203 protein-coding genes, 1 other RNA gene and 1 pseudogene (1 of these 205 only partly in view) are annotated in these 230686 nt (G+C 74.2%); 123 read left to right on the top strand and 82 right to left on the bottom strand.

Annotated elements, in window-relative coordinates; all coding sequences use genetic code 11:
* Positions 1–1525, top strand: partial view of a putative bifunctional diguanylate cyclase/phosphodiesterase gene (locus O2W15_RS16835; protein WP_269180203.1) — the 3' portion only. It extends 1076 nt beyond the left edge of the window; the window shows 1525 of its 2601 coding nt (coding positions 1077–2601); its start codon lies off the left edge, out of view; its stop codon occupies positions 1523–1525.
* A 13-nt stretch (positions 1526–1538) separates the two neighbouring features.
* Here the strand turns inward: O2W15_RS16835 and O2W15_RS16830 are convergent, their stop codons facing one another.
* Positions 1539–3497 (bottom strand): FUSC family protein, encoded by a 1959-nt coding sequence (locus O2W15_RS16830; RefSeq protein WP_269162055.1) that lies wholly within the window; start codon positions 3495–3497, stop codon positions 1539–1541.
* 64 nt (positions 3498–3561) lie between these two features.
* On the opposite strand from O2W15_RS16830, the gene O2W15_RS16825 reads away from it, so the two are divergent.
* The gene (locus O2W15_RS16825) at positions 3562–7359 is read left to right on the top strand and encodes an ABC transporter ATP-binding protein (RefSeq protein WP_269180202.1); all 3798 of its coding nucleotides are present in this window, start codon (positions 3562–3564) and stop codon (positions 7357–7359) included.
* Positions 7360–7368: 9 nt separating this feature from the next.
* Here O2W15_RS16825 and O2W15_RS16820 read toward each other — a convergent pair whose 3' ends face one another.
* Positions 7369–7806, bottom strand: a complete 438-nt coding sequence (locus tag O2W15_RS16820; protein WP_269162057.1) for a hypothetical protein — start codon at positions 7804–7806, stop codon at positions 7369–7371.
* A 185-nt stretch (positions 7807–7991) separates the two neighbouring features.
* Here O2W15_RS16820 and O2W15_RS16815 point away from each other — a divergent pair, with 185 nt between their 5' ends.
* The 6 genes from O2W15_RS16815 (at position 7992) to nadA (ending at position 13564) form a co-directional block, all read left to right on the top strand.
* The gene (locus O2W15_RS16815) at positions 7992–8489 is read left to right on the top strand and encodes a GNAT family N-acetyltransferase (RefSeq protein ID WP_269180201.1); all 498 of its coding nucleotides are present in this window, start codon (positions 7992–7994) and stop codon (positions 8487–8489) included.
* Positions 8490–8524: 35 nt separating this feature from the next.
* Positions 8525–9643, top strand: a complete 1119-nt coding sequence (locus O2W15_RS16810; RefSeq protein WP_269180200.1) for an L-dopachrome tautomerase-related protein — start codon at positions 8525–8527, stop codon at positions 9641–9643.
* Between the two features lie 67 nt (positions 9644–9710).
* Complete coding sequence (locus O2W15_RS16805; protein ID WP_269180199.1) at positions 9711–10568, top strand: Nif3-like dinuclear metal center hexameric protein; 858 nt, start codon at positions 9711–9713, stop codon at positions 10566–10568.
* Positions 10569–10647: 79 nt separating this feature from the next.
* A complete protein-coding gene (locus tag O2W15_RS16800; protein ID WP_269180198.1) occupies positions 10648–11388 on the top strand; it encodes a zinc ribbon domain-containing protein in 741 nt (246 codons plus the stop codon).
* Entirely contained in the window at positions 11385–12479 is a 1095-nt protein-coding gene (locus tag O2W15_RS16795; RefSeq protein WP_269180197.1) for a bifunctional RNase H/acid phosphatase, read from the top strand. The genes O2W15_RS16800 and O2W15_RS16795 overlap by 4 nt, the downstream gene beginning before the upstream one ends.
* Positions 12480–12553: 74 nt before the next feature.
* On the top strand, positions 12554–13564 hold the full coding sequence (gene nadA / locus O2W15_RS16790) for a quinolinate synthase NadA (protein ID WP_269162063.1): 1011 nt from the start codon (positions 12554–12556) through the stop codon (positions 13562–13564).
* Between the two features lie 65 nt (positions 13565–13629).
* On the opposite strand, the gene O2W15_RS16785 is transcribed toward nadA, so the two are convergent.
* Positions 13630–14385: a sulfite exporter TauE/SafE family protein gene (locus tag O2W15_RS16785; RefSeq protein WP_269180196.1), complete on the bottom strand. Its 756-nt coding sequence runs from the start codon at positions 14383–14385 to the stop codon at positions 13630–13632.
* A 25-nt stretch (positions 14386–14410) separates the two neighbouring features.
* Between O2W15_RS16785 and O2W15_RS16780 the strand changes: the two genes are divergently transcribed.
* Positions 14411–14773 (top strand): DoxX family protein, encoded by a 363-nt coding sequence (locus O2W15_RS16780; protein ID WP_269162065.1) that lies wholly within the window; start codon positions 14411–14413, stop codon positions 14771–14773.
* Between the two features lie 47 nt (positions 14774–14820).
* On the opposite strand, the gene O2W15_RS16775 is transcribed toward O2W15_RS16780, so the two are convergent.
* Complete coding sequence (locus O2W15_RS16775; RefSeq protein WP_269162066.1) at positions 14821–15819, bottom strand: Lrp/AsnC family transcriptional regulator; 999 nt, start codon at positions 15817–15819, stop codon at positions 14821–14823.
* 97 nt (positions 15820–15916) lie between these two features.
* Here O2W15_RS16775 and O2W15_RS16770 point away from each other — a divergent pair, with 97 nt between their 5' ends.
* The 3 genes from O2W15_RS16770 (at position 15917) to rnpB (ending at position 18614) form a co-directional block, all read left to right on the top strand.
* On the top strand, positions 15917–17437 hold the full coding sequence (locus tag O2W15_RS16770) for an MFS transporter (protein WP_269162067.1): 1521 nt from the start codon (positions 15917–15919) through the stop codon (positions 17435–17437).
* 17 nt (positions 17438–17454) lie between these two features.
* Entirely contained in the window at positions 17455–18183 is a 729-nt protein-coding gene (locus O2W15_RS16765; protein ID WP_269180195.1) for a PIG-L deacetylase family protein, read from the top strand.
* A 30-nt stretch (positions 18184–18213) separates the two neighbouring features.
* An RNA gene (gene rnpB / locus O2W15_RS16760) (RNase P RNA component class A) lies at positions 18214–18614 on the top strand.
* 5 nt (positions 18615–18619) lie between these two features.
* Here rnpB and O2W15_RS16755 read toward each other — a convergent pair.
* The 3 genes from O2W15_RS16755 to O2W15_RS16745 form a co-directional block, all read right to left on the bottom strand.
* A complete protein-coding gene (locus tag O2W15_RS16755) occupies positions 18620–18826 on the bottom strand; it encodes a hypothetical protein (protein WP_269162069.1) in 207 nt (68 codons plus the stop codon).
* Between the two features lie 120 nt (positions 18827–18946).
* On the bottom strand, positions 18947–19048 hold the full coding sequence (locus O2W15_RS16750; RefSeq protein WP_269180194.1) for a flagellin: 102 nt from the start codon (positions 19046–19048) through the stop codon (positions 18947–18949).
* 25 nt (positions 19049–19073) lie between these two features.
* Entirely contained in the window at positions 19074–21281 is a 2208-nt protein-coding gene (locus O2W15_RS16745; RefSeq protein ID WP_269180193.1) for a putative bifunctional diguanylate cyclase/phosphodiesterase, read from the bottom strand.
* A 178-nt stretch (positions 21282–21459) separates the two neighbouring features.
* Here O2W15_RS16745 and O2W15_RS24070 point away from each other — a divergent pair, with 178 nt between their 5' ends.
* On the top strand, positions 21460–21867 hold the full coding sequence (locus O2W15_RS24070; protein ID WP_442928865.1) for a YkvA family protein: 408 nt from the start codon (positions 21460–21462) through the stop codon (positions 21865–21867).
* Between the two features lie 48 nt (positions 21868–21915).
* Here the strand turns inward: O2W15_RS24070 and O2W15_RS16735 are convergent, their stop codons facing one another.
* Positions 21916–22251, bottom strand: coding sequence for a hypothetical protein (locus O2W15_RS16735; protein WP_269162072.1), 336 nt, complete (start codon positions 22249–22251; stop codon positions 21916–21918).
* Positions 22252–22470: 219 nt separating this feature from the next.
* On the opposite strand from O2W15_RS16735, the gene O2W15_RS16730 reads away from it, so the two are divergent.
* From O2W15_RS16730 to O2W15_RS16720, 3 genes are read left to right on the top strand one after another with little or no spacing between them, the layout of a single operon-like run.
* Complete coding sequence (locus O2W15_RS16730; protein WP_269180192.1) at positions 22471–23598, top strand: baeRF2 domain-containing protein; 1128 nt, start codon at positions 22471–22473, stop codon at positions 23596–23598.
* Positions 23599–23657: 59 nt separating this feature from the next.
* Positions 23658–23915 carry a DUF2795 domain-containing protein gene (locus O2W15_RS16725; protein WP_269180191.1) on the top strand — a complete coding sequence of 86 codons (258 nt, stop codon included), beginning with the start codon at positions 23658–23660 and terminating at the stop codon, positions 23913–23915.
* Between the two features lie 50 nt (positions 23916–23965).
* A complete protein-coding gene (locus tag O2W15_RS16720; protein ID WP_269162075.1) occupies positions 23966–24208 on the top strand; it encodes a hypothetical protein in 243 nt (80 codons plus the stop codon).
* A gap of 12 nt (positions 24209–24220) precedes the next feature.
* On the opposite strand, the gene O2W15_RS16715 is transcribed toward O2W15_RS16720, so the two are convergent.
* Positions 24221–25246 (bottom strand): LacI family DNA-binding transcriptional regulator, encoded by a 1026-nt coding sequence (locus O2W15_RS16715; protein ID WP_269162076.1) that lies wholly within the window; start codon positions 25244–25246, stop codon positions 24221–24223.
* Positions 25247–25427: 181 nt separating this feature from the next.
* On the opposite strand from O2W15_RS16715, the gene O2W15_RS16710 reads away from it, so the two are divergent.
* The 3 genes from O2W15_RS16710 (at position 25428) to O2W15_RS16700 (ending at position 27960) form a co-directional block, all read left to right on the top strand.
* Positions 25428–26612, top strand: a complete 1185-nt coding sequence (locus O2W15_RS16710) for an endo-1,4-beta-xylanase (protein ID WP_269180190.1) — start codon at positions 25428–25430, stop codon at positions 26610–26612.
* 103 nt (positions 26613–26715) lie between these two features.
* Complete coding sequence (locus O2W15_RS16705) at positions 26716–27132, top strand: ChaB family protein (protein ID WP_269180189.1); 417 nt, start codon at positions 26716–26718, stop codon at positions 27130–27132.
* A gap of 18 nt (positions 27133–27150) precedes the next feature.
* Positions 27151–27960, top strand: coding sequence for a potassium channel family protein (locus O2W15_RS16700; RefSeq protein WP_269180188.1), 810 nt, complete (start codon positions 27151–27153; stop codon positions 27958–27960).
* Here O2W15_RS16700 and O2W15_RS16695 read toward each other — a convergent pair.
* On the bottom strand, positions 27893–29215 hold the full coding sequence (locus O2W15_RS16695) for a M24 family metallopeptidase (protein ID WP_269162080.1): 1323 nt from the start codon (positions 29213–29215) through the stop codon (positions 27893–27895). The two genes, O2W15_RS16700 and O2W15_RS16695, sit on opposite strands and share 68 nt — an antisense overlap.
* A gap of 60 nt (positions 29216–29275) precedes the next feature.
* Positions 29276–30439 (bottom strand): GGDEF domain-containing protein, encoded by a 1164-nt coding sequence (locus O2W15_RS16690; RefSeq protein WP_269180187.1) that lies wholly within the window; start codon positions 30437–30439, stop codon positions 29276–29278.
* Between the two features lie 161 nt (positions 30440–30600).
* Between O2W15_RS16690 and O2W15_RS16685 the strand changes: the two genes are divergently transcribed.
* Together O2W15_RS16685 and npdG are read left to right on the top strand one after the other, a co-directional pair.
* The gene (locus O2W15_RS16685) at positions 30601–30789 is read left to right on the top strand and encodes a hypothetical protein (protein ID WP_036334802.1); all 189 of its coding nucleotides are present in this window, start codon (positions 30601–30603) and stop codon (positions 30787–30789) included.
* An 88-nt stretch (positions 30790–30877) separates the two neighbouring features.
* Complete coding sequence (gene npdG / locus O2W15_RS16680; protein WP_269162082.1) at positions 30878–31573, top strand: NADPH-dependent F420 reductase; 696 nt, start codon at positions 30878–30880, stop codon at positions 31571–31573.
* A 78-nt stretch (positions 31574–31651) separates the two neighbouring features.
* On the opposite strand, the gene panB is transcribed toward npdG, so the two are convergent.
* Both panB and O2W15_RS16670 read right to left on the bottom strand, forming a co-directional pair.
* Positions 31652–32482, bottom strand: coding sequence for a 3-methyl-2-oxobutanoate hydroxymethyltransferase (gene panB, locus O2W15_RS16675; protein WP_269180186.1), 831 nt, complete (start codon positions 32480–32482; stop codon positions 31652–31654).
* A complete protein-coding gene (locus tag O2W15_RS16670; RefSeq protein ID WP_269180185.1) occupies positions 32479–34332 on the bottom strand; it encodes an NAD+ synthase in 1854 nt (617 codons plus the stop codon). Before O2W15_RS16670 ends, panB begins: the two co-directional genes overlap by 4 nt.
* A 177-nt stretch (positions 34333–34509) precedes the next feature.
* Between O2W15_RS16670 and O2W15_RS16665 the strand changes: the two genes are divergently transcribed.
* From O2W15_RS16665 to O2W15_RS16645, 5 genes are all read left to right on the top strand, one after another.
* The gene (locus tag O2W15_RS16665) at positions 34510–35859 is read left to right on the top strand and encodes a glutamine synthetase family protein (RefSeq protein ID WP_231558041.1); all 1350 of its coding nucleotides are present in this window, start codon (positions 34510–34512) and stop codon (positions 35857–35859) included.
* A 64-nt stretch (positions 35860–35923) separates the two neighbouring features.
* Positions 35924–36655 carry a type 1 glutamine amidotransferase gene (locus O2W15_RS16660; protein WP_269180184.1) on the top strand — a complete coding sequence of 244 codons (732 nt, stop codon included), beginning with the start codon at positions 35924–35926 and terminating at the stop codon, positions 36653–36655.
* A gap of 2 nt (positions 36656–36657) precedes the next feature.
* On the top strand, positions 36658–39759 hold the full coding sequence (locus O2W15_RS16655; protein WP_269180183.1) for a bifunctional [glutamine synthetase] adenylyltransferase/[glutamine synthetase]-adenylyl-L-tyrosine phosphorylase: 3102 nt from the start codon (positions 36658–36660) through the stop codon (positions 39757–39759).
* Between the two features lie 75 nt (positions 39760–39834).
* A complete protein-coding gene (locus O2W15_RS16650; RefSeq protein ID WP_269162087.1) occupies positions 39835–40197 on the top strand; it encodes a CDGSH iron-sulfur domain-containing protein in 363 nt (120 codons plus the stop codon).
* Positions 40198–40304: 107 nt separating this feature from the next.
* Positions 40305–41579, top strand: a complete 1275-nt coding sequence (locus O2W15_RS16645) for a hypothetical protein (protein ID WP_269180182.1) — start codon at positions 40305–40307, stop codon at positions 41577–41579.
* 19 nt (positions 41580–41598) lie between these two features.
* Here O2W15_RS16645 and O2W15_RS16640 read toward each other — a convergent pair whose 3' ends face one another.
* Together O2W15_RS16640 and O2W15_RS16635 are read right to left on the bottom strand one after the other, a co-directional pair.
* Complete coding sequence (locus tag O2W15_RS16640; protein ID WP_269180181.1) at positions 41599–42612, bottom strand: iron-containing redox enzyme family protein; 1014 nt, start codon at positions 42610–42612, stop codon at positions 41599–41601.
* A gap of 118 nt (positions 42613–42730) precedes the next feature.
* Positions 42731–44290: a methyl-accepting chemotaxis protein gene (locus tag O2W15_RS16635; protein WP_269180180.1), complete on the bottom strand. Its 1560-nt coding sequence runs from the start codon at positions 44288–44290 to the stop codon at positions 42731–42733.
* 267 nt (positions 44291–44557) lie between these two features.
* On the opposite strand from O2W15_RS16635, the gene O2W15_RS16630 reads away from it, so the two are divergent.
* Positions 44558–46102, top strand: coding sequence for an AMIN-like domain-containing (lipo)protein (locus tag O2W15_RS16630; protein WP_269180179.1), 1545 nt, complete (start codon positions 44558–44560; stop codon positions 46100–46102).
* Between the two features lie 74 nt (positions 46103–46176).
* Here O2W15_RS16630 and O2W15_RS16625 read toward each other — a convergent pair whose 3' ends face one another.
* Positions 46177–47010, bottom strand: coding sequence for an alpha/beta fold hydrolase (locus O2W15_RS16625; RefSeq protein WP_269180178.1), 834 nt, complete (start codon positions 47008–47010; stop codon positions 46177–46179).
* A gap of 118 nt (positions 47011–47128) precedes the next feature.
* Between O2W15_RS16625 and O2W15_RS16620 the strand changes: the two genes are divergently transcribed.
* Positions 47129–48367, top strand: a complete 1239-nt coding sequence (locus O2W15_RS16620; RefSeq protein WP_269180177.1) for an EAL domain-containing protein — start codon at positions 47129–47131, stop codon at positions 48365–48367.
* Between the two features lie 102 nt (positions 48368–48469).
* Here the strand turns inward: O2W15_RS16620 and glnA are convergent, their stop codons facing one another.
* A complete protein-coding gene (glnA, locus tag O2W15_RS16615; RefSeq protein ID WP_269162094.1) occupies positions 48470–49903 on the bottom strand; it encodes a type I glutamate--ammonia ligase in 1434 nt (477 codons plus the stop codon).
* Positions 49904–50091: 188 nt separating this feature from the next.
* On the opposite strand from glnA, the gene O2W15_RS16610 reads away from it, so the two are divergent.
* The gene (locus O2W15_RS16610; protein ID WP_269180176.1) at positions 50092–50514 is read left to right on the top strand and encodes an RDD family protein; all 423 of its coding nucleotides are present in this window, start codon (positions 50092–50094) and stop codon (positions 50512–50514) included.
* A gap of 6 nt (positions 50515–50520) precedes the next feature.
* On the opposite strand, the gene O2W15_RS16605 is transcribed toward O2W15_RS16610, so the two are convergent.
* The 5 genes from O2W15_RS16605 to O2W15_RS16585 all read right to left on the bottom strand — a co-directional run bounded on the left by O2W15_RS16605 (position 50521) and on the right by O2W15_RS16585 (position 55387).
* Positions 50521–51318: a helix-turn-helix domain-containing protein gene (locus O2W15_RS16605; protein ID WP_269180175.1), complete on the bottom strand. Its 798-nt coding sequence runs from the start codon at positions 51316–51318 to the stop codon at positions 50521–50523.
* 79 nt (positions 51319–51397) lie between these two features.
* Complete coding sequence (locus O2W15_RS16600) at positions 51398–51784, bottom strand: hypothetical protein (protein WP_269180174.1); 387 nt, start codon at positions 51782–51784, stop codon at positions 51398–51400.
* A 203-nt stretch (positions 51785–51987) separates the two neighbouring features.
* The gene (locus O2W15_RS16595; protein ID WP_269162098.1) at positions 51988–52860 is read right to left on the bottom strand and encodes a DUF4191 domain-containing protein; all 873 of its coding nucleotides are present in this window, start codon (positions 52858–52860) and stop codon (positions 51988–51990) included.
* Positions 52861–52946: 86 nt separating this feature from the next.
* Entirely contained in the window at positions 52947–53945 is a 999-nt protein-coding gene (lipA, locus tag O2W15_RS16590; protein ID WP_269162099.1) for a lipoyl synthase, read from the bottom strand.
* A gap of 104 nt (positions 53946–54049) precedes the next feature.
* A complete protein-coding gene (locus tag O2W15_RS16585) occupies positions 54050–55387 on the bottom strand; it encodes a hypothetical protein (protein ID WP_269180173.1) in 1338 nt (445 codons plus the stop codon).
* Positions 55388–55517: 130 nt separating this feature from the next.
* Between O2W15_RS16585 and O2W15_RS16580 the strand changes: the two genes are divergently transcribed.
* The gene (locus tag O2W15_RS16580) at positions 55518–56447 is read left to right on the top strand and encodes an LLM class F420-dependent oxidoreductase (protein ID WP_269180172.1); all 930 of its coding nucleotides are present in this window, start codon (positions 55518–55520) and stop codon (positions 56445–56447) included.
* A gap of 60 nt (positions 56448–56507) precedes the next feature.
* Here O2W15_RS16580 and O2W15_RS16575 read toward each other — a convergent pair whose 3' ends face one another.
* Both O2W15_RS16575 and O2W15_RS16570 read right to left on the bottom strand, forming a co-directional pair.
* Positions 56508–57326, bottom strand: a complete 819-nt coding sequence (locus O2W15_RS16575) for a phosphocholine cytidylyltransferase family protein (RefSeq protein ID WP_269180171.1) — start codon at positions 57324–57326, stop codon at positions 56508–56510.
* Positions 57327–57328: 2 nt separating this feature from the next.
* Positions 57329–58498, bottom strand: a complete 1170-nt coding sequence (locus tag O2W15_RS16570) for a CDP-glycerol glycerophosphotransferase family protein (RefSeq protein WP_269180170.1) — start codon at positions 58496–58498, stop codon at positions 57329–57331.
* A 568-nt stretch (positions 58499–59066) separates the two neighbouring features.
* Here O2W15_RS16570 and leuS point away from each other — a divergent pair.
* Complete coding sequence (gene leuS, locus O2W15_RS16565) at positions 59067–62003, top strand: leucine--tRNA ligase (protein ID WP_269180169.1); 2937 nt, start codon at positions 59067–59069, stop codon at positions 62001–62003.
* A 15-nt stretch (positions 62004–62018) separates the two neighbouring features.
* Here leuS and O2W15_RS16560 read toward each other — a convergent pair whose 3' ends face one another.
* Genes O2W15_RS16560 through O2W15_RS16550 form a run of 3 tightly spaced genes read right to left on the bottom strand, consistent with a single transcriptional unit; the run spans position 62019 to position 64327 of the window.
* The gene (locus O2W15_RS16560; RefSeq protein ID WP_269180168.1) at positions 62019–62405 is read right to left on the bottom strand and encodes a PPOX class F420-dependent oxidoreductase; all 387 of its coding nucleotides are present in this window, start codon (positions 62403–62405) and stop codon (positions 62019–62021) included.
* Complete coding sequence (gene lipB, locus O2W15_RS16555) at positions 62402–63043, bottom strand: lipoyl(octanoyl) transferase LipB (RefSeq protein ID WP_269180167.1); 642 nt, start codon at positions 63041–63043, stop codon at positions 62402–62404. The genes O2W15_RS16560 and lipB overlap by 4 nt, the downstream gene beginning before the upstream one ends.
* Before the next feature lie 48 nt (positions 63044–63091).
* A complete protein-coding gene (locus O2W15_RS16550) occupies positions 63092–64327 on the bottom strand; it encodes an NAD(P)/FAD-dependent oxidoreductase (RefSeq protein WP_269180166.1) in 1236 nt (411 codons plus the stop codon).
* Positions 64328–64444: 117 nt separating this feature from the next.
* Between O2W15_RS16550 and O2W15_RS16545 the strand changes: the two genes are divergently transcribed.
* On the top strand, positions 64445–66115 hold the full coding sequence (locus tag O2W15_RS16545) for a serine/threonine-protein kinase (RefSeq protein ID WP_269180165.1): 1671 nt from the start codon (positions 64445–64447) through the stop codon (positions 66113–66115).
* 4 nt (positions 66116–66119) lie between these two features.
* On the opposite strand, the gene O2W15_RS16540 is transcribed toward O2W15_RS16545, so the two are convergent.
* From O2W15_RS16540 to lpdA, 3 genes are all read right to left on the bottom strand, one after another.
* On the bottom strand, positions 66120–67025 hold the full coding sequence (locus O2W15_RS16540) for a TIGR01777 family oxidoreductase (protein WP_269180164.1): 906 nt from the start codon (positions 67023–67025) through the stop codon (positions 66120–66122).
* Between the two features lie 86 nt (positions 67026–67111).
* Positions 67112–68992 (bottom strand): 2-oxoglutarate dehydrogenase, E2 component, dihydrolipoamide succinyltransferase, encoded by a 1881-nt coding sequence (gene sucB, locus O2W15_RS16535; RefSeq protein WP_269180163.1) that lies wholly within the window; start codon positions 68990–68992, stop codon positions 67112–67114.
* A 79-nt stretch (positions 68993–69071) separates the two neighbouring features.
* Positions 69072–70454: a dihydrolipoyl dehydrogenase gene (lpdA, locus tag O2W15_RS16530; protein WP_269180162.1), complete on the bottom strand. Its 1383-nt coding sequence runs from the start codon at positions 70452–70454 to the stop codon at positions 69072–69074.
* Between the two features lie 124 nt (positions 70455–70578).
* Here lpdA and O2W15_RS16525 point away from each other — a divergent pair, with 124 nt between their 5' ends.
* Positions 70579–70974: an oxidoreductase gene (locus O2W15_RS16525; protein WP_269180161.1), complete on the top strand. Its 396-nt coding sequence runs from the start codon at positions 70579–70581 to the stop codon at positions 70972–70974.
* A 40-nt stretch (positions 70975–71014) separates the two neighbouring features.
* Here O2W15_RS16525 and O2W15_RS16520 read toward each other — a convergent pair whose 3' ends face one another.
* Positions 71015–72529, bottom strand: a complete 1515-nt coding sequence (locus tag O2W15_RS16520) for a leucyl aminopeptidase (RefSeq protein ID WP_269180160.1) — start codon at positions 72527–72529, stop codon at positions 71015–71017.
* A gap of 69 nt (positions 72530–72598) precedes the next feature.
* Between O2W15_RS16520 and gcvT the strand changes: the two genes are divergently transcribed.
* Complete coding sequence (gcvT, locus tag O2W15_RS16515; RefSeq protein WP_269180159.1) at positions 72599–73717, top strand: glycine cleavage system aminomethyltransferase GcvT; 1119 nt, start codon at positions 72599–72601, stop codon at positions 73715–73717.
* A 24-nt stretch (positions 73718–73741) separates the two neighbouring features.
* Here gcvT and O2W15_RS16510 read toward each other — a convergent pair whose 3' ends face one another.
* From O2W15_RS16510 to O2W15_RS16500, 3 genes are all read right to left on the bottom strand, one after another.
* Positions 73742–74902 (bottom strand): YihY/virulence factor BrkB family protein, encoded by a 1161-nt coding sequence (locus O2W15_RS16510; RefSeq protein WP_269180158.1) that lies wholly within the window; start codon positions 74900–74902, stop codon positions 73742–73744.
* 134 nt (positions 74903–75036) lie between these two features.
* Positions 75037–75753: a DUF3618 domain-containing protein gene (locus O2W15_RS16505; protein ID WP_269180157.1), complete on the bottom strand. Its 717-nt coding sequence runs from the start codon at positions 75751–75753 to the stop codon at positions 75037–75039.
* Entirely contained in the window at positions 75750–76193 is a 444-nt protein-coding gene (locus O2W15_RS16500) for a phage holin family protein (RefSeq protein ID WP_269162117.1), read from the bottom strand. The genes O2W15_RS16505 and O2W15_RS16500 overlap by 4 nt, the downstream gene beginning before the upstream one ends.
* A 143-nt stretch (positions 76194–76336) precedes the next feature.
* Here O2W15_RS16500 and O2W15_RS16495 point away from each other — a divergent pair, with 143 nt between their 5' ends.
* A complete protein-coding gene (locus tag O2W15_RS16495) occupies positions 76337–76549 on the top strand; it encodes a hypothetical protein (RefSeq protein ID WP_036334846.1) in 213 nt (70 codons plus the stop codon).
* Positions 76550–76648: 99 nt separating this feature from the next.
* On the opposite strand, the gene O2W15_RS16490 is transcribed toward O2W15_RS16495, so the two are convergent.
* Together O2W15_RS16490 and O2W15_RS16485 are read right to left on the bottom strand one after the other, a co-directional pair.
* Positions 76649–77632 carry an aldo/keto reductase family protein gene (locus O2W15_RS16490; RefSeq protein ID WP_269180156.1) on the bottom strand — a complete coding sequence of 328 codons (984 nt, stop codon included), beginning with the start codon at positions 77630–77632 and terminating at the stop codon, positions 76649–76651.
* Positions 77633–77735: 103 nt separating this feature from the next.
* The gene (locus O2W15_RS16485) at positions 77736–78353 is read right to left on the bottom strand and encodes a DUF3043 domain-containing protein (protein ID WP_269162119.1); all 618 of its coding nucleotides are present in this window, start codon (positions 78351–78353) and stop codon (positions 77736–77738) included.
* 204 nt (positions 78354–78557) lie between these two features.
* On the opposite strand from O2W15_RS16485, the gene O2W15_RS16480 reads away from it, so the two are divergent.
* Positions 78558–78914, top strand: a complete 357-nt coding sequence (locus O2W15_RS16480) for a HesB/IscA family protein (RefSeq protein WP_269162120.1) — start codon at positions 78558–78560, stop codon at positions 78912–78914.
* A gap of 434 nt (positions 78915–79348) precedes the next feature.
* Here O2W15_RS16480 and asnB read toward each other — a convergent pair whose 3' ends face one another.
* Genes asnB through O2W15_RS16465 form a run of 3 tightly spaced genes read right to left on the bottom strand, consistent with a single transcriptional unit; the run spans position 79349 to position 82060 of the window.
* The gene (gene asnB, locus O2W15_RS16475; RefSeq protein ID WP_269180155.1) at positions 79349–81283 is read right to left on the bottom strand and encodes an asparagine synthase (glutamine-hydrolyzing); all 1935 of its coding nucleotides are present in this window, start codon (positions 81281–81283) and stop codon (positions 79349–79351) included.
* 47 nt (positions 81284–81330) lie between these two features.
* Entirely contained in the window at positions 81331–81705 is a 375-nt protein-coding gene (locus O2W15_RS16470) for a DUF3817 domain-containing protein (RefSeq protein ID WP_269180154.1), read from the bottom strand.
* Positions 81695–82060, bottom strand: coding sequence for a metalloprotease (locus O2W15_RS16465; protein WP_036334854.1), 366 nt, complete (start codon positions 82058–82060; stop codon positions 81695–81697). Before O2W15_RS16465 ends, O2W15_RS16470 begins: the two co-directional genes overlap by 11 nt.
* A gap of 309 nt (positions 82061–82369) precedes the next feature.
* On the opposite strand from O2W15_RS16465, the gene ctaC reads away from it, so the two are divergent.
* From ctaC to O2W15_RS16450, 3 genes are all read left to right on the top strand, one after another.
* Positions 82370–83242, top strand: coding sequence for an aa3-type cytochrome oxidase subunit II (gene ctaC / locus O2W15_RS16460; protein ID WP_269162123.1), 873 nt, complete (start codon positions 82370–82372; stop codon positions 83240–83242).
* 33 nt (positions 83243–83275) lie between these two features.
* Positions 83276–83677 carry a cytochrome c oxidase subunit 4 gene (locus tag O2W15_RS16455; RefSeq protein WP_269162124.1) on the top strand — a complete coding sequence of 134 codons (402 nt, stop codon included), beginning with the start codon at positions 83276–83278 and terminating at the stop codon, positions 83675–83677.
* 549 nt (positions 83678–84226) lie between these two features.
* Positions 84227–84352, top strand: coding sequence for a hypothetical protein (locus O2W15_RS16450; protein WP_269180153.1), 126 nt, complete (start codon positions 84227–84229; stop codon positions 84350–84352).
* Positions 84353–84544: 192 nt separating this feature from the next.
* Here the strand turns inward: O2W15_RS16450 and qcrB are convergent, their stop codons facing one another.
* From qcrB to ctaE, 4 genes are read right to left on the bottom strand one after another with little or no spacing between them, the layout of a single operon-like run.
* A complete protein-coding gene (qcrB, locus tag O2W15_RS16445) occupies positions 84545–86227 on the bottom strand; it encodes a cytochrome bc1 complex cytochrome b subunit (RefSeq protein ID WP_269180152.1) in 1683 nt (560 codons plus the stop codon).
* Positions 86227–87336 carry a cytochrome bc1 complex Rieske iron-sulfur subunit gene (qcrA, locus tag O2W15_RS16440; protein WP_269162126.1) on the bottom strand — a complete coding sequence of 370 codons (1110 nt, stop codon included), beginning with the start codon at positions 87334–87336 and terminating at the stop codon, positions 86227–86229. Before qcrA ends, qcrB begins: the two co-directional genes overlap by 1 nt.
* Positions 87333–88214, bottom strand: a complete 882-nt coding sequence (gene qcrC, locus O2W15_RS16435) for a cytochrome bc1 complex diheme cytochrome c subunit (protein WP_269162127.1) — start codon at positions 88212–88214, stop codon at positions 87333–87335. The genes qcrA and qcrC overlap by 4 nt, the downstream gene beginning before the upstream one ends.
* A gap of 8 nt (positions 88215–88222) precedes the next feature.
* On the bottom strand, positions 88223–88837 hold the full coding sequence (ctaE, locus tag O2W15_RS16430; protein WP_036334859.1) for an aa3-type cytochrome oxidase subunit III: 615 nt from the start codon (positions 88835–88837) through the stop codon (positions 88223–88225).
* Positions 88838–88972: 135 nt separating this feature from the next.
* Here ctaE and O2W15_RS16425 point away from each other — a divergent pair, with 135 nt between their 5' ends.
* Entirely contained in the window at positions 88973–89395 is a 423-nt protein-coding gene (locus O2W15_RS16425) for a hypothetical protein (RefSeq protein WP_036334860.1), read from the top strand.
* 4 nt (positions 89396–89399) lie between these two features.
* Positions 89400–90446 carry an anthranilate phosphoribosyltransferase gene (trpD, locus tag O2W15_RS16420; protein WP_269180151.1) on the top strand — a complete coding sequence of 349 codons (1047 nt, stop codon included), beginning with the start codon at positions 89400–89402 and terminating at the stop codon, positions 90444–90446.
* A gap of 72 nt (positions 90447–90518) precedes the next feature.
* Here trpD and O2W15_RS16415 read toward each other — a convergent pair whose 3' ends face one another.
* A complete protein-coding gene (locus O2W15_RS16415; protein WP_269162130.1) occupies positions 90519–90809 on the bottom strand; it encodes an Lrp/AsnC family transcriptional regulator in 291 nt (96 codons plus the stop codon).
* The gene (locus O2W15_RS16410; RefSeq protein ID WP_269180150.1) at positions 90806–92668 is read right to left on the bottom strand and encodes a DEDD exonuclease domain-containing protein; all 1863 of its coding nucleotides are present in this window, start codon (positions 92666–92668) and stop codon (positions 90806–90808) included. The genes O2W15_RS16415 and O2W15_RS16410 overlap by 4 nt, the downstream gene beginning before the upstream one ends.
* A gap of 284 nt (positions 92669–92952) precedes the next feature.
* On the opposite strand from O2W15_RS16410, the gene O2W15_RS16405 reads away from it, so the two are divergent.
* The 4 genes from O2W15_RS16405 to O2W15_RS16390 all read left to right on the top strand — a co-directional run bounded on the left by O2W15_RS16405 (position 92953) and on the right by O2W15_RS16390 (position 97132).
* On the top strand, positions 92953–93324 hold the full coding sequence (locus O2W15_RS16405; protein WP_331253876.1) for a hypothetical protein: 372 nt from the start codon (positions 92953–92955) through the stop codon (positions 93322–93324).
* Between the two features lie 211 nt (positions 93325–93535).
* Entirely contained in the window at positions 93536–94630 is a 1095-nt protein-coding gene (locus tag O2W15_RS16400; protein WP_269180149.1) for a C40 family peptidase, read from the top strand.
* A gap of 88 nt (positions 94631–94718) precedes the next feature.
* Positions 94719–96002, top strand: a complete 1284-nt coding sequence (locus O2W15_RS16395; RefSeq protein WP_269180148.1) for a M48 family metalloprotease — start codon at positions 94719–94721, stop codon at positions 96000–96002.
* On the top strand, positions 95999–97132 hold the full coding sequence (locus tag O2W15_RS16390; protein ID WP_269180147.1) for a glycosyltransferase family 4 protein: 1134 nt from the start codon (positions 95999–96001) through the stop codon (positions 97130–97132). Before O2W15_RS16395 ends, O2W15_RS16390 begins: the two co-directional genes overlap by 4 nt.
* A 54-nt stretch (positions 97133–97186) precedes the next feature.
* On the opposite strand, the gene O2W15_RS16385 is transcribed toward O2W15_RS16390, so the two are convergent.
* Positions 97187–98920, bottom strand: a complete 1734-nt coding sequence (locus tag O2W15_RS16385; RefSeq protein ID WP_269180146.1) for an AMP-dependent synthetase/ligase — start codon at positions 98918–98920, stop codon at positions 97187–97189.
* Between the two features lie 234 nt (positions 98921–99154).
* Here O2W15_RS16385 and O2W15_RS16380 point away from each other — a divergent pair, with 234 nt between their 5' ends.
* The 4 genes from O2W15_RS16380 to O2W15_RS16365 are packed head-to-tail and all read left to right on the top strand — an operon-like array spanning position 99155 to position 102298.
* Positions 99155–99586 carry an SRPBCC family protein gene (locus O2W15_RS16380; RefSeq protein ID WP_269166653.1) on the top strand — a complete coding sequence of 144 codons (432 nt, stop codon included), beginning with the start codon at positions 99155–99157 and terminating at the stop codon, positions 99584–99586.
* Entirely contained in the window at positions 99586–100767 is a 1182-nt protein-coding gene (locus O2W15_RS16375; RefSeq protein ID WP_269180145.1) for an ArsA family ATPase, read from the top strand. The genes O2W15_RS16380 and O2W15_RS16375 overlap by 1 nt, the downstream gene beginning before the upstream one ends.
* The gene (locus O2W15_RS16370; protein WP_269180144.1) at positions 100764–101249 is read left to right on the top strand and encodes a hypothetical protein; all 486 of its coding nucleotides are present in this window, start codon (positions 100764–100766) and stop codon (positions 101247–101249) included. The genes O2W15_RS16375 and O2W15_RS16370 overlap by 4 nt, the downstream gene beginning before the upstream one ends.
* A complete protein-coding gene (locus O2W15_RS16365) occupies positions 101246–102298 on the top strand; it encodes an ROK family protein (RefSeq protein ID WP_269180143.1) in 1053 nt (350 codons plus the stop codon). Before O2W15_RS16370 ends, O2W15_RS16365 begins: the two co-directional genes overlap by 4 nt.
* Positions 102299–102379: 81 nt before the next feature.
* Here O2W15_RS16365 and O2W15_RS16360 read toward each other — a convergent pair whose 3' ends face one another.
* From O2W15_RS16360 to O2W15_RS16350, 3 genes are all read right to left on the bottom strand, one after another.
* A complete protein-coding gene (locus O2W15_RS16360; protein WP_269180142.1) occupies positions 102380–103612 on the bottom strand; it encodes an ornithine cyclodeaminase in 1233 nt (410 codons plus the stop codon).
* Between the two features lie 91 nt (positions 103613–103703).
* Positions 103704–104396, bottom strand: coding sequence for a hypothetical protein (locus O2W15_RS16355; protein ID WP_269162141.1), 693 nt, complete (start codon positions 104394–104396; stop codon positions 103704–103706).
* Entirely contained in the window at positions 104393–105184 is a 792-nt protein-coding gene (locus O2W15_RS16350) for an alpha/beta hydrolase (protein WP_269180141.1), read from the bottom strand. Before O2W15_RS16350 ends, O2W15_RS16355 begins: the two co-directional genes overlap by 4 nt.
* A gap of 93 nt (positions 105185–105277) precedes the next feature.
* Here O2W15_RS16350 and O2W15_RS16345 point away from each other — a divergent pair, with 93 nt between their 5' ends.
* From O2W15_RS16345 to O2W15_RS16320, 6 genes are all read left to right on the top strand, one after another.
* Positions 105278–106060 carry a lysophospholipid acyltransferase family protein gene (locus O2W15_RS16345; RefSeq protein WP_269180140.1) on the top strand — a complete coding sequence of 261 codons (783 nt, stop codon included), beginning with the start codon at positions 105278–105280 and terminating at the stop codon, positions 106058–106060.
* A 155-nt stretch (positions 106061–106215) separates the two neighbouring features.
* Positions 106216–107505, top strand: a complete 1290-nt coding sequence (locus O2W15_RS16340) for a cation:proton antiporter domain-containing protein (protein WP_269180139.1) — start codon at positions 106216–106218, stop codon at positions 107503–107505.
* A 39-nt stretch (positions 107506–107544) separates the two neighbouring features.
* Positions 107545–107949: a RidA family protein gene (locus O2W15_RS16335; protein WP_269180138.1), complete on the top strand. Its 405-nt coding sequence runs from the start codon at positions 107545–107547 to the stop codon at positions 107947–107949.
* A gap of 80 nt (positions 107950–108029) precedes the next feature.
* On the top strand, positions 108030–108536 hold the full coding sequence (locus tag O2W15_RS16330; protein WP_269180137.1) for a polyadenylate-specific 3'-exoribonuclease AS: 507 nt from the start codon (positions 108030–108032) through the stop codon (positions 108534–108536).
* Between the two features lie 26 nt (positions 108537–108562).
* Complete coding sequence (locus O2W15_RS16325) at positions 108563–109774, top strand: PucR family transcriptional regulator (protein WP_269180136.1); 1212 nt, start codon at positions 108563–108565, stop codon at positions 109772–109774.
* Positions 109775–109919: 145 nt separating this feature from the next.
* The gene (locus O2W15_RS16320; RefSeq protein WP_269180135.1) at positions 109920–110567 is read left to right on the top strand and encodes a hypothetical protein; all 648 of its coding nucleotides are present in this window, start codon (positions 109920–109922) and stop codon (positions 110565–110567) included.
* Between the two features lie 39 nt (positions 110568–110606).
* On the opposite strand, the gene O2W15_RS16315 is transcribed toward O2W15_RS16320, so the two are convergent.
* Positions 110607–112697 carry a methyl-accepting chemotaxis protein gene (locus tag O2W15_RS16315; protein ID WP_269180134.1) on the bottom strand — a complete coding sequence of 697 codons (2091 nt, stop codon included), beginning with the start codon at positions 112695–112697 and terminating at the stop codon, positions 110607–110609.
* 185 nt (positions 112698–112882) lie between these two features.
* Here O2W15_RS16315 and O2W15_RS16310 point away from each other — a divergent pair, with 185 nt between their 5' ends.
* The 3 genes from O2W15_RS16310 (at position 112883) to O2W15_RS16300 (ending at position 116900) form a co-directional block, all read left to right on the top strand.
* A complete protein-coding gene (locus O2W15_RS16310) occupies positions 112883–114220 on the top strand; it encodes a class II 3-deoxy-7-phosphoheptulonate synthase (protein WP_269180133.1) in 1338 nt (445 codons plus the stop codon).
* Positions 114220–115275, top strand: a complete 1056-nt coding sequence (locus tag O2W15_RS16305; protein ID WP_269180132.1) for a threonine aldolase family protein — start codon at positions 114220–114222, stop codon at positions 115273–115275. The genes O2W15_RS16310 and O2W15_RS16305 overlap by 1 nt, the downstream gene beginning before the upstream one ends.
* A 134-nt stretch (positions 115276–115409) precedes the next feature.
* Positions 115410–116900, top strand: coding sequence for a GntP family permease (locus O2W15_RS16300; protein WP_269180131.1), 1491 nt, complete (start codon positions 115410–115412; stop codon positions 116898–116900).
* Positions 116901–116970: 70 nt separating this feature from the next.
* Here O2W15_RS16300 and O2W15_RS16295 read toward each other — a convergent pair whose 3' ends face one another.
* From O2W15_RS16295 to O2W15_RS16280, 4 genes are all read right to left on the bottom strand, one after another.
* Positions 116971–118131, bottom strand: a complete 1161-nt coding sequence (locus O2W15_RS16295; protein WP_269180130.1) for a S8 family peptidase — start codon at positions 118129–118131, stop codon at positions 116971–116973.
* 142 nt (positions 118132–118273) lie between these two features.
* Positions 118274–119173: a deoxyribonuclease IV gene (locus O2W15_RS16290; protein WP_269180129.1), complete on the bottom strand. Its 900-nt coding sequence runs from the start codon at positions 119171–119173 to the stop codon at positions 118274–118276.
* Between the two features lie 25 nt (positions 119174–119198).
* Positions 119199–121217, bottom strand: coding sequence for a Stk1 family PASTA domain-containing Ser/Thr kinase (locus tag O2W15_RS16285; RefSeq protein WP_269180128.1), 2019 nt, complete (start codon positions 121215–121217; stop codon positions 119199–119201).
* Between the two features lie 181 nt (positions 121218–121398).
* Positions 121399–122553, bottom strand: a complete 1155-nt coding sequence (locus tag O2W15_RS16280) for an alpha-hydroxy acid oxidase (protein ID WP_269162156.1) — start codon at positions 122551–122553, stop codon at positions 121399–121401.
* A gap of 13 nt (positions 122554–122566) precedes the next feature.
* Between O2W15_RS16280 and O2W15_RS16275 the strand changes: the two genes are divergently transcribed.
* Positions 122567–122890, top strand: coding sequence for an Rv2175c family DNA-binding protein (locus tag O2W15_RS16275; protein ID WP_036336920.1), 324 nt, complete (start codon positions 122567–122569; stop codon positions 122888–122890).
* A 21-nt stretch (positions 122891–122911) separates the two neighbouring features.
* Here the strand turns inward: O2W15_RS16275 and O2W15_RS16270 are convergent, their stop codons facing one another.
* The 3 genes from O2W15_RS16270 to O2W15_RS16260 are packed head-to-tail and all read right to left on the bottom strand — an operon-like array spanning position 122912 to position 126559.
* Entirely contained in the window at positions 122912–123862 is a 951-nt protein-coding gene (locus O2W15_RS16270; protein WP_269180127.1) for a phytoene/squalene synthase family protein, read from the bottom strand.
* Entirely contained in the window at positions 123859–125379 is a 1521-nt protein-coding gene (gene crtI, locus O2W15_RS16265) for a phytoene desaturase family protein (protein ID WP_269180126.1), read from the bottom strand. Before crtI ends, O2W15_RS16270 begins: the two co-directional genes overlap by 4 nt.
* Before the next feature lie 49 nt (positions 125380–125428).
* On the bottom strand, positions 125429–126559 hold the full coding sequence (locus O2W15_RS16260) for a polyprenyl synthetase family protein (protein WP_269180125.1): 1131 nt from the start codon (positions 126557–126559) through the stop codon (positions 125429–125431).
* Between the two features lie 234 nt (positions 126560–126793).
* Here O2W15_RS16260 and metF point away from each other — a divergent pair, with 234 nt between their 5' ends.
* On the top strand, positions 126794–127696 hold the full coding sequence (gene metF, locus O2W15_RS16255) for a methylenetetrahydrofolate reductase [NAD(P)H] (protein WP_269180124.1): 903 nt from the start codon (positions 126794–126796) through the stop codon (positions 127694–127696).
* Here metF and O2W15_RS16250 read toward each other — a convergent pair.
* The 3 genes from O2W15_RS16250 to O2W15_RS16240 form a co-directional block, all read right to left on the bottom strand.
* The gene (locus tag O2W15_RS16250) at positions 127689–128303 is read right to left on the bottom strand and encodes a hypothetical protein (RefSeq protein ID WP_269162161.1); all 615 of its coding nucleotides are present in this window, start codon (positions 128301–128303) and stop codon (positions 127689–127691) included. The genes metF and O2W15_RS16250 overlap by 8 nt on opposite strands.
* A gap of 117 nt (positions 128304–128420) precedes the next feature.
* Positions 128421–130022 carry a methyl-accepting chemotaxis protein gene (locus O2W15_RS16245; protein ID WP_269180123.1) on the bottom strand — a complete coding sequence of 534 codons (1602 nt, stop codon included), beginning with the start codon at positions 130020–130022 and terminating at the stop codon, positions 128421–128423.
* Positions 130023–130151: 129 nt separating this feature from the next.
* Complete coding sequence (locus O2W15_RS16240; protein ID WP_269180122.1) at positions 130152–130985, bottom strand: lipase family alpha/beta hydrolase; 834 nt, start codon at positions 130983–130985, stop codon at positions 130152–130154.
* A 46-nt stretch (positions 130986–131031) separates the two neighbouring features.
* Between O2W15_RS16240 and O2W15_RS16235 the strand changes: the two genes are divergently transcribed.
* Positions 131032–131709, top strand: a complete 678-nt coding sequence (locus O2W15_RS16235; RefSeq protein ID WP_269180121.1) for a CDP-alcohol phosphatidyltransferase family protein — start codon at positions 131032–131034, stop codon at positions 131707–131709.
* A gap of 136 nt (positions 131710–131845) precedes the next feature.
* Positions 131846–132823 carry a carbohydrate kinase family protein gene (locus O2W15_RS16230; protein ID WP_269180120.1) on the top strand — a complete coding sequence of 326 codons (978 nt, stop codon included), beginning with the start codon at positions 131846–131848 and terminating at the stop codon, positions 132821–132823.
* Positions 132824–132848: 25 nt separating this feature from the next.
* Here O2W15_RS16230 and O2W15_RS16225 read toward each other — a convergent pair whose 3' ends face one another.
* The 7 genes and pseudogenes from O2W15_RS16225 to O2W15_RS16195 form a co-directional block, all read right to left on the bottom strand.
* The gene (locus O2W15_RS16225; RefSeq protein WP_269162166.1) at positions 132849–133505 is read right to left on the bottom strand and encodes a flavin reductase family protein; all 657 of its coding nucleotides are present in this window, start codon (positions 133503–133505) and stop codon (positions 132849–132851) included.
* 31 nt (positions 133506–133536) lie between these two features.
* Positions 133537–134112 (bottom strand): annotated as a pseudogene (locus tag O2W15_RS16220) (peroxiredoxin family protein); the annotation flags it as partial.
* Positions 134113–134204: 92 nt separating this feature from the next.
* Positions 134205–135371 carry a glycosyltransferase gene (locus O2W15_RS16215; protein ID WP_269180119.1) on the bottom strand — a complete coding sequence of 389 codons (1167 nt, stop codon included), beginning with the start codon at positions 135369–135371 and terminating at the stop codon, positions 134205–134207.
* Positions 135368–136186, bottom strand: a complete 819-nt coding sequence (locus O2W15_RS16210; RefSeq protein ID WP_269180118.1) for a carotenoid biosynthesis protein — start codon at positions 136184–136186, stop codon at positions 135368–135370. Before O2W15_RS16210 ends, O2W15_RS16215 begins: the two co-directional genes overlap by 4 nt.
* Positions 136183–137787, bottom strand: coding sequence for a phytoene desaturase family protein (locus tag O2W15_RS16205; protein WP_442929951.1), 1605 nt, complete (start codon positions 137785–137787; stop codon positions 136183–136185). Before O2W15_RS16205 ends, O2W15_RS16210 begins: the two co-directional genes overlap by 4 nt.
* A gap of 110 nt (positions 137788–137897) precedes the next feature.
* Positions 137898–138491 carry a GNAT family N-acetyltransferase gene (locus O2W15_RS16200; RefSeq protein ID WP_269162169.1) on the bottom strand — a complete coding sequence of 198 codons (594 nt, stop codon included), beginning with the start codon at positions 138489–138491 and terminating at the stop codon, positions 137898–137900.
* On the bottom strand, positions 138491–139015 hold the full coding sequence (locus O2W15_RS16195) for a YbaK/EbsC family protein (RefSeq protein ID WP_269162170.1): 525 nt from the start codon (positions 139013–139015) through the stop codon (positions 138491–138493). The genes O2W15_RS16200 and O2W15_RS16195 overlap by 1 nt, the downstream gene beginning before the upstream one ends.
* 342 nt (positions 139016–139357) lie before the next feature.
* On the opposite strand from O2W15_RS16195, the gene O2W15_RS16190 reads away from it, so the two are divergent.
* From O2W15_RS16190 to O2W15_RS16155, 8 genes are all read left to right on the top strand, one after another.
* Positions 139358–139684, top strand: coding sequence for a DUF6504 family protein (locus tag O2W15_RS16190; RefSeq protein WP_036336939.1), 327 nt, complete (start codon positions 139358–139360; stop codon positions 139682–139684).
* Complete coding sequence (locus tag O2W15_RS16185; RefSeq protein ID WP_269162171.1) at positions 139684–140217, top strand: SAV_6107 family HEPN domain-containing protein; 534 nt, start codon at positions 139684–139686, stop codon at positions 140215–140217. The genes O2W15_RS16190 and O2W15_RS16185 overlap by 1 nt, the downstream gene beginning before the upstream one ends.
* Positions 140214–143984: a DNA polymerase III subunit alpha gene (locus O2W15_RS16180; protein ID WP_269180117.1), complete on the top strand. Its 3771-nt coding sequence runs from the start codon at positions 140214–140216 to the stop codon at positions 143982–143984. The genes O2W15_RS16185 and O2W15_RS16180 overlap by 4 nt, the downstream gene beginning before the upstream one ends.
* Before the next feature lie 542 nt (positions 143985–144526).
* Complete coding sequence (locus O2W15_RS16175; RefSeq protein WP_269180116.1) at positions 144527–145393, top strand: hypothetical protein; 867 nt, start codon at positions 144527–144529, stop codon at positions 145391–145393.
* Between the two features lie 472 nt (positions 145394–145865).
* Positions 145866–146045, top strand: coding sequence for a hypothetical protein (locus O2W15_RS16170; protein WP_269180115.1), 180 nt, complete (start codon positions 145866–145868; stop codon positions 146043–146045).
* 283 nt (positions 146046–146328) lie between these two features.
* A complete protein-coding gene (locus O2W15_RS16165; RefSeq protein WP_164700432.1) occupies positions 146329–146598 on the top strand; it encodes a hypothetical protein in 270 nt (89 codons plus the stop codon).
* A 170-nt stretch (positions 146599–146768) separates the two neighbouring features.
* Positions 146769–147512 (top strand): class I SAM-dependent methyltransferase, encoded by a 744-nt coding sequence (locus tag O2W15_RS16160; RefSeq protein WP_269162173.1) that lies wholly within the window; start codon positions 146769–146771, stop codon positions 147510–147512.
* 8 nt (positions 147513–147520) lie between these two features.
* Complete coding sequence (locus O2W15_RS16155) at positions 147521–148690, top strand: alkaline phosphatase family protein (protein ID WP_269180114.1); 1170 nt, start codon at positions 147521–147523, stop codon at positions 148688–148690.
* A 12-nt stretch (positions 148691–148702) separates the two neighbouring features.
* On the opposite strand, the gene O2W15_RS16150 is transcribed toward O2W15_RS16155, so the two are convergent.
* From O2W15_RS16150 to O2W15_RS16140, 3 genes are read right to left on the bottom strand one after another with little or no spacing between them, the layout of a single operon-like run.
* Positions 148703–149692, bottom strand: a complete 990-nt coding sequence (locus O2W15_RS16150) for a sucrase ferredoxin (protein WP_442928866.1) — start codon at positions 149690–149692, stop codon at positions 148703–148705.
* The gene (locus O2W15_RS16145; RefSeq protein WP_269180112.1) at positions 149661–151025 is read right to left on the bottom strand and encodes a cupin domain-containing protein; all 1365 of its coding nucleotides are present in this window, start codon (positions 151023–151025) and stop codon (positions 149661–149663) included. The genes O2W15_RS16150 and O2W15_RS16145 overlap by 32 nt, the downstream gene beginning before the upstream one ends.
* Before the next feature lie 2 nt (positions 151026–151027).
* A complete protein-coding gene (locus O2W15_RS16140) occupies positions 151028–151288 on the bottom strand; it encodes a BatC protein (protein ID WP_269156984.1) in 261 nt (86 codons plus the stop codon).
* A 225-nt stretch (positions 151289–151513) separates the two neighbouring features.
* Between O2W15_RS16140 and O2W15_RS16135 the strand changes: the two genes are divergently transcribed.
* The 3 genes from O2W15_RS16135 to O2W15_RS16125 all read left to right on the top strand — a co-directional run bounded on the left by O2W15_RS16135 (position 151514) and on the right by O2W15_RS16125 (position 154154).
* Positions 151514–152233 carry a permease gene (locus O2W15_RS16135; RefSeq protein ID WP_269180111.1) on the top strand — a complete coding sequence of 240 codons (720 nt, stop codon included), beginning with the start codon at positions 151514–151516 and terminating at the stop codon, positions 152231–152233.
* Positions 152234–152337: 104 nt separating this feature from the next.
* Complete coding sequence (locus O2W15_RS16130) at positions 152338–153576, top strand: DNA polymerase IV (RefSeq protein ID WP_269180110.1); 1239 nt, start codon at positions 152338–152340, stop codon at positions 153574–153576.
* Between the two features lie 140 nt (positions 153577–153716).
* The gene (locus O2W15_RS16125; RefSeq protein ID WP_269180109.1) at positions 153717–154154 is read left to right on the top strand and encodes a DUF3040 domain-containing protein; all 438 of its coding nucleotides are present in this window, start codon (positions 153717–153719) and stop codon (positions 154152–154154) included.
* Between the two features lie 76 nt (positions 154155–154230).
* On the opposite strand, the gene O2W15_RS16120 is transcribed toward O2W15_RS16125, so the two are convergent.
* The 4 genes from O2W15_RS16120 to O2W15_RS16105 all read right to left on the bottom strand — a co-directional run bounded on the left by O2W15_RS16120 (position 154231) and on the right by O2W15_RS16105 (position 160045).
* Entirely contained in the window at positions 154231–155187 is a 957-nt protein-coding gene (locus O2W15_RS16120; RefSeq protein WP_269180108.1) for a ribose-phosphate diphosphokinase, read from the bottom strand.
* A 75-nt stretch (positions 155188–155262) separates the two neighbouring features.
* A complete protein-coding gene (locus O2W15_RS16115; RefSeq protein ID WP_269180107.1) occupies positions 155263–157614 on the bottom strand; it encodes a transglutaminase family protein in 2352 nt (783 codons plus the stop codon).
* Entirely contained in the window at positions 157611–158963 is a 1353-nt protein-coding gene (locus O2W15_RS16110; protein ID WP_269180106.1) for a DUF58 domain-containing protein, read from the bottom strand. The genes O2W15_RS16115 and O2W15_RS16110 overlap by 4 nt, the downstream gene beginning before the upstream one ends.
* 32 nt (positions 158964–158995) lie before the next feature.
* Complete coding sequence (locus O2W15_RS16105) at positions 158996–160045, bottom strand: AAA family ATPase (RefSeq protein ID WP_269162183.1); 1050 nt, start codon at positions 160043–160045, stop codon at positions 158996–158998.
* A 237-nt stretch (positions 160046–160282) separates the two neighbouring features.
* On the opposite strand from O2W15_RS16105, the gene mraZ reads away from it, so the two are divergent.
* The 18 genes from mraZ to wag31 all read left to right on the top strand — a co-directional run bounded on the left by mraZ (position 160283) and on the right by wag31 (position 180829).
* Positions 160283–160717: a division/cell wall cluster transcriptional repressor MraZ gene (gene mraZ, locus O2W15_RS16100; protein WP_036340702.1), complete on the top strand. Its 435-nt coding sequence runs from the start codon at positions 160283–160285 to the stop codon at positions 160715–160717.
* A 337-nt stretch (positions 160718–161054) separates the two neighbouring features.
* The gene (rsmH, locus tag O2W15_RS16095; RefSeq protein ID WP_269180105.1) at positions 161055–162032 is read left to right on the top strand and encodes a 16S rRNA (cytosine(1402)-N(4))-methyltransferase RsmH; all 978 of its coding nucleotides are present in this window, start codon (positions 161055–161057) and stop codon (positions 162030–162032) included.
* Positions 162029–162802, top strand: coding sequence for a hypothetical protein (locus tag O2W15_RS16090; protein ID WP_269180104.1), 774 nt, complete (start codon positions 162029–162031; stop codon positions 162800–162802). The genes rsmH and O2W15_RS16090 overlap by 4 nt, the downstream gene beginning before the upstream one ends.
* A 3-nt stretch (positions 162803–162805) precedes the next feature.
* Positions 162806–164668 carry a peptidoglycan D,D-transpeptidase FtsI family protein gene (locus O2W15_RS16085; RefSeq protein WP_269180103.1) on the top strand — a complete coding sequence of 621 codons (1863 nt, stop codon included), beginning with the start codon at positions 162806–162808 and terminating at the stop codon, positions 164666–164668.
* Positions 164669–164762: 94 nt separating this feature from the next.
* Positions 164763–166322, top strand: a complete 1560-nt coding sequence (locus tag O2W15_RS16080) for a UDP-N-acetylmuramoyl-L-alanyl-D-glutamate--2,6-diaminopimelate ligase (RefSeq protein ID WP_269180102.1) — start codon at positions 164763–164765, stop codon at positions 166320–166322.
* A 73-nt stretch (positions 166323–166395) separates the two neighbouring features.
* On the top strand, positions 166396–167826 hold the full coding sequence (locus O2W15_RS16075) for a UDP-N-acetylmuramoyl-tripeptide--D-alanyl-D-alanine ligase (protein ID WP_269180101.1): 1431 nt from the start codon (positions 166396–166398) through the stop codon (positions 167824–167826).
* Positions 167823–168902: a phospho-N-acetylmuramoyl-pentapeptide-transferase gene (gene mraY, locus O2W15_RS16070; protein WP_269162188.1), complete on the top strand. Its 1080-nt coding sequence runs from the start codon at positions 167823–167825 to the stop codon at positions 168900–168902. Before O2W15_RS16075 ends, mraY begins: the two co-directional genes overlap by 4 nt.
* A gap of 1 nt (position 168903) precedes the next feature.
* Positions 168904–170334 carry a UDP-N-acetylmuramoyl-L-alanine--D-glutamate ligase gene (murD, locus tag O2W15_RS16065; RefSeq protein ID WP_269180100.1) on the top strand — a complete coding sequence of 477 codons (1431 nt, stop codon included), beginning with the start codon at positions 168904–168906 and terminating at the stop codon, positions 170332–170334.
* Positions 170335–170341: 7 nt separating this feature from the next.
* Positions 170342–172003, top strand: coding sequence for a putative lipid II flippase FtsW (gene ftsW / locus O2W15_RS16060; protein ID WP_269180099.1), 1662 nt, complete (start codon positions 170342–170344; stop codon positions 172001–172003).
* Positions 172000–173175 carry an undecaprenyldiphospho-muramoylpentapeptide beta-N-acetylglucosaminyltransferase gene (gene murG, locus O2W15_RS16055; protein WP_269180098.1) on the top strand — a complete coding sequence of 392 codons (1176 nt, stop codon included), beginning with the start codon at positions 172000–172002 and terminating at the stop codon, positions 173173–173175. The genes ftsW and murG overlap by 4 nt, the downstream gene beginning before the upstream one ends.
* On the top strand, positions 173172–174635 hold the full coding sequence (gene murC / locus O2W15_RS16050; protein ID WP_269180097.1) for a UDP-N-acetylmuramate--L-alanine ligase: 1464 nt from the start codon (positions 173172–173174) through the stop codon (positions 174633–174635). The genes murG and murC overlap by 4 nt, the downstream gene beginning before the upstream one ends.
* Positions 174632–175447, top strand: coding sequence for a cell division protein FtsQ/DivIB (locus tag O2W15_RS16045; protein ID WP_269180096.1), 816 nt, complete (start codon positions 174632–174634; stop codon positions 175445–175447). Before murC ends, O2W15_RS16045 begins: the two co-directional genes overlap by 4 nt.
* A 329-nt stretch (positions 175448–175776) precedes the next feature.
* The gene (ftsZ, locus tag O2W15_RS16040; protein WP_269162194.1) at positions 175777–177090 is read left to right on the top strand and encodes a cell division protein FtsZ; all 1314 of its coding nucleotides are present in this window, start codon (positions 175777–175779) and stop codon (positions 177088–177090) included.
* Between the two features lie 77 nt (positions 177091–177167).
* Positions 177168–177899 carry a peptidoglycan editing factor PgeF gene (gene pgeF, locus O2W15_RS16035; RefSeq protein ID WP_269180095.1) on the top strand — a complete coding sequence of 244 codons (732 nt, stop codon included), beginning with the start codon at positions 177168–177170 and terminating at the stop codon, positions 177897–177899.
* 100 nt (positions 177900–177999) lie between these two features.
* Complete coding sequence (locus tag O2W15_RS16030) at positions 178000–178719, top strand: YggS family pyridoxal phosphate-dependent enzyme (protein WP_269180094.1); 720 nt, start codon at positions 178000–178002, stop codon at positions 178717–178719.
* A gap of 108 nt (positions 178720–178827) precedes the next feature.
* Complete coding sequence (locus O2W15_RS16025) at positions 178828–179643, top strand: cell division protein SepF (RefSeq protein ID WP_269180093.1); 816 nt, start codon at positions 178828–178830, stop codon at positions 179641–179643.
* Positions 179644–179694: 51 nt separating this feature from the next.
* On the top strand, positions 179695–179994 hold the full coding sequence (locus tag O2W15_RS16020) for a YggT family protein (protein WP_269162198.1): 300 nt from the start codon (positions 179695–179697) through the stop codon (positions 179992–179994).
* A gap of 97 nt (positions 179995–180091) precedes the next feature.
* On the top strand, positions 180092–180829 hold the full coding sequence (gene wag31, locus O2W15_RS16015) for a DivIVA-like cell division protein Wag31 (RefSeq protein ID WP_269180092.1): 738 nt from the start codon (positions 180092–180094) through the stop codon (positions 180827–180829).
* 127 nt (positions 180830–180956) lie between these two features.
* Here the strand turns inward: wag31 and ileS are convergent, their stop codons facing one another.
* Complete coding sequence (gene ileS, locus O2W15_RS16010; protein WP_269180091.1) at positions 180957–184100, bottom strand: isoleucine--tRNA ligase; 3144 nt, start codon at positions 184098–184100, stop codon at positions 180957–180959.
* A 108-nt stretch (positions 184101–184208) separates the two neighbouring features.
* Between ileS and O2W15_RS16005 the strand changes: the two genes are divergently transcribed.
* A complete protein-coding gene (locus tag O2W15_RS16005; protein ID WP_269180090.1) occupies positions 184209–185720 on the top strand; it encodes a potassium/proton antiporter in 1512 nt (503 codons plus the stop codon).
* 192 nt (positions 185721–185912) lie between these two features.
* Here the strand turns inward: O2W15_RS16005 and mqo are convergent, their stop codons facing one another.
* Positions 185913–187397 carry a malate dehydrogenase (quinone) gene (gene mqo / locus O2W15_RS16000; protein ID WP_269180089.1) on the bottom strand — a complete coding sequence of 495 codons (1485 nt, stop codon included), beginning with the start codon at positions 187395–187397 and terminating at the stop codon, positions 185913–185915.
* A 312-nt stretch (positions 187398–187709) separates the two neighbouring features.
* Between mqo and lspA the strand changes: the two genes are divergently transcribed.
* From lspA to O2W15_RS15975, 5 genes are all read left to right on the top strand, one after another.
* Positions 187710–188291, top strand: coding sequence for a signal peptidase II (gene lspA, locus O2W15_RS15995; RefSeq protein WP_269162203.1), 582 nt, complete (start codon positions 187710–187712; stop codon positions 188289–188291).
* Positions 188292–188347: 56 nt separating this feature from the next.
* Complete coding sequence (locus O2W15_RS15990; RefSeq protein ID WP_269180088.1) at positions 188348–189316, top strand: RluA family pseudouridine synthase; 969 nt, start codon at positions 188348–188350, stop codon at positions 189314–189316.
* A 12-nt stretch (positions 189317–189328) separates the two neighbouring features.
* Positions 189329–190138: a CPBP family intramembrane glutamic endopeptidase gene (locus O2W15_RS15985; RefSeq protein WP_269180087.1), complete on the top strand. Its 810-nt coding sequence runs from the start codon at positions 189329–189331 to the stop codon at positions 190136–190138.
* Positions 190139–190348: 210 nt separating this feature from the next.
* Positions 190349–193906 (top strand): DNA polymerase III subunit alpha, encoded by a 3558-nt coding sequence (gene dnaE, locus O2W15_RS15980; protein WP_269180086.1) that lies wholly within the window; start codon positions 190349–190351, stop codon positions 193904–193906.
* 106 nt (positions 193907–194012) lie between these two features.
* The gene (locus tag O2W15_RS15975; RefSeq protein ID WP_269180085.1) at positions 194013–194735 is read left to right on the top strand and encodes a DUF2567 domain-containing protein; all 723 of its coding nucleotides are present in this window, start codon (positions 194013–194015) and stop codon (positions 194733–194735) included.
* A gap of 79 nt (positions 194736–194814) precedes the next feature.
* Here the strand turns inward: O2W15_RS15975 and O2W15_RS15970 are convergent, their stop codons facing one another.
* Entirely contained in the window at positions 194815–195762 is a 948-nt protein-coding gene (locus O2W15_RS15970; RefSeq protein WP_269180084.1) for an LON peptidase substrate-binding domain-containing protein, read from the bottom strand.
* An 80-nt stretch (positions 195763–195842) separates the two neighbouring features.
* Between O2W15_RS15970 and hisD the strand changes: the two genes are divergently transcribed.
* The 5 genes from hisD (at position 195843) to hisH (ending at position 199768) form a co-directional block, all read left to right on the top strand.
* The gene (gene hisD, locus O2W15_RS15965; RefSeq protein WP_269180083.1) at positions 195843–197159 is read left to right on the top strand and encodes a histidinol dehydrogenase; all 1317 of its coding nucleotides are present in this window, start codon (positions 195843–195845) and stop codon (positions 197157–197159) included.
* A 5-nt stretch (positions 197160–197164) separates the two neighbouring features.
* Positions 197165–198292, top strand: coding sequence for a histidinol-phosphate transaminase (locus tag O2W15_RS15960; RefSeq protein WP_269162380.1), 1128 nt, complete (start codon positions 197165–197167; stop codon positions 198290–198292).
* Positions 198289–198885: an imidazoleglycerol-phosphate dehydratase HisB gene (gene hisB / locus O2W15_RS15955; protein WP_269162210.1), complete on the top strand. Its 597-nt coding sequence runs from the start codon at positions 198289–198291 to the stop codon at positions 198883–198885. Before O2W15_RS15960 ends, hisB begins: the two co-directional genes overlap by 4 nt.
* Before the next feature lie 4 nt (positions 198886–198889).
* Entirely contained in the window at positions 198890–199066 is a 177-nt protein-coding gene (locus tag O2W15_RS15950) for a hypothetical protein (RefSeq protein ID WP_269180082.1), read from the top strand.
* A gap of 66 nt (positions 199067–199132) precedes the next feature.
* The gene (gene hisH / locus O2W15_RS15945; RefSeq protein WP_269180081.1) at positions 199133–199768 is read left to right on the top strand and encodes an imidazole glycerol phosphate synthase subunit HisH; all 636 of its coding nucleotides are present in this window, start codon (positions 199133–199135) and stop codon (positions 199766–199768) included.
* Positions 199769–199897: 129 nt separating this feature from the next.
* Here the strand turns inward: hisH and O2W15_RS15940 are convergent, their stop codons facing one another.
* The 3 genes from O2W15_RS15940 to O2W15_RS15930 are packed head-to-tail and all read right to left on the bottom strand — an operon-like array spanning position 199898 to position 201861.
* Positions 199898–200665 carry an SDR family NAD(P)-dependent oxidoreductase gene (locus tag O2W15_RS15940; RefSeq protein WP_269180080.1) on the bottom strand — a complete coding sequence of 256 codons (768 nt, stop codon included), beginning with the start codon at positions 200663–200665 and terminating at the stop codon, positions 199898–199900.
* A gap of 16 nt (positions 200666–200681) precedes the next feature.
* Positions 200682–201281, bottom strand: coding sequence for a nitroreductase family protein (locus tag O2W15_RS15935; RefSeq protein ID WP_269162214.1), 600 nt, complete (start codon positions 201279–201281; stop codon positions 200682–200684).
* Positions 201282–201312: 31 nt separating this feature from the next.
* On the bottom strand, positions 201313–201861 hold the full coding sequence (locus O2W15_RS15930) for a TIGR03086 family metal-binding protein (protein WP_269180079.1): 549 nt from the start codon (positions 201859–201861) through the stop codon (positions 201313–201315).
* 38 nt (positions 201862–201899) lie between these two features.
* On the opposite strand from O2W15_RS15930, the gene O2W15_RS15925 reads away from it, so the two are divergent.
* Genes O2W15_RS15925 through hisF form a run of 4 tightly spaced genes read left to right on the top strand, consistent with a single transcriptional unit; the run spans position 201900 to position 204702 of the window.
* Positions 201900–202784, top strand: a complete 885-nt coding sequence (locus tag O2W15_RS15925) for a helix-turn-helix domain-containing protein (protein ID WP_269180078.1) — start codon at positions 201900–201902, stop codon at positions 202782–202784.
* 9 nt (positions 202785–202793) lie between these two features.
* On the top strand, positions 202794–203525 hold the full coding sequence (priA, locus tag O2W15_RS15920; RefSeq protein WP_269162218.1) for a bifunctional 1-(5-phosphoribosyl)-5-((5-phosphoribosylamino)methylideneamino)imidazole-4-carboxamide isomerase/phosphoribosylanthranilate isomerase PriA: 732 nt from the start codon (positions 202794–202796) through the stop codon (positions 203523–203525).
* Positions 203522–203911 carry a RidA family protein gene (locus O2W15_RS15915; protein WP_269180077.1) on the top strand — a complete coding sequence of 130 codons (390 nt, stop codon included), beginning with the start codon at positions 203522–203524 and terminating at the stop codon, positions 203909–203911. Before priA ends, O2W15_RS15915 begins: the two co-directional genes overlap by 4 nt.
* Complete coding sequence (gene hisF, locus O2W15_RS15910) at positions 203908–204702, top strand: imidazole glycerol phosphate synthase subunit HisF (protein WP_269166735.1); 795 nt, start codon at positions 203908–203910, stop codon at positions 204700–204702. The genes O2W15_RS15915 and hisF overlap by 4 nt, the downstream gene beginning before the upstream one ends.
* A gap of 8 nt (positions 204703–204710) precedes the next feature.
* On the opposite strand, the gene O2W15_RS15905 is transcribed toward hisF, so the two are convergent.
* Positions 204711–205340: a TIGR03085 family metal-binding protein gene (locus O2W15_RS15905; RefSeq protein WP_269162221.1), complete on the bottom strand. Its 630-nt coding sequence runs from the start codon at positions 205338–205340 to the stop codon at positions 204711–204713.
* A gap of 232 nt (positions 205341–205572) precedes the next feature.
* On the opposite strand from O2W15_RS15905, the gene O2W15_RS15900 reads away from it, so the two are divergent.
* From O2W15_RS15900 to O2W15_RS15820, 17 genes are all read left to right on the top strand, one after another.
* Positions 205573–207321 (top strand): ABC transporter ATP-binding protein, encoded by a 1749-nt coding sequence (locus O2W15_RS15900; protein ID WP_269180076.1) that lies wholly within the window; start codon positions 205573–205575, stop codon positions 207319–207321.
* Positions 207318–209126 (top strand): ABC transporter ATP-binding protein, encoded by a 1809-nt coding sequence (locus O2W15_RS15895; protein WP_269180075.1) that lies wholly within the window; start codon positions 207318–207320, stop codon positions 209124–209126. Before O2W15_RS15900 ends, O2W15_RS15895 begins: the two co-directional genes overlap by 4 nt.
* A 96-nt stretch (positions 209127–209222) precedes the next feature.
* Entirely contained in the window at positions 209223–209648 is a 426-nt protein-coding gene (locus tag O2W15_RS15890) for a hypothetical protein (protein WP_269180074.1), read from the top strand.
* A gap of 39 nt (positions 209649–209687) precedes the next feature.
* Entirely contained in the window at positions 209688–210107 is a 420-nt protein-coding gene (locus O2W15_RS15885) for a hypothetical protein (RefSeq protein WP_269180073.1), read from the top strand.
* 101 nt (positions 210108–210208) lie between these two features.
* Positions 210209–211864 carry an FAD-binding dehydrogenase gene (locus tag O2W15_RS15880; protein ID WP_269180072.1) on the top strand — a complete coding sequence of 552 codons (1656 nt, stop codon included), beginning with the start codon at positions 210209–210211 and terminating at the stop codon, positions 211862–211864.
* The gene (locus tag O2W15_RS15875) at positions 211861–212595 is read left to right on the top strand and encodes a hypothetical protein (RefSeq protein ID WP_269180071.1); all 735 of its coding nucleotides are present in this window, start codon (positions 211861–211863) and stop codon (positions 212593–212595) included. Before O2W15_RS15880 ends, O2W15_RS15875 begins: the two co-directional genes overlap by 4 nt.
* 57 nt (positions 212596–212652) lie before the next feature.
* Positions 212653–213027: a phosphoribosyl-AMP cyclohydrolase gene (hisI, locus tag O2W15_RS15870; protein WP_269162228.1), complete on the top strand. Its 375-nt coding sequence runs from the start codon at positions 212653–212655 to the stop codon at positions 213025–213027.
* A complete protein-coding gene (locus tag O2W15_RS15865) occupies positions 213024–214529 on the top strand; it encodes an anthranilate synthase component I (protein WP_269180070.1) in 1506 nt (501 codons plus the stop codon). Before hisI ends, O2W15_RS15865 begins: the two co-directional genes overlap by 4 nt.
* A complete protein-coding gene (locus tag O2W15_RS15860; protein WP_269180069.1) occupies positions 214526–215185 on the top strand; it encodes a TIGR02234 family membrane protein in 660 nt (219 codons plus the stop codon). The genes O2W15_RS15865 and O2W15_RS15860 overlap by 4 nt, the downstream gene beginning before the upstream one ends.
* Positions 215186–215384: 199 nt before the next feature.
* Positions 215385–216194 (top strand): indole-3-glycerol phosphate synthase TrpC, encoded by an 810-nt coding sequence (gene trpC, locus O2W15_RS15855; RefSeq protein WP_269162231.1) that lies wholly within the window; start codon positions 215385–215387, stop codon positions 216192–216194.
* A 91-nt stretch (positions 216195–216285) separates the two neighbouring features.
* Positions 216286–217680 carry a tryptophan synthase subunit beta gene (trpB, locus tag O2W15_RS15850; RefSeq protein ID WP_269180068.1) on the top strand — a complete coding sequence of 465 codons (1395 nt, stop codon included), beginning with the start codon at positions 216286–216288 and terminating at the stop codon, positions 217678–217680.
* Entirely contained in the window at positions 217677–218477 is an 801-nt protein-coding gene (gene trpA, locus O2W15_RS15845; RefSeq protein ID WP_269180067.1) for a tryptophan synthase subunit alpha, read from the top strand. The genes trpB and trpA overlap by 4 nt, the downstream gene beginning before the upstream one ends.
* The gene (gene lgt / locus O2W15_RS15840; RefSeq protein ID WP_269180066.1) at positions 218474–219517 is read left to right on the top strand and encodes a prolipoprotein diacylglyceryl transferase; all 1044 of its coding nucleotides are present in this window, start codon (positions 218474–218476) and stop codon (positions 219515–219517) included. The genes trpA and lgt overlap by 4 nt, the downstream gene beginning before the upstream one ends.
* A 402-nt stretch (positions 219518–219919) precedes the next feature.
* Entirely contained in the window at positions 219920–224596 is a 4677-nt protein-coding gene (gene gltB, locus O2W15_RS15835) for a glutamate synthase large subunit (RefSeq protein ID WP_269180065.1), read from the top strand.
* Complete coding sequence (locus O2W15_RS15830; RefSeq protein WP_269162236.1) at positions 224589–226073, top strand: glutamate synthase subunit beta; 1485 nt, start codon at positions 224589–224591, stop codon at positions 226071–226073. Before gltB ends, O2W15_RS15830 begins: the two co-directional genes overlap by 8 nt.
* Positions 226074–226181: 108 nt before the next feature.
* The gene (gene pyk, locus O2W15_RS15825) at positions 226182–227597 is read left to right on the top strand and encodes a pyruvate kinase (RefSeq protein WP_269162237.1); all 1416 of its coding nucleotides are present in this window, start codon (positions 226182–226184) and stop codon (positions 227595–227597) included.
* Complete coding sequence (locus O2W15_RS15820) at positions 227594–228481, top strand: acyl-CoA thioesterase (RefSeq protein ID WP_269162238.1); 888 nt, start codon at positions 227594–227596, stop codon at positions 228479–228481. Before pyk ends, O2W15_RS15820 begins: the two co-directional genes overlap by 4 nt.
* Positions 228482–228565: 84 nt before the next feature.
* Here O2W15_RS15820 and O2W15_RS15815 read toward each other — a convergent pair whose 3' ends face one another.
* Positions 228566–230449 (bottom strand): pyridoxal-dependent decarboxylase, encoded by a 1884-nt coding sequence (locus tag O2W15_RS15815; protein WP_269180064.1) that lies wholly within the window; start codon positions 230447–230449, stop codon positions 228566–228568.
* Between the last annotated feature and the right edge of the window lie 237 nt (positions 230450–230686).

The raw sequence follows: 230686 nt of genomic DNA, 5'->3' as shown, positions 1-230686 counted from the left end.
CCCGCGCGAGGTGCGCACCGTCTCCACCGCGTTGGGCGCCGCGGTCGCCAGTCTCCGCCGCATCCAGGACCAGGCCCAGGCCGTGGCCCGCGGAGACCTCGCCGACAGCGTGCTGGCCGAGCCGCTGCCCGGTCCGCTCGGTGCGGTCGTGCACGCCTCGGTGCGGCAGATCGTCAGCTCGGTGCGCCAGCGCGAGGAGCTGCAGTCCGCGCTCGCCCACCAGGCCGCGCACGACCCGCTGACCGAGCTGCCCAACCGGGCGCAGGCGCTGCTGCTGACCGCGGCGGCCCTGTCCCGCGGCCGACGCGCGGGGACCATGACCGGCCTGCTGTTCGTCGACCTGGACGGCTTCAAGTCGGTCAACGACACCCATGGCCACGCTGCCGGGGACGACGTGCTGCGCGAGGTCGCCGGCCGGCTGTCGGCGGCGGTCCGGGCGGGGGACGTCGTGTGCCGGCTCGGCGGCGACGAGTTCGTCGTGCTGGTCGAGGCGGTGGAGGACGAGCGCGCGCTGGTCGAGCTCGCCGAGCGGCTGATCGCGGCGACCAGCGAGCCGATCCGGCTGGCCCGCCACACGGTGCGGGTCGGTGCCAGTGTGGGCGTGGCGGTCAGCCGGGACGCCGACATCGACGCCGACGTCCTCTTCGTCGAGGCGGACACCGCCGCCTACCGGGCCAAGCGGCACGGGCGGGGCCGGGCCGAGGTCTTCGACGAGGTGCTGCGGGGTCAGCTCGCCGAGCGGGCCGAGCTGGAGGCGGCGATCCGGGTCGGCCTGGCCGGCGGGGAGATGCAGCTGTACTACCAGCCCGTGGTCGACGTGACGTCGGACCGGGTGACCGGTTACGAGGCCCTGGTGCGCTGGCAGCGGCCCGGGCACGGCCTCGTCCCGCCGGACGAGTTCATCCCGGCGGCCGAGGAGTCCCAGCTGATCTGCGAGCTGGACCGCTGGGTGCTGCACGAGGCCACCCGGCAGCTCGCCGAGTGGCGCCGTGACGCCGGCCTGGCCGATGAGGTGCCGGAGCCGACCATCGCGGTCAACGTCTCCGGGCGGCACCTCGCCGACCGCCGCGTCGTGCAGGACGTCACCGACGCGCTGGCCGCCTCAGGGCTCCCGGCCCACCTGCTCGTGCTCGAGGTGACCGAGACGGTGCTGGTGGCCGATCCCTCGGCGATGGAGAACCTGGTCACCCTGCGGGCGCTGGGCGCCGCCGTCGCCATCGACGACTTCGGCACCGGCTACACCTCCATCGGTCAGCTGGGACACATGCCAGTGGACACGCTGAAGATCGACCGCAGCTTCATCGGCTCCAACGAGCCCGGGCACGGCGAGCTGGTGTCGCTGATGATCCGGGCGGCACACACCTTCGGGCTGACCGTGGTCGCCGAGGGCGTCGAGGAGCCCGCCCAGCTGGCGAGGCTGCGGACCGAGGCATGCGACCAGGCGCAGGGCTACCTGCTCCACCGGCCGCTGCCCGCCGCCGAGGCGGGCGCCCTGCTCCGGTCGGGGGCCTGCGCCTTCCGGTGAGGGGTGCGCGACATCAGTCGTCGGTGCCGCGGACACCGGACCGCCGGCCCGGGGTGGTCGCCCGGATCAGCCGCCGGGCGGCGTCGATCTCCCGGGCGACCGGGGCCAGCACGCCCTCGGCGTGGATCTCGGCGTCGTCGGGGGCGCGGTGCTCGCGCAGGTCCTGCTCCAGCTGCCGGATCGCCTTGCACAGCACCCCGACCTGCGCGGAGTCGGGGGCCGGCTCGCCTGCCCGCATCGCGATGACCGCCTCGGTGACCGCGTCCGACGTCCGCTCCAGCTGCACGATCACCGGCCACCAGGCCGCCGCCCGGGTGCTGATCGGCGGCGGCTCGGCCAGCCGGCGCTGCAGCTGCGTCTGCAGCTCGGTCAGCGCCCGGTAGCTGCCCCGCCGGGCCCGCCGGGTGGCCTCGGGCCCCTGGGTGAACGCGGCGTCGACGAAGCGGTCCAGCGCCAGGGCCGCGCTGCGCAGGGCGTCGTCCAGCGGGGCCCGCCAGGTCTGCGGCCACAGCAGGTAGCCGAACACCAGCACGATCCCGCAGCCGATCAGGGTGTCGACCAGCCGGGCGCCGACCAGCTCGGCGCCACTGGGCGTGGCCAGGTCGAGCAGCAGGATGATCAGCGGGGTCTGGAAGACCGAGAACAGCCCGAAGTTGCCGCTGCGTGCCCACGGCAGCGCACCGGCGGCCAGCGCCAGGGGGAGCAGCACCCAGGCGTCCCGGTGCAGGAAGGTCAGCAGCAGCGAGCCGATCAGGACGCCGAGCAGGGTGCCGGCGCCGCGCTGCACGGCCCGGGTGAACACCGAGCCGTAGTCGGGCTTGAGCACGATCGCCACGGTCAGCAGCACCCAGTAGGGCCGCTCGATCGGCAGCAGCTGGCGGGCGATCTCGGCGACCGTCATGCACAGCGTGAGCCGGACGACGAAGGCCCGGGAGTCGGCGTTGCCCACGGTCCGGTCGAACAGGTCGTGCAGCCGCACCCGCCACTCCGGCACGGGCCGCACGACCGCCGCCGAGGCCCGCTCCTCCGGGTCGCCGACGACGTTCCACACCAGCCGCAGACCGTGCCGGACCGCCCGGCGTGGTGCCGGTGCGTCCTCCACCGGTGGCGGCCGTTCGCCGAGCACCGGACGACGGCTGGTGACGGCGGTGGCCAGGGCGTGCGCCGCGCCGATGTCCCGGGAGTCGGCCGGCACCCCGCCCCGGGCGCTGGCCACGGCGCCCTCCACCAGCGGCGCCGCCGCGTTGAGCACCCCGGCCAGCTCGGCGAGCTCCCGGCTGCGGCCGGCCGAGCGGCTGCGCGCGTGGATGACCCGGTCGTAGCCGGCGTTCAGCGCCAGGGTGAGCTCGCGGCGGGCCTCCTCGGTGCGGTCGGTGCCGATCGCCTCGAGCAGCTCGGCGACCCGGGTGAACACCACCCCCACGGCGGACCGGTCGGGGTCCAGCTGCTCGGTGCGCGCCTGCACCAGGACGGCGAGGGCCCCCCACGCCGCCCCGGCCAGGAAGAACCCGAGCTCGACGCCGGCGGACAGCGGGGTCTCCAGCCCGGAGGAGATCGCGGTGTAGATGAGCAGCTGCAGGGCGCCCAGGGAGAAGGCGCCGCTGATCGAGCTCAGCAGGGCGGCGATCGCCGAGACGACGACCATCAGCAGCACCGGCTGCCAGCCGCCGCCGGTGAGGCCGTGCCCGACCAGCAGGCCGACCCCGCCCAGCAGCGAGGCCGCGGCGACCCGGCGCAGTCGCACGCGCAAGGGGCCCGACTGCGGCGCCAGCGTCGCGGCCAGCGAGCCCATGGTGGCGAACACCCCGGCACCCAGCGCCGGGCCCTCGACGCCGCCGACCGCCAGGGCGACGGCCAGCGGAGCCGGGATGACCAGGGCGAAACGGGTGACGTCGCGCCACGGCACGCTCGCCGGGCTGGTGCGCACCAGCTCCTCGAGCCAGGCCGGCGCCCGCAACCCCCGCTCCGCCACGGGGGCAGCCTCCCACCCGGGCGCGGCACGCCGGGCCAGGACGTCGCACACTGGACGCCGTGCCGTGCCCGGGAGCCCACCGCTGTACCGGCCCGGCCCGGCAGTGACGGCCACCGTCGAGGAGACCGCCGCGCCGTCCGCCGACCGGACCGACCCGGTGCCCGCGGGCGGCTGGTTCCGCCGGCTGGTCGGCTACTGCCTGCGCCACCGGGCCGACCTGATCGGCGCGTTCGGCGCGGCCCTGTTCGGCTCGGTGATCGCCGCCGGGGTGCCGCTGCTGACCCGCGAGGTGGTCGACCGGGTCGTGGCCGGCGCGGAGTCCGGGCGCCCCGTCGACGTCACGCCGTTCCTCGTCGCGCTCGTGCTGGCCGGGGTGCTCCGGTTCGCGGCCGGCTTCGTCCGCCGCTACCTGGCCGGGCGGCTGTCGCTGGACGTGCAGCTGGACCTGCGCGACGACGTCGCCGTGGCGCTGTCCCGGCTGGACGGCCCGGCTCAGGACCGGCTGCAGACCGGCCAGACGGTCAGCCGCTCGATCAGCGACATCACCCTCGTGCAGGGGCTGCTGGCGTTCCTGCCCAACCTCACCGGCAGCGCGCTGCTGTTCGTCGTCTCCCTCGGCGTCATGGCCTGGCTCTCCCCGCTGCTCACGCTGGTCGCGCTCGCGGTCGGCCCGGCGCTGTGGTGGCTGGCGCTGCGCTCCCGCCGGGACCTCTTCCCGGCCAACTGGGCCGCCCAGCAGCAGGCCGGGGTGGTGGCCGGGGACGTCGAGGCCGCGGTCACCGGGGTGCGGGTGGTGAAGGGGTTCGGGCAGGAGGACCGCGAGCTCGACCGGCTCGACGGGGGCGCCCGCCGGCTGTTCGGCGCCCGGATGCGGGTGGTCCGGTTCACCGCCCGCTACAACCCGCTGCTGCAGGCGGTCCCGGCGCTGGGCCAGGTGGGGGTGCTGGCGTTCGGTGGGTGGCTGGCGCTGCGCGGCTCCATCACGCTGGGGACCTTCCTGGCGTTCGCCACCTACCTGGCCGTGCTCGTCTCCCCGGTGCGCCAGCTCGCCGCCGTCCTCACCCTCGGGCAGCAGGCCCGGGCCGGCGTGGAGCGGGTGCTGGAGATCATCGACGCCCGGCCGACGCTGGTGTCCGGCACCGCCCCGCTGCCCGCCGGCCCGCTGCCGGTCGAGCTCGCCGGGGTGACCTTCGGGTACGAACCGGGCCGCCCGGTGCTCTCCGGGGTGTCGCTGCGGGTCGAGCCGGGGGAGACGCTGGCCCTGATCGGCACGTCGGGGTCGGGCAAGTCCAGCGTGGTGAGCCTGCTGCCGCGCTTCTACGACGTCTCCGTCGGGGCGGTGCGGATCGGCGGACGGGACGTCCGCGACCTGGACCTCGGCGCGCTGCGCGGCGCGCTCGGCGTCGTCTTCGAGGACAGCTTCCTGTTCTCCGACTCGGTGCGCGCCAACATCGCCTTCGGCCGCCCGGACGCCAGCGACGCCGAGGTCCGCGCCGCCGCCCGCGCCGCCCAGGCCGACGGCTTCATCAGCGAGCTGCCCGACGGCTACGACACCGTCGTCGGCGAGCAGGGGCTGACCCTCTCCGGCGGGCAGCGGCAGCGGGTCGCCCTGGCCCGCGCCCTGCTCACCGACCCGCGGGTGCTGGTGCTCGACGACGCCACGTCCGCGGTCGACGCCGCGGTCGAGGCCCGGATCCACGCCGCGCTGCGCACCGCCGTCCAGGGCCGGACGACGCTGCTGGTCGCGCACCGCCGCTCCACCCTGGCGCTGGCCGACCGGGTCGCCGTGCTGGACGCCGGGCGGGTGGTCGACGTCGGCACCGCGGCGGAGCTGGAGGCGCGCTCCCCGCTGTACCGGCTGCTGCTGTCCGGCACCGGCGGCGAGCCGGCCGCGGACGACGCCCCGCCGGTGGGTGCGGTGAGCCGAGCCGCCTGGCCGGAGCCCGAGCCGGTCGCCGACGACGACGGCCCGGCGAAGCCCGCGGCCCCCTCCATCGGCGGGCGGGGCTCGGCGATGGCGGCGGCGGCGCCCACGCCGATGCTGCGGCAGCTGGTCGCCCGGCTGCCCCCGACCGTCGACGACCCCGAGGTGCCGGCCGACCGCGCCCGCGCCGGCGACCAGGAGTTCTCGCTGTGGCGGCTGATCCGGCCGTTCCGGTGGCCACTGATGGGCGCGCTGGTCCTGGTGGCGCTGGACACCGCGGCGCAGCTGGCGATCCCGGCGCTGGTGCGCAAGGGCGTCGACGACGGGATCACCGCCGGGTCGACGTCCCTGCTGTTCGGGGTCGCCGGCATCGCGCTGGTCGTCGTCGCCCTCGGTCTGCTGGTCGGGCGGGGCGCGGCGTGGCTCACCGGGCGCACCGGGGAGCGGCTGCTCTACACGCTGCGGGTGAAGACCTTCGCCCAGCTCCAGCGGCTCGGGCTGGACTACTACGAGCGCGAGCTCGGCGGCCGGATCATGACCCGGATGACCACCGACGTCGACGCGCTGTCGGCGTTCCTGCAGACCGGGCTGACCACGGCGGTGATCAGCGTGCTGACCCTGGTCGGGGTGCTGGTCGTGGTCTTCCTCTACGACGTGGTGCTGGCACTGGTGCTCGTCGCGTCGCTGCCGGTGCTGGCGGTCACCACCGTGTGGTTCCGGTCCCGGTCGGTGCCGGCCTACACCGAGGCCCGGGAACGGGTCAGCGCGGTCAACGCCCGGTTGCAAGAGGACGTCGCCGGCATCCGGGTGACCCAGGCCTTCGACCGGGCCGAGCACTCGACCGCCACCTTCCGCGGGTACGCACAGGCCTACCGCGACGTGCGGCTGCAGGCCCAGCGGTACATCGCCACCTACTTCCCGTTCGTCGAGTTCCTCTCCGAGGTGGCCGCCGCCGCGGTGCTGGCGGTGGGCGCCGCACGGCTGGCTGCCGGCGACATCACCGCCGGCGTCCTGCTGGCCTTCGTGCTGTACGTGAACACGTTCTTCTCCCCGGTGCAGCAGCTGTCCCAGGTGTTCGACAGCTACCAGCAGGCCGCGGTGGGGCTGCGCCGGCTGCGCGGCCTGCTGCGGACGCCGACCTCCACCCCGGCCGCGGCCGACCCGGCGCCGGTGGGCCGGCTGCGGGGGGAGGTGCGGCTGGTCGACGTCACGTTCAGCTACCGCGGCGCCCCGGCCCCGGCGCTTCGGGACGTCTCACTCACCGTCGCGCCGGGGGAGACCCTGGCGCTGGTGGGCGAGACCGGGGCCGGCAAGTCGACGGTGGTGAAGCTGGTCGCCCGCTTCTACGACCCGACGTCCGGGGCGGTCTGCGTCGACGGCGCCGACCTGCGTTCGCTGGACCTGCTGCAGTACCGGGCCCGGCTCGGTGTCGTCCCGCAGGAGGCGTACCTGTTCGCCGGCACGGTGCGCGACGCGATCGCCTACGGCCGGCCGGACGCCTCGGACGCGGAGGTGGAGGCCGCGGCCCGTGCGGTGGGCGCGCACGAGATGGTCGCCGGGCTGCCGCAGGGCTACCGGACACGGGTGGGGGAGCGCGGACGTTCGCTGTCGGCCGGGCAGCGGCAGCTGCTGGCGCTGGCCCGCGCCCAGCTGGTCGACCCCGACGTCCTGCTGCTGGACGAGGCGACGGCGTCGCTGGACCTGGCCACCGAGGCGGCGGTCACCCGGGCGGCCGACGTCGTCGCCCGGCGGCGGACCACGCTGGTCGTGGCGCACCGGCTCACCACCGCGGCCCGCGCCGACCGGGTGGCGGTGCTCGACGGCGGGCGGGTCGTCGAGGTCGGCCCGCACGCCGAGCTGCTGGCCGCCGGCGGTGCCTACGCCGCACTGTGGGCGGCCTACACCGCTGACGAGGACGCCGACCCGCTGATGGACTGAGCCCAGTCCTCAGTCCAGTCGCCACGACATGAGCGCTACGCCCATGGGGGAGAAGTAGAACGCCAGCGCAGCGAGGCAGGTCAGCGCCACCAGCGCCAGGCCGGCCGTCACCACCGGGGCGCTCCGCCGACGGCGCGGGGCCAGGCCGGTCAGTGCGGCGATGAGCACGGCCAGCAGGCCGAGCGGCGTCAGGCTGATGGCGAGCAGGCCGGCGAGCTGCGTGGGGCCGGCGAGGGGACCCTGCGGCCAGAGGTCCATGGGGTCGTACGCGCCACTGGACACCTCGGCCAGCGGCAGGGCGTCGAGGTCGTTGACGTAGTAGGGCACCAGCAAGCCGGCCAGGTAGGGCGCCACCGCGAGCACGGTCAGCCCGGCGAGCAGGGCGACCCGGCGGCCGCCCACCGGGCGGGGCGGGGCGCTGACCGTCTCCGGCACCACGGTGCTCATGCCGCCGAGGCTGGCAGATGCGGCCCACCCCTGGCCAGGGACGGCCGGCATCCGTCGAGTGAGCAGTTGGTGCTGCCCACCCCGGCGCGCCCGCGCGTGCCGTCGACCGGTTCTGCGCACTCGGGTCCGACGAGCAGGGCCGCCGCGGTCGACACGTCGACCGGTCGACGTGTCAGGGTGCCGACATGTCGACAGGTGGACCGCCGGTGCGGGTGGCCGACGACGTGGACCTGCAGCAGCTCCCGGCCGTCGAGGCCGCCGCTGACGAGCTGTTCGTCCCGCTGGGCATCACCGACCTCCCGCTGCCGGCGACCGCCGAGGAGCGCGCCCGGGCCTGGCGGGTGCTGGTCGCCGGCCGCCCGGTCACCGGGTTCGCCGTCCTGGAGCTGGTGGACGGCGCCGTCCACCTCGAGCAGCTGTCGGTGCACCCGGCGCACGGCCGGCGGGGGATCGGCACCGCCCTGCTGGCGGCCACCCTGGAGACGGCCCGGCAGCACGGCGCCGACCGGGTCACGCTGCTCACCTACGCCGACGTCCCGTGGAACGCCCCGTTCTACGCCCGGCACGGCTGGGTGGCGACCACCGAGCTGACCCCCGGGCTGCAGGCGCTGCGCCGCCGGGAGACCGAGCTGGGGCTGGACCGGCACGGGCCGCGGGTGGTGATGGTGCAGCCAGCCACCTGAGGTTGCCGTCGACGGTGCCCGGGCACAGCGGTTCCATGACCTCGAGCGCCGGCGACCTGCAGACCGACCGCACCCACGGCGAGCTGGAGGTGGTGCACGCCTTCACCGAGGGGCCGATGCCCACCGGCGTCTCGGTGTCGCACACCGGCCGGGTGTTCGTGAACTTCCCGAAGTGGGGCGACGACGTGCGCGCCACTGTCGCCGAGATCCGGGACGGCGAGGTCGTCGCCTTCCCCGACGAGGCGTGGAACTCGCCCTCCGGCGACGACGACCGAGGTGCCTTCGTCAGCGTGCAGAGCATCGTCGTCGACCCGGCCGACCGGCTCTGGGTGCTCGACACCGGCTCCCCGCTCTTCCAGCCCACCCAGATCGGTGGCCCGAAGCTGGTCTGCATCGACCTGGGCACCGACACCGTCGTGCAGACGATCGTCCTCCCGCGGGAGACAGCACTGGAGACGACGTACCTCAACGACGTCCGGTTCGACCTGCGCCGGGGCGAGGCGGGGGTCGCCTACATCACCGACTCCGCCGACTCCGGCCCGAACGGCATCATCGTGGTCGACCTGGCCACCGGTGAGTCCTGGCGCCGGCTGCACGACCACCCCTCGACCAAGGCCGTCACGCCCCCCGAGCTGCTGCTCATGGTGGAGGGCCGGCCGTTCCTGGAGCAGCCCGAGCCCGACGCCGAGCCACAGCCGGTGGCGATGGGCTCGGACGGGATCGCGATCTCCGCCGACGGTGCGCGCCTCTGGTACTGCCCGCTGGCCGCCCGGCACTGGTACAGCGTGGCCACCGACGCGCTGGTCGACCGCGGCCTGGACGACGACGCGGTCGCGGCCACCGTCGTCGACGAGGGCGACAAGGGCAGCGCCGGGGACGGCCTGGAGACCGACGACGCCGGCAACCTCTACGCGACCGCGGGGGAGCAGAACGCGATCGTGCGCCGCCGCCCGGACGGCGCGATCGAGACCGTCGTGCACGACCCCCGGCTGCTGTGGCCGGACACCATGTCGGTGGCCGCCGACGGCCACCTCTACGTCACCGCCAACCAGCTGCACCGGCAGGCCCGGTACGCCGGCGGCGTCGACCAGCGCCGGTACCCCTACCTGCTGCTGCGCACCCCGATCGGGGCCGGGCCGGTCCGCCTCCGGTGACGGCGGTGGCCGGGGAGGGCGCTGCCCTACAGTCCCCTCCCGTGGCAGCCGCGGTGCGAGGTCGGCGATGAGCGGTCCGGTGGCGGGGGAGCGGAGCGGCTCCGGCCGCCCCCTCGGTGCGGTGACCGCCGCGCTGGAGGCCCGTTACGACCCGGCGCTCGCCGAGCCGTGGGACGCCGTCGGGCTGGTGTGCGGCGACCCCGCGGAGGTGGTCCGTTCGGTGCTCTTCGCCGTCGACCCGACCTCCGCCGTGGTGGACGAGGCGATCGAGCTGGGCGCCGCCCTGGTGGTCACCCACCACCCGCTGCTGCTCACCCCGGTGCACGGCGTGCCCGCCGACGACCCCAAGGGCCGCCTGGTGCACCGGCTGGTCCGCGCCGGCATCGGGCTGTTCGTCGCGCACACCAACGCCGACCGGGCCGCCGGCCACGGGGTCAACGACGCGCTGGCCGCGGCCGTGGGGCTGGTCGACGCGGTGCCGTTGGAGCCGGTGGCCACCCCCGGGGCCGGGCTCGGCCGGGTCGGGGTGCTCCGGGAGGCGACCAGCCTGCAGCGGTTCGCCGAGCAGGTGGCCGCTGCGCTGCCGTCCACACCCGGGGGCGTGCGGGTCGTCGGTGACCCTGGGCGGTCCGTGCGCACCGTCGCCGTCTGCGGCGGCAGCGGCAGCTCCCTGCTGGCCGCGGCCGCCGACGCCGGCGCCGACGTGTTCCTGACCAGCGACGTCAAGCACCACCCGGCGGTCGACGCGGCCGAGGTCCCGGGACCGGCCCTCTGCGACGTGGCGCACTACGCGTCGGAGTGGCCGTGGCTGCCGGTCGCCGCCGACCTGCTGCACCGTGACCTGGGCGGGCAGGTGCAGGCCACCGTGTCCGGCCGGCGCACCGACCCGTGGACGTTCCGCGTCGACGGCCCTCCCCACCGCTGACCGCACCGGGCCCGGGCCGCTGCCGAGCGGGCCGGGCCGGGTGGTCCGGCGACCCCCGCGGCGCGGGTAGGTTGAGCCCGTGCAGGCTGACCACTTCGACCAGCAGAAGCTGCTGGCTCTCGCTGCGGAGGACGTCGCCCTCGCGCAACTCGCCCACCGCAAGCGCACCCTTCCCGAGCTCGCCGCCGTCGAGGCCGCCCAGGAGGCGCAGCGGGCCCTCATGGACGACGTCGTCCGGGCCGAGACCGAGGTGCGGGACCTCGACCGCGAGCAGAAGCGGCTGGAGGGCGACGTCGACACCGTCCGGCAGCGGGCCGCCCGCGACCAGTCGCGGATCGACTCCGGCGGCGCCACCCCCAAGGAGATCACCGGCCTGCAGCACGAGCTCGAGTCGCTGAACCGCCGGCAGGCCGACCTGGAGGACCAGGTGCTCGAGCTGATGGAGCGCCGCGAGGCCGCCGACGCCGCCCTCGCCACGGCGCAGGGCGGACTGGCCGGGGCACAGGCCGAGCAGGAGCAGGCCGAACAGCGGCGGGACGCCGCCCTCGCCGACATCGCCGAGGCCACCGGCCAGCACGAGGCCAAGCGCGACGAGATCGCGGGCACCATCCCGGCCGACCTGCTCAAGGTCTACGACCGGGTCGCCACGCAGACCGGCAGCACCGGCGCCGCCGAGCTGAAGGCCCGTCGCTGCCAGGGCTGCCGGATCGAGTTCTACGGGACCGAGCTGGCCTCCTACCGCAACGCCGACCCGCACACCGTGCTGCGCTGCGAGAACTGCAACCGGGTCCTGGTGCGCACCGCCGAGTCCGGGCTGTGAGCCGCCGACTCATCATCGAGGCCGACGGCGGGTCACGGGGCAACCCCGGGCCGGCCGGGTACGGCGCGCTGGTGAAGGACGCCGAGACCGGCCGGCTGCTCGCCGAGCGGGCCGAGTCCGTCGGCCGGGCCACCAACAACGTCGCCGAGTACGGCGGTCTCGTAGCCGGGCTGCAGGCCGCCCTCGACCTCGACCCCAGCTCGAGCGTCGAGGTGCGGATGGACTCCAAGCTCGTCGTGGAGCAGATGTCCGGCCGCTGGCAGATCAAGCACCCGGACATGAAGAAGCTCGCCGTGCAGGCCCGGGACATCGCCCGGCAGCTCGGCTCGGTCCGCTACACCTGGATCCCGCGGGCGCAGAACGGCGCCGCCGACGCGCTGGCCAACAGCGCGATGGACGGCAAGCCGGTGCGCCGCGACCTGGCCACCGAACCGGTGGTGGTCGAGGACGACACCCAGCCGACCACGGAGCCCGCCCCCGTCGTCGTGACCGTGACCCACCTGCTGCGGCACGGGCGCACCGAGCACACCCCGGAGCGTCGGTTCAGTGGCAGCAGCGACCTGCCGCTGTCCGAGCTCGGGCGCGCGGACGCCGAGGCCGCGGCCCGGCACCTGGCCGGGCGGGGCATCGACGTGATCGTCAGCTCCCCGCTGCAGCGCACCCGGCAGACCGCCGAGGCGGCCGCGCAGGTGCTCGGCGTCCCGGTCGAGGTCGACACGGACCTGCGGGAGCTGGACTTCGGCGCCTGGGAGGGGCTGACCGCGGCGGAGGCCCAGGCGAAGAGCCCGCTGGCGTTCCGGCGCTGGTCGGGCGCGGTCGACGTCCGCCCGCCCGGCGGGGAGTCGGTGGCCGACGTCGCCACCCGGGTGGGCCGGGCCCGCAACCGCATCCTGGACCGGCACGCCGGGGAGACCGTGCTGCTGGTCAGCCACATGATGCCGATCAAGCTGCTGCTCGCCGCCGGGCTCGGCGTGGGCGAGGACGTCGTGCACCGGGTGTTCCTGGAGGCGGCATCGCTGTCGACGGTCACCTGGTCCTCCGACGGCCGCACCTCGGTGCGGCTGGTGAACGACACCTCCCACCTCGGCTGACCGCCCGGGGAAGCCGTGGGCGTCCCCGGCTGTTGGACCTTGGAGTACCGAAGCCCGGCCTGCTGAGGAGTTCTGTGACCGCGACCGTCGCCGCTGATGACCGCACCATGTCCGCCGCCGAGTACGAGACGTGGGCGGCCGAGATCCGCCGGCTGGCCGACGAGCGCGGGGCCGTCGTCCTGGCGCACAACTACCAGGTGCCCGAGATCCAGGACGTCGCCCACTTCACCGGCGACTCGCTGTACCTCTCCCGGGTGGCCGCCGAGACCGACGCCCGCGAGATCGTCTTCTGCGGCGTCCACTTCATGGCCGAGACGGCGAAGATCCTGTCGCCGGACAAGACGGTGCTGCTGCCCGACCACGCCGCCGGCTGCTCACTGGCCGACAGCATCACCGCCGAGCAGCTGCGCGAGTGGAAGGCCGATCACCCCGGCGCCGTCGTGGTCAGCTACGTCAACACCACGGCCGCGGTGAAGGCCGAGACCGACATCTGCTGCACGTCGTCCAACGCCGCCGACGTCGTGCGCTCGATCCCGGCCGACCAGGAGATCCTCTTCTGCCCGGACCAGTTCCTCGGCGCCCACGTCAAGCGGGTCACCGGCCGGGAGAACATCTCCATCTGGGCGGGGGAGTGCCACGTGCACGCCGGCATCAGCCCGGCCGACGTCCGGTCGCAGATCGCCGCCCACCCCGACGCGGAGATCCTGGTGCACCCCGAGTGCGGGTGCACGACCTCGGTGCTGGACCTGGTCAGCCACGGCGACCTGCCGGCCGACCGCACCCGGGTGCTGTCGACCGGGGGCATGGCCGACGCTGCGGCCGCGACCACGGCGGGCCAGGTGCTGGTGGCCACGGAGATCGGCATCCTGCACCAGCTGCGCGCGCTGAACTCGAACACCGAGTTCATCCCGATGAACGCCAAGGCCGCCTGCCGCTACATGAAGATGATCACCCCGGCCAAGCTGCTGCACACGCTGCGCACCGGCGAGGGCGCGATCGACGTCGACCCGGACACCGCCGCCCGCGCCCGCCGCGCGGTCGAGGCGATGATCGCGATCGGCGAGCCCGGCCGCGGCGGCGAGTAGCAGAAGGACCCCCGTGCCCCCTACCCCTCGCAAGCTCGCGGCGGGACCCTGCACGGGGGCCGGGCTCAGCCGCGGAGGAACAGGTAGATCGACACCCCGACGCCGAAGGCCACGATGAGCACGCGCAGCGGGGTGGTCGGGATGCGGGTCGCCACCCTCGCCCCGAGGTACCCGCCGAGCAGGGCGGCCGGCGCGCAGACGGCGACGTAGGCCCACTCCACCGGGCCCCAGATGCCGAAGACCACGACGGTGACCGACGCGGTGACCAGCGAGATCGCGCTCTTCATCGCGTTGGCCAGCTTGAGCCGGCCCAGGCCCAGCCCCAGGACGCCGACCAGGATCACGCCCAGCGCACCGCCGAAGTAGCCGCCGTAGACGGTGGCCAGGAACAGCGCCACGTACAGCCACGCCGGGTCGGCGTGGGCGACGCCCTCCTCCTGCTTCTTGAGCCGCTTGGTGATCATCGTCTGGAAGGCCAGCAGGATGCTGGCGAGGAACACCAGCAGCGGGACGACGGTGTCGAAGGCCTCGGTCGGCGTCGTCAGCAGCAGCACCGATCCCACCGTGCCGCCCAGCACCGCGACCACCGAGAACCGGATCATCCGGGCCCGCTGGCCGCCGTACTCCTTGCGGAAGCCGAGCACGCCGCCGATGTAGCCGGGCCACTGGGCCACCGAGTTGGTGACGTTGGCCGCGACCGTCCCCAGCCCCAGGCCGACCAGCACGGGGAAGAGGATCAGCGACCCGCCGCCGGCGATCGAGTTGATGCCGCCGGCCAGGAGGGCGACCCCTGCGGCGATGAGGAGGTCGACAGGGGACACGGCCGCGGAGCCTACTGTCCGGCCCATGAGGGACGACGTGCGCGCACTGGGCATGGCGGCGGGGATGACCGCGAGCGGGGTCTTCCACCTGGTCCGCCCGCAGGCCTACGACTGGATGATCCCGCCGGAGCTGGGCGCGCCGCGTCCGTGGGTGCTCGGCAGCGGGGTGGTCGAGCTGGTCACCGCCGGGTTGCTGGCCGTGCCGGCCACGCGGCGGGCCGGTGGCTGGGCGGCGGTGGGGCTGCTGGTCGGTGTCCTGCCCGCACACGCGCAGACGCTGCGCGCGTTCCGGCGCCAGCCGGGGAAGCTGGCCGTCGCGGTGGGGCGGATCCCCTTCCAGGTCCCGATGCTCACCGCCGCGCTGAAGGTCGCCCGCGGCCGCCGCTGAGCAACGCCGGGATGGCCTCGTGGCCCCGACCCGAGCTGGGGGCCCCGTCAGCGGCCGCGGACCGGCGGCGGCTCGGGGTCGGTGAGCCGCGGCCCGTCCATCAGGCTGCCGGCCTGCTTGACCCGGCGCAGCACCGTGGAGGTCTCCAGGGTGCGCACCGGCAGCGCGCCGACCCGGTCGGTGAGGAACCGGTAGAGGTGGGCGGTGTCCCGGCAGGTCACCGACACCATCAGGTTCGCCGGGCCGGTGACGACCGCGGTGAAGCCGGTCTCCGGTGCCCGGGCCAGGGACTCGCCGACGTGCGCGAGGTCCTTCGGGGCGACCCCGAGCCACAGCAGCGCGCTGACCGGGTGGCCGAGCAGTTCGGTGGCGATCTCCAGGTCGAAGTAGAGGGCGCCGGCCGACCGCAGGGCCTCCACCCGCCGGGCCACCCGGCTCTCCGACCAGCCGGTGACCCCGGCGAGCTCGGCGTAGCTGAGCCGGCCGTCCGTGGCCAGCGCGGCCAACAGCAGCTCGTCCTCCGGGTCGAGGGCGACGGGGGTCGGGGTGGTCCGGGCCGAGTCGGAGCCGAGCGCGGCGATCTGCTCCTCGCTGAGCGGGTCGTCGAAGTCCGTCCACTCGTAGGCGCCGCCGACGTAGGAGTGCAGCACCGAGAACGCGGCCAGGTCGATGACCTGGACGGTGCGGGGCAGCCGGTCCAGCAGCAGGGCGTCGCGCTGGCGGGTCGTGCGGGGCCGGGTGGAGCAGGTGATCTCGGCGCCGCCGGCGGTCAGGCTCACCCACGAGACGTCGGGACGGCGGGCCAGGGCGTCGGCGACGGCGCCCGCGGCGGCCGGCTGCACCCGCATCCGGATGTGCCAGCTGGGCTCGCTGGCCTCGGGGGTGGTCAGCCCGAGCACCCGCACCACGCCATCGGCCCGCAGCCGCCGCCACCGGCGGGCCACGGTCTGCTCGGAGACGCCCAGGACGGCGCTGATGCGACTGAACGGCGCCCGGCCGTCGACCTGCATGGCGTGCACGATCTGGCGGTCCACGGCGTCGAGCACGGTCGCCATCCTGCACCACGGACCTGTGGATGGAGGATCCCGTCACCGGCGGGCTCCTGGCGTGGGTCCCGTCGGTGGACCGTTGCACAGTGGGAGCATGCGCAAGTGGCTGCCGCTGGTCGCGATCTGCACCGGCACGTTCATGCTCCTCATCGACGTCACGATCGTGAACGTCGCCCTGCCCGACATGGCCACCGACCTGGACACCAGCTTCGGCCAGCTGCAGTGGGTGGTCGACGTCTACGCGCTCGCGTTGGCCGCCCTGGTGCTGGGCGCCGGGTCGCTCGCCGACCTGTACGGCCGGCGCCGGGTCTACCTGGTCGGCCTGGTGCTCTTCGCCGTGGCGTCGCTGGCCTGCGGGCTCGCCCCCAGCGCTGAGCTGCTGATCGGGGCGCGGGCGGTGCAGGGCATCGGGGCGGCGGCCATGCTGGCCACCACCATCGCGCTGATCAACACCAGCTACGAGGGGCGCGACCGCGGGACCGCCTTCGGCATCTGGGGGGCCGTGGTCGGGGCGGCCGCGGCCCTGGGCCCGATCCTGGGCGGCGCGCTCACCGAGCTGGACTGGCGGTGGATCTTCTTCGTCAACCTGCCGATCAGCGTGTTCGGTGTCGTGCTGACCCTCGTCGCGGTACAGGAGACGCGCCAGCCGAACGCCCCGCGGCCCGACGTCCCCGGCATCGTGCTGTTCACCCTCGGCGCCTCGGGGATCGTCTTCGGTCTGGTGCGCGCCGCCGCCGACGGGTGGAGCGCCCCGGTCGCCTGGGGCCCGCTGGCCGCCGGCGTCGTCGTGCTGGCCGCCTGGGTGCGCGTCGAGCGCGGTCGCCCGGCGCCGATGCTCGACGTCCGGCTGTTCGGCAACCGCTCCTTCACCGGGATCATGCTCGGCGCGCTGCTGCTGAACGCCGCGGCGTTCAGCGGCAGCCTCTACATCTCGCTGTGGCTGCAGTCGGTGCTCGGGCTCTCGCCGTTGCAGGCCGGGCTGGTGTTCATCCCGCTCTCGGCGTTCAGCTTCGTCGTGGCCGCCTTCTCCGGTCGCTGGCTCCAGACGCTGCCCCCGCGGTTCGTGGTCGGTGGCGGGCTGGTCGTCATCGGCGTCGCCGCGCTGCTGATGGCGTTCGTGCAGGCCGACTCCTCGTGGCGGGTCCTGGTCCCGGGGCTGGCCGTGCTGGGCATCGGGGTCGGGGTGGCCAACCCGACGCTGGCGTCCTCGGCGCTGGCCGCGGTGCCGCGCGAGCGCAGCGGGATGGCCTCCGGTGCGGTGAACACCGCACGGCAGCTCGGTTTCGCCCTCGGCGTGGCGGTGCTCGGCAGCGTCTTCACCGCGCAGGCGGCCGGCGTGCTGCGGGAGGCCGGTGCAGCCGACCCCGCGGACACCGCCTCGGCGCTGACCGCCGGCCAGGCCGGTCAGCTCGTCGACGCTGCGCCCGCCGCGGACCGGGCCGGGCTCGCCGACCTGCTGGGCAGCGCCTACGCCAGCGGGCTGCGGGAGGTCTTCCTGGTCAGTGGCGGCGCCGGCATCGTGGGCGGGCTGTTGGTGCTGTGGCTGGTGCGCGCCCCGGCCCCGAGCCAGGGCGGGCCACGGCCGGCGGAGTCGGAGACCGCCCCGGCGCGTTGAGCGGGCAGACTCCGGGCATGGCCACCGCTCCCGCCCCGTTCCCCGACGACTGGCAGCGTGCCCTCGTCGTCGCCGCCCACCCCGACGACATCGAGTACGGCCCGGCGGCGGCGGTCGCGGTGTGGACGGCGGCGGGCAAGGAGGTGCACTACCTGCTGGCCACCCGCGGGGAGGCGGGCATCGCCGGGTTGTCCCCGGCCGAGGCCGGCCCGCTGCGCGAGGAGGAGGAGCGCCGGTCGGCCGCCGTCGTCGGCGTCTCGGAGGTGGAGTTCCTCGACCACTCCGACGGCGTGCTCGTCGCCGACCTGCAGCTGCGCCAGGACCTCGCCGGGGCGCTGCGCAGGCACCGGCCCGACCTGGTCGTGGTCATGCACGGTGGGGACACCTGGACCCCGCCGGAGGTCACCCCCGGCGCGCTGAACTCCGCCGACCACCGGGCGCTGACCCGGTCGCTGCTGGACGCCGTCGCCGACGCGGGCAACGAGTGGATCTTCCCCGACCTGACCGAGACGCCGTGGTCGGGCGTGCAGTACATCGCCGTGCACGCGGTCGGGTACCCGCCGCCGCACGTGGTCGACGTCAGCGCCGGCGTCGAGACCGCCGTCGCCTCCCTCGTCGAGCACCGCCGCTACCTGGAGGCGCTGTCCGACGACCCGGTCGAGGAGCAGGCCCGCCGCCAGGTCGACATGGCGACCCTGACCGAGGACGGCGGCCGGCAGGTCGGCTTCCGCCTCTACTGGGGCTGAACCGCCGGGGTAGGCTGCCGGCACGACGGACGAGTCGGCTGGGCGGTCGCGTCGGTGGGGGAGACCCTGCCGCCGAGGAACGTCCGGGCTCCACAGGGCAGGGTGGTCGCCAACAGCGACCCGGGGTGACCCGCGGGACAGTGCCACAGAGAACAGACCGCCAGTGCGTGCACTGGTAAGGGTGAAACGGCGGTGTAAGAGACCACCGCACACCGGGTGACCGGTGTGGCTCGGTAAACCCCACCCGGAGCAAGGTCGAAAAGGGACGGCGGTCCGCCGCCGTCCTGCGCAGGCGTTCGAGGGCTGCCCGCCCGAGCCTGCGGGTGGACCGCTCGAGCCTGTCGGCAACGGCAGGCCTAGATGGATGGCCGCTCATCGGGACGCCGTGAGGCGCCCGGGGACAGAACCCGGCGTACAGGTCGACTCGTCCGTCGCCTCACCGCTCGGCGGTACCGCCGACCTCGGCGACGATCGCCCGGAACGTGGTGGTGTCGACCTCGTCGTCCACGGTGACCCGCACGATGTCGGTGATCTGCTGGCTGGACGCCGTCCGGCAGGCGCTCACCCGGGCCGCGGCGATCAACTTCAGCTGCTGGAGGCGGGCGGTGGGCTGGGGGACCGGGGGAAGTCGGTTCGGGCGCATGGACGGACGGTAGGCAGACCGTCCAGCCGATCCCGGCAGGTTGCGGCACCGTGTCGTCTCGCGGCAGTCCCGGGCGTCCCACCGGCCCGCACGACCACCACCAGCACCACGCCGACGGCGTCAGCCGAGCAGCTCGAGGATGCTCTGCGGCGTCTGGTTGGCCTCTGCCAGCATCGCCGTCCCGGCTTGGCTGAGCACCTGGTTGCGGGCGAACACGGTCATCTCCGCGGCTACCCGAAGGGCGTCCTCAGGCCTGGACGACGGTGGGCAGCTCGCCCCGCACGGCCAGCCAGCGCTCCAGCTCGGCGGCCGGCAGCGGCGGCGAGTGGAGGTACCCCTGGCTCTCGTCACAGTCCAGTGCGCGCAGGTGCAGCAGCGTCGCCGGGTCCTCGACGCCCTCGGCCACCACCCGCAGCCCCAGCTGGTGGGCCAGCCGGACCGTGCTGGCCACGATGGCGGCGGCCCGGGTGTCGGTGAGCAGGTCGGCGGTGAAGGAGCGGTCCAGCTTGAGCTCGCCCACCGGGAGCTGGTGCAGGTAGGTGAGAGAGGCGTACCCGGTGCCGAAGTCGTCGATGCTCACCGTGGTGCCCAGGTCGGCGAGCGCACCCACCACCGCCAGGCTGCGGTCGGGGTCGCTCAGCAGCACCGTCTCGGTCACCTCGAGCACCAGCCTCGACGGCGGCAGGTCGTGCATCGCGAGCAGGTCGGCCACCCGCTGCGGGAGCCCGGTGTCGAGCAGGTTGCTCGCGGACAGGTTCACCGAGACCCGCAGGTCCCGGCCCTGCCGTCGCCAGAGGGCGGCCTGCGCCACCGCCTGGCTGAGCACCTCGTCGGTGATCGCGCCCATCAGCCCGTGCACCTCCGCCAGCGGGAGGAACTCCGCCGGCCCCAGCAGACCCCGCACCGGGTGCGCCCAGCGCAGCAGTGCCTCCACCCCGATGGTGCGCCGGGCGGCGATGTCGACCTGCGGCTGGTGGTACAGCACGAGCTCCCCGGCGACCAGCGCCTGGCGCAGCTCCTCCACCATGGCGAGTCGCCCGCTGCTGTCGACGTGTCGGACCGGGTCGTAGAGGACGACGGTCGCGCCCGAACGCTTGGCGTCGTACATCGCAGCGTCGGCCTGCCGGAGCAACGACGCCCGGGTCGCGCTCCCGGTGCCCCGGGTGAGACTGCCTGCGTCCCGGTGGGTGACCCCGATGCTGGCCCCCACGTGCAGGGTCAACCCGCCGACCTCGAAGGGCTCAGCGAACTGGGCGTCCATGTCGGTGCCGAGCCGGACGGCCCGGTCGGCGGGAGAACGGTGGCCGTCGGCCCGCACCACGACGGCGAACTCGTCGCCACCCAGCCGGCCGAGCAGCTCACCGGCGCCCAGGGCCGTCCGCAGCCGCTCGGCCACGAGCCGGAGCAGGTCGTCGCCGGCCGAGTGGCCGAGGCCGTCGTTGACCTCCTTGAACTTGTCCAGGTCCACCAGGGCGAGCACCACCGGCTCGCCGTTGCCGCACAGCTCCTCCACCCGGCGGAGCACCGCCCGGCGGTTCGCCAGCCCGGTCAGCTCGTCGGTGAGCGCCTCGCGGCGGCTCACCGCCAGCTGGGCCAGCTCGCGGACGTTCACCAGCAGCCGGATGCTGGCCCCGGTGGCGGCCGCCGCCGCACACCAGGTGGCGACGGCGGACGAGTCGCTGACCGCACCGGTCACCAGGATCGCGGTGGAGGCGGCGATCACGACGAACGCCCCGACGGTGGAGGCGGCCGGGTCGGTCGGCTGCGGATCCGAGGGGGCCGGTCGCAGGACCGCCGCCAGGACCAGGCACAGCAGGCCGACCACGGGAGCCAGGGCGGGCCAGGCGGTGCTCGAGCTCCCGGCGGTCGTCATGGCCACCCCGGACAACGGCGCGATGAACGCGGCCAGGACCAGCCAGGTCCGGGGATCGCGGCCCATCGCCCCGAGGAAGACCATCGACAGCGCGGTCCCCGCGAGCACGAACAGCGCGGCGTCCTGGGCCAGCAGCGACTGCAGCTGCCACCACGGCAGGGTGCTCAGCCGGCTGCCGGTTCGGTCCAGGACGACGTCCAGCAGCGCGACCACCGCCAGCACCGCCGCCGAGCCGTTGAGCACGTCGTTCGGGTCGGCCAGGCTGGTGCTGTACCGGTTCCAGCGGACCAGTCCCGCATAGGCGACGGGGAAGGCCGCGACGGGCGCCCACGCCGCGGGGAGAGCAGCGACGGCGGCCGGGGACCCGAGCAGGCCGAGCACCCCGGAGGTGATGACCCCCAGGGCCGTGAGCAGGGTCGCCAGCGCCAGCCGGGTCCACAGCTCGCGTTCGTGCCGGACCCGATGGGCACGCCAGACCACGGCCGCACAGACGCCGACGTGCAGCGCGACCGAGCCGACCAGAGCTGGTCCTGCGCTCGCCAGGGACGGTGCGCCGGGGGAGACCATGCCGACGGCCGTCACGGGGCTGGCGGTGGCCACGACGGCCAGGGCCCAGCGCGGGGCTCCCGGCAGGAGCCACGGACGCGGACCGGCGGGCATGTACGGGTGATCGGGTCCGGAGGCCGTGCGGTGAAGCCCTCCGGTGGGAGTTCACCCGTTGGAGCACGGTCCGCAGGACGGGTGCGCCACCATGGGCGCCGTGGACGGGTTCGTGCACGGGGCCGCGATCGCAGTCGGCGGCGTGCTGCTCAGCTGGGTGCTGCTCATCGTGCTGGCCCGCACGCTCCCGCCGGGCACGGCCCGCGAGCTCGCCCGGTTCCTCCCCGCGTGTGCCACCGCTCTCCGGCGACTCCGCAGTCACCCCGCGGTGCCTCGCCGGGCGAAGGTGGCGCTGGTGCTGGCCGGGCTGTGGGTGCTCTCCCCGATCGACCTGATCCCGGAGTTCCTGCCGGTGATCGGTCCGCTGGACGACGTCGTGGTGGTGGCGCTGGCCTTGCGCTATGCCGCCCGCCGCGTGCCCCGGCACGTGCTGCTGGAGGCCTGGCCTGGTGACCGCCGCATCATCGAGCGGCTGCTGGGTCCGGCCGCTGCGGCGGACCCGGCCTGATCCCGGGTCGGGCGCTCCTGCGGTCAGGGGAGCGCCCGACCCCTCGGGTCAGCGGGGCTGGGCGGGGTTCGTCGGGACGCCCTGGGACGGCGGGTTGACCGGCGGCCCGGTGGTCGCCTCGGACACCGGTGACCCAGCGGACGGCGCCGGGGCCTGCTCGGGCTGGACGGCGCCCGGGTCGCCCCCGGAGGGCTGGTCGCCGGACTGCAGCTCGCTGAGCCGGTGGTTCATCGCGGAGACGACCTGCACGCGGTTGGCGTGCGACTTCTCGTAGGCCAGCACGGTCTGCAGGCCGTCGGCGTCCAGGGTGCGGATGCGGGAGGTGAGGCTCCCCACGGGCAGGTGGTCGTAGTCGGGCAACGGGAGGCTGTCGCGCTCGGACATCCCGGCTCCTTCCTGTTGTGCTTCTGGGCCCTCCTGCAGGTTCCCGCCGCGAGCTGGCGAGTGGTGGGGGCAGGAGGGTCCTTCTGCTACCCGGGCGGCGTGGGCTGACACACCGCGTGTGAGACGGCGGGAGCGGTGGGTAGGCCGCGACTACGAACGCATCGGGGTCGAGAGCAGGCCCCGTCGCACACGTCGACCACACGAAGGAGCCCCCGTCCCATGGACGTGACCTTCCTGGAACAGGTGTTCAGCGCGCCCGGCCCGTACGCCACGGTCTGCGCCGATGTCACCCACACCACCGAGAACGCCGACGCCGAGGTCGAACTGCGAGTCCGCGCGGTCTGCGAGGAACTGGCCGCCGACGGCGCACCCGAGGGGGTGGTCGAGTCGGTGCGCAGCCAGCTCCTGCAGGCCAACGACGGTGGTGAGATCGCCACCCTGCGCGGCCGCGCCCTGATCGTGGCCGCCGACGGCTCCGTGGTGCTGGACGAGGCGCTGGCCGACGTCCCGCGCGACCCGGTCGCCCACTGGTCGCCCCACCCGGACCTGCTGCCGGTGCTGCGCCAGCTCGCCGGCCGGGTGCCACACGTCGTCGTGGTCGCCGACCGCGTCGGTGCCGACGTCTCCGTGGCCACCGTCCCCGGTCGCCCCACCGACGAGGACACCATCGAGGGCGACACCTTCCACATACGCAAGGTGAAGGTGGGCGGCTGGGCGCACAACACCTACATGCACACCGCGGAGAACCAGTGGGAGGAGAACGCCGGCCAGGTGGCCGACCACCTCCACCAGCTGGTCACCCGGACCGGCGCCCGCTTCGTGCTCGTCGCCGGCGACGTCCGGGCGCGTCAGCTGCTCGCCGACAAGGCCAGCAAGGAGGTCGGCGACGTGCTGGTCTCGATGGAGGAGGGTGGCCGCGCCGCCGGGGCCGACCGTGCGCCGGTCCAGCTCCGAGCGCTGGAGCTCGTCGCCGAGCACGAGGCCCACGGGCAGGCGCAGGCGGTCGAGCAGGTCCAGGCGGCGTCGGCCCACGGGCTGGCCGTCACCGGCACCGCACAGGTCGTCGAGGCCCTGCGGAAGGCCCAGGTCGAGACCCTGGTCATCGCCGACCAGGTCGACGACGAGCAGCTGCTGGTCGGCACCGACCCGTTGCAGATCGGCGTGGACGACGCGGACATGACCGCCCTCGGGGTCTCCGGCGCCGAGCGCATCCCGGCCGACCAGGCGCTGCTGCGTGCCGCCGTCGCCAGCGACGCGGCGGTCGTCGTCGTCCCGCGGACGGCGATGCCCGAGGGCGTCCCGGTGGCCGCCGTCCTCCGCTACACCGACGCCTCCACCCCCAGCTGACCCCAGGGTCACCCGCATCCCCGGCCGCACCGCGGCCGATCGAACACCAGGAGGACCCCATGACCGATCCCCACCAGCCCGGCACCGCCCCCGGCACCGACCCGGCCGACCTCGAGCAGCGGGCCGCGATCGCCGAGGCGCTCGGCAAGGAGGTCTGGCCGGCCGACAAGGACGCGCTCGTGGCCAAGGCCCGGGAGTCGCAGGCCCCCGACCGGGTGCTCGCTTCGCTGAACCGGCTGCCGGCCGGCACCGAGTTCACCAACGTCCAGGAGGTCGCTGAGGCCCTCGGGATCCACACCGAGCAACAGCGCTTCTGATCGGCAGGCATCGGCTCGGGGGACGTGGGTAGGGCAGCACCATGCCCTCCATGAAGGACCCGTCCCCCGAGGCGATCGCCAACGTCACCGAGCACAACGTCGAGACCCGGGCGCAGTTGCTGCCCGAGGAGCAGGCCGTCGAGGGCGACACCGACCCCACCAACGAGGGCCTGGACCCCAAGGTGCAGGCCGCGGTCATCCTCGCCGAGTCGGAGGAGCGCACCGTGCACGCCGACCCCGACGACGCACAGGGCGGGCACCGGCAGTCCGCCGAGACCGCCGACCTGCCCTAGGCGGGGGGCCGCTCAGCCCGCGGAACGGGGCGGGGCGGTGCTCTCCCGGACGACGAGCCGGGTCGACAGCTCGAGCCGCGGGGTCTCCAGGTGCTCGCCCCGCACCAACCGCAGGACGGTGCGGGCGGCGAGCGCCCCCATCTCCGACAGCGGCTGGTGCACGGTGGTCAGCGGCGGTGAGGACCACTGCGCCACGGGCAGGTCGTCGAAGCCGATCACGCTGACGTCCTCGGGCACCCGCAGCCCCGCGCGACGGACCGCCTCGAACACCCCGAAGGCCATCTGGTCGTTCGCCGCCACGATGGCGGTGGGGGGCTCGGGCAGCTGCAGCAGCTCGGTGGCCGCCCGGAAACCGGCCTCGTGGCTGAAGTCGCCGACGAGGAGCAGGGCGGGATCGACGGTGAGACCGGCCGCCTCGAGCGCGGCGCGGTGACCGTCCTGGCGCGCCCGGCTGCACAGCAGGGTGGGCGTGCCGGCCACGACGCCGATCCGGCGGTGGCCCAGGCCGATCAGGTGCTCGGTGGCGGTGAGCCCACCGGCCCAGTTGGTCGCACCGATCGTCGGCACGTCCAGTTCCGGGACCCCGGCCGGGTCGATCACCACGGCCGGCACGTGCAGCCGGCGCAGCTCCGCGTGCAGCGACGGGTCGACGTCGCTGGTCACCAGGATCGCGCCGTCGCTGTTGCGCCCGGCGAGGTTGTCCAGCCACGAGCGGGTGTCGCTGGCCCGCCGGTGGATCGCGGTGACGACCGTGCCCACCCCCTCGGCGTGGGCGGCGTCCTCGACGCCACGGATGATCTCGACCGCCCAGGGGCTGTCGAGGTCGTTGAAGACCAGGTCGATCAGCCGGGCGGCGGTGGTGGGCCGGCTCCCGCGGCGTCGGTAACCGTGGTCGCGCAGCAGTCGCTCGACCCGCTCCCGGGTGTGCGGGGCGACGTCCGAACGGCCGTTGAGGACGCGGGAGACCGTGGGCACGGACACCCCCGCCTCGGCCGCGATGGCCGCGATGGTGACCGTGCGCGTCTCGGTGTCGGACACGGACCCCTCCTCCTCGTCGAAGGGCTCACCCTACGGCGCCCCGGTGCGCCCGCCGGGCCCGACCGGCTGACGACGGGACACGCCGAGGACCTGTTGTCACGACGCCCGGTCGTTCGTAACGTGCCGCGCAGCAGTTCCGGAAGTTCCCGGTATGGCAATGACGCCGACGAGAGGTTGCGCCATGCGCTCCCAGCAGTCCCTGTCCCGAACGTTCGTCCGGTGCGCGGTGGGGGTGGGCATGCTGCCCGTCCTCCTCGGCGCCACCCTCGCCCCGGCAGCAGCCGGGGAGCGTGGTCGAGCCCCCGACCACGCGGTGGAGCAACGGGTCCACAAGGCCCTGGACCGGCTCGGCCTGCGCGACGTGGCGCCGCCGGACCTGGAGATCGGCACCGCCGTCGCCGGGGGCGGGCACCACCTCGAGCAGGACTACCCCGACCCGTTCACCTACGACGAGGAGTACCGCGAGGCGCTGGCGCGCGAGTTCAGCTCGCTGTCGCCGGAGAACCAGATGAAGTGGGAGTTCATCCACCCCGAGCAGGGCCAGTACAACTTCGGCCCCATGGACGCGATCGTCGAGTTCGCCGAGCGTCACGGGCAGGTCGTGCGCGGCCACACCCTGCTGTGGCACAGCCAGAACCCGGCGTGGCTGCAGGAGGGTGACTTCACCCCCGAGGAGCTGCGCGCGATCCTCAAGGACCACATCCAGACCGTGGTCGGCCGGTACGCGGGCAAGATCCAGCAGTGGGACGTCGCCAACGAGATCTTCACCGACGGCGAGGACCCGACCTTCCGGCCGGAGAACATCTGGATCAGCGAGCTCGGCCCGGGCATCATCGCCGACGCCTTCCGCTGGGCGCACGAGGCCGACCCGACGGCGGAGCTGTTCCTCAACGACTACGCCGTCGACGACATCGGGCCCAAGAGCGACGCCTACTACGCCCTGTCCCAGGAGCTCCTCGCCGAGGGCGTGCCGCTGCACGGGTTCGCCACCCAGGCGCACCTGAGCTTCGAGTACCCGTTCCCGGCGACCCTGGAGCAGAACCTGCAGCGCTTCGACGACCTCGGGCTGGAGACGGCGATCACCGAGCTCGACGTCCGCATGCCGCTCGGGGAGGACGGCCGACCCACGAAGGAGCAGCTGAGCCAGCAGGCGGACTGGTACCGCTGGGCGCTGGAAGCCTGTGTCGGCGTCGAGGGCTGCAACTCCTTCACCATCTGGGGCTTCAACGACAAGTACTCCTGGGTGCCGGTCTTCTTCGAGGGCACCGGCGCGGCCAACGTGATGTTCGAGGACTACACGCGCAAGCCCGCCTACTGGGCGCTGGCCGTGACCCTCGCCAAGGCCCGCTGGCTGGGCGTGCGGTGACCGACGGGATCGCCTGACCCCGGTGGGGAGCCCGGTGACTGGCCGGGCTCCCCACCGGGTAGCCGTCCGAGGTCGACCGTCCCGACGACCGAGGAGAACGGCCATGCCGAAGACCACGAAGAGCGGCGACGCGAAGCAGGACGAGATCCCCAGCACCCTGCAGCGCTCGGACGAGAAGGCGCAGCGGACCTTCGCCAAGGCGCACGACTCCGCCGCCGACTCCTACGGCGACGAGCAGCGGGCGAACCAGGTCGCCTGGAGCGCGGTGAAGCACACGCACGAGAAGGTGGGCGACCACTGGGAGCCCAAGGACCACAAGGGGCCGAGTGACCCCCAGGCCGAGGGCGGCCGGGACACCGACCGGGAGACCAAGGGCGGCGTGGACGCGAACGCCTCCAAGTCCCACCTCTACGACGTCGCCAAGGAGCTGGACGTGGAGGGCCGGTCGACGATGGACAAGGACGAGCTGGTCGACGCGATCCAGAAGGCGAACGACCGGAAGACCGCCGAGGGGAAGTGACCCAGCGACACTGACCGGGTGCACCGGGAGGAGATCAGGGCCCGCTACGAGCGGGCCAGCCAGTGGCCGCTGGTCGTGGTGGCCGTGCTGTTCGTCGTGGCCTACGCCTGGCGAGTGCTGCAACCCGGCTTCCCGGGCTGGGTGCAGACGGTCCTGCTGGTGGTGACCGTCGGGGTGTGGCCGGTGTTCCTGGCCGACTACGGCATCCGGCTGGTGCTGGCCGAGCACCGGTGGCGGTTCGTCCGGCAGAACTGGCTGGACGGCCTGGCGGTGCTCCTGCCGCTGCTGCGCCCACTGCGGATCATCAGCCTCGTCCGCGTCGCCCGGGTGCTCGACCGCTCGCTCACCGTCTCGCTGCACGGACGGGTCGCCTACTACGTCACCTCGATCTCCGCCCTCGTCGTCTTCATGGCCTCCCTGGCCGTCTACGACGCCGAGCGGGACGCCCCCGACGCCGTCATCACCGACTACGGGGACGCCGTCTGGTGGGGGCTGACGACGATCACCACCGTCGGCTACGGCGACGAGTACCCGGTCACCGGTGAGGGGCGGCTGGTGGCGGCCCTGCTGATGGTCGGCGGCATCGCTCTGCTCGGTGTGGTCACCGCCGCGGTCGCCTCCTGGTTCGTCGGCCGGGTCGCCGACGCCGCCCACGCCCAGGACGAGGCGGACGACGCCGTGTTGCGTGCGCAGCTGGCCGACCTGACCGAGGAGGTCCGCCGGCTGCGCAGCGACCTCGCCGGGCAGCCCCTCGGTGAGCTCAGGCCGACGGGATCAGGATCAGCTCGGTCTGCCGCTGGTCCAGGTACTCCACGCCCGCAGCCGTGAGCGCGATGCCCTGCTCCAGGGCCATCCGCACCAGCTGACCGCCCCACTCCGCGACCGGAACCCGCACACACAGCTCCAGCGCGTAGACGGTGTCCGGGTGCACCGGCGCCGAACCCGCGCCGGGGACGCCGTCCTGCTGGTCCCACATCCCGATGGCCGGGCCGGCGCCGTGACCGTGCACCCCGACCGGGTGGGAGTAGACGTCGCCGTCGATGCCGGCCGCGGCCGCGGCGGCGCGGGCGGCGGCGAGCACCTCGTCGCCGGTCCGGCCCGGCTGCAGTGCGGCGGTCGTCAGGTCCTGCATCCGGTTGCCGACGCCCAGCGCAGCGACCAGCCCGGCCGGGGCGGCGCCCTCCCCGGGGCGCAGCACGTAGGCGTTGCGCTGGGTGTCGGTCATCAGGCCCAGGCTGGAGAGCCCGACGTCGCAGTGCACCAGGTCACCGGGCTCGATGACCGCGTCGTAGCGGACGCCGGGCAGCACGGTGCCGCGCTCGTCGGCGAGCGGGCTGCCGGCCCGCTGCAGCCCCACGGTGGGCTGGAACCAGGCGTCCACCCCGAGGTCGGCGAAGCGCTGGCGGATCCACCAGGCGACGTCGAGCGCCGTCGTCTCGCCCACGGTGATGACGGCCGGTGAGAACGCCTCGTCGATGACCTCGTGGGCCAGCCGGTTCAGGGCGTGCAGCGCGGCGATCTCCTCGGGCAGCCGGGTCTCCAGCCAGCCCACCGCGAGCTGCTCGGCCGAGACCAGCTTCTCCGCGTGCGGGCCCAGCGCCTGCACCAGGAGGTCGTGCTCGGTGTGGGCCAGGCCGTCGGCGTGGGCGAAGGTGGCCGAGACGTCCACGCCGATCGTGCGCGGCGCTGCCTGGTCCACGAAGCGGCGGACGGCGGTCCACTGCGACTCCTCCGCCGTCAGCCCCGGTTGCTCGTCGGCGTCCCAGGAGCTGAGGAACTGACCGACCGGGTACCGGGAGACCGCCGCGGCCGTGACGCCGTCGTCGCTGCGGTGGAACAGCAGGATCGTGCGCCGCCGGGCCGACAGCCAGGTCGCCGGCAGCAGGGTCGGGAGCACCGGGTCCTCGTTGTACTCGCGGCCGACGACCACCCACAGGTCGATCTCCGCGCGGTCCATCAGCCCGGGCAGCACGTCGAGCAGCCGCTGGGTCAGCCAGCGGTCCCGGACGTCGGCCTGCTCGCGCAGCGACAGCGGCACGGTGCGGGTGGGGTCCGGGACGCCCCGGTCTGCGGTCGCGATCATGCTGGCAGGAAAGCAGACCGCCGCCCGGGCCGCCCGGGGACGCTGGGGCGCCGCTGGAGCTCAGGCCATCCCGCCGCCGCCCGGAGCACGCCGTGCGCCACCGGCGACCGGGGGGCGGTGGACGGGCAGGCTGCCGGCCACGACCACCCGGTCCCGGCCGCCCTGCTTGGCCAGGTACATGGCCGCGTCGGCGCGGTCGACCAGCCGCCACAGCGCGTCGGTGGGGTTCTCGCCGTCGACCGGGCCGGCCAGCGCGACCCCGATCGAGGCGGTCACCCCTCGCTGCCGTCCGCACTCGCTGTCCACGACGGCCAACCGGAGCCGCTGCGCCAGCCGCCAGGCCACGTCGGGGTCGGACACCAGCCCGAGCACGACGAGCTCCTCCCCGCCGGTGCGCGCCAACACGTCGGCCGGGCGCACGCTGGCGGCCAGGGCGCCGGACACCTCGCGGAGGACGGCGTCGCCGACCGCGTGGCCGTAGGTGTCGTTCAGCCGCTTGAAGTGGTCCAGGTCCAGGACCAGGGCCGCCACCCGCTGGCCGTCGCGCCGGGCCTGCCGCCAGATGCGTGGCGCCTGGTCGACCAGGGACCGCCGGTTCGCCAGGCCGGTCAGCGGGTCGGTGGAGGACAGCGCCTGGGTCGCCGTCAGCAGGCGCTGCACCCGCCGGCGCAGCACGAAGACGCCGAAGGTGGCGGCGTTGAGCAGCCCGGCGCTGGCCGTCACGGCGACGACGAGGCCGGCGGTGCCCGGGTAGCTGTCGGCCAGGGCGAGCCAGCAGGCCACGACGACGGCGACCATGTGCACCGCGAGCGCGCGGATGCCGAGGAACCAGGCGGCGACGAGGCAGGTGAACAGCAGCATCAGGGGAGGGGCGTAGCGCAGCGGGTCGCCGGTCGCCCACGCGAACACCACGTAGACCAGGTCCCCGAACAGCACGAGGGCGACGGTCGCGGCCTCACCGGCGCGCCGGTGCACCCCGAGGGCAGCGGCGAGCAGGAGGCAGGCGCCCAGCGTGACGGCGTAGACCGGACGGCTGGCGCCCTCGCGAACCGCTCCGTCGATGAAGAGGTTGATCGAGCCCAGGACCGCGCTCACCGCGAGCAGCACCGCCAGCGCCCCGGCGACCAGGGCGCTCTCCGGCCCCCGGCCGGGACGCAGGGGGTCGAGCGCCGCACGGGTCGACTCCCCGTCGCGCCGTGTGCTGGGCGTGTGGGCCCCCGTCATGGGCAGGAGCATGCCGCAGGTGGCGGCTCAGCAGAACGGGATGGGGCGTGTCATTTCCGGAACCGGTTCTGTTGCTGGGTACAACGACTGACCGACGGCGAGGACGACCAGCGGATGCGAGGCTGGACATGACGAGCCGGACACCACGAGAGGAGCCGACGATGGCGCAGGGACCGTGGTTCTACTGCCTGAAGCACCACGCCGTCGAGACGCGGGACGGCTGTGCCGAGCGGCACCGCCTGGGCCCGTACGACGACCGCGCGGAGGCCGAGGCCGCCCTGGAGAAGGTCGCCGAGCGGAACGAGGCGGCCGACGCCGCCGACCGCGCCTGGGAGGAGGGCCGGGGCTGAGCCGACCCGCGCGGCCGTCCGCGGCCGCGCGGGGCATGATCGTCGGCAGGGGGCGTCCGGAAGGGCGCCCGGAGGATCAGGAGGAGCCGTGACGGACGGACGCGCGATGGAGGACCTCGTCGTCGGCGTGCTCGGTGGCACCGGGCCGCAGGGGCGGGGTCTGGCGGTGCGGCTGGCCGCGGCCGGGCAGCGGGTGCTGCTGGGTTCCCGGGACGCCGCACGCGCCGAGGAGGTCGCCGGCGAGGTGGCCACCCGGGCCGGTGCGGCCGCCGGTGGCGTCGGGGTGTCGGTCCGGGGTGGCTCCAACGCCGACGTCGCGGGGGCCGCGGACCTGGTCATCGTCGCGGTGCCGTACGCCGGGCACGCCGACACCCTCGCCGAGCTGGCGACCCCGCTGGCCGGCAAGGTCGTCGTCGACTGCGTCGTCCCCATGGGCTGGGACGAGCTCGGCGCCTACGTGCTGGACGTGGCGGAGGGCAGCGTGTGCCAGCAGGCCGCCGCCCTGCTGCCGGACAGCTCCGTCGTCGGCGCCTTCCACCACCTCTCGGCCGTGACGTTGGAGGACCTCTCCCAGCCGACGCTCGAGGGTGACGTGATGGTGGTCGGTGACGTCCGGGAGGCCACCGACCTGGTGCAGGCCCTCGCCGGCCGGCTGCCGGGGATGCGCGGGGTCTACGCCGGCCGGCTGCGCAACGCCCGCCAGGTCGAGGCGCTGACGATCAACCTGGTGTCGGTCAACCGCCGCTACAAGGCCCACGCCGGCGTCCGCATCACCGACGTCTGAGGTCGCGCCCCCGGTGGGGGGCGTGATGTGCAGCGAGGGCGTGTTCCCGGCCGGGAACACGCCCTCGCTGCACCACCACTACTCGAAGGAGTGCTCGGGGGCCGGGAAGGTGCCGTCGCGGACCTCGGTGGCGTACTCCTGGGCGGCTCGGAGCAGCTCGCTGCGCAGGTCGGCGTACTTCTTCACGAACTTCGGCACCCGCCCCGAGGTCATCCCGGCCATGTCCGGCCAGACGAGCACCTGGGCGTCGCAGTCCGGCCCGGCACCGATCCCGATCGTCGGGATGGTCAGCTCCTTGGTGACCTGCCCGGCGACCTCGGCCGGCACCATCTCCATGACGACGGCGAAAGCGCCGGCGTCCTGCACGGCGTGCGCGTCGGCCAGCAGCTGCTCGGCCCCCGCACCTCGGCCCTGCACCCGGAAACCGCCCAGGGCGTGCTCGCTCTGCGGGGTGAAGCCGATGTGCGCCATCACCGGGATGCCGGCCTCGGTGAGCAGCCGGATCTGCGGCGCCACCCGGACACCGCCCTCCAGCTTGACCGCCTGCGCCCCGCCCTCCTTCATCATCCGCACCGCGGTGTCGAAGGCCTGCTGCGGGCCGGACTCGTAGCTGCCGAACGGCAGGTCGGCGACGATGAGCGAGCGCTTCGTGGAGCGGGTGACCGCCTTGGTCATCAGCAGCAGGTCCTCCACCGTCACCGGCACGGTCGAGGTGTGCCCGAGGACGACGTTGCCCGCGGAGTCACCGACCAGCAGCACCGGGATGCCGGCCTCCTCGAACACCGCGGCCGCGTAGGTGTCGTAGGCGGTGAGCATCGCCCACTTCTCGCCGCGCTCCTTGGCCTGCTGCAGGTGGTGGACGCGCACCCGGGCGGTGGCGGTGCCGCCGTAGAGGGGGGACTCGGTCATCGGGCCGCTCCTTCGCGGACGCTGGGCAGGCTCTCCCGCCAGCGGTTGGTGATCGGCAGCCGGCGGTCCCGGCCGAACGCCTTGAGCGAGATCTTGGTGCCCGGCGCGGACTGGCGGCGCTTGAACTCCGCCAGGTCGACCAGCCGCAGCACCCGGGCCACCACCTCGGGGTCGTGGCCGCGCTCGAGCAGCTGGGCCAGCCCCAGGTCACGGTCGACGTAGTCGGCGATGACGGCGTCCAGCTCCTCGTAGGAGGGGAGCGAGTCGCTGTCCTGCTGTCCGGGGGCCAGCTCGGCCGACGGCGGCTTGTCGATGGAGTTCTGCGGGATCGGCTCCACCTGCCCGCGGTCCCGGGCGTGCGCGTTGCGCCACCGCGCGAGGTCCCAGACGAGGGTCTTGGGCACGTCCTTGATCGGGGCGAAGCCACCGGCGGCGTCGCCGTAGAGCGTGGAGTAGCCGACGGCGACCTCGCTCTTGTTGCTGGTGGCCAGCAGCAGGTGGCCGTGCTGGTTGGACAGCCCCATCAGCAGCGTGCCGCGCACCCGGGCCTGGACGTTCTCCGCGGCGACGCCGGACAGCTCCACCGCCCCCTCGAACGCCGTCACGACCGGGGCGATCGGGACGACGGAGTAGTGCATGCCCAGGCGCTCCGCCGAGTCCGCGGCGTCGGCCAGGGAGTGCTCGCTGGACCACCGCGAGGGCAGCCCGACGCCGACCACCCGGTCGGCGCCCAGGGCGTCGACGGCCAGCGCGGCCACCACCGCCGAGTCGATGCCGCCGGACATGCCGAGCACCACCGAGGGCATGCCGTTCTTGTCGATGAAGTCGCGCAGCCCCAGCACCAGGGCCCGCCAGACCTCCTCGCAGTCGCTCAGCGGCTCGGCCACCGTCCCCGGCTGCGCCGGGTAGGCGGCCACCGGCTGCTCGGACACCAGGTGCCGGGTGACCGTCATCGGGCCGATCCGGCCCTCCCGTCGCACCGGGACGGCCGCCGGGTCCACCGTCAGGTCGACGGTGAGCAGGTGCTCGACGAACTGCGGGGCGCGGGCGAGCAGCTCGCCCGCGGCGGAGACGGCCAGCGAGTCGCCGTCGAAGACCAGCTCGTCCTGACCGCCCACCTGGTTGCAGTAGACGATCGGGGCGTTCGCCTCCGCGGCGCGGCGCTGCACCAGCGGCAGCCGCAGGTCGTCCTTGGCGCGCTCGTAGGGGGAGGCGTTGGGGGAGACGACGAGGTCGACCCCGGCCTGCCCGGCCACCCCGCACGGGCCGCCCTCGACCCAGAGGTCCTCGCAGATCGTCAGCGCGACGTCGACGCCGTGCAGCCGCACGATCGGCAGCTCGGTGCCGGGCACGAAGTAGCGGGCCTCGTCGAAGACGCCGTAGTTGGGCAGGTGGCGCTTGTGGTACCGCGCCACGACCTCCCCGCCGTGCAGCAGTGCCGCGGCGTTGCGCGGGGCACCGCGGCGGGGGTTGGCGTCGCCGGGGGCGTCGTCCGCGTCGGTCGGCATCTCGTCCACCGGGGCGGGGCCGGCTCCCTCGGTGTGCGCCAGGTAGCCGACGACGACGGCGGTGCCGCCCAGGCCCTGCTCGGCCAGCGTGCCGGCCAGCTCGACCAGCGTCTGCTCGCTGGCCCGGGCGAAGGACTCCCGGAGCACCAGGTCCTCGGCCGGGTAGCCGGTCAGCGTCATCTCCGGGAACACCACGAGGTGGGCATCGCGGCCGGCGGCCCGCCGGGTCCACTCGACGACCAGCTCCGCGTTGCCCGCCAGGTCGCCGACCCGGGTGTCGACCTGGGCCAGGGCCACCCGCAACTGCCGCGCCGACTCCGCCGTCCGCTGCTGATCACTCACACCGGAGAGTGTGGTCGCCGCCCCGTCCGGTCGCCCAGGTGGGGACTCCCCGGGTGGCTGTGGTTCACGTCACGTGCGCGGCGGCGTGCGACCGGTCCGGGGCGCCTGTTCCGCCCGGCCCCTCCGAGGGGGCAGGCTGGGGACCACGTAACACCGTTGTCACGACGGGAGTGGAGCATGGCCAGCATGGACCGCCAGCAGGAGTTCGTCCTGCGCACCCTGGAGGAGCGCGACATCCGCTTCGTGCGGCTGTGGTTCACCGACGTCTCCGGCTATCTCAAGGCCGTCGCGGTGGCCCCGGCCGAGATCGAGGCCGCGTTCGCAGAGGGCATCGGCTTCGACGGCTCGGCGATCGAGGGCTTCGCCCGGGTCTACGAGTCCGACATGCTGGCCAAGCCGGACCCGGCCACGTTCCAGGTCATGCCGGGTTCGCGCGGGCAGGCCAGCGAGACCGCGCGGATGTTCTGCGACATCACGCTGCCCGACGGCTCGCCGGCCTGGGCCGACCCGCGGCACGTGCTGCGGCGGGCGCTGGGCAAGGCCGCCGACATGGGGTTCACCTTCTACACCCACCCCGAGATCGAGTTCTTCCTGCTCAAGGACCTCCCCAGCGACGGCACGCCCCCCGAGCCGGCCGACGTCGGCGGCTACTTCGACCTCTCCACGCACAACGTGGCCCACGACTTCCGCCGGGAGGCGGTCTTCGCGCTGGAGGCGATGGGCATCTCGGTGGAGTTCAGCCACCACGAGGTCGCCCCGGGCCAGCAGGAGATCGACCTGCGGTACGCCGACGCGCTGTCGATGGCCGACAACATCATGACGCTGCGGCACGTCGTCCGGGAGGTGGCGCTGGCCCAGGGCGTGCACGCGACCTTCATGCCCAAGCCCTTCACCGAGCTGGCCGGCTCGGCGATGCACACCCACCTGTCGCTGTTCGAGGGCGACCGCAACGCCTTCCACGACCCGGCCGACCCGATGCGGCTGTCGACCACCGGCAAGCAGTTCATCGCCGGGCTGCTCACCCACGCCCGGGAGATGACCGCGGTCACCAACCAGACGGTCAACTCCTACCGCCGGCTGCTGGCCGGCACCGAGGCGCCCACGGCGGCGACCTGGGGCCGGGCGAACCGGTCGGCGCTGGTGCGGCTGCCCTCCTACAAGCCGAACAAGGGCAACTCCGCCCGGGTCGAGGTCCGCTCGCCGGACTCGGCGTGCAACCCGTACCTCACCTTCGCGGTGCTGCTGGCCGCCGGCCTGCGCGGCATCGAGAAGGGCTACGAGCTGCCGCCCGAGGCCGAGGACGACGTCTGGTCGCTGACCGACACCGAGCGGCGGGCGGCCGGGTACGAGGACCTGCCGGTCTCCCTCGGCGAGGCGCTCACCGCGATGCAGGGCAGCGAGCTCGTCGCCGAGACCCTGGGGGAGCACGTCTTCGACTTCTTCCTGCGCAACAAGTGGGAGGAGTTCAACTCCTACCGGCAGAACGTCACCCCCTTCGAGCTCAAGCGCTACCTCCCCGGTCTCTGACGCGCCCGGCACCACCGAAATGGCCATTTCGGTGGTGCCGGGACGGGGAACTAGCCTTCCTCCCATGGCCCGTCTGCTCGTCGTCGTCCCCTCCGACACCGACCCGCCGACCCGGCTGGGGGAGTGGTTGCGCGAGGCCGGGCTGGAGCTCGACGAGCGGCGGCTGTCCCGCGGTGAGCCGCTGCCGGCCGACCTCACCGGGTTCGACGGGTTGCTGGTGATGGGCGGCCCGCAGTCGTCGCTGGACGACGAGCAGACCTCACCGGAGCTGGTCGGGGTCCGGCACCTGCTGGCTCAAGCGGTCGCGGCCGACGTGCCGACCCTGGCGATCTGCCTGGGCGCCCAGCTGCTGGCCCAGGTCGGCGGCGGCAGCACCCGGGTCGGCGCCGACGGTCCGGAGGTGGGGGCGACGCTGGTGGCCAAGCGGGACCTCGCCGACGCCGACCCGCTGTTCGCGCCGCTGCCGCTGTCGCCGGACGTGCTCCAGTGGCACCACGACGAGGTCGACCGGCTGCCGGCCGGCGCGACCCTGCTGGCCAGCAACCCGCGGTACCAGCACCAGGCCTACCGGGTCGGGGAGCACGTCTACGGCCTGCAGTTCCACATCGAGACCGACCCGGCGCTGGTGCGGCGGTGGGCCGACGGCGATGCGGTCGGGGTGGCCAGCAGCGGCCTGGACGTCGAGACGATCTGTGCCCGCGCGACCGCTGTGCACCCGGACCTCGCCGAGGTCTGGGCGCCCTTCGCGGCCCGGTTCGCCGACCTGGTGCGCGCTCGCGCCACCACCGGGGGCTGACGGTGGCGGCCGCTCCGCAGCTCGACGACGAGGTGCCCCGCCGCGCCGTCGTCCGGCTGGTGCGCTTCGGCTTCGACGACGGCGCCCGGGTGGCCCGGCTGCTGGCCTCCCCGGCGCTGGGCCTGTGGGACCTGGAGCGCAACGAGCCGGCCGACCCCGAGGCCGCGCCGGTGGTCTCCGCGCTGGCCCGCGCCGGCGACCCGGACCTCGCCGTCCGCTCGCTGGCCCGGCTGGTCGAGGCCCTGGACGCCGCCGACGCCGACGGCGAGCTCGCGGCCGCCCTGCTGGCCCGGCTGCGGGGCTCGTCGACGGTCCGCTCCCGGCTGCTCGCCGTGCTGGGTGCCTCTGCCGGTCTCGCCGACCACCTGGCAGCCCACCCGACGGACTGGGTGGTGCTGGACACCGAGGACCGCACCGCCCGCCCCAGCCCGCAGGAGCTCGAGCAGCAGCTGTTGTTCGCCGTCGGGGCCGACCCGCACGACCCGCCGTGGGGCGTGCGGCTGGGCACCGCCGCGCCCGACGCCGAACCCGCCCGGGTCCGCGACCTCCGGCACGCCCACCTGCGCGCCGTCCTCTCGCTGGCCGGCCGTGACCTCGGCGACGGGCTGCCCGCCGACGAGGTGGCCGCGGAGCTGTCCGACATCGCCGGGGCCGTGCTCACCGCCGGCCTCGCCGTGGCCCTCGCCGAGCAGCCGGCCGACGCCACGCCGTGCCGGCTGGCCGTCATCGCGCTGGGCAAGTGCGGTGGCCGGGAGCTCAACTACGTGAGCGACGTCGACGTGGTCTTCGTGGCCGAGCCCGTCGACGGGGAGGACGACGCCGCGGCGACGGCCAGCGCGGCGCGCGTGGCCAGTGCGCTGATGCGGATCTGCGGGGAGGCCGCCTGGGAGGTGGACGCAGCACTGCGCCCGGACGGCAAGGCCGGTGCACTGGTGCGCACCGTCGCCGGGCACCGCGCGTACTACGACCAGTGGGCCAGCACCTGGGAGTTCCAGGCCCTGCTCAAGATGCGGCCGGTGGCCGGGGACCCCGGGCTGGGCCGGGAGTACGTGGACGAGATCTGGCCGCTGGTCTGGAAGGCCGGGGACCGCCCCGGCTTCGTCGCGGAGATCCAGGCGATGCGCCGCCGGGTGGAGCAGAACATCCCGGCCGCCCAGGCCGAGCGGCAGCTCAAGCTCGGCCGCGGTGGGCTCCGCGACGTCGAGTTCAGCGTCCAGCTGCTCCAGCTGGTGCACGGCCGGGCCGACGTCTCGCTGCGCGCCGGCGGCACGATCCCCGCGCTGACCGTGCTCGGTGCCGGCGGGTACATCGGGCGGGAGGACGCCGCCACGCTCATCGCCTCCTACCGCTTCCTGCGCACCGTCGAGCACCGGCTGCAGCTGCTGCGGCTGCGACGCACCCACCTGCTCCCGGTCGCCGGTGACCAGCTGCGCTGGCTGGCCCGCTCGCTGGGCTACAAGCCCGACGACCGCGGTGACTCGGTCGCCGTCCTGCAGGCGGAGCTGGCGCTGCACACCCGGGTGGTGCGCAAGCTGCACGAGAAGCTCTTCTACCGTCCGCTGCTGTCCTCGGTCGCCCGGGTGCCGGGTGAGCAGCTGCAGCTGGGCCCGAAGGCAGCGGGGGAGTGGCTGCGGGCGCTCGGCTTCGCTGACCCCGATGGCGCGCTGCGGCACCTCACCGTGCTCACCGGTGGGCTGAGCCGGTCGGCGTCGATGCAGCGCTACCTGCTGCCGGTGCTGCTGCAGAGCTTCGCCTCCTGCGCCGACCCCGACGCCGGGCTGCTCGCCTACCGCAAGGTCAGCGAGGCGCTGGGCAACGACCAGTGGTTCCTGCGGCTGCTGCGGGACGAGGGGCAGGCCGCCGAGCGGCTGGCCGTGCTGCTGGGCTCCAGCCAGTACGTCGCCGGCCTGCTGACCCGGACGCCGGAGGCGATGCGGATCCTCGCCGACGACGCCCAGCTGGAGCCCCGCAGCGCCGACGCGCTCACCTCGGCGTGGCGGCAGGCGGTGGCCCGGGCCGACAACCCGAGCGCCGGCGTGCAGGTGCTGCGGTCGCTGCGCCGGCAGGAGCTGCTGCGGATCGCCTGCGCCGACCTGCTCGGCCGGCTGGACGTGCTCCGGGTCGGCCAGGCCCTGTACGACGTCGCGGTGGCCACGCTGCGTGCCGGCCTGGACGCCGCTGTGCGCAGCTGGGCGGCCGAGACCGGGTGGGCGGTCGCCGACGTCCCGGTCGACGTCGCGGTCATCGGGATGGGCCGGCTGGGCGGTGCCGAGATGGGCTACGGCTCGGACGCCGACGTCCTCTTCGTGCACCGCGTCCGCCCGGGCGCGGACGAGGGCCGGGCCACGTCGGCGGCCACCGCCATCGCGCACGCCCTGCGCCGGCTGCTGAGCGAACCCGCGCCCGACCCGGCCTTCGAGGTGGACGCCAACCTGCGTCCCGAGGGTCGGCAGGGCGCGATGTCGCGGAGCCTGAGCGCGTTCGCCGAGTACTACGAGCGCTGGGTCTCCACCTGGGAGGTGCAGGCGCTGCTGCGCGCCGAGCCGGTGGCCGGGGACGAGGCGCTGGGCCGGGAGTTCGTGGCGCTGATCGACCCGCTGCGCTACCCGGCCGCCGGGCTGTCCACCGAGCAGGTGGCCGAGATCCGCCGGATCAAGGCCCGGGTGGACAGCGAACGGCTGCCCCGCGGCGCCGACCCGGCCACGCACACCAAGCTCGGCCGGGGTGGGCTGGCCGACGTCGAGTGGACCGCGCAGCTGCTGCAGCTCCAGCACGCCGCGACGCACCCGGCGCTGCGGGTCACCGGCACGGTGGCGGCCCTGGAGGCGCTGGGGGAGGCCGGCCTGCTCGACGCCGAGCAGCGGGACGCGCTGCGGGCAGCCTGGGAGCTGGCCAGCCGGGCGCGCAACGCGGTCTTCCTGGTCCGCGGCCGGCCGGGTGACCAGCTGCCCCGGCAGGGGCTGGAGCTCAGCGGGGTGGCCCGGGCGTGCGGGTACGGGCCGGAGACCGACGCCGGGCAGTTCCTGGACGAGTACCGGCGGGTCACCCGACACGCGCGGACGGTCGTGGAGCGCGTCTTCTACGGCCGGACCGAGGAGGGCTGAGCCGGTGACCTCCCGCCGGGCGGTGGCTGACGGGGTGGTCGGTTGAGCACGACCGGTCCCGGGCACCATCGACCGGTGCCCACCGATGAGAGCCCGGACCCCGTGTCCGACGACCCCGCCGACGTGACCGACGCCCGGGTGCGCGACGAACCCCCGGTCGACGAGCCGACGGCGACCATCACGCCCTACCGGGACGGTCCGCTGATCGTGCGCGGCAACTTCCAGCTGGTGGACACCGACGGCCAGGAGATCGACCCGGGCCGCAGGACGGTGGCGCTGTGCCGCTGCGGGAAGTCCGGGATCAAGCCGTTCTGCGACGGCACCCACAAGCGCGCCGGGTTCCACTCCGGCAGCGCCCCGTCGCGTCCTCGGCCGGCGGCCCGGCTGTTCCAGGAGGCCGGCCGCGAGGCCGACGACGGGCAGCGGCCGCCGACCTGAGCGGACGTCGGCCCCGGTCCACCGCGTGTTCGCCGGTGGGCCACCTGCCGGCCGTGCGGGCGTACCAGGGTCGGCGACGACCCTGACCCGAACTCCCGAGGTGGCCCGTGCTCCGTCGTCCGCTCCGTCCCGTCACCGCCGTGCTCTCGCTCAGCGCGCTCGCCCTGCTGGCCGCCGCCGGCCCGGCCGCAGCCGCACCGGCACGCACCTTCACGCCCCTGGCCACGTTCCCCGTGGAGGGAGAGGTCGCCGAGATCATCTCGGCCACCCCGGACGGGCGGACGGTCGTCTACACCGACTCCGAGCTCGGCCGGATCGGGCTGGTCGACCTGAGCGACCCGAGCGCGCCGCGGGACCGGGGGGCCATCGACGTGGGTGGCTCGCCGACCTCGGTCACGATCACCTCCAGCGCCCGATATGCCCTGGTCGCGGTCGACACGACCACCGACCTGGCCTCTCCCTCGGGCCACCTGGCGGTCGTCGACCTGCCGCGGCGCGCGATCGTGCGCACCATCGACCTGGGCGGCCAGCCGGACTCGATCGACATCGGCCCCAGCGGCGTCTTCGCGGCCATCGCCATCGAGAACCAGCGCGACGAGGACATCGAGGTCGGCGACGTGGAGGGTGGCCTCCCGCAGCTGCCGGCCGGCTTCCTCTCGGTGGTCGACCTGCGCGGCCCGGTCAGCGCGTGGACGGTGGGCCGGGTCGAGCTGACCGGGCTGCCGGGTGCCGTCTTCGCCGACGACCCCGAGCCGGAGTTCGTCGACGTCGACGGCCGGGACATCGCCGCCGTCACCCTCCAGGAGAACAACGCGATCGCGCTGGTCGACCTGGCCCGCCGCACGGTGGTCAGCTCCTTCTCGGCCGGCACGGTCATCCGCACCGACGCCGACACCGTCGACGACGACGTCGTCGCCTTCGACGACCTGCTGGTCGCCCCACGTGAGCCGGACACGGTGCAGTGGACGTTGCGCGGCAACCTGGTCACCGCCGACGAGGGCGACCTGGCCGAGGAGCCGGCCGGCGGCCGCGGCTGGACGGTGTTCAGCGAGACGGGGGAGGTGCTGTACGGCAGCGGCGGCCCCGCCGAGCGGGCGCTGGCCGCCGTCGGTGCGTACCCGGACGGGCGCAGCGACGACAAGGGCGCGGAGTTCGAGGGCGCCGAGGTGGCCCGGATGCGCGGGGTCGACTACACGTTCATCGGCGCCGAGCGCGGGGACGCCGTGCTGGTCTACGACACCGACCGCGACGCCGCGCCGGAGCTGCTCCAGGTGCTGCCGGTCGGCGACGCACCGGAGGGGCTGCTCGCCATCCCGTCCCGCGGCCTGTTCGTCGCCAGCAACGAGGACGACGGCACCCTGTCCGTCTTCGGCCTCCGCTGAGGCCGGGCAGCCGGTCGCCTCAGGCGGCGACCGGCTGCTCCTGCCGCAGGCCGGAACGCCCGGCCTCCCAGGCGCCGAGCAGGTGCTCGGCGGTCAGGCCGTCCAGGGCCAGCGAGCACTGGGCGCCGAACAGGACGTCGGCGGCCAGCGACGGGTCCTCGGCCACCAACGACCCGCACATGTCGACCGAGGCGATCTGCTCGTGGACGGCGTCGGCCTCCACGTGCTCGTCGTAGAAGACGCTGGTCTGCTCGCCGAACCCCAGGCGGCGAAGCCCGGAGGAGTAGCGGCGGCTGGGCTCCGAGGAGGTCATCTCCACCGCCGTCAGGTGGCCCAGGCACGCGCCCCGGAACCGGCGGTGCAGCCCGAACAGCGACATGGTGTTGACCGACGTGAACGCCACCGCGGGGGCGGCGTCCCAGAGCGCGCCGTAACAGGTGTCCAGGTCGAGGTCGGCCATCATCCCGGCGAACAGCTGGCTGTGCATGCGCTCGGCCGACCCGCCGCCGTACTCGTCGGCCTGGATCTCCACCATCGCCGCCTTGGCCCGCCCGCTGATCCGCGGGATGGCCCAGGTGTGCGGGTCGCCCTCCTTGAGGTGGTAGACCGACCGCAGCGTGAGGTACTCCTGCCACTGCTCGCGGGTGCCGTGCTTGGCCAGGTACCTCGACAGCGACGGGCCGTCGTCGGCGGCGATCACGGCGGTGAGCTGCTGGTCGACCGGCTCGTCGGTGACCTCCACCGGGGTGACCAGGGCCCGCAGCGCCGCGAGGTGGCGCTGCTCGAGCAGGGCGCGCAGCCGCAGCAGCTCCGGGTCCCACTCCCAGGCGTCGTCCACCCCGTCGAAGCCCCGGTAGTGCAGCTCGTAGCAGATGGCCAGGGTCAGCTGCAGGTCCTCGTCGGTCAGCGGGTCGGTCGCCGAGGCGGCCAGCCCCTCGGCGGCGGCGAGCGTGCGGGAGCTGAGGGTCGACCCGGCGGTGAGGTCCGCGCTCAGCGCTGCGCTGACGGGGCCCCGTGACTTCGGAAGGCGCATGGGTCCGATCATGCCCAGCCCGCCGCCGTCCGGAACCTCCGCGGGCCGATCGGTCGTGCACCACTCGCTGCCGGGCCCCGCACCTCGGGGGAGGGGCGGGGTCCGGCGCGTCGTGGGGTCAGACGTCCCGGTCGAAGGCCGAGGCCATCCGGGCCTGCTCCTCCAGCACCTCACCGATCCGGGCCTGGACGGCGTCCAGCTGGCCGATGATCTCCCCGGTGGTGTGGATGCCGTCGGCCACCGCCTTGCTGCTGGCCTGGATGCCGGCGATCTGGTCGGACACCTTCTGCGTGGCGTTGGCGGTCTCCCGGGCGAGGTCCTTGACCTCGCTGGCCACGACCGCGAAGCCCTTGCCCAGCTCGCCGGCGCGCGCCGCCTCGATCGTGGCGTTGAGCGCGAGCAGGTTCGTCTGGTCGGCGATGCCGGAGATGATCCGGATGACCTCGCCGACCGCAGCCGACGCCTCGTCCAGCGCCTCGACCTCGGTGGTCATCGTGGACGCCTGGCTGACCGCGCTCTCCGCCACCCGGCCGGCGTCCCCGGCGGCCTCGCGGAGCCGGGAGACGGTGTCCAGCAGCTCGCGCGCGTTGTCCGCCGACTCCTCCGTGCGGCGCAGCACGTCCAGCCGCTGGGAGACCAGCTGCTGCACGTTGCGCAGCGCCGAGCGGCGGGAGTCCGACAGCTCGATGGTCGCGGTGACGAAGAAGTCCATCGTGCCGACGACCCGGCCACCGACCATCAGCGGGAAGCACACACCGGACTTGACCCCGGCGCGCTGGGCCGCGGGGGCACGGACGCAGTCGGTCATCTCGCCGATGTCGCGGACGAAGAACAGGTCCCGGGACCGCCAGGTGCGCCCGGACAGGCCCACCCCCTCGGCGAAGCTCGCCGCCAGGGTGACCTTGCGGAACTCCTCACCGGCCGAACCCGACTCCTGCTGGAAGCGCAGCACGTTCGCGCTCTCGTCGAGTGCCCAGTAGGAGCCGTACGCCCAGCCGAACGCCTCCCGCACGGTGTCCAGCGCGATCCGCAGGGCGGACTGCTGGTCACGGGCCGCGCTCAGCTCGGTGACGACCGTGGTGACGGCGACCCGGTCGTCGAGGGTCTCCTGCAGCTCGGCCCTGCCCAGGGCGGACCGGCGGGCATGGGTGAGCAGGCGGCTCAGGGAGTCCCACTTGCCCTGGCGGGCACCGTAGAAGGGCAGCTCGCCGGCGTTGTAGTACTCGTAGAGCGCGATGACCCGGCCGTTCTCCACCAGCGGCACGATGCACCCGGCGGTGGCGCCGGCGGCGAGGGCCGCCGCCCAGCGCAGGCACTTCCGGGGGTCGCTGCTGGCGTCGGTCACCAGCGTCTTCTTGTTCCGGATCGCCTCACCGCCGTAGCCGTCGGAGGCGGTCATCTGCAGCGCCTGGTTCCCGAAGCCCGCGGCGATGGTCGGTGTCAGGGGGCCGGACTCGTGGGTGAGGTGGAAGGTGCCGCCGTCACCGGCCAGCCACACGGCGCCGTAGGCGATGCCGAGCTCCTGGACGAGCGTCTCGATGATCAGCTGATGGGCGTGGGGCTCGTCGGTGACGCCCTGTTCGAGCCGGGCGATCACGGCCTCCACGGCCTCGACGTCCCGGGGCATCTGCCCCGCCTCGATCGTGTTCGTGGCCGGGGTGCTGGTGCGCCGCCTCATCCGTGTCCTCCATCGCAGGCCGTCGCCGGCCTGCGGGGATCGCAGCCGGCGTGCTGTGCTGCCCGGCCCCCGGCAGCGGTCGGCGCAGTCCACCCAGGTCATCGGCAGGTCGGGGCGCGAGTTGAACCGGGGACGACTCGGTCGTGCGCCGTCGAGTCGGCCGACCGTCCGGCAGCCCGGAGGACCTCCCCGCAGGTGTTTCAGGCCCGTTCCGGTGGCAAGGGCCACAGCGTCAGGAAGACACAACGCGACCGAATCGGGGTCTCCGTGAACACCTTCCTCGCACTCTCCTCGTCCCTGCTGCTGGCGACCACCGGACTGGTGGGCGGTGCCAGCGCCGCGCCGTCGGCCGGGCCACCCGCCCCCGTGCCACTGGCCGGGCCACTGGCTCCGGCGACCGAACCCGTGGGCACGCCGGGCACCGGCCCGGTGCAGGCGGGCGACTTCCCCGCCGTGACCGGGCCGACGGCCCACCTGACCGACGTGCGGACCGCCCGGCACGACGGCTTCGACCGCGTGGTCCTGGAGTTCGCGGGCACGGCGGCGCCCGGGTACCGGGTGGCCTACGTCGAGCCGCCGATCACCGAGGACGGATCCGGCGCCGAGGTCCCGGTGCCCGGTGCGGCGTTCCTCGAGGTGCGGGCTGCGCCGGCCAGCGGCGTGGACCTCTCCGGCGACGAGCCGCGGGAGACCTACACCGGCCCTGACCGGGTCGCCCCGACCGACGGCGGCGTCGTCACCGAGGTCGTCCGGACCGGCGACTTCGAGGGGCAGCTGGCCTGGACGATCGGGCTGCAGCAGCGCGTGCCCTTCGGCGTCGCGGTGCTCGAGGAGCCGACCCGGCTGGTCGTGGACGTGTACCACGAGCCGGCACAGTCGATCGAGCCGATCGGGGCCGGGGACACCGCCGACTCCGAGGTCGCCGGCGCCGGGGCCCCGGTGGTGGTCACCGACGTCCGGCTGGGTGCCCACCCCGGCTTCGACCGGATCGTCTTCGAGGTCGCCGGCGAGGGGGAGGCCGGCTGGCGGATCGGGTACACCGACGACCCCCGGGCCCAGGGCTCCGGTGCCCCCATCGAGGTGCCCGGGGACGCCGTCCTCGGCATGACGCTGACCAACGTCGCCCTGCCCGGCGACGCCCCGGACGGGGTGCAGCCCTGGGACGGTCCCGACCGGCAGCAGCTGCCCGGGGCCTCCACGCTGCAGGCGCTGGTGGAGGACACCGTGTTCGAGGGGCACCACACGTTCTTCGCCGGGCTCGACGCCGAACGGCCGTTCGCGGTGTCCCGGCTCTCCTCGCCGCAGCGGATCGTGGTCGACGTGCTGGCCCAGGACGGGCGCCCGCCGGTCGACCTGGGCAGCCGGTGCGAGCACCCCGACGGCTTCGCGCTCAGCTACCCCGGGTCGTGGTCGACCAACACGGGTGACGTGCTGCCGCCCTGCTCGCGGTTCGCGCCGGAGCCGTTCACGCTGACCGCGGGGACCGACGTGCGGACGGCCCCGATCGCCGCCTCGGTGGAACCGGTGCCGTACGACCGGGTGAGCGCACCCCAGGAGGGCGTCGAGGAGAGCCGCAGCGGCACCGTCGTCGACGGGCGGCAGGGCGTCCGCATCCAGCGCACCTGGGACGGCGAGGGCCTGTGGCCGGAGGGCACCCGGACCACCACCTACGCCATCGACCTGGGTGCGGACGGGCCGGACGGCCCGGCCACGCTCGTGGTGAACACGGTGGGGCTGCCGGAGTTCGACTACGAGCGGAACGTCCGGGTCCTCGACCACATGGTGCACACGCTGGACATCACGGCCGGCTGACCGGTCGCGACACGGCCCGCCTCCGCCGGAGGCGGGCCGTGCCCGTGCCCGTGCGCCCCGGGGCCGACCGGAGGTCAGACCCGCTCGACCAGCCGGAGCACCGCCTCGGCGACCACGTCGGGGCGGTCGGCCGGGACGAAGTGGCTGGCGTCATCGACCCAGGTGAGTCGCGCACCGGGCAGGTCGTCGGCCAGTCGCTGACCGTGCTCGGGCTTCATCTGGTGGTCCTGCCGACCCCAGACCACCTCGGCAGGGACGGTGAGCCGCGGCAGGAACGGGGCGACCGTCTGGGTGTAGACGGAGTCGAGCGAGCGGAGGTGCCGGCTCAGCAGGCGGGGGCCGTCCGGCCGTTCCCAGGGCTCGACGAACCGGTCCAGGAAGGGCTTCGCGCGCTCCTGGTGGGCGAACAGCGTGCGCAGCGCCGGCCGCAGCGCCGTGCCGAGGGCCGCGGGGGGCAGCTGCCGGACCAGCGGCCAGCCGGCCTTCATCGCGCGCACCAGCGGCACCGGCCACGCGTCGTAGCAGACGCCGTCGACGACCCCCAGGCCGGCGACCCGTTCGCTCGCTGTCGTCGCGAGGATCTGCGCCACCCCGCCACCGAGGTCGTGCCCCACCACGATGACCCGCTCCAGGTCGAGGGCGTCGAGCAGCCCGAGCAGGCGGGCGGCCTGGGCGGCGAGGTCCACCGGCTGGCCGTCGGGTGCGGGGGAGTCGCCGTAGCCGGCCATGTCCACGGCCAGCACCCGGGCCCGCTCGGCCACGGGCGGGACGACGTCCCACCACAGCCGGTGGTTGGTCGGGATGCCGTGGACGAGCAGGACGGTGGGGCCGTCGTCCCCGGCCGTCCAGACCTTCATCGGGCTGTCGCCCACGGGGACGAGCTGGGTCTCTCCGATCGGCAGGTCCATGGCAGCACCAGTGCCCCCGATAGCCGGGTCGACATGCACGGTGCGACGAATTCGGGCGAGGCGCTTCAGCTCAGGGCGGGACCAGTCGATGGGACCAGCACGGCCACGAGGAGGGAACGTGAAGAAGAGACGGTCGGACGCCGACCAGAAGGTCGCTGAGCTGCTGCGCACCGCGAAGGAGTCGCTGCAGCTGTCCGTGGCGTTCCTCTCCCGGCTGGACGGGACCACCCAGCACCTGGAGGTCGTCGAGTCATCGGTGCCGTTCCTCTTCCAGGAGGGGAACCAGCAGCAACAGGAGACGTCCCTCTGCCAAGCGATCCTCGACGGCGAGCTGCCTGCGGTGATCCCCGACCTCCGCCGGCACCCGGCGGCGATGGCGCTGCCGGCCGCCCGTCTGCCGAGGATCCGCAGCTACGTCTCGGTGCCCGTGGTGCTCAGCGACGGCGAGCTCTACGGCACCTTCTGCGCTGCCGGCCTAACCACGGACAAGGGGCTGACCAAGCGGGACCAGTCCTTGATGACCGTCCTCGCCTCGGCCGCGGCCGTGCTCATCGAACCCTCGGTGCGCGAGCGGGAGCGCCGTGGGGAACTGCTGGGCCGACTGGTGCCGGTGGTCTCCACCGGTGGCCCGGTCGTCGTCCTGCAGCCCATCGTCGACCTGGCCACCGGGCTCCGGGTCGGGTACGAGGCGCTCAGCCGGTTCCCGGCAGCGTGGGGCAAGGCGCCGGACGTGTGCTTCGAGGAGGCGCACAGCGTGGGGCTGGGACACGAGCTGGAGCTGCTGGCGCTCCGTCGCGCGGCCGACCACCTGGCGGTCGTCGAGGGGTACGTCGCCATGAACATCTCCCCGGCGACGCTGGTGCAGCCGGAGTTCGCGGCACTGATGGAGACGCTGCCGCTGGACCGGGTGCTGCTCGAGCTCTCCGAACACGACCAGGTCGCCGACTACGCCGCCCTGGCTGCCGTGCTGAGCCCGCTGCGGGCCCGCGGGATGCGGCTGGCCATCGACGACGTCGGCGCCGGGTTCTCCTCGTTGCGGCACATCGTGATCACCGCACCGGACGTCATCAAGCTGGACCGCAGCATCGTCTCCGGGGTGGACGTCGACCCCGTGCTGACCCGGCTGGTCTCGTCCCTGGTCGAGTTCGGACACGGCTGCGGCGCGAGTGTCGTGGCCGAGGGCGTGGAGACGGCCGCGGAGGCGTCGGCGCTGCGCGGCCTCGGGGTGGACCTCGGGCAGGGATGGCACTTCGGCCGACCGGAGCTGCCCAGCGCGACGGTCGCCCCGCCGACCGTGCAGGTGCCGACCGCCCGGACCCCGGTGGCGGCCCCGCCCGTGCCAGCGGTCGCCGGCTGAGCGGTGCCCGCAGCGCGGGCCGACCACGACAGCGCAGCCCCCGCCGGAGGCCGGCGGGGGCTGCGCTGTCGAACGGGTCAGGGCCGGTGCGGGCCCCGCCGATCAGATGTCGTAGTACATCGCGAACTCGTGCGGGTGCGGGCGGAGCCGGATCGGGTCGATCTCGTTCTCCCGCTTGTACTCGATCCACGTCTCGATCAGGTCGGAGGTGAACACGCCACCGTCGAGCAGGTAGTCGTGGTCGACCTCGAGCCGGTCGAGCACCGCATCGAGCGACGCCGGCACCTTCTCGATGCCGAGGGCCTCCTCGGGCGGCAGCTCGTAGAGGTCCTTGTCGATCGGCGCCGGCGGCTCGATCTTGTTCTTGACGCCGTCGAGGCCGGCCATCAGCATCGCCGAGAAGGCGAGGTAGGGGTTGGCCGACGGGTCGGGCACCCGGAACTCGATGCGCTTGGCCTTCGGGCTGTCGCCGGAGATCGGGATGCGCGTGCACGCCGACCGGTTGCGGGCCGAGTAGACCAGGTTGATCGGCGCCTCGTAGCCGGGCACCAGGCGGTGGTAGCTGTTCACCGTCGGGTTGGTGAAGGCCAGCAGCGACGGCGCGTGGGCGAGCAGGCCGCCGATGTAGTGCCGGGCCATGTCCGACAGCCCCGCGTAGCCGGTCTCGGCGTGGAAGAGCGGCTCGCCGTCCTTCCAGAGGCTCTGGTGGCAGTGCATGCCCGAGCCGTTGTCGCCGAACAGCGGCTTCGGCATGAAGGTGGCGCTCTTGCCGTGCGCCCACGCGGTGTTCTTCACGATGTACTTGAAGAGCATCAGGCTGTCGGCCGAGCGCAGCAGGGTGTCGAACTTGTAGTTGATCTCCGCCTGGCCGCCGGTGCCGACCTCGTGGTGACCGCGCTCGAGCTCGAGCCCGGCGTTGGCGAGGTTGACCATCATCGTGGCCCGCAGGTCGCTCTGGTGGTCGTACGGCTCGACCGGGAAGTACCCGCCCTTGGGCCGGGTCTTGTAGCCCAGGTTCGGGCCGCCGTTCTCACCGGTGAGCGACCCGGTGTTCCAGGAGCCCTCGACCGCGTCGATGTGGTAGTAGCCCTCGTTGATCGAGGTGTTGTGCCGCACCGAGTCGAACACGTAGAACTCGGCCTCGGGGCCGAAGTACGCGGTGTCGGCGATGCCGCTGGCGGCGAGGTAGGCCTCGGCCTTCTTCGCCACGTTGCGCGGGTCGCGGCTGTACGCCTCGCGCGTGATCGGGTCGTGGATGAAGAAGTTGATGTTCAGCGTCTTGTGGATGCGGAACGGGTCGACGTAGGCGCTGCTCGCGTCGGGCAGCAGCAGCATGTCGGACTCGTTGATCGCCTGGAACCCGCGGATGGACGAGCCGTCGAAGCCCAGGCCGTCGGCGAAGGTGTCAGGCCCGAACGTCTCCGCGGGGATGGTGAAGTGCTGCATGACGCCAGGCAGGTCGCAGAACCGGACGTCGACGAACTTCACGTCGTTGTCGCGGATGTAGGCGGTGACCTCGTCGGGACTGTTGAACATCGATCCTCCGGGAGTGGACGGAAAGCCACCCGCAAGTTACGAGCGCGGGGTTGCTCCGGGGTGTCTCTGGTGTTTCGTCGCTGTAACACCGTCCTCCGGCGTGTCGCGGAGGTGGCGGTCGAGCCGCTGTTCACCCCACCGGACTGCTCCCGACCGGAACGGCGTCGGGCAGGACATACGCTGGTGGAGTGGCCAGGGACGACGCTCAACCCTCTCAGGAGCGCGCCCGTGGCGCCGCACTGGGGCTGCCCGGCACCGGGCCCGGCTCACTGGCGTCCTTCGGGCAGCGGATCGTCGCCTTCCTCGTCGACGCGCTGGCCGCGGCGTTCGTCGCCGGCCTGTTCACCGCGCCGGAGCTGCCCCGCAACTGGAGCCTGCTGGCCTTCGTGCTGATCACCGTGGCCTTCCTGGTGCTGGCCGGTCAGACACCCGGCATGCGGCTGCTCGGGCTGCGGCTGGCCCACCCGGAGCCGGAGCAGCGGCTCGCCCTCTGGCGTGCACTCGTGCGCACCGGGCTGCTCGTCCTGCTGGTGCCGGCGCTGGTCGTCGACATCGACGGCCGTGGCCTGCACGACCGGTGGACCAGCACCGCGGTCGTCCGCGACCGCTGAGGCGCCTCACGCCCGGGCGGCCGCCTCGGCGAACCACCGCCGGGTGGTCTCGTCCGCCGGGAGGAACGTCTCGATGGCGAGCTCGCTGGCGGCGACGTCCAGCGGGGTGCCGAAGGTGGCGACGGTGCTGTACGTGCGCAGCACGACGCCCTCCACCTGCAGCTCCAGGGGCAGGGCGAACGTCGGGCCGGGCGGCACCGGGATGGCCGAGGGCCGGCAGGGGTACCCCTCCACCTCGCTCAGCAGGGCCTGCAGGTCCGCCGACGGTGCGGCGGCGGCGTGCCGGCGGACCTGCCGGAGCAGGTGCGCGCGCCAGGCGGCATGGTCCACGATCCGGTCGGCGAGTCCGCGTGGGTGCAGCATCACCCGGACGACGTTGACCGGCGGGTCGAGCAGCTCCGGGTCGACCAGGGCCATCAGCCGGTCGACGGCGGGGTTGGTGGCGACGACGTCGAAGTGGGCGTCGATGACCAGCGCCGGCCACGGGTCGTGCGCGGCGAGGGCCAGCTCGAGCACCTCGAGCAGGTACCGGGTGGCCGTGGCGTCGCGCCGGGCGTCCGGGAACTCCGGCGCGTGCCCGGCGGCGAGCAGGACCTGGTTCTGGTCGGCCAGTGGCATCTGCAGCGCCTCGCCGAGCTTGAGCACCATCTGGCGGCTCGGCCGGGACCTCCCCGTCTCGACGTAGGACAGGTGCCTGGTCGAGGTCTGCGCCAGGTCGGCCAGGTCGAGCTGGCTCAGCCGCCGGCGCTCCCGCCAGTCCTTCAACAGGGCGCCGGCGACCGTGGGCCGGAGGGCCGCCGTCACGGCACGACGCCCGCCGCCGTCGTGACCTGCCGGCCAGGAGAGGACGACGTGCGCCCGGGTGCCGGGATCCCGCTGCTGCTCACCGCCGGCCGGCCCGCAGCTGGACGAGGGCGAGCGCGCCGACGGCCAGTCCCTGAGCGGCGACGAGGACCCGACCCGCGGTGCTGAGGTCGGCGAACGCGGCGACCGCCAGGCTCGCCACCTCCCAGCCGAGGTTCCCGATGGCGGCCGCCCGCAGCGCCGCCCGGGCCCAGCGCGTGCGGGAGCTGACGACCAGGCCGACGGCGTAGACCACCAGCGCGATCCCGACGGCGCGGACGACACCGGTCGCGTCGGTGCCGAGGAGCTCGGCGACCGGACCGGCGGCGACTGCCATGACCAGCCCCATCGCGGCGCAGAGTCCGCCGTCGAGCTGGAGCAACCGGGCCGGTGCGGTGCGGGCCGGGGGGAGGGTGAGCGTGGTCATCGTGGGGTCCTCTCGACAGAGCCGACGTGGCCGGTCGTCCGGCCAGGACCACCGTCGCCGGTCCGGGGCGCGCCGTCCATGACCTCGCAGGTCATGGACGGACCGAGGGGCCGACCGACCCGCCTGCCGGGCGACCGGCCCGGACGCACGACGCCCCGGCCGCTGGACAGCGGCCGGGGCGTCGTGGTGCGGAGCTCGCGAGGTCAGCGGCGGCGGACCTGGCGCTGGCTGACCGACATCTGCCGGCCGCCGGGGAGCGGCCCACCGGGCACCGGCGGGCGTGGGCCGCCCAGCGCCGACATCCGCTTGCCCAGCGCGTTGACCTCGCCGCCGGAGAGGTTGCGCGGCAGCTTCATCACGTGGGCGCTGAGCTTCTTCAGCGGCACCTGGCCCTCCCCGTCGCCGACGGTGACGTCGTAGATCGGGGTCTCGCCGACGACCTTGGCGATCCGGCGCTTCTCGGCCGCGATCAGGCTGCGGACCCGCTGCGGGTCGCCCTCGCCCACCAGCACGATGCCCGGCCGCCCGAGCACCCGGTGGACGGAGTCCAGCTCGCGGTTGCCCGCGACGCCGGAGCTGACCCGCCAGTCGCCGCGCATGCCCTCCAGGACCCAGGACGCCGCACCCGGCCGGCCCTCGACCTGCCGGTACGCCGAACCCTGCGCCCGGCGGCCGAAGACGATCAGCGCCGCCAGCAGACCGAGCAGGAGGGCGAAGGGCAGGAAGAGGAACGGTGAGCTGAGCAGGATGCCGACCAGTTCGACCACGCCGGCCACCGCCACGAAGGCGATGAGCATCACCCAGGGCAGCTTCGGGTCGTTCTTGTAGGTCATCGAGTAGGCCTGCCGGATCATCCCGGCCTGGCGCTTCAGCTTGGTCAGCCGCGAGACCTTCGGCTGGCCGTCCTTGCCCAGCTTGGGTGCCTTCGGGGCCTTGTTGCGCCGGCCCTTGCCCGTTGCGGCGGGCGCGCCGACCGCGGTCGAGCCCTTGCTGCCGCGCCCGGGCGGGGCGCCGGCCGGGCCGCGGCCCGCGGCGCCGGCGGGGGCGGAGGTGTCGGTGGACCTGCTGCGTGCCATGCGCCCACGATAGTCGCCAGGACCGGCCGCCCTCCCGCCACACGCGAGCTCGCGGCGGGCCGCCTGCAGCGGGCCGGGGGAGGAGCTCAGCGGGTGACGGTGAGCCCGCGGGCCTCGGCGGCCTGCTGGTAGAGCCGGCCGGCGCGGTAGGAGCTGCGCACCAGCGGACCGGCCAGGACGCCCGGGAACCCGATCCGCTCGGCCTCGGCGGCGAAGCCGACGAACTCGTCGGGCTTGACCCACCGGACCACCGGGTGGTGCCGGACGCTGGGCCGCAGGTACTGGGTGATGGTGAGCAGGTCGCAGCCGGCGTCGTGCAGCGCCTGCATGGTCTCCACGACCTCGTGCGGCTCCTCGCCCATGCCCAGGATCAGGTTGGACTTGGTGACCAGTCCGGCCTCGCGGGCGGCGGTGATCACCGACAGCGAGCGCTCGAACCGGAAGCCGGGGCGGATCCGCTTGAAGATGCGCGGCACCGTCTCGACGTTGTGCGCCAGCACCTCCGGCCGGGAGGAGAACACCTCGGCCAGCTGGTCGGGCTCGGCGTTGAAGTCGGGGATGAGCAGCTCGACGCCGCAGCCGGGGATCTGCTCGTGGATCTGGCGCACCGTCTCGGCGTACAGCCATGCGCCGCCGTCGGGCAGGTCGTCGCGGGCGACGCCGGTGATGGTGGCGTAGCGCAGGCCCATCGTGGCCACGCTCTCGGCGACCCGGCGGGGCTCGTCGGCGTCGAAGTCGGCGGGCTTGCCGGTGTCGATCTGGCAGAAGTCGCAGCGCCGGGTGCACTGGTCGCCGCCGATGAGGAAGGTGGCCTCGCGGTCCTCCCAGCACTCGTAGATGTTGGGACAGCCGGCCTCCTCGCACACCGTGTGCAGGCCCTCGCGCTTCACCAGCGACTTGAGCTCGGTGTACTCCGGCCCCGTCTTGAGCTTGGTCTTGATCCACTCGGGCTTGCGCTCGATCGGCGTCTGGCTGTTGCGGACCTCCAGGCGCAGCAACTTGCGGCCGGCCGGCTCGATCGGCGAGGACGTCGTGGACGTCTCCGGCGCTGCAGTCGTGGCTGCCTCCTCCATGCCCAGGCTCATGTCCAGCACGGTACTCCCGCCGATCGCCCTCGCTCGGGGCCCGGAGACGGCTCGAGGGCCCAGCCGGATCGGCTGGGCCCTCGAGTCGGGGTGCTGCGGGGAGGTCAGTCCTCGCTGGGCATCTTGCCCAGGCTGGACGGCGTGTCGGACGGCCCGGCCGTCTTGGACGGGGTGTCGCCGGCGTCCTTCGTGCCGGTGGCGGAGTCCGGGCGCTCCTGGTTGCTGGACTCGCCGGGACCGGACGCAGGCTGGGCGGTCTGCGCGCCGAGGTCGCTGTCGGGCGGGGTCGCGTCGCCCACGGCGTTCTCGGCCGTGGAGACGGTCTTGCCCTGGGCCTCGGGGCTCTCGGTTCCGCCTGCGGGGGTGCTCGGGGACGTGGGCACGGGGTCCTCTCGGTAACTGGGCACGGGGCCGTCGCCGGTCGGCGCCGGGGTCCAGGGGTCGCTCGCGTTCTTCTTGCGCAATACCACGGCGACCGCGGCCAGGACGGCGAGGACGCCGACCACCCACGGCCAGCGACGGGGCTCCGGCTCCACGCCGACGCGCCGCTTGACCGTCGTGACGGTCTTCGCCGTGCGCTTGCCGGCCTCCTTGCGGGCCCGGCCGGCGGCCTTCTCCAGCTCGACCCGGCGCTTGGCCGCCTTCTTGGACAGCTTGTCGGCCTTCTTGCCGAGCTTGTCGGCCTTCTTGCCGGCGGCCTTGCGGTTGGTCTCCGCCGCAGCACGCACCGCGGCGACCCGCAGCGCAGCCTGCGCACGAGCGGCGTCGGCGGCAGCCGCGGCGTCCTGACGGACCTTGTCGCCCTGCTTCGCGGTGGCCGCACCGAGCGTGGCCGCGGTGGCGGCGAACTCCGCGCTGCGGGCGTCCAGCTGGGCCCGCGCCGCCTCGATGTTGGTGGCCAGTCCGGCGCGGGCGTCGGCCAGCGCGGGGCCGGCTGCGCCGCGAGCGGCCTCGATCCGGGGCGCCGTGGCAGCGATCGCCGCCTCCAGGTTGGCCCGGGCGGACTTGGCGGCGGCGTCGAACGCCGGGCCGCTGGCCTCACGGGCGGCCTCGAGCCGCGGGCCGGCGGTGGCCACCGCCAGCTCCAGGTTGGCCCGCGCTGCCCGGGTGGCGGCGTCGAGACGCGGGACCAGGTCCTTCTCGTAGGCCTTCTGTGCCGCGTCGATGCGCGGTCCGAGGTTCTTCTGCGCCGCCTCCAGCCGCGGGACCAGCACCTCACGGGCGGCGTCCAACTGGGGGGCGAGTGCGGCCACGGCCGCCCCGACCCGGGGGGCCACGTCAGCGGCGTAGGCGGTCTGGGCCGCCTTCGTCGCGGCCGCCACCTGAGGGGCGAGCTGCTCCGCCGTCGCCCGACGGGCCTCGGTGACCGCCGCGCCGATGTGGGCGAACCCCTCTTGCAACTCGGTCCCGATGACCTCTGTCGAGCTCTTCTTGCGGAACACTCCAGCACCTCCGAGTTGATCGCTTCAGCGATCATCCTGCCCGTTGGCGTCCCCGGGTACACCCCGAACCCCCACCGCAGTCGGTGAGAGGCCCGAACCGAGTGGCCGCGCCGCTGGCAGACTCGGCCGGGTGCAGCTACGGATCTTCACCGAACCCCAGATGGGCGCCACCTACGACGACCTGCTCGCGGTGGCCCGGCGCACCGAGGAGACCGGCTTCGACGCCTTCTTCCGCTCCGACCACTACCTGACCATGGGCGGTGACGGCCTGCCCGGCCCGACCGACGCCTGGGTGACCCTGGCTGGCCTCGCCCGGGAGACCTCCCGGATCCGGCTCGGCACCCTGATGACGGCGGCGACGTTCCGGCTGCCCGGGCCACTGGCCATCGCGGTGGCGCAGGTCGACCAGATGAGCGGCGGGCGGGTGGAGCTGGGCATCGGCTCGGGGTGGTTCGCCGCGGAGCACCGCGCCTACGGCATCCCGTTCCCCGAGATCGGTGAGCGGTTCGACCGCTACGAGGAGCAGCTCGCGGTCATCAGCGGGTTGTGGGCCACGCCGCTGGGAGAGACCTTCGACTTCGCCGGTGACCACCACCAGCTCACCGGCTCCCCGGCGCTGCCCAAGCCGGTGCAGCCCGGCGGCGTCCCGATCCTGATCGGCGGGACCGGCAAGAAGCGCACCCCGCGGCTGGCGGCGCGGTACGCGGCCGAGTTCAACGTGCCGTTCGCCTCGGCCGAGGACAACGCCCGGCTGTTCGCCGGCGTCCGGGACGCGTGCACCGAGGCCGGCCGCGACCCCGGTGAGCTGGTCTACAGCTCCGCGCTGGTGCTGTGCGTCGGCCGGGACGAGTCCGAGCTGGCCCGCCGGGCCGCCGCCATCGGCCGGGACGTCGACGAGCTGCGCGCCAACGGAGTGGCCGGCACGCCCGCCGAGGCCGTGGACACCCTGGGCCGGTACGCCGAGGCCGGCGCGAGCCGGGTCTACCTGCAGGTCCTCGACCTGGCCGATCTGGACCACCTGGACCTGGTGGCCGCCGAGGTCGCCCCCCAGCTGGGCTGAGCAGCACGGCGCCCCGCCCGCCGGTGGCGGACGGGGCGCAGTGACCTCAGCTCAGTGACCTCAGCGCATCTCGGAGGCGAGTGGCTCCAGCGCGGCCCGGGAGCCCAGCCAGGTGTTCGCCCGCTGCAGGTCGTCGTCGAAGTCGATCTCCACCGCGGAGAACCGGGAGATGTCCAGCGGCCGGAAGCGGACGCCCGCCCGCTGGATCGACAGCTCCATGCCGCGCTCGAAGTAGTCCGAGGCACTGCAGGCGCTGAGGTGCTCGATGAGGGCGCCCTTGTCCGCGCCCGAGACGTAGTTGATCCCGACCGCCTCGCCGAGGCCACCGGAGACGGTCTTGGACAGCTCCCGCACGAACCCGTCGGCGTCGAGGGTGTACTTGACCTCCTCGTCGGCGACGGTGGAGGTGTCCACGCAGACGAAGCTCTCGTCAGCCTGCACCAGCGGCGCAGCGTGGTCGAGCACCGCCGGGTCGAACACCACGTCGCCGTTCAGCCAGAGCACGCCGCCCGGCTGCGAGGTGCGCAGCGCGCGGAGGAGGCTCTGCGAGGTGTTGGTGACGGCGAAGTCGGGGTTGAACGCGAACAGCAGGTCGGGCTGGGCGCGCATGACCGCCTTGGCCCGGTATCCCACCACCGCGGTGATCGGGGTGGCGTCGCCGAAGACGGTGCGGATGCCGTCCAGCTGCTGCTGCATGATGCTGCGGCCGTCCATCAGCGGGGTGAGCGGCTTGGGCAGCTTGCGGCCCAGACGGGTGCCCATGCCGGCGGCCAGCACGACCACCTGGGGGGCGGTGGTGGCCGCAGCGGGGCGGACGGCGACCCGGGGACGCGACCGCTGATCGCGGCCCCCGGTCAAGATCGGGTCAGCAGTGCGCATGCTCATCTCCTCGGTTCGTCGTTCGTGGGCACGGGGGTGTGGCCCGGCCGGCCGGGGTGGCCGTCCGGAGGGAAGAGCAACTGGAGGACCCGTTCGGTGGCGTAGCCGTCCTCCAGCGAGCAGAAGCGTTCCTGGAACCGGTTGTACCGCGCTGTGGGCACCCATGGACGGTCGCCCAGTCCGGCGATCGCCGTCAACACCTGCTCGCTGGTGGTGAGCAGGGGGCCGGGTGCGATCTCGGCGAGGTCGAAGTAGAAGCCCCGCAGGTCGTCGCGGTAGTGCTCGAGGTCGTAGGTGAAGTGGACGATCGGCTTCCCGGTGACGGCGAAGTCGAACATCGTCGAGGAGTAGTCGGTGACCAGGACGTCGGCGGCCAGGTACAGCTCGCTGATGTCGGGGTACCGGGACACGTCCACGAGCGGCGCCGGGCCCTGGACCACCAGCCGGTCGGACACCATCGCGTGCAGCCGGACCAGGAGCACGGCGTCCGGGCCGAGGCCGCGTGCCAGGTCGCCCAGGTCGACCGGGAAGGAGTGGTGCGGGCCGTCGTCGCCGAGCACCAGGTCGTCGCGCCAGGTGGGGGCGTAGAGCACGGCCCGCACGTGCTCGGGGATCCCCAGCGCGGCGCGCACCCGGGCGCGGCGGTGGTCCCGGTCGGGAGCGCTCAGCACGTCGTTGCGCGGGTAGCCGGTCTCGTGGACCGGCCCGTCGAAACCGAAGGCGCTGCGCAGGTGGGGCGTGCTCGCCGCGTTGGGGGAGAGCAGGTGGTCCCAGCGGGAGATGTCCCGCATCACCAGCTCCAGGCGGCCCTCCGGAGCCCACACCGCGTCCCGGTGCAGTCGCTTGAGCGGCGTCCCGTGCCAGGTCTGCAGGTAGGTCGTCGTCGGCTGCTTGTCCCACTCCCGGGAGATCCCGTCGTTGGAGACGATGACGTCGGCGGACTCCAGCGCTGCCCGGGCGCCCGGGCCCCAGTGCTCCTCGGTGTGCACGCCGGCCGGGAAGTCGCCGCGCAGGTCGGGGCGGGCCAGCCAGACGGCGTCGATCTCGGCGCCACGCGCGACGAGGGCCTCGTAGACGGCCCGCGGGTTGTCGTTGTACCGGCCGCCGAAGCTGTTGAAGACGACCTTCACCGTCGTCGGCCCCGGCCGGAGGAGGGGGCGGTCACCCGGCATCGGGTGCGCCTCGTGGCCCGCTGCGGGCCTGGGCGTTCTGTCATGCACTCACTCCTCTTCCGTCGGTCCGGCTCGACCAGTGCGTGTGCGCGGCGACCGGCCGGCCACGGGTGCGATCTCTGCTGGCCGCCAGCGGGGCAGTGCGGTCCGTCCAGGTGCGGTTGCGTCCAGGTGCCTTGCCTCCAGGTGCGCCGCTGCACCGGGTCGGGGCGGCGGTGCACCCGGCCGGCACCGGGGCTGGTCCTCCGGTCGCGCTGCCGCGTGCCGAGCGGCGCTGCTGAGTTCCGGTGGACCTCGACGTCCCGGTGCGTGCGGGCTGCGGTCGTCCCGCTGGGGCCGTCCCCGCTGGAGTTCCTCGCCCGTCCGCAGTCGAACCAGTGCAGGCTACGGCCTGGAGGGCCCCGCCGTCGAGCCGGGGGGCTGTGGCGGCGCGCTAGGATCGGCTGCGTGACCGGCGGACTCCTGCTTCCCCAGCCGTGCTGATCTGACCTGACGCAGACCAGCACGGCGACCCCTCCTGCGTGAGGGGTCTTTTCATGTCCGCCCCTCGTACCCGGGAGCACCGACCATGAGCCAGACGGCCAGCCAGCACACCGAGCCCTCCGCCGACGGGGTGCCGCCGCACCGGTACACCCCGGCACTGGCGCAGCAGATCGAGCTCGCCTGGCAGGACCGGTGGGAGGCCGAGGGCACGTTCCACACGCCCAACCCGGTCGGCCGGCTGAGCGAGGGCTTCGACCGGGTGGCCGACCGGCCCAAGGCCTTCCTGATGGACATGTTCCCGTACCCCTCCGGTGCCGGGCTGCACGTCGGGCACCCGCTGGGCTACCTGGGCACCGACGTCACCAGCCGCTTCCTGCGGATGGACGGGCACAACGTGCTGCACCCGATGGGGTACGACGCCTTCGGCCTGCCCGCCGAGCAGTTCGCCGTGCAGACCGGCCAGCACCCGCGGGTCACCACCGAGGCCAACATCGCCGCGATCAGTGCCCAGCTGCGCCGGCTGGGCGTCGACCACGACACCCGCCGCACCTTCGCCACGATCGACCCGGGCTACTACAGGTGGACCCAGTGGATCTTCCGGCAGATCTTCGAGGCCTGGTTCGACGAGTCCGCCGACGACGGTCGGGGCCGGGCCCGGCCGATCCCCGAGCTGGTCGCCGAGCTGGACGCCGGCACCCGGCAGCCCGCTGCCGGCACGCTGCCCGAGGGGCGCGCCTGGGCCGAGCTGTCCGACGTGGAGCGCCGGCGGGTCGTCGACGCCCACCGGCTGGCCTACCGGCACCAGGCGCCGGTGAACTGGTGTCCCGGGCTGGGCACGGTGCTGTCCAACGAGGAGGTCACCCCGGACGGCAGGTCCGAGCGGGGCAACTTCCCGGTGTTCCGCCGTCCGCTGACCCAGTGGATGATGCGGATCACCTCCTACGCCGAGCGGCTGCTGACCGACCTGGACCGGCTGGACTGGTCGGACTCCCTGAAGCAGATGCAGCGCAACTGGATCGGCCGGTCGACCGGCGCCCGGGTGCGGTTCGGGGTGGGTGGGGGCGGAGCCACGGGATCCGAGGCAGCCGAGTCCATCGAGGTGTTCACCACCCGGCCGGACACCCTGTTCGGCGCCACCTACCTGGTGCTGGCTCCCGAGCACCCGCTGGTCGGCACGCTGACCGCCGGGCAGTGGCCCGAGGGGACCGACCCCCGGTGGACCGCCGGCGCGTCCACCCCGGCCGAGGCCGTCGCCGCCTACCAGCGGCAGGCCTCCCGCCGCTCGGAGCTGGACCGGCAGGCCGAGGGCCGGGAGAAGACCGGGGTCTGGCTGGGCGCCACCGCTCGCAACCCGCTGACCGGGGCCGATCTGCCGGTGTTCATCGCCGACTACGTGCTCACCGGCTACGGCACCGGCGCGATCATGGCGGTGCCCGGCGAGGACGCCCGGGACTGGGACTTCGCCAGTGAGTTCGGGCTGCCCGTCGTCCGCACCGTGCAGCCGCCGGCCGACTTCGACGGCGGTGCGTACACCGGCACCGGACCGATGATCAACAGCTCGAACCAGCACCTGTCGCTGGACGGTCTGGACAAGTCCGCCGCGATCGCGAAGGTCACCGAGTGGCTGGTCGCCACCGGTGCCGGTGAGGCGACGACCACCTACAAGCTGCGCGACTGGCTGTTCAGCCGGCAGCGCTACTGGGGTGAGCCGTTCCCGGTCGTCTACGCCGTCGACGGGGACGACGCCGACCTGCCGGTCGCCGTCCCGGAGTCGATGCTGCCGGTGCTGCTGCCCGAGGTCGACGACTACTCGCCCAAGACGTTCGCCGACGACGACGCCGACTCCAAGCCCGAGCCCCCGCTGTCCCGGGCCACCGAGTGGACGACGGTCACCCTGGACCTGGGCGACGGCCCTCGCCAGTACCGCCGCGAGACCAACACGATGCCGAACTGGGCCGGCTCGTGCTGGTACTACCTGCGCTACCTGGACCCGGGCAACGACGAGCGATTCGTCGACCCGGAGCTGGAGGCCTACTGGATGGGCCCGCGGGAGCCCGGCGACGTCGGCGGCGTCGACCTGTACGTCGGTGGGGTCGAGCACGCCGTGCTGCACCTGCTGTACGCCCGGTTCTGGCACAAGGTGCTGTTCGACCTGGGGCACGTCTCCAGCGAGGAGCCGTTCCGCCGGCTGGTCAACCAGGGCTACATCTCCGCCTTCGCCTACACCGACGCGCGCGGGTTCTACGTGCCCGCTGCCGAGGTGGTGGAGAAGGACGGCCAGTTCCTCTACCAGGGGGAGCCGGTCAGCCGGGAGTACGGGAAGATCGGCAAGAGCCTGAAGAACATGGTGACGCCGGACGAGATGATCGGGCAGTACGGGGCCGACACGTTCCGGGTCTACGAGATGTCGACCGGGCCGCTGGACCAGTCCCGGCCGTGGGAGACCAAGGCCGTGGTCGGGTCGCAGCGGCTGCTGCAGCGGGTCTGGCGGGTCGTGGTCGACGAGGAGTCCGGCGCGGTGCGCGCCGGCGACGTCGAGCCGGACGACGAGACCTCGCGCGCCCTGCACCGGGCGATCGAGGCCGTGCGCGACGGCATGACGACGCTGCGGTTCAACATCGCCATCGCCCGGATCACCGAGCTGACCAACCACCTGACCTCGGCCTGCCCACCGGGGACGCCGGTGCCCCGTTCGGTCGCCGAGTCGCTGGTGCTGCTGGTCGCGCCGCTGGCCCCGCACCTGGCCGAGGAGCTGTGGGCCCGGCTGGGGCACTCCGGCTCCGTGGCCTGGGCGTCCTTCCCGGTGGCCGACCCGCAGTGGCTGGTCGACGAGACGGTGCAGGTCGCCGTCCAGGTCAACGGCAAGGTGCGGGCCCAGGTGGGCGTGCCGGCCGACGCGGACGCCGCGGCGCTGGAGGCGGCGGCCCGGGCGGACGAGCGGATCGCAGGCTACCTGGACGGCGCGACCGTGCGCCGGGTGGTCGCGGTGCCGGGCCGGCTGGTCAACTTCGTCCTGGGCTGATCGCCGCGGGAGGGGTCAGGCGGCGGGGATGATGCGGATCATCGTCTGGCGTTCCCGCCCGCGGTGGGTGATCCGCGCCGCGATGCGGGAGGTGCCGTAGGTGATCCGCCACTGCCAGCCGTAGCGCCGGGCGAGGGCAGCTCGCGCGCGGGGCCACTCGGACGGCTCGGGGAACTCGGCGACACCGTCGACCGCCGGACCCTCGAGCCGGCCCCGCATGTCGCAGGGGGCGACGGTGACCCGGCTGGTGTGCCGCAGCCGCTTCACCTTGCCGGAGTCCGCCCGGGTCCAGACCAGCAGGGCCTCGCCGTCCGCCGCCGCCCAGACCGGGGTGGGCACGGGCTCGCCGGTGCGCCGGAAGGTGGTCAGGCTGACGTACCGGGTGGTGGGGAGCCTGGTCATCCGACGGCGGCGCGGGTCAGCGCGCGGCGCATCGCGGCCTCGACCGGGTCGATGACCTCGGCGACGGTCACGTCCCGGTCGAGCTCGACGCTCAGTGAGGTGGCCCCGGCGTCGGGGATCCCGCACGGGACCATGTTCGTGAAGGCGGCCATGTCCGGGTCGCAGTTGAGCGCGAAGCCGTGCATCGTCACGCCCCGGGCGACCCGGACGCCGATCGCGGCGATCTTCCGGTCGGGGCCGCGCTCGTCTGCCCGGACCCACACGCCGCTGCGCCCCTCGACCTGTTCGGTGGCCAGGCCGAAGCTGCCGCAGACCTCCATCAGCGCCCGCTCCAGCCGGCGCACGTGGGCCACCACGTCGACGGGGTCGGGGAGCGCGATGATCGGGTACCCGACCAGCTGGCCGGGCCCGTGCCAGGTGATCTTGCCGCCGCGGTCGACGTCGATGACCGGGGTGCCGTCGAACGGTCGCTCGTGCGGCTCGGTGCGCTTGCCCGCGGTGTAGACCGGCGGGTGCTCGAGCAGCAGCATCGTGTCCGGACCGGTGCCGGCGACGCGCTGCTCGTGCAGGTCGCGCTGCTGCGCCCAGGCCTGCTCGTAGGGGACCAGACCCGCCCGGACGACCACCAGCTCGCTCATGCCGCCGAGCCTATGCCGCCGACGTGCGGAGGCGCTGCTGACCGCCGATCAGGACGGCGGCGCCCCGAGCCACCGGAGCACGGCGCGGGCGGTGCGGGCCCCGCTGGCCATCGCACCCTGGATGGACGGGGTGTCCCGGTGGTCTCCGCAGACGAAGAGCCCACCGCCCAGGTCGACCGGGCGACGGTGCTGCAGCGGGGGAGTGGCCGCCGGCTGCGCTCCGGTCACGGTGACGGTGGTGAGGTGGGTCAGGTCGGTGCTGGGGACACCGTGCAGGCGCGCCACCTCCTCCCGGACGTCGGGCTCCCGGGTCGGCGCCAGGGTCGAGCTGGCGACCAGCGCCCGGCCGTCGGGGCTGTAGGCCGGCTGCGCGTCCGAGACCACCGCGCTGTTCACCAGCCGCCCACCGGGCTGCCCCAGCACGATCAGCGGAGCGGACCAGGGCGACTCCGGCAGCACGTGCAGGTGCGTGGTCACCTGCCGGGGCGCCGACGCCCCGAGCCCGGGGAGCAGGACCGCGGCGGTGTCGGGGTCGGTCGCCACCACGACGGCGTCGGCGGTCGTGGTCCCGGCGTCGGTGTGCACGGCCCCGCCCTTGACCCCGGTGGCGCGGACGCCGAGGTGTACGCGGTCGGCGGGCAGCCGGCCGGCGAGCTGTTCGCCGATGGCCTGCATCCCGCCGGCGGGGAGGCCGACCCGGCCCCGGACGAAGCTGCGCCAGACCAGGTCGAGGTAGCGGCTGGAGGTCTCCAGGCGGTCCTCCAGCAGGACGCCGGCGAGGAACGGCCGCAGGAACACCTCGAGCGCCTGCTCGCCGAGCCCCGCGGCGCGGAGGGCCTCGGCGGCGGTGCGTTCGCGCGCCGCCAGCAGCCGGGACACCGGTGCGTAGCCGGCCCGCGCCGAGAAGGCGGCGAGCGCAGCCTGCCGGACCGGCCCGCCCAGCGGTGCCCGCAGCGTGTCGACGACGGTGCCCGGGTGCTGGCGGGGGTCGACGACCCGGTGGGCGCGCCCGTCCACACGGACCACCGCGCCGGTCCAGAACCAGCCCAGGTCGAGCGCCGGCAGGTCGAGGTCGGCGGCCCGGGGGTAGCCGGTGTTGAACACCTGGAAGCCGCGGTCGACCAGGAAGCCGTCGATCCGGGCTGTCGACAGCCGGCCACCCGGGTGCTGGGCGGCGTCGAGCAGGTGGACGTCGCGGCCGGCCGCCGCCAGCCGGGTGGCGGCGCTGAGCCCGGCCAGCCCTGCACCCACCACGACGACCTCGGCGCGTGGTGGCGGTGGCATGGCCCGAACGTAGGCGGTCCGAGGTGGTCCGTCCTGCCCACCGCCGCAGCTGTGGACGGACCAGGGGCCTGTGGACGGGCGCAGCGGGGGAGCGGCCGTCGGCCCTACCGTCCCGGCATGCCTGCGCAGCCCTCCCCGTCGGCGGCCCCGGTCGTGCCCGGCTACGTGCTCGAAGAGCTCCTGGGCCGGGGCGGCTCCGGGCAGGTGTGGCGAGCCCGGCCTCGGTCGGGTGGGCCGCCGGTGGCGGTCAAGGTGCTGGTGCGGGGTGACCCCGAACGGCAGGAGCGCGAGGCAGGGCTGCTCGGTGAGCTCGACCACCCGCACCTGGTGCGGCTGCACCACGTCGTCCGTCGCGAGGTGCGCGACGGCCCGGCCCAGGTGGCGCTGGTGCTCGACCTGCTCGCCGGCGGCAGTCTGGCGGCCCTGCTCGCCCGGCGGGGGCGGTTGCGCCCCGGAGAGGTGGTCACCACGGTGGCCCCGGTGGCGGCTGCACTGGCCCACGCCCACGAACGGGGCGTCGTGCACGGCGACCTGTCGCCGGGCAACGTCGTGTTCACGGAGGAGGGCCGCCCGGTGCTCACCGACCTGGGCACCGCCCGGTTGGTCGGCGACGTCGCGCGGGCCGAGGTGACCCCGGCGTACGTCGACCCGGTGGTGGCCCGCGGCGGTGCGCCGGGACCGGCGTCGGACGTCTTCGGTGTCGCTGCGGCGGCCTTCCACGCGCTGACCGGGGTCGCTCCCTGGAACGCCGCCGACCCCGCGGGCACGTTCGCGGTCGCAGCCGGCGGTGACCTGCCCGATCTGGCCCTCCTCGCCCCCGATGCGCCCGACGAGCTGGTGCGCGTGGTCCTCCGCGGGCTGTCGGCCGAGCCGCACCTGCGGGGCTCCGCGGCGGCGTTCGCCCTCGACCTCCGTCACTCCTGCCGGCCGGAGCCGGTCCGGCTCCCGGTGGACGGCGTGCCCGACGGTGAGCTGGGGGCCACCGGGCGGGGCCCACGGACCGAGCTGACCCACCAGGTGCCGGGCCGGCGACCCCGCGCCGCCCATGCCGTGCCGGCTCCCGAGGGGCGGTGGGCGCAGCTCCGGGTGCGACTCGGTGACCGGGTCGCCGCCGCGGGGGGAGGCAGCGAGGTGGGCGTGCGTCCCCTGGTCCGTGGTGCGGTCCGGCGGACGGCGACGGCCGCCGTCGTGCTCGCCGCCCTCGCTGCGGCACTGGCCGGTGCGACCTGGCTCGGAGCGAGCTGGGGTGGGTCCGGTGGTGACCCGGTGCCCGCCGCGGGCCGGACCGCGGCGAGCAGCGTCCCCCCGCCGGCGGCGACACCGACGACCCCGGACGATCCAGTGGACGGCGGGGAGGCATCGCCGGCCGACCGCTCGGCGACGCCGGTGGCGGACGCCGAGTGGGCTGCGGTGCTCACCGACCTCTACGGACGGCGGAGCGCGGCCTTCACCGACGCGGACCCGACGGCGCTGGCGGAGGTGCACGCACCGGGCAGTGCGTCGCTGTCCCGCGACACCGATCAGGTGCAGCAGCTGGTCGTGGCCGGTCAGCGGCTCGACGGCTTCGCGCCCCGGCTGGTCCGCCTCGTCGAGGTGACGGCCTCGGGGCCGGCCCGGTTCGACGTGGAGCTGGTCGACGAGCTGCCGGCCTACCGGGTGGTGCGCGCGGGCGGGCCCTATGCGGCGGTGGTCGCCGAGGTGCCCGCCCGCGGTGCGGCGCCCGTGCAGATGGCCGTGGAGCGCACGGCGTCCGGGTGGCGGATCGCCGATGCCCGACTGGGCGGATGAGGGGTCAGCGGGCGGCGACAGCGGCCCGCAGCGCCGCCCGGAGATCCTCGTGCGTGAACCGGAACCCGGCGGACCGCAGGACGTCGGGGACGGCACGCTGCCCGGCCAGCACACCCACGTCGGCGAACTCGCCGAGGGCCAGCCGCAGGGCGAACCCGGGCACGGTGAACACGGCGGGCCGGTGCACGACCTCGGCGAGCGCGGCGGTGAACTCCGCGTTGGTGGCCGGACTGGGGGCAGTGAGGTTGACCGGGCCGGACACCGGAGCGGTGAGCAGGAACCGGATCGCGTCGACCTCGTCCTGCAGGCTGATCCAGGGCATGTACTGCTGCCCCGAGGCCAGTTTGCCGCCCAGGCCGAGGCGGAACAGGGGGAGCAGCCGACCCAGCAACCCGCCGTGGCCGAGCACCAGCCCGGTGCGCAGGGTCGCCACCCGGACCCCGGCGGCGGCAGCCGGTGCGGTCGCCGCCTCCCAGGCGACGCAGACCCGGGCCAGGAAGTCCTCGCCGGCCGGCACGGTCTCGTCGACCACCCGCTCGCCGGTGTCGCCGTACCAGCCGACCGCGGACGCCGAGAGCAGCACCCGGTCACGACCGGGCTCGGCTTCGGCTGCCTCGACGAGGGCCTGGCTCACCGTGGTCGTGCTGTCCACCCGGCTGGCCAGCACCTCCTGCTTGTGCTTCTCCGTCCAGCGCCGGTCACCGACCCCGACGCCGGCGAGGTTGACCACGGCGTCCACGTCGTGGAGGAGACCGTCGGGGAGCCGGTGGTGTGCCGGCTCCCAGCGGTGCTCGTCCGCGGTGCGCGGGGTGCGGCGCACCAGGCGCAGCACCTCGTGCCCGTCGGCCACCAGCGACCGGACGAGCGCAGATCCGATCAGCCCGGAGGACCCGGTGACCGCCACCTTCATCGAGTGCTCCTTCGGATCAGTGCGCGGACGTGCACCAGGGAGACGGCGAAGGGCCCCGGCCGAAGCCGGGGCCCTTCATCGGTGGATCAGGAGATGCCCAGGTCGCCCTGGAACTGCCCGCCCTCGAGCCGCTCCCGCACCGTGGTGAGGAACCGGGCGGCGTCGGCGCCGTCGACGATCCGGTGGTCGTAGCTCAGCGCCAGGTAGACCATCGACCGGACGGCGATCACCTCGCCGAGCTCCGGGTCCTGCACCACCACGGGGCGCTTGACCACCGAGCCGACGCCCAGGATGGCGACCTGGGGCTGGTTGATGATCGGGGTGTCGAACAGCGCGCCCCGGCTGCCGGTGTTGGTCAGCGTGAACGTGCCGCCACCCAGCTCGTCCGGCGTGACCTTGTTGGTGCGGGTCCGCTCGGCCAGGTCGGCGATCTTCCGGGCGATGCCGGGCACGTTCAGGTCGCCGGCACCGTGGATGACCGGCACCAGCAGGCCGCGCTCGGTGTCCACGGCGATGCCCAGGTTCTCGGCGTCGTGGTAGGTGACCGTCCCGGCCTCCAGGTCGACCGAGGAGTTGACCACCGGGTGGGCCTTGAGGGCCTCGACCGCCGCCTTGGCGAAGAACGGCAGGAACGACAGCTTGACGCCCTCCCGGGCGGCGAAGTCGTTCTTCACCTGGTTGCGCAGGTTCGCGATCCGGGTGACGTCCGCCTCGACCACGGTGGTGAGCTGCGCGCTGATCTGCAGCGACTCGAGCATCCGCTTGGCGATGACGGTGCGCAGCCGGGAGAGCTTCTCCGTGTTGCCACGCAGCGAGGAGTCCGGGGTCGCGGCCGGCGAGGGGGTGCGGGCACCGCCCGACGAGGCACCGCCGGAGGAGGCGGCGGCCGGGGCCGCGGCCGGCTTCTTGGACTCCTCGGCGGCGGCGAGGACGTCCTGCTTGCGGATCCGCCCGCCGACGCCGGTGCCGGTGACCGAGGACAGGTCGACGCCCTGCTCGGCAGCCAGCCGGCGCACCAGCGGGGTGACGTAGGCGCCGCCGCCGTCGGGTGCCGGGGCCGACGCGGGCTTCGAGGCCGGCGCGACCGCCTCGGCGGGAGACGGCTGGTCGGTGGGCGACTGGGTCGGCATGGTCCCGCCCGAGCCGTAGTCCGCGCCCGGCTGGCCGCTGTCGGTGTTGGCCTCGGCCGGGGTCGGCTGCTCGGCCTTCGGAGCCGCCTTGGCCTTCGGCTCCTCCTTCGGAGCCTGCTCCGGCTCCGGGGCGGGCTCGGCCTTCGGCGCCTCCGCCTCCGGCGCGGACTTCGCGGCACCGCCACCGGAGCCACCGATGACGGCCAGCTCGGCGCCGACCTCCACGGTCTCGTCCTCGGACACGACGATCTTGGTGAGCACGCCCGCGACGGGGGAGGGGATCTCGGTGTCGACCTTGTCGGTGGAGACCTCCAGGAGGGGCTCGTCGACCTCGACCTGGTCACCCTCCTGCTTCAGCCAGCGGGTGACGGTGCCCTCGGTGACGCTCTCACCCAGCGCCGGCATGGTCACCGAGGTGCCCTCGCCGTCACCGGAACCGCCGGAGTCGCCGCCCTGCTCGGCTGCCGCGGGGGCCGGCTCCTCGGCGGGCTCCTCCTGAGCGGGCTCCTCCTGGGCGGGCTCTTCCTGGGCGGGCTCCTCGTCGGCCGAGGACTCCTGGGCCGGGGCGTCCTCCGCCGGGGCGCCGGCGTCGCCGCCGTCCTCGCCACCGATGACGGCCAGCTCGGCACCGACCTCCACGGTCTCGTCCTCGGCGACGACGATCTTGGTGAGCACGCCCGCAGCGGGGGAGGGGATCTCGGTGTCCACCTTGTCGGTGGAGACCTCCAGGAGGGGCTCGTCGACCTCGACCTGGTCACCCTCCTGCTTCAGCCAGCGGGTGACCGTGCCCTCGGTGACGCTCTCGCCCAGGGCGGGCATGGTGACGGACGTCGGCATCGAAGGCAGGTCTCCTCAGGTCGTGGGGTGGTGCTGAGCGGGGGTGCTGATCAGGCGGTCGTGCTGAGCAGGTGGTGCGTCAGTCGTGCGCGTGCAGCGGCTTGCCGGCCAGGACCAGCGCCGCCTCGCCGAGGGCCTCGCTCAGCGTCGGGTGCGGGTGGATCAGCTGGGCGACCTCCTCCGGCAGGGCCTCCCAGTTGTAGACCAGCTGGGCCTCGGCGATCATGTCGCCGACCCGGCTGCCGACCATGTGCACGCCGACGACCGGCCCGTTGCCGGCGACGCGGATCAGCTTGACCGCACCCGCCGTCTTCAGGATCGCGGCCCGGCCGTTGCCGGCCAGGTCGTAGGTGGCGACCTCGACCTCGCCGTGCTTCTCCTTGGCCTGGGCCTCGGTCAGGCCGACGGAGGCGACCTCGGGCTCGGAGTAGGTGACCCGCGGGACGCCCGCGTAGTCGATCGGCACGACCGGCAGCCCGGCGAGGCGCTCGGCCACCAGGATCCCCTCGCCGAAGCCCACGTGCGCGAGCTGCAGGGTCGGGATCAGGTCGCCGACGGCGGAGATGGTCGGCACGTTGGTCTGGCAGTACTCGTCGACCAGGACGTAGCCACGGTCCATGGCGACGCCGGCCTCCTCGTAGCCGAGGCCCTCGCTGACCGGCCCACGGCCCACGGCGACGAGCACGAGCTCGGCCTCGTAGTCCTTGCCGTTCTCCAGGGAGACCTTCACGCCGTCGGCGGTGGTCTCGACCTTGGCCACCCGGCTGCCCAGGGAGAAGTCGATCTTGCGGCGGCGGAAGGCGCGCTCCAGCAGCTTGGAGGACGACTCGTCCTCCAGCGGGACGAGGTGGGGCAGGCCCTCGACGATGGTCACGTCGACGCCGAAGGACTTCCAGGCGCTGGCGAACTCGCAGCCGATCACGCCGCCGCCGAGGACGATCGCCGACGTCGGCACCCGGTCGAGCTTCAGCGCGTGGTCGCTGGTGATGACCTTGGTGCCGTCGATCTCGATGCCGGGCAGGGAGCGGGCGTAGGACCCGGTGGCCAGCAGCACGTGCTTGCCCTCGAAGGTCTCGTCGCCGACCTGGACGGCGGTCGGGGAGACCAGCCGGCCCTCGCCGCTCACGTACTTGATGCCGCGGCTCTTGATCAGGCCCTGCAGGCCCTTGTGGTTCTTGGCGATGACGCCGTCCTTGTAGGCGTTCACCCCGTCCATGTCGATGCCCGACAGGGTCGACTTGACGCCGAACTGCTCGCCCTCGCGGGCGTTGTCGGCGACCTCGGCGGTGTGCAGCAGGGCCTTGGTGGGGATGCAGCCGCGGTGCAGGCAGGTGCCGCCCACCTTGTCCCGCTCGATCAGGACGACGGACATGTCGAGTTCGGCCGCCCGCAGTGCGGCGGCGTAGCCACCCGAGCCACCACCGAGGATGACCAGGTCAGCGGGGGTGGTCGGTGCGCTCACGGCTGCTCCTCAGTGCTGGGTGGCCCGGAGCTGCTCCGGGCACGGCGATCCTGCGCGTGCCCATCCTGCCACTCCCGGGAACGGCGCGTTCGGGTGCTCCGTTGCTCTTCGCAAGAGCGTCGCGGTGCAGTCCGCGGCCGGCGAGGACGGGGGCAGTGCGATGGGGCTGATCGACCGGCTGCGGAGCCGCACGACGAGGGGCGCCGCAGAGGGCGGTCGGGGCCGGCGCGGCACGCTCGACCGCGCGTCGGGGTCGGCGGACCTGAGCCACCTGGAGCAGTTCGTCGCCACCCGGCGCGGCGTCGAGGGGTACGTCGAGCCCCGTACCGCGGTGACCGAGACGACGATCCTGCTGGTCGCCGCCGACGGGGAGTGGACGCGGCGACGGATCGACGGCCCGGACACCGCCCGCAAGCTGTCCCGCGACCTCGCCGTCCCGGTGTACGACGCGCAGATCACCGGCTACCCGCAGCGGATGCGCGACTGGAGCGCCCGCCAGAAGGCGGACGACAAGCTGTGACGGGCGGCCCCCCACCTCGCGGAGGCGGGGGGCCGTCGGCTCACTGTGCGGCGATGAGGCCCTCGATCGTGGCGAGCAGCGTGCGGACGGGGACACCGGTGCCGCCCTTGGGCGTGTAGCCCCAGGGCGCCCCGGTGTTGTAGGCCGGGCCGGCGACGTCGATGTGCGCCCAGGGCAGGCCGGCGGGCACGAACTCGGACAGGAAGTGCCCACCCACGAGCATCCCGCCCATCCGGTCGGCGTTGGCGTTCACCAGGTCCGCGATCGGGGAGTCCAGCCCGCGTCGCAGCTCCGGCGGCAGCGGCATCGCCCACATCGGCTCCCCGCTGCGCCGGCTGGCGGCGACGACGGCGTCCCGCAGGTCGTCACTGCCCATCACGCCGGAGGTGCGGGTGCCCAGCGCGACCAGCTGCGCGCCGGTCAGCGTGGAGGTCTCCAGCAGGTGGGCGGGGGAGTCCTCGACGGCGCGGCAGATGGCGTCGGCGAGCACGACCCGGCCCTCGGCGTCGGTGTTGGTGATCTCCGCCTTCTTGCCGTTGCGGAAGGTGACCACGTCGGCCGGGCGGTAGGCGGTGCCGCTGGGCATGTTCTCGGCGATCGGCACGGTGGCGGTCACGTCGACCGGGAGGCCGAGCTCGGCGACCAGGCAGACGGTGGCGATCACGGCCGCGGCGCCGGCCATGTCGCTCTTCATGTCCTCCATCTTCGCCGCGGGCTTGATCGAGATGCCGCCGCTGTCGAAGGTGATGCCCTTGCCGACCAGCGCGACGCTCGTCTTGGCCTTCTTGCCCTTGTACTCCAGGCGCAGCAGCCGCGGACCGCGGCTCGAGCCGCCGCCGACGGCGAGGATGCCGCCGTACCCGCCGGCCGCCAGGGCCTTCTCGTCGAGCACCTCGACCGACAGCCCGGCCTTCTTGCCCGCGGCGGCCCCCCGGGCGGCGAGCTCCGCCGGGTACAGGTCGTTGGGCGGGCTGTTGACCAGGTCGCGGACCAGGGCGACGGCGGCGGCGACCGCACGCACGCGGGCCAGCGGCGCCTTCGCAGCGCCGGCGTCGGGGACGACGAGCTCCACCGAGGACGGCGGGGTGGGACGGTCGGCCGGGAGGTCGGACTTGTAGGCGGTGAACTCGTACGCGCCGAGCAGCGACCCCTCGCCGACGGCGTGCAGCCGGTCGGCGTCCGGTGCGCCACCTACGGCGGCGAGGAGGCTGACCAGGGAGCTGCGGCCGGTCAGCGCGCGGCTGGCGGCCCCGGCGGCCCGGCGGACCGCCTCCGCCGAGTAGGAGCCGTCGGCCTGCGGGGCGCCCAGCCCGGCCACGGCCACGACCGGGAACGGACCCTGGCCGAAGGTGGGCAGCTTGGTGACCTCGTCCTCGGCCCCGCGGGCGCCGAGATCGGCCAGCGCGGCGAGGAGCCGACCGCCGAGGAGCCGGTCGACCGCGTCGGCCCCGGGCGTGGACAGCAGGCCTGCCGGTCCCTGGCCGACGCCGACGACGAGGGCGTCGGCGGTCAGCTTCTCGAGCGGGCGGTCGGTGGCGGAGATGGTAGGCGGCACCCGACGATCGTAAGGAGGTGGTGAGGACGGCGTACGACCGGCAGGCCGCCGACCACTAGCGTGCTGGCGGTGAGCCCGCTGACCTCCCCTCTGCACGATCGTCACGTCGCCGCCGGCGCCAAGTTCGCCGACTTCGGTGGCTGGTCCATGCCGATCGAGTACGCCGGTGGTGGCGTGCTGGCCGAGCACACCGCGGTCCGGGAGGGCGTCGGGCTCTTCGACGTCTCACACCTGGGCACCGCGACGGTGCGTGGCCCGGGGGCCGCCGACTTCGTCAACTCCTGCCTGACCAACGACCTGGGCAAGATCGGGCCCGGCCAGGCCCAGTACACGCTGTGCTGCGTCCCCGACGGTGACCCGCAGGCGGGGGGCGTGGTCGACGACCTGATCGTCTACCTGCACGGCCCGGACGACGTCCTGCTCGTGCCCAACGCGGCCAACGCGGCCGACGTGCTGGCCCGGCTCGCGGCCGAGGCGCCGGCGGGGGTCACGGTCACCGACCGGCACACCGAGGTCGCCGTCCTGGCGCTGCAGGGGCCGCGCTCACCCGAGGTGCTGGCGGCCGTCGGCCTGCCCGGCGAGCTGCCCTACATGTCCTTCGCCGAGACACCCGGCTCCGGCGGGGACGAGGTCACCGTCTGCCGGACCGGCTACACCGGCGAGCACGGCTACGAGCTGCTGGTCGCCGCCGAGCGTGCCGGGCAGCTGTGGGACGCGCTGCTGGCCGCCGGCGGGCCCGAGCAGATCCGGCCGTGCGGCCTGGGGGCCCGGGACACCCTGCGCACGGAGATGGGGTACCCGCTGCACGGCCACGAGCTGTCGCGGGACATCACCCCCAACCAGGCGCGGTCGGGGTGGGCCGTGGGCTGGGGCAAGGACGCGTTCTGGGGGCGCGAGGCGCTGGTCGCGGAGAAGGCGGCCGGCGCGCCGCGTCAGCTGTGGGGTCTGCAGGCGCCCGGTCGTGGGATCCCGCGGCCCGGCATGCTCGTGCTCGGCGCCGACGGCTCGCGGATCGGCGAGGTCACCAGCGGCACGTTCTCCCCGACCCTGCGGACCGGGATCGCCCTGGCACTGCTGGACAGCTCCGCCGGTGTCGCCGAGGGGACGGAGGTCGCCGTCGACGTCCGGGGACGGCCCCAGGCGGTCGTCGTCCGGCGTCCGCCGTTCGTGGAGTCCCACGTCCGCTGAGGGCCGGGGCGCCGCCCGCGGTGACTACTTGCTGGGCACCGGCGGGTCGGGCACCTCGTCGGCGACCACGGCGTCCCGCTTCCCCATCGGCTCGGGGTCGCCCTGGGTGGTGTCCTGCGCGGTCTGGTGCTCGGTCTCGGCGTTGATCTCCGCGCCCAGCAGCACCAGGTAGCAGGTCAGGTACAGCCACAGCATCAACACGATGACGCCGGCGATCGCGCCGTACGTCTCGTTGTAGGAACCGAAGTTGTTCACGTAGAAGCTGAAGGCGACGCTGACGACCGCCCAGATGACGGTGACCACCAGCGAGCCCAGGCTCACCCAGCGGATCTTCGGCGCATCCCGGTCCGGGGCGACCCGGTAGAGGACGGCCAGCGAGCCGATCACCACGCCCAGCAGGAGCACCCAGCGCAGGATCTGGGCCAGGACCGTGCCGACACCGCCCAGCGGGAGCGCGTCGAGCACCACCGGGACCACGGCGATGAGAGCAAAGGTGAAGAGGATGAACACGATCGCGCCCAGGGTGAGCACCAGGGAGAGCGCGCGCAGTTTGAGGAAGTTGCGGGTCTCGACCTCGTCGTAGGCGATGTTCACCGCTTTCACCATGTTGTTGACACCGCCGGACGCCGTCCACAGCGCACCGAGCACCGAGGCGATCAGACCGAAGGTGAGGGCCCCGCCGGCGTTGCTGGTGATGTCGGTCAGCTGCTCGGTGAGGATGTCCTGGGCGCTCTCCGGGAGCTGGTCGGACAGCGATGCGATCTGCTGGGTGACCTGCTCGGGGGAGGCGACCAGGCCGTAGATCGAGATGGTCGCGATCAGCGCCGGGAAGATCGAGAGGAAGGCGAAGAAGGCCACCCCACCGGCGATGATCGGCATGTTGTCGGCGTTGTTCTCCGCCCAGGACCGCTTGACGATCTGCAGCCAACCGCGCGCGGGGATGTCCGTGGGCCGGTCGGCGTGGATGCCCGGCATCTCCTCGGGCTCGGGCACCTCCGGTGCCGGGCGGGCGGCTTCCCGCTGCTCGCCGCGGACGACGGCCGTGGAGGAGGCTCCGCTGGCCCCGTCGTCGCGTCCGGCAGCACGGGCTTCTGCAGCCCGCATCGCGGCCCGTCGCTCGGCCTTCTCCTGGACCCGCACGCGGATGTTCTCCACGGCGCTGCCCGGCCGCCCGTTGTCGACCATCGGTGTCGTCCCCTTGTCTCGGGTCTGCAGGTGGATCGGTGGAACGGCGGCGTCCGCCGACTCCCGGCCGGCCCCACGCGGGGGCCGGCCGGCAGGCGGACCGTGCAGCTCAGGCCGGTGTCACCGGCGGGAGCTCAGCGGCTCAGCCGGGCCAGCGTGCGCCGCCAGCCGGAGCGACGGCGCGGCAGGCGCCGGGCGGCGGCCCGCTGGGTCGCGGCGACCTGCTGCACCGCGACGCGCTCGCCGGCCCGCACGCGGGCAGTGGCAGCCCGCTGCGCGGCCGACAGCTGCTTCGAGGCGGCCCGCTGCTTGGCGGTCAGCTGCCCGGTGGCGGTGCGCTTGTGCGCGGTGAGGCTCCTGACGGCGGCCTTCCGGCGAGCGGCCGCGGCCTTCCGGCGGACCTCGGCGCGCTCGGCCGCCTTCTTCCGTGCCGCCACTCGCTCCTTGCCGGCGCGCTTCGCCCGCTGCTGCGCCGCCTTCCGGGCCGCTGCCTGGCGGCGGGCGGCCTGCTTGGCCGCCGCCCGCTCCTCCGCGGTCCGCCGACGCCTGCGACGCCAGGAGAGCAGCCCGATGACCGCGGTGAGGGCGGCCACGCCGCCACCGATGACGGCCGGCGGGTTCTCCCGGTACGTCTCGACCGCGGTGTCCTTGGTCCGGTTCGCGCTCTCCAGTGCCGAGCTCTTGGCCTGGTCGACGCGCTCCTGGGCCCGGGCCGGGACGTCGAGCCGGTGGCTGAGCTCGTCGACCGTGCGGCCGAGCTGCTCCCGGGTCTGCTCGATGTCGGCGCGGATCGCGTCGGGGTCGTTCGGGCCGGCAGCGTCGTCCGGCCGGGTGTCGTCGGCTCCGGTCATCGGGACGCACTCTCCTTCACGGTCGCGACATCGGTCTTGACGCTCGCGATGGCCTCGGTCGGCACGGGCGGGGCGGCCTGCTGGACGTCCTTCTTGCCGATCAGGGCGAGCACGGCGGCGACCACGAAGAGCACGACGGCGACGATGACGGCGGCCAGCCAGCCGGGGAGGACGAGCGCGAGGGCGAGGACGGCGGCCGCGACGAGCACCTGGAGGCCGAGGAAGGCGAACAGCCCCGCGCCGCCGAAGAGGCCGGCCCCCAACCCGAACTTCTTGGCCTTGGTGCTGACCTCGGCCTGGGCCAGGCGCATCTCGTCCCGGACCAGTCGCGTCAACTGGTCGGAGAGCTGCCCGATCAGCTGACCGGTGGAGGCGTTCTCGGGGGCGGGCGGGGGTGTCTCCACCCGGCTGGCACCGGCGCCCGTGGTGGGCTGGCTCATCTGTACTCCGCGTTGTCGGGCGTGGGTGATCCCTGCACCATGCCCGGGTGCTTACCGCGTAAACCAAGATCGCCACTGCGTGCCCGGTCGGCCGGCCACGTTCCGGGGCTGCCCCGAGGGCGGGAGATCGCTAGCCTGCCGCCATGAGCTGGACCTGGCAGCTGGAAGACCCTTCGGGTGCGCCGATCGACCCTGCCACGCTCGGGGTGGAGGTGCCCGAGTGCGACAACCAGGGCGACGCCGAGTCCTGGCTGGGGGAGTCCTGGCGCGACCTGCTGGAACGCGGGGTCGCCACGGTGACGCTGCAGGAGGACGGCGAGCGGGTGTACGGCCCGATGGGCCTGGCGGCGAACTGAGGCGGCCCGCCCCGTCCCACGGCTCGTCGGCCGGCGGCGGGCCTCGGCGGGAGGTGCCGCCGCCGACCTGCGGGCGAGGGGTGGAGGGCGGTGCCCTCCTCAGCCGCGAGAGGTCTTGGCGGGGTCGCGCTCCACGACGTCGCCCAGCACCTGGTCGATGCGGGTCAGGACCTCGGCCGGCAGCTGGACACCGGCGGCCTGCACGTTGTCGTGCACCTGCTCGGGCCGGCTGGCGCCGATGATGGCGGCCGCCACGTTCCGGTTCTGCAGCACCCAGGCGATCGCCAGCTGCGCCATCGACAGGCCGAGCTCGTCGGCGATGGGCCGGAGCTCCTGGACGCGGGTGAGCACGTCGTCGGTCAGGTAGCCCTTCATCGACCCGCCCACCGTGGCGTGCCCGCCGCGGCTGTCGACCGGCGGCTGCTGGCCGGGCAGGTACTTGCCGGTGAGCACGCCCTGCGCCAGCGGGGACCAGACGATCTGGGAGAGGCCCTCCTGCTCGCTGGTGGGGACGACCTCGGCCTCGATGACCCGCCACAGCATCGAGTACTGCGGCTGGTTGCTGATCAGCTGGACCTTGAGCTCGCGAGCCAGCTCGGCGGCGGCGGCGATCTCCTCAGCGCGCCACTCGGAGACGCCGAGGTAGAGCACCTTGCCCTGGCGCACCAAGTCGGCGAAGGCGGTCATCGTCTCCTCCAGCGGCACCGAGGAGTCGTACCGGTGTGCCTGGTACAGGTCGACGTAGTCGGTCTGCAGCCGCTGCAGTGACGCGTTGCAGCTCTCGGTGATGTGCTTGCGGGACAGGCCGCGGTCGTTGGCCCCCGGGCCGGTGGGCCAGTAGACCTTGGTGAAGATCTCCAGGCCCTCCCGGCGCTGGCCGGCCAGCGCTCGGCCCAGGACGGACTCGGCCTTCGTGCCGGCGTAGACGTCGGCGGTGTCGAAGGTGGTGATCCCGACATCGAGGGCGGCCCGCACGCAGGCGTGGGCGGCGTCCTCCTCGACCTGGCTGCCGTGGGTCAGCCAGTTGCCGTAGGCGATCTCGGAGATGGTGAGGCCAGAGCGGCCGAGGCGTCGTGTCTGCACGGATCAGACGGTACTTAGATCGGGTAATGACCACCGCGGCCCCCTCGCAGGGGCCCGCCACGAGCCTGCGAGTGGTGGGGGGCGAGGGGGTCCTTCGACTTCGTCAGACCTCGGCGCCCAGCGGCACCTGCGGCTTGGGGAAACGCCAGCGGCGGATCATCGTGGCCCGGCTGACGCCGTACCAGACCAGGCTGCGCATCTTCTGGTCGGTGTCCGGGAAGCGCTCGGTGACCTTCGCCTTGATCTTGCGGCCGAGGAGGAACGAGTCGCCGATGATCACCAGGAAGAAGGCGAACCACACGAACACGGTGTAGCTCTGCACCGCCGGCACCGGGATGAAGTAGCCGATCAGCACCAGCGCGGCCACCGCCAGGAAGAAGCTGCCGGCGTTGCGGCGGGCGTCGACGACGTCGCGGACCAGTCGGCGCACCGGGCCGCGGTCGCGGGCGGGCAGTGCGCTGTCGTCGCCGCGGGCCCCGGCGGCACGGGTGTTGCCACGGCCCGCGGCCTGCTGCTCGCGCATCCGCTTGTAGGCCTCCTTGCGCGTGGTCGGCGGCGGCGGCACCGGCCCACTGCGCCGTCCCTGCGCCTCGTTGCGGCGCGGGGTGGGGCGGCCCTTGCCTGTCGTGCCGACCGCCGTCGACCCGTGCGGGGTGACGGTGGTGACGGCGTCCGACGCCGTGTCGGAGTCGGGACGGCGGCCGGGCAGGCGGAGCTTCACGTCGGCGAGTCTACGTGGACAGCGCCTCCTGTCAGGGGTGCCACGACAGCGGGGCACCCAGGGCGAGCGGTGCGGGCACCGCCCCGTGCGGCGTTCGCGCCGTACAGTGGGAAGCAGCTCCGCCACGGCGGTGTTGGCCGTTCTGAGAGCCCGCCCTCCGTGGCGGGCCGAGCAGGACACCCTCGAGTCTGGGAGGACCACGACATGACCGTGCAGGACACGCAGGCCCCCGGCGCCACCGGCGTCATCCTCAGCGACCCCGCCGCCCTCAAGGTGAAGACGCTGCTGGAGCAGGAGGGTCGCGACGACCTGCGGCTGCGGATCGCGGTGCAGCCGGGTGGTTGCTCGGGTCTCCGTTACCAGCTGTTCTTCGACGAGCGCTTCCTCGACGGCGACGCGACCTTCGAGTTCGGTGGCGTCGAGGTCATCGTCGACCGGATGAGCATCCCGTACCTCAGCGGCGCGACGATCGACTTCGTCGACACCATCGAGAAGCAGGGCTTCACCATCGACAACCCGAACGCGGGCGGCTCCTGCGCCTGCGGCGACTCGTTCCACTGATCGCCAGCTAGCCCGAACACACCGAGGCCCGGCACCCCGCGAGGGGGGCCGGGCCTCGGTGCGTCCCGGGTGGGAGGGGCGGCCTCAGTCGGCCGGCTGCGAGGGGATCGGCATCGGGACGCCGGCCGAGGGGGACGGCACCCTCGGGAGAACTGGGCCGGGGTCCGGTGCCGGCGCCGGCCGGGCCGTCGGTGCGGGCGATGTCGTCCCGGGTCGGGGCGTGTCGGCGGACGGGTCCGGGCGGGGGGCGATCGGCGGCGGGGTCCGCGGCGAGGGTGCCGTGGTCGTAGGTGCCGTGGTCGTGGGTGTCGTGGTCGTGGGGACCGGATCGCCCGGCACCTCGCCGTCCGTGCCGGAGCAGTCGGCCAGCAGCAGGCCGGTCAGCAGCAGGCCGGTCAGCAGGCCACCGGTCGCGGCGACCCTCCGGCGGCCGGTCACATCCGGACGGGGTAGACCGGCTCGGGGATCTCCGGGGTGATCCGCTCCTCGACGAAGATCCCGTGCCAGATCATGAAGACCAGCACCCCCCAGACCTGCCGGGCGATCCGCTTGCTGGGCACCTCGGCCTCGCGCAGTCGGTCGAGCAGCGCGAGCACGTGGTCGCGGTCGAGCCACTCGTCGGTCTGGCTGGCGGTCACGATGTCCCGGGCCCACCCGTGCAACGGGCCGGCCAGGAACTCCGCCGTCGGTACCGGGAAGCCCAGCTTGCGGCGGTTCATGATCTTCGGCGGGACGATCTGCCGCATCGCCTGCCGCAGGGCGTACTTGGTCGCATCGCCGCGGCGGGGCACCCGCATCTCCAGCGGCAGGGTGCTGGCCAGGGCGAAGACCTCGGGGTCCAGGAACGGGACCCGCAGCTCGAGGGAGTTGGCCATCGTCATCTTGTCGGCCTTGACCAGGATGTCGCCACGGAGCCAGGTGAAGAGGTCGACGTACTGCATCGCCGTCACGTCGTCGTAGCCGGCCTCGCGGGTCTGCCGGTAGAGGGACTCGGTGACGGTGACGTGGGAGAGGTCGGGGTCGCGGCCGGGGAGCAGCTGGGCGAGCTCGACGGCGTTGAGGTTCCGGGCGTTCCCGTAGTACCGCTCCGCCAGCGGCTGCGATGCGCGCTCCAGCAGGCTCTGCCCGCGGACGCCCTCCGGCACCAGCCTCGACAGCCGGCCGAGCGCCTGCCGCCCGACCGTCGGCAGCTTCGTGGCCCAGGCCAGGCTCAGCGGCTCCCGGTAGATCGTGTACCCGCCGAACAGCTCGTCGGCGCCCTCACCGGAGAGCACCACCTTGACGTGCTTACGGGCCTCGCGGGCCACGAAGTAGAGCGGCACGAGCGCCGGGTCGGCGACCGGGTCGTCCAGGTACCAGACGACAGCGGGGATCGCGTCGGCGAACTCCTGCGCGGTGATCTCCACCGGTATGTGCCTCACACCCAGGATCGCCGCGGACTCGGCGGCGATGTCGACCTCCGAGGTGGCCTCCCGCTGGAAGCCGACGGTGAAGGTGACCAGGTCGTCGTTGTACTTGTGGGCCAGTGCGGCGATCGCCGTGGAGTCGATGCCGCTGGAGAGGAACGACCCGACCGTGACGTCGGCGCGCATGTGCTTGGCGACCGAGTCGTCGAGCACCTCGGCGATCCGGTCGAACAGTGCCTGCTCGCCACCCGGGGCGACCGGCTGCGACCGGAACGACGGGTGGAACCAGCGCTTCGTGTGCAGCTCGCCGTCCACCACGGTGAAGCTGGTGCCGCTCTCGATCCGCCGGATCCCCCGGTGCAGGGTGGCGGGCTCGGGCACGTACTGCAGGGTCAGGTAGTGCTGCAGGGACGCCGGGTCGACGCCGCCGGCGCCGGGGGTGCCGCCCAGCAGCTCCAGCAGGGCCTTCTTCTCCGAGCTGAAGACCAGGCCACCGTCGGCCAGTCGAGCGGTGAACAGCGGCTTGATGCCGAAGGCGTCCCGGGCGCCGAACGCCGTCCCGGTCCGGGTGTCCCAGATGACGAACGCGAACATGCCGCGCAGTCGCGGGACGATCGCCTCGCCCCACAGGTGGTAGCCCGCGACGATCGCCTCGGTGTCGCCCTCGGTGGCGAAGGTGGCGCCGGCCGCCTTCAGCTCCTCGCGCAGCTCCAGGTAGTTGTAGATCTCGCCGTTGAAGACGATCCGGTACCGGCCCTCGGCGTAGGGCATCGGCTGGGGGCTGCCCTCGATGTCGATGAACGCCAGCCGGTTGAAGCCGAGCACCGCGTGCCCGTCCGACCAGACCTCCCGGTCGTCGGGACCCCGGTGCCGCAGGCAGCGCAGCGCGTGTTGCACCCCGGAGACGGTCTGCTCGTCGACCCGCTCGGCGTCGGTGGACAGGTAGGCCAGCAGGCCGCACATGCGGGAGGTCTCCAGGAGGTGGGGGAGGGGGGCGGGAGGCCCCGTGGTCAGACGCGCTCGCCGGCGCGGGTCTTGCGGGTGGCGATCCGCTCGGCGACGAAGGACAGGATCGGGACGGTGCCCGCCAGGAGCACGAGCACCGAGCCCTTGACCGACCACCGGGCGCGCAGCGCGAGGTCGCAGGCGGTCACGAAGAAGATCGCGTAGAGCCAGCCGTGCGCGGTGCCGATGACCTCGACCGGGCCCTCGACACCGGCGGTGTACTTCAACGGCACGGCGACGAGGATCAGGGCGATCAGCAGGACGCCGACGACCCAGGCCATCACCCGGTAGCGGGTCAGCGCGGCCGGCACGTCCTGCCCGACCCGGCGGGCGAGACCGCGCGGCAGCCGGGACGACGTCGCGGTGCGGTCAGCGGTCACTGTCGCTCCGCGGCCTGAGGGCCTTCTCGTTGAGCTCGGCGAGGTAGGCGTTGTAAGCAGCCAGCTCCGGGTCGCCGGTCGTGTCGATCCGCGGGCGCTGGTACAGCACCAGGGAGGCGCCGGGCTCGTCGTCCGCGGGGTCCCGGGCCAGCTCGTCCTTGGCCATCTTGAGGTAGAAGCCCAGGCCCATGAACCCGTAGAGCGGCCACTGCAGCGCATAGCTCCAGTTGACGGCGCCGCCACCGGCCTCGGCCTTGGTCAACTGCCAGTAGCCGAGGAAGAACGTCATCACGAAGAGCGCCACGACCACCAGGTGCATGAAGAGCCACCCGGGGCTGAGCAGGCGTCGGTACACGCCCGCGACTGTAACCGCCGGGGCCGACCGTGGGCCGTCGCCCACGGCGTGGCCCCGAGCACGTCAGCGCCCCTGCTGCGGGCCGGCAGCGGGCTCGCCGGCCCGCCGGTGGTCGGCGCCGGCTGTGTCCGACCAGTGGGCCCAGGGCGACCCGCCGGGGCGGTGCTCCCGCCCCCGGGACGACGGGCGGGGTCGGCTAGTCTCGGCGAGACTGTGGTCGGGGTGGGCAGAGCCTGTCGGGCAACCGAGGAGCACCCGCCGGTGAGACCGCGTGGCGCCGCCACGCGGGGGATGAGGAGGCAGCGGGCAGTGGCTCGACGCAGCAAGCTGGCGAAGGTCGCCGGGCTCGGTCTCCTGGGAGCGCTGACGCTCAGCGGGTGCGACGTCACGGGCAGTTGGCTCAGTTGGGGATGGCCCGAGGGCATCACCGACCAGGCCGAGCGCATGCACGACCTGTGGATCGGTTCGACGATCGCCGCCCTGGTGGTCGGCATCGCGGTGTGGGTGCTCATCGCCTACGCGACCATCCGGTACCGGAAGCGCGGGGACGAGCTGCCCCGGCAGACCGCCTACAACCTCCCGCTCGAGGTCGTCTACACGATCATCCCGTTCCTGATCATCGCGGTGCTCTTCTTCTTCACCGTGAACACCCAGAACGAGGTCCGCGACGTCAGCGACGACCCGGACGTCACGGTGGAGGTCAACGCCTTCAAGTGGAACTGGCAGTTCGTCTACCCCGAGACGGAGACCGCGGGCGGTGAGGCCGTGTCGACGGTCGGCACCAGCACCGAGATCCCGATCCTGGTGGTCCCCACCGACCAGACGATCCGGTTCGAGCTGGCCTCGGCGGACGTCATCCACTCCTTCTGGGTGCCGGAGTTCCTCTTCAAGCTCGACATCCTCCCGGGCAACGAGAACGGGCGGGACAACGTCTTCGAGGTCACCGTCCGCGAGGAGGGTGCCTTCGTCGGCCGCTGCGCCGAGCTGTGCGGCACCTACCACGCGTTCATGAACTTCGAGCTCCGTTCGGTGTCACCTGATGCGTACGAGGACTACCTCGCGGCACGCGAGGAGGGCCTGTCGGTCTACGACGCGCTGGTGCTCATCGGCGAGCCGGGCGAGGCGGTCTCCACGGAGCCGTTCCTGCTCCAGCGCGAACAGGCGGTGGCCTCGGATGACTGACCCGATCACCTCGCACCACCTGGAGGAGCGGCCGTGAAGGTCGAAGCGCTCATCTTCAACTTGATCACGGTGTTCTGCCTCGTGACCGCAGTCGTCTACGGCTTCTGGGCCCGTGAGCCGATCGGGACGACGGCGCTCGCGCTGTCCGGCGGCCTCACCGCCCTGATCGGTGGCTTCTTCTGGTTCGTGAGCCGGCGCATCGACGCCCGTCCCGAGGACCGCAAGGACGCGGAGATCGCCGACGGTGCCGGCGAGCTGGGCTTCTTCAGCCCGGCGAGCTACTGGCCGTTCGGGCTGGCGTTCTCGGCCGGGATCATGGGCCTCGCGCTGGCCTTCTGGTACCCGTGGCTGGTCATCATCGGTGTCGTCGCGCTCATCGTGACCATCGGTGGGCTGCTCTTCGAGTACTACGTCGGGCAGAACGCGCACAGCTGAGCGACACCTGCACGGCACGACTCAGCGGGGCCCCTTCCCAGTCGGGAAGGGGCCCCGCTCGGCATGTTGTGCCTTGGGCAGCGGAGACACGGGGACAGGCGGGCTGTAGCCGTGGTGACGGGGCTGCCGTGCCGTCGCGGGAGCCACACGCTGGCTGAGTCGATGCCAGGTGGACACCGGGTGACCACCTGGCCGGGGCTCCACCCGGGGAGCACATCCGGCCTCCTGACGCCTCGTTCGGCATGCGTAGGCGGCACTCCCGTGCCCCTGCGGCCGCTGGCTGGGCAGGCAGGCCTCAGGACGCTCGTGCAGCGGTCGCGGCGTACCTCGGATCTGGACCCGTTCCGGCGCCTGGCGCTGCAGTCGCTGCACCTCGTTGAGCCTGCCTCCGTCAGGCGCTGCGAGGAGGCGGCGACGGGCCCGCGGCGGGCGGTGACGACCTCGTGGTCGAACGGGGGCCGGGATGAGTCGGCTGCGCGTGCGTGACGAACTCGGAGACCATGGCGACGTCCGTCACCTGGCGCCAGAGGAGTGCAGGAGAGCGGTCCAGTGACCGGGCCCGCCACCGAGCTCGAGCATTGGTCCCACGAGCCCGGTCAGCTGCCGCCGCACGAGGGCGGTGTCGTCCTCGTGCTCCTGCCGGCCGCAGCCGCACAGGTCGATGCACCGACCTGACATGGGCGAGGACGTGTCACGCACCGGCTGGCGGCCGCCGCCGGAGGACGGCGGCTGCGCCGCGCGGTCACGAGAGACGCCGGTGATTCGCCGTCTCAGCGTGCGGACGGATCGAGCCCGGGCAGAGCAGCCGGAGATGCAGCAGGGCCCCGACGGAGGTGTCCGTCGGGGCCCTGCTGTTCGTGCCTTGCGTCAGTCGCGCGGAGCCTGCGGCCGACCGCCTTCGGAGGGACGGCCCCCCTCGGAGGGGCGGCCAGAGGTGATGGACTGCCGGTCGGCCTGCTCCGACTCCAGCCCGCGGGCCTCGAGCTCTGCCTGCCGCTGCACCTCGGCCGGCTCCTCGACCGGCTTGAAGAAGCCCTTGATCGCACGGCGTGCGCCGCCGACCTGGTTCATCTTCTTGGGCACCGAGGCGCCGCCGTAGGCCAGCTGACCGTGGCCGTGCTCGTCCACCGGGCCGAGGGGCTGGTGGACCTCGATGAACTCACCGCTGGGCAGCCGCCGGATGACCCCGGTCTCGATGCCGTGCTCGAGCACCTCGCGGTCGTGCCGCTGGAGCCCGATGCACAGCCGGTAGGTCATCCAGTAGGCGAACGGCGGGAGCACCAGGCACCCGATCCGCCCGAACCAGGTCATCGCGTTGAGGCTGATGTCGAACTTGTCGGCGATCAGGTCGTTGCCACCGGAGATCCACAGGATCACGTAGAACGTGAGGGCCATGGCGCCCACCGACGTCCGGACAGGGACGTCGCGGGGGCGCTGCAGCAGGTGGTGGGATGCGGTGTCCCCGGTCAGCTTGCGCTCGATCATCGGGTAGAGCGCGAGCACGGTGAACATCAGGCCAGCGCCGACCACGGTGGGCCAGAACAGCGCCGGGATCGTGTAGTCGCCGGGCAGGTTGATGTCCCAGGCCGGGAAGAGGCGGGTCGACCCGTCGAGGAAGCCGATGTACCAGTCCGGCTGCGAACCGGCCGACACCTGCGCCGGGTTGTACGGACCCCACAGCCAGATCGGGTTGATCTGCACCAGACCGCCCAGGGCGGCACACAGCCCGAAGACGATGAACAACAGCGCGGTCGCCTTGACGGCGAACGCGGGGAAGAGCCGGTTCCCGACGACGTTGTGCTCGGTGCGACCGGCACCGGGGAACTGCGTGTGCTTCTGCTTGACCAGGATCAGCAGGTGCGCCGCGATCAGGGCCAGGATGATCGCCGGGAGGATCAGCACGTGGACGATGTAGAACCGTCCGATGATCTCCGTGCCGACGTAGTCGCCGTTGAAGACCGCCCAGTGCGCCCAGGTGCCGATGACCGGCAGCGACAGGATGATCGCGCTGATGATCCGCAGGCCCGTGCCCGACAGCAGGTCGTCGGGGAGGGAGTAGCCGGTGACGCCCATGAGCAGCGCCAGGACCAGCAGCACGACGCCGATCAGCCAGTTGGTCTCGCGGGGGCGGCGGAACGCACCGGTGAAGAAGATCCGCAGCAGGTGGATCACGATCGAGGCCACGAACAGCAGGGCGGCCCAGTGGTGGATCTGCCGGATCAGCAGACCGCCGCGGACGTCGAAGGAGAGCCCGAGCGTCGACTCGTAGGCCGCCGACATCTCCACGCCCCGCAACGGCGCGTAGGTCCCCTCGTAGACGACCTCCTGCATCGTGGCGTCGTAGAAGAACGTCAGGTACGTGCCGGAGAGCAGCAGGATGACGAAGGAGTAGAGCGCGATCTCCCCGAGCAGGAACGACCAGTGGTCAGGGAAGACCTTGTTCAGGGTCCGGCGCAGCGGGCCGGCGACGATCAGCCGGTCGTCGACCTCGAGGGCCGCTTTCCCGATCTTGCTCGTCGGCGCACCAGGCGCCGCCGTGGTGGTGGCCATCAGATCCGTTCCCGGTTCCAGTAGGTGGGGCCGACTGCCTCAATGTAGTCGCTCCGTGCCACGAAGTAGCCCTCGTCGTCGACCGTGATGGGCAGCTGGGGGAGTGCGCGGGTCGCCGGACCGAAGACCGGCTTTGCCCCTTCGGTCACCTGGAACTGTGACTGGTGGCAAGGGCAGAGGATGCGCCCCGTCTCCTGCTCGTAGAGCGACACCGGGCAGCCGGCGTGCGTGCAGATCTTCGAGTACGCCACGTAGTCGCCGTAGGAGAAGTCGGCCTGGCCCTCCCGGGGCTCATCGCTGAGCTGCTGCTCCGGCCGGAGCCGGATCAGCATGGTGGCTGCGTCGGCCTGCCGGTTGCCACCCTCGACGGCCGGGAAGACCGTCTCGAGGGAACCGGGCTGCTGGTCACCCGGACGGATCGGGGTGCCGTCGTCGCGGAGGAGGCGGACCCCCTCGGCCCACGACGTGGTCCCGAGCGGGTTGCCCGTGTTGGGGTTCTTGATCAGACCGCCCAGCGGGGCGATCAGCATGGCGCCGAAGGCGGCGCCCATCACGCCGAGCGTGCCCAGGAGCAGCTTGCGGCGGGGGAGCCCGGACTTGTCCAGGCCGCTCATCAAGGACGCACCGGTGGTGACCCGGTCGAAGTGCGAGCCGTCGTGCTTGTCCTGTACCGCGGTCTCGTGCGGCAGCAGCTTCTTGACGTACTGGACCAGGCCGATGCCGATGCACAGCAGCGACAGGCCCATCGCCAGCCCGAGGAGCGGGGTGAACAGCGCGCTCCAGGAGTCGGCGCCGACCTCCCACTCCCAGTCGGGGAGGAACCAGCCGGAGCCGGCGTAGACGACCAGGAAGGCGACGGCGAAGAACGCGCCGAGGGCGAACCACATGGTCACCTGGCGGGTGGCCTGCTTCTCCAGTGCCGACCCCGGCACGGGACCGGGCTCGACGTGCAGGATCTCCACGCCGTCGTAGCGGGCACCGAGCCGGTCCAGCTGCGTGCGGTCCATCGCCGCCAGCTGCGCCGGGGTGTACTCGTCGTCCGGCCCGCCGTGGGTGGGGCCGTCGACGTCGCTGCCGGTCGAACCAGGGTGCTTGTCCGTCGTGCTCACGCCTTCGTCCCCATCCAGAAGATCCCGAACAGCAGGGCACCGACGCCGGCGACCCAGAGCACCAGGCCCTCGGCGACCGGACCGGCGCGACCGATCGGGGCGCCACCGGGGTCGGCCTGGTCCTGGATCGTCTGCACGTAGTCGATGACCGAGCGCTTCTCCTCGGGCGTCAGCTGGTTGTCGCCGAACACCGGCATGTTCTCCGGGCCGGTCAGCATGGCCGCGTAGATCTGCGCGTCGGTGAGGCCGTCCAACGAGGGAGCCCGCTTGCCGGAGGAGAGCGCGCCGCCCTCGCCGACGAAGTTGTGGCAGGAGGCGCAGTTCAGGCGGAACAGCTCGCCGCCCTCGGCCAGCTCGCCGTCGCGCAGGTCGCCCGAGGGAACGGTCGGCCCCCCGCCGTTGGCCTGCACGTAGGCCATCAGCTGCGCGATCTCGGCCTCCGTGAAGATCACCGGGTGCTCGGGGGCCTGGGCCTCCTGGCGGACCAGCGGCATGCGGCCGGTGGAGACCTGGAAGTAGACCGACGCCGAGCCGACCCCGATGAGCGACGGGCCACGGTCCTCCACGCCCTGCAGGTTGGAACCGTGGCAGGTGATGCAGCTCAGGACGTAGAGCTCGCGGCCGGCCTCGACGGCGATGGACTCGCTGTCGGACCGTTCGTCCGCGGCGATGGCCCCGGGGGCGAAGGCCGAGTAGCCCACCCCGGTCAGGACCAGGGCGGCCATCAGCCCGGCCACGTTGGCCAGGCGGCGGCGCTGCTTGGAGCGGCGCCGGTCACGGGCGGCGGCGGCCGGCGTGCCAGCGACCAGCCGGCGACGCAGCAGCCCGCGACGGCCGCCCTCGAGAGGGGCTTCGGACGAGGCCTTCGTGGTGGACACCCGGTTCCCTACTTGATCAGGTAGATCGTGATGAAGAGGCCCACCCACACGACGTCGACGAAGTGCCAGTAGTAGGACACCACGATCGCGGACGTCGCCTGGGCAGGTGTGAAACGGCCCATGGTGGACCGTATGAGCACGAAGACGAAGGCGACGAGGCCGCCGATCACGTGCAGGGCGTGGAAGCCCGTGGTCAGGTAGAAGACCGACCCGTAGGCCGACGACGCGATGGTCGTGCCGTGGTCGACCACGAGGGTGCGGTACTCGAACATCTGGCCCAGCACGAAGACCAGGCCCATCACGAAGGTGATGGTGAACCAGCGCCGCAGGCCGTAGACGTTGCCGATCTCCGCGGCGAAGACGCCGAACTGACAGGTCACCGACGAGGCGACCAGGATCAGTGTGAAGAACAACGCGTACGGCACGTTGAGCTCGGTCGGCTCCGGCGGCCAGCCGTCCTCTGCGCGGGCGCGGGCGGTGAAGTACATGGCGAACAGGCCGGCGAAGAACATCAGCTCACTGGCGAGCCAGACGATCGTGCCGACGCTGACCATGTTCGGTCGGGTCAGGGAGTGCACCCGCGAGGTGTCGAAGGTGCTGCTCGCCACGGGGGCCGTTGTCACGGGTTCATCATGGCATCGGGACAGCCGCCCCACGACGTGGGGTACGTGGGCGTGGCGCGCTCGGTCCGGCCACCTGTGGCGAGCCCGGTACGTCGCCTCCCCACCCCTCGTACCGGGGGCACTAGGCTCGCGCGGGTGAGCCCTGACGCCGCACCGGCCACCGTCCTGGTCTTCAGCCAGCGGGCCGAGGTCCGCACCGCCGTCCGGACGGCCCTGGGCAACGCTCCGGCTCCCGATGTGGGGCCGGTCACGTACCTGGAGTGTGCGACCGCCGACGAGGTGGTCGCCGCCGTCGACCGCGGTGGCGTCGACCTCTGCGTGCTGGACGGTGAGGCGCAGCCGACCGGTGGCATGGGGATCAGCCGCCAGCTGAAGCACGAGATCGCCGACTGTCCGCAGCTGGTGGTGCTCATCGCCCGGCAGGCGGACCGCTGGCTGGCGCACTGGTCGATGGCCGACGCCACGTTGGCCTACCCGGTCGACCCGCTGACCGCGCCCGAGGTCGTCGCCGGACTGCTCCGCGACCGGGCAGCACAGCGCCCGGCCGTCCGTCGCTGACCCGATGACGTCAGCCAGCCCGACCTGGCCCGGCCTCCTCACCCGACTCACCAGGGGTGAGCACCTCGCGGCCGAGGACACCCGCTGGGCGATGCGCCAGGTGATGACCGGGGAGGCGACCCCGGCCCAGGTCGCCGGGTTCGTCGTGGCCCTGCGGGCCAAGGGCGAGTCCCCGGAGGAGGTGGCCGGGCTCGCCGCGACGATGCTGGAACAGGCGACCCCGGTGCAGCTGCCGGTGGACTGCGTCGACATCGTCGGCACCGGGGGCGACGGCGCGCAGACGGTGAACATCTCCACCATGGCCGCGATCGTCACCGCGGCGGCCGGCGTCCCGGTGGCCAAGCACGGCAACCGGGCCGCGTCGTCGGCCTCGGGCACCGCCGACGTCCTCGAGGCGCTCGGGGTGGTCATCGACCTGCCTGCCCCGGCGGTGGCGCACTGCGTGCGGGAGGCGGGGATCGGCTTCTTCTTCGCCCCTGTCTTCCACCCCGGGATGCGGCACGCGGCGGCTCCCCGACGGGAGCTGGGGATCGGCACGGTCTTCAACTTCCTCGGCCCGCTGACCAACCCGGCCCGCCCGGTGGCCGCCGCGATCGGCTGCGCGGACACCCGGATGGCCCCGGTGCTGGCCCAGGTGCTCGCCGACCGGGGCACCCGCGCGCTGGTCTTCCGTGGGGACGACGGCCTCGACGAGCTCACCACCAGCACGACCTCGGCCGTGTGGGTGGTGCGCGACGGTGAGGTGGTGGCCGAGCGGCTGGACCCCACGGCCCTGGGCATCCCGGTGTCCGGGCCAGGGGCCCTGCGCGGTGGCGGTCCCGAGGTCAACGCCGAGGTGGTCCGCCGGCTGGTGGCCGGCGAGCCGGGACCGGTCCGGGACGCGGTGCTGCTCAACGCGGCCGGGGCCCTCGCCGCGTTCGACACACGCGGGGCCCGGCTGCACGACGCGCTGGGCGCCGGGCTGGAGCGCGCAGCGGCCGCTGTGGACGACGGCAGGGCGGCCGCGAAGCTGGCCGACTGGGTGCGGGTCAGCCGCGCCGCCCGCGGGTGACGACCCGGTCGCCCTCAGGCCGCGCAGACGTCGGCTGAGCCCGCTACGGGTCGACCCGACGTCCGGGTCGAGCTACTGGTCCGTCGACTCGAAGCCGATCGAGAACGCGGCCTCCAGGTCGTGCCGGGAGTGGGCACGGAAGGCGATGTGCGTGGCGGTGTCGACGACGCCGGGCACCTTGTTGATCCGACCGGCGATGACCTCGGCGATCTCGTCGAACTCGTGCACCCGGACGAGCGCGACCAGGTCGACGTCGCCGGCGACGGAGTAGACCTCGCTGACCCCGGGCAGCGCGGCGACCGCCTCGGCCACCTCGCCGATCGAGTCGGTGGCGGCATCGATCATCACGATGGCGGTGATCACGTCCGGGATGCTAGCCCGGTCGCGACCCGGCCGCGCCGTCCGGCGGTGCGCCCGCCGGCTGCCGGGGCACCCGGGGCGACCCGGTCCGGCTGGCTGCGGGTGCTGAGCGACCGGGTGTCGGCGAAGGGGTCCCGCTCGGCGCGGCCGGCCTCCACCTGGGCGAGGAAGCCGCTGTAGTCGCCCGTGCCGGGGGTGCGACTGGCCAGCGTGCCGGTCAGGTCGACCAGGCGGGTGCCGGGCTTCTCCATCCAGCGCAGCACCAGCTCCGTCTCGTCGACGGAGGCGGCCAGCTCGTCGTCCGGGCCGTTCGGGGTCTCGGCGGTGGTGCGCAGGTCGGCCAGGTGGCCACGGACGGACCGCCCCCGTTCGGCGACGCCGGCAGCGACCAGTCGGCCACGACGGACCACCGCCAGCTGCCAGCCCCCGGCGCCGTCGGGCCGGGCGAGGACCAGTTCGGGCACGGTGGCCAGCGACTCCAGGCGCTGCCGACGCCGCACCGCCCGGACCAGCACGGCCACTCGGTCGCGCAGCACGGCCGCCTCCTCGTACCGGCCTTCCTCGGCCAGCCGTTCGACCCGGTGCAGCAACGGTGCGACCAGGTCACGGGGGTCGGACTCGACGGCCGCCCGGAACACCGCTGCGATCGAGGCGTACTCCTCGCGGGTCTGGTCGCCCGTGCAGGGCGCCCCGCACCGGCCCATCCCGGCCAGGGCGCAGGCACTGCCCAGCACGGTCAGCGACAGGCGGGAGGTGCACTGCCGCAGCGGCAGGGACTCGTGCACGGCGGCGACGGCGGCGTCGGCTGCGCGCCGGTCCGGGAAGGGGCCGAGGAACGCGCCGCCCCCCGGGCGCACCCGGCGCACCACCGACAGCCGGGGGAACGGCTCGTCGGTCAGCCGGACCCACAGCGCGCGCTCGGGGAACCGGGACCGGCGGTTGTACCGGGGCTTGTGCTCGGCGATCAGCCGGAGCTCCCGGACGGCGGCCTCGAGGTCGTGCGCGCACGGCAGCGCCTCGATCCGCTCGGCGAGGGTGATCATCTCGGTCATCCGGCTGCGCTGCTCCCCGGCGGAGAAGTAGCTGCGCACCCGGCTGCGGAGATCGCCCGACGTGCCGACGTAGAGCGGTTCGTCACGAGGGCCGCGGAAGACGTACACCCCGGGACCGGAGGGGACGTGCTCGGCGAGGTGGCGCTTGCGGCGACGCTGCGGGTCGACCTGGCGGGTCAGCCCGGTCAGCTCCTCCAGGGAGGTGATGCCCAGCGGCCCGAGGCGCTCGAAGAGCCCGTGCAGGACGTCGACGGTCGCGCGGGCGTCGTCCAGCGCGCGGTGACAGGGCTGGGTGGAGGTGGAGAAGTAGGGCGCGAGGGTGGCCAGCTTGCAGTTGGGCACCTCGTCGCGGCTGAGCAGCCGGCGGGCCAGGACGGCGGTGTCGACCGAGGCGGACACCGGCCAGAGCAGCCCGCTCGCCTCGCAGGCCGCCCGCAGGAACCCCAGGTCGAAGGGGGCGTTGTGCGCCACGAGGACGGCGCCGCGGGCGAACTCCAGGAAGGCCGGCAGCACCGCGTCGATCCGCGGTGCCGCGGCCACCATCATCGAGGTGATCCCGGTCAGCACGCTGATGTAGGGCGGGATCTCGTGACCGGGGTCGACCAGGGTCTGGAACTCGCCGAGCACCTGACCGCCGCGGACCTTGACCGCCCCGATCTCGGTGATCGCGCTGTCCTTGGGCGAGCCCCCGGTGGTCTCCAGGTCGACGACCACGAAGGTGACCCCGGCCAGTGGGGTGCCCAGGTCGTCGATCGTCGCCTGCTGGAAGCGTGGCTCGGCCTGCGCCCGGTGGCCGCTCGGCAGCGCCACCTGCCGCCACCGGGAGGGGGCGGGGCCCGTGCTGGGCGGGGGGACCGGAGGGGGTGCTGGTGGCTGCGCGGACGGCGCGGCAGGTACGGACGGCACGGCGCGGACGCTAGGTCGCGGGTCCGACAGTCCCCGGGAGGCCACGCCGCGGGAGCCATCGGCCCGGGGCCGCGGGGCCGGCTCCTCGACGCGTCGACCGGGCTCCCCGGCCGGGAGCCCGGCAGAACTGTCGGTGGTCGCTCCTACGGTCCGCGGTGTCTGGACCACAGGAGACAAGGAGAGCCGCCGTGCTCATCGACTGCGACACCTGCACCGTCCGCGGTCACGGCTGCGACGACTGCGTCGTGACCGTCCTGCTGGGCGCCCCACCCGACTGGCGGGGGAGCGCCCCCACCGTCGTGCCGCTCACGCGACGCCGGCCAGGGGTGTCCGCCGGCGTCCCGGCCGGTGAGGGCGTGCGGGTGGCCGGCGCCGCACCGGGGGAGGCGTCGGCCGACGGCGCGGGCGGGCCCGACCAGGGTGCGGCCGAGGGGGCGCGCCCGGTCGTCGAGTGGGACGACGTGGAGGAGCAGGCCGTCCGGGCCTTGGCAGACTTCGGGCTGGTTCCGCCCTTGCGTCATCAGGATGCGTCGTCGCACGGGGACCGCCACGTGAGCTGACAAATTGCACCCCTGTGATTTGTCAGGTCCTGGGGTCACTTCGAGGTTTGACGGGGCTAGGTCTCGATCCGGTCACGGACATACGTTCGTCGTGTCCGAACGAGACGAAGTCGCCACAGAGGGTGACCTCGCTCGGGCACCGCCGGACCGCCGACCCGTTCCTCGGGTGGTGCGCCGCGGTCCGAGTGCGAGAAGTGGAGTCCGGCGCCCCGTGGCGAGCCCCCAGTCCCGCGCCCTGCCAGCATGGTCGGCCCCCGCTGCCGACACCCCGGTGCACGCGCGCCCCGGCCGTCTCGCCGGTCGACTGGGCGTCGGGATCGTGGCAGTCGTCGCCGCGAGCCTGACGCTGGCGGTCCTGCCGGGCGATGCCGCCGCGGCCCCGGGCGACCAGGCCACCGAGGCGACCAGCCCGGAGCAGGCCACCCAGCTGGCGGCCGACGCGACCCACGAGCTGGAGGTCGTCACCGAGCAGTTCAACGAGGCGCAGGAGACGCTGGAGCAGCAGCAGGCAGGCGCAGCCGCCGCGGCCCAGACGGTCGCCGAGGCCCAGGCCCGACTGGCCGCCCTGGACGAGCAGGTGCGCCGGGTCGCCCGCAGCGCCTTCACCGGGGAGCACCTGTCCCGCTTCAACGCCCTGATGACCAGTGGGTCGCCGGACGAGTTCGTCTCCCAGGTGACCACCCTGGACAGCATCGCCGGGCACACGAACGACGTCCTCGCCCAGGTCACCGCGGCGGCGACTGCCGCTGCGCAGGCACAGGCGGAGGCGGAGGCGGCCGCCGCGGCCGCGGAGCAGACGCTGCAGGACGTCGCCACGCGGCAGCGTGAACTCACCTCCCGGATCGGCGAGTACCAGGAGCAGCACGACGCGCTGACCGTCGTCCAGCAGGAGGAGGTGGCCGAGGAGCACGCCGGGCCGGTGCTCGAGGCGCCGGTCGAGGTGGTGGCCACCAGCTCCTCCGCGCAGGTCGCCGTGGACACCGCCATGGCCCAGCTCGGCGACCCGTACGTGTGGGCCGCCGGTGGCCCGGACGCCTTCGACTGCTCGGGCCTGACGCAGTACGCCTACGCGGCGGCGGGGGTCACCCTGCCGCACTCCAGCCGCCTCCAGTCCACGATGGGGACGGCGGTCTCACGGAGCGAGCTGCAGCCCGGCGACCTGGTCTTCTTCCGCAGCCCGGTGAGCCACGTGGGCATGTACATCGGCGGCGGCCAGATGGTGCACGCCGCCACGTTCGGTGTCCCGGTGCAGGTCACCAGCGTCGACATGGCCGGCTACGCCGGGGCGCGCCGCTTCCTCGGCTGAGCCGTCCGGTCCGGCTGTCCAGCCGGGCCACAGGCAGCCTGCCTAAGCTCGGCGCCGTGCCCCTCCCGCCCGGTCCGCGAGCCCACGGATGAGCCGGGGAGGAGCCGCCGGGTCCCGGCGCGCGGCGCTGCTGGTGGCGGCGGTGCTCGGTGCCGCGCTGGTCGCCGTGATCGCCCTGGCCACGCCGTGGGACGTGCTGCCCGTGCCGCCCGGCGGCCGCACCCCGGTCGATCCGGGCGCCGCGTTCGGTCCGGAGCAGGTGGCCCGGGCGGAGGCCTTCACCGCGGCGCTGCGCCCGGCCTCGCTGACCTCGCTGGTGCTGAGCCTGCTCGTCTCGGCGGTCTTCGGGCTCACCCGGGCCGGAGCGGCGACCGCCCGGGCCGTCGCCCGGCCGCTGGGCGGTGGCTGGGGCTGGCAGGTGCTGCTCGGTTCGCTCGCGATCCTGCTCGTCGGCCGCTTGGTGACCCTGCCGCTGTCGGCATACGGCGAGGTGGTGCGGCGTCGCTACGGCCTGTCCACGCGCGGCTGGGACCTGTGGGCGCGCGACGTCGCGACCTCCTACGGCATCTCCGCCGGGTTGACCGCGCTGGGGCTGCTGGCCCTGGTCGCGCTCGCCCGACGGGCCCCGCGCACCTGGTGGGCGTGGGCGGGCACGGCGGCCGCGGCCCTCGTCGTCATCGGGTCGTTCCTCTACCCCCTGGTGATCGAGCCGGCCTTCAACCGCTTCGAGTCCATGCCGGCCGGTCCGCTGCGCACGGAGCTGATCGCGCTGGCCGAACGCAGCGGCACACCGGTCGACGACGTGCTGGTCGCCGACGCCAGCCGGCGCACCACCGCACTGAACGCCTACGTCTCCGGCTTCGGCTCCACCCGGCGGATCGTCGTCTACGACACGCTGCTGGACCAACGGCCCGACGAGGAGATCGTCTCGATCACCGCCCACGAGCTGGGGCACGTGGCGAACGACGACGTCCTGACCGGCACGCTGATCGGGGCGCTCGGCGCCGGGGCGGGCGTCGCGCTGCTGGGCTGGCTCCTCGGGTCGACCCCACTGCTGCGCCGGGCCGGCGCAGCGGGGCCGGGGGACGGGGCCGTGGTCGGCCTGCTCCTGCTGCTGCTCTCGCTGGGCACGTTGCTGTCCACGCCCGTGCAGAACCTGGTCTCCCGGCACATCGAGGCGCGGGCGGACCTGCACGCGCTCGACCTGACCGAGGACCCGGACTCCTTCGTGGCGGTGCAGCAGGCACTGGGGGGCGCCAACCTCAGCGACCCCGATCCGCCCGCGATCTGGCAGTGGGCCTTCGGGTCGCACCCCACGGTGCCGCAGCGGATCGCATTCGCCGCCGACTGGGTGGCGGTGCGCGACCGGTGAGCGAGGACCGCACCCTGGTCGTCACCAACGACTTCCCGCCCCGGCAGGGGGGCATCCAGACCTTCGTCGCCGCCCTGCTGGCCACCCGGCCGCCGGAGTCGCTGGTCGTGCTGGCCTCGGACCACCCCGGCTCCGCCGCACACGACGCCGCACTGCCCTATCCGGTGGTGCGTGCTCCCACCGGCATGCTGCTGCCGACGCCGCGCGTCGCCCGGACCGCTGCGCGGCTGGCCCGCGAGCACGGCTGCCGGACGGCGTTCTTCGGCGCGGCGGCACCGCTGGGACTGCTCGCGCCGGCGCTGCGGCGGGCTGGGGTCGAGCGCCTGGTGGGGGCCACGCACGGCCACGAGACCGGCTGGGTGGCGCTGCCGGCGGCCCGGCAGCTCCTGCAGCGCATCGCCGGCGGGCTGGACGTGCTCACGTACATCAGCGAGTACACGCACGGGCGGCTGGCCCCGGCCCTCGGCGACCGCACGGAACTGGCACAGCTCTCGCCCGGGGTCGACGTCGACCGGTTCACCCCGGACGCCGAGGGGGCCCTGGTCCGGGAGCGGTACGGGCTCGGGGACGACCCGGTCGTGGTCTGCGTGTCCCGGCTCGTACCGCGCAAGGGGCAGGACCTGCTGGTCGAGGGCTGGGCGCAGGTGCTGGCCCGGCACCCGCGCGCGAAGCTGCTGCTGGTGGGCGGCGGCCCGCTGGAGCCGGCGCTGCGGCGCGCCGTCTCCGCCCGGGGGCTGACCGGCTCCGTCGTCCTGACCGGGGGAGTGGCACCGGCGGACCTGCCGGCGCACTACGCGGCCGGGGACGTGTTCGCCATGCCCTGTCGCACCCGCCGCGGTGGGCTGGACGTCGAGGGGCTGGGCATGGTGTTCCTGGAGGCGGCCGCCTGTGGCCGACCGGTCGTCGCCGGCACCTCGGGCGGGGCGCCGGAGACCGTCCGGGACGGGGTGACGGGGCACGTGGTGGACCCGCGGTCGCCCGCCGCGGTCGCGGGCGTGCTCGCCGACCTGCTGGACGACCCGGCGCGCGCCCGGGCGATGGGCGCGGCCGGCCGGGCGTGGGTCGAGCAGCGGTGGTCCTGGACGACGATCGCGTCGACCTTCGCCGACCTGCTCGACCCCGCGCGCTGAGCGCGGGGCCGAGCAGCTCAGCCGTCTGGCGCTACCGGCTCGACCCCTCAGGCGCTACCGCGCGTAGAGCGCCTCGACCTCGGTGCCGAACTGCTTCATCACCACGGCCCGCTTGAGCTTCAGGCTCGGGGTGAGGGTGCCGTTGTCCTCGGTGAAGTCGTCGCCCAGCACCCGGAACTTCTTGATCGCCTCGGCCTGCGAGACGGCCTTGTTCGCCTCGGCGACGGCGGTGTCCAGCTCGGCCAGCAGCTCCGGGTCGTCGCGCAACTGCTCGGGAGTGAGCGAGGTGTCCTTGCCCTGGGCCTTCAGCCACGTCGGGAGCGCCTCGACGTCCAGGGTGACCAGCGCGGCGATGAAGGGCCGTTGGTCGCCCACGACGAGGCACTGGCTGACCAGCTTGTGCGCCCGCAGCCGGTCCTCGAGCACGGCGGGGGCCACGTTCTTGCCGCCCGCGGTCACCAGGATCTCCTTCTTCCGCCCGGTGATGCGCAGGAAGCCCTGGGCGTCGAGCTCACCGATGTCGCCGGTGTGGAACCAGCCGTCGGCGTCGATGGCCTCGGTGGTCGCCTGCTCGTTCTTCCAGTACCCGCGCATGACGATCCCGCCGCGGAGCAGCACCTCGCCGTCCTCGGCGATCGCCGCGTCGACGCCGGGCAGCGGGCGCCCGACGGTGCCGATGCGCAGCGCCGCGTCGTGGTTGACGGCGGCGGCAGCAGTGGTCTCGGTCAGGCCGTAGCCCTCGAAGATCGTCACGCCGATGCCCCGGAAGAAGTGGCCGAGCCGCTCGCCCAGGGGGGCGCCGCCGGAGATGGCGCCGGCACAGCGCCCGCCGAGGGCGGAGCGCAGCTTGCCGTAGACCAGCTTGTCGAACAGCGCGTGCTGCACCCGCAGCGCCAGCCCGGGGCCGCCGGTGTCCTGCGCGCGCGACCAGTCGACGGCCACCTCGGCGGCCCGGCCGAAGATCTTGCCCTTGCCGTCGGCCTCCGCCTTGGCCTTGGCGCCGTTGAACACCTTCTCGAAGACCCGGGGCACGGCCAGCACGAAGGTGGGCTGGAACCGGCCCAGGTCTCCCACCAGGTCCTTGATGTCGGGGGTGTGGCCGATGACCGTGCGGGTGTTGAGCGCCCCCACCTGGAGGACGCGGGCCAGCACGTGGGCCAGCGGGATGAACAGCAGCAGCGAGCCGTCGGGGTTCATGAACCGGCTCAGCAACGTCATGCCGTTGCGGATCTCGAACAGGAAGTTCGCGTGGGTGAGCTCGCAGCCCTTGGGCCGGCCGGTGGTGCCGCTGGTGTAGATCAGCGTGGCCAGGCTGTCGGCGGAGAGGCTGGCCCGCCGGGCGGTCAGCTCGCTGTCGGGCACGTCGGCGCCGGCGGTGGTCAGGGTGTCCAGCCCGCCGTCGTCGATCACCCAGACCGGGCCCAGCTCAGGGGCCTCGGCGCGCACGGACTCCACGGAGGCGGCGTGGTCGGCGTTCTCCACCACGACCGCCCGCGCGCCGGAGTCGGAGAGGATCCAGGCCACCTGGTCCACGCTGGAGGTCTCGTACATCGGGACGACGACGGCGCCGGCGGTCCAGATGGCGTAGTCGAGCACCGTCCACTCGTAGCGGGTCCGGGCCATCAGCCCCACCCGGTCGCCGGCCTGCACGCCACCGGCAATCAGCCCCTTGGCGACACCGGCGACCTCGGCGGCGAACTCCGCGTAGGTGACGTCGACCCACTGACCGGCCTGTTGGCGCCGGAGCCCGACCTCGTCGGGGTGCTCGGCCGCGTTCCTGGCGACCATGTCCGGCAGGGCGTCTTCTGGCCCCACGCTGGCGGTGGGGGGAACGCTCAGTTCGCGCACGCCGTCCTCTCTGTCCTGCCCGGCCGGGGGCTCCGTCGCCCCGCCGCTCCGGACCAGGGTCCAGGGGCCAATCTAGTCCGCGCGGCCACCGCGCAGTAGCCGAGCGGCCCCCTGCGGGGGAGGAGGCCCGGGAGGAGGCCAGGTCGGGGGTGGGCAGCGACTACCCTCCGCCCCATGGCTGACCAGTCCACCCAGTCGATCGTCATCGACGCGCCTGCGGCCGAGGTCATGGCCGTGATCGCCGACTTCCCGGCCTACCCGTCGTGGGTGTCGGCAGCCAAGCAGGTGGAGGTGCTCGAGACCGGGGCGGACGGGCGCGCCCGCCGGGTCCACTTCGTGCTCGACGCCGGTGCGGTCCAGGACGACTACGTCCTGGCCTACACCTGGGATGACGACCGTCGGGTCGACTGGACGCTGGTGCAGGGCCAGATGCAGAAGCAGCAGGACGGCTCCTACTCCCTGGCCGAGTCCGGTGGCCGCACCACCGTCACGTACTCGATCACGATCGACCTGTCGATCCCGATGCTCGGGATGATCAAGCGCAAGGCCGAGAAGGTCATCCTCGACACCGCGCTCAAGGAGCTCAAGAAGCGCGTCGAGGGCTGATGCGCGCCGTGCAGGTCCTCCTCGTGACCGGCCCCGGTGGCGCCGGCAGCTCCACCGTCGCCGCAGCCACCGCCGCGCGGCTGGCCGGAGCCGGTTCCCGGTGCGTGCTGCTCACCGGCCAGCCGGCCGGGATCACCGACCTGACCGACCGGGTGACCGTCGACGTCGTCGCGCCGCAGCCCGCGCTGGAGGAGCTGTGGGACCGGCACGCCGGTCAGCTGGCCGACGCACTGCCGTTGCTCACCGTGCCGCCGGCCTCCTCGGTCGTCCCGCTCCCCGGCGTCGCCGAGTTCGCGCTGCTCACCGCCCTGGTCGGGCACCTCCGCGACGGGGACACTGACGTCGTCGTGCTGGACCCGGGCCCGACGGCGACGGCGACGGCGCTGCTCGGCCTCCCCGGGGCGCTGCGGTGGTGGCTGGCGCAGGCCGCGCCGACCCGGCTCCGGGTGCTCGCCACGCTGCGTGCGGCCGCCACCCCGGGCCGCGCCGGGGTCACCGCCGGGCTGCTCGCCGGCGCCGCGGCGACGGAGGAACTGCTGGACGCGGTGGCGCTGGCCGACCCCGCCCGCACCGCCGTCCACCTGGTGCTGCGCCCCGACGCAGCGGCGGCCGAGCACCTGCGGCACGCGGCCACCGCACTGGGCGTCCACGGTCAGCGGATCGCCTCGGTCACCGTCTCCCGGCTGCTCCCGGGAGGCTCGGGGGAGTGGTGGCAGCAGCGGGCCGCGGTGCAGGAGCAGGCGGTCCACTCGGTGCGCGCGCTCCTGGACCCGGTGCGGGAGGTGGCCGAGGCTGCGGTCCCGCCCGCCAGTGTCGCCGACCTCCTCGCGCTGGGCGCCGCCGTGCCGGAGACCGCGGTGCAGCCGCTCACCCGGGCCGTGCCCCGCCGGGCGGGCGGCGAGTGGCTGCTCGACGTGCCGCTGCCCTTCACCCGCCGCGGCGAGGTCGAGCTGACCCGCTGGGCCGACGACCTCGTGGTCACCGCGGGCGGGGTGCGCCGGTCCCTCGCGCTGGACGCACTGCTCCGCCGGTGCACGGTCTCCGGCGGGGCGCTGACCGATCCGGGCACCGCCCGGGCGGTGCTGGAGGTGCGCTTCGTCCCCGACCCGGACCAGTGGCCGGCCGGGCTGCTGGCCGCCGGCGCCACGGCGGGTGCGCCGGCCGCGGGAGGCGGGGCATGACCGGACCCGGCCCCGACTGGGTCGAGCAGGCCCGTCGGCTGGCGGCGGGACTGGCCGCCGAGCACGCGGCGGGAACGCGGCTGACCGACGTCCTGGGCGACCTGCTGGGCGCGCCCGCAGCACGGCCCGACGCCCCTTCCCCGCCCGAGGACGACGGTGCGGCGACGGGGCCGCAGCCGGCGGACGACTGCCGCTGGTGCCCGGTGTGCGTGGGCCTGGCGGCGCTGCGCGGACGCCGTCCGGACCTGGTCGAGGCGTTGGCCGACGTGCTGGCCAGCGCCGCCACCGCACTCCGCGCCCCGGCCGGCGCCCCGGACGGCGGCACGCAGCCGGCCGACTCGCCCCGCACCGACCCGGACGGCAGCGTCGCCGCGCCCGAGACCCCTGCCCCCGACGTCCGCACCGCGGACGCGCCAGCCCCTCCCGAGGAGACCGTGACGCACCCGGCCCCCGCCCCCGTCCAGCGGATCGACGTGGCATGACCGTCCCCGACCCGCAGGGCCTCGACTCCCAGGGCCTCGACTCCCAGGGCCACAGCCCGACCGCGACCAGCCGGGCCGCCCAGTTGCCTGCGCTGGGCATCGACATCGGCGGCACCAAGGTCGCCGGCGGCGTCGTCGCCCCCGACGGCACCATCCTGGACACCGCCCGTCGGGCCACCCCGGGCAAGTCGGTCTCCGCCACCGAGGACGCCATCTCGGCCGTGGTCGACGAGCTCGCCCAGCGGCACGGCGGCCCGCTGGTCGGCGTCGGCGTCGGCGCGGCCGGCTGGTTCGACCGCACCGGGGACACCGTGCTCTTCAGCCCGCACCTGGCCTGGCGCCACCAGGCGCTGCGCAAGGACCTCGCCGGCCGGCTGCAGCGTCCGCTCTGGGTGGGCAACGACGCCGACGCGGCCGCCTGGGCGGAGTACCGCTACGGCGCGGCCCGCGGCAGCAGCCTGATGCTGATGATCACCCTGGGCACCGGGATCGGCGGCGGCATCGTCATCGACGGCCGGCTGCAACGGGGCTCGCACGGCGTGGCCGGCGAGTGGGGCCACATGCGCGTGGTGCCCGACGGCCGGCTGTGTGCCTGCGGCAACCGCGGGTGCTGGGAGCAGTACGCCAGCGGGAACGCGCTGGGCCACACCGCCCGCGAAGTCGCCGACCACTCCCCGGCGGCCGCGGCCGACCTGCTCGACCGGGTGGACGGCAACGCCGCGCGGCTCACCGGGGAGGTCGTTGCCCGGGCCGCGGCCGACGGCGACCCGCTGGCCATCGAGCTGCTGTGCGAGGTCGGCACCTGGCTGGGGCAGGGGATCGCCGACCTCTCGGCGATCCTCGACCCGGACGTGGTGGTGATCGGCGGCGGGGTGAGCGTGCTCGGCGAGACGGTGCTGGCGCCGGCCCGGGAACGCCTGGAGCGGGCGCTGCCCGGTCGTGGGTTCCGGCCCGGGCCGCGCGTGGTCGCCGCCGAGCTGGGTGCGCAGGCCGGGCTGGTCGGCGCCGCCGACCTGGTGCGCCGTGCGGTGGCCGACGGCGACGGCTGACGAAGGGCCTCCCTGCCCCCCACCGCTCGCAGGCTCGCGTCGGGCCCCTGCAGGGAGGCCAGGTGCTTCACTCCGGGTGCCTCACTCCGGGGCGAGCTCGCGGGCCAGCTGCTCGAGGAACAGGCCGATGTCGGTGACGATGCCCATCGCCTGGGCGCTGCCCCGGTCGGCCAGCTTGGTCACCGTCGCCGGGTTGATGTCCACGCAGACGAGCGGCACCGAGGCCGGGAGGATGTTCCCGGTGGCGATCGAGTGCAGCATCGTGGCCACCATGATCGCGAAGCCGACGTCGGGCAGCTCGGCGCGCATCGCCCGCTGACCGTCGATCACGTCGGTGATCACGTCGGGCAGCGGACCGTCGTCGCGCACCGAGCCGACCAGCACGAACGGCTTGCCGGCCTGCACCATCGCGTGCATGACCCCGCCGGTGAGGACGCCGGTCTCCACTGCCGCGGCGATCGACCCGGCTGCCCGGATGGTGTTGATCGCCCGGATGTGGTGCTCGTGGCCGTGCGGCACACCCGAGCCCTTGGCCAGGTCGACCCCGAGGGAGGTGCCGAAGAGCGAGGACTCGATGTCGTGGGTCGCGAGCGCGTTCCCGGCGAAGAGCACGTCGACGTAGCCGGCCTGGACCAGCCGGACCATCGCCGGCGCGGCACCGGTGTGGACCACGGCCGGGCCGCCGACCCACAGCACCCGCTTCCCGGTGGCCTTGACCTCCCGCATCCGCTCGGCGATCTGGCGCACCAGGAGCGCCTGGGGCTTCTCGCTGGAGACCGAGGAGGACATGAAGCCGAAGTCGTCCTCGTCGCCGCGAGGTGCCTGCGGGGGGAGCTCCACCCGCACGCCGTGGGCGCCGCAGACCACGGCGTCCCCGGCCCGCACGTCGCTGACCGGGACGGTGCGCACGACCGGACCATCGGTCACCACCAGGCCGCAGTCCATCTCCGGGCGCTGGACCCGCAGCCACTCCCGGTCCAGCCGGACCAGGGTCTCCAGGTTGGTGGTCGAGTAGAAGTCCTCCGGGAAGACGCCGTCAGAGGGCGCGGGCCGGGTCGTCGCCGTCCCCGGGTCGACGGCGTTGGCCCCGTGCACCTGCACCCGCATCAGGATCCGGTCCAGCAGTTCGGGCTCGGTCGCGCTGACCTCGACCAGCGCCCGGGACTCGTCCTGGTGCTGACGGCCCAGGTCCAGGCTGTCGATCCGGTAGTCACCGCCGTACTCGAGGACGTCGTCGAGCACTCGGGCGAGGATGCCGGTGTCCATCAGGTGACCGGTCAGGGTGACGACGGCGGACTGCGGCGAGGAGCTCATCCTGCGGAGGCTAGCCGCCCCCCTGCGCCACTCGGCCCCGTGCAGGGTCCCGCCCCGAGCCTGCGAGGGGTGGGGGGCACGGGGTGTTTCTTCAGACGACGGCGCCGTTGTCACCGTCGTCCGAGTCGCGGTCCCGCATCCGGGACACCAGCACGCTGACGCCGCCCACCACCGCGGCCACCCCGAGCACCAGGCCGAGGTCGATGGACAGGCCGACCCGGGTCGGGGCGATGAGCAGCACGGCGCCGAGGCCGATGAGCAGCAGCGCGTAGAGGGAGGCCGGGGCCAGCACCGGCAGCGGCGGGGGAGGGGGCGGCTCGTAGTGGTCGTCGAAGGCGTCCAGCACCGTTCGCTCGGCCGGCGGCGGGGGCGGGTCGTCCCGCGGTTCGGCGGCCACCACGTTGCGGCCGTGCTCGGCCTCGAAGGCTGCGACGATCCGGGCGAACTCGGCGTCCTCGTCGGTGACCCGGTCCGACCGCGGCGGCACGGGCCGGGAAGTGGTCGGCTCGTCGGTGTGCCGTTCCACGACGGCGGCGGCCTCGGCGCGCTGGGCGCGGTCGACGAACAACCGGTCCGACGGCGGACTGGGGAAGGAGACGCTGCGGGTGTAGGGCTGCACGTCGGTGGCCGGCTCGAGGTAGGCGGCGATCCCGGCGGTGGCCAGCAGGTCGAGCAGGTGCTCGCCCACCCGCGGGTCGACGTCGCGCAACGGGTGCCACAGCGTGGCGTCCAGCCCGTTGTCGCGGCGGCCGCGGCCGCGGCCCGGACCGCGGGGGAGCGTCACGAGCTGCTCGCCCGGGCCGCGGGGACGCGCTCCTGGATCCACTCCACCGACCGGGCGAAGACCATCGGTGCGTCGTTGTCCAGGGTGGCCACGTGGTAGCTCTCGTGCAGCAGCACCTCGGTGGTGTCGGTGCTGCCGACGCCGGCCAGCAGCACCCGGGTCGAGGCGGGCTCCACGACGTGGTCGGTGACGCTGCGGAACACCAGCAGCGGGGCCCGTACGGAGCCCAGGTCGGCGCGGACGGCGGCCCACAGCCGGCGGAGGGCCAGCGCGGCCCGGGTGGGCAGCCGCGGGTAGGCCAGCTCCACCGGCCCCGGCTTCTTGATGTCGTTGGCGACCGGCGCCCAGGCCGGGGTGAGCCGCGCCAGCACCGGCAGCAGCCGGGCATCGCGTCGTTCGGTGAGCAGCGAGGGGTTGACCAGCACCAAGGCGGCGACGTCGTCCGGACGCCGCTGGGCCAGCCGCAGCGCCAGGGTGCCGCCCATCGACAGCCCGGCCACCACCACCGAGCTGCACCGGCCACGCAGGTCGTCCAGCGCCGCGGACAGCTCGCGGTACCAGTCCTCCTCGGTGCTGGCGTTCGCGTCCTGCCAGCGGGTGCCGTGGCCGGGCAGCAGCGGGCAGCGCACGGTGAGGCCGGCGGCGGCCAGGTGCTCGCCCCAGTCCCGCAGGCTCTGCGGGGTGCTGGTGAACCCGTGGCACAGCAGCACCCCGACCGGCCCGCCCGGCAGGTCGAACGGGGCGGCGCCGGGCATCAGCGACCCGGCCTGCGGTGCGGCCTGCGGCATCGGTCCTCCGGAGCTGTCTGGCCGTGCGGCGTCGGCTGCGATTGTCGGGTTGTTGTGCGCCTCCTTAGTCTGACAGTCGCTGAGGGAGGCGCGTTGTTCTACTGGTTCCTCAAGTTCGTGGCCCTCGGGCCGATCGTCAGGCTCGTGTTCCGGCCCCGAGCCGAGGGCATGGAGCACGTCCCGTCGACCGGTGCGGCGATCATCGCCAGCAACCACCTGTCGGCGGCGGACTGGATCTTCATGCCGCTGTCGCTGCGTCGGCGGGTCACCTTCCTGGCCAAGGCGGAGTACTTCACCGGCAGCGGGCCCAAGGGGGCCGCCCAGCGTCTCTTCTTCGGCGGCAGCGGGCAGGTGCCGATCGACCGCACCAACGCCTCCGCGGCCGAGGACGCGATCCGCACCGGCATCCGCATCCTCACCCAGGGCAGGCTGCTGGGCATCTACCCCGAGGGCACCCGGTCGCCCGACGGTCGGCTGTTCCGCGGGAAGACCGGCATCGCCCGGATGACCCTGGAGACCGGCGCGCCCGTCGTCCCGGTCGCGATGGTGTACGAGCCGCGCAAGGTGCCGTTGCCCGGCAAGCTCGGCCGCCGGCTCAGCAAGCACCTGCTGCGGGTGGTCGTCCGGTTCGGGGAGCCGCTGGACTTCTCCCGCTACGACGGGCTCTCCGGCGACCGCTTCGTCGAACGGTCGATCACCGACGAGATCATGTACGAGATCATGGAGCTCTCCGGCCAGGAGTACGTCGACCTCTACGGCTCGAAGGTGAAGAAGTCGATGGACACCACCGGCGTCACCGCGACCGAGGCCGTGTCCCGGCTGCAGCCACCGCCGCACGAGGCCGCCGACCGGTTGCCGAGCTCACTGGCCGGCTGAGCACCTCCGCCCGAACCTCGGGCGAGAGGCGCGCCTGTGGAGCAGTGCTCCGCAGCGCCGGTGGTGTCGCCGGACGTCGACCTGGGCACCCCCAACAGATGCACTCCAGGAACGGTGCCCCGGCGCGACGGCGCCCGGCCGCCCGCTGATCGGGGATGGACCCCACCGGTCTGGTCTACCTCGTCGCCGGCGCCGCGGCCCTGCTGACCGCTCTGCTGCCCCGGCTGCTCCGTCGGCTGCCCATCTCGATGCCGATGGTGGTGGTGACCATCGGCATCGCCGCCTTCGCCACCGTCGACGGACTGCCCACCCCTGACCCGCTGGCGCACGAGACCATCGCCGTCCACCTGACCGAGGCCTGCGTCATCGTCTCGCTGCTGGGCGCCGGGCTGGCACTGGACCGACCCCTGGGCTGGAAGCGCTGGTCGACCACCTGGCGGCTGCTCGGCATCACCATGCCGCTGACCGTCGTGGCCACGGCACTGCTCGGCGGCTGGCTGCTCGGGCTGGGGGCGGCCGCTGCGGTGCTGCTCGCCGCTGCCCTGGCCCCCACCGACCCGGTGCTGGCCACGGAGGTCCAGGTGGACGAGCCGACCGGTGAGGCGGAGAGCGAGGACGAGGCGCGCTTCGCGCTGACGTCGGAAGCCGGCCTCAACGACGGGCTGGCCTTCCCGTTCACCTACGCCGCGGTCGCCATGGCCACCCTGGGGGCGGCGCCGTCGAACTGGCTGGGGGAGTGGCTCCTGCTCGACGTCGGCTGGCGGATCGCCGCAGGTGTCGCCGTGGGCATCGGAGTGGGCCGGGCACTGTGCGCGCTGTTCTTCTCGGAGCGGCCGCAGCGGGCCGGCCTCGCCGAGCGGGCCGAGGGCTTCGTCGCGCTCGCCACCGTCTTCCTCGCCTACGGGGTCGCCGAGCTCATCGAGGGCTACGGCTTCGTCGCCGTGTTCGTCTGCGCCTGCACGATCCGGTCCGCGGAGCGGGCACACGGGCGGCACCAGGTGCTGCACACCTACGTCGAGCAGCTCGAACGGCTGCTGACCGTCGTCGTCCTCGTGCTCCTGGGCGGCGCGGTCGCCCGGGGTGCGCTGGCCGACCTGAGCGGAGCCGAGGTGGGGCTGGCCGTCGTCCTGGTGCTGCTGGTGCGGCCGCTGGCGGGCTGGGTGGGGCTGCTCCGCGGGCACACCGGCCGGTGGGAGCGCAGCGCCATCTCCTTCTTCGGGGTCCGTGGCATCGGGTCGCTCTACTACCTCGCCTACGGCCTGAGCCAGGCCGAGTTCGCCGGTGCCGAGCAGCTGTGGCGGGTGACCGTCCTCGTCGTCCTGGTGTCGGTGGTCGTGCACGGGGTGGCCGCGACGCCGGTCATGACCTGGCTGGACCGCCGCCGGCAGCGCGCTGCCGTGGCGGTACGCGGGGACGAGGCCGCGGCCCCGGTCACCCCGGTCTGAGCCGACGCCGTCGCGGCGGCGGGCGGTGAGAATGGCCGGGTGTCCGATGCCATCGAGTTCATCCGGCCGGCCGGCCTGACGGCCTCGGCGCCCTACGCCTACGCGGCGGTGGTCGGGCCCGGCCGAACGGTCTTCACCGCCGGCGCCTGCCCGCTCGACGGCGACGGGCGCATCGTCGCAGTCGGCGATGTGGCAGGTCAGGCCGCTCAGGTGGTGCACAACCTGGTCGTCGCGCTCGAAGCCGCCGGTGCCGGCCTCTCCGACGTGGTCAAGACGACGGTCTACGTGGCTGCTGCCGACCGGCGTGACCTGGTCACCGCCTGGAATGTCGTACGGGCGGGCTTCGGCGCGCACGACGCGCCGAGCACCCTGCTCGGGGTGGCCGTCCTGGGGTACCCCGACCAACTGGTCGAGGTGGAGGCGATCGCGGCGGTGGCCGGCTGATCAGCGGCGGCCGAGCGGGCCAACCGGCCCTCCGCCACGAGGGCGAGGTGTCCGTGATCGGCACCGCCTACGGTGTGCCGGTGAGCGTGCGGCGGTACTTCTACGACACCGAGTTCATCGAGGACGGCACCACCATCGACCTGGTGTCGATCGGCGTGGTCGACGAGACCGGCCGGGAGTTCTACGCCGTCAGCACCGAGTTCGACCCGGACAGGGCGATCCCGTGGGTGCGCCGCAACGTCCTGGACCAGCTGCCCTCGCCGGCGGACAGGGCCTGGCGCAGCCGGGAACGGATCCGGGCGGACCTGCTGTCCTTCCTCACCGCACCCGGGGAGGAGATCGAGCTGTGGGCCTGGTTCGCCGCCTACGACCACGTGGCCCTGGCCCAGCTGTGGGGTGCCATGCCGGCGCTGCCGCGGCCGATCCCGCGCTTCACCCGTGAGCTGCGCCAGCGCTGGGACGACGCTGGGCGGCCCGACCTCCCGCCCAAGCCCGCGGGGACGCACGACGCGCTGGTCGACGCGCGCTACAACCTGACCCGCTGGCAGGTGATCGAGGCGGCCGGAGGTCGTCCGGCGCCCCGCTGACCTGCGCGGGGCACGACACTGACCGGGTGGACGCAGCTGCGACGCCGGAGGAGGCGCTGACCCGGATCGCGCGGGCGGCGGCCGGTGAGCACGGTGCACCGGTGGGGCTGCTGGACGGCTACCTGCCGGCGGTGCTGGCCGTGGCGCGCACCGGGCGCCGCCTCGGCCTCGCCGAGGAGGAGTCCTGCCGTCGGCTGGGTGGGGAGGCCGCGCGGGCCGGGGTGTCGTTGCCGGCGCTGGTCGACCTCTACATGACGGCGTCCCGGCGACTGTGGCCCGAACTGCCCGACCTGCTGGGCCGGGTGCGGTCCCGGCCGGTCCGGCCCGCGGAGCTGGTGGGCATCGGCGAGGTCGTCTGGCGGGCCGCGGACACCGCGCTGGCCGCCCTGGCCACCGGCCACCTGGACGCCCAGCACGAGGTGGTGCGCCGAGAGGAGGCCTACCGGCGGGAGTTCGTCGACGACCTGTTCAGCGGCCGGTCCGACGTCGGGTCACTGGTCGAGCGGGCCGAGCCGTTCGGCCTGTCGCTCACCGCGACGCACGTGGTCACCGTGGCCGGGACCGACCGGCCGATCGACTCGGGCATGCACGTGGCCGGTGCGGTCGAGGCGGCGGTCCGCGCCCGCACGGACGGCCGGGGCCTGCTGGTCGCCGCCAAGGACGGGCGGCTGCTGTGCATGCTCTCCTCGTCCGCCGCCGACGGCGGCGGCGGTGGCGGGATCGGCCCGCAGGAGCTGGCCGAGGTGGTGGGCCGGGCCGTCGCACGGCTGACCCACCGCTCGTCGTGGCGGGTGGGGGTCGGGCGCCCGCACGCCGGGCCGCGCGGGGTGCTCCACTCCTACCGGGAGGCCCTCGACGCCCTGGACCTGGCGGCCCGGCTGGAGCTGCCGCAGCCCGTCGTCCACGCCCGTGACCTGCTGGTCTACCGGGTGCTGCTGCGCGACGAGACGGCGATGGCCGACCTGGTGCAGACCGTGCTCGGCCCGCTGGTGGACGCCCGGGGCGGGGCCGAGCCGCTGGTGCGCACGCTGGCCGCCTACTTCGCCACCGGCGGGAACACCGCGGCGACCGCCCGCACCCTCCACCTGAGCGTGCGGGCGGTCAGCTACCGGATCGAGCGCGTGCACGCCCTCACCGGACACGACGCCACCGACCCGGCCGACCACCTGCCGCTGCTGGTCGCCGTGACCGGGGCCCGGATGCTCGGCTGGCCCCGGTGCCGGCTGGTCGTCGACTGAGGCCCCGGCGGTTGCCGGGACCCGGCAACCGGCGGCGGCGCGACGGTGCCCGGTCATGGCGGTGCGGCCGCCCGCGGGACGGGCCACCGTCAGCGGACGGCGAGTGTCCATGGTCGGCCCCGCCCGTGGCCCCGAGGAGGCGGCCGTGTCCACTTCCACCGGAGGCAACGGCGCCAGCTCGACCGGGGGCATCCGGGTGTTGCGACTGGTGCTCGTCGTCCTGTACGTGGGGATCGCGCTGCCCGGGGCACTGGTGACCCCGGTGCCGCGGATGCTGCTGCTGGCGCCGCTGGTCGGCGCCTTCGCCGCCGTCGTCGCCGGCCTGGCCAACCCCGGCTTCCCGGCGCAGCCGCGCGCGCGGCGGGTCGTGCTGGCGGCCTTCGCCGGTGCGGTGCTGACCGTGCCGTTCGCCAGCGGTGTCGGCCTCCTGGGGCCGTCGGGCGCCTGGCTGGTGATCGGCATGGTCCTGATGGCGGCGACCGTGGTCGCGTCCTGGATCGCCGAGTGCGACTCGGCGCCGCTCCCGCTGTCGGACCCGCGGCGGGTGGCGGCGTTGCGCGACTTCGTCAGCGTGCTGCCCACCGAGGCGCTGATCCGCGAGTGGCGGGCCACCGTGGCACCGCTGCAGGTGGCGACCGACCCGCAGGAGCGGGCAGCCCTGGTGCGGGTCCGCGGGCTCGTCCTGGACGAGCTGGTCCGCCGGGACCCCGAGGCCGTGGCCCGGTGGCTGGAGGACGGCGGACCGGCCGACCCCGGGACGGACGTGCGCCGGCAGCGGGGCCCGGCCGGCTGAGGGCCGCCGGCAGCAGGTCGCTGCCGGCGGCCCTCCGACTCAGACCGTGAAGACGTTGATCAACCGGGCCAGCTCCCCGGAGAGCTGGTCCAGCTCCCGGGCGGCGCTCCGGGCGGAGTCGACGTCGGCCGCGGTGCGGTCGGCGTCGGTGGTCACGTCGTTCATCGTGTCGGTCACCGACGTGGCTCCGTCGGCCACCGAGCTGACGCTGCGGGACAGCTCGTTGGTGACCGCCGTCTGCTCCTCCACCGCGCTGGCGATGGTGGTCTGGTGGTCGTTCATCTCCCGGATGACCGCGACGATCTGACTGATCGAACCGACCGCGGCGCTGGTGTCGGCCTGGATCGACTGCACCCGCTTGTGGATCTCCTCGCTGGCCCGCGAGGACTCCTGGGCCAGCTCCTTGACCTCGGTGGCGACGACGGCGAAGCCCTTGCCGGCCTCACCCGCGCGGGCCGCCTCGATCGTGGCGTTGAGCGCCAGGAGGTTGGTCTGCTCGGCGACCGCCGAGATGACCTTGACCACGTCGCTGATCTCCCGCGAGCTGGTGCCCAGCGCCGCGATCGCCGTCTCGGTACGGGCGGCCAGCTCGACCGCACCCTGCCCGACGTTGCTGGCGTCGCTGGCGCTGCGGGCGATCTCCCGGATCGCCGACCCCATCTGCTCGGCGCCGGCCGCTGCGGAGGTGACCCCGGAGCTGATGTCGGACGCCGCCTGGTGGGCGTGCCGTGCCTGGTCCCGGCTGCGGGCGGCCCGCTCACTCAGCCCGTCGGCCACCCGGGCCACGCCGGAGGCCGAGGCCGCGAGCGAACCGGCGGCGGAGCCGATGTCGCGGATCGTGCCGGCCACCTTGTCGACGAACCGGTTGAAGGCGCCGGCGAGCTCGCCCACCTCGTCCTGTGCGGAGTCGTCGACCCGCTGGGTCAGGTCGCCCTCACCGTCCGCGATCTCGGCCATCCGCTGCCGCAGGGCCTCCAACGGTGCGGTCAGCCGCCGGCCCAGCCACCAGGCGAGCGCCAGACCGGCGAGCCCGACCAGCACGGCGGAGACGACCAGCGCACTGAGCATGGACGAGCGGCCGTCCTCCAGGCCCTGGACGGCGGCTGCGAAGTCGCTGTCCTGCGCGTCGACCACCAGCACCCAGTCCCAGGGCGCGTAGTAGCCGACCTGCACCGTGTGCGTCCCGGTCGCGGCGTCGCGGTACCGGACGGTCGCCTGCTCACCCGGCTCCAGGCCGACGGCGGCCGCCACCACCTCCTGGATCCAGGGCTTGCCGTCGGCGTCCTGCGCCTCCAGCAGGGAGGTGCCCTCGGCCTGCCCGTCCTTGCTGATCAGCACCGTGCCGGCCCGGTCGCCGGTGCCACCGAGGGCCCAGACCGTGCCGTTCTCGCCGGCAGCGGTGGTCTGCAGGCTCTCCCGCAGCGCGGGCAGGTTCTCCTGCTTCACACCCACGTAGAGCATGCCGATGACCTGTCCGCCTGCGTCGAACAGCGGCTCGTAGGCGGTGACGTACCAGGAGTCGACGACGAACGCCGTCCCGCGGTAGGTCTGGCCGTTCAGCACGGTGGAGACGACGGGGCTGGGCGCGCCGCCCGCGCCGGTCGCGGGGATGTAGGTGCCGATCGCCCGGGAGCCGGTGGCGCTGACCACGTTCGTCGCGACGCGGAGCATGTCCCCGGCGGGGTTCATCCGCTGGAAGACCGTCGCGGTGCCGCCGACCAGTTCCTGCACCTGGTCCACGACGGGGGTGGGCGCCGCGACGTCGGCGTTCTTGCCCAGCCACGTGCCGCCGACCTCGACGCGGGGAAGCGCGACGGGGACGACCTCGCCGGTCACCTGGTTCTTGGCGTCCCAGGCGACGGTGTTGCGGGTGGCCGAACCGAGTCCGAAGCCGCCGGCCTGCTCCAGCACGTAGCCGGCCACCTCCAGGTCGTTGTCGACGGCCGCGGCGATCGAGTCGCCCTGGCTGGAGACGACGTCGTACACGCCGTCGGCGGTCTGCTCGATGCTGTGCTGGACCATCTGCTGGACGTCGGCCGTGGCGTCGTCGGCGAACTCGCCGCTCTGCCAGGCGCTCACCCCCAGCATGGCCCCCGCGGTCACGGTGACGCTGGCCACAGCCAGTGCCACCACCTTCGTCCTGATTCCCCTGCGCACGTGTGCTCCCTGGCCCGCTTCCCCGGACGGGAGAGATCCCCGCCTCGAACAAGGTCATCGGCAGCCGAGTGGATCTTCGGTACCGGCGGCGTCCGCGGGCGTCCCACCAGCCGGACAGGAGTTCTCGGCAGGGCTGCGGTGCGCCGTACGCTCAAGGGGTGAGCCTCCCTGAACCCGCCGAGCTCCTGCCGGACCTGGACCGGTGGCGGGGGCTGCCCGCCGCCCAGCAGCCGGAGTGGCCCGACCGGGCCGCCGTCGACGCCGTGCTGTCGACCCTGTCCAGCGTGCCGCCCATCGTGGCGCCGGCCGAGGTCGACACCCTGCGCCAGCAGCTTGCCGACGTCGCCCAGGGCAAGGCGTTCCTGCTGCAGGGCGGCGACTGTGCCGAGACCTTCGACCTGAACACCGAGCCGCACCTGCAGGCGACCACCCGCACGCTGCTGCAGATGGCCGTCGTCCTCACCTACGGGGCGAGCGTGCCGGTGGTCAAGGTCGGCCGGGTGGCCGGCCAGTACGCCAAGCCGCGCTCGTCCAACACCGACGCCCTCGGGCTGCCGTCCTACCGCGGCGACATGGTCAACTCGCTGAACCCGGTGCTGGAGGAGCGGATCCCCGACCCCGGCCGGCTGGTGCGCGCCTACGCGAACTCGGCGGCGGCGATGAACATGATCCGCGCCTACGCCCGCGGCGGGCTGGCTGACCTGCACGCCGTGCACGACTGGAACAAGGACTTCGTCGCCAGCTCGCCGGCCGGGGTGCGCTACGAGGTCGTCGCCCAGGAGATCGACCGGGCGCTGGCGTTCATGAAGGCCTGTGGCATCGACGACGCGGCGCTGCGCGGGGTGGAGCTCTACAGCAGCCACGAGGCGCTGATCCTGGACTACGAGCGCGCGCTGACCCGGATGTACGAGGGCCGCCCGTACGCGCTGAGCGCGCACTTCGTCTGGGTGGGAGAGCGCACCCGGCAGATGGACGGTGCGCACATCGAGTTCGTCTCCAGGCTGGCCAACCCGATCGGCGTGAAGATCGGTCCGGGCACCACGCCGGAGCAGGCGACCGAGCTGGTCGAGCGGCTGGACCCCGACGGCGTCCCCGGCCGGCTCACGCTGATCAGCCGGATGGGCAACGGCAAGATCCGCGACGTCCTGCCCGGCATCGTGGAGAAGGTCACCGCCAGCGGCCACCAGGTGGTGTGGCAGTGCGACCCGATGCACGGCAACACCCACGAGTCGCCCAGCGGCTACAAGACCCGGCACTTCGACCGGGTGGTCGACGAGGTGCTCGGCTTCTTCGACGTGCACCGGGGGCTGGGCACCTGGCCCGGCGGCATCCACGTGGAGCTCACCGGTGAGGACGTCACCGAGTGCCTGGGCGGGGCCATGGAGATCAGCGACGCCGACCTGAACAGCCGGTACGAGACGGCGTGCGACCCCCGGCTGAACACCGGCCAGTCGCTGGAACTGGCCTTCCTCGTCACCGAGATGCTGCGCGGCTGATGTACGGCATCGACACCGACGGCCCGGCCACCCGCGGCGACGCCGTCGACCTGCGTTCGGACACGCTCACCCGACCCACCCCGGCGATGCGCCGGGCCATGGCCGAGGCCGAGGTCGGCGACGACGTCTACCGCGAGGACCCCACGGTCAACGCGCTGGAGGAGCGGGTCGCCGCGCTGTTCGGCCACGAGGCCGCGCTCTTCGTGCCGTCCGGGACGATGGGCAACCAGATCGGGCTGCGGCTGGTCTGCGAGCCCGGCCAGGAGGTGCTCGGGGACGCCGACGCGCACGTGCTCACCTACGAGATGGGTGCGGCCGCGGCCCTCTTCGGGCTCTCCTCCCGCACGGTGGTCTCCGAGGGGGGCCGACTGTCGGCCGACCAGCTGATCGCCCAGGTACGGCCGCACGGCGACTGGCACCTCACCGCGACCGCGGCGATCGCCGTGGAGAACACGCACAACCGCGGTGGCGGGCTGGTGCAGCCCCTCGCCGAGCTGGAGCGGCTGTTCGAGTGGTCCCGCACCGCCGGGGTGAACGTGCACCTGGACGGCGCCCGCGTGTTCAACGCGTCCGTGGCCTCCGGCGTCCCGCTGGCCACCTACGGGCGGCTGGCCGACACCGCGTCGGTGTGCCTGTCCAAGGGGCTCGGTGCGCCGATCGGTTCGGTGCTCGTCGCGAACGCGGAGCGGATCGCGGCAGCCCGGCTGTGGCGCAAGCGGCTCGGTGGCGGCATGCGCCAGGTCGGGGTGCTCGCCGCCGCCGCCCAGTACGCGCTGGACCACCACCTCGACCGGCTGGCCACCGACCACGAGTACGCGCGGCTGCTCGCCGAGCGCCTCGGCGTCGACCCCACGACGGTGGAGACGAACATGGTGGTCGTCGACGACGTGCCGGCCCCGGCCGTCGCCGAGGCGGCCAAGGCCCAGGGGGTGCTGGTCGGCCAGGTCAGCGCCCGGCGGGTCCGGCTGGTCACCCACCTGGACGTCGACCGGGACGGCGTGGAGCGGGCGGCCAAGGTGCTCACCCAGGTGATCGGCGACCTCACGGGCCACTGAGGCGGCCACCTCCGGGCGAGACCTGATCGTCACCTGGGGACCTCTCGCGCGCGGGTGATCACCACTGCGAGAGTGGTGCCCTCGTCCGCGCCCGCGGTCGAGACCGCGTCGCCGTCGACTCGAAGAGGTCTCCCGTGCCAGAAGTCGAACCCGCCCTGGGCACCACACCGCTGTTGCTGATCGCAGTGGGCGCCGTCGCCGTGCTGCTCGTCCTGATCATGAAGTTCAAGGTCCACGCCTTCGTGGCGCTGGTGCTGGTCAGCCTGCTGACCGCGCTGGCGACCGGGATCGCCATCGGTGACGTCATCGACACCATGCTGGCCGGGTTCGGCTCGACCCTGGCCGCCGTCGCGCTGCTGGTCGGGCTGGGCGCGATGATCGGCAAGCTGCTGGAGGTCACCGGCGGCGCCACCGTGCTGGCGGACTCGCTGATCAACCGGTTCGGGGAGAAGCGGGCGCCGCTGGCCCTGGGCGTGGCGTCGTTGCTGTTCGGCTTCCCGATCTTCTTCGACGCCGGCTTCGTGGTCTTCCTGCCGATCATCTTCAGCGTCGCCCGCCGGTTCGGTGGCTCGGTGCTGCTCTACGCGCTGCCGTCGGCGGGTGCCTTCGCGGTCATGCACGCCTTCGTGCCGCCGCACCCGGGGCCGGTCGGCGCCGGCGACATCCTGGGCGCCGACATCGGGCTCCTGGTCGTCGTCGGCCTGGTCATCGGCCTGCCCACCTGGTTCATCGCCTGCTACCTGTTCAGCCAGTTCACCGGCCGGCGGATCGAGGTCGCGATCCCGTCCACCCTGGCCGGTCGCAAGTCCGAGGCCGACGACCCCCGGGTCGACACCGACGTCGACGACCCGGACGGCCCGGGCGGCGGCACGGGCGGCGGCGCCACCGCGGCGACCGGGACGGCGACCGAGACGGCGACGGGGACGGCCACCCGGACCGGCCCGCCCAAGTTCAGCACCGTGCTGGCCCTGCTGCTCCTGCCGCTGGTGCTCATCCTGCTCAACACCGGCTTCAACACGCTGGTCACGGCCGGAGCGGTCGACGGGGACGCCGGCTGGCTGGACTGGGTGACCCTGCTCGGCCAGACGCCGGTGGCGCTGCTGATCACCCTGCTGGTGGCGGCCGTGGTGCTCAGCCGCGAGCGGTTCTCCCGCTCGGAGACCGAGGACCTGCTGAACTCCTCGATCGGTCCGGTCGCGGCGATCATCCTGATCACCGGCGCCGGCGGCATGTTCGGTGGGGTGCTGCGGTCCAGCGGCATCGGCACCGCGCTGGCCGACAGCCTGGAGTCGATCGGCCTGCCGGTGATCGTCGCGGCCTTCGTGATCGCGACCTGTCTGCGGGTGGCCCAGGGCTCGGCGACGGTCGCGCTGTTGACCACCGCCGCGCTGATCGCCCCGGCGGCGGCAGAGAACGACCTGTCCCGGATGGACACCGCGCTGGTGGTCATCGCGATCGCCTGTGGTGCCACCGTGCTCTCGCACGTCAACGACTCCGGGTTCTGGCTGGTCGGCCGGTTCCTGGAGATGGACGTGAAGACGACCCTGCGCACCTGGACGGTGATGGAGACCCTGATCGGGGTGGTCGGTTTCGCCATCGCCTGGGCGCTGAGCCTGGTCTTCTAGCGGCCGGTCGCGACCGGGGCCGGGCCGCCCGCGCGAGCGGACGACCCGGCCCCGGGTGCGGCGTGCGGACTCACCAGGTGCTGAACAGCAGGTCGTTGTCCGCGGTGCTGGTCGTGGGGACCGCGTCCTTGGTGGTCGCGGCGGTGATCGCGCCGGCCACCGTGGCGGGTGAGGCGGCCGGGTCGCCCTGCAGGTAGAGCGCTGCGACGCCGGCCACGTGCGGGGTGGCCATCGACGTCCCGCTGATCGTCCTGGTGGCCGTGTTCGACGTGTGCCAGGCGCTGGTGATGCCCACGCCGGGTGCGAACAGGTCGACACAGGCGCCGTAGTTGCTGAACGACGCCGGTGCGTCGGCCCGGTCGGTGGCGCCGACGGTGAGGGCGGCGTCCACCCGGGACGGCGAGCCGGCGCACGCGTCCTGCGGGACGCCGGCGGCGTCACCGTTCCCGGCCGCGACGGCGTAGCTGACCCCGTCGGCGATCGAGCGCTGCACGGCCCGGTCCAGCGCGCTGCTGGCGCCGCCGCCCAGGCTCATGTTGGCCACCGCGGGGGCGCCGGCCGGGTGGTGGGCGGTGACCCAGTCGATGCCGGCGATGACCCCGGCGTTGGTGCCGCTCCCGGCGCAGTCCAGCACGCGGACGGCGACCAGCCGCACCCCCTTGGCGACCCCGTACCGCGAGCCGCCGACGGTGCCCGCCACGTGCGTGCCGTGTCCGTTGCAGTCGTCGGCCCGTCCGCCGTCCACCGCGTCGTACCCGGAGACCGCGCGGCCGCCGAGGTCACCGTGTCCGAGCCGGATGCCGGTGTCGATGACGTAGGCGGTGACGCCCGCGCCGGTGGCGCTCCAGCTGTAGGAGCCGCTGAGCGGCAGCGCCCGCTGGTCGGTGCGGTCCAGGCCCCAGGGGGCACTGGACTGGGTGGCCTGCAGCTGCACCGGGGCGTCCCGCTCGACGGCCGCGACACCGGGCAACGTGGCGAGCCGGTCGGCCACCTCGGGGCGCAGCGTGACGGCGAACCCGTTCAGCGCCGCGGTGTAGACGTGGTCGACGTGGCCACCCAGCCGGGCGCTGGCCAGGGCGGCGACGGAGGACGGCACCGAGCCGGGGGTGAGGCTCACGATGTAGGTGGCCGGAGCGCTCGGCGCAGCGGCGGCGGTCCCGGTGGTGAGGCCGAGGCCGCTGACGGTGAGGGCGGCCACGGCGGCGGTGGCCAGGGTCCTGCGGATCTGCACGGTGGTTCTCCTCGGTCCAGGGACATCGCAGTCAGCTGCGAGTCCGACACGGAGAGTGAAGCCACTGGGTGTCGATTCGGGAAGCTCCCGGGCCGTGGGATCGATTGCGGTCGGCGTTTCCCGCCGCCCGGGCGCGTCGCGGTCAGCCGGGGACGAGGCCGCCGTCGCGCAGTGCGCACAGCAGTGCGATGTCCTTGGCGTGGCCGTCGTCCTCGCTCGGGGTCTCCACGACCACCGGCACCCCGGCCATCGCCGGGTGGGTGAGCAGCTCGGCGAAGGGTCCGGTCCCGTACGGCCCGCTGCCGATCGAGCCGGCCCCGATGGTGGTGTGCCGGTCGCGGGTGGAGCCGCAGCCGTCCAGCGAGTCGTTGGCGTGGACGAGCCCCAGCCGGCCCGGGCCCACGGTGGCCTCCAGTGCGTCCAGGGTGGCCGCCATGCCGCCCGGGGTGGCCAGGTCGTGCCCGGCGGCCCAGGCGTGGCAGGTGTCGAAGCAGACGCCGACGGCGGGGTGGTGGTCCAGGGCGGCCAGGTAGGGACCCAGGTCCTCGACGGTGGCCGCCAGCGACCTGCCGCCGCCGGCGGTGGGCTCGATCAGCAGCCGGGGTGCGCCCGCGGGCAGCTCGTCGAGCACCGGCAGCAGCCGCTCGTGCAGCTGGGCCAGCGCCGCGTCGTACCGGTCGGCGCTCACCGCCGAACCGGCGTGCACCACCACACCGGCGCACCCGAGCTGGGCACCCCGGGCGAGGTTGTGCCGGATGGTGGCGACCGACTGCTCGACGGTGGCCTCGTTCGGCGACCCGACGTTCACCAGGAACGGCGTGTGGATGAACGACGGGACCCCACGCTCGGTGCACCCGGCGGTGAACGCGGCGTCCTGCGCCGGGTCACCGGCGCTGGGCCGCCACCCGCGGGGGTTGCCGACGAACACCTGGACGGCGCGGGCGCCCACGGCGTCGGTGTAGGCCAGCCCGCCCTTGGCGAGGCCGCCCTTGATCTGGATGTGCGCCCCGATCGCGGGCAGCACGGGAGACGAGGAGGTCACGGAGCGCAGGTCACCCGGACGTCGCTCACCCGAAGGTGACCAGGATGGTGACCGACGAGCCCAGGTCGACGACCTCGCCGGCCCCGGGGGTCTGCCGCAGCACCTGGTTGCCGAAGAACTGGGTGACCTCGGCCTCCAGGCCGGCCTCCTCGAGGGTGGCGATGGCCTCCTCGCGGTTCTTGCCGGTCACGTCGGGGACCGCCACCTGCGGCAGCCCCTCGGACACGGTGATCGTCACCCGGCTGCCGTAGGGCTGCTCGCCCGCACCGGGGCCGGGGCTGACCGCCATGACCGCGCCGGTGGCGACGTCGGCGCTGCGGCCGGTGGCCCGCTCGACGGTGAAGCCCAGCTGCTCCAGGTTGCTCTCGGCGGCATCCGGGCTCTGGCCGACGACGTTGGGCACCGCGACCGGCGCCCGGCCGGAGGAGACCACGAGGGTGACGGTGTCACCGCGCTTGAGCTCCGTCCCCGGCACGGGGTCGAAGCGGATCACGTCGCCCTCGCCCACCTCGTCGCTGTAGTCCTCCACGGTGCTGAAGGCCAGGTCGGGGAACTGGGTCTGCAGCTGGGTCAGGACGGCGTCGGCGGGCTGGCCGGCCAGCGCCGGGTCGACCGCGAACCGCTCCGGGCCCTTGGAGACGACCAGCTCCACGTCCGAGCCACGGATCGCCTCACCCGCGGCCGGGTCGGCGGTGATCACCGCGCCGAGCGGCACCGTCTCGCTGAACTGCTCCTCGGTGAGGACCGGGTCCAGGCCGGCCTCCTGGAGCAGTCCGACCGCGGTGTCCTGGTCCTTGCTGAGCAGGTCGGGGACCTCGGTCCAGCGCCCGACGCCCAGCCACCAGCCGATCGCACCGATGGTCACCGCGAGCAGCAGCACCACCGCGATGCCCAGCTGGGCACGGCGACGGCGGATGTGCGGCGGGACCCCGGGGCGGACGACGGGCGGGCGCGGGCCGATGCCCGGGCGGGCGCCGCCCACACCGGTGGTCGGCCCGGCCCCCATGCCCGGCAGCACCGTGGTGCCCCGGCCGCGGTCCACGGTGCCGCCGAGGACCTCGGTGTGCGGCTCACCGCTGCGCCTGCCCGGCGCGCTGGGCTGCCGGGGGCGTGGTGCGGTCGGGCGGTTGGTCGGGCGCAGCGTGGCGGGGTTGTCGGCCGGCAGGCCGGTGGGCACCGGGACGCGGGCCAGGCCCAGGTCGGCGCGCAGGTCGGCCAGCTCGGCCAGGAAGGCGCCGGCGTCCAGCGGCCGGGCGGCCGGGTCGCGCCGGGTGGTGCGGGTGACCAGCTCGTCGACCTGCCAGGGCACCGTCGGCACCTCGACCGACGGAACCGGCACGTCGTGGTGCACGTGCTGGTAGGCGACCGCCAGCGGGGTGTCACCGGCGTACGGCGGGTGACCGGTGAGCAGCTCGTAGAGCATCACGCCGGCGGCGTAGACGTCGCTGCGGGCATCGCTGCGGCCGCGCTCGAGCTGCTCGGGGGAGAGGTAGGCGACCGTGCCGATGAGCACGCCGCCGGTGTGGCTGGTCTGCCCGGTGCCGGCCACCGCGCGGGCCAGCCCGAAGTCGGCGACCTTCACCTGGCCGTCGGTGGAGATGAGCACGTTCTCCGGCTTGATGTCGCGGTGGACGATCCCGGCCCGGTGCGCGGCGGTCAGCCCGGCCAGCACCGGCTCCAGGACGGCGAACGCCTCGGCGACGGTGAGCCGGCCGCGGGCCTGCAGCAGGTCGCGCAGCGTGCGGCCGCGCACCAGTTCCATGACCAGGTAGACCAGGCCCTGGTCGCTGCCCTGGTCGCTGACCGACACCACGTTGACGTGGCTGAGCATCGCGGTGGCCCGGGCCTCCCGGGTGAACCGGTCGACGAAGGCGGGGTCGTGCGCCAGGTGCTCGGCCATCACCTTGACCGCCACGGTGCGGTGCAGGCGGAGGTCGGTGGCGGCGTAGACGGTGGACATGCCGCCACGCGCCAGACGCTCCTCGAGGCGGTAACGCCCCTCGAGGAGGAGGCCGACCACGGGGTCGGTCACGACGGTCTCCACGCCGGCGAGTCTAGGAGCGGATCCGGGCGCACGGCCCGAACGACGCGTGCTGCCAGGTCACGGTCTGGACTACAGGGACCTGGAGTGACCAGGTGGACGCGTGGGGTCGCCGGACCTGGTCGGTCGGGGGCGTCAGTGGCCAGCGGGGTGGGTGGGGCCGGACGGCGCGCCGGCCCGCTGTTCAGCGGCCGGGCCACGGCCGGACGACGGTGTCGCGCGGCACCGCCCGGACGTCGTCGACACCACACAGGGCCATGGTGTGCGCCAGCTCCTCGCTCAGCCCGTCGATCACCCGGGCCACGCCGTCGGCACCGCCGGTGGCCAGCCCCCACACCGTGGGGCGGCCCAGGAAGACCGCCCGCGCGCCCAGTGCGAGGGCGGTGAGCACGTCCGAGCCGTTGCGGATGCCCCCGTCGACGTAGACCTCGACCTCGTCCCCGACCGCGTCGACCACCTCCGGCAGCGCCTCGGCGCTGGCGATCGCCGGGTCGGCCTGCCGCCCGCCGTGGGTGGAGACCCACACCGCGGCCGCACCGGCGGCCACGCAGCGGGCCGCGTCGTCCCCGCGCAGCACGCCCTTGACCACCACCGGCAACCCGGAGACGTCGGCGAACCGGCCGATGTCGGCGAAGGTCCAGGTGGGCGTCTCGGCGGCGGCCAGCGGCGGCTGCGGCCCGGTCACCGGCGGGTGGTTGGCGAGCCGGAGCCCCGCGGGCAGTGCGAAGTCGTGCCGCAGGTCGCGGTGCCGGCGACCGAGCACCGGCAGGTCGACGGTGAGCACGAGCGCGCCGTACCCGGCCCGACCGGCGCGGCGGGCCAACTCGTCGGTGTGACCGGGGGAGTGCAGCCGGTAGAGCTGGAACCAGCGGGGCCCGGCCGGCCGGGCTGCGGCGACCTCCTCCAGCGAGGTGGTCGCGCTGGTCGACACGGTCATCAGTGCGCCGGTCGCGGCCGCGCCGCGGGCGGTGGCCAGCTCGCCGTCCGGGTGCGCCATCGCCTGGTACGCCCACGGCGCGACCCCGATCGGGGTGGCCACCTCCGCACCCAGCAGCGTGGTGCCCAGCTGTGCGGTCGCGATCCCGCGCAGCACCCGGGGGCGCAGTCGCCACGACCGCCAGGCGGCCGGCGCCTCGGCCAGGGTGGTCTCGGTGCCGGCGCCACCGGCGTAGTAGTCGGCGACGTCGGCCGGCAGCAGCTCCCGGGCCTGCGCGGCGAGCGCGTCGAGGTCCAGGTACGGCGGCTCGCGGCCGGGGTCGTCCGGGGTGGCCGCTGCCTCCGTGCCCCGCTGGGGCTGACTCAGCCGGGGACCGTTCGCCGGGGCTCCACTGTGCGCCATAGGCTCGCAGCCTATGGACACGTTCACCCCCGCGGAGGTCGCCGAGCAGCTCGGCGTCTCGACCAACAAGGTCCGTCAGCTGATCGCCGAGCGGAAGCTCATGGCCGTGCCCGGCAGCGGCAACAGCAAGATCCCGGTGGACTTCGTCCAGGACGGGGTGATCCTCAAGCACCTGCCCGGTCTGCTCACCGTGCTCTACGACGGTCGTTTCACCGACGAGGAGGCCTTCGAGTGGCTGTTCCGCGAGGACGACTCGCTGCCGGGCACGCCGGTGCAGGCACTGCGCGACGACCGGCACACCGAGGTCACCCGCCGGGCGCAGGCGCTGGCGCTGTAGCCGGCTGATCAGGCGCCTGTCCTACGGCGTGCTGGTGGTCGCCGTCCGGGGGCTGCCGACCCTGGCCAGCTGGGCGGCGGTCAACCGGCGGGCGAACACGGCCAGCCGCCGCGGCCGGGACACCCGGACCCGGCGGTCCAGCACCCGGTGGTCGGCGCGCTCGATCTCGGTGAGGATGCCGCCGTAGAGGGCGGTGGCCGCGCGCACGCAGTCCCGGGACTCCCGCGCCAGCATCGGGGTGCCCGGTGCCGCGTCGTCGTAGCGGCGGCGGGTGACCGCGACCATCTCCCGCATCAGCGCGGCGAAGCCGGGGGAGTGCCGCTTGGCGGCCAGCTGCTCGCGGGTCACCCCGTGGGCGGCCATCAGGTCCGCCGGCAGGTAGACCCGGCCGCGGTCGACGTCCTCGGCGACGTCCCGCAGGAAGTTGGTCAGCTGGAAGGCCTCGCCCAGGGCGATGGCGTGCGGCGCGGCCTCCTCCCGGGTCACGCCCGGCGCGGTGCCGAGCACCGGGAGCACCTGCAACCCGATGACCGAGGCCGAGCCCCACATGTAGCGGTCCAGGGCCGCGAGGTCGGCGTAGCCGGTGACGTCCAGGTCGCTGGTCATGGCGGCGAGGAAGTCGACCAGGTGCTCCATCGGGATGCCGTACCGGCGGTAGGTGTGCACGAGGGCGAGCCGGACCGGGTCGTCGGACCAGCCGGTCCGGACCTCCTCCAGCGCTGCCGTCGACCAGGCCAGCAGCTCGCCCTCCGGGTCCCGACCGGGCTGGTCGGCGCCGACGTCGACGATGTCGTCGGCGACCCGGGCGGCGGCGTAGAGCGCGTGGATCGCGGCCCGGCGGTCCGGGGTGAGCAGCCGGGTCGCCAGGAAGTAGGACTTGCCGTGCTCGGCGGCGATCCCGCGGCACACCGCGTAGGCCGCGTCCAGCGTCGCCTGCTGCTCGGCGCGGCCGGGCGGTGGGACGGCGGTCACGCCGGCACCGGACCGGTGATCCGCTCGGCGGCGAGCCGGCCGCTGATCACCACCATGGGGACGCCGACGCCCGGCTGGACCGACGAACCGGCCAGGACGACGTTCTCCGGACCACTGCGGGGCAGGGTCGAGGGGCGGAAGGGCCCGGTCTGCCCGAAGGTGTGCGCCAGCGCGAAGGGGGTGCCCGCGGCCATGCCCTGGGCGGCCCAGTCGACCGGGGTGAGCAGCTCCTCGACCTCGATCGCGTCGCCGACCCCGGTCCAGCCCCGCGCCTCCAGGGTGGCCAGCAGCTCCTCGCGGTAGCGGGGGGCCAGCGCCGGCCAGTCCAGGTCGGGGTTGCCGCCGCTGCGCGGGTCGAGGTTCGGGGTGGGCGCGACCACGCTGATCACCTGGCCCCCCTCGGGGGCGAGCGAGCGGTCGGTCACCGACGGCATGCTGATCAGGAGGCTGGGGTCGCTCATCGGCCGGCCGTCGCGGGTGAGCTCGGCGAACACCTGCTCCCAGGCCGCGCCGAAGCTGATCGTGTGGTGCGCCTGGCCGGGCAGCTCGGCCCGCACGCCCAGGTGCAGCGCGACGCAGGACGGCGAGTAGACCGGGCGCCGCGGCCCACGCAGCCCGGGCACCAGCCGGTGCGGGGCGTCGGCGGTGACCACGACGGCGTCGGCGGGCAGCAGGTCGCCGTCCTCGAGCGCCACCCCGGTGACCCGGCCGCCGGCCAGCTCCAGCTGGGCGACCTCCGTGCCGTAGCGGAACTCCACCCCGGCGTCGGCGGCGGCCGCGGCCATCGCCCGGGGGACGGCGCCGATCCCGCCCTGCGGGTGCCAGACGCCGGCCCCGATGTCGAGCTGGGCGATGACCGCATAGGCGGCGATCGCCCGGAACGGGGAGACCCCGGCGTAGAGCGCCTGGAAGCTGAACAGCCGGCGCAGCCGGTCGTCGGTGAAGGCGGCCCCGACGTGCTTCGACAGCCGGCGGAACCCGCCGCGGCGGGCCAGGGCGAGCAGCTCGGGGCCCACCAGGTCCAGCGGGGAGTCCAGGTTGCGGTCGATGAAGGTGCGCAGCTGCAGCTCGTAGAGCTCGGCGAGGTCGTCGAGGTAGCGGAGCAGCGCGGCGGCCTCGCCGGCACCGCACAGCCGCTCCACCTCGGCGGCGAAGGCGGTGCGGTCGGCGTGCACGTCCAGGTGCGACCCGTCGGCGAACTGGGCGCGGTAGGTGGTGTCCAGGGGGGTGAGGGTCAGCCGGTCGGCCATCGTCTCGCCGACCGCGGCGAAGGCGTCGGCGATCAGGTCGGGGGCGGTGAACACCGAGGGCCCAGTGTCCAGCGCGTACCCGGCCCGCTCGACCCGGCCGGCCCGCCCGCCCGGGCCGGGGCAGCGGTCGACGACGGTGACCTCCCGCCCGGCACCGCGCAGCCGCAGCGCCGCGGACAACCCGGCCAGGCCCGCCCCGATCACCACGACCCGGTCGGTCCGCCCCGGGACCGTCCGCAGCGGACGGTTCAACAGCCTCTTCGTCATCGCGCCCCTCGCCCACCAAAATGGCCATTCTGGTGGTCCATGCAGGCGGTCACGCGGTGCGGGTGGTGGCGGCGACGGCGAGCGCGTCGAGCGCGGCGCGGGCCTCGTCGCTGATCGGCGCCGCGGCGATGGCGGCCCGGGCCACCGCGGTGCGGTCGGCGATCCGGTCCTCCACCCGGGCGCGGGCGCCGGTGTCCTCGAGCAGGGTGCGCAGCGCGGCGAACTGCTCCGGGCCGGCGTCCGGGTGGCCGAGGGCATCGGTCAGCAGCCGGCGGCCGGCCTCGTCGGCCCGCTCCTCGGCCAGCGCGATGAGCAGCGTCTGCTTGCCCTCGCGGAGGTCGTCGTCCACGGACTTGCCGGTGACGGCCGGATCGCCGAAGACGCCCAGCACGTCGTCGCGGAGCTGGAACGCCTCGCCGAGCGGCAGGCCGATCGCGGTGTAGGCGTCGCCGACGTCGGGGCCGGCGCCGGCGATCGCGGCACCGAGCTGCAGTGGCCGCTGCACGGTGTAGCCGGCGCTCTTGTACCGGGCCACGGTCAGTGCGCCACCGGGACCGGGCAGCCCACCGTCGGCGCGCAGCAGGTCCAGGTACTGCCCGGCGGTCACCTCGGTGCGCATGGTGTCCCAGACCCCGCGGGCGCGGGCCAGGGAGGGCGCGGAGATGCCCGACCGGCGGAGCAGCTCGTCGGACCAGACCAGCGCCAGGTCGCCGACGAGGATCGCGGCGCCGACGCCGAAACCGGCGGCGTCGCCGTGCAGGCCCGCGTCGCCGTGCCGGGTCGCGAAGCCGATGTGGGTCGCCGGGCGGTTGCGGCGGGTCAGCGCGCCGTCCATCACGTCGTCGTGAACGAGCGCGCTGGCGTGCACGAACTCCAGGGCGGCGACGGCGCGCAGCACGTCGGCGTCGGCCTCGGCGACACCGGCCGCGCCGGCCGCGGCCCCGCGCCAGCCCCAGTAGGCGAACAGCGGCCGCAGCCGCTTCCCGCCCTCGGCGAGGGCACAGACCTCGTCGACGACCGGGACCAGGGAGTCGTCCATCGCGGCCAGCGTCTGCCGCTGCTCGGCCAGGAACTCGGCCAGCGCGGCGGCGACGGCCGCCCGGACCCGCTCGACGTCCGCGGCTCCCGGCGGAGCCGGGACCCGGGCGGGTGGCTGGCGGTGCTGCGTCCCGGCGGTCACCGGGCAAGTATCGCCCGCGGTGATCGGACGCTGCCCGTTCACCCTGGCTGGTGCGGCCGTGGTCTCCATGGGGCCTCCTTCTCCACCGGCCGCGCCGGTCCGCCGTCTCGCGGGCCGTCCGCCGGCCGTCCGGTTTCCTTCGTCCGCGACCCCGCGGGTGGATGCACCGCGGCCGGAGGGCTTGTGGCGGTCGCTGCACGGCCCGGGAGCCGCCCGCCCGTAGGCTCGCCAGTCATGACCGGCACCGTGCGCGAGCTGCTCCAGACCGAGCGGCCCACCTGGTCCTTCGAGTTCTTCCCCCCGCGCGACGCCGCGGCCGAGACGCAGCTGTGGACGGCGCTGCGCCAGCTGGAGCAGCTGCGGCCCTCGTTCGTCTCGGTCACATACGGCGCCGGCGGGTCGACCCGCGAGGGCACCGTGTCGGTGACCGAGCGCATCGCCACCGACACCACGATGCTGCCGATGGCCCACCTGACCGCGGTCGACCACAGCGTCACCGAGCTCCGGCACGTGGTGAGCCGGCTCGCGGCAGCGGGGGTGCGGAACCTCCTTGCGCTGCGCGGGGACCCGCCGGGCGCCGACCCGCAGGCGGAGTGGGTGTCCCACCCGCAGGGCCTGCGCTACGCCGCGGAGCTGGTCGAGCTGATCAAGGGCATCGGTGACTTCTCCGTCGGCGTGGCCGCCTTCCCCGAGCGGCACCCGCGCTCGGCGGACTTCGACTCCGACACCGACAGGTTCGTCGCCAAGTGCCGGGCCGGTGCCGACTTCGCGATCACCCAGATGTTCTTCCGGGTCGAGGACTACCTGCGGCTGCGGGACCGGGTCACGGCCCGCGGCTGCGACGTGCCGGTCATCGCCGGGGTGATGCCGGTGACCAACGCCCGGCAGATCAGCCGGATCGTGCAGCTGTCCGGGCAGGCGTTCCCGGTCGAGCTGGCCGAGCGGTTCGCCGCCCTGGACGGCGACCGCCCCGAGGACAAGCGCGCGGTGCGGGCGCTCGGCGTCGAGGTGGCCACCCAGATGTGCCGGCAGCTGCTGGACGAGGGCGTCCCCGGCATCCACTTCATCACCATGAACCGGTCCACGGCGACGCGTGAGGTCTACACCAACCTGGCCGGCGCGGACCTGGTCAGCTGAGCAGCTCCTCGGCCTCCAGCGCGGCCCGCCGCAGTCCCTCCCGCTCGGCGGCGTAGCCACCGGCGACCCCGACGACCGGGAACTGGGCCAGCGCCCGGTGCCGCAGCTTCCCCTTCGGTCGGGCGTCCAGGGCGTCGTCGATCCGGCTGAGCAGCCGGGCGGCCCGCCACAGGCTGCGGGCCGCGCCCCGCGCCCCGGACCGGTCCTCGCCCAGCGCCTCGTCGACGTAGAGCCCACGGGTCCGGTCCAGCAGCGGCTGGACCCGGTCGGCGGGCAGGTCCCGGTCCAGCAGCACCCGGGCCAGCAGCGACACCCGGGCGGCCGGCTCTGCTACGCCGTGCTCGCCGGCCACCCCGAGGACGACGAGGGCCTGGACGGCGGAGCCGACGGTGTTCTGCAGCGGCAGCAGGTCGGCCAGCTTGCCGGCGAAGCGCGGCGCGGCCGAGACGCCGGCGGCCACCCGGCTGACCTGTTCGGCCCACCAGGCGGCCCGCTCGGCCGGCGGCAGCTGCGGAGGCCGCCCCAGTCGCCGGGCCAGGGGGCTGAGCCCACGGTCGACGCGGCGGAGCACGTCGACGACGACGGCGTCGCTGATCGGGGCGGCCATGCCAGCGACCCTAGGGGGCCGCCGATCGCCGAGCCGGTCGGGCGGTGTCCAGGCGTGCCCCCGACCCGGGGTGGGGAGGCCGCCGCCCGCGCCTCCCCGGATCGTCGCGGGCCCCGATCAGAAGGTGAAGCGGCTGACGCCGGCGCGCAGGCCGGCGGCCATCCGGGCCAGCTCGTCGACCGCGGCCCGGGTCTGGCCGAGTGCCTCGGTCGTCGACTGGGCGGCCGCCGAGACGCCGCTGATGTTGCCGGCGATCTCCGTGGTCCCGTCGGCGGCTTCCTGGACCGACCGGGACATCTCGTTCGTCGTCGCGGTCTGCTCCTCCACCGCACTGGCGATGGTCAGCTGGAAGTCGTTGATCGAGGTGATCACCGCGCTGATCCGGCCGATCGCTGCCACAGCTCCCGCGGTGTCGCCCTGGATCGCCTCCACGCGCCGGGCGATGTCCTCCGTGGCGCGGGCGGTCTCCTGGGCGAGCTCCTTCACCTCGGTGGCCACGACGGCGAAGCCCCGGCCGGCCTCGCCGGCCCGGGCGGCCTCGATCGTGGCGTTGAGGGCCAGCAGGTTGGTCTGCTCGGCGATCGAGGTGATGGTCTTGACCACCGCGCCGATCTCCCGGCTCGAGGTGCCCAGCGCCTCGATCGTCCCGGTGGTCGCCCGGGCCTCGGCCACGGCGCTCGCGGCGACCCGCGCGGCCTCGGCGGCGTTGGAGCTGATCTCCCGGATGGAGGCGCCCATCTGCTCGGCGCCGGCGGCCACGGTCTCGACGTTGCGGGACACCTCGCCGGCCGAGGTGGAGACGACCCCGGACTGGGCGGCCGTCTCCTCGGCGGCGGCGGAGATCTGGGCTGCTGAGGCGCTGAGCTCCTCCGAGGAGGCGGCGACCGCGTCGGCCGACCCCACCACCGACCCCATCACGGTCCGCAGCTCGGCCAGGGCGCCGTCCAGGGCGGCGGCGGTCTGGCCCACCTCGTCGCGGGAGGAGACGTCGGCCGTGCGGGTCAGGTCACCAGCTGCCAGGGCCTGGGCGGTGGCCTGCACCCGGCGCAGGCCGCGGGTGATCGCCCGGGCGACGAGGACACCGGCGGTGAGCGCGGCCAGCGAGCCGAGGACGACGACGACCGCCAGGACCGTCCGGGTGTGCTCGTACTCGTCGGCCGCGGAGGCGGCGGTCGCGGCGGCGTTCGTGGCGCGCTGTTCGGCGAGCTGGCCGAGCTCGCCGATGACCTCCGTGGCGATCGGGGTGACCGTCGACTCGCGAGCCGCGGACCAGCCGGGGAGGTCGCCCCGGTCGGCCAGCGCGTCGAGGCCGACCATCGCCTGCTGGTAGTCGCTGATCCCGGCCCGCACGCGCTGGACCAGGGCGCTGCCCTCGGCCGACGGGTGGGTGTCGAGGTACCGGTCGGCTGCGCCGTCGAGCGCGTCGTACGCATCCTGCCGGGCCTGCAGGTACCGGGCGCGGTCGGCCGCGGTGGTGGCCACCGCGTAGTTGGTCCCGGCGAGCCGGACGGCGAAGAACGCCGAGCGCATCTCCTCCACCTGCGCGGTGCCCACCAGCTCCTGCTCGTACATGGACGTGGTCGCCTCCGCGGTGTCGCCGAGGCTGCGCAGGCCCAGGAGGCCGACGAGCACGGCGACGAGCACCGCGGTCCCGACCGCCGCGACGATCTTGGTGGTGATGCCCCAGCGGGGGCGGGACGGGGTGGAGGTGGCGGGCACGTGGAGCCTCCGTGGCTGCGGGTCGAGGGCGGCGCCGTCCTGGCGCCTCGCTCTGGGTAATGACCCCGGGACGAAACGTGATGCCCGATCCGGTTGCGCCTCACCCGATGTGGGTGCGCCGCGCAACCATCACCCGGTGCGGAGCCGGTCGCAGTCGGCCGGGTCCAGCTCCACCGGCGGGCCGGCGGCCAGCTGGGCGAGCACGATCGCCTGCACCAGCGCGTCGGAGGGCAGCTGGCCGTGCGACACCTCGGCGTCGGCGCAGACCGACTGCACGGGCAGGTTCAGCGCCCCGTCCAGCTCGGCCGACTCCGGCGGCGTGACGGTCCCGTCGAGGGTCGTCCACACCGACACCCAGGTCGGCCCGGCAGGCGTCTCGTCGCCGGCGTTCAGCTCGGCGAGCAGCGGGCTGCCGGTGGTCATCTGCTGGCAGGCGTCCGGACACTCCGCCGCCAGGAAGCGCGCGGCCAGGTCGGCGACGGTGGTGCCGTGGTGCGGGGAACCCAGGGTGAGCACCCGCCGGGCCTGGTCGGCGCCGCCGTCCGCCGCCCACAGCCGGGCGACCACCCCGCCGGCGGAGTAGCCGACGACGTCCACGCTCTCGGCGCCGGTGCGCGCGAGCGCCTCGTCGACCGCGGTGCCCAGGACCGCTGCGGAGGCGGCCAGGTCGCCGGTGCCGTCGTCCGGCACCGGGACGACGGTGGCGTCCCGCCCGCTGGCGGCGAGCCGGTCGGCGAGGGGCTGCAGGGAGCTGACCGAGCCGCCGTAGCCGGGCACCAGCAGGACCGGGCCCGGGGTCAGCTCGTCGACGGCGGCCGGCCGGGCTGCGTCGTCCGGGCCGGTCAGCCGGAGGACGGCGACGGCCGCGACGGCCACCACCGCGACCAGGGCCAGCAGCACGGGGGCGAGGCGGCGGCGGGCGGGGGAGAGGCCGGCGAGCACCAGCCCACTGTCCCTGCTCACGCCGACGGCGCCACCGGCTGCGGCGCATCGTGGTGGACTGCACATCGTGCTGAGCCGCGACGAGTACCTGGAGGCCTGGTCGCGGTGGCACGGGGGCACCGACCCGGCCGACAGCCGGCTGGTGCGCGGCTGGCTGTCGCTGGCCTACGCCCTGGCAGTGCCGCTGGCCCGGCTCTCCCCGCTGGTGGCCACCGCGCTGGGCCTGCTGGTCGCCGCTGCCGCGATCGCCCCGGCCGCCGCCGGCGGGGCGTGGCTGATCGTGGCCGGGGTGCTCATCGGGCTCTCCGGGCTGCTGGACTCCCTGGACGGCGCCCTGGCCATCGCCGGCGGGCGCGCCTCCCGGCGCGGGTTCGTGCTGGACTCCGCCGTCGACCGGCTGACCGAGGTCGGCTACGCGGTCGCCTTCTGGGTCGCCGGCGCCCCGGGCTGGCTGGCCGCGGCCTTCGGTGCGCTGTGCTGGCTGCCGGACTACCTGCGGGCCCGCGCCGGGCAGGCCGGCGTGCACGAGACCGGGGCCGTGTCGGTGTGGGAGCGGCCCACCCGGGTGGTCATGGCGGCGCTCGGGCTGGTCGGTGCCGGGGTCGTCTCGCTGCTCGACGTGGAGCTGGGCGGTGTCGACGCCGTCGTCCTGGCCGTGACCTGCGCGGCGGCGGTGGGCTGCCTGCTGGGGGCGGTCGGGACGGCGCAGCTCGGCGTCCAGCTGCGCCGGGCGCTCGGCGACTGACGGCGGCTCACCCCCACGGGGGCCACCGCGGGCGGGGACGTGTCGCGGCTCCTACGCTTGTCCCCGCCCCGGTGACCGTTCCCGGTCGGGGTCCGCTGGCCGATGACGGCCGCATCCTCCGGAGAGAGTCGCCCTCATGCCCGTCGTCGTGACCGGTTCGATCGCCACCGACCACCTGATGACCTTCCCCGGCAAGTTCACCGACCAGTTCGTCGAGGGGAAGATGGAGAACGTCTCCCTCTCCTTCCTGGTCGACGACCTGGTGCAGCACCGCGGTGGCGCCGGCGCGAACATGGCCTACGGGCTCGGGCTGCTGGGACAGGGGCCGGTGCTGGTCGGCGCGGTGGGCAACGACTTCGCCGACTACGACGCCTGGCTGAGCCGGCACGGCGTGGACACCGGCAGCGTGCGCTGGTCGGAGCTGAAGCACACGGCCCGCTTCGTCTGCACCACCGACGCGGCGAACAACCAGATCGCGTCCTTCTACTCCGGCGCGATGTCCGAGGCCTCGCTGATCGAGCTGGCCCCGGTGGCGAAGCGCGTCGGTGACCTGGACCTGGTCATCATCGGGCCGAACGACCCGACGGCGATGGTGCAGCACACGCAGGAGTGCCGGCAGCGGGGCTACCCGTTCCTCGCCGACCCCTCGCAGCAGCTGGCCTGGGCCGACGGGGAGATGATCCGCGGGCTCGTCGACGGCGCCGACCTGCTGTTCACCAACGAGTACGAGCACGCCCTGCTGCTGCAGAAGACCGGCTGGGACGACGCCGAGGTGCTCGCCCGGGTGGGCACCTGGGTCACCACCCAGGCCGCCAAGGGGGTGCGGGTCGAGCGGGCCGGGGAGCCGACGATCGAGGTGATCGCCGTCCCGGAGACCAAGCCGGTGGAGCCGACCGGTGGTGGGGACGCGCTGCGCGCCGGCTTCGTGGCGGCCCGCCAGTGGGGGCTCGGCATCGAACGCGCCACCCAGGTCGGGTCCGCGGTCGCCACCGCCGCGGTCGAGGTGATCGGCACGCAGGAGTACACCCTGCCGCGCGCGCCGTTCCTGGAGCGGTTCGCCGAGGCCTTCGGCGCCGACGCCGCCGACGAGGTCGCCCCGCACCTGCCGGCCTGACGAAGGACCCCGTCCTGGGCGGACGTCACCCTCCGCGGAGGCGGTCGCCGATGGCCGGGTCCTCGGTCCAGCTGCGGTAGGGAATCCGGCGGATCTCCTTCACCTCGCCGATCGTCGACCACTCGTTGCCGCCGAGCCGAGCCAGCGGCTGGAGCTCCTCGATCCGTGGTCGGCCGTCGCGGACGGCGCTCTCCCACGCCGAGACGTGCACGACCCGGCCGAACACCACCGTGCTGTCGCCCAGCCGCAGCGTCGCGTGCAGCACGCACTCCAGGGTCACCGGCGACTGGGCGACCCGCATCGTCGCGACCCGGTCGCTGGGCTCCAGGGTGACCCCGGTGTGCTCGGCCTCGTTCTGGTCCGGCGGGAAGTCGGTCGCGGTGGCGTTGACCTGCTCGAACAGCGCCTCCGGGGTGAGGCTGATGGTGAACTCGCCGCTGTCCTCCACGTTGCGCAGCGAGTCCTTGCGGCCCACCGAGGTGAACTGGACGACCGGCGGGTCGACGCAGGCCACCGTGTAGAAGGAGTGCGGCGCCAGGTTGTGCACGCCCTCGGCCGAGCGGCTGCACACCCAGGCGATCGGCCGGGGCACCACCACCGAGTTCAGCACCCGGTAGAAGGCGCCCGTCTCCATCTCCGCCGGGTCGAAGGAGACGCGCGGTGGACTGCTCTGCTCGGTCACCGGCCCATCGTCGCCGACCCGGTCGCCGGGCTCAGCCCCGGGCCTGACCGTCCGGCGGGTGCTCGGCGCGCCACGCGTCGAAGGTGCTGAGGAAGGACTCGGCCATCCGCTGCTCGGTGACCAGCAGGTCGCGGTCCCGGTCGTCGACCATCCGCTGGCTCAGCGCCATGGTGTTGAACCGGATGGCGCGGAAGTAGGGGATGAAGGAGCCGGGCGTGAACGCGCGCTTCGACGGCTGCGGGGTCACACCCTCCGGCGTCCAGGGAGCAGGTTCGGGGAGTGCGGGGAGCCCGAGCGCCTCGAGCGCGGTGAGCACCGGCTCGTCGTCGGTGCGGTCGGTGAAGTCCCGGGACAGCTCCCGGAACACCTCTCGGCCGTCCGGGGCCACGGCGACGACGATCGGCCGGAAGATCGACGCCTCGGTGTCCCAGGCGTCCAGCGGCTGGGCGAGCCGGGTGCCGTCGGGGTCGCTGGCCCACCGGAAGGGCAGGTGCCAGGTGTGGTCCATGGCGAGCTGGACCTCGGGCGGGTCGACCGAGGCGAGCACCACCTCGGCGCCGGCTGCGGAGATGCGGGGCAGGGACTGGGCCAGACGGACCGCCTGGGCGCAGCAGTAGGGCTACCAGTCGCCGCGCAAGCCGACGAGGAGGAGCGCGGCGCGCTCGTCGGTGCGCAGGGCGAGGAGGTCGCTGGTGGTCATCACCCCACGCTAGGTGCGCGGGAGGTGGGCCGCCGGTCGACCGCGGCCGAGGGCAGGGTGCGCCCGCGCCACCGGAGCGAGCCCTTCCGGTGACCGGCCACCGAGCGGGCGACCAGCACGTCGAGCAGGACGATCGACACCGGGTGGGCCAGGGCGTCCGGCCAGACCCGGCCACCGGTGCGCGTCGCGACCACGGCCCGGTTCGCCACTCCTGCGGCGTAGCCGACCAGCCCGGCGCGGGAGCCGGTCAGGGCGGCCAGCGGCGGCAGCAGCCAGACGGCGCTGAGCCCGGCCGCCACCCCGGCGGCCGCCGCCGGGTGACCGCCCACCGCCGACCACAGCGACTTCGTGTAGCCGTCCCGGACACCGGTCCAGCCGTCGTACATCCGGCAGGCGGCCAGCGTCGAACCGTCGACGACGACGCCACGGCCCCCGGCGGCCTTGACCGCGCGCAGCAGCGCGACGTCCTCGATCACCTCGCCGCGCACGGCCGCGTGCCCGCCGGCCCGGTCGTAGGCGGCCCGGCGGACCACCAGGAACTGGCCGTTGGCCGCCGCCAGCGACGGCCGCGGTGACCGCTCGGCCAGCCGCAGCGGCAGCAGGGTGGCCCACAGCCACTGCTGCAGCGGCTGGACCAGGCGCTCGGCCGCGCTACCGGTGAGCTGCCGCGGCCAGGGGGAGACCAGGTCGAGTGCGGACTCGTCGAGCACGGCGACCGCCGAGGCGATCGCATCGGGCATCAGCCGGACGTCGGCGTCCAGGAACACCAGCACGTCGTCGGGGGCGGCCCGGTCGAGGGCGTCGGCGCCCTGGGCGCAGGCGTTCGGCTTGCCGAGCCAGCCCGGCCCGGGCGGCGTCGCGGGCAGCACCGTGACCCGGGTGTCGGGCACTCCCGCCACCCGCTCGGCGGTGCCGTCGGTGGAGCCGTCGTCGACGACCACGACCCGCAGGTCGGGCACCCCGCGCTGGTCGAGCACGGCGGCCAGGCAGCCCTCGATCTGGTCGGCCTCGTCCCGGGCCGGGACCACCACGGTCACCCGGCGGGGGACCGGTCCAGGCACGGCCGGCGGCCGGCGGAGGAGCCGGCTGTTCAGCGCCGCGTGGAGCGCGGCGACCACCGAGACCCCGGCGCACACCTGCAGGAGCCGGCGCCAGGCCGCGGTCACCGGCGGCTCCGCCGCGCCTGGGCGGCGAGGACGGCGAGGACCGGCAGCGCCAGGACCACGCCCCAGACCGCGGACCCCGGGAGGTCGAGCCAGACGGCGTGCGCCAGCGCACCGCCCAGCACCATCCAGCCCACCGTCAGCAGCGGCGCGGTGTCCCCGATCCGCGGGAGCCGGCTGGTGCGCTCGACGAGCACGTCGAGCAGGGTCATCAGCACCAGCCCGGCCAGCAGCCAGCCGGCGAGGTTGGTGAGCGGCACGGTGGGGATGCCCGGCAGGCCCGGTTCGGGGTGCGCCCAGCGCCAGTAGCCGGCCTGCACCAGCTGCGGGTCGAGCACGACGTCCCAGGCGGCGAAGACGTAGGCCGCCACCGCCACCCGGGCGGCCCGGCGTCGGGTGGGGCGCACCCGCGAGGTCAGCCGGGCGGCGAGCACCCAGCTCGGCCACGCCATCATCAGCCAGGCCAGCGGCACCAGGAAGGGCACCCCGAGCAGGGTCGGCCCCAGCGTGTCGCTGTAGAGGTACTCGCCGTAGGGGAAGCCGGTGCTCAGCCCGAGGGCCTCGAACAGCACCGCGACGACGCCGACGAGGACGAGCAGCGCGGCACCGGTGCGGGCGCCGCGGCTGACCGTGGCATGGCTGACCGAGACCGCCGACCCCAGCAGGACGATCGCCCAGCTGACCGTGTCGCGGGCGGCCCCGCTGCTGAGCGGGTAGGCGATCGCGGTGCCCAGCAGCGCGACGGTGAGCGCGAGGGGCAGCCAGGGGAGCGGGGCCGGGTCGGTGCCCGGCCGGCGCGTGGTGAGCGCACCGGTCACCCTGCCGTCCTCCGGGGCAGCCGGCGGGTGACCTCCGCCCGCAGCCGGGCACGCAGCCGGGCCGCCGGCCGGCGGTCGGCGAGCACCACCCGGGCGGCGGTGCGCCCGGAGTTGCCCGAGACCCCACCGCCGGGGTGCGTGGAGGCGCCGGTGAGGTACAGCCCGCCCAGCCCCGGCACCCGGTGGCCGGACAGCGCCGGTGTCGGCCGGAAACCGAACATGCTGGCCAGGCTCATCTCCACGTGCATGACGTTGCCACGGAGGAGGGACAGTTCCTGCTCCAGCTTCAACGGGGTCTGCACGTACAGCCGCTGTACCGAGTCGGCGAAGCCGGGTGCGTAGCGGTCGACCGCGGCGATCAGCTGCTGGGCGGCCCGGTCGGCGATCTCGTCCCAGTCCGATCCGTCGGCGAGCTCGTACGGGTACCACTGGCCCCAGATCGTGACCACGTGCTGGCCGGCCGGGGCCAGGGTCGGGTCGCTCGCGGAGAACGACATGGCCAGCGGCACCGGCTCCCGGGGCAGCTCCCCGGCCAGCCAGTCGCCGTGCGCCCGGGCCAGCTGGGCCCGGTCGGTGCAGAGCAGCTGCAGCCCCTGCAGCGCCTCCTCACCTGCGCCCGGGTAGTTCGGCAGGGCGTCGGTCTGCGCGCGCAGCACCAGACCGAAGCCGTTGCCCAGCGGCGGGTCGGCCTCGGCCAGCGCGGGCGGAGCGTCGTCGCCGGCCAGCGCCTTGGTCGCCAGCACGTGGCAGGCGGCGACGACCACCGGTGCGGTGATCCGCCGTCCGGAGACCGTCTGCACGCCGGTGACCCGCCGGTCGTCGGGCGGCCCGTCGACGAGCAGCCGGGCCGCGCCGTCCCCGAGGGTGACCCGGCCGCCGTCACTGGCCAGCCGCGCCGCCAGCGCCTGGGTGAGCCCGCCCGACCCGCCGACCGGGTGACCGGGCGGGACGTCGTGCAGCAGCGCCACCCAGCCGACCATCGCCGCCGTGCCGGGCTCGGACATGGGCGGGCCGGACTGGGCGCCGAACCAGGCCAGCGCCGCCTTGAGCCGTTCGCTGGTGAACCAGCGGTCGAGCAGGGCGTCGCCGGAGCCGAGGAAGTCGGTGGCGATCTCGCCGCCCGGGGTCCGGGGCTGGCCCCGCCGCGGGGCGCCGACCGGCCACAGGTGCCGGACCAGCCGGGTCATCGCCGGCCGGTCGCCGAACGCCTTGACGACGGCGGCGCTGCGCGGGCCCCACACCTCGACGAACCGGCGGTAGGCCGCGGCGTCGGCGTCCCCGCAGGCGGCGGCGATGGAGGCGCAGGTGGCGTCGAGGTCGACGGAGAAGACCAGTGGCCGACCGTCGGGACCGGGGTCGCCGGGCACCGGTGCGGGTGCGAAGCCCCAGGGGTCGCAGTCGACGTAGCGCAGGCCGAAGCGCTCGAGCTCCAGCTCCTCGACCACCCCGCTGTGCCGGATGATCACGTGGGCGCTGGACCCGCGGTCGACCCGGACACCGGGCCAGCGCTCCACGGTGGAGACCGCGCCGCCGAGGACCTCGTCGGACTCCACCACCTCCACCCGCAGCCCTTCCCGGGCCAGGTGGCAGGCGGCGACCAGGCCGTTGTGCCCGGAGCCGATGACGACGACGTCGGCAATCGTGTCGGCAGTGCGGGTGCCGGCAGTGCGGGTGTCTGAGCTGCGGGTGTCGGGGGCGCTGGCGACGGGGATCAGCTCTTCTCAGCCGGCGGGGCCAGCGGCAGGCGCGCGCCCAGGATGGCGAAGGGGCGGGCGTCGCCGGGGAAGTGGTAGCCGCGGGCCAGGTCGACGAACCCGTCGGCGTGGTACAGCCGGAAGGCCTTGGTGTCGGTGTCCGGGGTGCTCAGCAGGGCGGCCGGCTGGGGGAGGTCGGCCAGCAGCGCGTGCAGCAGCTGCCGGCCCAGGCCCTGGCTCTGCCGGTCGGGGTGCACGTGCAGCTCGCAGACCTCGAACGCACCGGGCAGCCACTGCTTCGCCGTCCGCCGGTCCAGGGCGTTGCGGACCTGGTCGTGCCACCACTGGCCGGGGGCGACGACGTAGCCGTAGCCGAAGCCGACCAGCTGCTCGCCGGCCGTGCCGTCGCCCCGGGGGGCCTCGACGAAGGCGCCCACCGCGCGGAAGCCCTCTCGCTCGGTGTGCTGGACGGCGTAGCCGTAACGCCCGGCGACGACGGAGTCGCCGTAGCCCATCGCCGCTCCGTAGATCGCCAGCGCCTCGTGCAGGTGCTCGCGCATCCAGCCGGCGGGCAGCTCGGTGATCCGGGTGGCGGGGGTGGTGCCGGTCATCAGGGGGTCTCCTCGTCGGCGGCGGCCGGGGAGGGCCCGGGGCCGACCTCCGCGGGGGTGCCGGCGGTGAGCTGCAGCAGCTCGTCGTAAGTGGTGGGGAAGACGGTGTGCGGGTGCCCGGCGGCCGCCCACACCCGGGCGTACCGGGCGAGCTCCACGTCGACGAGGGTGCCGATCGGCTCCGGGTGGCCGACCGGGGCCACCCCGCCGATGGCCTGACCGGTGTGCCGGCGGACGAACTCGGGGGTGGCCCGGGTGATCCGCGGGACGCCGAGCAGGTCGGCGACCAGCGCCTCGTCGACCCGGTGTGCACCGCTGGTGAGGACGAGCAGCGGGACGCCTCCGGCATCGAACACCAGGCTGCTGGCGATCGCGCCGACCTCGACGCCGAGCTGCGCGGCCGCGGCGGCGGCCGTGCGGGCGCTGTCGGGCAGTACTCGCACCTCACCGGCGACGCCGGCGGCGCGCAGCACCTGCTCGACCTCGGCGACCCGGGGGTGGTGCGGGGTCTCCGCAGCGGTCATGACCGCGATCCTCCCACCGGCCCCGGGGCCGCGCGCCACCCGGGACCTGCGGTCGGCGCCGACCGCAGGCCGCCGTCGCCCGGGCCTCGCGGCGACCCTCGAGTCGGACTCGAGGGTGTGTTGCGGCCCTGGGTGCAGTCGCTGTAACGACACAGATGCCGACACGCCTGTTCGGCTTGACCGCCCCCGGCCGGTCCGGTCTACTCATCGCTGTTCGAACACCTGTTCGAACACCGGCGACTCGTTCGCCGGCCCGGGCCGTCACGTCCTCCCCGACGTGCGCTTCCCCGCCGGGCCGGAGGGCGGGGCAGTCGGGAGGGGCGGAGAGTTGCGGAGTCTGACATGAGCCGAGTGCTCGCCGGGGCCGGTGGCCGGGTCGGTGAAGAGGTGCAGGTCGAGCAGGGGCCGTCGGGGCCGGCCGAGTTCTGGCGAGGGCAGACCCGGTACGTGGTGGGGGAGCTGCTCGACTCGTGGGTGGAGACCGCGCCGTGGTGGCAGACCGATGCCGCCGGCCGGGGTGGGGCGTCGGCCGAGCTGGTCGCCACCCGGCAGGTCTGGCGGGTCGAGGCGGTCCGTGCAGGCCGGTCCCGGATGAGCTTCGCCGGGGTCTTCGACCTGTCCTGGGAGCCGACGGGCAACCAGTGGCTGCTCGTCCGGGTGCACGACTGATGGGCGCCGCCCGGGCCCTCCCGGCCGCCGCCGACGGGCAGCTCCCGTTGCTCCCGCCGCTGCCCGCGGCCGCCGCCCAGCTGCTCGGTCAGGCCCATCGTGGGCTGGCCGAGGCCGCCAGCAGCCCCGACGCGGCCTGGCGGTACGCGACCGCACACCTGGCCGCCCTGCGCGCCGCGGCGGCCGTGCTGGCCGCCCGCACCCAGCCCGAGGCCGGGCGTCGCCGGCCGCGCAGCGCCTGGGTGCTGATCGGCCAGGTCGCCCCCGAGCTGGGGGAGTGGGCGGCGTTCTTCGCCGCCGGGGCGGCCAAGCGCGCCGCCGCCGAGGCGGGGCTCTCGCACGCGGTCACCGAACGGGAGGCCGACGACCTCGTCCGGGACGTCGGCACGTTCCTCGGCGTCGTCGAGACCACGATCAGCCGCCCGGTACCGCCGCCGCCCGCGCGCCTGCGGGCGGTCGACCCCGGCTCGCGCCGGCGTGGCCCGGGCCACCCCGGCTCCGGCTCCGACCGCGTCTCCGACACCGCCTCGTGAGCGACCCCTTCGTCCACCTGCACGTCGCGTCGGGGTACTCGATGCGGCACGGCGCCAACCACCCGGCCGACCTGGTCGCCCGCGCGGCCGAGCACGGCATGGGGGCCCTGGCCCTGACCGACCGCGACGGCCTGTACGGCGCGGTCAAGTTCGCGCTGGCCTGCCGGTCGGCGGGCATCCGGCCGCTGTTCGGCGTCGACCTCGCCGTCGACCCGGTCGCCGGCGGCGAGCCGGGTGACCAGACCCCCGGGCGGATCACCGCCGCGGCCCGGCACCGGGCCGCCCACCCCGCCGGCCGGCGGGCACCGGCGCGCGGTGGGGCCAGTGTCGACCCGCGGCTGCCCCGGGTCACCTTCCTCGCCCGCGACGGCGCGGGCTGGCGCTCGCTGTGCCGGCTGACCAGCGCCACCCACCTCGGTGGCACCCGCGGCGAGCCGGTCAGCTCCCTGACGCTGGCCGGGGCGCACTCGGCCGGGCTGCTGGCGGTGCTGGGGCCGGGGTCCTCGGTCGGCCGGGCGCTGGCCGCCGGGCGGGCCGACCTGGCGCACGCCCGGCTGGCCACCTGGCGATCGGTGTTCGGGCCCGGCCAGCTCGTGCTCGAGATCGTGCACCACCGCGGCCAGGGCGACCGGTCCCGCGCCCAGGCGATGCTGCGGCTGGCCGCCGAGGCCGGGGTGCCGGCGGTGCTGACCAACGCGGTCCGTCACGTCGACGCCCTCGACGCCCCGACCGCCGACGTGCTGGACGCCGCCCGCCGGCTGGTGCCGCTGGGCCAGCGGCACGTCGACCGGCGCACCGCCGAGGGGTACTTGAAGTCGGGCAAGGAGATGGCGCTGCTCGCCGAGGAGCTGGCCGGACCCGACCGGGACGCGGCACTGCACCTGCTGGAGACCACCGCCCGGGTCGCCGAGCAGTGCGCGGTCGACGTCCGGGCCGACCTGGGCATCGGCACCGTGCGCTACCCCGAGCTCGACGTGGTCACCAGCGCGGCCGAGCGCGGGATGGGCCCGTCGGCGGTGCTGCGGGCCCGCTGCGAGGCCGGGTTCGGCCGGCGCGGGATGACGCCGTCGGCCGTGGTGCGCGAGCGGCTGGAGGAGGAGCTGGCGGTCATCGACTCCCTCGGCTACCCCTCCTACTTCCTCACCGTCGCCGACGTGGTCACCCTGATCAAGGAGCTGCGGATCCGCGCCGCGGCCCGCGGCTCGGGCGCCGGCAGCCTGGTCACCTACCTGCTGGGCATCTCCGACGTCGACCCGATCCGGTACGGGCTGCTGATGGAGCGGTTCCTCTCCCCGTTGCGGCACCAGCTGCCCGACATCGACATCGACGTGGAGTCCGCCCGCCGGATGGAGGTCTACGACGCGGTGATCGAGCGCTTCGGCGCCTCCCGGGTCAGCTGCATCTCGATGATGGACACCTACCGGGTGCGGCACGCGGTCCGTGACGTCGGCGCCGCCCTGGGGCTGCCGCCGGCGGAGATCGACGCGGTGGCCAAGGCGTTCCCGCACATCCGGGCCAACCAGGTGCACGCGGCGCTGCGCGACCTCCCGGAGCTGCGGGCCAGCCGGCTCGGGTCGCGACGGAGCGGTGGCTCGGGCGATCTGGACCTGCTCTTCGACCTGGTCGCCCGGCTCGACGGGCTGCCCCGGCACATCGCCCTGCACCCGTGCGGCGTGCTGCTCTCCGACGCCACCCTGCTCGACCGCACGCCGGTGGAGAGCAGCTACCTGGGCTACCCGATGAGCCAGTTCGACAAGGACGACGTCGAGGAGCTGGGGCTGCTCAAGCTGGACCTGCTCGGCATCCGGATGCAGTCGGCGATCGCGCACGCGATGGACGAGGTGGCCCGGGTCGACGGGCAGCAGGTCGAGATCGACGCCGTCCCGCGCGACGACCCGACGACGTTCGAGCTGATCCGCAGCACCCGCACCCTGGGCATGTTCCAGATCGAGTCACCGGGGCAGCGGGAGCTGGTCGGCAAGTTCGGTCCGCAGACCTTCGAGGACCTCATCGTCGACATCTCGCTGTTCCGTCCGGGGCCGGTGAAGAGCGACATGGTCACCCCGTTCCTGATGGCCCGGAACGGCTGGCGTGACCCGGTCTACCTGCACCCGGCGCTGGTCCCGGCGCTGGAGCAGACCGCCGGGGTGGTGGTCTTCCACGAGCAGGTGCTGCAGATCGTGTCGGTGATGACCGGCTGCGACCTGGCCGAGGCCGACGAGGTGCGCCGGGCACTGGGGGAGAAGGACGCCCACCCGGAGGTCAAGGCCTGGTTCGCGCCGCGGGCACTGGCGGAGGGCTTCGACGTCGCGGTGGTCGAGCAGGTGTGGGAGGTGCTGGTCGCCTTCGGCTCCTTCGGCTTCTGCAAGGCCCACGCCGCGGCGTTCGCGTTGCCGACCTACCAGTCGGCCTGGCTGAAGACCCACCACACCGCGGCCTTCCTGGCCGGGGTGCTCACCCACGACCCCGGGATGTACCCCAAGCGGCTGATCCTCGACGACGCCCGCAACTTCGGGGTGCAGGTGCTCGGCCTGGACGTCAACGCCTCGGCCGGCACCTACCGGGTCGAGCGGGTCGACGGGGGAGCGGATGACGGGGCGGACGACGGTGACCGGCTGCGTCCCCGGCCGGCGTGGATGCCGGCGGCGATGCCCGACCCGGGGCGGTACGGCATCCGGCTGTCGCTGGCCGACGTCAAGGGGATCGACGCCGCGGAGGTCACCCGGATCCAGGCCGGGCAGCCCTACCGGTCGCTGACCGACTTCTGGAACCGGGCCCGGGTGTCCCGGCCGGTGGTGGAGCGGCTGGTGCTGGCCGGCGGCTTCGACTCCGTCTACGGGTTCGGGGTGCGCGACAGCGAGGGCGGCCGGCCGGCGCGGCGGCGTGAGCAGCTGACCCGCCGCGACCTGCTGCTGCAGATCGGGGAGCTGGACCGCTGGAGCCGCAGCGGCGCGAAGGCGGCCGGCACCGGCCAGCTGGGGCTGGACCTGTTCGGCGCCGAGGCGTCCGGCGAGACCGAGCCCGGGCTGTTCGACGTCGAGACCCCCGCGGAGGACGCCGGCGGTCAGCCGGAGTTCATCGCCTCCGGGCTGCCGGAGTTCACCGACGCCGAGCGGGTGCGGGCCGAGCTGGAGGTGCTGGGGCTGGACGCCAGCCGGCACGTCATCGAGTTCTACCGGCCGTTCCTGGCTGCCCTCGGTGCAGTGCCCGCGGCGGAGCTGCTGCAGTGCCGTAGTGGGGCGGAGGTGCTGGTGGCCGGGGTGAAGGTGGCCACCCAGACCCCGCCGATCCGGTCCGGCCGCCGGGTGGTGTTCGTGACCCTGGACGACGGCACCGGCTGCGCGGACGCGACCTTCTTCGAGGACGTGCAGGGGCCCTACGCCGCCACGGTCTTCCACTCCTGGCTGCTGGTGGTCCGCGGGGTGATGCGGCGCACCGGGCCGCGCGGGGTCTCGATGCGGGCCACCGGGGCCTGGGAGCTGCCCGCGCTGCACGAGGCCTGGGAGACCGGCGGGCTGGAGGCGGTCGCCGAGCTGATGGCCGCGCCGGGGGAGTACACCGAGCAGGCGATCGCCGGGGCGGCGGCGTCGCGGGCGTCCCGGCCGGTGGTGGTGCGGCCGGTGCTGGTGCACCCGACCGGGTTCCGGATGTCGCCCTACGCCGACATCAAGCCGGCCGGCGAGGACGCCGCGACCGCAGCCCGCCGCGCGGCAGCGGCACCGCCGCGCAAGCTCTGGCACTCCAGCCCCGGCAGCTCCGGCCACTGAGGGGACATGAGAGCAGCGTTTGACATCTACCCCGCGTCTAGAGCAAACGATCTACGTAAGCTTGTAGTCTCACCGAGGCGGTGACTTGCCGACACGGAGTTGGTGTTTTTGTCGCCTCCCGGAACTTCCAGCTGATGTGAGGGCGGCGAAGTTGAACTCGGTAGCGGCCACTCTCTGTATCGCGACGGCTACCGCGCTTCTGCAACTCTGGCTGAAGCTCATATCTCGCCAGCCGCCCCCAGGGAAGCGCCACGGACTGAACCTTGATGACGCAGTCTGGTGGATCGATTGGATTGTCACTGCAAGCATAACTCTCGTGGCCTTTGTGCTTCTCGCTATCGCGAACAACAGAAGTGTTACGATAGGTCAGATTAGTTTAGCTATTCTAAGTCTATTTCTTGGGTACAGTGCAATCCCTTTTGCTGTCAGGATGTTCTGTTATACCCCCAACGGAAAATTGAAAGATTGGCGTTTTATAGTACCGGCGAACGTTGTCGGAATCCTAATTCTCCTAATGGCCGTTGCCGCAGGAGCCAAACTAAATGTCTAATAACAATACGCCCACTAACAACAAAGAGCGCTTCGCCGTCGCAGCGGTTCTGGTTAGCCTGCTGGCTGCGCTGGCCAGCATATTCATGTCTCTTGGAGGGGGGCGGGCGGTTTGGGCGATATTGATAGTTTCCGGCTTTGCTGCCGGCATTACGCTCATCATTCTAAAACTAGGCAAGAGAGACGCGGAGCGTCGACGAAGCGCTAACCCGCCACGGCGTGGTCAAACTCTGGTTCTGGCGATGACCGTCTTGGCGGTCGCTTTGACTGGAGCACTTGTGCCGCTTGTTCAAGTGTCGCGAACGGTTTTTGATTCAGCCCAACCGCACCGCTCGGTAGCGAACTCGATCACCGCATCGCCCACAAGCTCGCCCGCCACAACTGCGCAGACAGGCGCAAGCTCGCCCGCGACCATGACCGCGAGCAGCATACCGTCAAGCGCTGGCGCTGAAGGGGCGATCACTCTTGACGACTTCTTCAATCCGAGCGCAGCTTGGACCGAGGATCGATTTGATGTTGCAGATCAAAAGAGCGTAAGCGGTATCTCCGCTAACGTGAGCACCTGCCTCGACTTGAATGCGCCAACCCTAGAGCTTCGACTGGGTAATAACTTCACGACATTAAATTTTGCGGCTGGACAATCGAACGATTCTCTAGACTCCGATCAAAACCTGATCGTCACCGTCACTGGAAATAACACTGTACTAGATTCACGCACCATACCGTTCAATGAGCTGCAGATGTTTGAAGTTCCCGTTACCGGCGTCAATGCCCTCAAGATCAGTATGGCGCTCGACCAGGGAGAGTCTTTTTGTCAGGGGGAAGTTGAAGCTGTGATAACCGATGTGGAACTAACTTAATTCATGGTGGTGTGTAAGCGATACATAGGTCGACCTCGCCCGTGCCCATGCGACTTGTTACGAGCAGAGGTCATCCCGATGTCCATCCGACGGCGGTCGCCGAGTTGCTAACCGCGTTGGGGGAGTACACCGAGCAGGTGATCGCCGAAGCCGCGACGTCCCGTCCGGTGATCCAGCCGACCAGGCTCCGATGTTGCCCTACGCCGATATCCAGCCGGCTGGCGACAATGCCAGCTCTGCCGCCCGGCGGAGGCGGCGGCATCGCCGCGGAAGCTGTGGCACTCCAGCCCTAGCAGCCTTCGGACTAAAGCCCGAGGGCTGCTGGCCGTGCGTGTTCGACTAGTCGGAGCAGACGGACCACGAATGCGTTCCTCCGCTAGGTTGGAAGCAGGCTAGGCCGAATGGATCGCTAGATCTGCCGATCAGCTCAACCCCCGCTGCCTGGAGTGGCCTCACTACGGCAGCGGAATCGATGGATGTGGGCGTCGAGCCCCGCGCTGATGGTTGTGTCGACGATGAAGATGGCGTCTCGTCCTTGCTGGAGGTACGGACGACTGATGGCCGTCGCCTGGCGCTTAGCCGCCTGCACATCGCCAGCATGGGCGATGCGGTCACGGCGCAGGACGTTGCCGTCGAGCTGGTCTTTGGCTGACCTCTCGTCGGCCGCTCCAAGGGCGGTGGCAACGGTGGATCAGTCGATGGCGACCGCAGCCCGCCGCGCGGCCGCAGCACCGCCGCGCAAGCTCTGGCACTCCAGCCCAGGGAGCTCGGGCCACTGAGCGGGCCGCGGCCGGACTCGCCGGCGTGTAACGCCGTGGTCCCGGGCTGTTCGTCCGATGGACCGCGCCGTGGCGCGTGGCGGCTCCCCGGCCGGGTAGCACAGCCCCCAGGTCGGGTGCAGTGCCCGGCAGGCTCCACCGTCGAGAGGCAGTCCCATGCCCGAGGTCCCGCAGCCCGTCACCGACAACACCATCAAGGTCCGCCAGCTGAGCCACTACCAGTTCAGCTGGACGGCCGGGGAGCCGGGGAAGCCCGGCACGTACACGTTGCAGCTCGTGCTCGACCAGGGCGCCTGGGAAGAGGTCCTCACCCTCGACCCGGACGACGCGGACAACCTGCAGGACCTGCTGACCAACACCGAGACGGTCCACTACGACGTCGAACGGCGCGTGCTCCTGTTCGGCGTCACCGAGACCGGCAGCTGATCTCCGAGGGCGCCCACCCGCGATCCAGCGGGGTGGGCGCCCTCCCCCCGGAGCCAGGCTGCGTCCAGCGGCTGCGCTGATCTGTGCGGGCGCACGGCAGGGGGCGGCGCACCGTGCGCGCTGCGGCGGCACCGGTCCGGGCCGGGTGGTCCGCCACTAGGCTCGGCTGGGTGACGACCTCCCCGGCCACTGCCGCGCAGGCCCCGGCCCGAACCGCGGCGATCTGGGCCGCGCTCGACCCGCTGGTCGCGGCCGGCTCCCCGCTGCAGGTGCTCGACCTCGGCGGCGGCAGCGGGATGTTCGCCGTCCCGCTCGCCGCCCTCGGCCACCAGGTCACCGTCGTCGACCCCAGCGCGGACGCACTGGCCACCCTGCACCGCCGGGCCGCCACCGTCGGTGCGGGCGACCGGGTCCGTGGTGTCCAGGGCGACGGCGACCGGATGCTCACCGCCCTCCCGTCCGGGGCCCTCTTCGACCTGGTGCTGTGCCACTTCGTGCTCGAGGTCGTCGACGAGCCGGCCAGCACGCTGCAGCAGCTCGCCAGTGCGCTCCGCCCCGGCGGGCAGCTCTCCCTCGCCGTGGCCAACCGGGCCGGCGCCGTCCTCGGGCGGGCGATCAGCGGGCACCCCGTCGAGGCGCGCGCCCTGCTCGCCGACCGCGACCCGGCCCCCGCCCGCAGTGCCCCCGCCCACCGGCGGTTCGACCCCGCGGAGCTGCTCGCGCTGCTCACCGGCGCCGGGCTGGAGCCGGGGGAGTGGCACGGCGTCGCCGTCGTCGCCGACCTGCTGGGCGCCTCCTCCGGGGCCGACCCCGATGCGCTGCGCGCCCTGGAGCTGGCGCTGGCCGGCGTCTCGCCCTACCGGGACGTCGCCACCGGCCTGCACGTCCTCGCCACCCGCCCGACCGCCGGCTGACCCGCGGGATGAGCCTGCCCGAGGGCCTCCAGCTCCCGCCCTACGGCAGCGCCACCCTCGCCGACGTGCTGCCCGGCGCCGCCACCGCCCTCGGCGTCCCGGTGCGCCGCGGCGACCTCCCCGTCGACCCGCTCGACCTGACCCCCGCCGTGGCCGGCGCCCGCCGGGTCGCCGTCCTGCTGGTCGACGGCCTGGGTGCCGAGCTGGTCGCCGCCCACCCGGGCCAGGCCCCGGTGCTCAACGCACTCGGCAGCCCCGCCGGCACGCTGTCCGCGCCCTGCCCGAGCACCACCCCGGTCAGCCTGGTCAGCCTGGGCACCGGCCTGCCGCCGGGCAGCCACGGGGTGCTCGGCTTCGTCACCGAGGTGCCCGGCGAGGGTCGCACGCTCAACCACGTCCACTGGGCCGACGACCCCGACCCGCTGCAGTGGCAGGCCCAGCCCACCGTCTTCGAGCAGGCCACCGCCGCCGGCGTCTCGTGCACCGTCGTCGCCCCGCACGCCTTCGCCAACTCCGGCCTCACCCGCGCTGCCTACCGCGGAGCCGACTACGCCAGCGCGTTCAGCCCCGGCGACCTGGTCGCCGGGATGCACGCGGCGCTGCGCACCGGCGAGCGCAGCCTGGTCTACGGCTACACCGCCGAGCTCGACCTCACCGGGCACGTCCGCGGCGTCGACTCGCCCAGCTGGCGCGCCCAGCTCGGCATCGTCGACCGGCTGGTCGAGCAGCTGGTCGAAGGGCTGCCCGAGGACGCCGTGCTGCTGGTGACCGCCGACCACGGCATGGTCGACGTCCCCGACTCCACCCGGCTCGACATCGGGGCAGAGCCCGCGCTCAGCGACGGCGTGCGGCTGCTCGCCGGCGAACCGCGGGCCCGCTACGTGCACGCCGAGCCCGGGGCCGCCGACGACGTGCTCGCCACCTGGCGCGCGGTGCTCGGGGACCGTGCCTGGGTGGTCAGCCGGGCGGAGGCGGTCGACAGCGGGGTCTTCGGTGCGGTCGACCCAGCGCTGGCCGACCGGATCGGCGACGTCGTCGCGCTGGCCCGGGGCAGCTGGGCGTTCACCGACGTCCAGCAGGACCCGTTCGGGTCGATGCTGGCCGCCTACCACGGCTCGCTCACCCCGGCGGAGCTGGCGATCCCGCTGCTGGCCGCCCGCGGCCGCGCGCTGGGCTGAGCGCCGTGGGCCTCAGGCCGGGTGCAGGGCCAGCGGGTGCCAGGTGCGCCAGTGGCCCGGCTGCGGGGCGGCGCAGGTCAGCCGGTGCGACTCCGCGGACAGCCGGCTCTCCACGCTGACCACGACGTCGCCGTCCGGCCCGGCCAGGGTCACCTCGAACCGCTCGATCCCGGGCGCGGGCGACGGCAGCCCACGCACCCGCCGCGGCGGCAGGTCGCCCACCCCGAGCAGACCGAGCTCCCCGCGGGCGTGGTGCTGCGCCGCCTGGGCGGCCGGTGCCAGTCCGGCCCGCCCGCGCAGGAAGGGCAGCGCCACCTGGCCGGCGGCGTGCGCATCGAGCAGCACCCGGCCGTCCCCGGGCACCTGCCCGTAGACCAGCCCCCAGGGCAGGACGACGACGTTGGCGGCGAACCGGTCACCGCCGAGGTGGCTGGTCTCCCAGACGTCGGCGGCCGCCCCGGCGGCGGGCAGCGCCCGGGCCAGCGGGCGGCCGCGGACGGCACAGCAGACGTCGTGCGCGCCGTGCGTGCAGACCAGGTAGGTCGGCACCTGCGTCGGTTCGCCGACCGAGCCGTCCCAGGGCAGCTGGAGCAGCTCGGCGTCGTCCTCCCGGGTCGACCAGCGGACGGTCTCCCGGCCGGGGGTCGTGTCCGCGACCGCCCAGCGGCGACCGCCCTCCGTCGACCGCTCCCCGGGCCGGCGGACCAGTTGGATCCGCATGCCCAGTTCACGGGCCCGGGCCGCCAGCCGGGAGGCGACCCGCCGGTCGAACCGGGACTCCAGCAGGGCGTCCCGCCCCCACGAGCCGGGCTGCTCGACCAGCAGCCAGCGTCGGGCCGGTGGTGCGGTGGCGACGGGGGAGTCCCCGCGCAGCAGGGCCTGCACCGAGCAGCGGGCCGGGTCCAGTCGGCCGGCCGGGGTCGACCGGGGTGCAGGGGACCCCGGGTCGGGGTGGACCGGGCCGGTCGGCTCAGGCCCCACCGGTGTCGCCACGGCCCCCATCGTGCCCGGCGTCGGCTGTCGGTGCCCCGGCGCGGGCGTCCGGGACGATCGCGATCGCCTCGGTGACCAGCCGACGGGCCAGAGTGAGCTGGTCGGCAGCGTCGAGCCCGGGCAGGTCACCGACCTTCAGCTCGCCCGCGGCGAGCAGCGCGGCCAGGGCCGGGTGGGTGTCGGCCGGCAGGTCGTGGGTGCGGCGGCCGGCGACCAGCGCCACCCGTCCGCCGTCCGGGTCGCGCAGCTGCAGGCGCAGCAGCGGTCGCACCTGGAGCACGGTGTCGGCCGACAGCGCGGCGACCGCACCGGACTGGGCCAGCGGGGACACCGGGGCCGGCCGCACCTGCGCCCAGGTGCGGGCCCGCAGCGCGTCGGCCACGGCCGCGGGGTCGACCTCGCCGAGCCAGCGCTGCAGTCCGGAGAGCACCGCGGCGACGTCCTCGGTGGTGGCCGAGGGGTCGGCCAGGTCGACGCCGAGCGGCAGCGAGCCGCGCAGCGCGGGGTCCTCGGCGGCGAGGGTGCGCACCAGGTCCAGGGCGGACTCCACGGCGCCCCAGCGGGTCACCGAGTGCACCCCGACGGTCAGGTGCGCGCTGATCTCCCCGAGCGCGACCGCCGAGTGCAGGTAGCCGCGGGGGAGGTAGAGGGCATCGCCGGGACGCAGCACCGCGTCGATCACCGGGGGACGCTGCGCGGCGGCGGCGACCTCGGCGGCGCGGTCGGTCCAGGGGTGGGTGCGCAGCGGGTCGGTGAGCACCGGCTCGTGGATCGTCCAGTGCTTCTCGCCCGCGACCTGCAGCACGAACACGTCGTGCACGTCGTAGTGCGGGGAGAACCCGCGCGAGGACGGCGGGGTGATGTAGGCGTTGACCTGCGTGGGGTGCCCGAGGTCGGCGGCGAGCTGACCGGCGAACTCGATCAGCGGCGGCCACAGCCGGTGCAGGCCCTGCAGGACGACGGTGCTGCCGTCGGCGAACAGCCGCAGCACCGCGTCGGAGGAGACCTGGTCGGCCACCTCCGCGCCGGCGCCCTGGGGGCTGGTAAAGCGCTTGGTGTCCACGACAGCGCCGTCCTTGGCGATGCGCAGGAACGGCGTGCGCAGGCCGCGGGTGCTCAGCAGCTCGTCGACGGCGGGCAGGTCGAGCAGATCGGTGAACGTGCCGCCGAGCTCTGCGGCGGTGGAGAGCAGGGGCCGGCGGGACCAGTGCTCGGCGGCGAACACCTCCGGCTCGACCCGGATGCAGCGGCGCAGTGCGGGGCGGGTGGTGCCCCCGGCCCAGGACCGGGCGCCGTCCTCGGTGGAGGACGGCGCCCGGCCCGGCAGTTCAGGGTCGGACACGGTCAGGCCGAGCCGTCCGCGCCGCCGTCGTGCTGGCCGGGCGTGCCGCCGCCGGCACCCGAGTCGGCCGGGCCCTCGGCGCCACCGTCGGCACCGCCGTCGGCGCCACCGTCGGCACCGCCGTCGGCGCCACCGTCGGCACCGCCGTCGGCGCCACCGTCGGCACCGCCGTCAGCGCCACCGTCGTGCTGGCCCGGCGTGCCCTCGGCGCCGCCGTCGGCCGGTCCCTCTGTGCTGGTCATGTCGTCGTCGTCGAGCGCCATGGCTCCTCCGATCGTCGAGGTCGTGGCCACCGGTCGGGGACCACCTGGACCAGTTCTACCGCGATGATCGACTGCCCACACCTGCCCGGACCGGGGTGCCGTCCCGGCTCCCGCACCACCGGATGACGATCCGGTCACGATCCGACGTGCCTGGTGCGGGTGATCGTGAGTGGGCATGTCAGAGCGTGCACGCCACCACAGACGACGCACGAGAGGACAAAGGCCATGACAGAGAGTCGTGCACGTACGGATGCCACCACCTCCGGGGCCACCACCCCGGGCAGCGACGCGACGCGGGAGACGACCGTCGGCGCGACCCGCGAGGTGCACGCCGAGCCGGTGGTCCGCGAGCCGGCGGTCGGCGAGGTCGATCGGCGCGAGGAGCCGACGCACGTGTCGGTGGCCCCGCCGCGGCGTGACCGGGTCCGCTGGGGCCCGGTGTGGGCGGGCCTGCTCGTGACCATCTCCTCGTTCGTCCTGTTCAACCTGATCACCTTCGCCCTCGGCTGGTGGGACATCGAGGGTGCCGGCGGCTCCAACGCCGACTGGATCAGCACGGCGATCCTGTGGGGCGCCTTCTTCCTCGGTGGGCTGACCGCGGCGGCCTCGGCGATCTGGCGCGGGGTGAGCGACGGCATCCTGCACGGCATCCTGGTGTGGGCGCTCGGCATGGCGACGTTCCTCGTCCTCAGCCTGCTCGGCGGCGGTGCGGTCCTGGGCGCGGTCGGTGACGCCATCGGCCAGCTCGGTGTGCTGCAGCAGAACAGCAACGCCCCCGCAGCACAGCTCGCCCCGGTCGTGGACAACGCCCAGTCGGTCGCGAGCTGGGCCGTCCTGGTGATGGGCGTGGCCATCATCCTGGCGGCGCTCGGTGGCGTCCTCGGGGCCAAGATGTGGCCGGCCAAGAAGGACACCGAGGACGACCGGGTGACCACCACCCGCTGATCCGTCGCGACAGGCGCCGGGACCGACCACGGTCCCGGCGCCTGACCCGCTATCGTCCCCGTGGGTCGAACACCTGTTCGACCCACGGGGACGCGGGGGGCGCAGTGACCAGGGACCGGGCTGCCGGCTGCACGGTGCTGCACGTCGACATGGACGCCTTCTTCGCCAGCGTCGAGGTGCGCCGGCACCCCGAGCTGGCCGGCACGCCGGTCATCGTCGGCGGGGTGGGCAACCGTGGGGTCGTCACCTCGGCCACCTACGAGGCCCGCCGGTACGGGGTGCACAGCGCCATGCCGACCTCTCGGGCGCTGCGCCTGTGCCCGACGGCCACCGTGCTCCCCGGCGACCTCGACCTCTACGCCGAGGTGTCCCGGTCGGTGATGGCGCTTTTCCGCTCCGTCACCCCGCTGGTCGAGCCGCTGAGCCTGGACGAGGCCTTCCTCGACGTCTCCGGCAGCGGCCGCCGGCTGGGCGACCCGGTCGCGATCGGGGAGTACATCCGCGCCCGGGTCTACGACGAGCAGGGGATCACCTGCTCGGTCGGGGTGGCCGGCAGCAAGTTCGTCGCCAAGCTGGCCTCCACCCGGGCCAAGCCCGACGGGCTGCTGGTGGTGCCACCGGCCGAGGTCATGGACTTCCTGCACCCGCTGCCGGTGGGCGCCCTGTGGGGCGTCGGTCCCAAGACCGAGGAGGTGCTCCTCCGGCTGGGCCTGCGGACCGTCGGCGACCTGGCGCACGTGCCGGCCCGGACCCTGCAGCGGGCGGTGGGCCAGGCGGCCGGCAGCCACCTGCACGAGCTCGCCTGGGGGCGGGACCCCCGGCGGGTGGTCCCCGACGAGCCCGACCGGTCCACCGGCGCCGAGGAGACCTTCGGCACCGACGTCGACGACCCGCAGGTGATCCACCGGGAGCTGCTGCACCTGGCCGAGCGGACGGCGGGGCGGCTGCGCTCGACCGGTCACCTGGCCCGCACGGTGACCGTGAAGATCCGCTTCGCCGACTTCACCACGATCACCCGCTCCCGCACGCTGAAGGTCCCCACCGACGTGGGCCAGGAGCTGTACGACACCGCCCGCACGCTCTTCGACGCCCTGGGGCTGGACCGGGCCCGCATCCGGCTGGTCGGGGTGCGGGCCGAGGGGCTGGTGGAGGCCGAGGCGACCGCCCGCCAGCTCGAGCTGGGGGCTCGCGAGCACGGCCGGCGGGACGCCGAGCTGGCCGCCGACCGGGCCGCCCGGCGCTTCGGGGCCGGTGCCGTCCGGCCGGCCACCCTGCTCGGTCGCCGGCAGGTCCCGGGCACCGGTCCGGTTGCGCGCGACCCGTCTCCGGGAACGCCCCGCTGAGCTGGCCGTCTGCCCGTCAGGGGTGCCGCGGGGTGCCGACCGGGGCATCGCCGGGAGTGTCGACGGCGACTCGCCTTTCGCAGGCCGCAAACGGCTCGTATCCTCGGTGTCACCGCGGGCGGACTGCCGCCGGTGGTTTCTTGCACTTGTACCTGGAGGTCGACGTGCCGCTCTCCGAGCACGAGCAGCGTCTGCTGGAGCAGATCGAGCGCGCCCTCGTCGATGACGATCCGAAGTTCGCCTCGACGGTCCGTACCGGCGACCGGCGACAGAAGGCCCGCCGCAAGCTCCAACTGGGCGCCGTCCTGGTGGTCGTCGGCCTGGCCGTGGTGGTCGGCGGGGTGGCCCTGCCCAACGTCATCGTCGGCGTGCTGGGCTTCCTGGTGGCCTTCGGGGGTGCCGTCCTCGGGGTCCTGAACTACAAGGCCGCGACCGGCGTCGTGCCGGCCGACTCCGGCTCGGGTCCCGCCGGGCGTCCGGCGGGGGGCGGCCGCGGTGGCAGCAGCAGCGCGAAGCCGCGCCGCCAGCCGCTGAAGGGCCGCCTCGAAGAGCGTTTCCGCCGCCGCTACGACCAGTAGCGCGCGTCGGCCCACCCGCTGAGCCAGCAGCCGCCGTCCCGTCCGGGGACGGCGGCTGCTGGCCTCTCCGGGCGGCTCAGGCGTCGGTGGTCGCCGCGGTGTCGAACAGTGCGCTGACCGACTCCCCGTCGTGGATCCGCTGCACGGCCTGGGCGAGCGCGGGGGCCACCGACAGCACGGTCAGCTTCTCCGACGCCCCGGCCGGCACCGGCACGGTGTTGGTGCAGACGATCTCCACGACGTCGGACTGGGCGCCGATCCGCTCCAGTGCACCGGCGGTGAACAAACCGTGCGTGCAGGCCACCCGGATCGTGCGGGCGCCGGCGTCCCGCAGCCGGTCGATGAGCTCCAGCACGGTGCTGCCCTTGGCGATCTCGTCGTCCAGCACGATGACGTCGCGATCGGCGACGTCCCCGATGACGGCGCTGATGCTGACCCGGTCGTCGGCGTACCGCTGCTTGGCGCCCGCCGCGACCGGCACCCCGAGCCGGCGGGCGAAGGCCGCGGCCTCCTTGGCGTTGCCCAGGTCGGGGGAGACGACGGTGGTGCGGGAGAGGTCCAGGGCCCGGAAGTGGTCGGCCAGCTCCCGCAGCGCGTGCAGGTGGTCGACCGGCACGCTGAAGAAGCCGTGCACCTGCGGTGAGTGCAGCGTCATGGCCAGCACCCGGCTGGCCCCGGCGGCCACCATGAGGTCGGCGATCAGCCGGCCGCCGATGGAGATCCGGGGCGCGTCCTTCTTGTCCGACCGCGCGTAGGCGTAGTGCGGCATCACCACGGTGATCCGGGCCGCCGAGGCGCCGCGGGCCGCGTCGATCATCAGCAGCAGCTCGACCAGGTTCTCCTGCACCGGGGTGACCAGCGGTTGCACGAGGAAGACGTCACGCTCGCGACAGTTGGCCTGCAGCTGCACCTCGAGGCAGTCGTTGGCGAACCGGGTCTTCCGGACCGGCTGCAGCGGCACGCCCAACTGGGCGCACATCTCCGCGGCGAGTTCGGGGTGGGCACTGCCGGCGAAGACGGCGATCTCACGCAAGGGGCACTCCGCAGGTGGGGGGAGCGGTGACGACGCCACCGACTCCGGCCACCGTAACCAGCTCCGGCTCCGCGGTCAGGCCGGGCGGGGTCGGCGGGGGGCCCGGGCGGCCGCCCACCGTGCGGCCGTCGCGAGCGTGGAGGCCGGCCACACCGCCGCCCGGACCCGCTGACCGCGGGAGGAGGACCGCAGCAACGCCCGCCGCACCGTCGTCAGCGCCTGGGTCAGCGTCGGGTCCGGTCCGGGCCGGGCCGCCGGCGGGCCGTACACCGAACGCTCCTGGGCCAGCGCCAGGGTCCGCACCGCCGGGACCGCGGCGGGGTCGGTGGCGGCGAGCCGCTGGGCCAGCTCGAGGGCCAGCTGGCGTGCCGTCGACGTGTCGGGCAGCTCGGTGCCCAGGTCGGCGGTGGTCGCCAGCAGCTCGTCCCACAGGGCGCCCGGCCGTCCGTCGGCCAGCCGGGCGGCGCGCTGACTGCGGCGGACGGCGAACGGCACCGCGGCCAGGGCGAGGACGACCAGGCTGCCCGCTGCCCCGAGCAGCCACGGCGTGAGCTGCTGCTGAGGTGCGGCCTGGGGCGCCAGCGGGGGCACGTACTGGTCGTCGCGGTCCAGCTCGGCGCTCGGCGCTGCCGGCAGCGGGGCGCCGGCGTCCGGCGTGGCCGGGTCCGGGGTGTCGTCGACCCCGTCCGTGCGGGGCGCCCAGGGGAGCTCCACGGCGCGGTCGGCGGCGATGGGGGTCGGGTCGAAGGGGATCCAGCCGATGCCGGCGAACCAGGCCTCGACCCAGGCGTGCGCGTCGTCGGTGGTGACCACCCGGTCGCCGTCCTCGCCGACCTGGCCGGGCGTGTAGCCCAGCACCACCCGGGCCGGCACCCCGGCTGCCCGGACCAGCACGGCCATGGCGCCGGCGTACTGCTCGCAGTAGCCCCGCTTGAGCCGGAGGAAGTCGGCGAGGTCGTCGCCGGTGGTGCCCTGGCTGGTGGACAGGCTGTAGGCGAAGCCGTTGGCCGGGTCGGTGAACAGGCCGAGCACGGCCCGGACCCGCTCGTAGGGCGACTGCGCCGGGTCGGTGAGCTGGTCGGCCAGGGCGGTGACGGTGGGGTCGAGCTCCGGCAGCGCCGTGTAGCGCTCCACCAGGGGGTCGCCCGGGACCAGCGGCGCGGCGGTCAGCTCGGCCGTGCTCGGCTGCGGCTGCTGGGCGGTGAACCGGTAGGCGAGCCCCCCGGTGGTCACGTCCCGGCCGAAGACGGTCCGGGCGGCGGGGTCGAAGCGCCAGTCCTCGTCCTCGGAGCCCAGCACCTGCACCGACAGCGGGGAGTCCAGCAGCGGGAGGAAGCGGTCGTCGTGCTGCAGCACGGTGACCCGAGCCGTCACCGCACGGCTGGACCGCGGGTCGGGGAGCGGCGCCAGGGGTCCGTCGGTCGCGATCGACTCCTGGCCGTCGAGGTTGCTCATCCGCCAGCCGACGTCGCCGCTGTACTCGTCCAGCGACACCGAGCGCAGGTACCCGGGGTCGGCCACCGAGGCGTCGACCTGCAGCAGGTCGATCGGCTCGGGCAGGGTCAGCTGGCCGGCCATCTCCGCCACCGGGTCCAGCGACGTCCCCACCCCGTTGCCGGTGCCCGCCCCGCCCAGCCCCGCCGCGAGCGAGCCCTCGGCCAGCATGGGGACGAACGCCGGCACCAGCAGGCCGGCGACCAGGGCGACCACGCCGGTGCGCAGGGCCGGCAGGGTGCCGGTGCCCATCGGCGACCCACTGCCACCCCGCGCGTCCCCGACCAGCCGCGCCCGCTGGTCGGCCCACAGCAGGACCGCGAACCCGGCCGCCGGGGCGGCGAAGGAGATCAGCGCGACCTCCCCGATCACGGTGCTCACCGGGACGCAGTAGAGGACCAGCAGACCGAGCCCACCCAGCGCCGGCTGGCGGGCGGGGACGGCGAGCAGGTCGACGGCCAGCGCGATCAGGGCGACGAAGACGGTGGTCAGCGCCACCAGCCCGGTCAACGGCAACGCCGGCGTGGCCTGCTCCTGGATCTCCGCGGTGCCGTCCCCGAGCAATCCGGCCAGGTCGGCCAGGCTGCCCAGCGTCGGCAGCACGCCCGCCCAGGCGCGCTCGGGTGTGAAGACGATCGTCAGGACGACGAGCACCAGGGCCACCTGGCCCAGCGGCACCGCCAGTCGGGCCGGGCCGGACCACCACGGGGAGTCGTCCGCGGCGGAGTCGACCAGCCGGTCCAGCAGCGCCCGCAGCGCCACCCCGCCCAGGCCGACGGCGGCGACCACCATCGTCACCGGCAGCAGCCACGTGCGGGCGGCGAAGACCGGGTCCAGCGCCAGCGCGCCCAGTCCGACGGCGACCGCGACCGCGATCCCGGTGCCCGGCCCGCCGCGGGTCGCCCGGGGCAGCTCGTCGACCTGACCGCTCACGCCGGCACCGGCCCTGCGACGCCGGCCCGGCTGCCGACCTGGCTCCACAGCTGCGCCACGCTCTGGTCCGGGCCGATCACGGCCACCTGCCAGCCGGCCGCGCGGAACAGGTCGCCGGCCTGCTGCTGCCGGGTGCACAGCTCCGCCCGGGCGGCGGGGCCGAGCGCACGCCGGCCCCGGGTGGCCCCGCCGTCCAGCCAGCCCGCCGCGTCCACCAGCACCGCGACGTCCCGGCCCGGGCCCGACCGGGCACGGACCAGCGCCGCGACGTCCTCGGGGTCGACGAGGCCCAGCAGGCAGATGGCCGGACCGTCGGCCCCCGACCGGCGCAGCGCCTCCACCCCCAGCTGCAGCCCGGGCTGGGGCGCACCGCCCAGTCCGGCGAGTCGCTCGAGCAGCTCGTCCGGGCCCAGCTGCCCGCGGCCGAGGGCCGGGGTGAGCTCCCCGCCGTCGGTCACCACGCGCAGGGCTGCGCCCCGGCGCAGCAGGTGGGTGCCGATGCTGGCCGCGGCCTCCACCACCCACTCCAGGGTGTCCTGCGGCGGGGCCGGGTCACCGGCTGCACCGTCGACGCTTCCCCCCAGCAGGTGGACGGTCGACCGGGTGTCGACGAACACGGTCGCCGCGGCTCGCCACGGGCGCTCCTCCAGCCGGACCATCAGCTCGCCGGTGCGGGCGGTGGCGCGCCAGTGGACCAGGCGCAGGTCGTCGCCGTAGCGGTACTCCCGGGTGCTGACGTCGTCCTCGCCGTGCACGGCGATCGAACGGCGGGCGCCCTCGCCGCCGTCGCCGCCGGCGCCGGTCAGCGCCCCGCCACCGGACAGCGGCACGACCCGGGGGAGCACCAGCAGGGCGGCCGTGTCAGTGCCGGTCGCGGTGCGCAGCACCAGGCCGAAGGGGTCGACCAGCCGCAGGCTCAGCGGCCCGAGGGTGTACCGGCCCCGCCGGGAGCCGTGCAGCCGGTACCGGAGCGGGGCGGTGCTGCCGCTGAGCAGCCGCTCCACGACGAAGCGCGGCCGGGGGCCCAGGTCGACCGGCAGGTGCTCGGTGAGCAACCACAGGCCGCCCGGGCGCCGGTCGGTGTTGGCCACCTCCAGCAGCACGTCGGCGGACCCGCCGCGCGGCAACCGGGCCGGGGTGACGGTGCGCCGGGTGGCGACCCGGAAGCGCTGGCGGGCGACCCCGACGGCCGACACCACCGGCAGGGCGAGCACGAACACGGCCAGCTGCACCAGCGCCCGCTCGCCGAGCAGGGCGCCCAGCGCGGCCAGGGTCAGCCCGGCGGCGACCAGGCAGCGGCCGCGCAGGGTGAGGGAGGACGCGGCGTCGGCGATCCGGGTACGGGCCATGGGCGGGGTGTCCGTCTCTGGGGTGGGCCGGCTCAGCGGCCGCCGTGGACGGGCACGGTGGCGAGCAGGTCGGTGACCACCCGCTGTGCGTCCCGGCGCGCCAGCGCCGCGTCCGGGGTCAGCAGCAGCCGGTGCGCCAGCACCGGCACCGCCATGGCCTGCACGTCGTCGGGGAGCACGTGGTCGCGGCCGGCCAGCGCTGCGGTGGCGCGGGCGGCCCGCAGCAGCTGCAGCCCCGCCCGGGGGGAGGCGCCCAGTCGCAGGTCGGGGGAGCGGCGGGTGGCCTCGACCAGCGAGACGACGTACTGGCGCAGCGGCTCGGCGACGTGCAGCCGGCCCACCGCGGCCACCAGGGTCCGCACGTGCGCGGCGTCGACGACCGGGGTGAGCGCGGTGAGCGGGTCGACGGTGGCCCGTTCGCCGAGCATCGCCAGCTCGGCGTCGCGGTCCGGGTAGCCCATCGAGACCCGGGCGGTGAACCGGTCGCGCTGCGCCTCCGGGAGGGGATAGGTGCCCTCCATCTCCAGTGGGTTCTGCGTCGCGACCACCATGAACGGCCGGGCCAGCTCGTAGGTGACGCCGTCGACGGTGACCTGCCGCTCCTCCATGCACTCCAGCAGGGCCGACTGGGTCTTCGGCGAGGCCCGGTTGATCTCGTCGGCCACGACCACGTTGGCGAAGACGGCGCCGGGCTTGAACTCGAACGCCCGGGACTCCTGGTCGTAGACGGCCACCCCGGTCACGTCGCTGGGCAGCAGGTCGGGGGTGAACTGGATCCGGCGCACCGTGCCGTCGATGGTGCGGGCCAGCGCCTTGGCCAGGGTGGTCTTCCCGACCCCGGGGACGTCCTCGATCAGCAGGTGGCCCTCGGCCAGCAGCACGACCAGCGCCAGCCGGACGACGTCGGGCTTGCCCTCCACCACGCGGCCGATCGCCTCGGCGAGCTGCGCCCCCTCGGCCGCCACGTCGACGTCGGTCTCCGGTTGCGTCGCTGCGGCGTCCTGGCCGGTGTCGTGCCGGGGTGCGGAGCGCAGCTCCGTCGTCCCCCGGTCCGACCGCAGCTCTGCCGTGCCCTCGGTCACCCCGCTCACGGTACGTGCTGATCAGCGGCGTGCACGGGCGATGCCGTCCCGATGCCGTTCCGCTGCCGTCCCGCGGCCCGGAGGTGGCCGGTGGGGCGCGGTGGAGGAGAGGGGGCGACACGGCGTGGAGTGGTGTCCAGTGGGGGCCAGTGGGTTACTGTGTCGCGCAATGGGGAGGCTGGGGCCACGGACGGTGCCCGGCACGACCACAGGAGGACTGATGCAGGGGGTGATCCGGTGTTCGTCGGCAGCTACCCCCTGCGTCTGGACGAGAAGGGCCGGCTCGCCCTCCCGGTCCGGTACCGCGAGCTGGTGGCCGACGGCATGGTGATCAAGAAGGGCCAGGAGCGCTGCGTCTACGGCCTGACCATGGCCCGGGTCGCCGAGCAGAGCGCCGCGCTGAAGTCCATGGCGCCGGCCGACACCAACGCAGGCCGCATGCACGCCCGGATGAGCTTCGGCTCGATGGTCGAGGTCGAGGCGGACAAGACCGGCCGGATCACCATCCCCGCCACCCTGCGGGAGTACGCCGGCCTGGACCGCGACGTCGTCGTCGTCGGGGTCGACACCCGCTTCGAGATCTGGGACTCCGGCACCTGGGACGCCTACGTGGCCGAGCAGGAGGCCGTCTTCGCCGCGATGGAGAGCGAGGGGATGCCGACCCTGTCCTGAGTCGACCCCCACCCACCCCACCACCGACCGCACCACCCCGAACGTCCCACCCCGCCCCACCCCTGGACGAGCCGACTTCCCCGCGGCTCGACCGGACCCGGACCGCGAGCCGACTTCCCCCCGGCTCGACGTCCACCGCACCGACCGTCCCACCCGCCCAGCTGCCCCAGCTCGGCTCCACCTGGTACCGCTTCCCCGGCGCCAGGCGAGCCGGGCGGGGCAGCGGGCCGGGGCAGGGCGCTCCTCCCGCCCCACCGGCACTCCACTGCCCACCACCCACCCCACTGGGCCCCACCCCTCGCCCAGCCCACCCCTGCGCCCGGAGAGGAACTCGTCGATGAGCAGCCCCGAGGCCGTCGGGCCCGCGCTGCACGTCCCCGTCCTCCTCGACCGGGTCACCGAGCTGCTCGCCCCCGCGCTGAGCGCACCGGGCGCCGTCCTGGTCGACTGCACGCTCGGTCTGGCCGGCCACTCCCTGGCCCTGCTGGGGGCCCATCCGGGGCTCCGGCTGATCGGCCTGGACCGGGACCCCGACGCCCGCGCCGAGGCCGCTGCCCGGATCACCGCCGCCGGCCACGCCGAGCGCGCCACCCTGGTGCCCGCCGTCTTCGACGAGCTGCCCGACGTGCTGGCCGAGCTCGGCGTCGACGAGGTGCAGGGCGTGCTGTTCGACCTCGGCGTCTCCTCCCTGCAGCTGGACCGCCCCACCCGCGGGTTCAGCTACTCCACCGACGCGCCGCTGGACATGCGGATGGACCCCACCGGGCCCCGCACCGCGGCCGACGTGGTCAACACCTACTCCCGGGGCGAGCTGACCCGGGTGCTCAAGGTCTACGGCGAGGAGCGCTTCGCCGGCCGGATCGCCGCCGCCATCGAGCGGGAGCGCGCCCGGGAGCCGTTCACCGGCACCGCCCGGCTGGCCGAGCTGGTGCGCTCCTCGATCCCCGCCGCCACCCGCCGCACCGGTGGACACCCGGCCAAGCGGACCTTCCAGGCCCTCCGGATCGAGGTCAACGACGAACTCGGGGTGCTCTCCCGCGCCCTGCCCGCCGCCATCGACGCGCTCGCGATCGGTGGCCGACTGGTCGTGATCAGCTTCCACTCCCTCGAGGACCGCATCGTGAAGCAGACGCTCGCCGCAGAGGCCACCGACCGCACGCCGCCCGGCATGCCGGTCCCGATGCCCGAGCACGCTCCGGTGCTGAAGCTGGTGACCCGGGGCGGTGAGGCGCCCGGTGACGCCGAGCTCGCCGTCAACCCACGGGCCGCCTCGGCGCGGGTCCGGGCCGCCGAACGCCTCCGGCGGGCAGCATGAGCCAGCCGGCGCGCTCCGCCCCGCGGAGCAGCAGCCCCCGCACCTCCACCCCGCGCACCCCGACGCCGCGCACCCCGCACGGCAGCACCGCCCGCACCGGGGCGACCCGCGCGGGCACGGCCCGGACGACGACCGCCCGCACCACGACCGCCCGGACCACGACGGCCCGGACCACCGGCCGCGCGACCACCGGCCCGGTGCACGTGCCCCGGGTCGCCCCGCCCCGGCGCAGCGGACCGGTCCCGAGTGGTCCGCAGCTGCGGCTGGTGCCGCCCAGCCGGCCGACCCCGGCCCGCGCGCCCCGCGGCAGCCGGCGGGCGCTGCTGCGCGGTCGCCGGGCGCCGTTCGTCGTGGTGCTCGTCGCCCTGCTGGTCGGGACGACGCTGGGCCTGCTCCTGCTCAACACCGCGATCGCCGTGGACTCCCTGCGCGCCACCGAGCAGCGGGTCGCGATGGCCGAGCAGGCCAAGGAGGTGGCTCGACTGGAACAGCAGGTGATCGCTGCCGACACTGCTGCCGAACTGGCCCGCGCCGCTGCCGCGGTCGGGCTGGTCCCGCCGGGGGACGCGGCGCACCTGGTGCTGCAGCCCGACGGCAGCTCCGTCCTGCTGGGCAGCGCCACGCCGGCGACGCCCCCCGTCGAGCCGGAGGCCGCCGACCAGGAGGCCACCGACCCGGAGGCCACCGCCACGGAGTCCGGCTCCGCCACCGATCCCGCGCCGACCGACCCCCTGCCCGCCGACGCCGCGTCGCCGACCCCCGGGAACTGATCCGTGCCCCCTGCAGGTCCACTGCCGCCGAACCGTCCGGTCGGGGCCCGTCGCACCCCGGCGCGACCCAGCGGCCCGGCCGGGCGCGGTGCGCCGCTGTCCCGTCGCGAGCCCGGGGCGCGGCGGCTCCACCCGCTGGGGCTGGCGGAGCGGGACCAGCGCAACCGCTGGGGGCTGGCGTTCCTGATCACCCTGCTGGTGGTGGTCGTCGGCAAGCTCGTGGTGCTCCAGGGGGTCGACGGGGCCGCCTACGCGCAGGCCGCCGCGAACGACCGGATGCGCACGTACCCGATCGAGGCCGTCCGCGGGGAGATCACCGACCGCAACGGCAAGGTGCTCGCCTACTCGGTGGACGCCAAGCGGGTGACGGCCGACCCGACCCTGGTCTCCGACCCCACCCGCACGGCGCTGGCGCTGACCACGCTGCTCGGCGTCCCGGTCGACGAGCTCGTCGAGAAGCTCTCCCGGAAGGGGCGCTACGTCGTCCTGGCCGATGAGGTCAGCACCGACGTCACCGACCAGATCCGGGAGCTCCCGGCCTCGACGCAGGCCGGCCTGGTCTTCCAGGACGACCCCGTGCGGCTGTACCCGGCGGGCGCGGTCGGCGGGCAGCTGGTCGGCTTCGTCGGCAAGGAGGGCAACGGCCTCGCCGGGATCGAGCAGACCTTCGAGGACGTGCTGGCCGGGATCGACGGTGAGGAGCGGATCGAGGTCGACGGCGTCGGCAACCCGATCCCCTCGGGCATCGACGACACCCAGCCGGCCACCGACGGCAGCACCGTGCAGCTGACGCTGGACCAGGACCTGCAGTTCGTCGTGCAGCAGACGCTGGACGCCGCCTGCGCCGACGAGGCGACGACCACGGCGTCGGCCGTCGTCCAGCACGTGCAGACCGGCGAGGTGGTGGCGATGGCCTCCTGCCCCGGCTACGACCCGGGCAGCTACAACACCACCGACCCGGACCTGCTCGGCAACCCGGTCCTCTCCGAGGTCTACGAGCCCGGCTCGGTGCTGAAGGCGGTGACCCTGGCCGCCGCGATCGAGGAGGGCAAGGCCACCAAGGACACGGTGCTGAACGTCAACGGGCACATCCAGGCCGGGGACGTCGTGGTCACCGACGCCCACGACCACGAGCCGATCGACTTCACCGTCACCGGGATCCTCGCCAAGTCCAGCAACGTCGGGTCGATCATGCTGGCCCGGGAGGTCGGCGACAGCACGTTCGAGGAGTACCTGCGCCGCTTCGGGCTCGGGTCGACCACCGGCATCGAGCTCCCCGGGGAGAGCGCCGGCATCCTGGAGGACTCGGCGGACTGGACCGAGAGCCGCGCGGCCAACGTACCGATCGGTCAGGGCGTCTCGGTGACCACCCTGCAGATGGCGTCGGTGTACCAGACCCTCGCCAACGACGGGGTGCGGATCGAGCCGCGGGTGGTCTCCTCGGTGACCGCCGAGGACGGCACCGTCACCGACGTGCCGCAGCCCGAGGGCGTGCGGGTGGTCAGCGAGTCCACCGCCGACCAGCTGACCTACATGCTGGAGGCGGTGGTCGGGCCCGGGGGCACCGCGCCACTGGGCGAGATCGACGGCTTCCGGGTCGCCGGGAAGACCGGCACCGCCCAGCGGGCCAACCCGGAGACGGGCAGCTACGCCGGCGGTGGCTACTTCACCACCTTCGTCGGCTACGCCCCGGCCGACGACCCGCAGTACGTGGTCGCCGTCGACCTCGAGCGGCCCACCAGCGACGCCGAGGGCGGCCAGGTCGCCGCCCCCGTCTTCGCCGACGTCATGCGGTACGCGCTGATCTCCGGCGGCGTCGTCCCCTCCGGTGCGCCGCGCCCGGACTTCACCCTCACCGCCCCCTGAACCCGTCGGCGCAGGGAGCTGCCCACCCACCGGCGCGACACGGGGTCAGGAGGTGATCGGGCCGTCGTCCTCCGCGCCGGTAGATTGGACCGTCGTGACCCCGACCGCCCCCGGGGCGGCGTCCCGGCCAGCCGGGAACCGCCCGCTCTCCCTCGCCGATCTCGCCGACCTCATCGGCGACCCGGTGACCGGCGCGACCGCCGTGGCCGTCACCGGCGTCACCCACGCGTCCGGCGACGTCCACCCCGGTGACCTCTACGCCGCCCTCCCCGGCGCCCGCACCCACGGCGCCCGCTACACCGCCGACGCCGCCGCGCGCGGCGCCCGCGCGGTGCTCACCGACCCGGCGGGGGAGGAGCAGGCCCGGGCTGCGGGCCTGCCGGTCTGCGTGGCCGACGACCCGCGGGCCGTGCTCGGCGCGGTCGCCTCCCGGGTCTACGGGATGCCCAGCGAGCAGCTGACCGTGCTCGGCATCACCGGCACCAACGGCAAGACGACGACGGCCTACCTGATCGAGGCCGGCCTGGCCGCCGCCGGCTGGGCCAGCGGGCTGATCGGCACCGTGCAGACCCGCACCCGGGGCCGGGACGCCGACGATGCACCGGTCACCACGGAGCTGCCCAGCGTCCGCACCACCCCGGAGGCGGCCGACCTGCACGCGCTCCTCGCCACCATGGTCGACTCGGGGGTGCGCGCAGTGGTCATGGAGGTGTCCAGCCACGCGCTGGTCCTGGGCCGGGTCGGTGGGGTGCGCTTCGCCGCCGCCGGGTTCACCAACCTCTCCCGCGACCACCTGGACTTCCACGGCGACCCGGAGAGCTACTTCCAGGCCAAGGCGCTGCTGTTCGACGGCCGCGCCGCGGTCGAGGTGGTCGACGTCGACGACCCCGCCGGACGGCGGCTGGTCCGCCCCGGCACGGTCACCGTCTCCAGCTCCGGGGCCGGTGGGGCGGACTGGTCGGCCACCGACGTGGCCGCCGTCCCCGCCGGTGGCTCGACCTTCACGCTGCACGGTCCCGGCGGCCGCAGCTGGCCGGCGCGGCTGCGGCTGCCGGGCAGCTTCAACGTGGCCAACGCGGTGCTCGCCGTCGCCCTGCTGGACGCCGTCGGGGTGCCGCCGGAGACGTCGCTGACCGGGATCGCCGAGACCGTCGTCCCCGGCCGGATGGAGCCGGTGGACGCCGGCCAGCCGTTCGTCGCCGTCGTCGACTACGCGCACACCCCCGACGCGGTGCAGACCGCGCTGGCCGCGCTCCGTCCGGCGACCCCCGGGCGGCTGCTCACCGTGCTCGGCTGCGGCGGTGACCGCGACCCGGGCAAGCGGCCGGGGATGGGCGCCGCCGCGGCGGCCGGCAGCGACGTCCTGGTGATCACCGACGACAACCCGCGCTCGGAGGACCCCGCGGTCATCCGCGCGGCGATGCGCGCCGGTGCCGACGACGTCCCCGCCGACCGGCGGGCCGAGGTGCTGGAGATCGGTGACCGGCGGGCCGCCCTCGCGGCCGCCGTCGGGCTCGCCGGGCCGGGTGACACGCTGCTCGTGGCCGGCAAGGGCCATGAGACGGGTCAGGAGGTGGGGGGCGAGGTGCTGCCCTTCGACGACCGCGTGGTGCTGCACGAGCTGCTGGCCGCCCACGCCGAGGTGGACACGTGACCGAGCTTGCGAGGGCACGCATGAGCGCAGCATCGTCGAGCACGCGGCCGACGAGCGCCAGCGAGGTGGACGCGTGATCGCTTTGACCCTGGCCGAGGTGGCCGCGGCCGTCGACGGCGAGCTCGTCGGCGACGGCTCGACCGAGGTGACCGGTGCGGTGCTGGTCGACTCCCGTGCCGTGGCCCCCGGTGACCTCTTCGTCGCCCTCCCCGGGGAGCGGGTCGACGGCGCCGACTTCCTCCCCGCCGCTGCGGCGGCCGGCGCGGCCGGTGCGCTCACCGCCCGGGCCGACCCGGCGCTGCCCTGCGTGGTCGTGGCCGACCCGGTGGCGGCCCTGGGCCGGCTGGCCGCGGCCGTGCACGGCCGGCTGGTCGAGGCGGGGCTGGTGACCATCGGCGTCACCGGGTCCTCCGGCAAGACCTCGACCAAGGACCTGCTGGGCCAGGTGCTGGCCGCCGCCGGCCCGACCGTCAGCCCGCAGGGCTCGTTCAACAACGACATCGGCCTGCCGCTGACCGTGCTCTCCGCCGACGCGGACACCCGGTTCCTGGTGCTGGAGATGGGCTCCCGCGGCCCCGGTCACATCGCCCGGCTGTGCGGGATCGCCCGGCCGGCGATCGGCGTCGTGCTCAACGTCGGGTCCGCCCACCTGGGGGAGTTCGGCAGCGCCGAGGTGATCGCCACCAGCAAGGGCGAGCTGGTCGCCGCGCTGCCGGCCACCGGCACCGCCGTGCTCAACGCCGACGACGCGCGGGTGGCCGGCATGGCACCCCGCACGGAGGCCGCCGTGCTGACCACCGGGCTGGCCGAGCACGCCGACGTGCGGGCCACCGGGGTCGAGCTCGACGACGCCGCCCGCGCCCGGTTCACCCTCGTCGCCCGCGGCGAGCAGCACCCGGTCGCCCTGCAGGTCGTCGGGGTGCACCAGGTCGCCAACGCGCTCTCCGCCGCCGGCGCGGCCCTGGCCGCCGGGATGACGCCCGCCGCCGTCGCGCAGGCGCTGTCGGACGCCGCCCCGCGCAGCCGCTGGCGGATGGAGGTCACCACCCGCGCCGACGGCGTGACCGTCGTCAACGACGCCTACAACGCCAACCCCGAGTCGATGCGGGCTGCGCTGGCCGCGCTCCGCCGGCTGCGCGGCCGCCGCCGGATCGCCGTGCTCGGTGCGATGGGGGAGCTCGGCCCCACCGCCGGGGCCGCGCACGAGGAGCTGGGCCGCGACGCCGTGCGCGCCGGGGTCGACCTCGTCGTCTCCGTCGGGCCCGACGCGGCGGGTGTGCACGCGGGTGCCCGTGCGGAACTGGACGCCCGTGGTCGCGCAGGCGACCGCGGGGGGGAGCAGGAGGAGTCCGTGCACCTGCCGGACCGGGCAGCAGCCCGGCGGTTGCTGAGCGAGGTGGTCGGGCCGGGGGACGTCGTGCTGGTCAAGGCCTCGCGCAGCTACGGCCTCGAGAAGCTCGCCGCCGACCTGATCGCCGACGGCGGCCCGGAGGTGACCGCGTGAGGTCGGTCCTCGTCGCCGCCGCCGTCGGGCTGATCGTCTCGATCCTGCTGACCCCGTTGGCGATCAAGGCCTTCCGGAAGCACGGCTTCGGTCAGGAGATCCGGGACGACGGCCCGGAGAGCCACCTGTCGAAGAAGGGCACACCGACCATGGGCGGCACCGTGATGGTGCTGGCCACGGTGGTCGGCTACCTGGTGGCGCACCTGTTCGTGATCAACCAGGAGGGCCGTGGCGTCACCGCCACCGGACTGCTGCTGCTGTTCCTGCTCATCGGCCTGGGCACGGTCGGGTTCCTCGACGACTACCTCAAGATCCGGTACCGGCGCAGCCTCGGCCTGAACAAGACCGCCAAGCTGGTCGGCCAGCTGGTCATCGGGGTCACCTTCGCCGTGCTCGCGCTGATGGCCGACGGCGAGGACGGGACCGCGGTGGCCACCACGACGGTCTCCTTCGTCCGGGACATCGCCCCGCTCACCCTGCCGACGGTCGCGTTCGTCGCGCTGGCCTACCTCTTCATCGCCGGCTTCTCCAACGCGGTCAACCTCACCGACGGCCTCGACGGGCTGGCCGCCGGCGCCTCGGCGATGGTGTTCGGCTCCTACGTGGTCATCTCGTTCTGGCAGTTCGGCAACGACTGCGCCGGCGGCGTCGTCGACGGCTGCTACACCGTCCGCGACCCGCTCGACGTGACCCTGGTGGCCGCCGCGGCGATGGGCGCCTGCCTGGGCTTCCTGTGGTGGAACACCTCACCGGCCCGGATCTTCATGGGCGACACCGGTTCCCTGGCCCTGGGCGGGCTGATGGCCGGGCTGGCCATCGTCACCCGCACCGAGCTGCTGCTGGTCGTGCTCGGTGGGCTGTTCGTGGCGGTCACCCTGTCGGTGGTGATCCAGGTCGGCTTCTTCCGGGCGACCCGGCGGCGGGTCTTCCGGATGGCACCGCTGCACCACCACTTCGAGCTCGCCGGCTGGGCGGAGAACACCGTGATCGTCCGGTTCTGGCTGGTCACCGGGATGGCCGTCGCCTTCGGGCTGGGGCTGTTCTACGCCGACTGGCTCTCCGTCACGGGGCTCTGAGATGGCGCATCCGGACGGGACGGCGGAACGCCCGCTGGGCACCGTGCTGGTCGCCGGGCTGGGGGTCTCCGGCGCCGCGGCCGCTCGGGTGCTGCTGGCCCGCGGGGACGACGTCCTGCTCACCGATGCCACCGAGCCGGCCGTGCTGGCCGAGCTGGTCGCGGCGGGGGCCCGCTGGCTCGGATCGCTCAGCGAACCGCCGGAGGACGTCGACCTGGTCGTCACCTCCCCGGGCTGGCGCCCGGACTCCCCGCTGCTGCGGACCGCCGCCGCCCGCGGCGTGGAGGTCATCGGCGAGCCGGAGCTGGCCTGGCGGCTGCGGATCGCGGCCCCGGGCGCGGAGCCCGCCCCCTGGTTCGCGGTCACCGGCACGAACGGCAAGACGACGACGGTCACGATGCTCGAGGCGGTCCTGCTGGCCGCCGGGCGGCGGGCGGTCGCTGCGGGCAACGTCGGCCGGCCGCTCATCGAGGTGGTCACCGCCCGCGACGCCGACGGCACCCCCGCCCACGACGCGATCGCCGTGGAGCTCTCCAGCTTCCAGCTGCACTGGTCCTCGTCGATCGCCCCCGCCGGCGCCTGCGTGCTCAACGTCGCCGACGACCACGTCGACTGGCACGGCTCGTTCGACGCCTACCGGGACGCCAAGGCCCTGCTGCTGCGGCTGGCACCGGTCGCGGTCGCCGACGCCGGTGACCCGGTGGCGTCCGGGCTCGTCGGCGGCCACCGGCACCCGGTCACCGTGACCCTCGGGGAACCCGAGCGCGGCCAGCTCGGCGTCCGGGCCGGTGCCCTCGTGGACCGCGCGTTCAGCGCCGAGCCGGCCGGTGAGGTGCTGGTCGAGCTGGACGCCCTGCAGGTGCGGGGGCCGCACAACACGGTGAACGCCCTGGCCGCCGCGGCGCTGGCCCGGGTCGCGGGGGTCGACGCCGCCGCGGTCGGGCGTGGCCTGGCCGGCTTCCGCGGGGGCGCGCACCGCAACGTGCTGGTCGGCACCGTCGACGGCATCGACTTCGTCGACGACAGCAAGGCCACCAACCCGCACGCGGCCGGCGCCTCGCTGGCCGCCTACCCACGGGTGGTGTGGATCGCCGGCGGCCTGCTCAAGGGCGCCGACGTCGATCCGCTGGTCGCCGCGGTCGCCCCGCGGCTGGCCGGGGTGGTGCTGCTGGGCCGGGACCGGGAGGTGCTGGCCCGGTCGCTGGCGCGACACGCCCCGTCGGTCCCACGCACGGTCGTCCCCAGCGGCGACGATGGCGGTGTGGTGACCGATGGGGACAGTGTGATGCGTGAGGTGGTCGCGGCCGCCGTCCGGCTGGCCCGCCCCGGGGACACCGTGCTGCTCGCCCCGGCGGCGGCCTCGATGGACGTGTTCACCGACTACGCGCACCGCGGCCGGGCCTTCGCCGACGCGGTCCGCGCGCTGGGATGACCGGCCGGTGACGGCGACCACCGGGCAGCGCTCCTCCCGCCGCGCCGGCCGCGAGGAGCAACCACCGGCCGCACCCCGCGCCGAGGGCCCACGCTTCCGCGCCCCGGCCTGGCTCGACGGTCCGATGACCAGCTCCCACCTGGTGCTGGGCGCGGCCGGCATGCTGCTGGCGATCGGCCTGGTCATGGTCTTCTCCGCCTCCTCGATCGAGGCGGCCAAGGCCGGTCAGCCGGCCTGGCTGCCCGGCGTCCGGCAGATCGCCTTCGCCGTCATCGGGCTGCTCGCCATGCTGGTGGCGATGCACCTGCCGGTCGGCCGCATCCGCCAGTTCTCCGGCTGGGGGCTGCTCGGCGTCGCCGGTCTGCTGCTGCTGGTCCTGGTGCCGGGCATCGGGCTCAAGCTGAACGGCTCCCGGGCCTGGTTCGACCTGGGCTTCACCAACTTCCAGCCCTCCGAGCTGGGCAAGCTGGTCTTCGCCCTCTGGGGCGCCCACGTCATCGCCCTGCGGGAGAAGTACCTGACCGTCCGGTCGCTGCTCGTGCCGGTGCTGCCGGTGTTCGGCGTGCTGTCGGTGCTCCTGCTGCTCGAGCCGGACATGGGCGCGGTGGTGAGCCTGGGGCTGGTGCTGGCCGGGCTGATGTGGGCCGGCGGGCTGTCCCGCCGCTACATCGCCGGTGCCGTCGCGCTCGCCGCCGTGGCCGTCGTCCTGATGGTCACGTTCGCGAGCTACCGGATGGCCCGGATCACCTCGTTCCTGGACCCCTTCGCCGACCCGGAGAACGGCGGCTACCAGGCGATCCGCGGGCTGTACGCGCTCGCCACCGGTGGGGTGTGGGGCGTCGGGCTGGGCAACAGCGCGATGAAGTGGAACATCCTGCCGCACGCGGAGTCCGACTACATCTTCGCGATCATCGGCGAGGAGCTGGGCTTCCTGGGCTGCCTCGTGGTGGTCACCCTGTACGGCATCCTCGCCTGGGCCGGCTTCCGGATCTCCCGCCGGTCCACCGACCGCTTCGTCCAGCTGGCCAGCGTCGCCATCACCGTGTGGCTGGTCGGGCAGGCCGCGATCAACATGGGCTACGTGGTGGGCCTGCTGCCGGTCACCGGCGTGACGCTGCCGCTGATCTCCGCCGGCGGCACCTCGCTGGTCCTCACCCTCTTCGTCGTCGGGCTGCTGGTCCGCTTCGCCCGGGCCGAACCGGCCGCGATCGCCTTCCAGCGGGGCCAGCGCCGCGGTCGGCTGGCCCGGCTGCTGGCGCCGGTCCCCGCGGTGGCCGTCGACCCGGTGCCCTCCCGTCGGCGCCGGGAGACCCGGTCCGCCGGCCGCGCCGGCCCGCCGCCCGCGGCGCCCCGGCGTGGGAACGGCCGGACGGTCGCCCGGGTGACGGGTCGCCCGTCGTCGTCCGCCCCGGCCCGGGGACGTCGTCCCGAGGAGCCGGCGCCCACCCCGGACGCGCGCCGCGGCGGCGCGGAACGGCAGACTGTCGACCGCCGGCAGAACCCCGGTGACCGCCCGACGGTCCGCAGCCGGCCCTCGTCTGCTGCGGGGCCCGCCCTGCGCGAGGGGCTCCGCGACCGTCCCTGGTCCGGTGAGCCGCCCGCTGCCCGGGTCCGGCCCGTCCAGCGGTCCCGCCCCCCGAGAACCGAACGGCCAGGACGCCCGCAGTGACCTCTCCCCAGCCCGACCCCGGCGACGACGTCCCGGGCGTGCCCCCGTCCGGTGCCGCACCGGTGCGCGTCGTCCTCGCCGGTGGCGGCACCGGCGGCCACATCGAGCCGATGCTCGCCCTCGCCGACGCGCTCACCCGCCGCACCGGTGCCGGGGAGGCGGCGCGGGTCACCTGCCTGGGCACCGCCCGCGGCATGGAGACCCGACTGGTGCCGGCCCGCGGCTACGACCTGCGGCTCATCCCGCCGGTGCCGCTGCCGCGCAAGCCGACGCCGGACCTGCTGCGCGTCCCCGGCCGGCTCCGGCGGGCCGTCGCCGAGACGCGGGAGCTGCTCACCGAGCTCGACGCCGACGTGGTCGTCGGCTTCGGCGGGTACGTGGCCCTGCCCGCGTACCTGGCCGCCCGCCGGGCCGGCGTCCCGATCGTGGTGCACGAGCAGAACGCACTGCCGGGGCTGGCCAACCGGATCGGCGCCCGGCTCGCCGCCCGGGTCGCGGTCACCGTGCCGAGCACGCCGCTGCGCGGTGCCGAGCACGTCGGGATGCCGCTGCGGACGGCGATCAGCGGGCTGGACCGGGCCGCCCGGCGCGCCGAGGCGCGGGCCGAGTTCGGGCTGGACCCCGACCGCCCGACCCTGCTGGTGTTCGGGGGCTCGCAGGGCGCCGCGTCGCTGAACCGGGCCGCGGTCGCCGCGGCCGATGCGCTGACCGCCGCCGGGGTGCAGGTGCTGCACGCCCGGGGGCCGAAGAACACCGAGGTGTCGGTGCCCGCGCGGCCGGCCGGGTCGGCTCCCTACGTCGTCGTCGACTACCTGGAGCGGATGGACCTGGCCTACGCCGCGGCGGACCTGGCGCTGTGCCGCTCCGGTGCGGTCACCGTCGCCGAGCTCTCCGCGGTCGGGTTGCCGGCCGCGTTCGTGCCCCTGCCGATCGGCAACGGCGAGCAGCGGCTCAACGCGCTGCCCGTGGTCGAGGCCGGTGGCGCGGTGCTGGTCGCCGACGCCGACCTGTCGCCGTCCTGGATCGAGAGCGAGCTGGTCCCGTTGCTCACCGACCCGCAGGCGCTGTCGGCGCTCGCCGAGCACGCGGCCGCCGCGGGCACCCCCGACGCCGACGAACGGCTGGCCGACCTCGTGCTGCAGGTCGCCGGCCGGGAGGTGGGCGACCGATGAGCGCCGACGACGTCGCCGCCTGGCGCGGCCCCATCCCCTCGCTGGCCGAGCTCGGGCCGGTGCACTTCATCGGCATCGGCGGCGCCGGGATGAGCGGCATCGCCCGGATCATGCTCGCCCGCGGCGTGCCGGTGTCCGGCAGTGACCGGCGGGACTCACCGGCGCTCCGCGCGCTGGACGCCCTCGGTGCGCGGATCGAGGTCGGGCACGCCGCCCAGCACCTGGGCGAGGCCGCGACCGTGGTCGTCTCCACCGCGATCCGCGACGAGAACGCCGAGCTGGTGGCCGCGCGGGACCGCGGGCTGCGCGTGCTGCCGCGGGCCGTGGCCCTGGCGGCGGTGATGGCCGGCCGGCGCAGCGTCGCGGTGGCGGGCACCCACGGGAAGACCTCGACGACCTCGATGCTGACCGTCGCCGTCCAGGCCTGTGGCGTCGACCCCTCCTTCGCCATCGGCGGCACGCTGAACGAGTCCGGCTCCAACGCCCACGCCGGTCAGGGCGACGTCTTCCTCGCCGAGGCCGACGAGAGCGACCGGTCCTTCCTGCTGCTGGCCCCGCGCGGGGGCATCGTCACCAACGTCGAGGCCGACCACCTGGACAACTACGGCGACCTGGCCGCCGTCGAGGCGGCGTTCGACACCTTCGCCCGCACCGTGCCCGCCGACGGCTTCCTGGTGCTGTGCGCCGACGACCCGGGTGCCGCCCGGCTGGCCACGGTCGGCGCCGCCGCCCGGGTGCGCACCTACGGCGAGTCGGCCGGTGCGGACCTGCAGCTGCTCGACCTGGAGGTGGGCCCGGACGGCACCCGGTACACCGCCGTCCTCGACGGCCAGGAGCTCGGCGCGGTGCACATCCGGCTGCCCGGCGTGCACATGGCGCTCAACAGCGCGGCCGCGCTGCTCGCCGGCATCGAGCTGGAGCTCCCGGTCGCCGGGCTGGTCAACGGGCTGGGCCGGTTCGGCGGGGTGCACCGGCGCTTCGAGCTCAAGGGCACCGCCGCCGGGGTACGCGTGTACGACGACTACGCCCACCACCCCACCGAGGTGGCCGCCCAGCTCCGTGCCGCCCGCGCGGTGGTGGGGGAGGGGCGCCTGCTGGTGCTCTTCCAGCCGCACCTCTACAGCCGGACGGCGGAGTTCGCCACCGGCTTCGGCGAGGCCCTGGGCCTGGCCGACGAGGTCGTGGTCATGGAGGTCTACGGCGCCCGGGAGGACCCGGTGCCCGGGGTCACCGGTGCCCTGGTCGCCGACGCGGTGCCGCTGCCCGCCGGGCAGGTCGCCTTCGAGCCGTCCTGGTCGGCCGCCGCCGGTGCGATGGCCGCCCGGGCACGCCCGGGTGACCTGGTGGTGACCATGGGCGCCGGCGACGTGTCGATGGTCGGACCCGAGGTGCTGGTGGCGCTGGCGCCGCCGCCGGAGCTGTCGGACGCGGTGGAGGACGGGCCGGAGCCACCCCGGTGAGCCGTACGGGGTCGACGACCCGCGACCGGTCCCGCAGACCGCGCCGCGGCGCCACCCCGGCGGGAGCTGCCGCACCGGTCACCTCGCTGCGTGCCCGGCGCGGGCGGTCCCGGCGCACCGGCACGCCCCGCCGCCGGCTGGTCGTGCTGGCGGTCGGGCTGGCCCTCGTGGTGGCGCTGGCGGCCTGGGTGCTGCTGGCCAGCCCGTTGCTGGCGGTGCGCACCGTGCGGGTCGACGGGGCCGTCGCGCTGTCGGACGCCCAGGTCGTCTCCGTCGCCGGGATCGAGGAGGGCACCCCGTTGGTGCGGGTGGACACCGAGGCGGCGACCGCACGGGTGGCGCAGCTGCCGCAGGTCGACTCGGTGGAGGTGACCCGCGGCTGGCCGGGGACGGTCGTGGTCACGCTGGCGGAGCGGGTGCCGGTCGCCGTCGTGCAGCAGGAGGGCACCCGGGGACTGGTCGATGCCCGGGGCGTCGTGTTCGACACGATCACCGGGGACGCCCCGCCCGGGGTCGTTCCGCTCGACGTGCGCGAGCCCGGCCCGGACGACGCGGCCACCACCGCCGCGCTGGGTGCGCTGACCGCGCTGCCGGACACCGTGCGCAGCCAGGTGACCGGGGTGTCCGCGCGCACTGCCGACGACGTCACGCTGACCCTGACCGACGGCCGGTCGGTGCGGTGGGGGAGTGCTGAGCGCACCGACCGCAAGGCCGAGGTGCTGGGTGCGCTGCTGGACCAGATCGACGAGGGGACCCTCGACCCGGCCGACACCCTCGACGTCAGCACCCCCGACGCGGTCGTCCTGCGCTGAGGACAGGTGCCCCGCGGGGTGCCGCGGGGCGCACGACACGCCCGGCCGGGAAAAAGGTCCGCGAGTCCTCCGTCTCGGGCGTGCCGACGGGGTCGGGAGATGTCTTGAGGTGAACTGGAGACGCTGACCAGGCGGGTCGTCACGTCTGGTGAGTGCAAAGTGACGGATGGGTCCAGAGATCCTCGTGAGAATCCGCCCGATGGACACGCCGAGCCGAGGAGGGTGCTTGCTGCCCCGGATGGGCACACCTAACTTCGTCCTCACAACGACTCAGTTGACATAACTATAAGGCTTAACCTAAGGATGAGGGTCCAGTTGGGGAGCGCGGCATGACACCTCCGCACAACTACCTAGCGGTCATCAAGGTCGTCGGCATCGGCGGCGGCGGGGTGAACGCGGTCAATCGCATGATCGAGGTCGGCCTCAAGGGGGTCGAGTTCATCGCGATCAACACCGACGCGCAGGCGCTGCTGATGAGCGACGCCGACGTCAAGCTCGACGTCGGTCGTGAGCTCACCCGAGGTCTGGGTGCCGGCGCGCAGCCCGACGTCGGCCGGCAGGCCGCCGAGGACCACCGCGAGGAGATCGAAGAGGTGCTCAAGGGCGCCGACATGGTCTTCGTGACGGCCGGCGAGGGCGGCGGCACCGGCACCGGCGGTGCTCCCGTCGTCGCCTCGATCTCCCGCAAGCTCGGCGCCCTGACGATCGGCGTGGTCACCCGCCCGTTCTCCTTCGAGGGGAAGCGGCGGGCGGTCCAGGCCGAGACGGGCATCGAGGAGCTGCGCAACGAGTGCGACACGCTCATCGTGATCCCGAACGACCGGCTGCTGCAGCTGGGCGACCGGAACGTCAGCGTGATGGACGCCTTCCGGACCGCCGACCAGGTGCTGCTCTCCGGTGTGCAGGGCATCACCGACCTGATCACCACCCCCGGTCTGATCAACCTGGACTTCGCCGACGTCAAGTCGGTCATGTCCGGGGCAGGGTCGGCGCTGATGGGGATCGGCAGCGCCCGCGGCGACAACCGCGCGCTGCTGGCCGCCGAGCAGGCGATCGCCTCACCCCTGCTGGAGGCCTCGATGGAGGGCGCCCACGGCGTCCTGCTGTCGATCTCCGGTGGGTCGGACCTCGGTCTGTTCGAGATCAACGAGGCCGCCTCGCTGGTCTCCGACGCCGCGCACCCCGACGCCAACATCATCTTCGGTGCCGTCATCGACGACGCCCTCGGTGACGAGGTGCGGGTCACCGTGATCGCGGCCGGGTTCGACGGTGGCAAGCCCAGCACCCGCAAGGACGCCGGCAGCACGCCGCTGGCGACCTCGCCCCCGAGCGCCCCGGCTGCTCCGGCCGCACCGGTCAGTGCTCCGCCGGCGGCCCGTCCGTCGGTGCCGGCGCAAACCGGCGAGCGGCCGGCCAGCTCGGCTCCGGCCCAGGCTGCACCGCCGCAGGCCCCGGCGGCACCCGTGACCTCCTCGCCGTCGGCGCCGCGACCGGGTCAGCCCGGCAGTGCGCCGCAGGGTGGCGGGATCACCGTGCCCCCGCTGCCGCCGATCGCCGGGCAGTCCGGCGGCAACCGCCGGCCGCTCGCGACCGACGACTTCGAGGAAGAGCTCGACATCCCCGAGTTCCTGCGCAGCCAGTAGAAGGACCCCCGTGCCCCCCACTACTCGCAAGCTCGCAGCGGGACCCTGCACGGGGGCCGTTCCCATGGGATGCCTACGTGAGTGACAGCGCGGCCGCTCTGTCGGCGGTGCGGCCCCGACGGGTCGTCACCGACCGGCGGGGCGGTCGTTCTGCTGCGCCGTACGACTCCTTCAACCTGGGTGTCCACGTCGGCGACGACCCGGACGCCGTGGCCGCCAACCGGGCCCGGTTGGCCGGCGAGCTCGGTGTACCCGGTGACCGGCTGCTCTGGATGACCCAGGTGCACGGCACCGGCGTCGCGATCGTCGAGGACGCCGAGGAGAACCCGGTGGCCGACGTCGACGCGCTGGTGACCGCCACCCCCGGGCTGGTGCTCTGCGTGCTGGTCGCCGACTGCGTGCCGGTGCTGCTGGCCGACCCCGTCGCCGGGGTGGTCGCCGCGGTGCACGCCGGCCGGGAGGGCGTGCGCACCGGTGTCGTCCCGGCCACGCTCGCGGCGATGACCCGGCTGGGTTCCCGCCCCGGCGACGTGGAGGCGCTGCTGGGCCCGGCCGTCTGTGGCCTGGACTACGAGGTCCCGGCGCAGATGCAGGCCGACGTCGCCCGGGTCGCCCCGGCGAGTGCGGTCCGCACCCGGCGCGGCACGCCGGGGCTGGACCTGCGGGCCGGGCTGGCCGAGGTGCTCCGCCGAGCCGGGGTCGGGCAGGTCGTGCACGACCCGCGCTGCACCGTCGAGGACCCCCGGCTGTTCAGCCACCGCCGCGACGGCGTGACCGGTCGCCAGGCGGGCGTCGTCTGGCTCGGCTGAGGCCGACGGACCCCGCTCTCCCGGCAGGCGGGCCGGTCCCTGGACCGGGCCGGACGGTGGGCCCCGGCTGCGGGCCCGGGTCCCGGGGGAGGATCAGGACATGACGTCCCTCGCCGACAACCTGCGGGCCGTCCGCGCCCGGATCGACGCCGCTGCCCGGGCGGCCGGCCGCGACCCGGCGGAGGTGCACCTGCTGGCGGTCAGCAAGACGTGGTCGGCCGAGGACGTCCGGGCCCTCGCCGCACTGGGGCAACGGCACTTCGCCGAGAACCGCGTGCAGGAGCTGGTCGGCAAGGCGGCGGCGCTGGCCGCCGACCCCACCGTCCCCGAGCTGCACTGGCACCTGGTCGGGCAGCTGCAACGGAACAAGGTCGGCCCGGTGGCCCGGCTCGGTGCCACGGTGCACTCGGTCGACCGGGCCCCGCTCGTGACGGCGCTGGCCCGCGCCGCCGAACGCGAGCAGCGGGTCCTGGACGTCTACGTCCAGGTCGACCTGGGTGGCCCGGAGGGCGAGCTCGGGAGCCGGGGCGGCGCCGCGCCGGCCGACGTCCCCGGCCTCGCCGATGCGATCGCCGCGGCGCCGGAGCTGCGCCTGCGCGGCCTGATGGCGGTGGCCCCGCGGGACGAGGAGCCCGGCCCGGCGTTCGAGCGGTTGGCCGTGTTGTCCACCCGGCTGCGCTCCGATCATCCTGGTGCCACGGAGACATCGGCAGGCATGAGCGGCGACCTGGAGGCTGCTGTGACAGCTGGGGCCACCGTGGTGCGTGTCGGTACCGCGTTGTTCGGCACGCGCCCCCTAACCTCCGACGCAGGGCAGTGACGCACCACCCGTGCGCCCTGCCGAGTCACACCAGCACCACCTGAACCACCCAGCAACCTGTTGCAGCGCGGGGCGTCCAGCGCCGACGAGACCAGAGGGAGACGTCCGATGGCCGGAGCGATGCGGAGGATGGGGGTCTACCTCGGCCTCGTCGAGGACGACGACACCCGCGGTGGGTACGACCGCTACGCCGCACGTCAGAGCGACTACGACCGGGACGACCGGGGCTACGACCACGGGTACGACCGCTACGCCGCCGACGACGCCGACCCCGTGGCCGAGGAGTCCCGCTACGGCTACGGCAGCGGCTACGGCGGTGGCTACGACACCGAGTACGCCGGCGTCCGCCTCGCCGACGAGCCGGTCGAGGAGCGCGCCCCCGAGCCCGAGGTCTCGCTGGGACGGCGTCCGGCCACCCCCCGGACGATCGGACTGGCGGGCACCCCGTCGAGCGGCAGCACTGCAGCACGCCTCGCCGGTGGCGGGCTGTCCGCCGCCGGGAGCGTGGGCGCCGGCTCCTCGGGCCGCAGCCGGATCTCCTCCGGCGGCTCCGGAGCCGCAGCCGGCCTGGCCATGAGCGAGCCCGTGGCGTCGGTCCCCGAGCCCGTCCCGGCCCCTGCCCCCGCGCCGGCGCCGTCCCCGCAGAACTACCGCATCACCACGGTGCACCCGGCCTCCTACAACGAGGCCCGCACCATCGGGGAGCGCTTCCGGGACGGCATGCCGGTGATCATGAACCTGACCGACATGGAGCACGCCGACGCGAAGCGGCTCGTCGACTTCGCCATCGGCCTCACGTTCGGGCTGCACGGTAGTATCGAGCGCGTCACGGCCAAGGTCTTCCTGCTCAGTCCGCAGGACGTCGACGTGACGGCTGAGGACAAGGCCCGCATCCGTGAGGGCGGGTTCTTCAGCCAGTCCTGACCCCGCGCACCTCACGCCCCGGCGCGAGGTGCTCCCGAACGAGCGAGGACCGTGGCTCTCCTTCTGCAGATCGTCTCGTCGATCCTGCTCGTCTTCCTGATCCTCCTGTTCGCCCGGTTCGTCGTGGACTGGGTGATGGTGCTCGCCCGCAGCTGGCGCCCGCAGGGTCTGGTCGCCGCGGGGCTCGAGGTCGTCTACGCCGCGACCGACCCGCCGCTCAAGGCGGTCCGCAAGGTCATCCCGCCGTTGAACCTCGGGTCCATCCGGCTGGACCTGGGGTTTATGGTGCTGCTGATCGGCGTGATCCTCCTGCGCAGCATCTTGAGCAGCATGGCCTACTCCATCGCATGATCCGTCGTACCGTGCCCGAGCGGGGTGTGGACCCGATGCGGTTCGCCGCCGATCCGGACCCGTTCCCGTTCCTCCCGCCCGACCTGAGGTGAGCCGCATGCCACTGACTCCCGCCGACGTGCACAACGTCGTCTTCAAGAAGCCGCCGATCGGCAAGCGCGGCTACGACGAGGACGAGGTCGATGCGTTCCTCGACGTGGTCGAGGCCGAGCTGGCCCGGCTCATCGAGGAGAACAACGACCTGCGCGGCTCCGGTGCCGGTGGCTCCGGTGCGCGGGAGGAGCGGCCCGAGCCGGCGCCGATGACCGTCGCGGCCCCGCCGCCCCCGCCGACCCAGGCGCCCGCGGCGCAGGTGCGCGAGGACGACGCGATCCGTGCCTCACGGATGCTGGCGCTCGCCACGGAGACGGCCGAGCGGCACGTCAACGAGGCCAAGGCCCAGGCCGACCAGATGGTGGGCACCGCCAAGAGCAGCAGCGACCGGATGATGTCCGAGGCACGGGCGAAGAGCGAGCAGATGGTCGGTGAGGCCAAGAGCCGCGCCGACGCCATGCTGGGCGACGCCCGCACCCGTGCGGACACGATGGAGCGGGAGGCCCGCGCCAAGGCCACCGCCCTCGCCCAGGACGCCGAGCGCAAGCACGTGGAGGCGATGGGCTCCCTGGAGGAGAAGCGGGCCAGCCTCGAGCGCAAGGTCGACGAGCTGCGCACCTTCGAGCGGGAGTACCGCACCCGGCTGCGCTCCTACCTGGAGTCGCACCTGCGCGACCTGGACAGCCGCGGCTCGGCCGAGCCGGCGTCCAACAGCCGGCAGAGCCAGCACGTCAGCGCCTGAGGCGCCGCTCCACAGCACGACCCCTCAGCACGACCCCTCAGCACGACAGAGCCCCGCCGGACCTGGTCCGGCGGGGCTCTGTGCTGTCCGAGCCGGCCGGGCCCGGGTCGTGGGGCCCGGCCGGGCGTCAGCTCGCCGGGGTGATCCAGACCCGGGCGCCCGCCGGACCCTCGAGGCCGTCGCCGTCCCCGGTCTGCTGGGCGTGCACGGCGGTGGCCAGCACCTCCGCGGACAGCTGGGCGGCGTGCTCGGTGAGCGCCTGGGCGATCGCACCCTCGCCGGTCCACCGGACCTCGATCCGGTCGCTGACCGCCAGCCCGCTGGACTTGCGGGCGTCCTGCACCAGTCGCACGACCTCGCGCACCAGCCCGGCCCGCTCCAGCTCCGGGGTGAGGGTCAGGTCGAGCGCGACGGTGAGCCCACCGCCCGAGGCCACCGTCCACCCCTCGCGCGGGGTCTCGGTGATCACCAGGTCGCCCTCGACGAGCGGCACCTCCGCACCGTCGACCGGCACGGTCGCCGTCCCGGCCCGGTAGGCGGCGACCAGCTCGGCGGCGTCCGCGGCGGCGACCGCCGCGGCGACGGCCTGCACCTGCTTGCCCATCCGGCGTCCCACCGCCCGGAAGTCGACCTTCACCGAGACGTCGACCAGCGAGCCGTCGACGGCGGCGAGCTCGGTCAGCTCCGCGACGTTCAGCTCCTCGGCCACCTCGGCGACCAGGTCACGGGGCAGCTGCGCCCAGCCGGGTGCGGCGACGAGCGCCCGGGCCAGTGGCTGGCGGGTGCGGGCCTTGCCCGCCGTGCGGGCGGACCGGCCGAGCTCGACCAGGCGACGGACCAGCGCCACCTGGGCCACCAGGGCGTCGTCCCGGGCGTCGGTGTCCACGGCCGGCCAGCTCGCCAGGTGCACCGAGTCCACGGCGTCCGCCGCCCCGGGCACCACGGCGCCACGCCACACCCGCTCGGTCACGAAGGGCGTGAACGGGGCCATCAGCCGGGTCAGGCCGTCGAGCACCTCGTGCAGGGTGCCCAGCGCGGCCGGGTCGCCGTCCCAGAACCGGCGCCGGCTGCGCCGGACGTACCAGTTGGACAGGTCGTCGACGAACTCGGCGATCAGCCGCCCGGCGGTCTGCGTGTCGAACTGCTCCAGCGCGTCGGTGACGCCGGCGGTGACCGACGCCAGCTCGGCGAGCGCCCAGCGGTCCAGCAGCGGACGCTCGGCGCGCGGGGGAGCGGGGGCGACCGCCGGGTCCCAGCCGTTGGTCTCGGCGTAGAGGGTGAAGAAGCTGGCGGTGTTCCAGTAGGTCAGCAGGACCTTGCGGACCACCTCGGACAGCGTCTCGTGGCCGACCCGGCGGGCCGACCAGGGCGAGCCACCGGCCAGCATGAACCAGCGGACGGCGTCGGCGCCGTGCCGGTCCATCAGCGGCATGGGCTCGAGGATGTTGCCCAGGTGCTTGCTCATCTTCCGGCCGTCCTCGGCCAGGATGTGGCCCAGGCACAGCACGTTCTCGTACGAGCTCTGCTCGAACACCAGCGTGCCGACCGCCATCAGCGTGTAGAACCAGCCGCGGGTCTGGTCGATCGCCTCGGCGATGAACTGCGCCGGGTAGGCGGCCTCGAACTCCGCCTTGTTCCGGTGCGGCGCACCCCACTGGGCGAACGGCATCGACCCGGAGTCGTACCAGGCGTCGATCACCTGACGCACCCGGCGGTAGGTGCCCTCCTCGCCCGGCACCGTGAAGGTCACCTCGTCGATGAACGGCCGGTGCGGGTCGAGGTCGGACAGGTCGCGGCCGGTCAGCTCCGACAGCTCGGCCAGCGAGCCGACGACGACCATCCGGGACGGGTCGGCGTCGTTGCGCCAGATCGGCAGCGGCGTGCCCCAGTACCGGTCGCGGGACAGCGCCCAGTCGACGTTGTTGTTCAGCCAGTCGCCGAAACGACCCTCCTTGATGTTCTCCGGGTACCAGTTCGTCCGCTCGTTCTGTGCCAGCAGCTGGTCCTTGACCTGGCTGGTGCGGATGTACCAGGACGGCTGGGCGTAGTACATCAGCGGCGTGTGGCAGCGCCAGCAGTGCGGGTAGCTGTGCTCGTACCGCATCTCCCGGTACAGCACGCCCCGGTCCTGCAAGTCCTGCACCAGGGTCGGGTCGGCGGCCTTGAAGAAGTGGCCACCGACCAGCGGCACGTCGGCGGTGAAGTGGCCGGTGGCGTCGATCGGGTTGACCACCGGCAGGCCGTAGGACCGGCAGACGGTGAAGTCGTCGGCGCCGAAGGCGGGGGACTGGTGCACCAGCCCGGTGCCGTCCTCGGTGGTGACGTACTCGGCCAGGACGACGAAGTGCGCGTCCCCCTCGGGGAAGTCGACCAGCTCGAACGGCCGCTGGTAGTGCACCCGCTCCCAGTCCCGGCCGGTGGTGCGGGCCAGCACCTTCGCGTTCTCGCCGAGCGCGGCGGCCAGCAGCGGTTCGGCGACGACGAAGGTCCCGTCGTCGGTGCGGGCCACCACGTAGGTGACGTCGGGGTGCACGGCGACCGCGGTGTTGGACGGGAGCGTCCACGGCGTCGTCGTCCAGATCAGCAGGTCGGCCTTCCCCGCCCACTCGCCGCTGGTGACCGGGAGCCGGACGTAGACCGAGGGGTCGGTCAGCGTCTCGTAGCCCTGGGCCACCTCGTGGTCGCTGAGCCCGGTGCCGCAGCGCGGGCAGTACGGGGCGACCCGGTGGTCCTCCACCAGCAGTCCCTTGTCGAACACCTGCTGCAGCGACCACCAGACGCTCTCGATGTAGCTGGCGTCCATCGTCCGGTAGGCGGTCGACATGTCGACCCAGTAGCCCATCCGCTGGGTCAGCTCGGCGAAGGCGCCGACGTGCCGCTCCACCGACTCCCGGCAGCGGGCGTTGAACTCGGCGATGCCGTAGCGCTCGATGTCCGGCTTGCCGGCGAAGCCGAGCTCCTGCTCCACCGCGATCTCCACGGGCAGGCCGTGGCAGTCCCAGCCCGCCCGCCGGGGGACGGAGTACCCCTGCATCGTCTTGAACCGGGGGAAGACGTCCTTGAACGCCCGCGCCTCGATGTGGTGGGTGCCGGGGCGGCCGTTGGCCGTGGGCGGGCCTTCGTAGAAGACCCACTGCGGCCGGTCGGCGGAGCCTTCCAGCGATCGGGCGAAGACCTTGTCGGCCTCCCACTGCTCGAGGACCTCGTGTTCGAGGGCCGGCAGGTCGACCTGCGGGGGGAGGGCCTGGAACGGGCCGGAGGGAGCACTCACGCCGCCCATCATCCCCGACCCCGCCACCCCCTTCGCGCAGCCGCCGGTCCACGGCGCGCAGACCCCCGGGACGGCGGTACGGGAGACTGCCCCCATGGGGGCCCGCGGATGAACACGACGGTCACCATCGCGCTGGCCGTCGGCGCCCTCGTCGTCCTCCTCGCCGCCGTCGCGCTGCGGCTCGCCGACCGGATCGGGCTCCCCTCGCTGCTGCTCTACCTGGCGTTCGGGGTGGCACTGGGGGAGAGCGGCCTCGGCATCGAGTTCTCCGACGTCGGCCTCACCCAGACCCTCGGCGTCGCCGCGCTCGTGGTGATCCTGGCCGAGGGTGGGCTGACGACCCGCTGGTCCGACGTCCGCCGGGCGGTGGGCCCGGGCATCGCGCTCGCCACCGTCGGCGTGGTGGTGAGCATCGCCGTCGTCTCCTCGATCGCCGTCTGGCTGCTGGACTTCGACTGGCTCTTCGCCCTGCTGCTGGGGGCGGTGGTCACCTCCACCGATGCGGCCGCGGTCTTCTCCACCCTGCGCCGGATCCCGCTGCCCCGGCGGATGGTCGCCGCGCTGGAGCTGGAGTCCGGGCTGAACGACGCGCCGGTCATCCTGCTCGTCCTGGTGCTCAGCGAGCAGCTCACCGGCGGGACCGCCGCCGTCTGGTACCTGGTCCTGGCCGAGGTGCTCGGTGAGCTGGCCGGCGGGACGGCGATCGGCCTCGCGATCGGGTTCGGCGGGGCCTGGCTGCTGCGGCGGGCCGCCCTGCCGCTGGTCGGCTTCTACCCGCTGGCCACCGTGGCGCTGTGCGTGCTGGCGTTCGCCACCGCCGACCTGGTGCACACCTCGGGCTTCGTCGCCGTCTACCTCTGCGGCCTGGTGCTGGGCAACGCCGCGCTGCCGCACCGGGCCGGCACCATCGGCTTCGCGGAAGGGCTGGCCAGCCTCGCCCAGATCGGCCTGTTCGTCCTGCTCGGGCTGCTGGTGTCCCCGGCCCGGCTGCCCGACGCCCTGCTGCCGGCGCTGCTCGTGGGCGGCGCGCTGCTGCTGGTCGCCCGCCCGGTCTCGGTCCTGCTGAGCGTCGTCTGGTTCCGCATCCCGATCGCCCAACAGCTGTTCATCTCCTGGGCCGGGCTGCGCGGCGCGGTGCCGATCGTGCTCGCGACGTTCCCCATCGCCGCCCAGGTGCCCGGTGCGACCCGGGTGTTCGACACGGTGTTCGTGCTCGTCGTCGTCTTCACCGTGGTGCAGGGCTGGTCACTGCCGGCCGTCGCCCGGCTGCTGCGGCTGGCCACCCCGGTCACCCCGCAGGACATCGACGTCGAGTCCGCCCCGCTCGACGAGCTCGGCGCGGAGCTGATGCAGCTGCGGGTGCCGGAGACCTCCCGCCTGCACGGCGTCTACCTGCCCGAGCTCAGGCTGCCCGAGGACGCCGCGGTGGTCCTCGTCGTCCGCGACGGCAAGCCGTTCGTCCCCGACCGGTCCACCCGGCTGATGCACGGCGACCAGGCGCTGCTGGTGTCCGCGCGCGGCTCCCGCCAGGAGGCCGAGCGGCGGCTGCGCGCCGTCAGCCGGGCCGGCCGGCTCGCCACCTGGCGCGGCGAGAGCGGCCAGCCCAGCGAGACTGATTAGACGGCGACCCTCCGGGCCGCACCGCGGCCAGGTGCCGTGCCCCGGTCACGTTGAGCCGTTGGGAGCGGTGCCGTCGGGAGCCTCCGGCCCCGCGACGGCACCGCTCAGCGGCCCTTCGGGCCGCAGGTACCCGCTTCGGCTTGCGGGTGAGCGCCCCGATCGGGAGCCCTCCGGGCTCCGCGATCGGGGCGCTCAGCCCTGCAGTTCGAGGGTCTTGGTGGTGTCGGCGCGGACCTCGGCCATCAGGGCCGGCTCCTGGGACAGCTTGTGGCCGTAGGAGGGGATGGCCTCCTGCAGCAGCGGACGCCAGGTGTCCATCCGCTCCGGGAAGCAGCGCTCCAGCAGCGTGAGCATCGCCGACGTCGCGGTGGAGGCACCGGGGGAGGCGCCCAGCAGACCGGCGATCGACCCCTCGGCCCCCACGATCAGCTCGGTGCCGAACTGCAGCACCCCGCGGCCGGTCGTCGGGTCCTGCTTGATGACCTGCACCCGCTGGCCGGCGGTGATGAGCTCCCAGTCGTCCTGCTCGGCGGTCGGCACGAACTCCTCCAGCGCGCGGAACCGGGCGCTGGTCGACTGCAGGACCTGGCCGACCAGGTACTTGGTGAGCGGGATGTTGGCGATCCCGGCGCCCAGCATGGAGCCCAGGTTGCCGCTGCGCACCGACTTCGGCAGGTCCCACATCGACCCGGCCTTGAGGAACTTGGGGGAGAAGCCGGCGTAGGGCCCGAACAGCAGCGCCTGCTCGCCGTCGATCAGCCGCAGGTCCAGGTGCGGCACCGACATCGGCGGTGCGCCGACCTTCGCCTGGCCGTAGACCTTGGCCTGGTGCTGACCGACCAGCTCCGGGGAGCGGGTGCGCAGGAACTGGCCGCTGACCGGGAACCCGCCGAAGCCACGGATCTCCGGGATGTCGGAGCCCTGCAGCAGCGGGAGCGCGCCGCCGCCGGCTCCGACGAAGAGGAAACGGGTGCGCACGGTGCGGCTGCGGCCGGAGCCGGAGCGGACGGTGACCGCCCAGCGCCCGTCGGACTCCCGCCGCACCTTGCGGACCCGGGTGGAGGTGTGCAGCTCGACGCCGCGGCTGACCGCCGCGTCCAGCAGCAGCCGGGTCAGCGCCCCGAAGTTGACGTCGGTGCCGGCCAGCGACCGGGTCGCGGCGGCGACCTCCCCGGCCGGTCGGCCGGCCATCATCAGCGGCACCCACGAGGCGAGCGCGTCGCGGTCGTCGGTGTACTCCATCTCGGCGAACAGCGGCTCGGCCGCCAGCGCGTCGTACCGGGTGCGCATGTACTGCCGCCCCGCCTCGCCGCTGACGAAGCTGATGTGCGGCACCGAGGTGATGAACCGCTTCGGGGAGTCGGTCAGGCCAGCGCGCACCAGGTGCGACCAGAACTGCCGGGACACCTGGAACTGCTCGTTGATGCCGACGGCCTTGGCGGTGTCGACGTGCCCGTCGGGTGCGGCGGGGGTGTAGTTCAGCTCGCACAGGGCCGAGTGGCCGGTGCCGGCGTTGTTCCACGCGTCGGAGCTCTCGCCGGCGACCTGGTCGGCGGACTCGAAGACCGCGACGGTCCAGTCCGGCGCCACGACGCCCAGGAGCGCGGAGAGCGTCGCGCTCATGATGCCGCCGCCGACGAGGACTACGTCGGGGTTCGAGGAACCATCCGTGGTCAAGATCTGCCTCCGTGACTGAGTGCGTACCGGCCCATCGTCGTCCGCGTCGGCGGACGACACGTCCGGAACCCGGGCGTCCCCCCGAACTGAGGGGATGAGATGCATCACAGGCGCATCGCCCCAGGGTCCTCCGCGTCGCCTCCGCGCGCAGCGCCAGCCCCGATGACGCGTCGGGCCGACGGGCACCGATCCTGCCCCTCGGCACGGGCGCCCGGGGCCGGGGGCACCGCCGCGGACTGCCGGAGCGGGCCCAGCCGGCCGCTATCGTCGTCGCTGACGTGGTCACCGGGGCCGCCAGCGGGGAGGACGGCGATGTCCGAGCAGCCCGACTCCTCGACCGGCGCGACCCCGGCGGCCGCCACCGGGTCGCGTGGGCGTTCCCGGGCCCGCCTGCTCCTGGCCCTGGCCGCCGCGGTCCTGGCGCTGGACCTGGCCACCAAGCTCGTCGTCGTGGCCACCCTGTCCGACCGGGAGCCGCTGCGGTTGCTCGGTGGGGCGCTGTACCTCACCGAGGCGCGCAACACCGGTGCGGCCTTCTCCTTCGCCGAGGGCGCCACGGTGGTGTTCAGCCTGATCGCGCTGGCAGTGGTCGTGGTGATCGTGCGCAGCGCGCGGCGGATGTACTCGACCGCGTGGGCGGTGACCCTGGGCCTGGTGCTGGGCGGTGCCCTGGGCAACCTGATCGACCGGGTGTTCCGTGACCCGGGTTTCCTGCAGGGCGGCGTCGTCGACTTCATCTCGGTGTTCGACCCCTACGGCCAGGTGTTCCCGATCTTCAACATCGCCGACTCCGCGATCGTCTGCGGCGGCGTGCTCGGTGTGCTGCTCGCCTTCCGGGGCATCGAGTTCGACGGCAGTCGCAGCAGCGACCGGCCGGACGCCGTCGCCGGCTGAGCGCAGGTCGGCCCGGCGGCGGCCGGGCAGGGTGCCCCACCCGTCACAATGGTGCGGTGACCAGCAGTCCCGGCCAGGCCTCCTCCTCCGGCGGGCGACCCGGTGAACACCGGTCGCTGCCCGTGCCCGACGGGCTCGAGGGCCAGCGGGTCGACCAGGCCCTGGTGCGCCTCTTCGGGGTCACCCGCGCCGTGGCCGCCGAGCTGGCCGACGGTGGCGCCGTGGTCGTCGACGGGCGTGCCCGGGGCAAGGGCGACCGGCTGACCGCGGGCAGCTGGCTGGAGGTGGAGCTGCCGCCGCCGCCGGGTGAGCCGGCCGCGCCGGCGCCGGTCTCCGGCCTCCGGGTCGTCCACGACGACGACGACGTCGTGGTCATCGACAAGCCGGTCGGGGTGGCCGCGCACGGCAGCCCCGGCTGGACCGGGCCCACGGTCACCGGCGGACTGGCCGCGGCGGGCTACCGGATCTCCACCAGCGGCGCGGCCGAGCGGCAGGGCATCGTGCACCGGCTGGACGCCGCGACCACCGGCCTCATGGTCGTGGCCAAGAGCGAGCGGGCGTACACCCTGCTCAAGGCGGCGTTCAAGGAACGGACCGTCGACAAGGGCTACCAGGCCCTGGTGCAGGGGCACCCCGATCCGTCGAAGGGCACGATCGACGCCCCGATCGACCGGCACCCCAAGCACGACTGGCGGTTCGCGGTGGTGACCGGCGGCCGCCCGTCGGTCACCCACTACGAGGTGGCGGAGGCGTTCCCGGCGGCCAGCCTCGTCGACGTCCACCTGGAGACCGGGCGCACCCACCAGATCCGCGTCCACTTCTCCGCCCTGCGCCACCCGTGCGTCGGGGACATGACCTACGGCGCCGACCCGACCCTGGCCGCCCGGCTCGGCGTGGAGCGGCAGTGGCTGCACGCGGTGCGGCTCGGGTTCGCCCACCCGGCCGACGGGCGCTGGGTCGAGTTCAGCAGCGACCACCCGGCCGACCTGGCCGGCGCCCTGGCGATCCTGCGCGCCGAGAACTGAGGCGTCCGACTGGTGTCCGGAGCCCCCGACCTCCCTGCTGCTCTCGCCGACTTCGGCGCCGCGCAGCTGGCGGCGGTGATCATCGCCGTCTACCTGGTCGTGGGGGAGCCCTTCGTCGGGTACGTGCTGCACCGGCGGTTCGAGGGCCGGCTGCGCACCGACCCGGCTGCGCGCCGCTCCTTCTACCGCCGGCTGCTGGTGCTCGAGTGGGGCCTGGCCCTGGTGGCCTTCGTGGTCTGGCTCGCCGCCCCGGAGGTGAGTGCGGCCGAGGTGGGCCTGCGCTGGCCGACGGGCTGGCCCGGGGTGGGCACCTGGCTGGCCGTCGTCGTGCTCGGGCTGCTCGTCCTGCTGACCACCCGGGCACTGCGCGGCGGTGCCGTGGCCGGGCCGCCACCGGAGACGCTGCGCCGCACCCGCCCCGGCGAGGCCCGGCACGCCGAGCCCCCCGGGCACTCGACGCTGGCGCTGCTGCCCCGGAGCCGCGCCGAGCGCCGGCTGTTCGCCCTGGTCGGCGTCACCGCGGGCATGTGCGAGGAGTGGCTCTACCGCGGCTTCTTCCTCGCCGTGGTGGCCGCGCTGGCCCCCGGGCTGCCGGCGCTGGTGCTGGTCCTGGTGGCCGCGCTCGCGTTCGGGGTGGCGCACGCGTACCAGGGGCTGGCCGGGGTGGTGACCACCGGCGTCCTCGGGGGCGTGCTGGCCGGGGTCTACCTGGACACCGGGTCGCTGCTGCTGCCGGTGCTGCTGCACGCCGCCATCGACCTGCGGTTCCTGTTCGTGCCCTCCTCCGCGTTGCCGTCCGCCGAGACCTCGGAGCGGGCGTGACGGAGTGGTCCGGATCGCCGAGACACGTTCTGTCGGACCCTCGGCGTAGGACTCCGGAGGTGCGAGGATCGACAGCACCGGTCCCCGTTCGACAGCACCACCGAGCGACACCGCTGAACGGCCTTCCCCGCCGGTCATGAGAACGACCACGTCGGTCCTTGCCGCCCCGCCTGGCAGGGCCGACGCGACCCGTGAGGAGCACCCCGCACCGTGAGCAGCACCCCGTCCTCAGAGAACTTCGTGCACCTGCACGTGCACACCGAGTACTCGATGCTCGACGGGGCGGCCAAGCTCGGTGAGGTCACCAAGGCCGCGGCCGACGAGGGCATGCCGGCGCTGGCGATGACCGACCACGGCAACGTCTTCGGCGCCTACGACTTCTACAAGACCGCCAAGGCCGCCGGCGTGAAGCCGATCATCGGCATGGAGGGCTACTACACCCCCGGTTCGCGCTTCGACCGCGCCCCGTTCGACTTCGGCGACAAGCTGATCGACGAGGAGGGCGACGGCGGGAACAACCGCGGCAAGGCCGCCTACACGCACATGACCCTGCTGGCGAAGACCACCGAGGGCATGCACAACCTCTTCCGGATCTCCTCGCTGGCCAGCCTGGAGGGCCAGTACCGCAAGCCGCGCTTCGACCGCGACCTGCTGGAGAAGTACGGCAAGGGCCTGATCGCCACCACCGGGTGCCCCTCCGGCGAGGTCAACATGTGGCTGCGGGCCGGCAAGGTGGACCGGGCCCGGCAGGCGGCGGCGGACTTCCAGGACATCTTCGGCAAGGAGAACTTCTACGCCGAGATCATGGACCACGGGCTGTCCATCGAGAAGAGGACCAAGCCGGCCCTGCTGGAGATCGCCAAGGAGCTCGGCATCCCGCTGCTGGGCACCAACGACCTGCACTACACCCACCGTGAGGACGCCCAGGCGCACGACGCCCTGCTGTGCATCCAGACCGGCTCCCGGCTCAACGAGCCCAACCGCTTCAAGTTCAACGGCGACGGCTACTACCTGAAGTCCGCCGCGGAGATGCGCGCGCTGTTCCGCGAGCACCCCGAGGCCTGCGACAACACCCTGCTGATCGCCGAGCAGTGCGAGGTGCAGTTCACCGAGGGCGCCGACCTGATGCCGCGCTTCCCGCTGCCCGAGGGCGAGGACGAGACCTCCTGGTTCGTCAAGGAGGTCGAGGCCGGGCTGCACAAGCGCTACCCGGCCGGGATCCCCGACCACGTCCGCAAGCAGGCCGACTACGAGGTCGGGATCATCACCCAGATGGGCTTCCCGGGGTACTTCCTCGTGGTCGCCGACTTCATCAACTGGGCCAAGGACAACGGCATCCGGGTCGGCCCGGGCCGCGGCTCGGCCGCCGGCTCGATGGCCGCCTTCGCCATGGGCATCACCGACCTCGACCCGCTGCAGCACGGGCTGATCTTCGAGCGGTTCCTCAACCCCGAGCGCGTCTCCATGCCCGACGTCGACATCGACTTCGACGACCGCCGCCGCGGTGAGGTGATCCGCTACGTCTCGGAGAAGTACGGCGAGGAGCGGGTCAGCCAGATCGTCACCTACGGCACGATCAAGGCCAAGGCCGCGATCAAGGACGCCGCCCGGGTGCTCGACCGGCCGTACTCGGTGGGCGACGAGCTGACCAAGCTGATGCCCCCCGGCGTCATGGGCAAGGACATCCCGCTGTCGGGCATCTTCGACCCCAAGCACGAGCGCTACCGGGAGGCCGGGGAGTTCCGGGCCCGCTACGAGTCCGACCCGGGTGCGGCCGAGGTCGTCGACCAGGCGCGCAAGCTCGAGGGGCTGAAGCGGCAGTGGGGCGTGCACGCCGCCGGGGTCATCATCGGCCGGTACCCGCTGATCGACAGCGTGCCGATCATGCGCCGCGAGGCCGACGGCGCGGTGATCACGCAGTTCGACTACCCGACCTGCGAGACCCTCGGCCTGCTCAAGATGGACTTCCTGGGCCTGCGCAACCTGACCGTCATCGACGACGCGTTGCGCAACATCGTGATCAACGGCAAGGACCCGGTCGACCTCGACGAGATCAGCAAGGACCTCACCGACAAGAAGACCTACGAGCTGCTCGGTCGCGGCGACACCCTCGGGGTCTTCCAGTTCGACGGCGGCCCGATGCGGTCGCTGCTGCGGCTGATGCGCCCGGACAACTTCGAGGACATCTCCGCCGTCGGCGCGCTCTACCGGCCCGGCCCGATGGGCGCGAACTCGCACACCAACTACGCGCTGCGCAAGAACGGCCAGCAGGAGATCACCCCGATCCACCCGGAGCTGGCCGAGCCGCTCGAGGAGATCCTCGGTCAGACCTACGGCCTGATCGTGTACCAGGAGCAGGTCATGGCGATCGCGCAGAAGGTCGCCGGGTACTCCCTCGGCAAGGCCGACCTGCTGCGCCGCGCGATGGGCAAGAAGAAGAAGTCGGTGCTGGACGCCGAGTACGTCGGCTTCGAGGCCGGGATGAAGGCCAACGGCTACTCCGCCGCCGCGGTCAAGACGCTCTGGGACATCCTGGTCCCCTTCGCCGACTACGCCTTCAACAAGGCGCACTCGGCGGCCTACGGCCTGGTCTCCTACTGGACCGCCTACCTCAAGGCCAACTACCCGGCCGAGTACATGGCCGGGCTGCTCACCAGCGTCGGCGACGACAAGGACCGCCGGCCGGTGTACCTGGCCGAGTGCCGCCGGATGGGCATCAAGGTCCTCCCGCCGGACGTCAACGAGTCCTCCTGGGACTTCACCGCCGTCGGCAACGACATCCGCTTCGGCATGGCCTCGGTGCGCAACGTCGGGACCAACGTCGTCGACTCGATCGTGCGGGCGCGGGAGGAGAAGGGGGCGTTCAAGGACTTCGCCGACTTCATGCGCAAGATCGACACGGTGGCCTGCAACAAGAAGGTCATCGAGTCCCTGGCCAAGGCCGGGGCCTTCGACTCCATGGGCCACTCCCGGCAGGGCATCGCCGCGATCCACGCCAACGCCGTCGACCAGGCGATGGGCGTGAAGCGCAAGGAGGCCGAGGGGCAGTTCGACCTCTTCGGCAGCTTCGGCGAGACCGCCGACGACCCGTTCGGCTCCTCGCTGGACATCGCGATCCCCACCGCCGACTGGTCCAAGTCGGAGAAGCTCGTGTTCGAGCGGGACATGCTCGGCCTCTACGTCTCCGACCACCCGCTGCACGGGGTGGAGCACGTGCTCACCTCGCACGCCGACACCGCGCTGGCCGAGATCCTCTCCGGCGGGGTGGAGGACGGCGCGAACGTCACGATCGCCGGCATCCTCACCGCCGTCGGGCCGCGCACCAACAAGCAGGGTGCGCCGTGGGCCATCGCCACCATCGAGGACCTCGAGGCCGGGCTGGAGGTGCTGTTCTTCCCCAAGACGTGGGAGCAGGTGCAGGACAAGGTGGTCCGCGACCAGATCGTGGTGGTCAAGGGCCGGATCAGCCGTCGGGACGACACCCCCTCGCTGTTCGCCTCCGAGGTGTACGTCCCCGAGGTCACCGACGGTCCCCGGGGGCCGGTGCTGGTCTCGATGCCGGCGGCCCGCTGCACCCCGCCGGTGGTGGAGCGGCTCCGCGAGGTCCTGGGCAGCCACCCGGGCACCACCGAGGTGCAGCTCAAGCTGCTCAACGGCGGCCGCGAGACGGTCCTGCGACTGGACCAGGGGCTGCGGGTCCAGCCCAGCACCGCGCTGATGGGCGACATCAAGGCACTGCTGGGCCCCACCAGCGTCGCCCTCCTGTGACAGAGGACCCCGTCCTCCTCCGGACGGGGCCGGCGGTGGGCCCCCGCAGGGGTGCACTGGGTCGGGCCGCGGGTGCGCGCACAGCCGGGCCAGCGACACTGGACCGGTGACCGATCCCCGCACCGCCGGGCCGGCGCCGGGTGGACCGGCCGGTCCCGGCGCCCCGCCGGCGTCCCGGCTCGCGCCACCCCCACCGGGCTGGGCGCCCCAGCAGCCGGCGAGCCGGGCCGGGTGGGGGCCCGGCCTGCGCGGCAGTCGCGCCGACCTGCGGGCCGGGCTGGTCACCGTCCTGGCGTTGACGGTCGCCGGCCTGGGCGCCGGTGCCCTGTGGGCCTGGCTCGCCCCGCGGGTCGACTACCGGGTCACCGAGAGCCAGCTCGTGCCGGTGGTCGGGGTGCCGAGCGCCGAGGTGTTCATGGCCGACGACGGCGTGTACGTCCTCCTGCTCGCCGGGCTGGGGCTCGTGGCCGGTGTCCTGGTGTGGCTGGTGCGCAGCCGTCGCGGGGTGCCTGCGCTGGTCGGCCTGGCCATCGGGATGGTCGGTGGCGGGGTCGTCGCCTGGCAGCTGGGGGAGTGGCTGGGGGCCGGGCCCACCGAGGCGGAGCTGACCGAGGTCGGGGCGACGGTCACCACCGGCGTCGACCTGGGCGCGACCGCGGCGCTGGCCGTCGGCCCCTTCGTCGCCGTCCTCACCTACCTGGTGGCCACCGCGGTCACGCCGGACGACGACCTCGGCCGCCCCGACGACGGTGCCCCGCGGCCCGAGCACCAGCTGCCGCTCCGCCCGCCGCTCCCGCCGGTGCCACCGGCAGCTCCCCGCCGGCCGTAGCAGGAGGACCCCGTCCCCCTCACCCCTCGCACGCTCGGGGCGAGCCTCTGGACGGGGCCGACGCGCAGTCGCCCTTCCCCTAGTTCGGGGTCAGTGGGGTGGCGAACTGGCGCAGCGGCACCGGGACCGCCCCGAGGGTCCGCAGCAGGGTGAGCTCCCGGCGCAGCATCCGGGACTCCATGCCCAGACGGCGGCGGGTCGCGGACTCGGCCAGCAGCGCCTGCCGGTCCTCGGTCGTCAGCAGGGCCACCGAGGCCACCAGGTAGGACAGCCCCCGGGCGTCGTCGCTGACCTCGCGCAGCAGGGCCGCGGTGTCGGCGATCCCGGCCGGGGCGGCGTCGTCCTCGGGCATCAGGTCGTCGGAGGTGAGTGCGTCCAGCACCTCGTCCGGGAGCCCGTCGCCGCCGCCCTGGCGGATGGCGACGTCGGCCACGTACCGGGCGAACAGGTCGCGGACGTTCCCGGCCAACAGCTCCAGCGAGCCGCGGGCCACCTCGGTCACGACGTCGTCGGGCTCGAGCCCGGTGGCGGTGTCCACGCCGATCAGCCCCTCGGCGTCCCCAGCGGCCTCTTCGGCCGCCTCCTCCTCGTGGAGCCACTCGACGACCGCGCGCAGGTACGTCGGCGGGGCGCCGGCGCCGATGTCGGTCTCCCCGCCGCCGGCGGGCACCGCGTGCTCGTCCAGGTCGGCGGGCGCCAGGACCTCGAGGAGCCGGAATCGCTCATCGCCGACGGCCACCACCTGGTACCCGCCGTCGGACTGGGGTGCGACGACGCGCAGCACCGCGGTGCAGCCCACGTCGAACAGGGCCTCGGCCGGCGCGACGCGCTCCACCTCCCAGCCCTGGCGGATCGCCACGACCCCGAATCGGCGCGGCGTCCCCTCCGGGAGCGCGGAGAGGTCGGCGACGAGCTGGCGGTACCGGGGCTCGAAGATCTGCAGCGGCAGGACGACGCCGGGGAAGAGCGGGGTCTCAAGAGGGAACAGCGGGATGACCTCCCGGTCTCCGGTCCCGTCCTCGCCCACGCCGGGAGCCTACGGGCAGCGGGGCCGGTGCACCCGCCGTCTACCGTGGGGTGTTCTCCCGTCGTACCCGGAGGTGCTCCGTGCTGTCCCGCATCGACCTGCGTGGTCCTGCTCTGCCCGGGCCGCGTGAGCTCGCCCAGCTGCTGCCGCGCGCCGGCGTCGACATCGACTCGGTGCTGGACGTCGTCCGGCCCATCTGCGAGGACGTGCGGGCGCGCGGCGCGGAGGCGGTCCGTGAGATCACCGCGCGGCTGGACGGCGTCGACGTCCCGGACATGGCCGTGCCGCAGGCCGCGCTGGACGACGCGCTGGCCACCGTCGACCCCGCGGTGCGCGCCGCCCTGGAGGAGTCGATCCGCCGGGTGCGGATCGTGCACGCCGACCAGCGCCGGACCGACGTCACCACCGACGTGGTGCGCGGGGGCACCGTCACCGAGCGATGGGTACCGGTGCGCCGGGTCGGGCTGTACGTGCCCGGCGGGCTGGCCCCGCTGCTGAGCTCGGTGGTCATGAACGTCGTCCCGGCGCAGCTGGCCGGGGTCACCTCGATCGCGGTGGCCAGCCCGCCGCAGCGGGACAACGGCGGTCTGCCCGACCCCGGGGTGCTCGCGGCGTGCGCGCTGCTGGGCGTCACCGAGGTGTACGCGGTCGGCGGGGCGCAGGCGATCGCCGTCTTCGGCTACGGCGCCGGCTCCTGCGCGCCGGTCGACCTGGTCACCGGGCCGGGCAACGTCTACACGACCGCGGCGAAGCGGCTGCTGCGTGGCCTCATCGGCATCGACTCCGAGGCCGGCCCGACCGAGGTCGCCGTCCTGGCCGACGACACCGCCGACCCGGTGCACGTCGCCGCCGACCTGATCAGCCAGGCCGAGCACGACCCGCTGGCCGGTGCGGTGCTGGTCACCACCAGCGAGGAGCTGGCCGACGCCGTCGGTGAGCTGCTGCCCGGACAGGTGGCGGCCACCAAGCACAGCGACCGGATCACCACCGCGCTCGGGGGCACCCAGTCGGGCATCGTGCTGGTCGACGACCTGGACGCCGGGCTGGCCGTGGTCGACGCCTACGCCGCCGAGCACCTGGAGATCCAGACCCGCAATGCCCGTGCGGTGGCGATGCGGGTGCGCAACGCCGGCGCCGTCTTCGTCGGCCCGTGGGCCCCGGTCTCCCTCGGTGACTACGCGGCCGGCTCCAACCACGTGCTGCCCACCGGCGGCTGCGCCCGGCACTCCAGCGGGCTCAGCGTCCAGACGTTCCTCCGCGGCATCCACGTGGTCGAGTACGACGAGCAGGCCCTCGCCGAGGTCGCCGGGCACATCGACGCCCTGGCAGGAGCGGAGGACCTGCCGGCGCACGCCGCCGCGGTGCGGGCCCGGCAGCAGTCGCCGTCCCGGTCGTGACCGCGATGGAGGCGCTCCCGCTGCGGCCGGAGCTGCGTGGCCGGTCGCCGTACGGCGCGCCGCAGCCACCGGCCGAGCACCGGCTCAACACCAACGAGAACCCGCACCCGCTGCCCCCGGCGCTGCTGGCGGACCTCCAGGTGGCCCTGGCCGAGGCGGCCACCGGCCTCAACCGCTACCCCGATCGGGACGCCACGGCGTTGCGGGCCGACCTGGCCGCCTACCTGACCCGGACGAGCGGTGAGCAGGTCGACCCGGCGCAGGTGTGGGCGGCCAACGGCTCCAACGAGGTGCTGCAGCAGGTGCTGCAGACCTTCGGCGGCGCGGGCCGGACGGCGCTGGGCTTCACCCCGTCCTACTCGATGCACCCCATCCTCAGCGCGGGCACCGGCACCGCCTGGGTCGACGGACACCGCCGCGCCGACTTCACCATCGACCCGGCGGCCGCCGCCGCCCAGGTGCGCGAGGTGCGGCCGGACGTCGTCTTCGTGACCAGCCCGAACAACCCGACCGGCACCGCGGTGGAGCTGGACACCATCGCCGCGCTCTACGAGGCCACCAGCTACGACGACGGCGCCGGCGTCCTGGTCGTGGACGAGGCCTACACCGAGTTCGCCCGCACCGGCACGGTCTCCGCGCTCTCGCTGCTGCCCGGGCGCCCACGGCTGATCGTCAGCCGCACGATGAGCAAGGCGTTCGGCATGGCGGGGCTGCGGCTGGGCTACCTGGCCGCCGACCCCACCGTGGTCGACGCGCTGCAGCTCGTCCGGCTGCCGTACCACCTCAGCTCGCTGACCCAGGCCGCGGCGCGGGCCGCGCTGGCGCACACCGAGCAGCTGCTGGCCACGGTCGCCCTGGTCAAGGCCGAACGCGACCGGATCGTCGCCGCGCTGCCCGGCATGGGGCTGACCAGCGTGCCCAGCGACGCCAACTTCGTGCTGTTCGGGCACTTCACCGACTCCGCCGCGGCCTGGCAGGCGCTGCTGGACCGCGGGGTGCTCGTGCGCGACGTCGGGCTGCCCGGCTGGCTGCGGGTCACCGCCGGCACGACCGAGGAGACCGACGCGTTCCTCACCGCGCTGGGTGAGGTCGCACCGGCGCACCGCAGCTCTCTGGGAGGATCGCCGGCATGAACCGCACTGCACGGGTCGAGCGCACGACCAAGGAGACCAAGCTCGTGGTCGAGGTCGACCTCGACGGCACGGGGGCGGCCGACGTCGCCACCGGGGTCGGCTTCTACGACCACATGCTCACCGCGCTGTCCAAGCACAGCGGCATCGACCTGACCGTGCACGCCGACGGTGACCTGCACATCGACGCCCACCACACGGTCGAGGACGTCGCCATCGCACTCGGCCAGGCCTTCGCCGAGGCGCTCGGCGACAAGCGCGGCATCACCCGCTACGGCGACGCCACCATCCCGATGGACGAGGTGCTGGTGCAGGCCGCCGTCGACCTCTCCGGCCGGCCGTACTTCGTGCACGCCGAGCCCGAGAACATGACGCCGATGATCGGGCCCGACTACCCGACCAGCCTCACCAAGCACGTGCTGGAGTCCTTCGCGTTCAACGCCCGGATCAGCCTGCACGTGCGGGTGCTCTACGCCGGCCGGGACGCCCACCACATCGTCGAGGGCCAGTTCAAGGCGCTGGCCCGGGCGCTGCGCACCGCCGTCGCGCTCGACCCGCGGGTCACCGACGTGCCCTCGACCAAGGGCGCTCTGTGAGGTCGTGACCTTCGGCGTCGCACTCCTGGTCGTCGGCGGGTTCCTGCTCGGCGGCGCCTTCAGCATCTTCAAGGCCGACTCCGACACCGACGGTCGCACCGGCGTGCAGGTGGCCTTCGCCGTCATCCTGCTGGTCGCCGCGCTGCTGGCGACGGCGGCCGGCGTCCTGCGTCTGGTCTAGGGGCGGTCGCCCCGCAGCCCGGGAATGCCGGCGGGCCGCGGACGGCTGGTGGGTAGCGTGGCAGCTGTGAAGAAGGTCGTCGTCCTCGACTACGGGTCGGGCAACCTGCGCTCGGCAGAGCGCGCGCTGACCCGGGTGGGCGCCGACGTGACCGTGTCCGCCGACCCGGAGGTCGCGCTGGAGGCCGACGGCCTCGTCGTCCCCGGGGTGGGCGCCTACGCCGCCTGCATGGACGGGCTGCGGGCCGTCGACGGGCCCAAGGTCATCGGCCGACGGCTCGCCGGTGGGCGCCCGGTGCTCGGCATCTGCGTGGGCATGCAGATCCTGTTCGAGCGGGGCGTCGAGCACGGGCAGGACACCGAGGGCTGTGGGGAGTGGCCCGGCGTCGTCGAGCAGTTGCACGCGCCGGTGCTCCCGCACATGGGCTGGAACACCGTCTCCTCGCCGGAGGGCTCGACGCTGTTCGCCGGCCTGGAGGGGCAGCGCTTCTACTTCGTGCACTCCTACGGGGTCCGGGAGTTCCCGCTCGCCGAGCCCGGCGTCACCGGCCGGCTGACCCCGCCGGCGGTCACCTGGGCCGAGCACGGTGACCGGTTCGTCGCCGGGGTGGAGAACGGACCGCTGTCAGCGACCCAGTTCCACCCGGAGAAGAGCGGTGACGCCGGCGCCGCACTGCTCACCAACTGGCTCGACAGCATCTGACCGCGATCCTCCGGACCGCACCACGGTCAGGTGCGGTGCCCGTCGTGCGCTGAGTCGTTTCGTCGGTCGGCGTCGGGAGCCTCCGGCTCCGGCGACGACGACCGACAGCGGCCTTGCGGCCGCGACCCCCTAACTCCGCAGGTAGCTGGCGCCGTTGACGTCGATGATCGTGCCGGTGGAGAACCGGGCGCCCGGGGAGGCCAGCCACAGCACCGCGGAGGCGACCTCGGCGGGGTCGGCGACCCGGCCGTAGGGCGACTGGGCCCGGACGGCGTCCCCGCCGGGACCGTCGAGGACCTCGCGGGCCATCTCGGTCTGCACGAACCCGGGGGCCACGGTGCCCACGGAGATGCCGTGCGGGGCCAGCGCGAGCGCCATCGACTGGCCGAAGGCGTTCAGCCCGGCCTTGGACGCGCCGTAGGCCGGGTTGTTCGGCTCGCCCCGGAACGCGCCCCGGCTGGAGACGTTGACCACCGCGCCCCCGCCGGCGGCGATCAGGTGCGGCAGCGCCCGGAACGTCGCGTTGGCCGGGCCGACGAGGTTGACGGCCAGGGTGTGCTGCCAGGCCGCCTGCCACTCGTCGTAGCTGGTCTCCAGCGGCGGGTGCGCGGTGAAGACACCGGCGTTGTTGACCAGCACGTGCAGCCCGCCCAGCGATTCGGCGGCCTCGTCGACCATCCGGCCCACGGCGTCGGGGTCGGTGAGGTCGGCCTGCACCAGCACGTGCCCGTCGCCGGGCAGCTCGGCGAGCACCTGCTCGGCCCGCTCCCGGGAGCCGCCCCAGTGCACCGCCACCCGGTCGCCCTGGGCGGCGAACGCGAGTGCGATCGCGCGGCCGATGCCGCGGGAGGCGCCGGTCACCAGGACGGCGCGCGAGGTCGGGGTCTGCGGGTCCACGAGAGGAGTCAACCAGTCACCAGCTGCCGCGGTGGACGACCTCGTCCACCCCCCGCCGACCGCGGTCGAGCGACGGCGACCGCTTGTCCTCGGTGCCGGGGTAGCCGACGGAGACGCAGCCGATCGGCGTGTACGCGGCCGGCACCCCGAAGGCCTCGCGGAAGGCGGCGATGCGCTCCGGCGGGACGCCGAAGAAGCACGCGCCCAGCCCCTCGTCGACCGCGGTGAGCAGCATCAGCAGCGACGCCATCCCGGTGTCGACGTCCCAGTAGGGCACCGGCCAGCGGGCCTCGTCGCGGTCGGTCCAGCCCTTGTCGGACTCCGCGTAGCGCTCCAGGTAGGCGGCCTTGTGCGACAGCGGCACGACCAGCAGCGGCGCGCGGCGCATCCGGGTCAGCCAGCCGTCGGGCGCACCGGGACCGGTGGTCGCGGCCCAGAAGCGGTCGCGTTCCGCCGGCGTCTCCAGCACCAGGAACGCCCAGCCCTGGCTGAACCCAGCCGACGGCGCCCGGATCGCGTGCTCGAGCAGCCGCTCGCGGACCTCGGCGGGCACCGGCCGGTCGGGGTCGTAGTCACGCACCATGCGGCGCCGGCGGACGACGTCCCTGAACTCCATGGGCCCCACCCTGCCGCAGCGGTCCGACAGGTCAGGCCACCCGGCCGAGCCGGGCCAGCAGGCGGGCCTCCCGGTCGGCGTCCGCGGGCACGTCCAGGGCCGGGCGGCAGATGCCCTCCATGTGGAGGGCATCGCCGAAGCCGTCCGCACCGGCCTCGACCCGGTCCAGCTCCTCGTCGGTGAGGTCGTCGTCGGCGCCGACGGCGCGGGCGACGTCCCAGCGGTGCACGACCATGTCCCACACGTAGAACTGCTCGAAGGCGGCGCCGACCGTGGTGCGCCCGAAGAACCCGTCGAACTCCCGGGAGGCCACGGTCTCGTCGGACACCGCCTCGGTGACCCGCTCCGCGTGCGCGCGCCAGGCGGCGGCCGGGTCGGCGGCCACGTCGGGTGCCTCGCCCAGGTCCACGCCGTGCGTGGTGAGGAACTCCCGCTGCGTCCCGATCACGTGCCCGACGACGTCGGCGGCGGTCCAGCCCTCGCACGGGGACGGGCGCGACCAGCCGGTCGGGGGCACGGTGTCGAGCAGCGCGGTGAGGGGACGGTCGGCTGCCGCGTAGCTCGTGGCGGTGGAGGTCATGCCGGGGAACCTAGGAGCGTGCGGCAGGCTCGGTCTTGATGAAAGCCGACAGCGGGCCCCCGGACGGCGGGACGACCCCGCGGGACGCCGTCGAGCGCGCCCACCTCAAGGAGCCGGACGACGTCTCGCACGTCATGTACCGGTACCCGGTGGAGCCCGGGTTCGACGGGCTGCTGCAGCGGTTCTGGATCCCGGTCTGGTCGGTGCCCGCGGGGCGCGAGGCGCCGCAGCGGGTCCTGCAGTACCCGGTGTCGCTGGTCGTCGTGGCCGCCGACTACGCCCGCTTCTACGGCGTGGTCTCCGGGCTGTCCACCACGACGCTGACCGGCAGCGGGTGGGCGGTCGGGGTGATGTGCGCACCCGCCGCCGGCTCGCTCATCGCCGGCGGGCCGATGAGCGACCACACCGACGGGCACGTCGACGTGGCCGACGTCCTCGGTCCGGCGGGGGAGACCCTGACCGCCCGGGTCCGCGCCGCGATGGCCCCCGACCCGCATGCCCCGGCCGCGCACTCCGCCGCCATGACGGCCTTCGGCGCCGCACTGCGACCGCTGCTGCCGGTCGACTCCGACGGGGAGCTGGTCAACCGGGTGGTGGCGTACGTGGAGGGCGACCGGGAGGTCCTCCGCGTCGGCCAGGTCTGCGCGCAGTTCGGCCTCTCCGAGCGGGCCCTGCAGCGGCTGGTCCACCGCCGACTCGGGCTGACCCCGAAGTGGCTGATCCAGCGACGCCGGTTGCAGGAGGCCGCGGAGCGGCTGCGCGCGGGCCCGGCCGACCTCGCGGGGGTGGCCGCGGCGCTGGGCTACGCCGACCAGGCGCACTTCACCCGCGACTTCGCCCGCGTCACCGGCGTCCCACCGGGGCAGTTCGCCGCCCGCTACGGGGCCGGCGGCTCACGCGGGCCCGGGAGCGGCGTCTCCTAGGCTGTGCCCGTGCCGAAGCTCCAGCTGCTCCCTGCCGTCGATGTCGCCGACGGCCTCGCCGTCCGCCTGGTCCAGGGGGAGGCCGGCAGCGAGACCTCCTACGGCGACCCGCTCGAGGCGGCGCTGGCCTGGCAGCGCGACGGCGCCGAGTGGGTGCACCTGGTCGACCTGGACGCTGCCTTCGGGCGTGGCTCCAACCGCGAGCTGCTGGCCCGCGTGGTCGGTGAGCTGGACGTCGACGTGGAGCTCTCCGGTGGCATCCGGGACGACGAGTCGCTGACCGCGGCGCTGGCCACCGGCTGCCGGCGGGTCAACCTGGGCACCGCCGCGCTGGAGTCCCCGGAGTGGTGCGCGCGGGCGATCGCCGAGCACGGCGACCGGGTCGCCGTCGGCCTGGACGTGCGCGGCACCCGGCTGGCCGCCCGCGGCTGGACCAAGGAGGGCGGCGAGCTGTACGAGACCCTCGCCCGGCTGGACGCCGAGGGGTGCGCCCGCTACGTCGTCACCGACATCACCAAGGACGGCACGCTGCGCGGCCCGAACCTGGACCTGCTGCGCGAGGTCTGCGCGGCCACCCCGCGCCCGGTGGTCGCCTCCGGCGGCGTCAGCTCGCTGGAGGACATCCGCGCGCTGGCCGCACTGACCGAGGTCGGCGTCGAGGGCTCGATCGTCGGCAAGGCGCTGTACGCCGGCCAGTTCACCCTGCCCGAGGCGCTGGCGCTGACCGAAGAACTGGCATGACCGCGCTCCGGCTGGGCTCGGGGACTCCCTGGGAGGCGGTCGTCGGCTACAGCCGCGTCGTCGTCGCCGGTGACACCGCGTGGGTCAGCGGCACCACCGCGACCGTCGACGGGCAGGTGGTGCACCCCGGGGACGCGGGCGCCCAGACCCGGGTGGCGCTGGAGACGATCATGCGTTCGCTGGCCGACGTCGGGTTCGCCCCGGGCGACGTCGTCCGCACCCGGCTGTACGTCACCGACATCAGCCGCTGGGAGGAGGTCGGGCGGGTGCACGGGGAGTTCTTCCGTGACGTCCGGCCGGCCACCGCGATGGTGCAGGTGGCCGGCCTGATCGACCCGGCGATGCTGGTGGAGATCGAGGCCGACGCGGTTCGGGGTGCGGCATGAGCCTGGCCGTGCGGGTGATCCCCTGCCTGGACGTCGACGCCGGCCGGGTGGTGAAGGGCGTCAACTTCGTTGACCTGGTCGACGCCGGTGACCCGGTGGAGATGGCCCGGGTCTACGACGCCGAGGGTGCCGACGAACTGACCTTCCTGGACATCACCGCCAGTTCCGGTGACCGGGAGACCACCTACGACGTCGTCCGGCGCACGGCGGAGAGCGTGTTCATCCCGCTCACCGTCGGCGGTGGGGTGCGCAGCGTCGCCGACGTCGACCGGCTGCTGCGCAACGGGGCGGACAAGATCGCGGTGAACACCGCGGCGGTCACCCGGCCGGAGCTGATCGCCGAGATCGCCGACCGGTTCGGCAACCAGGTGCTCGTGCTGTCGCTGGACGCGCGCCGCGTCCGAGACGGGGTGCAGACCGACTCCGGCTTCGAGGTCACCACCCACGGTGGCCGGCGCGGCACCGGCCGGGACGCCGTGGAGTGGGTGGTGCAGGCCGCGCAGCTGGGCGTCGGCGAGGTGCTGCTGAACTCGATGGACGCCGACGGCACCCGCGCCGGCTTCGACACCGACCTGATCTCCGCCGTCCGCCGCGAGGTGACCGTGCCGCTGATCGCCAGCGGGGGAGCGGGTGCGGTCGACCACTTCCCGCCGGCGGTGGCCGCCGGCGCCGACGCGGTGCTCGCCGCCAGCGTCTTCCACTTCGGGCAGCTGCGGGTCGGCGACGTGAAGCAGGGGCTGGCCGCGGCCGGGGTGCCGATCCGGCAGGAGGCCGACCGCCCGCTGCGGTGAGTGGGGGGTCAGTCGACGGTGAGGTCCACGCAGGCGACCTCGCGGCGGCCGCTCACCCAGAGCAGCACCTCCAGCGGGGCACCGGTCACCGTCGTCGTCGGCTCACCGTCGTGCAGCCGGCGCTCGCTGCCCGCTGAGCCGTCGGGCACGTCGCTGCGCCGCACCAGCAGGCCGGCCGTCGGCCGCTGCGACGCCTGGCCGCGGGCCAGGACCGGCACGCTCTTCCACAGCTGGTCCTGCACCTGCCGGGGCAGCTCCCGCGGTGCCCACCCCGGCTGTGCCCGCCGCACGTCCTCGTGGTGGATCACCATCTCGGCGGTGTTCACCAGCCGGTCCACCGCCGGCCAGGAGGTGGGCACCCAGGTCGGCGGGCCCGACCGGACCTCGGCGACCAGCCGGCCGTAGTCCTGCCGCTCCCGGGCCCGGCCGTGGACCTTGTCCGTCCACCGCGCGAACGGCCCGCCCAGCACGAACCCCGGCATGGCATCGGGGCGACGGTCGCGTACGACCAGGTGGGCGGCCATGTCCTGGGTCGCCCAGCCCTCGCAGCAGGTGGGCCGATCGGGCCCCAGCTGCTCCAGCAGGTCGGCCAGCGCGGCCCGCTCCGACTGGGACACGGGCACGGCGGAGGTCGGCACCAGCCGAGGTTATCGCCGTTCCGGCACCGACGGCCCGCCGACGAGACCGGCTCGTGACCGACGCCCCGGGCCCCGACCTCCGGGCCGCCGCGAGGCTCCCGGCAATTCCGTTAGGGGGCCTAAGGAACGCGAGTACGCTGACCGCACCGACCGCTCGACCCCCTGGAGGACCCCTGTGCCGCGCCGCAGAGACGCCGTCGTCCGGCGCGGGCTCCGTCACGTGCGCCGCGCCGTGCGCGAGCAACCGGGCATCTTCGCGCTGGCGTTCCTGGGCAGCAGCCTCTACGGCGGGATGACCGTCGCCAGCGCCTACGTCATCGGTGGGATCACCACCCGGGTGCTGCTGCCGGCCTTCGACGAGGGGGCGACCACCACGGCCGCGCTGACCCTCGCCGCGCTGGCGATCCTCGTCGTCGCCGTACTGAAGATCGTCGGGATCATCGGCCGGCGGCTGTTCGCCGGGATGATGGCCTACCGGCTGCAGGCCGACTACCGCCGCCGGGTCACCGGCCAGTACCTCCGCCTGCCGCTGTCCTGGCACCAGCGGCACCCCACCGGGCAGCTGCTGTCCAACGCCAACTCCGACGTCGAGTCGGCGTGGTTCTTCGTCCAGCCGCTGCCCTTCGCCTGTGGCGCGTTGGTCATGGTGGCCATCACCAGCGTCGCGCTGGTGCTCACCGACCCCCTGCTCGCACTGGTCGGGCTGGTCGTCTTCCCCCTGGTGTTCGTGATGAACGCCGTCTACAGCCAGGTCATGTCGCCCCGGATGGCGCGTGCCCAGCAGCTGCGCGCCGAGGTCAGCGAGATCGCCCACGAGAGCTTCGACGCCGCACTCGTCGTCAAGACGCTGGGCCGGGAGACCACCGAGACCAGCCGGTTCGCGGTGAAGGCCGACGAGCTGCGCGACGGGCTGATCTCGGTCGGCCGGGTCCGGGGCCTGTTCGACCCGCTCATGGAGGCGCTGCCGAACCTGGGCACCCTGGCCGTGCTGCTGATCGGTGCCCAGCGGGTCGCCGCCGGTGCCGCCGACGCCGGCGACCTGGTCTCCATCGCCTACCTGTTCATCCAGCTGGCGCTGCCGATCCGGGCCATCGGCTGGGTGCTGGCCGACCTGCCCCGGGCGATGGCCGGGTTCGACCGGGTGACCCCCGTGCTCGAGGCCACCGGGGAGATCCCGCACGGGCCCGATGCGGCGCCCGCCGGCGACCAGGGCGCCGTGCTCGAACTGCAGGACGTCTCCTTCCGCTACGGCGGTGCCGCGCGCCCGACCCTGGCCGGCGTCACCTTCGACGTCGCCGCCGGGCGCACGCTCGCCGTCGTCGGCCCGACCGGCGCCGGCAAGTCCACCCTCGCCGGGCTGCTGGTGCGGCTGACCGACCCGGACTCCGGGGCGGTGCTCCTCGACGGGGTCGACCTGCGCACCCTCCGCGAGGGCCAGGTCAGCGACCAGGTGGCGTTCGTCGCCCAGACGACCTTCCTGTTCGACGACACCGTCCGCGACAACGTCACCCTGGGCGGGCCGTACACCGACGAGGAGGTCCACGAGGCGCTGCGCATCGCCGCCGCCGACGACTTCGTCGGCCGGCTCCCCGACGGCCTGGACACCCGGGTCGGCGAGCGCGGCGCCAGCCTCTCCGGCGGTCAGCGGCAGCGGCTGGCGCTGGCCCGCGCCATCGTCCGCCGTCCCCGGCTGCTGGTCCTGGACGACGCGACCAGTGCGGTCGACCCGTCGGTGGAGGCCCGGATCCTGGACGCGCTGCGCGCCGCCGACCGGCCGGCCACCGTCGTCGTGGTCGCCTACCGGCAGGCCACCATCGCGCTGGCCGACGAGGTGCTGTGGCTGGAGGCCGGCCGGCTCGTCGCCCGCGGCACGCACACCGAGCTGCTCGCCCAGGTGCCCGGCTACGCCCGCCTGGTGCACGCCTACCAGCCCCCCGAGCCCGGCCCCGCCGAGCGCGAGCCCGCGGGGGTGCCGGCGTGAGCGACCATCCGGTGCTGGCCACCGACCGCCGGTCGGAGACCGCCACCGCGACCCTGCGCCGCGGCCTGCGGATGATGCCGGAGTTCCGCCAGGGGCTGCCCGCCACCTTCGCCCTGGCCCTGGTCGCCACCGCCGGCCGGGTGGTCGTCCCGATCGCCGTGCAGCAGACCATCGACCGGGGGCTGCGCGCGCCCGGTGGCACGGACATCGAGCTGGTCCGCGACCTGGTCGCGATCTGCGCGGTCGTCGTGCTGATCACCAGCTTCGCCGTCTACCGGATGAACGTCCGGCTGTTCCGCACCACCGAGACGGCGCTGGCCGGCCTCCGGGTCCGGGCGTTCCGGCACGTGCACGACCTGTCGGTGCTGCACCAGCAGGGCCAGCGGCGAGGGTCGCTGGTCTCCCGGGTGACCAGCGACGTCGACCAGCTGTCGGTGTTCATGCAGTGGGGCGGGGTGCTCGGGCTGGTCAGCCTGGGCCAGCTCGTGGTGGCCACCGCCGTCATGGCGTTCTACTCCTGGCAGCTGACCCTGCTGGTGCTGGTCTGCTTCATCCCGCTGGCCGTGGCGGTCAAGTTCTTCGCCCGCCGCCTCGTCGAGGTCTACGGGGTGGTGCGGGAACGGGTCGGTGACGTGCTGGCCGCCGTGGGGGAGTCCGTCATCGGTGCGCCCACGGTGCGGGCCTACGGCATCCGCGCCCGGACGGCGGCCCGGCTCGACGGCGCCATCGACCGGCACTACCGCGCCTCGGTGCACGCGCAGAAGGTGACCGCAGGCGTCTACGTCAGCGGAGAGTTCGTCGCCGCCGTCGCCAACGCGGCGGTCGTCGTGGTCGGCGTGCTGCTCGGCATCGCCGGGGACATCAGCGCCGGCACCCTCGTCGCCTTCCTCTTCCTGGTCACGCTGTTCGTCGCGCCGGTGCAGACCGCCAGCGAGGTGCTCAACGAGGCGCAGAACGCCGTCGCCGGGTTCCGCCGAGTGCTCGACGTGCTGGACACCGAGCCCGACGTCCAGGACCCCGCCGACGGCCGGCCGCTGCCGGACGGGCCGCTGGACGTGCGCTTCGACGCCGTCTCCTTCGCCTACGGGGCGGGGGCCGCCAAGGCCCTGGACGGCGTCGACCTGACCATCGCCGCCCGGACCCGCATCGCGATCGTCGGGGAGACAGGGTCGGGCAAGACGACGTTCGCCAAGCTCGTCACCCGGCTGATGGACCCCACCGGCGGCCGGGTGCTGGTCGGCGGCGTGCCGCTGGACGAGGTGGCCTTCGCGTCGTTGCGCGAACGCGTGGTGATGGTGCCCCAGGACGGGTTCCTGTTCGACGCCTCGGTCGCCGACAACGTCCGCTACGGCCGGCCGGACCTGACCGACGCGCAGATCGTCGCCGCCTTCGACGAGCTCGGCCTGCGCGACTGGCTGGACGGGTTGCCCGACGGCGTCAGCACGCCGGTGGGCCAGCGTGGGGAGTCGCTGTCAGCGGGGGAACGGCAGCTGGTCGCGGTGGCCCGCGCCTACGTGGCCGACCCCGACCTGCTGGTGCTGGACGAGGCGACCAGCGCCGTCGACCCGGCCACCGAGATGCGGCTGACCCGGGCGCTGGACGCGCTCACCGACGGGCGCACCACGCTGACCATCGCGCACCGGCTGTCCACCGCGGAGCGGGCCGACGAGGTGCTGGTCGTCGACGCCGGCCGGGTGGTCCAGCGCGGCACGCACGCCCAGCTCGTGGACGCCGACGGGCCCTACGCCCGGCTGCACGCCTCGTGGCGCCGCAGCTCCGGCCGGCAGCCCGAACCCGCCGCCTGACTGCCCGTCCGGTACCGGTGGGGCGGGGGGACGACGATCCCGCCCGCCCGCCGCCCGAGCGGCCCGGGACCCGCGCCGAGGCCCTACCGTCCGGCCGTGTCCTCCGAGTCCGCCAGCCGCCGTCCGCCGCTGCCCGCTCTGGTCGCCGTGCTGGGGGCGGTGCTCACCGCGTTGCTGACCGGCTTCTTCAGCGTCATCGCCCTGGCCTTCTCCAACGGGCAGTACGACGGTGGCACCTGGCTGGTGATCGCCATACCCGTGCTGCTCGCGGCCTGGCTGCTGACCGGCGCGCTGCTGCTGCTGATCGGCCGCTCCTGGCTGGCGCTGCTCGTGCCGGCCGCCGTGGTGTTCGCCCTGGTCGTCTGGGGGACCGTCGCGGCCGGGCTCGGCTCGGACACCGACGGGTTCGTGGTGCTGATGTGGCTGCTGCCGGCCGGCACCGCGGTGCTCGCCGGGCTCCCCGGCGTCCGCCGATGGGTCGCCGCCCGGCGGGGCGCCCGACTGTCCACAGATCGCGGCTGACCACCCCGTGCGCCGGCGGGCGCCCCTAGCGTCCGGAGGGTGCCTGAGACGGACGACGACCCCCCGATGACCGCGCTCCTCGCCGGCCTGGCGGGCGGGGTGAGCGCGGTCCCCCTCCTGTTCATGGCGCTGATCACCTACAGCTACGCACCGGACCTCGACCCGGTCGAGCGGTGGTCCTGGCCGTTGCTGCTCGCCCTCGCGGTCGGGCACCTGGTCGGTGCTGCACGGCTCACCCGGCAGCGGGGCCACCGGCTGCTGGTCGGGGTCGCGGTGGCCACCCTGGTCAGCTACCCGCTGCTGGTGGTCGTGAGCTCGGCGGGACAGCCGGAGCCGGTGGGCGACGTGGTCGCCGCGCTGGCCGTCGTGCTGGCCGGTCCGCTGCTGGCCGCGCTGCTCGGGTCGTCGTCCGACGCGCGGCGCTGGGCCGACCGGTCCGCCGGGGTCCCTCCCAGCTGACCACGCCTGGCGACCCGGGCGGCGGTGCGCCCGCCCCGGTCGAGCGACTCGCACACGCCGGACCGAGGGCGCGGCGCACTCGGCCGACTAGCGTCCCCGGGGTGGGCAACGACGCTGACGTGATCGTGGTGGGGGCGGGGCTGGCCGGGCTGGTCGCCACCGCCGAGCTGGCCGATGCCGGGAAGCGGGTGCTGCTGCTGGACCAGGAGCCGGCCGCCTCCCTCGGCGGGCAGGCGCACTGGTCCTTCGGCGGGCTCTTCCTCGTCGACAGCCCCGAGCAGCGCCGGCTGCGGGTGAAGGACTCCCTGGAGCTGGCCCGGCAGGACTGGCTGGGCACCGCCGGCTTCGACCGCGCCGAGGACCACTGGCCCCGCCAGTGGGCCGAGGCCTACCTGCAGTTCGCCGCGGGGGAGAAGCGCGCCTGGCTGCGCGCCCAGGGCGTCCGGTTCTTCCCCGTCGTCGGCTGGGCCGAGCGCGGCGGGTACACCGCGACCGGACACGGCAACTCCGTCCCCCGGTTCCACATCACCTGGGGCACCGGACCCGGCGTGCTCGCCCCGTTCCTGCGCCGGGTCGCCGACGCGGCCGCCCGCGGGCTGGTCGACGTCCGGCACCGGCACCGGGTCGACGGGCTGGTGGTCACCGGTGGCGCGGTCACCGGGGTGCGCGGCGCGGTCCTGGAGCCCAGCGACGTCGAGCGCGGCGTGGCCAGCTCCCGCACCGAGGTCGGCGAGTTCGAGTACTCGGCGCAGGCCGTCGTCGTCACCTCCGGCGGCATCGGCGGCAACCACGAGCTGGTGCGGAAGAACTGGCCGGCGCGGCTGGGCCCGGTGCCGAAGCGACTGCTCTCCGGCGTCCCGGCGCACGTCGACGGCCGGATGCTGGAGATCGCCCAGGGCGCCGGCGGCCGGGTCGTCAACCCCGACCGGATGTGGCACTACACCGAGGGCATCGCCAACCACTCACCGATCTGGGCCCACCACGGCATCCGGATCCTCCCCGGCCCTTCCTCGCTGTGGCTCGACGCCACCGGCACCCGCTTGCCGGTCCCGCTGTTCCCCGGCTTCGACACCCTCGGCACGCTCGCGCACATCGGCACCACCGGGTTCGAGCACACCTGGTTCCTGCTCACCCAGAAGATCGTGGAGAAGGAGTTCACCCTCTCCGGCTCCGAGCAGAACCCCGACCTCACGGACAAGGACCTCAAGCTGCTGCTCACCCGGGTGCGCGCGGGCGCGGCGGCCCCGGTGCAGAAGTTCCTGGACGACGGCGAGGACTTCGTCGTCGAGCGCACCCTGCCGGAGCTGGTCGCCGGGATGAACCGGCTCACCGGCGACTCCCCGCACGTCGACCTGGCCACCGTGGAGCGCGAGGTCGTCGCCCGCGACCGGGAGATCGCCAACACCTTCACCAAGGACCTCCAGGTGACCGCGATGCGCCAGGCCCGCACCTTCCTGGGCGACAAGCTGATCCGGGTCGCCGCACCGCACCGGCTGCTGGACCCCGACGCGGGGCCGCTGATCGCCGTCCGGCTCAACGTGCTCACCCGCAAGTCCCTCGGCGGCCTGGAGACCGACCTGTCCGGCCGCGTGCTGCGGGCCGACGGGGGACCGTTCCCCGGGCTGTACGCGGCCGGGGAGGTCGCCGGCTTCGGCGGCGGGGGGATGCACGGCTACCGCTCGCTGGAGGGCACCTTCCTCGGCGGCTGCCTGTTCTCCGGCCGGGTGACCGGCCGCGCGCTGGCGGCGGCGCTGTGACCACACCCGACTGGGACGCCGTCCCCTACACCGGCCCGCCGTCCTACGGCCCGCCCCCGCAGCAACCGGGTCATGGCCACCCGTCCGGCTACAGGCCGCCGCCACAGGGATGGGCGGCTCCGCAGGAATGGGCGGCTCCGCAGGGATGGGCGGCTCCGCAGGGATGGGCGGCTCCGCAGGGCTGGCCCTCGCCGCCGGGCTGGGTGCCGGCCGGGTGGGGTCCGCCGGGGTGGGGTGCACCGGGAGGGTGGGGCGCTCCGCAGCGCCCGGCCCGGCCCGGGTCGGTCGTCGCCGCCGCCGTGCTGGCCTTCGTCTCCGCGCTGCTGGTGGTGCTCGGCACCATCTACGGCCTGGCGTTCAGCGCGCTGCTCAGCCTCGCCCAGGGGCCCTCGGCCGGGGTCGGCACCGGGACGGCGCTGGCCCAGCTCGCACTGGTGGCCCTGCTGGTCGTGGGCGGGCTGCGGCAGCTGAACGGCGACCGCCGGTTCCTGCTCGCCGCCTGCGGGCTCCAGCTGGCCCTGAGCCTGTACTGGGTGACGGTGCTCGGCGACCTCTCCGCGCGCAGCATCGGTGACGCCCTGGGCTTCGTCCCGGTCCTCTACGTGGTCCTCGCCGGGACGGCGGCCGGCCTGACCTTCCTGCCCGACGCCCGGGCGTGGGCCCGGCAGGCAACACCACCGGCACCGGCGGGGGAGCAGCCGCCCGCCGGAGCGCCCCGGCCCGGGCCCTGACCGGCGCTGCGTCCGGGGCCTGACCGGCCGCAGCGCGCCGGGTGGGACGATCAGCGCATGTCCGCCCCTGCCCCCGACACCGCCCTGGACCCCGCCGTCGCCACGCTGCTGAGCCGCGACCCCGCCGGCCTCGTCGCCGCCGTCGTGCAGCAGCACGACACCGGCGAGGTGCTGATGGTCGCCTGGATGGACGACGAGGCGCTGCACCGCACGCTCACCACCGGCCGGGCCACCTACTGGTCGCGCAGCCGCGGCGAGTACTGGGTGAAGGGGGAGACCTCCGGTCACCGGCAGTGGGTGCGCGACGTACGGCTGGACTGCGACGGCGACGCCCTGCTGCTGCTCGTCGACCAGGAGGGCCCGGCCTGCCACACCGGCGAGCGCAGCTGCTTCCACCGCCCGCTGCCGGCCACGCCCGGGGCGCCGGCATGAGCCTGCAGCTGGGCCGCACCAGCCCGACCCCTGCCGAGTTCGCCCACCTGGACGCGCCCGTCGTCCCGGTCACCCGCCGGCTGCTGGCCGACAGCGAGACCGCGGTGGGCATCTACCGCAAGCTGGCCGGCAACCGGCCGGGCACCGTGCTCCTGGAGTCCGCCGAACAGGGCAAGCAGTGGTCCCGGTTCAGCTTCGTCGGCGTGCGCAGCGCCGGCGTCCTCACCGAGGCCGACGGGACGACGGCCTGGCTCGGCGACCCGCTGCCCGGGCTCACCGACGACCTGCCCGCCGACCCGCTGGCCGCCGTCCGCACCCTGGCCCGTCGGCTCCGCTCGCCGCGCACGCCCGGCCTGCCGCCGCTGACCGGCGGGCTGGTGGGCTACCTGGGCTACGACGTCGTCCGGCGGCTCGAGCGGCTGCCGCAGACCGCCGTCGACGACCTGGGCATGCCCGAGCTCGCGCTGATGCTCGTCACCGACCTCGCGGTGCTGGACCACACCGACGGCACGGTGCTGCTCATCGCCAACGTGCTGGGCGGTGCGCCGGGTGGCTACGACGACGCGGTCGCCCGGCTGGACGCGATGGCCGCCGACCTGGCCGAGGCGGCGCCCCCCGGCGTGGCGATGGTCGAGACCGCCGACGCGCCGCCGGTGACCAGCAACATGGGGCCGGGGGAGTACGAGGCCGGCGTCGAGCGGGTGCGCGAGCACGTCCGCGCCGGCGACGTCTTCCAGACCGTGCTCGCCCAGCGCTTCGAGCTGGCCACCGACGTCGACGCCCTGGACCTCTACCGGGTGCTGCGGGCCACCAACCCCTCGCCGTACATGTACCTGCTTCGCTTCGCCGGGCGGCAGTCGCCGTTCGACGTGGTCGGCTCCTCCCCGGAGGCGCTGGTCACCGTGACCGGGAGCCGGGCCGTGGTGCACCCGCCGGCCGGCACCCGTCCGCGCGGCGCCACCCCGGAGGACGACGTGCGGCTCACCGAGGAGCTGCTGGCCGACCCCAAGGAACGCGCCGAGCACGTGATGCTGGTCGACCTGGCCCGCAACGACCTGGGCCGGGTGAGCGAGCCGGGCACCGTCGAGGTCGCCGACTTCATGCGGGTCGAGCGGTACAGCCATGTCATGCACCTGGTCTCCACCGTGGCCGGTCAGGTGACCCCGGACCGGGACGCGCTGGACGTGTTCGACGCGACCTTCCCCGCCGGCACCGTCTCCGGGGCGCCCAAGCCGCGGGCGATGGAGGTCATCGAGTCCCTGGAGCCCACCCGCCGGGCGCTCTACGCCGGCACGGTCGGCTACGTCGACGCCAGCGGTGACATGGACATGGCCATCGCCATCCGCACCGCGGTGCTGCACGACGGCCGCGCCTACGTGCAGGCCGGCGCCGGCGTCGTGGCCGACAGCGACCCGGCCAGCGAGGAGGCGGAGACCCGGCACAAGGCCCGCGCCGTGCTGTCGGCGATCGCCACCGCGGAGGGGCTGCGGGAGCTCCGGTGAGCCACCCCGCGCCCCCGGTCCCACCTCCGGCCGCCACCCGGGGCCGGCGGGAGCTCACCGTCGCGGTCCTGCTGTCCGCGCTCTCCGGTGGGCTGGCGCTGTCGGCGTCCGGGGAGCCGTGGGCCGACGTCACGGTCGTGCGCGAACCGCCGCTGCCGCCGACGTCGGAGGTGCTGACCGGCAGCCAGGCCGCACCGCTGGTCGCCGCGTGCGGGCTGCTGCTGCTCGCCGCCGCGGTCGCGGTCATCGCCGTCCGCGGCGTCGGCCGGGTGGTGGTCGGCCTGCTGGTCGCGGTGGCCGGTGGCGTGCTCGGCTGGTCGGGGCTGCGTGCGCTCACCGGTTCGCTCGACCTCGGCGGCACCGACGTGACGTCGGGGGTCGGGCTGGGGCAGGCCCAGGTGACCACCGACCCCGTGGCCACCTGGCCCGCGGTGGCCCTGGTCGCCGGTGTGCTCGGCGTGCTGGCCGGGGCCCTGGTGGTGCTGCGCGGCCGGGACTGGCCGGGCATGGGGCGTCGCTACGAGCGCACCGGGCAGCCGGCGGGGGCGACGGCAGCACCTGCCCGGCCGGCTCGTCCCGCTCGCCCGGAGACCGATGAGGACCGGCACCAGGCGGCCTGGAAGGCCCTGGACCGCGGCGACGACCCGACCGCATGAGGACGAGGTCCTCCTCCTCGCCGCGCGGCCCCGCGCCGGGCCCGCCCAGCCGGTCGCCCGCTCTTGTACCCGGGCCGTCCGGACGGCGTGCACCGGCCCCCGGAGGGAACCGGACCTGGCCCGTCTCTAGAGTGATCCACGCGGTCCGAGTGGTGGGGACCGGTCCGGTGCCACATCCTGAGAGGTCCGAGGAGGGGTCATGAGCGTCCTCGACGAGATCGTCGCCGGTGTCCGGGAGGACGTCGCTGCCCGTCAGGCCACCACCCCGCTGACCGAGGTGCAGGCCGCGGCCCGCGATGCCCGGCCCGCCCTGGACGCCCTCGCCGCCCTCCGGGCCCCGGGCGTCGGTGTGATCGCCGAGGTCAAGCGGCGCAGCCCGAGCAAGGGCGACCTCGCTGCCATCGCCGACCCGGCCGCGCTCGCCGCGCAGTACGCCGCCGGCGGTGCCCGGGTGATCAGCGTGCTGACCGAGGGCCGCCGGTTCGGCGGGTCGCACGCCGACCTGGCCGCCGTCCGGGCCGCCGTCGACGTCCCGGTGCTGAACAAGGACTTCGTGATCAGCAGCTACCAGGTGCACGAGGCCCGGGCGCACGGGGCCGACCTGGTCCTGCTCATCGTGGCCGCGCTCGACCAGCCGGTGCTCATCGGCCTGCTCGAGCGGATCGAGTCCCTCGGCATGACCGCCCTGGTCGAGGTGCACAGCGAGGCCGAGGCCGACCGCGCGCTCGCCGCAGGTGCCTCGGTGATCGGCGTCAACGCCCGCGACCTGACGACGCTGTCGGTCGACCGCTCCACCTTCGAGCGGATCGCCCCGGGCCTGCCCAGCGAGGTCGTCAAGATCGCCGAGTCCGGGGTGCGCGGCCCGCACGACCTGATCAGCTACGCCGGCGCGGGCGCCGACGCGGTGCTGGTGGGGGAGGGCCTGGTCACCGCCGGTGACCCGCGGCAGGCGGTCGCCGACCTGGTCACCGCCGGTTCCCACCCGGCGACCCCGCGCACCACCCGTTAGTAGAAGGACCCTCCTGCCCCCCACCGCTCGCAAGCTCGCGGCGGGCCCCTGCAGGAGGGCCAAGAGGAGGAAGGTCCCTACGCTGGGGGGCATGACCCTCTCCGCGCACGCCCCGGCCCCTGACGTCCCCGACGCCACGGCGTCGGGGGAGTGGCCGGATGCCACGGGGCACTTCGGTGTCTTCGGCGGCCGGTTCGTCCCGGAGGCGCTGATCGCCGCGCTCGACGAGCTGACCGCGGCCTACGAGGCGATGCGGGTCGACCCCGCGTTCCTCGACGAGTTCGCCCGCCTGCAGCGCGACTACACCGGCCGGCCCAGCCCGATCACCGAGGTGCCGAAGTTCGCCGAGCACTGCGGCGGAGCGCGGGTGCTGCTCAAGCGCGAGGACCTCAACCACACCGGCTCACACAAGATCAACAACGTGCTCGGCCAGGCGCTGCTCACCAAGCGGATCGGCAAGACCCGGGTCATCGCCGAGACCGGCGCCGGCCAGCACGGGGTCGCCACCGCCACCGCCGCGGCCCTGATGGGGCTGTCCTGCACCGTCTACATGGGCGAGGAGGACACCCGCCGCCAGGCGCTGAACGTCGCCCGGATGCGGCTGCTGGGTGCCGAGGTGATCCCGGTGACCACCGGCTCCCGCACGCTGAAGGACGCGATCAACGAGGCGTTCCGCGACTGGGTGACCAACGTCGAGACGACGAACTACGTCTTCGGCACCGTCGCCGGCCCGCACCCGTTCCCGATGATGGTGCGCGACTTCCAGCGGGTCATCGGCGACGAGGCCCGCGCGCAGCTGCTGGAGCGTGAGCAGCGGCTGCCCGACGTCGTCCTGGCCTGTGTCGGTGGCGGGTCCAACGCGATCGGCATCTTCACCGCCTTCGTGCCCGACGAGGCCGTCCGGCTGGTCGGCCTGGAGGCCGGTGGGGACGGCGTGGACACCGGCCGGCACGCGGCCACCATCACCGGGGGAGACCCCGGTGTGCTGCACGGCGCGCGCTCCTACCTGCTGCAGGACGACAACGGGCAGACCGTCGAGTCGCACTCCATCTCCGCCGGCCTGGACTACCCCGGCGTCGGCCCCGAGCACGCCTTCCTGCACGACATCGGGCGGGCCGAGTACCGGCCGGTCACCGACGCCGAGGCGATGGAGGCCTTCGCCCTGCTGTGTCGCACCGAGGGGATCATCCCGGCGATCGAGTCGGCGCACGCGCTGGCCGGCGCGATGATGGTCGGCCGTGAGCTCGGCCCGGACGCGCTGCTGCTGGTGAACCTCTCCGGCCGCGGGGACAAGGACGTCGAGACCGCCAGCGCCTGGTTCGACCTCGCCGACCGGACGGCGCCGACCGACTCCGACGAGCGGGCCGTCGAGGCCGGCCGGGGTGCGGAACCGGGGCCGGGCCTGGACACCGAGCAGCACGCCACCGAGGGCGCGGTCAGCAACGACCTGGCCGTGGCCGGGCAGGACGCGGGGGAGGACTCGTGAGCGCACTGCAGGAGCGCATCGCCGCGGCGCGGTCCGAGGGGCGGGCGGCGCTGATCGCCTACCTCCCGGTCGGCTACCCCGACGTCGACGGCTCGATCGCGGCGATGGTCGCGGCGGTCGAGGGCGGCGCTGACATCGTGGAGATCGGCGTGCCCTACTCCGACCCGGGGATGGACGGGCCGGTGATCCAGGAGGCCGTCGACGTCGCCGTCCGGGCCGGGGTCGGCATGGCCGACGTGCTGCGCGCCGTGACCGCGGTCGCCGCCGCCGGTGCCGTGCCGGTGGTGATGAGCTACTGGAACCCGATCGAGCGCTACGGGGTCGACCGCTTCGCCGACGACCTGGCCGCGGCCGGTGGCGCCGGCGCCATCACCCCCGACCTCATCCCCGACGAGGCCGGCGCCTGGCTGGCCGCCAGCGACCGGGTGGGCCTGGACCGGGTCTTCCTGGTCGCGCCGTCGTCCACCGACGCCCGGCTGGCCGCCACCGTCGCCGCCTGCCGCGGCTTCGTCTACGCCGCCTCCACGATGGGCGTCACCGGCAGCCGGGCCACCGTCGGGGACGCCGCGGAACGACTGGTCGCCCGCACCCGTGCCGCCGCCGGCGAGCCGCCGGTCTGCGTCGGCCTGGGGGTCTCCACCGGCGACCAGGCCGCCGAGGTCGCCGGGTTCGCCGACGGGGTGATCGTCGGGTCGGCCTACGTCCGGCGGCTGCTCGACGGGCACGGCGCCGACGGCGTGCGTTCACTGTCCGCCGAGCTCGCCGAGGGCGTCCGGCGTGCGAAGGTGCAGGCATGACCCTGCTGGCGGACGCCTCCGTCCTCGCCGCGATCCCCAGCCCCACCCAGGGGGTGTGGGAGATCGGGCCGTTCCCCCTGCGCGCCTACGCGCTGTGCATCATCGCCGGCATCGTGCTGGCCTGCTGGCTGGGTGAGCGCCGCTGGGTCGCCCGCGGCGGCGCCCCCGGCGACGTGCTGGACATCGCCGTCTGGGCCGTGCCCTTCGGCATCGTCGGCGGTCGCATCTACCACGTGATCACCACCCCGCAGCCCTACTTCGGGGAGGGCGGCGACCCGATCCGGGCCTTCGCCATCTGGGAGGGCGGCCTCGGCATCTGGGGCGCGATCGCGCTCGGCGGGGTCGGCGCGTGGATCGGGTGCCGGCGGCGGGGGATCCCGCTGCCCGCCTGGGCCGACGCCATCGCCCCCGGCATCGTGCTCGCCCAGGCGGTGGGGCGACTGGGCAACTGGTTCAACAACGAGCTCTACGGCAGCGCCACCGACCTCCCGTGGGCGCTGACGATCTACCGCTGGAACGCCTCCGCCGGTCAGGCGCTCACCGGTCCCGACGGCGAACCGCAGGTGCTGGGCACCTTCCACCCCACGTTCCTGTACGAGCTGCTGTGGAACCTCGGCGTCGCGGCGTTGGTGATCTGGGCCGACCGCCGCTTCCGGCTCTCCCACGGGCGGGCCTTCGCGCTGTACGTCGCCGCCTACTGCGCCGGCCGGGTGTGGATCGAGATGCTCCGCATCGACACGGCCGAGCAGTTCCTCGGGCTGCGGCTCAACGTGTTCACCTCGATCATCGTCGGCCTGCTGGCCGTCGCGTACATGATCGTCAACCGCGGCCGGCCGCGAGAGGTCATCACCCGCGGCGCGGAGAAGGCCGGCGACGGCGTCCCCGCTGCAGCGTCGTCTCCTGCCGCCACCACCGGCGCCACGGCCACGGGCGCCACGGCCGGGAGTGCGCCGGTCGGGGGAGAGACGGTCACCGACGAGGCCGGCGACGGCCGGACCGGAGCCCGGACCGACGAGGGCGGTTCGCCCCGGGCCGGCTGACCCGGCACGCTGCCGCGACGGCCGCCTTTCCGCAGCTGGAGGAGACTTTCCCGACACCTGTTCGACATGTCGCGCACGTGTCCCCGCTGTGTACGCTCAACTCTGGCCGACCAGTGATCCTGGGCCGGCCGGCGACGTCGGACCGGGCCAGCGCTGCCCCGCGCACGACCATCCCGCGGTCACCCGCCCCCGCGGGAGCGCGGGTCCCTGAGGCCGTCTCGACGTACCGTGTCCGCCGGCCTCCGCTGCCCCACTCGTCGGACCCCCCGGGGTCCTCCGCGCACCACCCCACCCGCTCTGACCACCCGGCGGGGTCTGCGACCCCCCGCACCAGCGCCACCCGCCGACCCGGACCACCGGGCGGTGGAGCCGGCGCCGCGGCCAGCCGACGACGGGAGTGACATGTCTGACCTCGCCGCCCCCTCCGCGGGATCGCCGTCCCCGGCCGCAGCCCTGCCGGCCGTGCCCTTCTCCGCGCTGCCGGCCGCCTCCGGGCTCTACGACCCGGCCCACGAGCACGACGCCTGTGGCGTCGCCTTCGTCGCCGACGCCCGGGGCCGCCGCTCCCGGACGATCGTCGCCGCCGGACTCACCGCGCTGCACAACCTCGACCACCGGGGCGCCGCGGGGTCCGAGCCGAACTCCGGTGACGGGGCCGGGATCCTGACCCAGGTCCCCGACGGACTGCTGCGGGAGAGCGTCGACTTCGACCTGCCGCCGTTGGGCGAGTACGCCGTCGGCATCGCCTTCCTGCCCGCCGACGAGACCGAGCGGGCCTCCGTCGTCGACGCCGTCGCCGGGCTCGCCGCCGAAGAGGGCCTGACCGTCCTGGGCTGGCGGGTGCTGCCGGTCGACCCGGACGCCGCCGACCTCGGGCCCACCGCCCGGCGGGTCATGCCGCACTTCGCCCAGCTCTTCGTCGCCGAGACCATCGGTGCCCGGGCCGACGCGCGTGCCTTCGGTGGCACCGCGGCCCCGCACGGGGTCACCCGGCTGGAGCGGCGGGCCTTCGTGCTCCGCAAGCGGGTCGAGCGCGCGGCCCGGGACGCCGGCACCAGCTGCTACATCGCCTCGCTGTCCTCCCGGACGATCACCTACAAGGGCATGCTGACCACCGACCAGCTGCCGGCGTTCTTCCCGGACCTGACCGACGAGCGCTACGAGTCGGCCATCGCGCTGGTGCACAGCCGGTTCTCCACCAACACGTTCCCCAGCTGGCCGCTGGCGCACCCGTTCCGGTTCATCGCCCACAACGGCGAGATCAACACCATCAAGGGCAACCGGAACCGGATGCGGGCCCGCGAGGCCAAGCTGGACACCGGGCTGTTCGACGGTCCGGCCGGCCCGGCCAGCGAGCTCGGGCTGGAGCGCATCTTCCCGGTCACCGCCAGCGACTTCAGCGACTCGGCGACCTTCGACGAGGTGCTCGAGCTGCTGCACCTGTCCGGCCGGTCACTGCCGCACGCGGTGCTGATGATGATCCCGGAGGCGTGGGAGAACCACGACGAGATGGACGCGGCCCGCCGCGCCTTCTACCGGTTCCACTCCTCGATCATGGAGCCCTGGGACGGGCCCGCCTGTGTCGCGTTCACCGACGGCAGCCTGATCGGCGCGGTCCTGGACCGCAACGGCCTGCGCCCCGGCCGCTGGTGGCGCACCAAGGACGATCTGGTCGTGCTGGCCAGCGAGGCCGGCGTGCTCGACATCCCGGCCGGCGACGTGGTGGCCAAGGGCCGGCTGCAGCCGGGTCGGATGTTCCTCGTCGACACCGCCGCCGGGCGGATCGTCTCCGACGAGGAGGTCAAGGGCGCCCTGGCCACCGCCGAGCCCTACGACGACTGGCTGCACGCGGGGCAGGTGCACCTCCCGCAGCTGCCCGAGCGGCGTCGTTCCCGGCCCAGCCACGAGTCCGTCGTCCGTCGGCAGCAGCTCTTCGGCTACACCGAGGAGGAACTGCGCATCCTGGTGCAGCCGATGGCCGCCAGCGGCGCCGAGCCGATCGGCTCGATGGGCACCGACACCCCGATCGCGTCGCTGTCGGACCGCTCCCGCCAGCTCTACGACTACTTCACCCAGCTCTTCGCCCAGGTCACCAACCCGCCGTTGGACGCCATCCGCGAGGAGCTGGTCACCAGCCTGGGGCGGACCTTCGGCCCCGAGCAGAACCTGCTCGACGCCACCCCGGCCTCCTGCCGGCAGCTGTTCCTGCCCTACCCGGTCATCGACAACGACGAGCTGGCCAAGATCCTGCACATCGACGACGACGGTGACCTGCCCGGTTTCGCCGCCGTCCGGATCACCGGCCACTTCGACGTCGCCGGCGGGGGCGAGGCGCTGGCCCAGGCGGTCAAGGACCTGCGCACCAAGGTCAGCAAGGCGATCGCGGCCGGCGCCCGGGTCATCGTGCTCTCCGACCGGGACTGCGACGAGAAGCGCGCCCCGATCCCGTCGCTGCTGATGACCGCCGCCGTCCACCACCACCTGGTGCGCGAGCGCACCCGCATGCAGGTCGGCCTGGTCGTCGAGTCCGGCGACTGCCGCGAGGTGCACCACGTCGCGCTGCTGCTGGGCTACGGCGCGGCCGCGGTGAACCCCTACCTGGCGTTCGAGAGCGTCGAGGACCTGATCCGCACCGGCACGCTCACCGGCGTCCAGCCCGCCCAGGCCGTCCGCAACGTGGTCAAGGCCATGGGCAAGGGCGTGCTGAAGGTGATGAGCAAGATGGGCATCAGCACCGTCGGCTCCTACACGATGGCCCAGATCTTCGAGACGGTCGGCCTGTCCAAGGCCGTCGTCGACGAGTACTTCACCGGGACGTCGGCCACGCTGGACGGCGTCGGGCTCGACGTGCTCGCCGAAGAGGTCGTGATGCGGCACCGCCGCGCCTACCCGAGCAACCCGACGGAGACGGCGCACCGGCGGCTGGAGACCGGCGGGGAGTACCAGTGGCGCCGCGAGGGCGAGGTGCACCTGTTCAACCCCGAGACGGTGTTCCTGCTCCAGCACGCCACCCGGTCCCGGCAGTACGACGTCTTCCAGCGCTACACCGACACCGTCGACGGGCTGTCCGCCGAGGCGGCGACGCTGCGCGGCCTGTTCACCCTCAAGACCGGTGACCGGCCCGCCGTCCCGCTGGAGGAGGTGGAGCCGATCAGCGAGATCGTCAAGCGGTTCCAGACCGGCGCGATGAGCTACGGCTCCATCTCCGCCGAGGCGCACGAGACCCTGGCGATCGCGATGAACCGGCTGGGGGGCAGGTCCAACACCGGCGAGGGTGGCGAGGACCCCGACCGCTTCACCGCCGACCCCAACGGTGACCTGCGCCGCTCCTCGATCAAGCAGGTCGCCAGCGGACGGTTCGGCGTCACCAGCGAGTACCTGGTCAACGCCGACGACATCCAGATCAAGATGGCCCAGGGCGCCAAGCCCGGTGAGGGCGGTCAGCTGCCGGGCAGCAAGGTCTACCCGTGGGTGGCCCGTACCCGGCACTCCACGCCCGGCGTCGGTCTGATCAGCCCGCCGCCGCACCACGACATCTACTCGATCGAGGACCTCAAGCAGCTCATCCACGACCTCAAGAACGCGAACAACGAGGCGCGGGTGCACGTCAAGCTGGTCGCGGAGTCCGGGATCGGCACGGTCGCGGCCGGGGTCAGCAAGGCCAAGGCCGACGTCGTCCTGGTCTCCGGCTTCGACGGCGGCACCGGTGCGGCGCCGCTGACCTCGCTCAAGCACGCCGGCATCCCCTGGGAGATCGGCCTGGCCGAGACCCAGCAGACGCTGTTGGCCAACGGGCTGCGCGACCGGATCGTGGTGCAGGTCGACGGGCAGATGAAGACCGGCCGGGACGTCATCGTCGCGGCCCTGCTCGGCGCCGAGGAGTTCGGCTTCGCCACCGCACCGCTGGTGGTCGAGGGCTGCGTGATGATGCGGGTCTGCCACCTGGACACCTGCCCGGTCGGCATCGCCACGCAGAACCCGGAGCTGCGCAAGCGGTTCACCGGCAAGCCCGAGTTCGTGGTGACCTACTTCGAGTTCCTGGCCGAGCAGGTGCGCGGGTACCTCGCCGAGCTGGGCTTCCGCTCCATCGACGAGGCCGTCGGCCACGCCGAGCTGCTCGACGTCGCGCCGGCGATCGACCACTGGAAGGCCTCGGGGCTGGACCTGCGGCCGATCCTGGCCGTGCCGGAGCTGCCCGAGGGCACGCCGCGGCGCAAGGTCCGCGACCAGGACCACGGGCTGGACGTCGCGCTGGACCAGACGCTGATCCAGCTGTGCGAGGGCGCGCTGCTCGACGCCCGACCGGTGCACCTCGAGCTGCCGGTGCGCAACGTCAACCGCACCGTCGGCACCATGCTGGGCTCGATGGTCACCCGGCGGTTCGGCGGCGAGGGCCTGCCCGACGGCACGATCGACCTGACCTTCACCGGGTCGGCGGGTCAGTCCTTCGGGGCGTTCCTGCCGCGCGGGATCACCATGACCCTGGTCGGCGACGCCAACGACTACGTCGGCAAGGGGCTGTCCGGTGGTCGGATCGTCGTCCGCCCGGCGCCGGAGGCGAGCTTCCCCGCCGAGGACAACGTCATCGCCGGCAACGTGATCGGCTACGGCGCCACGGCCGGCGAGGTCTTCCTCCGCGGCCGGGTGGGGGAGCGGTTCTGCGTCCGCAACTCCGGGGCGCTGGCCGTCGTCGAGGGCGTCGGTGACCACGCCCTGGAGTACATGACCGGCGGCACCGCGATCATCCTCGGGCCGACCGGGCGCAACATCGCCGCGGGCATGTCCGGCGGGATCGGGTACGTGCTCGACCTGGCCCGGCACCGGGTCAACACCGAGATGGTGGACGTCGAGGCGCTGGACGGGCAGGGCTCCGCCTGGCTGCGCGACGTCCTCGAGCGCTACCGCGAGGCCACCGACTCGGCCGTCGCGACCAGCCTGCTGGCCGACTGGGGTCGTTGGTCGGGGCGTTTCAGCGTGATCATGCCGCGTGACTACCGGCGTGCCATGGAGGCCCGGCGGGCCGCCGAGGCCGCGGGGTACGACGTGGACCGAGCCGTGATGGAGGCAGCTCGTGGTTGACAGCACCGGGTTCCTGAGGTTCGACCGCGAACTGCCGCCGAGGCGGCCGGTCGACCTGCGCCTGCTGGACTGGAAGGAGGTGTACCTGACCCGGGACACGGGTGAGGACGCCGTCTTCCCGGTGCGGGCGGTCCGTGAGCAGGCGGCGCGCTGCATGGACTGCGGCATCCCCTTCTGCCACCACGGCTGCCCGCTGGGCAACCTGATCCCGGAGTGGAACGACCTCGCCCGCCGGGACGACTGGCAGGAGGCGATCGAGCGGCTGCACGCGACGAACAACTTCCCCGAGTTCACCGGGAAGCTGTGCCCCGCGCCGTGCGAGTCGGCCTGCGTGCTCAACCTGGAGAACGCACCGGTCACGATCAAGCAGATCGAGTGGGAGATCATCGACCAGGCGTTCGTCAACGGCTGGGTCACCCCGCAGCCGCCGGCGGAGCTCAGCGGCAGGAAGGTCGCCGTCATCGGGTCCGGGCCGGCCGGGCTGGCCGCCGCCCAGCAGCTCACCCGCGCCGGGCACCAGGTGACCGTCTACGAGCGGGACGACCGGATCGGCGGGCTGATCCGCTACGGCATCCCCGAGTTCAAGATGGAGAAGCGTCACCTGGACCGGCGGCTGGACCAGATGCGCGCCGAGGGCACCCGGTTCGTCACCGACGTCACCGTCGGCGGCAGTGCGGGCAGCCTGACCACCGAGCAGCTGCGCGCCGAGCACGACGCCGTCGTGCTGGCGATCGGCACCCCGGTGGCGCGTGACCTGCCGCTGCCGGGCCGGGAGCTCGACGGCGTGCACTTCGCCATGGAGTACCTGCCGCACGGCAACCGCCAGGCGCTCGGTGAGCTCGACGACCCGCCGCTGTCGGCCAAGGGCAAGCACGTGGTCATCATCGGCGGCGGCGACACCGGCGCGGACTGCCTGGGCACCGCGCACCGTCAGGGCGCGGCCTCGGTGGCCCAGCTGGACTACAAGCCGGCGCCGTCGGGCACCCGGCCCGAGGACAACCCCTGGCCGACCTACGAGATGATCCTGCGCGTCTCCCCGGCGCACGAGGAGGGCGGCGAGCGGCTGTTCGCCGTCAACACCGAGGCGTTCCTCGGTGACGAGCAGGGCCGGGTCCGGGCGATCGAGGTCGTGGAGATCGAGGTCGTCGACGGCCAGCGCCGGCCCAAGCCCGGCAGCACCCAGGAGCTGCCGGCCGACCTGGTGCTGCTGGCGCTGGGCTACACCGGCCCGGAGACCACGGGCCTGGTCGAGGAGCTGGGCTGCGGCGTCGACGAGCGCGGCCGGGTCGCCCGGGACGACGAGTACATGTCCAGCGTCCCCGGGGTGTTCGTGGCCGGGGACATGGGCCGCGGGCAGTCGCTGATCGTCTGGGCCATCGCCGAGGGGCGCGCCGCGGCCGCCGCCGTCGACACCTGGCTGACCGGCAACTCGATGCTGCCCCGACCGGTCACCCCGGACGCCGTCCCACTGCGCTGAACCGCTGGTCGTCGGCGGGATGAGACGTCCCTGACGACTGCTGCCCCTCGGGGGGACACGACGGACCCGGTCCGCTGTGTCCGCCCGAGGGGCGACTAGTTTTGCCTCATGTCTCGTCGCGCGAAGATCGTCTGCACGCTGGGCCCGGCGACCGGTTCCCTGGACCAGATCACCGCCCTCGTCGAGGCCGGCATGGACGTCGCCCGCCTCAACTTCAGCCACGGGAAGCACGCCGACCACGAGACGGCCTACCGGCTCGTGCGCGAGGCCTCCGACAAGGTCGGTCGCGCCGTCGCCATCCTGGCCGACCTGCAGGGTCCCAAGATCCGCCTCGGCACCTTCGCCGACGGCCCGGTCACCTGGGCGACCGGCAGCCGGGTCTGCGTGACCGTCGAGGACGTGGCGGGCACCGCCGAGCGGGTCTCCACCACCTACAAGGACCTCGCCAACGACGTGCGGGTCGGTGACCGGCTCCTGGTCGACGACGGCAAGCTCGCCCTGACCGTGGTCGAGGTCGACGGCCCCGACGTGTGGTGCCTGGTGCTCGAGGGCGGCCAGGTCTCCAACAACAAGGGCCTGTCCCTGCCCGGCGTCGCCGTCAGCGTCCCGGCGCTGTCGGAGAAGGACGCCGAGGACCTGCGCTTCGCGCTCTCCCTCGGCGTCGACTTCATCGCGCTGTCCTTCGTGCGGCACGCCCGGGACGTCGAGCTGGTGCGCGAGATCATGCGCCAGGAGGACATCGAGGTGCCGGTGATCGCCAAGCTGGAGAAGCCGGAGGCGGTCGAGAACCTCGAGGCGATCGTCGAGGCCTTCGACGGCGTCATGGTGGCCCGCGGCGACCTGGGCGTGGAGCTGCCGCTGGAGCAGGTGCCGCTGGTGCAGAAGCGCGCGGTGCAGGTCGCCCGCGAGCGGAACAAGCCGGTCATCGTCGCCACCCAGATGCTCGAGTCGATGATCAGCGCCTCCCGGCCCACCCGGGCCGAGGCCTCCGACGTCGCCAACGCCGTCCTGGACGGCGCGGACGCGGTCATGCTGTCGGGGGAGACCTCGGTGGGGAAGTTCCCCGTCGTCGCGGTCAAGACGATGGAGCGGATCATCGACGCGGTCGAGTCCGACGCCGTGCGGGTGCCCGAGCTCCTCGTCCCGCCGCGCCAGCGCTCCGGGGCCATCGTGCGGGCCGCCAAGGACATCGGTGAGGCGCTCGACGTCGCGGCACTGGCCGCCTTCACGCTGACCGGGAAGACCGCACACATCCTCGCCGCGCTGCACACCCGGCTGCCGATCCTCGCCTTCACCACCGACCCGGCGGTGCGCAGCCGGCTGGCGCTGTCCTGGGGCGTGGAGACCTTCCTCGTCCCCGAGGTCACCCACACCGACGACATGGTCGGTCAGGTCGACTTCTCGCTGCTGTCCATCGGCCGGCTGAAGGAGGGCGACAAGGTCGTCATCGTCGCCGGCAGCCCGCCGAACACCGCCGGCTCCACGAACCTGGTGCGGGTGCACGAGGTGGGGACCGAGGCGTGACGGCCGGGGTCGCGCAGCCGGGGGAGACCCCGGCCGCGGAGCTGATGGTCGTCCTGGACCTGGAGGAACGGGGCCCGGACGTCTACGTCGGCCAGACCCCCAGCACCCCGTTGCAGCGGATCTTCGGTGGTCAGGTCGCCGCGCAGGCCCTGACCGCCGCGAACGCGACGGTGGGGCCGGGGCGGGTGGTGCACTCGCTGCACTCGTACTTCCTCCGCCCCGGTGACCCGCACGAGGAGATCCGCTACGAGGTCGACCGCATCCGCGAGGGCCGCTCGTTCAGCACCCGGCGGGTGGTGGCCCGGCAGACGCGCAAGGGCGAGGACGTCGCGATCTTCGCGCTGACCGCGGACTTCACCGCCGGGGAGCGGGCCGTGGTCGAACACTCCCTGCCGATGCCCGAGGTGCCCGGTCCGGAGGGGCTGCCCGGGCTCGCCGAGGTCACCGCGGCGCACCCCGGGCAGGGGGCGGCGTCCGCGGCGATCGGGCGGGCGGTGGAGCAGCGGTACCTCGCCGACCCGTTCGACCCGCAGCCGCGGCTGCCACCGGACACCGCCTTCCGGGTCTGGTTCCGGGTGGCCGGCCGGCTCCCCGACGACGACGCCGTGCACGCGGCCGCGCTGACCTTCGTCAGCGACCTGACCCTGCTCTCGGCCGGGCTGGCCCGCACCGGTGGCGGCTGGGGCGGGTCGATCGTGGGGGCCAGCCTCGACCACGCCGTCTGGTTCCACCGGCCGGTTCGCGCCGACGAGTGGTTCCTCTACGAGACCGACAGCCCGGCGGCCGCGAGTGGCCGCGCCCTGTGCTTCGGGCAGATCTGGGCCGCCGACGGCACGCACGTGGCCACCGTGGCCCAGGAGGGCCTGATCCGCTCCCTGGGCTGACCCCGCGACCGCAGGCGCGCGGTCGTGCGCTCAGCGGGGTGCCCGGTCGACGATCACCCCGTTGAGCGCACGACGGCTGCCGGGTCAGCGGGCGGGGTGCTCCGGATCCGCCGGGGCCGGGACGTCCAGGCCGGCCTGTGCGCCCGCCTGGGTGGCCGTCTCGTCGCCTGCCGCGGGGGTCTCCACGGTGGGCGTCCCGGCGTCCGGGGTCCCCGCCGTCTCGATCTCCGCGGTCTCCGCGGTCTCCGCGGTCTCCGCGGTCGCGGGCTCGGCGTCCGGGGTGCCGGGCGTGCCCTCTGCCGCGCGCTCGGTGCTCGGCTCGGTCGCCGGGGCCGCCGGGTCTGCTCCGGCAGCCGCGTCCGCCTGCTCAGCTGCGGCCTGCTCAGCCGCGGCCGCCTCCGCTGCCGCGGCCGCCTCGGCTGCTGCCTGCTCCGCCGCGGCCGCCTCGGCGGCGGCGTGCTCGGCGGCGGCCTGGCGCTCGGCCACCTCACGGGCCCGCTGCTCGGCCTGCTGTTCGGCGAAGTCGTTGGCCAGCCAGTCGTGGCCCTCCTGCAGCAGCGTCCACAGCCGCTCGACGTGCGCCCGCGTGGTCGCCGGAGCGCCGATGGCCACCCGCAGCACTGCTCGGCCGGCCACGGTGGTGTGCGTCAGGAAGACCTCACCGCCGTCGTTGAGCCGGTCCAGCAGGGTCATGGTGGCGACGTCGGCGTCCACGCCGCGCGCCCAGCGCGGCTGCAGGCAGACCAGGGACAGCGGGTGGGGGGCGACGACGTCGAACCGGTCGTCGGCCCGGGCCCAGCCGGCCAGCTCCTGGGCCAGCGCGACGTGGTCGCGGATGTGCTCCCGCAGCCCCTCGGCGCCGTACCAGCGGACCACGAACCACAGCTTCATCGCCCGGAAGCGGCGGCCCAGCTCGATCTGCCAGTCCCGGTAGTCGACCACGGCACCGGTGTCGGTGGCGGCGTTGCGCAGGTACTCGGGCAGGATCGACAGGGCGCCGGTGAGCGCGGCCCGGTCGGCCACCCAGAACAGCGTCGCGTCGAACCCGGTGAGCAGCCACTTGTGTGCGTCGGTCGTGTAGCTGTCGGCCCACTCGACGCCGGCCTGCAGCGCACGCAGCTCCGGGACGACGGCGCTGACCCCGGCGTAGGCGGCGTCCACGTGCAGCCACACCCCGAAGCGCTGGCAGATCGGGCCCAGCGCGGCCAGCGGGTCGATCGCGGTGGTCGACGTCGTCCCGACCGTGGCGCAGACCAGTACCGGGACGAACCCGCGGGCCACGTCACGCTCCAGCCGCTGCTCGAGCGCCCGAGGGCTCATCGCCAGCTCGGCGTCGACCTCGACCACCCGGATCGAGTCGGTGCCCAGCCCGGCGATCCGGGCGGCCTTCTCCATCGAGCTGTGCGTCTCGGCGGAGACGTAGACGGTGTACTCGTCCGGGCGGACCCCCTGGCGCAGCGTCGCGCCCTTGCTCGCCCGGTGCAGCGCCGCCAGCAGCGCGACCAGGTTGGCGCCGGAGCTGGAGTCCTGCACCACGCCGCCACCGGTGCCGGTGGACAGGAAGGACCCCGGCAGGCCCAGCAGGTCGGCGAACCAGTCCATGACGTGCTGCTCGAGCTCGGTCGCGGCCGGGCTGGTCACCCAGGACATGCCCTGCACGCCGAGGCCGGCGGAGAGCAGGTCGCCGAGCACCGAGGGACCGGAGGTGTTGGCCGGGAAGTAGCCGAAGAAGCCGGGGTGCTGCCAGTGCGTCACCCCGGGCAGCACGACGCGCTCCAGGTCGGCCAGCACGGCGGAGACCGGCTCGCCCTGCTCGGGCGCGCTCGCCGGCAGCATGGCCCGGACGTCGCCGGGGGAGACCCGCGACCGGACCGGGTGCGCGGCGATGCCCGCCCAGTAGTCGGCGATCCAGTCGACGACCTCGTGGCCGTGCTGGCGGAACTCCTCAGGGGTCATGTGGCCGGTCACGGGGCCAACATAGGCGGCGCGACCGAGGACGATCCGGCGGCCTCACCGGGGTGGGTGTCCCGGGCCCGTGCTGCCACCTCGTGGGGTGCCCGTTCGTACTGGTCCTTCGGTGCCCCCGGTGCGACTCGAACGCACACTGCGCGGGTTGTGACTCGCTGCAGTTCGTACTGGTCCTTCGGTGCCCCCGGTGCGACTCGAACGCACACTGCGCGGGTTGTGACTCGCTGCAGTTCGTAC

This window comes from Modestobacter sp. VKM Ac-2979, assembly GCF_026967995.1.
GTDB lineage: Bacteria > Actinomycetota > Actinomycetes > Mycobacteriales > Geodermatophilaceae > Modestobacter.
The sequence above is the reverse complement of the archived record's forward strand: the minus strand, read 5'-3'. Positions and strand labels throughout refer to the sequence as shown.

Coding starts and splice junctions, on each gene's coding strand:
- O2W15_RS16820 (WP_269162057.1), bottom strand. CDS start 7,806: ATGAGCACCGTGGTGCCGGAGACGGTCAGCGCCCCGCCCCGCCCGGTG.
- O2W15_RS16815 (WP_269180201.1), top strand. CDS start 7,992: ATGTCGACAGGTGGACCGCCGGTGCGGGTGGCCGACGACGTGGACCTG.
- O2W15_RS16810 (WP_269180200.1), top strand. CDS start 8,525: ATGACCTCGAGCGCCGGCGACCTGCAGACCGACCGCACCCACGGCGAG.
- O2W15_RS16805 (WP_269180199.1), top strand. CDS start 9,711: ATGAGCGGTCCGGTGGCGGGGGAGCGGAGCGGCTCCGGCCGCCCCCTC.
- O2W15_RS16780 (WP_269162065.1), top strand. CDS start 14,411: ATGAGGGACGACGTGCGCGCACTGGGCATGGCGGCGGGGATGACCGCG.
- O2W15_RS16770 (WP_269162067.1), top strand. CDS start 15,917: ATGCGCAAGTGGCTGCCGCTGGTCGCGATCTGCACCGGCACGTTCATG.
- O2W15_RS16765 (WP_269180195.1), top strand. CDS start 17,455: ATGGCCACCGCTCCCGCCCCGTTCCCCGACGACTGGCAGCGTGCCCTC.
- O2W15_RS16755 (WP_269162069.1), bottom strand. CDS start 18,826: ATGCGCCCGAACCGACTTCCCCCGGTCCCCCAGCCCACCGCCCGCCTC.
- O2W15_RS16750 (WP_269180194.1), bottom strand. CDS start 19,048: ATGACCGTGTTCGCCCGCAACCAGGTGCTCAGCCAAGCCGGGACGGCG.
- O2W15_RS16735 (WP_269162072.1), bottom strand. CDS start 22,251: ATGTCCGAGCGCGACAGCCTCCCGTTGCCCGACTACGACCACCTGCCC.
- O2W15_RS16730 (WP_269180192.1), top strand. CDS start 22,471: ATGGACGTGACCTTCCTGGAACAGGTGTTCAGCGCGCCCGGCCCGTAC.
- O2W15_RS16725 (WP_269180191.1), top strand. CDS start 23,658: ATGACCGATCCCCACCAGCCCGGCACCGCCCCCGGCACCGACCCGGCC.
- O2W15_RS16720 (WP_269162075.1), top strand. CDS start 23,966: ATGAAGGACCCGTCCCCCGAGGCGATCGCCAACGTCACCGAGCACAAC.
- O2W15_RS16710 (WP_269180190.1), top strand. CDS start 25,428: ATGCGCTCCCAGCAGTCCCTGTCCCGAACGTTCGTCCGGTGCGCGGTG.
- O2W15_RS16705 (WP_269180189.1), top strand. CDS start 26,716: ATGCCGAAGACCACGAAGAGCGGCGACGCGAAGCAGGACGAGATCCCC.
- O2W15_RS16695 (WP_269162080.1), bottom strand. CDS start 29,215: ATGATCGCGACCGCAGACCGGGGCGTCCCGGACCCCACCCGCACCGTG.
- O2W15_RS16690 (WP_269180187.1), bottom strand. CDS start 30,439: ATGACGGGGGCCCACACGCCCAGCACACGGCGCGACGGGGAGTCGACC.
- O2W15_RS16685 (WP_036334802.1), top strand. CDS start 30,601: ATGGCGCAGGGACCGTGGTTCTACTGCCTGAAGCACCACGCCGTCGAG.
- panB (WP_269180186.1), bottom strand. CDS start 32,482: ATGACCGAGTCCCCCCTCTACGGCGGCACCGCCACCGCCCGGGTGCGC.
- O2W15_RS16665 (WP_231558041.1), top strand. CDS start 34,510: ATGGCCAGCATGGACCGCCAGCAGGAGTTCGTCCTGCGCACCCTGGAG.
- O2W15_RS16660 (WP_269180184.1), top strand. CDS start 35,924: ATGGCCCGTCTGCTCGTCGTCGTCCCCTCCGACACCGACCCGCCGACC.
- O2W15_RS16640 (WP_269180181.1), bottom strand. CDS start 42,612: ATGCGCCTTCCGAAGTCACGGGGCCCCGTCAGCGCAGCGCTGAGCGCG.
- O2W15_RS16635 (WP_269180180.1), bottom strand. CDS start 44,290: ATGAGGCGGCGCACCAGCACCCCGGCCACGAACACGATCGAGGCGGGG.
- O2W15_RS16625 (WP_269180178.1), bottom strand. CDS start 47,010: ATGGACCTGCCGATCGGAGAGACCCAGCTCGTCCCCGTGGGCGACAGC.
- glnA (WP_269162094.1), bottom strand. CDS start 49,903: ATGTTCAACAGTCCCGACGAGGTCACCGCCTACATCCGCGACAACGAC.
- O2W15_RS16600 (WP_269180174.1), bottom strand. CDS start 51,784: ATGACCACGCTCACCCTCCCCCCGGCCCGCACCGCACCGGCCCGGTTG.
- O2W15_RS16595 (WP_269162098.1), bottom strand. CDS start 52,860: ATGGCACGCAGCAGGTCCACCGACACCTCCGCCCCCGCCGGCGCCGCG.
- lipA (WP_269162099.1), bottom strand. CDS start 53,945: ATGAGCCTGGGCATGGAGGAGGCAGCCACGACTGCAGCGCCGGAGACG.
- O2W15_RS16575 (WP_269180171.1), bottom strand. CDS start 57,326: ATGCGCACTGCTGACCCGATCTTGACCGGGGGCCGCGATCAGCGGTCG.
- O2W15_RS16570 (WP_269180170.1), bottom strand. CDS start 58,498: ATGCCGGGTGACCGCCCCCTCCTCCGGCCGGGGCCGACGACGGTGAAG.
- leuS (WP_269180169.1), top strand. CDS start 59,067: ATGAGCCAGACGGCCAGCCAGCACACCGAGCCCTCCGCCGACGGGGTG.
- O2W15_RS16560 (WP_269180168.1), bottom strand. CDS start 62,405: ATGACCAGGCTCCCCACCACCCGGTACGTCAGCCTGACCACCTTCCGG.
- lipB (WP_269180167.1), bottom strand. CDS start 63,043: ATGAGCGAGCTGGTGGTCGTCCGGGCGGGTCTGGTCCCCTACGAGCAG.
- O2W15_RS16550 (WP_269180166.1), bottom strand. CDS start 64,327: ATGCCACCGCCACCACGCGCCGAGGTCGTCGTGGTGGGTGCAGGGCTG.
- O2W15_RS16545 (WP_269180165.1), top strand. CDS start 64,445: ATGCCTGCGCAGCCCTCCCCGTCGGCGGCCCCGGTCGTGCCCGGCTAC.
- O2W15_RS16540 (WP_269180164.1), bottom strand. CDS start 67,025: ATGAAGGTGGCGGTCACCGGGTCCTCCGGGCTGATCGGATCTGCGCTC.
- sucB (WP_269180163.1), bottom strand. CDS start 68,992: ATGCCGACGTCCGTCACCATGCCCGCCCTGGGCGAGAGCGTCACCGAG.
- O2W15_RS16510 (WP_269180158.1), bottom strand. CDS start 74,902: ATGGTCGACAACGGGCGGCCGGGCAGCGCCGTGGAGAACATCCGCGTG.
- O2W15_RS16505 (WP_269180157.1), bottom strand. CDS start 75,753: ATGACCGGAGCCGACGACACCCGGCCGGACGACGCTGCCGGCCCGAAC.
- O2W15_RS16500 (WP_269162117.1), bottom strand. CDS start 76,193: ATGAGCCAGCCCACCACGGGCGCCGGTGCCAGCCGGGTGGAGACACCC.
- O2W15_RS16495 (WP_036334846.1), top strand. CDS start 76,337: ATGAGCTGGACCTGGCAGCTGGAAGACCCTTCGGGTGCGCCGATCGAC.
- O2W15_RS16480 (WP_269162120.1), top strand. CDS start 78,558: ATGACCGTGCAGGACACGCAGGCCCCCGGCGCCACCGGCGTCATCCTC.
- asnB (WP_269180155.1), bottom strand. CDS start 81,283: ATGTGCGGCCTGCTGGCCTACCTGTCCACCGACGCCGAGCGGGTCGAC.
- qcrB (WP_269180152.1), bottom strand. CDS start 86,227: ATGGCCACCACCACGGCGGCGCCTGGTGCGCCGACGAGCAAGATCGGG.
- trpD (WP_269180151.1), top strand. CDS start 89,400: ATGACGTCAGCCAGCCCGACCTGGCCCGGCCTCCTCACCCGACTCACC.
- O2W15_RS16395 (WP_269180148.1), top strand. CDS start 94,719: ATGAGCCGGGGAGGAGCCGCCGGGTCCCGGCGCGCGGCGCTGCTGGTG.
- O2W15_RS16385 (WP_269180146.1), bottom strand. CDS start 98,920: ATGGTCGCCAGGAACGCGGCCGAGCACCCCGACGAGGTCGGGCTCCGG.
- O2W15_RS16380 (WP_269166653.1), top strand. CDS start 99,155: ATGGCTGACCAGTCCACCCAGTCGATCGTCATCGACGCGCCTGCGGCC.
- O2W15_RS16375 (WP_269180145.1), top strand. CDS start 99,586: ATGCGCGCCGTGCAGGTCCTCCTCGTGACCGGCCCCGGTGGCGCCGGC.
- O2W15_RS16370 (WP_269180144.1), top strand. CDS start 100,764: ATGACCGGACCCGGCCCCGACTGGGTCGAGCAGGCCCGTCGGCTGGCG.
- O2W15_RS16365 (WP_269180143.1), top strand. CDS start 101,246: ATGACCGTCCCCGACCCGCAGGGCCTCGACTCCCAGGGCCTCGACTCC.
- O2W15_RS16360 (WP_269180142.1), bottom strand. CDS start 103,612: ATGAGCTCCTCGCCGCAGTCCGCCGTCGTCACCCTGACCGGTCACCTG.
- O2W15_RS16350 (WP_269180141.1), bottom strand. CDS start 105,184: ATGCCGCAGGCCGCACCGCAGGCCGGGTCGCTGATGCCCGGCGCCGCC.
- O2W15_RS16340 (WP_269180139.1), top strand. CDS start 106,216: ATGGACCCCACCGGTCTGGTCTACCTCGTCGCCGGCGCCGCGGCCCTG.
- O2W15_RS16305 (WP_269180132.1), top strand. CDS start 114,220: ATGTACGGCATCGACACCGACGGCCCGGCCACCCGCGGCGACGCCGTC.
- O2W15_RS16280 (WP_269162156.1), bottom strand. CDS start 122,553: ATGGCGCACAGTGGAGCCCCGGCGAACGGTCCCCGGCTGAGTCAGCCC.
- O2W15_RS16275 (WP_036336920.1), top strand. CDS start 122,567: ATGGACACGTTCACCCCCGCGGAGGTCGCCGAGCAGCTCGGCGTCTCG.
- crtI (WP_269180126.1), bottom strand. CDS start 125,379: ATGACGAAGAGGCTGTTGAACCGTCCGCTGCGGACGGTCCCGGGGCGG.
- metF (WP_269180124.1), top strand. CDS start 126,794: ATGACCGGCACCGTGCGCGAGCTGCTCCAGACCGAGCGGCCCACCTGG.
- O2W15_RS16250 (WP_269162161.1), bottom strand. CDS start 128,303: ATGGCCGCCCCGATCAGCGACGCCGTCGTCGTCGACGTGCTCCGCCGC.
- O2W15_RS16230 (WP_269180120.1), top strand. CDS start 131,846: ATGCCCGTCGTCGTGACCGGTTCGATCGCCACCGACCACCTGATGACC.
- O2W15_RS16200 (WP_269162169.1), bottom strand. CDS start 138,491: ATGACCGGCACCACCCCCGCCACCCGGATCACCGAGCTGCCCGCCGGC.
- O2W15_RS16195 (WP_269162170.1), bottom strand. CDS start 139,015: ATGACCGCTGCGGAGACCCCGCACCACCCCCGGGTCGCCGAGGTCGAG.
- O2W15_RS16190 (WP_036336939.1), top strand. CDS start 139,358: ATGAGCCGAGTGCTCGCCGGGGCCGGTGGCCGGGTCGGTGAAGAGGTG.
- O2W15_RS16185 (WP_269162171.1), top strand. CDS start 139,684: ATGGGCGCCGCCCGGGCCCTCCCGGCCGCCGCCGACGGGCAGCTCCCG.
- O2W15_RS16175 (WP_269180116.1), top strand. CDS start 144,527: ATGTCTAATAACAATACGCCCACTAACAACAAAGAGCGCTTCGCCGTC.
- O2W15_RS16170 (WP_269180115.1), top strand. CDS start 145,866: ATGGATGTGGGCGTCGAGCCCCGCGCTGATGGTTGTGTCGACGATGAA.
- O2W15_RS16165 (WP_164700432.1), top strand. CDS start 146,329: ATGCCCGAGGTCCCGCAGCCCGTCACCGACAACACCATCAAGGTCCGC.
- O2W15_RS16155 (WP_269180114.1), top strand. CDS start 147,521: ATGAGCCTGCCCGAGGGCCTCCAGCTCCCGCCCTACGGCAGCGCCACC.
- O2W15_RS16150 (WP_442928866.1), bottom strand. CDS start 149,692: ATGGGGGCCGTGGCGACACCGGTGGGGCCTGAGCCGACCGGCCCGGTC.
- O2W15_RS16140 (WP_269156984.1), bottom strand. CDS start 151,288: ATGGCGCTCGACGACGACGACATGACCAGCACAGAGGGACCGGCCGAC.
- O2W15_RS16135 (WP_269180111.1), top strand. CDS start 151,514: ATGACAGAGAGTCGTGCACGTACGGATGCCACCACCTCCGGGGCCACC.
- O2W15_RS16110 (WP_269180106.1), bottom strand. CDS start 158,963: ATGGCCCGTACCCGGATCGCCGACGCCGCGTCCTCCCTCACCCTGCGC.
- rsmH (WP_269180105.1), top strand. CDS start 161,055: ATGAGCAGCCCCGAGGCCGTCGGGCCCGCGCTGCACGTCCCCGTCCTC.
- O2W15_RS16090 (WP_269180104.1), top strand. CDS start 162,029: ATGAGCCAGCCGGCGCGCTCCGCCCCGCGGAGCAGCAGCCCCCGCACC.
- murD (WP_269180100.1), top strand. CDS start 168,904: ATGGCGCATCCGGACGGGACGGCGGAACGCCCGCTGGGCACCGTGCTG.
- murC (WP_269180097.1), top strand. CDS start 173,172: ATGAGCGCCGACGACGTCGCCGCCTGGCGCGGCCCCATCCCCTCGCTG.
- ftsZ (WP_269162194.1), top strand. CDS start 175,777: ATGACACCTCCGCACAACTACCTAGCGGTCATCAAGGTCGTCGGCATC.
- O2W15_RS16030 (WP_269180094.1), top strand. CDS start 178,000: ATGACGTCCCTCGCCGACAACCTGCGGGCCGTCCGCGCCCGGATCGAC.
- O2W15_RS16025 (WP_269180093.1), top strand. CDS start 178,828: ATGGCCGGAGCGATGCGGAGGATGGGGGTCTACCTCGGCCTCGTCGAG.
- wag31 (WP_269180092.1), top strand. CDS start 180,092: ATGCCACTGACTCCCGCCGACGTGCACAACGTCGTCTTCAAGAAGCCG.
- O2W15_RS16005 (WP_269180090.1), top strand. CDS start 184,209: ATGAACACGACGGTCACCATCGCGCTGGCCGTCGGCGCCCTCGTCGTC.
- lspA (WP_269162203.1), top strand. CDS start 187,710: ATGTCCGAGCAGCCCGACTCCTCGACCGGCGCGACCCCGGCGGCCGCC.
- O2W15_RS15960 (WP_269162380.1), top strand. CDS start 197,165: ATGGAGGCGCTCCCGCTGCGGCCGGAGCTGCGTGGCCGGTCGCCGTAC.
- hisB (WP_269162210.1), top strand. CDS start 198,289: ATGAACCGCACTGCACGGGTCGAGCGCACGACCAAGGAGACCAAGCTC.
- O2W15_RS15935 (WP_269162214.1), bottom strand. CDS start 201,281: ATGGAGTTCAGGGACGTCGTCCGCCGGCGCCGCATGGTGCGTGACTAC.
- O2W15_RS15930 (WP_269180079.1), bottom strand. CDS start 201,861: ATGACCTCCACCGCCACGAGCTACGCGGCAGCCGACCGTCCCCTCACC.
- O2W15_RS15925 (WP_269180078.1), top strand. CDS start 201,900: ATGAAAGCCGACAGCGGGCCCCCGGACGGCGGGACGACCCCGCGGGAC.
- O2W15_RS15915 (WP_269180077.1), top strand. CDS start 203,522: ATGACCGCGCTCCGGCTGGGCTCGGGGACTCCCTGGGAGGCGGTCGTC.
- hisF (WP_269166735.1), top strand. CDS start 203,908: ATGAGCCTGGCCGTGCGGGTGATCCCCTGCCTGGACGTCGACGCCGGC.
- hisI (WP_269162228.1), top strand. CDS start 212,653: ATGTCCGCCCCTGCCCCCGACACCGCCCTGGACCCCGCCGTCGCCACG.
- O2W15_RS15865 (WP_269180070.1), top strand. CDS start 213,024: ATGAGCCTGCAGCTGGGCCGCACCAGCCCGACCCCTGCCGAGTTCGCC.
- trpC (WP_269162231.1), top strand. CDS start 215,385: ATGAGCGTCCTCGACGAGATCGTCGCCGGTGTCCGGGAGGACGTCGCT.
- trpB (WP_269180068.1), top strand. CDS start 216,286: ATGACCCTCTCCGCGCACGCCCCGGCCCCTGACGTCCCCGACGCCACG.
- lgt (WP_269180066.1), top strand. CDS start 218,474: ATGACCCTGCTGGCGGACGCCTCCGTCCTCGCCGCGATCCCCAGCCCC.
- gltB (WP_269180065.1), top strand. CDS start 219,920: ATGTCTGACCTCGCCGCCCCCTCCGCGGGATCGCCGTCCCCGGCCGCA.
- pyk (WP_269162237.1), top strand. CDS start 226,182: ATGTCTCGTCGCGCGAAGATCGTCTGCACGCTGGGCCCGGCGACCGGT.